The sequence below is a fragment of the Fictibacillus sp. S7 genome, from assembly GCF_004127935.1.
Classification (GTDB): Bacteria; Bacillota; Bacilli; order Bacillales; family Fictibacillaceae; genus Fictibacillus_C; species Fictibacillus_C enclensis.
This window is the reverse complement of the sequence record NZ_QJKL01000001.1, coordinates 4,195,169-4,412,711: the sequence shown is the minus strand read 5'-3', so window position 1 is coordinate 4,412,711 and position 217,543 is coordinate 4,195,169. Positions and strand designations below refer to the sequence as shown.

Below are 217,543 nucleotides of genomic sequence, written 5' to 3'. Positions count from 1 at the left end.
CCGGTTGGTCCGGTTGGTCCGGTTCGTCCCGTCGGTCCGGTTGGTCCGGTTCGTCCCGTCGGTCCTGTCGGTCCGGTTGGTCCTGTCGGTCCGGTTGGTCCCGTCGGCCCGGTTGGTCCTCTTCGTTTTTTAACTTCTTTTTTGCAGTCACCTACATTTACATTCACTTTAACTTTTTGATTTTGTTTATTACATTTGCATTTGGATTTTCTATGTCCGCAATCTGAACATCTTTTTTCCTCGCATTTGCATTTTCTATGTCCGCAATCTTTACATCTTTTATGAGATTCGAATTTATCACTACCCATATTATTTTAACTCTCTCCTTTTCTATTAAAGATTACTATATTTTATGAAATAGAATTGAATTGGATTGGATAAAAGCAATAAAAACTGCCAAAAAAAAGCACATTTTTTAATCCTCAGGCAAATGATCAGAGGCCCATTTAATATAGGCAACACAATCTACATATTGCGTTTGGCACAAGGCTTAAAAACATGAAAAAACAGCCAAAGCTTTTTTGAAAAAGCGCTTGGCTGCATGTTTATCTCTTGGTTCACTTAGATTAGAAAAAAATCAATCTTAATCCATCTCCTGCACATAAAAATATTCGTACATCCATTGACCTTTATTTTTATTTACGTTTCATTGACTCCAAGAGTCTTTTGTTGGAGCTGATTAAGCTTCATTCAATAGATTTTGATTTGTCATACACCATTCCTTTTCTAGAATAATACAGTATATCCGTTTTATTCAAAAACCCTTCTTCGTATTAATTTGCATCGGTATGCCATACTATTCAGAATTAAGAATCGGAGAATTAGATCTTCTATAAGTCATAATAATGTCAGAAGCCTCTTGAGCCAATACGTCCTGTCGGCGCGACTCCTATTAGCCGATTATGCTCTAAAAGTAACAACATTGGAATACAAAGAGGTACTACATAACAGTTCTATGCTATACGTGTGACTACAAGTGAGGGGTTGAAGTAAGCTACAGTGCCTTGTACAAAGACCGCTTTGACAGCTATCGCATCCCTGGCATTAAGATTTATTTGAATTATTTTCGCAAGATTATCAATTTGAGTATCATTTTGCAGATGAATCATTCTACCTCTTGTATCTTCCACATTATTAATAAATAGACTAAAAATGGAAGAATCATTTGGTAGGGATTTTACACTAAAAGTCACCTCAATAGTATATACTCCTGAACTTCCTACGATGATTTCATCGTTAACTTTATCAGGGGTTACTCCAGAGAATGGACCTTGGGTTGAAAAATCAAATCTCTGTCCTGTCGTTATTGGTATTAAGCTATTCACTCCATAAAGGGAGCCGTAAGCAAGTACACCACCTTGTCCTGTTGCACCTGTTGGCCCCGTCGGTCCGGTTGGTCCGGTTGGTCCGGTTGGTCCTCTTATGCAGTCAGCAACATTTACATTCACTTCAACGTTTTGATTTTGATTAATTCCTTCATTGCATTTGCATCTATTATGTCCGCAATTCGAACATTTTTTATTCTCGCATTTGTATTTTCTACGTCCGCAATTTTTACATCTTTTAGTACATTTGAATTTATCACTACTCAAATTATTTCAACTCTCCTTTCTATTAAACATTAATATATTCTATGAAATTAAATGAAACTTGATTGGATAAAAGACAATAAAACCTACCATTTTTTTGAAAATACGGAACATTTTTAAATCCTTGGGCACATGTTTAAAATAAATACACTGTATCCAGCCTTTATTACCCCATTTAATATAGGTAATAGAAAAATATTGAGTTTGGCACGAGGCTTTAAACATCAAAAAACAGCCAAAGCTTTCATGAGGCTGCTTGTTTATCTTTAACTTTTTTTACGCTTCATTGACTCTCCATGAGTCATTTGTTGGTTTAAGATGACACCGTACTTTTTCATCAATTCAGGACTACATTTATCAACCCAACATATAATCTTTGTATTTTCAAGTTTTATTGCACAAATACAAAAAAGAACTGCAATTTCAATCAGTTTTGGATCAAGTGTTCCTTTATATAGAGGCGTTTTCGGCGACCTATATTCGGTTGTTTCTCTACTCACATAACTTGAATTCCCTACATCTCAAATCATCTTGGAAGTAGATGGAGAAACAATCACTGACAAGATAAATGAGCTTTGGGAAAAAGATAATTGAAGAATATACAATCATTCAATCCATCCCTGGTATAGGAGAAAAGGTCGCTGCCACGATCATTTCCGAAATTGGAAAGATTGAACGGTTTGACCATCCAAAAAAGCTTGTCGCATTCGCTGGCATAGACCCAAGTATCTTTGAATCAGGTAAATTCAAAGGTTACTGTGAACAGGATTACAAAAAGAGGTTCCAGCCGTCTTAGGCACGCTCTATACATGGCTGTAAGGTGTGCAATCCGTGACTGCAGAAAGAAGAAAACCACAGATGAACTATTCCCTCGCAATAAAAAATTAAGAGAGTTTTATGATAAGAAACGTGAGGAAGAAAAACCTTTTAAAGTAGTTGTTATAGCCTGTGCAAATAAGCTTTTACAATGGATATTTGTCCCTTTTAAAAAGCAAAATGACTTTCCAAGATATTGCTAAGTTAATCCATTTGGCTAAATAAAGAAAAACCTTCCAAACAAGCAGGTTGGAAAGGTGATTTGGCATGCATATGTTTAGCATGCCATAATATAAAAAATCTATTTAATTGAAAAAATTTTGACTAACTATTAGCTGGTTTAGTTGTAGAACGATCAAACCAAGGAAAGGGATTAGTGATGACGTTAACCCCAGCAACACAATTTTTTAGAAATAAGTAACTTGTCCATGCCAACGTCTCTCTATATGCATTTAATAGAGTAGGAGGTGAATTTAAATGGGAGGAAAAAAGAAATCTCGAAAAAAAATTTATTGTGATCCAGAATATATTGTTAAAAACAAATATACCGAAAGAGAAGTAACATTCGTTCACCCTATCATCCGTATTAACAGAGAGCATATCAAATATGTCCCTCGCCATGTATATAAAGAAGAAACAATAAATGAGGTCATAGACCCTGGCTATCCAACATGTCATTGCAACAAGAAAAAGGAGACTTTTGATGAGTCCAGTTCCAGCTCGAGCTCGAGCTCATTCAAAAAGCATGATGAATCAAGCTCCAGCTCCAGCTTTTGCTCCTGTAACAATCAGAATCAGCAGGTGGAAGCGAATATCGTGCAGCGAGGCGGTGAGTCGAGCTCAAGCTCAAGCTCAAGCTCCAGCCAAAAGCACGTTGAGTCGAGCTCAAGCTCCAGCTCCTTCAAAAAGCGCGTTGAGTCGAGCTCAAGCTCCAGCTCCTTCAAAAAGCGCGTTGAGTCGAGCTCAAGCTCCAGCTCTTTCAAAAAGCGCGTTGAGTCGAGCTCAAGCTCCAGCTCAAGCTCCTTCAAAAAGCGCGTTGAGTCGAGCTCAAGCTCCAGCTCCAGCTCCTTCAAAAAGCGCGTTGAGTCGAGCTCAAGCTCAAGCTCCAGCTCCTTCAAAAAGAGAAAGAAGAAATATCGCTGGTAATTAATTATTTCTAGAGCGGCCTTTAAGGCGTTCTCACAGACCGAAGACAAACCCCTTTTCAATTTTCTTTGAAAAGGGGTTTGTCCGTTTATATAGGGAATAATCGTTGATTCAAACTGGACATGGGCCTCTTTATGTCCAGTTTGCCAGTTTTTTTGATTCATGTCAGCGAACGTAAGCAATGTTAGAGGGTGCTCCTCCAAGCTTACATGATATGGGGGCGGCATCTCTAGGCAACAACTTTTATCGACAAAAGAAAAAGCTGAATAATACTGTATCCCGTTTGTTCTCACCACCTTTTTAGTTTTCAATGCATCGTTTGATGGATGATCCGAATGATGAAATAATTATATGTCCTAATTGTAACAACGAAGAGATAACAAAAGGATCTAACTACTTAAGGGGTATGTGGCAGTTTCTTAATAAATAAATGTTCGGAATTTGACGCTAGCAAAGATGAAGACCTAAGAAATACTATTAAGTGGAATTCGTATGATAGCGGATATGGTGAAATCTTAGATTCTAAATCTAGGTATTGTTATAAATGTGGTTCAACTTCAGCTTTTTTGAAGAAGGTATATTAAAAATACTTAATAATTGATCCTAAAAATTAAAAATAGGTAAACATTTATTTGATGAATGAGCGCTGTCCTTTAAACGGCAATAAAGGAGGGGAAGGAATGGCTAATTTCCGAAAATTAAACAGTGGTTTGTGGCAAGCACGTGTTTCGAAGGATGTAAAATTAAGTATAGGGACTTTTCGCAGCATAAAAAGAAGCCCAAATAGAGGCAAATGCTGTAGAAGAAAAAATCTATTACGGTCACACTGTACATGACAGGGAAATTTTGTTTGAAGATGTTGTACAAGAATGGTTATATAATCATAAAAAATCCTCGGTTAAAGATTCTACCTTCGACAATTAGAAGTCATCGTAAGAATACACATACTCCCTTATTTGGGTAACAAACGATTGATTAGAATTAAAAGACCTGAGATTAAGAGATGGATGAATCATTATGCTGATCTTAAAGATCCAAACGGTAATGATGTTTACTCATCTGGATCAAAGTATTTATCAGTTCTAAAAGCATATTCCATATTCTCGCTTCACGATATGGAGATTTTGGACAAAGATCCGACGAACACCTCAAAAAATCGAAATGAACTAAAATCATAATAATAACTCTTACCATAATTCCTTATTATGACAAGGGTTTTAAAATTTATCTATTGATTGTGTTTTCTGATTCAATACCTCTTTCGGAAGCGACAATTATTTAATTTTGAGTGTACTGAACAAAAGGTTTTGAGTTGACACGAAACTGGCACGACTTTAATTTTCACCTAAAAAGACCTTGGTATATTCGTTATATACCAAGGTCTTTTGGACTTTATCCGATTGAACCTTCCATCTCGAACTTTATTAATTGAGTTTTTCATAGTGTATCATATGTTTCTAAGAACGTTGATGAATCAACGTTTTTAGAATTTCCTTTTCAAAGCTAATTAAGGTTTTTCAAACTCAATCGGCACGTTGATATAACCCTGTTTCTTTGTTGTCAAAATTTTTATTAATTCTACAGATAGGGTCCCAAAGAGGAACTTGTGTACGGAACATATCTCACCAATTTTTTTCTTTTTAAAGTATGCTCAAATTGCTGTAAAATCAGCTTTTATAATTTTTTGGTTTTTAAAATATTTGATATCTTTTTAAATAACAAGGGTTTCTTAATATTAACCGATTGCAATCTCCATCTCGAACTTGATTAATTGAAGTTTTCATAGCGTGTCATAGACTTGCAAAAACGTTGAAATATCAAGGTTTCTAGTATTACCTTATCAAAGCTTTTTAGGATTTTTCAAACTCAATCGGGACTGAATCGGCACGTCGTTGATGGTCCCTTGGCGATCAGCTCCAACAATAAGTTCAGTTTTGAGGTGCATTTTCATAAATAAGGGATATGACACTTTTTTTTCAGCTTAAATATAAAAAAGACTCGTTATTGGCGAGTCTTTTGTTTATAAAAATTGAAGATCGGATAGACTTAAATTACCCTTATCTCCACACTCATATCGTAAGGGCAGCTCAGATTCAAAGTCCTGGGCTTTTATCTCTTTTATTCGTAATTTAAGTGTTCTTTTATCCTGACCCTATATTTTCAAAAAAATGTATTAACTTACATTACGTCTATATAATGTTGCAGAACCCCTGGCGGGTAAAAATGCAGGGGCAGTGGTCTTAAAGATATAATGGTAGAATGGGAAAGAATTGAATCCGTTTGTGCCTGTTTTAGACATCTGAACATCGCTTTGCCCCCAACCGAATTTGCTGAATGAATGGTTATGCGATTAGCAAATAGTTTTTCATCCACCATCATTTGAACTAGCATTAGACCATTCCTGTTTTTATTTAATAAATCGTGATCCAAAGAAAGATGTTCGATGTTAAAGTTTCGCAGCAACTCTAAACACTCGTCGATCGTCTCCGCTAAAACATAACCTTCAGGTTCTATCCTATAGTCATCTAAGAAAACACTGATTTTATTCATTTCTTACTCCCTTCCTTACAAAGGGGGTGACTAAGAAAAGTCAAAAATCCCAAAGTAAATAGATTTTATGTATTGATTTTAACATAGATCCTTTCTCAAAATAACATATTCGATTTTAACAGCTACTATTCTACATATTTTTTATAAAAAAAATCGGTATCGAACTGAAAAAGCCCAGTAAAAGAACAACTATGTTTTTCATATGAAGAATTGCGACCAAAAACGACGTCTGAATCGTCTAATATAGAAGAATAGGAAACCAAAACCTTCGAATTTTAATTTGTGGATCTTTCATAAACGCACCCGATTGTTGAAGAAATATTTATTCGTCCTCAAAATCTACCTCGTTCTCTTTTGATATTGAGATTATAAATTCTTTCAAATTAGGGGTATACTCTTCAAGCACTCCATCTTCGTGATTCCAAATATAAATTTCATTCCCCATTATTCCGTCATTTACTTTAAGACATAACGCAAAGAGATGCGACAAGTACGCAGTAGGTTTAAGAAGCCACTTAAGCTCATTCGCAAAGATTTCTTGCCTCGTTTAGCGAAATATAAGGAACAGAACGAATTAATTCGGAAATCGGAAAAGTTACTCCAAAACGGACACCGGGCAACGTTTATGCGCATGAAAGAAGACCACATGAAGAACGGCCAGTTGAAACCAGGCTACAACGTACAGATGGCGACCGAGAACCAATTTGTTTTGTTTTATTGGTCAGCAAGTTTATGACGAGTTTTGGCTGGTGCAGGAATAAAAGGAAAAATTCGGTTTAATGTTCGGGTTTAAACATAGAGAACCCCCGCCTGAAAACTGATATATTAAAAGAAGGATTCGATTTACCTACTTTCATTAGTACGGATATTTACGAATCCCTTTTACTTTTGGTTTCAGATTAAAAAAAGACTACATGGAGCAGTTTACCTACGAACGAACAACAATACATTCGAGCTTTCAAATACAACACGAAAGCCATTTCTTAAAAGGCAACTTTCCACATGCACTATATCTTCCCCTTTTCTTAGAAATTCTCTACACGGGCCTGCACTGCCAATGATAGAAAAATCAGCAATACGAAAACGTCTCGATCTGGGAATACTTTCAAACACAATAACCACAATATCCTTCGGTCGGGGTGCCATTTCTTTACTTACCTCCCTTATGCTGAATTTAATCGTTATATGCTTATTAAATGCGGTTAGACGCCGAAGAGACAGGGACAAACACGGAGTCGTTACCTTGTTTCTTTTCTAACTAATAAACATAACTATAGACATGTATTTAATAAAGGAGCCCGAAGCAATACTTTTGAATATTAATATTCAATAGTGGGCGTAGATGTGGTCTAGTTTACATAGGGTCAATTAAAAAAAAACTGATTCGCTTTAGAGCAAATCAGTTAGCTGTATTTGGCAATCAAAAAATGCTATAAATGGCAGTATCTTTTATGAATGTAAAAAGAGCAAAATACGCAAGTAGTGCATAAAAACTTGCATATTTTAGGCTCTTTAATTTTATTCCTTATCGTGCAAGTAGTTGTAAATTCCTTGATTAGGTAAGTTATATATTTAATCATTTATTCACTATATTTTAATTAAACGTAACCTGCCCTATAATGAAACAAAAAAACCGGCTGCCAAAGCAGCCATTCCTTCCTCAACTAACGCACCCTTTAGTTCAACAAGAAAAAAGCCGCCGTTCATGCAGTCAGTTTAAAATATCAAAATCAATTAGGTGAGAACAAAACTAAACATAGCAACTATTCTTTTTGAAATTAGTTTGAGAACAAATAAATACAAGAAAGAGACCTGGTGTGACTTTAAGAGAAAAATTGCACACTTTTTAAACGCTAAATTGCACATGGAGTTTATTAAGTACATTTCTACTTGATTTGGCGTTAGCTTCAACGTCTATATGGGGGTTAAGATCCAGAAGAAGAACGTTGAACCGACATTCAATCATTAACTGCGGGGAAACAATCGCTTTAGTTAACAAGAATAAGGATTCCACAATATTTTATCCACACTTTCTTAATTAAAAGAGTTGGCCAAAAGGCCAACTCATCTTTCCTTCATTTATTTACTTCTTCTTGATTGGCTGTCCGGTTTCTGGATCAAGGAACAGTTTTTTATCCGAAGGGGCATGATTTAAGTCAAACATGTTTTCCATGCTGCCTGCAACCGAATCAAACGAATAATCTCCTATTTTTCCAAGACTCCAGTTATCCTCAATAAATCGAAGAATGGATGTTTGATCCGTTAATGAATGATCCACAAAATTCTTCTTCGCATATGGCGAAATTACAAGCAATGGCAAGCGAGGACCAAATCCGGCTCGATCTTTATAGGAGCCCAATCGAGGCTTTCCAGCATCTCCAGAACCATAAAGTGCGTCTGTTTTCAGATCATCTGAACCGTTAACCAGAGGGTTATGCATCACGTGATCATACCAACCATCTGAATCATCGTAGGCTAATACAACGGCAGTTTGTTTCCAGTCTGGCAGCTTTTGAAGATGGTTAATGGTATTAACGATGAAATGCTGTTCATCGAGCGGATCAGAATAACCTGCATGGCCATCTTGATAGTTGGCCGCTTTGAGGAAACTTACAGCAGGCATGTTACCTTTATCGGCTGCTTTCCAAAAGTCTTCAAGATCATATTGATGGTTCGCTTGATCGTTATGCCCAATTTTTTCAAAAGAACTTGGCGGCAAGTGGTCCGGATTGGCTGTTGATTTATAGTATTGGAATGGCTCATGGTGCGGATTGTAATCTGTACTGTATTGGCCCGCTATGTTGGCGTGTTTAGCAGTGGTATCTCTGAAACCACCCTGAAACCAGCCCCATGTGACGGATTTTTTGTTCAAAAGATCCCCAACATTTTTTCCATCCATAGCGGCTTGTGCCCGTTTTGTATTAGAAGCATTGTCATAATGAGGGTCCGGGTCACCAATCACTGATCCATTTGCGATATTTTCTTCAATATCTCCTACTTTCACACCATTTACAAATCCTGTTCCACCGTGGGTTTGGCCAGAGATCAAGTTAAGTGCTCCTGGAGTGGAAGGCCCAAACGTTGTATTAAATGAATTATCGCTCATTGCGTAGTTTTGCGCGTAATTCCACAGGCCGGTAACTGTATTGCCATCATAATAATCCATTACGAGGGATTTATCGGTTCCACCTGATGTATTCTCCACAAACTTGTCCATTTTCCCACCGTTGAATGCTTTTTGTTCAGCAGTATACTCATGGTCCATATCATCTGTTACTGCTTGTGCACGGCTTAATCGCTTTGGATTAAATTGGTTTGGGTTATTGGTAAGAAGTTCTTTTGACAAGCCATTCACCGATGGTGTGTTTGGCTTAGCAGTAAATTTAGGTTCACCGTCTGGATTTTTAGCATGTGGATACGTGCCGAAATAATGGTCAAATGAAACATTTTCACCAAATAAAACAACCACGTGTTTAATCGGTGTTTTAGTATCTAGGTCTGGATTAACTTGCGTGTTGTTCCCTGCATGCGTTGTAGAACATGCCATCGTAGAGCATAAAGCGGCTATTCCCATTACACTGAATAACTTTTTCATAGCTGTCTCCTTTATATCGTGCCGATTGATGATTCTGTTCCATATCAAGACTAATGTTTAATTATTAACTTTTAGTTACAAAGCTTTTAAGTTTTAGTTTAAACTTATTTTTTTTAGGATTGACAAATGTGTGTTGATTCCAGAGGTTGGCAAGTTAATAAAAACAGCATTTTGAAAAAAATAAAAGGAAGAGATTTTCATCCCTTCCTCCTGTTTTTACACATAGCCCTTTTCCTTATGACTTGTATAATTTGCTTGAGCATTTACAATTAAATGATCCAGAACTTCAATACCCAATGTCTTACCTGCTTGTGCCAAGCGGTTAATAACTTCTACAAATTTAAAAGTCAAACAGCAATAATCAACTATATTGGTTCAGCATTCACTTGTCGGAATCGATTCACAAGTCACTTACTTCCCTCTTTCTGCAAGAAAACTTCCACCATAATGGCTGAAAAAACAAATAAAAAATTTCAATAAATACATAAAAAAGCCTCGGTATATTCGTTATATACCAAGGCTTTTTATAATTTATCCGATTGAACCTTCCATCTCGAACTTGATTAATGAAGGCTTTCACAACATATTCAATAGATGCATAAACCTTGTTAAATCAAGGTTTTCCCTATTTCAATTTTTAAACCTTTTCAATGCTTTTCAAATTCAGTTGGCACAAAGTTGGCACGAAAACGAAATGGATGCGGTTCCCAATGATAACTTGTGTACGGAACATATACTGCGTGTCTTTCTATGCTTGATAATGACTAAAAGCCGCATGAAATTAGCACTATGGCAAAGTAAGAACATATTTAAATACATTGAAGTTGAAGCTCAGGTAGCAAAAAAGTGGTCAGTTTGGTGGTCAATTTTTCACCCTTTATAAAACTAAACCTTATTGCGCTAAACCGCTTTTGACGGCTGTAAAACAGACCGTAAGGGCTGAAGCCGCTAAAGAGCAAAGTCAGAAAAAGAAGCGTTCTGTATCAATGCTTAGCCGGATACAGTCGGATGAAACCCGACTGAAGGTTAGATACTGACTTATCGTTTTTTAGATAAAGTAAAGTCCAACTACACCCTGCTGCAGTTGGACTTTAACTATATAGATATTTTGTTTATTATGAAATGATTTTATCTCAACTCGTCATCTAAACGGACAATAATTTCATCTAATGTCTTTCTCCATTGACGCTTCATTTCTGATCCGTATTTGAACGGCACTGCAGCTGGATGAACGGCTTTGTACTTTTCAAAATCCTTGCTGTCGATAATTCCCCCAATATTCGGAATTGGATCGGTTCGTATCTGATATCGAACTGCAGAGGCATGTAGCTCTCGCTCTTCCACAAACCAAGCATTCGCAAAATCTTCAATAGCTTGATTGTAAGACTGCGTAAAGTAACGACGTTTCACGACAAAAACATCTTCATCTGCATCTATTTCTTTGTTATCGATAGCGTTTAAAATGTACCGGTAGACCTCTCTTACAACTTTTGATTTTTTTAACTTTTGCAGTGCTTTTTCAATTTCAGACCCGATATTCTGATTATTTGCAGAGTACGTCCCTAATAATTGATCGATATAGGTGGAATCAATGTTGTAGAGTTTAATCGCATTTTCACTATAAAATTCAATACCTGAGAAATCTGGTACCGTCCCGTCACCGTCTCCTTCCTCCACGAGCGACCCATGTTGTACTCCAAAAATTTAAGGTGTGTATGCAGGCAACATTCGGTGATTTGTATGTTGTTCAAATGAATAAGCAATTTCAATTAATGTAGTCTCTTCAAACGGTCTTGCTAACAGTTCTAATCCAACAGGTATTCCCTGTTGAGTAAAACCAGCCGGTATACTAATCGCAGGAAGTCCGGAATAAGCACTCAAATCACCATTGTTATCTTCCCATTTTTGCTCTCCTAAATAGGAAGCTGGAGATTTAAAGGTTGGATATAATATGGCATTAATATGTAATTCATCCATTTTATTGATAAGTAGTTCCCTATATTCATCCCTTTCCTTGAGGACTTTCTTATATTTAGGGTCATCCATAGACAAGGTCAAGACTTTTGACAATTCATCTTTAATACTGGCATCGCAAAGATTAGAGTCAATAATTTCTTTTAGAGAAGATACGCTTCGATTTTCACTTAAGGTGTCCAAGTAATCTTCAATTGCTTTTTTAAATTCGAAGTAAGGTATACTAACAGCATCGAAATTCATTAGTTCAGGTAATGATATTTCAATCATGTTTGCTCCATTTTTCTTCATATCTCTGATTGCTTGATAAATGACTTGATTTGTAGGTTGGAAAACTTCATTTTCTCCAAATCTATCTACTAAAATACCGATTTTCACTTCATTCATTTTATCTAATGTTAAATGGTTAAGGTAACTTTCAGGTTGTTTGCCTTTACCTATTTGTGTAGAGGGGTCCCTTGGGTCGAGTTTTCCTGCTATGGCATCCATAACAATGGCAATGTCTGTTACAGTTCTTCCGATAGGTCCCCCGGTATCTTGAGTGAAAGAAATAGGAACTATACCGGCTCTGCTGGTTAACCCATAAGTAGGACGCAGACCAAAAAGATTGTTATGGGCTGCCGGGTTACGAACTGAACACCCGGTATCTGTCCCTAAACCGACTGTTGCAAAATTGGCAGCTATTGCAGCTGCGGTTCCACCACTTGATCCCCCCGGAATTCTGTCTAATTTATAAGGATTTAGAGTTTGGCCGCCCAATGAGCTTTCAGTTGATATTCCAAATGCAAATTCATGCAAATTTGATTTCCCGATGATGACAGCTCCTTCATCTCTTAATTGTTCGACCATATAAGAATCTACCAATGGATAAGAGTCTTTTAGAACAAGTGAAGAAGCAGTCGTCGGCATATCAAATGTATCATAGTTATCCTTTAGGATGATTGGAATGCCATGCAGCAAGCCTCTTGATCCTTTTTCCTTTCGTTCAATATCCATTGCTCGTGCTGTTAGAATAGCCTCTTCATTTACATAAACCAATGCGTTTATGGAAGGGCCGATCTTGTCAAACCTTTTTATTCTCTCTAAGTACTTTTCTACCAATTCTTCAGAGGTAATCACCCCCTGCTCCATAGCATCTTGCAGTTCTTGGATATTTAATTCTACTATATCCAGCTGTTTCACTGCTTCAACACTTTTAACAGGAACGACACCATTTTTTTGCATCATCCTTGTATCTCCCCTTTTTTTTGAATGGCTTTACTAAAATAAAAAAGACGTATTTGGAAGTCATGTGATTGCTTCATACTGATAAAGCTTGCATGAGTTAAATTCCAATAGCCCTATTTAACAAAGCCTTTTGAATATTTAGTAGAACCTATTGCAAAACCACTTCTAACTTGGTTTCCTGATTCAATGGATGATAACAAGCATAAGACCGTTCACTTCCACTATAATTCTGTATATTTGTTTGAGGATGGGATTCATAGCATTTTGCAGAAGCATAGCTGCACTTTCCAGAAAATGAACAGCCAGTATGCTCATCAGGTGACTCTGAAGGATAGGTTTCTTCAAAATCAGATGATTCTTCCTGTTTTTCAAGATTCAAAACGGATTTTAGCAACATATTGGAAATGGGATGGAAAGGTTTCGAATATAGTTCATCACTTTTGGCTACCTCCACAATTTTCCCTTTGTAAAGAACGGCAACTCTGTGACAGAAAAATTTTATTACACTTAGATTGTGGCCAATAAATAAATAGGTGAGATTAAATTCTTCTTGAATATCTAATAATAGATTAAGAATCTGGGCTTGGATAGAAACATCAAGAGCTGAGGTCGGTTCATCCAAAACGAGAAATTCGGGCTTTAAGGCTAAGGCTCGTGCAATACCGATTCTTTGACGCTGGCCGCCGGAAAATTCATGAGGATATCTATAGAAATGTTCTGATTTCAATCCAACTTTTTTCAATAATTCAATTGACTCCTTTTCCGCTTCTTGTTTACTTGTAACGACACCAAGTCTTAACATGGGTGCTGTAATTTGTTCACCAATGGTTTTTCTTGGATTTAAAGAAGAGGTGCTGTCCTGGAAAATCATTTGCATCTTCAAGTACAAGGGGATTTTTTCTTTTTCAGTGAATTGGCTGATTTCTTCACCATTATATTTTATTGATCCGCTGCTTGAACTTGTTAAACCCATAATCATTCTGCCTAAAGTGGACTTACCTGAACCTGATTCCCCGATCAGCCCAAGGATTTCTCCTTTTTTAATTTCTAAATTGACATCATCAAGAGCCGTAAAGAATTCTTTTTTTCGAAAAAGTTTATTGTTTTTTTGGGGGAATTGTTTTTGCAGATGCTTGATTTCCAATAAGTTATTCATAATCAGACTACCTCCTTCGAATGATAACAATAAACAAATTGAGATCCTGTATCATTTGCATAGGTGGCGTCCGGAAACGCTGTTTTACATAAATTCGTAGCAAAATTGCATCGTTCAAAGAAACTGCATCCCTCCGGAAGCTGGATGAGATCCGGCGGCGTTCCGTCGATTTGAATCAAGCGGTTCATCCCTTTACTTCCGAGCTCCTGATATTCAGGCATAGCTCCCATCAAGCCTTTTGTATATGGATGTACAGGCTTCGAAAGAATATCATTTGTTTCACCGTATTCCACGATCCTGCCAGCATACATAACGGCCACCGAATCACATAAATTAGCCACCACTCCAAAGTCATGGGTAATGATCAGAATCGCTGTCCCCGTTTCTTTATTGATTTTTTTCAATAAATCCAGTATTTGTTTTTGAATCGTTGCGTCCAAAGCCGTGGTCGGTTCATCGGCTATTAATAACTTAGGCTTGCAGCTTAATGCCATAGCGATCATCACCCTCTGTCTCATTCCCCCGCTTAAAGCATGCGGGTAAGAGGAGAGTACTCGTTCAGGCTCGTGGATGCCCACTAAATGTAATAATTTGATTGCTTGGTCCCCGGCTTCCTTTTTTCCAATTTTTCCTCGTGAACGGATTATTTCGAGCATCTGATTACCAATCGTGTAGGAAGGATCCATTGCGGTCAGTGGATTCTGAAAGATCATCGCAATTTCTTCCCCTTGTATTTGTCTATATTTTTTCGAGCTTTTACCAACAAGGTTCTCACCATTAAACAGGATTTTCCCATCTTCTATCTTTCCGTTTGGCTGAGGAACAAGGCCTAAGATGGAAAGGCCAGTAATACTTTTTCCAGAACCTGATTCCCCAACCAAGGCCATAATTTCACCTTTGTCGATGGAAAAAGAAACGCCGTTTACCGCTTTAACCTTACCCCTTGATGTATGGAAATACGTTTTTAAGTTTGAAACTTCTAATAAAGCCATTGGCCTAACTCCTCCCTTATACGAAAGCATTATTGCGTTCTTTTGTGCGGATCAAAGAGATCTCTTAACCCATCTCCCACCCAATTGAAAGCAGTAGCCACAATTAGAATAATCAGTCCAGGAATCGTGGCAACATGGGGAGCCCCCAGTGTCAATACTTTCATACCGTCTGAAGTCATTTTCCCCCAATCAGCGGTAGGCGGCTGAACGCCTAACCCAAGGAAACTAAGACCTGCACCTAAAACCATAGCCACCCCGATCAGGGTTGTGGAATAAACGATGAGATCGGAAAAAACATTTGGCAATATTTCCTTAAAAGCAATTTGAAGTTTATTAGCCCCCAGTATTCTCGCGGCTTCTATATATTCTTTTGTTTTCTCGGTTACGGTGGATGTATAGACCACCCTTGTCATATACGGCAGCATAGTAAGACAGCATGAAACCATAATGGTTAATACGCCAGCCCCCATAATGGCTGATACAACAATGGCAAGCAATACTGTCGGAAAAGCAAACAGCACATCTAGAAATCTCATAATTACTTCACCTGTTTTGCCGCCCCAATAACCGGCAAGCAAACCAAGCATTAAACTAAGACTGAACATAAGGGTAATTGGCAAAACGGCTGTCAGCAACGAAGTTCTCCCTCCCCATATCAAACGGCTTAGGATATCTCTCCCTTGTTCATCCACACCAAGGATATGTCCAGCTGTTCCTATGCCCAATAATCGTTTTGATCCATGTGAGACGTTAGGATCATATGGAGCTATAAATGGCGCAAGCAGTGAAACAGCCGCAGCCATTAGAATAATGAATAAACCTATAACAGCGAGTTTGTCTTTTTTAAATACATTCCACAGCTTTATTAGTTTATCTTCCTTCCTGTCATAGAGAAACGGGCCACCAATAACTTGCTTCGTTTCCAAAACTTGTTCAAATTTTTCCATTAATCAGATCTCCTTTTTTATTAATGTCTAAGTCGAGGATTAAGAGAGGCAACCAATAAATCATTGATTAAATTTACCAGAACAAAACTTACAGCAATGAATAATACCCCAGCCTGAACCATTGGCAGGTCTTGGCCTGTTATCGATGAATATAACTGGCTGCCCAATCCTGGCCAAGAAAATACTACTTCTACAAACAGCGCACCTCCCAGCAAGGAACCCACCTGCAATCCTGTCATATTAATAATCGGAGATAAAATGTTGCGAAAAGCATGCTTAAAAACTATTTTCTGTTCTGATATCCCATACGCTCTAAACGTTTTGACATAATCAGAATTGAATGCATCTATTAAACTGCTTCTTGTTAAACGGGCCATAACAGCTAACGATACACTTGACGCAGCAATGGAAGGCAAAATTAAATGCTGCAGGACACTCCATATACTGCCTTCCGTTCGCATGTCATACATTCCGAAAGCCGGGAGCCAATCTAATTGAATGGAAAATATCCACATTAAAACAATGGCTAGCCAAAAGACTGGGACATTCGCACCGAATTGTGCGAAAAACATGGAAATCCTATCAAACCAGGAATACGGTTTTAGCCCTGCCAGCAATCCTATCAAGACTCCGCCAATTAAACATATAACCAAACTTCCACCAGTCAGGATTAAGGTATTTATTAACTTCGGTATTAAAACCGAATCTACCGAAACCCTCATCGTTATCGATGTTCCAAGGTCCCCTGTCAGCATATTTCCTAACCATATTCCATATTGAATGATGAAAGGCTTATCCAAGCCTAAATCCTTTCTCAGTTCAGCTACTGCTTCATCTGTAGCTGCCTGACCCAGTATTTTTACCGCAGGATCTCCTGGAATGAGATAGACAATTGAAAATACCAAAAATGATACTCCTATTAGAATAGGTATGATCGCCAATATCCGCTTAATCGCGTAAGAAAGCATTTTAGCACCGCCTTTTCCAAAGTTCTCAAAAACACTATTTCAGAAACTCCCGGTAATTATTTCAAATTAACATCAATTAAGCTGAACCACTCCTCATTCGGTACAATAAACCCTTCTACATCCTCAGAAATCGCATATGGGGCTTTATCATTCACAACACCAACAATTCCCCTGTCTTGCGTAACTTTTTTGTTCGCCAATCGCCAATATTCATTTGATGTCCCATTGTCCGTTTCAGTCACTGCATTCTCTATTAGTTGATCCACCTCATTATTATGATACTTTCCCGGATTTGAACCGCTGTCTGATTGTGCCATTATAGATAAGATATAAGGGGTGGACATTCCCCATGACATTTGTGAAAAACCAATCTGTTCCGGAGCTTCTTGATAAAAAACACCCAGATAAGAAATCCACTCGTAGGTCTCTATCTTTACATTAATTCCAATTTTTTCTAAATCTCTTTGAATCCACTCAGCCATCTGCACGGGGATCAATTGACCCGAACCATCTACAGAAGTCCTGAAAACCGTATCAAAGCCATCGGGATATCCTGCTTCTTTCAATAATTTCTTTGCTTTTTCAGGATTGTATTCATATCCGTTAAAATTCTCTTCATAAGCCTCATTTGCCGGTGATAGAACACTTTTGGCCGGTGTTACCGTTTTTTGCAACAATTCTTCAGCCATTCCTTCGCGATCAATCGCCAAACTGATCGCTTCTCTGACTTTCCTGTTTTGCATTTCTTTATTGCGCATATTCAAGGCAAGGTACCATACATGCGGAACATTTCCATCCACTACTTTAAATCCTTTTTCCTTTAATACCTTCACACTGTCTGGCGGGGGTACGGAAATAATATCTACTTCACCGCTTTCAAGCGCCAGGACTCTGGTTGCAGGATCTGGTATCGGCCTGAAAATGACTCTGTCTATGTGAGGTTTCTTGCCCCAGTAATTTTCATTGGCATCCAATACAATTTTTTCTCCGCGCACACGTTCGATAAACTTAAATGGCCCGGTACCTGAAGGATGTTCGGCATAACCATCATTTCCCCACATTTTTAATGCTGCAGGACTAAGAATGCCGCCAGATCCCATTCCTCCCTGGGCCAGCATTCGTAAAAATGGGGCAAATGGCTGGTCCATAACCAGTTCGATTTCGTAATCATCAATAACCTTTACTTCTTTCAAATTTTGGTATGTAGAAGCAAGCTGTCCTGCTGAACGAGTATCGTAATACTCGAAATCTTTATCCCAGGCTCTCCTAATATTAAATTCAACTGCCTTTGAATTAAAAGGTGTGCCATCATGGAATTCTACACCTTTTCGCAAATGAAAAGTATAGGTCAATCCATCTTCTGAAACAGACCATTTTTCAGCCAATCCAGGTTTCAAAGGCGGGGTCTTTTCATTTGATGTTGATAAATCTTCTGTAACCAATGATTCATGAATTTGATAATTGACCCTAAATGTCACCCATCCCCCTGCTCGATGAGGATCCAAAACATCTGTTTCTGACTCAATCCCGATAATAAGCGTTTTTCTATCCTTTGCAGCTCCTGCTAAACCGCAGCCGGCAAGAGATATCGAGAGTAAAAAAATTAATAACATTTTATAATACTTGATTTTCAAAAGAATCCTCCTCCCCTGATCATGTTTCATGATTTTTCAAAATGTGAATCATTACATAACAATTATCATCAAACAACTCCATAATCCAGACAATTGTTAGTTTTTCTAACATATAAATTCGGAAAAACGCTTACATTTATAATTATTTTATAAAATACCTATTGTTTTATTGAAATTTTCCGAACTTTAAAATATTCCACTCTTATTTTTCATTATTACATCAATCTCACCAGTTTTTCATGTTAGATTATCTAACCAGTTTGTTGTTTAAAATTAGTATTCGAATATAAGATAGAGAAGTGAGAAAAAATACTAGTTTTGAGTGATGGCTATGGTTTTGTTCTCGAATCAATTAATTCAATGGAGAGGGGTAAAACACATGAAAAATAGTACCTTACTAAAACCTACTAAAGAAGATTTTCGTTTTGAAGAAGTATCTGTGAATGAACTACTATCAGGGTACCAGGAGGGCGCATTTACGGTACAAGAGGTTGTTCAGTCATTTCTAGACCGAATTGAGGAATTCGAGGATACTTATAATGCTTTTACCTTTATGAACCCTCATGCTTTAGAAGAGGCAAAAGAAATAGATCGTTTGCGTGAAGCAGGGAATAAACTCGGACCGCTTGCAGGAATACCGATTGTCATTAAGGAAGCAGTCGATGTTGCGGGTTACCCGTCTACATTTGGCTGGGTTCCTCTTAGCAGAGATAGCGGAGGGATTGAATTAATGCCTGTAAAGGATGCAACCGTTACAACAAGACTAAAAGAAGCGGGTGCCATCATCCTTGGAAAAACAAATATTCCTGCCTTCAGCTGTGCCTACAATGCAAACAATAGTTGGGACGGCCCCACTTATAATGCAGTAAACCGTGAGCTTTCACCTGGCGGAAGCAGCAGCGGAACTGCTATGGCCGTATCGGGTAACTTTGCCGTGCTTGGTGTAGCTGAAGAAACTGCCGGTTCGATCCAGGTTCCTGCTGCAGCCCAGTCATTGGTTGGAATTAAGCCATCATTTGGATTGATTCCATCCACTGGAGTGACCCCCCTTGCAGGCAGTACCAGGGATGTTGTAGGACCACACGCTCGAACCGTTCAAGATGCGGCGATTATGCTGGATGTGATGGCTGGATATTCTGAAGAGGACATGAAAACAGAAGCTGCTAAAGGGAATGTTCCAGAAGCTGGATACCCAGCTATCCTTGATGCGACATCTCTTAAGGGGAAACGAGTCGGATTGTACGGCCCAGGCTGGCGCACAGAAGAACTTTCAAAAGAAACACAAAAACTGTATTCTCTTGCCATAAATGAATTAGAAAAACAAGGAGCAGAAGTGATAACCGATCCTTTTGCCGGGACAGGCTTTGCTGCTTACATGGAGTCAAAGAATGGATTTATCGGTATGGAAACCTTCTTCCATGACCTTGAAAAATACTTAAAAAATCTAAATCCGGAGCTTTCCATTAAAAGCGTATTTGAAAAAGCAGGCGAAGTTCCTTGGGCAGAAGGAGGTCCCTTAAGTTTAGTTTCTGATTTCGTCAATACTGAAACAGCATCGGCTGATCCAAGTGCATTACCAGATTTGCAGGAATTTACCGAGGTGAAAGCGGAGCTGCTTAGCATCATTAATACAGTGATGGAAAAACATGAGTTAGACGGATTCTTTTATCCTCAGATGCCTGAAGCGATTCCGGCGCTTCAGGTTGAAAATGTAAAAACAACAACTGTCTCTGAAATCAATATCAGCGGGCTGCCACTCATTACGGTCCCTGCCGGCTATTACAAGAACGGCTCCCCATTCGCGCTAGCCTTCTTTGGTAAAATGTGGAGTGAAGCTGAACTCATAGGGATGGCTTATGCATATGAACAAGCCACTAAACACAGAGTTGCACCAACTCTAATCAAATAACTATAACCTTTGAATACTCCCTATCCAAGAGATGGGGAGTATTTATGCTTAGATAGGAGTTTGTATGTTTTCAGAAAAAGCTCTCCACATTGCAGATGTCATGCCTATAAATGTATTAGACCAATAATAGTTCCCCCCCTTGGTAAACGATAACCCCCACAAGCAGGACCTTCCAACAATTTTTTTAGATTGCACCATCAAAAAAAGAACCAGAGCTTTCACGCTCTGATTCCTTTTTGCATTATAGATCTGGATCACGATTGCAATCTTTAGAGTAGACATAGGCTAGAGGTTCTCTCCCTACCGCATAAGCAGCTTGCTGCACGTAAGGTCCCATGAAAATATAGTCAACTTTTTTCACTGGAATCCACTCATTGTCAAGATTGTACATTCCTTAAAGAACAAAAATACGAATAAAAAACAATTGTTATTTCATTTACTTGTTTGTGTTCTTTGAGATATACGGTTCGAGATTCGGACTATAAAGTGATTACGACAAAAGAATTATGGAAGTAATGACATCTTTCAAAGACGAAAACAAAACAGACCAACTACGAGGAATACATAGGTAGCTAGTCTGTTTTATAATATAAAGCTCAGTATTTTTAATAATGTTTTACGATATTCAGGAGCTAAACTATACAGTTTTAAAGGGCTCATTTATTAGATTAACTATTTTGAAGCCTAGGCCTTCGAGTACTATACTATGTTCAGTACTAATGGATTCTAATTTAATTATTAAGCTGTTTTGAGCTCTACTTAAAGCAACATAATAAACCCTATGTGACTCTGTATCCATATTAGGATTTACTAAAAACTCTAGTTCCTTACCGTCTCCCTTAGAGGGAATGTCTACACAAACTGTCTCATATTCCTCCCCTTTAGATTGATGAATAGTTTTAAAATTCTTAGATAACTCATTTTCTAAATTATCTATTTGGAGGGCTAGCTGATTATACGTTATTTCATCGTATAATTCTTTAACTTTCCCTCGAGTGATTTTTCCAGAAACTTTATAATGACCGACTAAATATTGATTATGAAAATAAGTAATATTTTTATTTTGAAAGTCATCATAAACTTCTACAAGTCTTCTTAAATTTTGTAAAGCATCTTTTTCACTAAAAAAATCGGTCTTCCTATATGCTTGTCTCATATATTTCAAAGCGTTTTTTATATCTGGTTTTTTTGCTAGTTCCAAAGACTGAATTAAATAATATATTCTCCAACTTCTATTTGCATCGGAATCTTCTAAAAAAATATTAATATCAGCCTTCTTGTGATTTCTATAAGATAGAGACATTGCTCCATTATAGTATTTTTTTAAATAAGATTGGGAGTACGCCTCTCCTCCAATTAATACTAAAGGTACTGGTCCTTCTAAATCGGTAGGTGAGTATTGTATAAAATCTACTCCCTTTCGTATATGATTCAATACATTTATAATTTGTTTTGTGGATCTTCGATTACCAGATAAAATATAAGTTTTCATACAATTCAAAGAAAATTCTCTAAATAAGTTTACGTTTGCACCTTGGAAGGAGTATATAGATTGACATATATCTCCTATAACTCCCACAATAGTTTCCTTCTCTCCTATCATTTTTATTATCTCCGTTTGAATAGGATTAGTATCTTGAAATTCATCAATAAGAATATAAGGGAATTTGGCTCTTAAAATATCTAATACCTCGGGTTTTTCTTTAATGATTCGATAGGCAAAATAAAGGATGTCATCGTGACTCAATTTACCTTCAGACCAATGTAATTGTTTAAACAGTAGATAAGAGTCTTTCTTGATAGGATATTTTCCGATTTTGCCATCTTTAAAATTTAAAAATTTTAAAATAGGTACTTCATCTTCTAATACCCATTTAAGTTTTCCTAATGCGGTAACTAGGGCAATGTCATCATTAAAGTGTTGCTGACTTTTTGACTTGAAATCTCTTATCTGACTCCTTCTAAGTTTAATTTCTTCGTGTCCATCTATTTTATCTACAGCAATCGATTTATCATTTAAAAGCCAAATATAAGGCTTAACGATATTCTTATAACAGAAACTATGAATGGTAGATACCTCTGTAGAATCTGTACAGCCATCTAAGCGATTCATCAATGTATTTACAGCTGTATTTGTATACGTGATACAAGCTACATGTCGGGTTTTTTTTAGTCTTTTAGAACCTCTTAAAATGTTTTTAATATGGTTTGTTAAAAAAGTTGTTTTGCCAGCGCCAGGACCTGCGTAAAGTTTAAAATGCTCATCAATAAGTATAGTGCTTAAGCTAGATTCAAGCTCGGTCACGTCAGTTGTTATAGCGATACCCACGTTATTGCCTCCCTTATATAATCTGGAGGACTTATTAAATCCTCTATGTCTTCACCTATTAAATATGCAATTTCCTGTGCTGCTTCTCCCTTTTTTACTGACAAAAGATATCTACTCGACAACAGACCTAACTTGGTATCAGTATCATTCTTTAAAAATCCGGAATCTAAGGATTTCTGTAATTCGGTTTTAAATTTTGACTTTCTAAATCGATCTATAATTCCCTCTATATTTTCATCGCATTTAACCATTTCAATTAAATAAGATAATTCCTGTTTGTTAGAAACGGAATTTGTTATAAGCTGACTATTTGAGGGGTTTTTTCTTATTAATTCATACTCAAAAGTTGAGCTTATACCCATAGGCTGTGTAAAGACTTTTATATTTGATGAAAAGCTCTTACTACTAATTACAAGTTTATTTGAAGTATCCCTATATTCGTAAGAATCTTTATCTAATCCTAGAAGAGCGGGAGGACATTTTTCCCAACCGTTTGATTCAGCATCTCTATCATCTTGTGCATCGGCATATTCTGTATCTTCATTTGGCTCTTGCACTAATTGTTTTCTTACCGGATCTAAATCAGTGATACAAGCTATTTTTTTGCTAATTGCATATGGAGATTTATTTAGGTCAAACAACTTTAGAAAATGATCAAAGTATCTTCCACCAATGTTAATAACTGTTGTATGACTATCTTCTAAATGGTATCCCAATTTTTTAGCGAATTCAGGCACAATTAGTTGTTCTGCAATGCCCTCAACCAATATGATATTTTTAGCGAAAAATAAATCAGCTTTTGTAACATCTAAAAAACGTTTTATATAATCGTGGGACTTTTTATCCTCAACAAAACCGTCGCTTTCTGTATTAATTTCAAAAACTTTTGACGGGTAAGCAGATCTTAATATTTCTTTAGGCACTGAATTATCAGTATCAACCTGTAATCTTTGGAGAACGATTATATCTTCGAGATCTACCGCAGCAGTAATATTGGGAGAATGTGATGTAATAAATATTTGCTTAACCTCTGATTCCTTATTACTTTTTAAAAATTGTAAGAACTTGTATTGCATACTTGGATGTAAATGAGCCTCAGGTTCTTCAATTGCAAGAATTGAAAAAACTTTAGAGTTAGAACCTAAATACTCTCCCGATGAATCCTTTTGCATTTTTGAAAGCAGTAAAGATATATAAATTAGATTGTTATACCCTAAACCATTGCTAGTTGCCGGCAATTTTACTCCTGTTTTTTGCTCTACAATCAATCTTAATGCGGAATACAATTCTGTATCGAGAATCTCTCCATCAAAAATTGGCTTTGAATTCTCGATACCTGCTCCAGTATTTTTTACATACTTTAATATTTGTTCCTCTCCTTGATCCATTCTGTCTTTTAATGTTCTTACTAATTTACGTGATTCTAGTAAAAAACTATTTTTTTTTGCTTGAATCTTTTCTAACTTTTGATTTATATCTAAACTTTTATCACTTTTAATGTCATAATCCATATAAAAATCAATTACTTCTTTTAAAAGCGCATTATTACCTTTAAATAAATCCCTTTCTACATCTCTGATTGCTGTTAAGAATTGAAAATCAAATCGCGAGAGTTCGGAAGAACTTACTTGATTTTTTAATTCTGGATTCCCCACGTATGTTCTGCTAACATATTTTTTTAAAAAATGTTGTTCTATAGCTTTCCAATAATTATTAATATCTAAGCTTTCTATACTACCCATCAGCTTTATATATGCATCTATATCATTTTCAGGCAAAAAGAACTCAAATGTAATATTGGCTTCAAAAGGACTACCTAACTTTGTCAACCAGTTTGCAACTGTTACCAATTCATCCGAATAAGGTTCATCGCCAACCGATTCTAACAATTTTGCTGAAATACGAATCTTAGGAGGGGCGGATTTTAGCTTATCCATTTTTATATGGTGATTAAAGTCATTAATGTTTAGTTTTTTTGAAGCTTTATTATCAAATAGTATTTCTAATGCCTTAATAATTGTAGTTTTACCTGCATTGTTTTGGCCTATAATAACATTTATTCCTTCCTTGAATTGAATGGAAGTGGGTACGTCTGGAAATCCTCTGAAATTGGAAATTTCTAATTGTGATATATACATTAAGAGACTCCTTAATTTAATATGGAAATTCAACAGTAAATAAATTTTACCTTAGTTTTCCATATTTTAAAATAGAAATAACAATATAAGAAAGTGTTGATATGGCATTTAAGTAATGGTTAGGAAGTGTTAATACTGATACTGACCTTAACCCAGTCAACCCTAATCCATAGTCTAATTAATTAACGCTCTCCTCTTTTTTTAAAACGATTGTGTAGGGTCTTCTTAAGTATTGTCATTTTTCATTTTTAAAGACTTCATGGTAATTTAAGTACATTTCTTTACAATCTTTTCAGTAATATTAACATAAATATCCATTAAAAATTCACCTCGCCTAAGAACTAGAGGTGAAGTGATGAATTCAATCAACTTTATATAATCCCCTTCTTTGATTTGATTCTTTTCAAACCATCCAAGATTCACTTCAATAGGTATAATGCGTTTGTCACACCTGAAGCGAGAAAACAATTTAGCCAGTGTCAAGAATTAATGAAAACAAGAAATTCATTTACTTGGAACCCAAGATCAAATGCAAGGTGAAGTTCAGAAATATACAAAGGCTGGTTTGTTACGCATTCCTTCTTTCGTTGAATATATATCATAAGCGTATATCCATTGGGTAGGCGTTTTTGCTGATTTTCAGACTCCCTGCTACCTAATTACACGGTATCAATCAACATCTTTATAATTAATTAGCTTTTTCTGTCTATCTAGTCTTTCTAATAGGAGACCTATCATTCTCAATGACTGTTTCTTTTCGCAAGGTCCATACGCAGCTGCAACGTTTCACTAACGAGAACAACGTTCTTTCTATTCAAGTATTAAAGAATAACACCACAAAAAAAGAGCCTCGAGAGGCTCTTAAACAACATCTATGCTGTTTCTATATGCGGCATGATTATTTTAACTCAGACTGGGCATATTTTTTATCAATTTTTGCAACAAGAGAATAATATGTATCTACCATATTCCCTACATGAAGCTTGCCAATCTGGGTTAAGGCTTGATACGCTTCAAACTTCTCCCAGCCCATTTCTACCATCCAATCAATGAGCTCCGAGTATGCAATACGGGCTGCATCCTCCATTGGTCGGGCACTTCCCACAACCATGTATTCTGTCGGGCTTTCAATGCGAGGCCATCTAATCGCTTTTCCTTTGATTAGTTCAAATTTGATGGTTACCTTTGCTGTAATTTCAAGAGCAACGCCGCACAGCTCGCCGTCTCCTTGCCCCCCATGAACGTCTCCCGTGAAGAAGTAGGCACCCTCAGTGCGTACTGGGAGGTATATTTTGTTTCCTGGTTTCGTGTCGGGTACATCCATATTTCCACCATGGTCAAATGGTGTCAACGCAGAGATTGCTTCGATCTCCGGGGCTGTCCCAATCGTCCCCAAAAATGGACGCCAAGGGAAATTCAAACGGTCATTGTTCCGTAACATTCCGTTTTGTAGCTTATAAATCCATACCTTTTCCGGTAAAGGTTCATTTAACGTTCGTGTGAGTTCGGTAGCTGTCAAGCCACCGAAATTCTCCTTCATCACACTCACTGCCCAATCACGGGTTGGTTCAATATCAATGATATGAGCCACAAGAGTATCTCCTGGCTGAGCTCCCTCTACATAGATGGGACCAGTTTGAGGGTTGAGATAATCCCCTAGTATCTCGGAGGGTACATCATTTTCATTCGTTATTCGGTTCTCAAACGCATCTTTTGTGAAGATTTCCACCGTTTCCCCAGGTTTTACATGTGCAATTGGCTCTAGGTACTTACTAAACACGTAACTGTGTTCACCCTGCTGTTTGATTTGTTGGATTGTTTCTTTTATCTGTTCCATCCTTTAAAAACCTCCTTGGTATTTTAATAAGTTTGACAGCAAATGATTGTTTTTGAATAATATGAACCTTAACCAGTAATTTAAATGTCATTGCTACTCTGTTTACTCATCGTAAACGTCTCGGACTGCGCCTGGCTTTTTGTTCTCCAGCTGGTATCAACATCAGTGGGAAAGCTTGAAAAATAATATTTCCCTTTTGTCATGACAGAGATAATGACATGCAGCACTGGGCCAATCAGCATTGCGCAAAAAGATGCATAATAGATCGGATAAACGTTAAAGACACCAAGTGCCCCGATTACCACCGCTACGGACAAGGATATAATGCCCGCCGGGTTCCATGAATGGAGATATTCCTGCCGGTACTCAACGAAATCGGAAGGTGCCAATCTAAATACTTTTCTGCAAACATAATAATCTGAAAGGATAATGAAGACCCATGTGTTTGTTAAAATACCAGTTATGGCCAGAAATGTATTCATGTATTGCAAAACATTAATCGCATAAAAAACGACACCGAATAACCAGACGGTTAGCATCCACCATTGGCGGCCAGGACGGTAGTTAAACATGCTATCCATGGTATTTGATAAAGCAAGGCTACCTGAGTATAAATTCATAACATTAATACGTATTTGCGTAACAATGGCAAATACCACTCCCAATATTCCCATTACGAACGGGAACACAAAACCAGGATCCGCAGCTAATGCATAGGAGTTTTCTTTAATCCCTGGGAAAAGGGTATAAGCGAGCATGGCTCCCAAAAAAATAACCGCAAACATGGGGATTAGCATTCCAATCATAATGGTTGCTGTTCCTTTATATGTGATTTTTGGTTTGGCAAAACGGCCATAATCCGTCGCCAATAAGCCTTGGAAGACAAGCTGGCCGTTGGCCATGTTCATCGCTATCCACATGGTGGTGGCGGTCACGTCACTCTTTGGCAGCCAGGATACCACACCCACCACGTCATAATTCGTGGAAAGCTGATAAAGTCCAATAAGGAATAATAGAAGAAAAATGGGCACACCCCATGTTTGCAAAAATTGCATGGACGACATGCCTTTCCACACAAACCAGATGGTAATGAACCCAAGTGTAGCAAATATAGCAATGCCGCCAAATGAATTGATCGAAATACCTGCATAATTTGCGATGGCGTGGGTCACAATCGTACCTTCGAAAATAAAGTAGAAGATATAGTTTACAGCGTATATCAATGAGGTCACGGCAGAACCCATATACCCAAACCCTAGCCCCCTTGTAAGAAGACTCATTGATAGACCTTCTTTACTAGCAATTTTCATGGTACACGCACCAATAATTGTAGACCCGACAAAGAAGTATAAAAGAGGAATTAACATGGTCGGCCAGCCGACCGTATATCCCATCTCAGCACCAAATGTGAAGAAGAACATAGCGGTGGAGTTACCTAACAAAACAAGGATGATGGCCGGTATAGGCCATCGGTATCTGGAAGGAACCCGTCCAACCGCATAATCTTCTATGGCTTCCGCCTCGGTTATATCCTGAGGTCCCTGAAACCACTCTTTCCATTTACTCATACACGTCCCACCTTTAGTCAATTTTTCATCTTAGATGAATTGAACTACAAAGTTGTATATCTAAGTTGCCCTGTCACCGGATTGTCGGAGTTCTCGAATTAATAATTTGATAGGCGTGGGCCGATTGAAGCACATATCGTCCTCATTCATTCTTCCCACCATCATCATACCCACTGGTAGACATTCTGACTTCCCATAACCGCCAATTTTTTTTATTTCAGCTGATGTTTACTAAAAAAATTCAATTTATCCTTCTTACTATTTTGTCCTTACAACATCACCCCCTTCAATTTATTCCTGCTTACGAGCATAAAAATAGAACTTCATATCTCATCTTTTCTCAGTCCATCTAATGCGGCTATCATGGCGTCCATATGGATTCGCATTTGATTTTCAGCCTCATCCGCGTCCCCCCTTTTAATTGCCTCTGCTATCAATCGGTGATGCAGGGCGTACTCAATTGCTCGTTCCCTCGTAATCTCCAAAAATCGAGATTCCAGCTTCAATTCCTCATTCATCAAAATATCAATGGAAGCTATGAGGAATCGGATATTTGACGCTTCGGCAACTTTTCCATGAAAGTCCAAAGCTGGTGCGGTTGGATCATTGCAGTTATCCAAGCAATCTTCATGCATCTGAACCATGCGCTCCAGCTCTTTAATATTTTCAGAATTTGCCCTGCTCGCTGCTAATCGCGCCGTTTCACACTCGATCACTTTTCTCGCGCCCATTAAATCAAGTAGTTCTTGAAGATTTTGCGGTTGAGCAGCTTTCATCATTTTCTTTTGAAGTTTCTCTCTTCGCACTTTTTCTGAAAGCTGGTTGAGATAATCGGCACCCCTCTTAGTAATCACTCTGCCCTGTGATCCAATAAGATCGGTATACCCTTTACTATCCAGACTTTTTAGACAGCGGCCAATTGTCGCCGTGCTGACGCTGATATTTTTAACCTCGAGCATGCTTTTTAACACCCAGGATCCGATAGGCTCATTCGTTTTCAGTAAATATTTCAAAATTAAGTAGTCTATTGTCTCAGCCTTTGAAGAAAACTGGCTCACTTCCACCCAATCGGTACTTTTCATATCATCTTGTATCAAACCTAACACTCCCTTAATAAGTATGTTCCTCATCATTGATGAGTAGGAGTTAATAAAAATGTGTATTCCTTGTCATAGTTAAGTATTATGTAGTTTGTATCTAGTTGTGTATAAAGTAAATGTGACCTAAGTCGGGTGCAGTGGGTCTGCGATGTATGCTCATCAGTGATGAGGAGGTATATTCAAAAAAAGAAAATCTGTTAATCATCTCTTATCCCTAAGTATAAGCATTATTCAAAAAAGAGGTTGATTTATGTCAGAAAATCTAACATCCTTTTACATTTATATAAAAGTAACCACTTGCGTTATCTTCCATCAAAAAACCTTCTTCAACCTTCTTCCCCTCGTAATTTTTTGGAAGCGCTTTCATTATTTTTTCGCTTTATCATAGCATCTATATCTAAACATTTCAATTCAAAAACAGTATATTTTTTCTATTCAGATAATTAGAACTGAAAATTTTCCAAGTAGCTTGCGTCGGCGAGCGCTTTCTTATAGTGACAAAATTACCTTTGTATTATATTTTGAACTAGAAGATTCTTATATCTGCTAGTAAAAAAAAATCAAATCGGCACGAACCGATTCTCACAAAGAAAAACCCTTGGTATATTCCTTATATACCAAGGGTTTCTTAATATTAACCGATTGCGCCCTCCATCTCGAACTTGATTAATGAAGGCTTTCATAACATATTCAATTGATGTAAAAACCTTGTTAAATCAAGGTTTTTACAGTTTTGTTTTTTAAAATATTTCAATGCTTTTCAGGTACAGTTGGCATAAAGTTGGCACGAAATTGGCAACGAAACTATATAGATGGAGTTCCCAATAATGAACTTGTGTACGGAACATATCTCACCCTTTTTTTTCTTTTGCTCAAATTGCTGTAAAATCAGCTTTTATACTTTTTTGGTTTTTAAAATATTTTATATCTTTTCAAATTATTTTGGTCCGATTTTGGTCAGATTAAATTAAAGGATATTAAAGATTTATTAAGGTTTTATAAATTATTTTCCTTATAAGGTGTACTACTCTATCATCATGTATTTTTAAAATTATTATGTAAACCAAAACTCGCCCTAACCTTCACCTCTTGAAAAAAATAGTAGCACAAACCATGGCCGTGGTTTGTGCTATTAATCTTAGTATGTTTTATGTTTAATTTATCAGTGGGTGGTTCGCTTGAAACCAAGATGCTGCAGAGCGAGATGCAGGCTTGAAAAGGTCTTGATCCCGTTAAATTCGACACCGAGAGACGTCATGGTAAGGGCAAGCTCTGGGCGCAAACCGCTGATTTTGGTCTCAACACCAATAAGCTTCAACGTCTTAATCACCTGATAAATCTTTTGCGCCACCATCGTATCAATGATGGGTACTCCCGATAAATCCAGAATAAGGTTGCTTAATCCGAGATCCACCGAACGTTTTAAGGCATTGTCCATGAGAATCTGTGCTCGTTTGGTGTCAATATCCCCAATCATGGGTAAGATGCCTATTCCGTCTCCAAGAAGAACCACTGGAACGGATAACTCATCAATCTCTACCTCAGCGGTTCTCAAGTTGGAAATATAATTTTCCATATATGAAGTACTTACCATTTGTACTGCAGTATCCACAACGAGATCAAATCCGGAAATCATCTCGTAAAACATATCGAGATTCAAGCTCTCATTTTTTGCGGCTTCTTTTATGATGTAACCAATCTTGTTGCGGTAAAAATGAACCTCTTCAATCGCATGGTCAAGGGGAATATTCAATGAAACAAAAATATCCGCATAATCCTTGCCCCATTCCTTAAGTTTTTTAGCTCTTATGCTCAAAGGAAACGGGATGGTTTCCCCATACAATTGGATCAACTGAAGCCGTAACTGCTGAAGCCGGTCTTTGTTGTTTCCTGCATGCTTATAGTTAAAACGCTCATCTTCCAGGATGGAATAGGATAACGTTTCTTTTTGTTCTAATATCAGCCTACTAATGTTTTGAAGATAAGTAGTTGGTTCATTATTAATGATTATTGACATAACACTCCTCCTAAAACCTAGCATAGTCTAGCCTATATTGTTCGATCATTTTCCGTTTTTTGTAACGTAATGTTGAAAAATGGAGTTTCCTATGCCTAAACGAGGAGAAATCCCTCAGGCCAAAAGTTCTGCAAACAACAACACGATTCATATCGTATCATATTTGCCCTCACCTTTGTATCTTCGCTTCAGCACATGTTTACATCAACAATCGATCCAACCAGCTTTTGAATCAATTGGATAAGCATTTGACCATTAAACACCAATTTCTTTTTCTGCTGGTCTTTCCTCCTTTTCTTCGCCCCATTAGAAATGAAGGTCCCTCTCACTCTCGTATTGTTCGTCCTGGGCTTCCAGTTTCTTAATCTGCTTCTCAAGTTTTCCTCTTGCGGTTTCTCATACCGGTGATGTAATTGGATTAATCATAGTTTTCAGCCATAGCATGATCAGCCAACTGGTCACTGGTCCAGCTTTCTGGATTGATGGCTCTGGATATTTAGCGGCTGCCTTTTCGAGTGTCCGCATCTTTATTTCTCTCCGATAATTTTCTGTTTCCGTCAGGCTATAAAAGAACAAAATTACTCTTTATTATTAGTTTGGCTAAAAGAAAGACTGACGAATTGGAAAAATGTCTTTTATTCCTATGCCGTAAGGCTTAGAAGTGACCTGCAAGCTATAAAACAATTGTTTCTCCTTCCTTACAGTAATGGTGGTGTTCTCGAAGGGCAAGTCAAACGTTTAAAGACAATAAAGAGAATGATGTATGGAAGTGCAGGTGTTCTTCTTTTAAGGAAGAGAATGCTTTATCAGCTATAATAAAGATATTTAAAAAAAGCAAAATAAAATTAAGCTAAACCATCTGTGAATAATCACCAAAATTACGTAAGAACCAAAATTAAACCGCAGAGTACGAACACGATTTTATGTACACGATATTTTGGTTAGAAACGTTGATAGCATAGCGTTAAATTAAGTAAAAATGGTACCGGTGGTCGGGGTCGAACCTACACTCCGTGAGGAACACGATTTTGAGTCTTACGTACCATTTCGAACACGCATTAATCCACAAACGCTTTAAAGTTACAAATATGCAACCAATGACGTAGGACATTTGTGTCTTTGTCTTGATTTTTATGCATAATTATAGTATTAAATGACTGTTTTCTATTATTTTTGACAAAGTATGTTTTACTTATCAGCGTTAGGGAACACACTAAACGGCTGGCAAAGTTGATTTTTGTAAGCGCTAACAAGCTTTGAAGGAGGACGATTAATGAAACGGATTTCTATTGTCTCAGCTTTGGTGATTGCTTTATTATGTGCTTTTGCTCTTGCCCCAGTTCACTCTCAGGCTGCTTCACCCTCAACTACTGGATCTAAGTTGCTTAAAAACATAAAGGTCACGGGTGATCTTGAGAATGGTGGCACATTTAAAGGAATGTTGAGTATTAACAACCTGTCTTATGATCAAGCGAAAGGGCTTCTAATGAGCGGTTCTGTTAAAGGACAAGCTATTGAGAAAGATGGCTCTTCTACTGCTGTGAAAGAAAACTTTCAAAACGTACCGGCAACTTTAAATGAAAGCGGAGGAGACATGATGAGCTCGGCGGCCCTTGCACAGCCAGAGTGTGATCTCTTGAACCTTGACCTCGGTCCAATCTTTTTAGATTTGCTTGGCTTGCAGCTCGATCTTTCGGAAATTAACCTTGACCTTACAGCTGTTCCTGGTGCTGGTAACTTGCTTGGGAATTTGTTATGCGCAGTAGCTGGCCTTCTTGATGGGGATGGCCTGTTAAGTGGTGGATTAGACGGAGTCTTAGGATTATTAGAGTCATTATTAGGTGAGCTTAATTCATTATTAGGATAAGAGAGTATTTATTGCCAGCCAGCGTGTAAATAATTCTAATGGTTTTTATCGGCATTTTAACTGTATAGCTGACCATCTGCGTCTTTCTGCGAAAAGTGGAAAGGCGTTTTTGTTTTTATCTCTATTGGAAGAGTTGTTTAGCATACGACATGAGGAACACGATAAGGGGTAGCTCAGGTTCAAAGTCCTGGGCTTTTATCCCTTTTATTCGTAATTTAAGTGTTCTTTTATCCTGACCCTATATTTTTAAAAAAATGTATTAACTTACATTACGTCTATATAATGTTGCAGAACCCTTGGCGGGTAAAAATGCAGGGGCAGTGGTCTTAAAGATATAATGGTAGAATGGGAAAGAATTGAATCTTTTTGTGCCTGTTTTAGACATCTGAACATCGCTTTGCCCCCAACCGAATTTGCTGAATGAATGGTTATGCGATTAGCAAATAGTTTTTCATCCACCATCATTTGAACCAGCATTAAACCATTCCTGTTTTTATTTAATAAATCGTGATCCAAAGAAAGATGTTCGATGTTAAAATTTCGCAGCAACTCTAAACACTCGTCAATCGTCTCCGCTAAAACATAACCTTCAGGTTCTATCCTATAGTCATCTAAGAAAACACTGATTTTATTCATTTCTTACTCCCTTTCTTACAAAGGGGGTGACTAAGAAAAGTCGAAAATCCCAAGTAAATAGATTTTATGTATTGATTTTATCATAGATCCGTTCTCAAAATAACATATTCGAATTTAACAGCTACTATCCGACATATTTTTTATAAAAAAATCGGTATCGAACTGAAAAAGCCCGGTAAAAGAACAACTATGTTTTTACATACGAAGAATTGCGACCAAAAACGTCTGAATCGTCTAATATAGAAGAATAGGAAACCAATAACTTCGAATGTTAATTTGTGGATCTTCCATAAACGCACCCGATTGTTGTAGAAATATTTATTCGTCCTCAAAATCTACCTCGTTCTCTTCTGATATTGAGATTATAAATTTTTCAAATTAGGGGTCTCCTCTTTAAGCACTTAAATCTTCATTTACTTATTTGTTACCGAGTTGTTCCGCCAAACCGATTAGAAGTCCTTCGGTTCCACGAATGTAGCAGAGCCGATACGAGTTCTCGTACTGAACCACTTCACCAACGAGCTGAGCACCATGCTTAATGAGCCTGGATACCATTTCGTCAATGTCTTCAACGGTGAACATGACACGCAGGTAACCGAGGGCATTTACTGGCGCAGTCCGGTGATCAGATATAGCAGGTGGGGTGAGAAATCGCGAAAGTTCAAGTCGGCTGTGGCCATCTGGGGTAACCATCATAGCAATCTCTACGCACTGAGAACTCAATCCGGTAACACGACCTGCCCATTCACCTTCTACAGTGGCTCGCCCTTCGAGTTTCAAGCCAATCTCCTCGAAAAAAGAGATTGCGTCGTCAAGTGATTCTACAACAATGCTGACATTGTCCATTCTTAGTAATTTGTTTTTTTCCATAGCTTTTTATCTCCTTATGTGTAAAAGAATTTACAAAGTTGCAAATTCCTGCTAAACAAAAAACCGTAGTTGCTATTTGATAAAAACAACTTCTACTTCTCCACAAAATAATCCTGCCTTGCACTCCATTAAATGGCCCGTTTGTTGAATAAGATGATTTATTAAACTTAAAAAGTAAAAAAATTCGAGTTGGCACGACACTAATTTACACACAAAAAAAACCTCGGTATATTGCTTATATACCAAGGCTTTTCATCATTTATCCGATTGCACCCTCCATCTCGAACTTGATTAATGAAGGCTTTCATAACATATTCAATTGATGCATAAACCTTGTTAAATCAAGGTTTTCCCTATTTCCATTTTTAAACCTTTTCAATGCTTTTCAAATTCAGTTGGCACAAAATTGGCACGAAAACGAAATGGATGCGGTTCCCAATGATGAACTTGTGTACGAAACATATATCACCCTTTTTTTTCCTTTTTAAAATATGTCAAAAATGCTGTAATTTCAGCTTTGTTTATTTATCCCTTTTTAAAGTATTTCTTATCTTTCAAATTATCTTGGTCCGATTTTGGTCGAGATTTTGGCTATCAAAAATTAGATGTTCTTCATTACTAATAAAGCTTATCAATTCATAAAAAAATAAATCGAACAGACTTATCCATACTGATATACAACCTTTTTCTGTATTCATCTTCATTAATTTCCCCTTTAGCATAACTGGTCCTAAGGATATTTATGGAAGTATTTTCTTGACTCTTTTTTTCACAGTTGCTCGTATTACAGCATAGACAATTCCGACAAGAACAAACAAAAATAGTAAGAGACCCACTATGCAAATTGCCATCATCGATAATCCACTCATTTGCATTTGATTCATCATTTTTTAACCCTCATTTCTACGAGAATATAAAAATTCTTCAATACTGAGCTAAGACGAATATTTTTTCCAAAGCAATTCCTTAGCGGCTTGCTTTCTTTAGATAGTAACTGTGTAAAGTTTTCTTCAAAGGATGATTGATACCGATGGTTACAACCACGCGTGAAAGTAGAATTAAAAATAGTGTTTTTTAAAGTTTAACATTATCGAAATACCCAAATCCAGTAAGCTGCACCACTAATAAATCCAATAAGAGTTTATGAAAGGAAAAGTAAGGGATAATGGGTTGAACGGTATGTATCGACATATTGTCACTCAATAGAAAAACCATTGAGTCATCAGAATCAATGGTTTTTACTTTTCCTTTAACAATCGTAAAGCATTTAAGATAACAATCAAAGCGGCTCCTGTATCGCTTAAAACGGCCATCCAGAGGGTAAGCCAACCTGGAAAGATTAGACCTAAGGCGATTAATTTGACGATGATGGAAAACCAAATGTTTTGTTTAATGATCGCCAATGCCTTTTGGCTCAATTTCATCGTGTGCGGCAGTTTATCCAGATTATCGGCCATCAGTACGATATCCGCCGTTTCCATCGCCGTATCTGTACCAGCTCCCCCCATGGCGATCCCTAGATCAGCGACTGCAAGAGCTGGTGCATCATTGATTCCATCACCAACCATTGCAACCGTATACCCTTCGCTTTGGAGCTTTTTGATTGCAGAAACTTTATCCTCAGGCAGCAATTCTGCATAGTAACGACTGACATTTGCTTCAAAAGCAATCAAATTTGCTGTGCCCTCATTATCCCCTGTAAGCATCACCGTTTCACGAATACCACTTGCATGTAATGATTTTAGGGAAGAAGTAGTTGATTCGCGTATAGTATCAGACACCGAGATAATCCCCAGGACATTTTCTGTCGTACCGATGATAACCACCGTTTTTCCTTGATTCTGTAACTCTGAGACCCTTTGATTGCAGCGATCGTCAAGTGAATCTGAAATGTCATTGAATAAGCTAAGGTTGCCTGCATAATAGGTAATCCCGTCAATCCTTGCCTGAACGCCTTTGCCTACAATGCTTTTATAGAGTTCACCGTCTTTAGAGGAAACTCGTTCAGTTTTCGCATATTCCACGATGGCCTTGGCAATGGGATGAGTCGAAAAATTTTCCAACGTAAAAGCAATGGATAACAAATCCTCTTTGCTGCCGTTTAAAACTTCAACGTTAGATACCTTCGGTTTTCCCTCGGTTAGTGTTCCTGTTTTATCAAAAGCAATGGCTGTAATGGCCCCTGCTTTTTCTAAGAACGTACCACCTTTAATCAGAATTCCATTTTTCGCTGCATTCCCAATCGCGGAAACAATGGCAACAGGTGTGGATATCACCAATGCACAAGGGCAGGCAATTACGAGTAATTCAAGACCTTTATAGAACCATTCTCCCCACGAACCAAGGGTCATAAGCGGAGGAAGGACCATGATAAGCAACGCGATCACAAAAACAATCGGTGTATAGATATTGGCAAACTTATCAACAAAGGCTTGAGTTGGAGCTTTTTGTTCTTGGGCTTCTTCCACCAAATGAATGATTTTTGCAATGGTCGTGTCTTCAACGAGCTTTGTTACTCTTATTTCAAGCGTCCCATGTTCGTTAATGGTTCCTGCATATACCGTATTCCCAGCTTCTTTATCCACAGGGATGGATTCACCCGTGATTGGAGCTTGGTTTACACTGGATTCTCCTTTTATGACTTCTCCATCTAACGGAATTTTGTCACCTGGTTTAACAATGATAACGTCACCGATTGAAATGTCTTCCACGGGCTTTTTTACCAATTCGGTTCCCGCCTGGACCCAGGCTTCAGGTGGAGCAAGATCCATTAAATTTCGGATGGAATTCCTTGTTTGCTCGATCGATCGATTCTGCAGAAGGTTCCCTAAAGCAAAGAGCCATACCACTGTTGCTCCTTCTAACCATTGGCCAATAAAAGCTGCTCCAAACGCGGCTGCTGACATCAAGACATTCATGTCCAGTGAGCGACTTTTAATGGAATAGAATGCACTTTTCACAGGTTTATACCCGCTGATCATCATAGCGATGGCATACAGAATATTGGACATCAAGGGAGACACATCAGCATAGGACCCTGCAAAGCCAAACGCGATCAATACCCCTGAAAGGATTAATAATCCTTTTTCATTGTTCTTTGGAGCCGATTGACCGATGGAACGGTTGGAATCCAGGGATGCAGAAAATCCAATTTTAGTTACTTCTTTCATGATTTCGTCCGCACTGTTTGTATGTTCAATCTTCATTTTTCCTGTGGAAAAATTGACGTTTACGCTTTGCACTCCCGAGACTTTGTTTAAATGATTTTGGATGCTCTTCGCACAACTACCGCAATCCATGCCTTCAACGGTATATGTTTTCAAATTTTTGCGTTCGTTCATTGGTTCGGCAGTAAACCCGAGCTTCCTCACTTCATTTTCTATCGGTGCAAAAGCAGAAGGATTGTCTGCGACAACTTCCATCTTTGAGGTACTGTACATTACTTTGACTTCTTGTATATCTTTTAACGAACCGATCCCCTTCTCCAGTGTTTTGGCACAGGAAGGGCAATCCATTCCATATACTCGATAGCTCAACTTTTCACCAACTGCAGGCGATGTAGCATCTGATTCATTTTGTGGTGAAGAATAACAGCTTGCTGCTTTCACTTGAGCCACAGCCTCTGTTGGTTGTTGACTCGAACAACAACTTGAAGTATTTACTTTATCGATGCCTTCTTTCTGTACAGTGCTTGAGCAACAATCATTAACTACTGAAGGTCCAGGTTGTTCCTGCTTCTTAGTTTTAGATGAACAACAACTTGTTGTTTTTTCTAAAGCTGCTGCCACCTCCTCGTTCACTGGATTGGAGGAGCAACAGCTGCTTTTTGTTTTGTTGGGTTCATGATTAGAACCGCAGCATTGGTCTGACATATTGAATCACTCCTACTCTATATGACTGTCACAGCAAGCAACATCATTTTGAACATCAGCAAGCACCACATCGAACATAGTAAGTAGCTCTCGGACCTGGTTATTCCTCAGACGGTAATAACAGTACCTTCCTTCTTGTCTTCCTATGATGATTCCGCACCCCTTTAGGCAAGCAAGGTGTTGAGATATATTCGATTGGTTGCCATTAATCTTCTCAACGATTTGAGAAACTGTTTTCTCCTCATCCATTAGGGTTTCTAAAATTTGAATTCTGGTTTTATCGGCAAACCCACGAAGGAATTTTACCTTTGTATCTAATTCAATTGCTTGCATGTATTGGCCTCCATTCATATTAGCAAAAACTAATGTATGGTTATACCATCATATTAGCAACACCTAATATATGTGTCAAAATTTTTTAGCAGTCACTAAAAAAAAAAGAAAGCCTTGGATATTACAGGCTCTCTTCGAGATGCTACTTCGTATCTTCAGTTCTTTGAATCCAATCTCGCCGATTCATCGCGTACGATTACCGTAAATTTGCGTTCATTATTGTTTGTCTTTACAATTTCCGACGAGTTTCTACTATTATATTCCGTTTATTTTTTCACATCGGTTATATCCGAAAAGTTGATATGTTTTGTATCATCGTTTGTACTTACGATTCTTATTTGGCGATTATGTACGTCCAAGTAATGTATGTGTCCGGTTACCGTCTTAGTACCAACGGATTTATAATACACAATTTTAACAGCTTGGTTGAACTCCATAGCTACTCATATAGTCTCATTTAATTCCTCAAGTTGTTGCTCTTCAAGTACAGGCCGCTCAATTTTCGTTAAGTCCCAGTCAAATTCGCGCAATGCTTTCACATGTTCTGGTAACATTAAAGAAGTCCACTTGATTCCACCACGATCCTTTAACATAGTAACCAGCTCCTTTTCTCCATATCATTACCGAACTCATGTTCTTGTAAACTGGAAATAAAAGAGAGAACCGACTTTTTGCTGTCGATTCTCCGTATGTTACTCACTCCATTCCTCCGAGGAATAAGCTATCTAAGTTGTCAAATCCGTTCAACCGGGGGTTACTTAATGTATTCTAAACGGGGCGAATCATCCCTTTATTTGTCGAAAAATTAAATTTAAAAGAACCAGTTGGACTATTTCAAAGAGGAATTGTATTCGGTGGTAAGTAATGCCTAAATTAGTGTTTTGAATTGTAACATTCGATGACAAGGAAAAGACCATTAACATGTTCTTCTATGTGACAAGTGGTGAACCCCGCGTGTTGAATGATTCGAAGTGTATTTTGATTTAAACGACAACCTTCACATACTTTTGACCAAATCGGTGTAAGCACATCCTGCAGTTTACCGAAAATTGAATGATTTAATCGCACATGTTCAAAGAGAAGCACTTTACCACCGGGTTTACAAACTCGTTTTACTTCGTTTAACGCTCTTTCAGGATCAGGAATCGTACAAAAAACAAGTGTTCCAACGACCGTATCAAACGTGTTATCTTCAAAAGGAAGCGTTTCGGCCTTTTCTGAATAGGTTCTGATCAATATTTTACTTGCTTCAATTCGTTTCAGTGACGTTTTTCTCATATTGGAGTCCGGTTCAATCGCATCTACCTGTGAGGCAACCTCATACAATGGGAAGTTAAATCCTGTTCCCGAACCAATTTCTAAGACTCTGCCTTCTGCTTTACGTAAAAGCCGTTTTCTTACTTTTTTAAATTTAATTTGTTCAAGTGGAGACATGGCTACATCATAAATTCTAGCGAACCATTTGCCCATTGGTTTGCCACCTTCAATCAACAAAGTTTGTGCTTCTTTGTAAAAAAGGCCTCTATAAGACCCTAATAAGTTGTAAATGATTTAATTATCCTTTTGCGCATACGATCCCATGAAATCAGCGCATGCCTTCATCAACTTCTACATCATATATTACCCTTCTTTCACTATTTGTTCAAAGCTTTTCCTATTCCCTCGTCAGCAATTTCTGTCCATCTTTAAACGGAACCAGCTTAAAGGTTGTAATCGCGGTCGATCATCTTCCGGATTTTGTGTAACATAAAGAATCTCCTTTTAATTTAGGAATATTGATCTCTTTTCTTTCTTTGGTTTTGATATTAACGGAGAATCCGTATAAAGAACCAAATGTTGTCTCCTATAATAGCGATAATGATTACCAAAGCAAAATGATAAAAATACCTACCATGTAACTGTAAAATCCAAATCAACAGCACAAATATAAAGAGCTCCGTGTTTAATACGAAGCTCTCTTTTGTATCAAATATAGGGCAACGACAACCAATATTTATTTGTTATCATCATTAACCGTAAATTGATTTCCATCATAAGTGTAGGAGAGGGATGATCCGAGTTTTTGATTAGTACGTATCCTGTCAATAAGTATACGTCCCAATTCTTTTGTCATCTCTTTATACCAATCACCATCAGGATAGACCACGACTGTTGGACCGTCTTGGCATCTTCCATTACAAAGAGTTTTTGTGGTATGGACCGTCTTTAATAAACCTTGATTTTTTATTTCTTCGCGTATTGCTGTGGTAACATCTTCTGCACCTTTTTTACTGCAACTTACACCATTACATATTAAAACATGTTTGCTTACACCGGAAAGTTCCATAAATTCGCACCTCATTTCATGTATAAATAGAAAGGAAATGTTATTTTACGTTAACAACGTATGGAAAGACATGTACTTTTCCATTTATTTTAAATTCGCTCCAGACTTTATAGACACCAAGTTTATCGAATTTGGTTGCAAATTTAGTATCGTTTTGTGAAACTGGATGCACGTGTACATATTTTTCCCCTTTGGCATCAAGGATGACCACGTGACCAAGTGCACCTAGATAGGGTTCCGGTTTCCCATCTTTCAGATCATACTCGAGAATGATCTCCTCGTTGGGTTTAAAGGTTTGCGGGTTCATGGTCACGGTATAATTATTCACGGTCTTAGTAAAGTTCGTATCAGGTTTGAGAGGCTCATGAGAACCATGCCCATCACCCTCGCCTACTTTGAACAATATCGGTTCAACCATATATTTCTTTCCGGTAGGTTTGATATCAACGAATGCTTTATAGTTTCCATCGGAAAGCTTGTGCTTCACTGTGAAGACCCCGTCATCTTTCTTCTCGGGATGTATGTGATAGTATTCTTTTAGATCTTCATTAACAATGATTAGATGCATTAGTTTTTCGTGATTGACCGCTAAGTTTTTCACCGCGTTACCTTCTTTATCTTTCAAAACAATGTGGATCAAATTATCTTCATAGTATACGACTGGAGAGATTTCACCTTGTGTAGAGGGAGATTCCTCTCCGACATGTCCAGCATGTTCATCCTTCTGATTATTCGTACCTTTAGTCTTAGGCTCCGTATTGCTCATTTCATGGCCGTGTTCGTTTTTTTTAGGCTCTGCCATATTGGCATATACTGAATATCCTCCGATTACGAGTACAAGAATGGCGATAGCTGATACTGTCCAACGTAGAACAATATTCTCCTTCATTTTAATCCTCCTTAGAGTTTTACTTTTTGTAATCGCAAGGCATTAAGAACAACGGAAACGGAACTGAATGCCATCGCTGCTCCTGCGAGCCATGGAGCAAGTAAGCCTAAAGCAGCAACTGGGATTCCCAATACGTTATAAGCGAATGCCCAAAAGAGGTTTTGTTTAATGTTTCGGATGGTCCTCTTACTCATGTAAATAGCATCTGCGATACTGTTTAGATCTCCACGAATCAATGTGACATCCGCAGCTTCCATTGCGACATCAGTTCCTGTTCCGATCGCCATTCCAATATCAGCTATTGCTAACGCTGGAGCGTCATTGATACCATCACCAACCATGGCCACTTTATGACCTTGCTGCTGCAGTTTTTTCACTTCATCCGCTTTTCCTTCTGGAAGGACTTCTGCGATCACATGGTCGATTCCTACATGTTGAGCGATGTAGTCAGCCGTCTGTCGGTTGTCACCTGTAATCATGATGACCTTAAGGTTCATGGCTTTCAACCTTAATATGGCATCTTTTGATGTCTCCTTGATGGTATCTGCTACGGCAACAATACCGGCAAAATTATTATCAATAGCAACCAGCATCGCGGTCTTACCGGCCTTTTCTAGTTCTACCATCTGACTCTCAGCATGTTCGATGGATACGTTGTTCTCTTTCATTAATTTACGAGTTCCAATGAGTAACTTTTTGTTATCGACAACTGCTATGATTCCGTAACCAGGAATCGCATCAAACTCACTAGAATTCATAAGATTGATTCCTCTGTCTTGAATCCCTTGTACGATAGCTTGAGCAAGTGGGTGTTCAGAGTTCTTTTCTGCAGAACCTACTAGTTTGAGCACTTCTTCTTCCCGAAACGGCTCTTCAATGATGAGATCAGTTAACTCAGGTGTCCCATTTGTTACTGTTCCTGTTTTATCGAGTATGATAGTATCGATCCGGTGGGTAGTCTCTAGATGCTCTCCACCCTTAAATAGAATTCCGAATTCCGCAGAACGCCCAGATCCTGCCATTATGGAGGTTGGTGTTGCCAAACCTAAGGCACACGGACAGGCGATGACAAGTACTGCAATTAATTTTTCAAGAGCCACAGCGAATTCTCCAGGACTCACCCAAACATACCAAATGATAAACGTAAGCAACGCAATACCGACAACGATAGGGACAAATACTCCAGAAATCTGGTCCGCAAGTCGTTGGATGGGTGCTTTAGAACCTTGTGCTTCTTCAACGACTTTTATAATCTGGGCAAGAGCTGTATCCCTACCTACTTTTATAGCTTTTATCTTCAAAAATCCATTTTTATTGATCGTAGCACCGATGACCGAGTCACCGATAGTTTTATCCACTGGAACACTCTCTCCTGTAAGCATAGATTCATCCAGCGCGGAACGTCCTTTGATAATTTCACCATCTACGGGAACTTTATCACCCGGTTTCACAAAAACGATATCCCCAACAACGACTTCTTCTATCGGAATATCCTTTTCAACTCCATCACGAACGACGGTGGCGGTTTTTGCTTGTAATCCCATTAACTTTTTGATGGCTTCAGAGGATCTACCCTTTGCCCTTGCCTCAAACAGCTTACCTAGTACGATGAGCGTAATCAACACGGCAGAGGTCTCGAAATACATCTCCACCATTCCTTCATTCGTACCGATTGAAAGGATTGAGAGATACAAACTGTAAAAATACGCTGCGGAAGTCCCTAATGATACAAGTACGTCCATATTGGCACTTTTATTCTTTAGTGCCTTATAAGCTCCAATATAAAACTGCTTACCAACAACGAACTGTACAGGGGTCGCAAGTGCGAGTTGAACCCACGGATTCATGAACATCTCAGGCAAGTATATAAAGGAGGTGAATTCAAAGTGACTCACCATAGCCCATAATAACGGGATAGACAGTATCAAGGAAAATAGAAATTTGCCCTTCTGTTTCTCAATCTCAAGTGCTCTGTGGTCGACTGCTTCCCGATTAACTTCTTGTTTAAGACTAGCACCGTAACCAAGATCCTCGACCTTTTTTATCATATCTCTAGCCGAAATTTCTGAAGGGTTGTATTGAATAGAGCCTGTCTCGAGTGCTAGATTGACATTGGCATTAGTCACACCCGGAAGTTTTTTTAGCCCTTTTTCAATTCGATTTGCACAGGCAGCACATGTCATACCCGTAAGGTTTAGATCCACTTTTTCTGAGACAACACCATAGCCTAGGTCTTCAATCTTCTTCTCAAAATCTGAGACCTCAACTTTTGAAGGATCATACGAGATAGTTGATTTTTCAAGAGCTAGGTTCACGTTCGCCGATTTGACGCCCTCTATTTTGTTTAATCCTTTTTCAATGCGAAGCGCGCATGCGGCGCAAGTCATTCCTGAAATCTGCAAGGAGGTTTCTTTTGAACTCATGGATTTCACCCTTCCTATATACCTGCATGGGGTATATTTTATTTGAAAAGAGAGCGTGCTATTGATTAGCACGCGTTTTTTTACGCTATATCATACCCCTGATCGTCGATTGTTTCTTTGATTTTATCAAGGCTTATCTTAGATGCATCATACTCCACATTAACTTTACCTTCTTTAAGATCTACTTTCACTTGTGAAACACCTTCTAGCTTTCCAACGTTACCTTGAATAGTGTTTACACAGTGGTTGCATGACATACCGGCTACTTTTAAAGTGATTTTTTCCATGGTATACATTCATCCCTTCATCTGATATTTATTTCATTAGTTTTTTTACTGTTACCAATAATTCATCTAGCACTTCTTGGTCACCCTCTTGAATCCGTTCAACAATACAACTTTTTAAATGACCTTCTAATAATAACTTACCTACACTATTCAAAGCAGACTGAACAGCTGCAATTTGTGTGAGTACATCGTCGCAGTATGTGTCTCGTTCAATGAGCCCCTTTACTCCTCTTATTTGACCTTCGATCCGATTTAATCTTGTGATAAGATTGTTCTTTACTTTATCTGAATGGTGACTTTTTCTTTCATTTGTTTCGCAACAATTGTTTAATTCTTCAGGTTCGGCAAGCTCCACTAAGGCACCTCCTTTTTTATATCTTACTATACCCCCCTACCCTATGTAAAGCCTATTTTTTATTTTTTTATTTTTTTAACATTGAAGTTTATTGTTACCTTTAAAATTCGCCTTTATCCACCTGTACTCTGTGTTACTTTGTTGCATTTTAATTGGTTAAGGGGCTCTTTTGTTGTTTAATCAACAAACAGAGATATGCCCTTGTTCAAATGCACCAAAAGAGAAATCTCTTCCTGGCAATACATCTATTAGATAGATATGTACACCGATTATTAAATTGCAAAAAAATAATACTTCTCCAAACTTTCTTCATAAATAATTAGTACAATGATAGGTATGTGGTTTTTATGCAGGTTGGAGGTTTTTCAATATGATTTTGTAGCTTGAATATTATCGCTTGATAATCTTAAAATGTGTGACTTCAATTTGGTCCTTGGGATAATTTGATAAAATATTAAGATTAAAAAAATTTTTAAGGAGCAAATACATGTTTTATTTTGGGGCTTTTATCGCCTTAGCACTCGATCAAATTATAAAATTATTGGTAAGAAGAAACGTAAATGTAGGAGAGTCTATTTCAATTGTAAGGGATTTTATTTATATAACACCTCATAGAAATCCAGGGGCTGCTTTGGGAATTTTTGCTGGCCATCGTTGGTTTCTAACATTTCTTACTCTGGCGATAGTAATGATCGTAATTTATGTAGTGAAGAAAGGAAATAACAGATTATTACGAATTGGTGGTGCTTTATTTATCGGTGGAGCATTAGGTAATGTATTGGATCGTATATACTTTGGACAGGTTTTTGACTTTCTAAATGTTCGAATCATCAATTACCACATTTTTAATACTGCCGATGTTGAATTGATATTTGGAGTAGGTATTATAGTTTTAGTAACTAGTTTAAGAGATACAAAAGGAAAACATCTATGATAATCTAAGATGTAAAGACGCAATAACAATTAGCGAATTTCAAAAGATTACCTTTCACTTTTGCAGCATGTTTAATCATTAACACGCCTTCTCATGAATAAGCAAATAGTAAAAAAGATAAAAACCGGTATTCCTGTGGGATCACCGGTTTTTAAACAACTTTTATATAATTTTTTATCCAACGACTACCATAAACGAAAATTAACTGCGATCCTGTCTTCAGCATTTGTACAATAACAAAACCACCATAAGGCAATTCAACTGCATTGGCCTAAATCAGCCTAGTTTTGAAACCCAACTTTCATCATAAATTGTATCAATATAACGGTCTCCTCGATCAGGGAATAAAGTTACAATATTTGTATATGAGTCTAATGTAGGTAAAAGTTGTTTAATTGCAGCCACAGCCGATCCTGATGAACCGCCGGCAAACATCCCTTCTCTCAGTAATAATTCCCTGCATCCTTCCACTGATTCTTTGTCATTAACATAAATCACTTCGTCTATTTCATTGATATTTAATATCTCAGGAACACGACTGGCTCCGAATCCCGGAATTTCCCGAGGACCAGAAGGTGCGTTAAATATTACCGATCCAACCGCATCCACAGCAATAACTTTAAGATCAGGATATTTTTCTTTAAGTCTTCTACTAGTTCCCATAATGCTTCCTGTAGTACTAACCGGCATGACTAATAGATCGACTTTTTCATCTAATTGTTCTGCAATTTCAAAGCCCGTCCCAAAGTAATGCGCTCTCCAATTGTCTTCATTGGCATATTGGTTAATCCAATAACCATTCGGTAGCTCTTGCAGAAGTTTCTTTACCATATGAATTCTTGACTTCAGGTACCCACCTTGATCATCTTTCTCCTCTACCATCACAACGTTAGCTCCTAAAGTTTTGAGGATTTTCAAGTTTGTTTTTGTTATTTTTGGATCTACTACACAAGTAAACGAAAGATGATAAAGACGAGATAACATGGCAAGCGCTATTCCTAGATTGCCTGAACTACTTTCAATAATATGAGAATTGGCACCTATATCACCGTTTTTTATACCTTGTTCAATAAAAAAGCGTGCCGGTCTATCTTTCATACTGCCTCCAGGATTCATATACTCCAGTTTGGCATTTACATTGATATGCTTTTCTGGGAACAACTTGTTTAGCCTGATAAGTGGAGTGTTTCCAATACAATCCTTAATACAATCTTGTATAGGTTGTGTTTTCATCTGGGTAGTAATCATACGAACGACCTCCTAGAATAGTTGTAAAAAGCGGTATCGATTTTATTAAGTTAAGCTTCAAACAGATATACCTCCTCAGGATACAATCGGAGGTTATTGTTCCAATTGGTACAAGCTTCTTCCCATTGGTTTTCACTTATTGATTGAGACATTAGAAATGATAATGGAATACGTAAGTTTAGAAGCCTTCCATTAACGCTAAATCTTGTTACCCCAGCGGGCAACACTTCGCCTGATGTAACAACTTCTTTAATGAATTGTAAACTGCAAGTGGGATATCGGAAACGTATCATGTTTTGCTGAAGTTTTTCTTTTGAAGATTGAGGTATACGCATTACTGAAAAGTGATTCGTGTAGGTTCCTACGACTTCATGCCAAAGTTGTACGCGTGTCGATGAGTCTTTATGATTTTTTTTCGGATAAATATAGGTATAGGAACCATCTTCTTTCAAAAATTCAGCTAAGGGTTCTTGATCGTTAGATTTTGTTGTGATTTCAATTTCGGGATGCTTATAAAGGGTTTCTATCCATGCTCCAATCGGTAACACATGATCCCATGCTTGAATCAGGATATCTGATGGATTAATAATCTGAATTGGAACTCTATAGCAACCCATTTGTTTTAAAGCGCTAATTCTATGAGCCCCATCCAAAATTAAATATTCACTTTGATTTAGTTGCAATCCGATTAAAGGATTTCTTAACACGTTTTCGTTACGGATCGAGTCGATTATTTTGCGCAAGCGAGCAGGCTCATACGGCTCATGAAGTAATACATTATCAGGATTTATCAGCTTGAGAGAAGAGACAATACTCAACTTCATACCTCCTTAATTTCAAGAGAGTCTATGATAGCTTAATTCCCATGTTTAGGTTGATAAGATTGGACTTTTAACAATAGGACAATTGGTAGTAGTATAAATAAACTTAGAGCTAACCAAAATTTATCAGTAGAATGAGTTTCGACGAAAAAATCATATAATAATCCTCCCGCCAGGTTACCTAACGAGCCACCCAGTGCCATGGCCATATTAGAAAATCCAAAATAGGCACCTAATGATTCTTTTGGAGCTATTTTTGCCACATAACTCTGAAACACAGGTAAAAAGATCATAGCTCCTATGGCAATTCCAGTTAAAGTTAAAACAAGAGTCCATAATTGACTTTCAATAGCATTCGGAAGAAGCATTGCTAATAAGACGAAATAACTAATGGTAAACAAATATTCAATCCTTCTTTTTTTTGTGTATAAAAGTAATGGCCATTGAAACAAAATTACAATTACGGTTACGTAGGAAAATATCCATCCGGAGGACCCGGATACTTTATCAGCAACAATTGGTATTGTTAGATATAATTGCTGATAAACAAAATGAAAAGGAATTAAACTAACTGTAAGTAGCATAAACTGTTTGTTTTTGACTATTTCTGTACTTTCTTGAATCCAAGAAGAAGATTTTCTAGGTATTGTAGTATGTGGGAGGAAAAATACTACAATACTTATGACAACAAACAGTACTCCTGCAAGCACACTTAGGATCATGAAGCTCTTTTCATTAAAATACAAGCCAGCTAAAGGACCTAACACGGTCCCTGTATTTTCCACTATATTCATAAGAGAAAATACTTCTTTGTGTCTTTCCCTTGGAGTTAATGCTGTTAAATTTGCCTTTAAAGCTGGACTGAATAAGGCACCTCCCAGACCTGTTAAAATTGCAGCTACTATAATTAACATGGGTTGAGTGGTTAAGCCGAATGATGCAAAACCTATCCCACGCATTATAAACCCACTCAATGCTGTTCTTTTAAATCCAATTCGATCAGCCAGAAACCCTCCTAATATCATCATGCCTTGTTGACTGATAATACGAATGGCAAGAATTAAACCTACAAAGCCAACTGAAAACCCGACTGTTTGATTAAAGTGGGTAGAAATAGTTGGAACAAACATAAAAAATGTAAAAAACGAAAGAAACTGCAACAAAAGAATGAGTATTGAAGGGACTCCCATATAATGTGGAAGTTCACCTTTATTGCTGGAGATCAGTTGCATTATCTTCACCACTTTACAATAGAATAAAAAGTTCCGATTCACCTCCTATGAATTTGCCTCTTACAGTAAGACAGCATAAAGGATAAATATCAAGAAACGGTGCACTATTGTTTACAGCAATGTAAAAGAAAATAAAAATAATCCCATAATTTTAACAAACTATAAGCATTTTCATACTAAAGTATTAACATATTCCATTTCCTGCATATAACTTAGGCCCTATTGCTTTCAAGGAAAATTGATACTCATGAAGAACAGAAACGAAATGAAGGGATAATTTGAATCGAGTATACTTATTCAGAAATGCCATTATAATAAAAAAAGCTTCATTATAGGAGACCACTGAAAAAGTGCTTCACAAACAAAAAGACATAACACCTCATTTATTTGAGGAGGCTATGCCTTTTTTCTGTAAATGGGGGGAAAAGATGTTTCCAAAATAACAATCCAAAGAATAAAAAGAGAAAAAAACTACCGGTATATAACTCCATTCAAAAAAAGTAAATTGATATCTCTATCTGAACAAATAAAACGCTTAGGCAATTCAAAAACCATAGCGTAATTTTCAACCTGTTATTTTCTTCTAAATTATTCTTTTTAAACACTTTTAATCCAGTTTCCAGATTAGAAGTAATCCTAGGTCCTGAAGGATCATGACCGTATTTCCAAACGTATTTTGGTTTTAATCCGAAAATACTGATATAATTATAAAATTGTGTACACCTTTTGTAAGTGCTCCAATATTAACGGATCACTGCTAATTTGGACGCATTTAGGGTGCCTAAACCTTAAGCTTTTTGATTTTTTATGTCTACAATAATAGCTCCCAAATCATATAATCATAAAAACAAAAATCTTTAAGAAAAAAGCCTAAAAAATAACGGATCCCTTCAGATACGTTATTTTAATTCCAATTAATTCAATTTTTTTGCACCTAGATATCGCGGCGCCCAATAAGGGTTTTTCATTGAGCTGATACTAACTCCTCTTGAAGAAGAACTATGAATAAACTCATTATTGCCTAGATATATACCAGCATGTGAAGCCCCTGGTTTATATGTCTCAAAGAAAACTAAATCGCCTACTTTAGGAGCGCTAATTTTTGTTCCTTTTAAATAGATACCGGCGACAGTCCTTGGAAGATCTATGTTGGAGGACTTCTGGTAAACATAGTTTAAATAACCACTACAATCAAAGCCCTTCGGAGATTGTCCACCCCAAACGTATTGAACTCCAATATATTTTTTGGCTGTTGAGATTAATGCAGAAGTATTTTGTGTAGCTATCCGAGGGCTATTAGGAGCATTTCCAAGACCTAATGCTTTAAATGTATTTTTCCCAACGATACCATCTGCTTTTAATCCTTTTGCTTTTTGCAGCCTTTTAACTGCATCTCTTGTATAAGTTCCAAAATATGTAGTGTTTTTGCTATATGTATAATATCCTTTGCTTTTCAATTTTTGCTGTAACTGTTTAACATCGCTATGTGACATACCATATTTTAATGTTTGATCTCCTAGAGCTGCTTTCCCAATAATTGGATTAGCCACTAGAATTCCTGCTACTGTTAGTCCCATAATTAATTTTTTCATACTTATTATCCCCCAAAAAGCTATTTTATTAGTTAACTTAATTCTATCAACTAATTATTTCAGTACCGTTTTGGTAAGATTACTTTGATATTACAAATTTGTGCAGAAAATGTGTATTTTCGACTAATTTCCAAATAAATGGATGATAATCGTCATCCATTTACAACATTAAATTTAAGACAGTCAATGAAAAAAACATATTTTTGGCACAAAAAAAGAGGTGCATCTGTACATCTGCACTTCTTTTTCCGTTTATTATTTTTAGAGGGTAATAATTAATTCGTTTAATGTTTGAAAGGTATTATTTATGTCATTTTTTGTAGGTGATCGCTTGTTTCCCCATTTGTTCCCAACCTGCTTTAAAGTTCCTTTTTGCTATTTTTCGGTTTTTCTCATTTGTTAAGGGGTCATTAAAGTAAATATATTTTGCGTCATAACCGGTTATTAAAACACTATGCTCCTTCATGGTAATATTAACCTTCCCAGATGGAGTATGCCATGTCTTCCAATACTGAGATGGGATTTTATTAAACATAACATTGTTGATTGCCCATATAGGTGTCCCTTTATCTAGATATTTGTATATTTTTTCAAAATTAGAACCTGAAAAATCGATAATTTTATTTGGTAAATAAAGGTTAGCTAATTGTGCAATAGGCTTATGATATACACCATATCCGGGTTTATTAAACGTATACATATTACCTACAAATCCAGTATTCGGATTGCCAAAATATATTCTTCCACTTTTTTTCGAATATGGTGTTGGATCCTTTTTAATCTTTTCCGCAAGTGTCATTTTAGAAACATTAATACCGGTATATTGTAGCATCATAGCCAAAGATGTGACCTCACATCCTCTTGGAAGTTCAGGCATTTGAGATATTAGTGGTGTGTTTAGTAGTACTTTTTTATTTAAAGTAAGAATAGTTGAGCTCGCCCATCCAATTCTTTTGTTAGGCATTTCAATTTGATACCATTTTTCTTTACTAATATTAGCAACATATCCTTTGCTTTGAACGTTTGTTCCTTTTTTATACTGAGTAAGGATTTTATACTGTGTTCCTGGACCACTTCTAATGTTACCTATAGAGGGAGTAATTATAAAGGTTTGACGATACTTAGTAATGTTAGAAGCATTAGCCGTTTGAAGTTTATTTGGAAATTGAATTAGCATTAGACATAAAACTACAATAGTCATACACCATCTTTTATTCATAAAGGTACTCCTCTCATTATTCATCAAAAGTGTGCATTAATTAACACTCCTAAACATACAAAGGGGACTACTGATCTGAGTGTGTAGGCTTCTTTCAGAACGTTTACAGCATAAACTCGCTCTATTTCGTTTCACTTAAAACGCCATTACTTAAATTTGTTTAATTTATCAATCCCCTTTTATAAACCTTAAAGTACGCCGTAGGGACTAATCCAGCTAAATAGCAGCAAAAAGCAAGAGTTAGTTTTCTAATTCTTCTCTTTTAATATATACAACCTCTTTCTGTATTCATCTTCATTAACTTCCCCTCAAGCATAACCGGCTCTAAGGGTATTTATGGCCGTATATTCTTGATTCTCTTTTTTCAGAGCTGCTTGTATTACAATATAGACACTTGCTACTAGATCAAAAAAGTAAAATACCCAATATACAAATTGTTATCATACTCGATATTCCACTCATATGCATTTGATCCATCATTTTTTAATCCTCATTCCTACGAGATTTATTAATACTTTAATATTGAGCAAAAAATTATTTTGAATACCTGGTACAGTGTATTATTTCTAATCTTATAAGAAAATGGTGCAGAAATCGTGCAGGAATATAGAAAAAAATACAGTCAAATGACTGTATCACATCAGTTTCCGCTAACCTTTTCTACTTTCCAGTAGTAATCGCTTATAGCGTCTGCCACCGCCTCTGCTGTGTTATATAATTCCTCAAAGGTATTATCAACACCACCCATTTCAATAATTATGGAATTGTTTGAAAGATCTTGGTTATAAATACCGTTAGTCCCTCTAGACTTCTTTTTACTAATAATCCCTCGACTTAAACCCTTGTATTTATTTTCAATAATGGTATTTAACTCTCTAGCCATCTGTTCATTTTTTTCATAATTTGGATTTCCTTCTCCAATGACGAAAAAGATTCGTGCGTAAGTTTTCCCATTTATAGTTGTTGTCGTAGTTTGTCTTCTTGCATTGTCCCGATGTAAGTCAAAAAAGAAATTTAAGTTCTTATTTTGAGCCATTGCTGTCTCGACAATGGTTCTCGACATTGGATATGCCTTATAATAATTTGTATTGTTTTTACGAAGTAAGTCTGCCATATCCGTCGTATCAACAGCTGTTCCAATTCCCCTCTTTTCTAATTCTTCACCTAGGCGTTTACCAACCATAGTTATATTTACCTTAGAATGTATAGATTTATCTACATCGGTGACTCCTTTTAAATGAGGTAAAAAAGATTCCCAACTGTGAGTATGATAGATGAACGCAACTTTCTTTCCATTCGTTGAATGTAATGGTGGATTGGTATCTGTTGTGTTTTGATTTGTGGGTGTCTGAATATCCTTAACAGGCGCATCTTCCAAACTTTTCAAAAGTTTCATTTGAGGTACAGACTCTACTGTTAAATTAGAGTAGTTTGTGCCCTCTCCCGCTACGAGAATAGTGGAGTCATATAGAGAAAAACCAGGTAGTTCTCTTCCTAACAAACTGCGATTATCCCCAGGCTTGATGTTTGTGGCGAGTTCAAAAAGAACATTAGAGATTTTTGGCGGCCTGCTTTCTTTGGGTAGCAATTGTGTATAGTAACCGTTTTCTAAACCCATCAAATAAACTAAAGCCTCGCCCGAAAATGTATTTAGCCATGTATTAAGTGTGGAAGATGAGAGTTTATATTTTTCCTCAAATGATGTAATGATAATGATGGAAACGACCAAAAATGTAAGTAAACCTGCAACAGAAACAAAAATTTTCCTAAAGCCGGCATGCTCATAATTCATGGCTTTCTACTTCCTCTCTATTAAATCATTTGCTAAAAGATATGTATGATATCATGGAAGTAGAATTAGAAAATATTATTTTTAAAAGTTTAAGATTTTTGAAGTACATAGATCCAGTAAGCTGCACCACTAATAAATCCAATAAGAATCAATGAAAAAAACAGTAAGTGATCTAAGATTTTCCGCTATGTTTCCTTCCCTACTCTATTATTTTAAAACATAAAATTACATCACTCTTCTATATACAGATGAACGACTCCTGTTTTGGAGTTTTGTATGGCGGATTCGCAATAAATAAATTAGAAACAAAAGAAAAATAAAGTATAGGAATGTAAAGATTTCCGCTAACTTTCCATATAACTTTGATTTCCCTTTTGCTTTATTGTCCTCTATTTTTTGTTTTTGAATCTGTCTTTTTTTAAGATGATACCGTAATAAAACTTTTTTATTATCACCTTTAGCCATAAATAGGCCAGATTTATTCACTTCAAAATTTACCTGCTCATTTAATCCACTGGTAAACTGTAGGTCTCTATCTAAAACGTAGTCCTTTGTAACATCCTTCAAATCATGTTGTGTTATATGATTAGTTTTAAAATGTGAAAATCCATAATCAAATAGTTTTACAGTATCTTCATATGTTGCGTTCCGATGATGGCGCTTTTAAAGTGACAGATATAAGCTCAGTACCGCCGCGTTTTGCAGAAGTAACAAGTGTGCTACCAGATTCATCAACATATCCATTTTTCCCTCCATTAACCCCTTCATATCTCCATAAAAGTTTATTATGATTATATAAAGTTGTTTTCCATCCTTCACCATTCCACCGAAGTTCCTTGATACCTACAATTTCGCGAAATGTTTTATTTTTCATGGCATATTGTGTAATCTTGGCCATGTCATATGCCGTAGTCTGATGATCAGGGTCAAATAAGCCATGAGGATTTGTAAAATTACTGCTTTTAACGCCGATTTTTTCCTTTGCAGTACGGTTCATTAATTTACTAAAATCCTTTACATTACCTGATACATGTTCAGCTATTGCGATGGCTGCATCATTCCCTGAGTTTATTAATAAACCCTGTATTAACTTTTTTAGTGGCACTCTTTCGCCTTCTTCTAAATATACCCTCGTCCCGTCAACTTCCCGTGCCTTTGCCGACCGTCACAGTGTCATTTAAATTACTTCTTTCGATTGCGATAATGGCAGTCAAAATTTTTGTAATGCTAGCTGGATACATTTTTTTTTGACTTTGTTTTTCAAAAAGGATTTCTCCAGTCGCAGCATCTATTAGGATCACGGATTCACTCTTCAAATTTTTAATAGTATTTTCCTCTGCAGCGAAGGAAAGTGGAAAAAGAAACATTAGTAATTCAATAAAAATCAATAAAAGAGCTGCTATGAAAATATTTCCAAATACTCTATTCATACGATAAACACCTCAGGTAGCCATATAATTTGTAATTTTACAGTTTAATTATCAAATTTTTGTGCAGTGGCCATTGATAATCGTTTAACTCTAAGAAAAAAATGGACTTAAAAATGTTTTACTAAACAAAAAGGCAAATCTTTATAAATGAAGATCTGCCTTTATCTTTCCTATTAATTTTCGTCGTTAACTTCTTGTAAGTACCGAATTACAGATGGATCGGACTCACACGGCAAGTTAAAGTTCTGCTGATACTGTTCGTGTCCTTTTCCAGTTATAAACACCCAATCGCCTGTATCCGCAAAATCCCAAGCATATTGAATCGCCTTAGTACGATCAGGTATAATCAGGATCTCTTTGTCCACGAATTCCGAACGAAGGTTCTCAAGTTGATTAATCATTTCGTTTTGAGATATACCATTTAAATCATCAAGGGTAAGAATAACTATAGAACTTAAGGAAGTAGAGACTCGAATAATCTCCTTTCTTTTCGAGATATCACGATTCCCTCGAAACCCTAGAATGTGAATAATGCGATTAAATTGTTGCATTTTGGCGGTTAACAAACAATATTCAATCGCATCAGCCGTGTGCGCGTAATCCACTATAAAGATTGCGCCCCTTTTATGTGTATATCGCTCAAACCTTCCTGGAACTCCTTTAAATGAAGGTAATGTATTATTAATGTTTTCTTGCTTATAGCCCATTTCATGACAAGTTAAGATGGCCGTTAAGGTATTCCATATATTATGCTCGCCTGCAAGCGGAATCTTGACCTGATGGAGAACTTGTTCTATTTGGTATTGGGCAATGGAATGATACTCTGCACAAATCCTCTTTAATTGAAGTTCATCATGAGGATACCTTCCGACTGTATGGGTAGGAACCGACTCTTTTATCAGGAAATCCTGCATTTTTCCTCCCCATTCATTATCAGTCACTACAATAGCCTTTCCATTTGGCTTGAGATGTTGGAATAGTCTAGATTTAACTTGAAAGTAGTCCCACATATTATCATGAAAATCAAGATGGTCATGACTAAGGTTAGTAAAAATAGCGTAATCAAAAAAAATACCTTCAATCCTTTGTTGCTGAATTCCATGAGAAGATACTTCCATAATAACGATTTCGTCCTGACTTATGTCTAATAATCTGTTTAATTCAATCGAATCAGGTGTTGTGTTCTTTGAGTTTAACTGTTGATTATTGATCATATTATGGACAGTACCAATTAAAGAACAGGTTTTACCCATCTTTTCTAATATATGTTTTAACAAAAACGCTGTAGTTGTTTTTCCGTTTGTACCAGTTATTCCAATCATTGTATGTTTTCTGTGGGGGTAGCCATAAAAGCAGTTAGCCAATTCTGCTAAAGCTTTTCGGCTATCGCTTACTCTTATATATGGAACATTTAAATTCCTAATGCGTTGTTCACCCAAAACGGCGACCGCTCCAGCTTCAACGGCCTGGTCAATAAACGCATGTCCATCTACCTCGAACCCTTCAACAGCAATAAATAAATCACCGTTCGTGACCTGTTTAGAATTCATTTGAATACCTTTTATGTCGGGTAAAGGAGTGTATGGGTAGTTAGCGCCTATGGCTTCTAATAAAACTTCGAGTTTCATATACTTGATGCTCCTTTACTATGCGCTTCAATTTATTTTCCGGTTGTACTGTTACCACTTTTAACAATTTGTTTCCAATCATGTTCGGTTCCTTTATAAACATCCTTTTTATAAGTGGCAAATGCGTATTCCTGCGAACGTGACGGATTTTGTGCTATAAATGCAATCGCATCTTCGGACATTGGGGGTACTTTAATTTGTTTCGTACTTTCATTTTTAAGATTGATTTCACTTAATGTAGCTTTCACTTCAAATCCTCCAACTAATAAAGAGTTGTTAAAGGTAAAGGAAAGAGCGGTGATTTGTGGTTTACTATATAAAACTTTAAAGGTTTTTCCAAAGTCATTTGAGATCAGAACAGTATCCTTAGTGCTAACGGAAACCACCGAATTTTTATCTGGATGTACTGCAAAACCCGTCGGTTCATCATCTACGCCAGTCATTTTACTTTTTTTCCAAGACTTCGCACCATCTAATGAATAATAAAGACCTGCAGAGTCCATTTTAGAGTTAGGTTGGGGGGTGTACGCATAAAGCGCATGGTTATTAAAACCAGCTGCAAACAAATGAAAATCCGATTCTCCTTCCAAACCTAACGTGTTCACTGACTTCCCTTTATCACTACTCCTTATTATTCCCAATGGGTTCGGTTTGCTGCTACCCGCAGCGGGATGCCCACTACTATAGAAACCGTCGTTAACCATGGCAAAGCCCATATAATCGTTTTTTTCACCCGGCCCATCCTTCCATTCGCCCGCGCTGAATTCTTTTATTCCATCATGAGCCGGTATCAAGATTTCATTTCCGTTCTTTGTATATCCGATTCCATGAATGTCCTCAAATGAGACGTCAGAATCTTTTTTAGACAGAAAGTAAAAACAGATTCCAGCAATAAGTAAAGTCAGTAAAATAATCCAAACTAACTTGGAAAAGCGATTATGAGTTATTGTTCTTGTCTTGTTGTTCAATAAAAATACCCCTTCCTTCTCATAAAAAGAGAAAAACCTCGGCTGAGGTTTTTCTATTCAGTAATGTTATTTACTTTCCCCTTATCCTTATAAAACTCTTTAAAATTTTTGTACTTAACCATGGTCATCATACCAGCTGAGGCGTGGTGTAGGTCATGGCAATGAAACATCCAGTTTCCAGGATTATCGGCTACAAATGCGACTTCATACGTTTCTCCTGGTTTTACATTCAGTGTATCCTTCATTAACGGTGCACCTTTTACAGGTTTTCCATTTTTACTTAATACCTGAAAGAAATGACCATGTAGATGCATTGGATGATCTGAATTATCCATGCTTGTATTTTTCAGGGTAACCTTTACTTTATCCCCTTTATTAACTTGTAAATTTTTTGTTTTTGGATAAGTTTTATCATTAATAGTGTATACCATTTCACCTGACTTCATTTTTGTACCGAGATCCATTGCATACTCTAAATCAAAACTGTCATTTAAAGACAATTCACCAGGCTTTGGTTTACCCAATTGATCTAACTTTACTTCACCCGATTCCTTTGAATGAGAAATTGGAGTATTGTTCCCAGGTTTCCCTTGCACATTAATTCTCATATCCTTTGCCGCCTTCATATTACCATGGCAATCAATCGTGAAGTTTTCCCCAGTTGCAGTGAATTCAATATCATAACGTTCACCTGGAGCAACTGACAACACTTTGTTGGTTTGGTCGGATGGCTGATTTACAGGCTGACCATCCACATTCGTAATTTTATACACTATTGGCACATGGATTTTATGAGACATGTAACCAGCATTAATAAAACGCAGTTTAACTTTTTCTCCCTTTTTTGCTATCACGGGCTTCCTGTTGTCAAACGTTTTGCCGTTTACAGTATAAATATCATAAGAAGACATGTCATGATCCATTCCACTCATGGAAGATGAGTTATCTTCTTTTGAATTGTCCTTGGTATCGTCCATTCCATTCATTTCGTCTTTTTTTCCCATATCCATGTTGGAATGATCCATACCTTCCATCTTATCTTTACTTTTCTTATCACCACCACTCATATTCATTCCCGAATGGTCCATGCCTTCCATATCTGAATCTTTCTTTTCTTTAGATTCCCATTCATCAAGCACGAGGGCATAATCCCGATCATATTTCATGTCTTCTTTTGATTCAACAATGAACGCTCCATATAATCCTTTGTCCACTTGGTTTACACTGTCTTGGTGACTGTGATACCAATAGGTACCAGGAGTATCTGCCACGAATTTATACGTATATTCTTGCCCGGGTTCAACTGCGTCCTGTGTTACCCCAGGTATTCCATCTTGTGTGTTAGAAACAGGTACGCCGTGCCAATGGATACTTACGGGCTTAGGAAGAGTATTTTTTAGTGTTACTTTAATTGCCTCTCCTTCCTTGATACGTATCTCCCTACCTGGCACAGAACCATCATATGTCCAAGCATCGATTGTCTTATCTTTTCTTAATTCCCACTTTTGCTCTCTCGCTGTAAGATTTACTTCTCTAACCTTTTTCCCTTCAAGCTTTTCCGCTTTAGCCATTACTTTTGGACCTACTGAAGTTTCAGTTTTGCTACCGCTGTTTTCATTATTGGTAGCTTTATTAGTACAAGCTGCTAAAACAATCAATAATGCTATAAAAACACCAGAAAACAACCATTTTTTGTTCATGGTTCTCCCTCCTCATAAATATATAATACAAATAAATTATGCAAAAACTGTGGAATTTACCTGAACTGGCATATCCAAAATAGGAGTACTCATAAATTGAATTAATATAATGGACAAGGAGGAAAGCATGTCAATATATATTTTGAGCGTTTTATCTGTGAGTACAGCAATCGTGTTTATATCCACCTTTTTTTGTAAGCCGGTTAAAGAAAAAATGAGTCATATGGTGTTTGTTATGGCTTATAGTATGTGTTTTGGGATGGCGATTGGATTTTATTTAGGATTAATTTTCCAAAAAGATTTGCTCCTTGCAACTGTGGCTTCTATGTGGGTTAGTGGATTAGTTGGTTTGCTTATTGGACTTAAAATCCATCTACATTCCATGATGGAAGGTTTTTTTTCCGGTTTAATGGCAGGAATGATGGGAGCTATGTTATCCGCGATGTTATCAGTCAATCAAGCACATTTTTTAATTATGATAAGTGTCCTTTTAACCGTTGGATTTGGATTTCTATGTTCGTTGCATTTTCTATCTAACTCATTTGTTAACTTTATAGAAAAATACTTTTATCTTTTTTTAATTTCCTGTTGTATCACCTTATTTGTTGTTTATGTAACTTTTCCAGCATCTTTTTTAAAGGCTGAGGATTCTTTAGCAAAATCCACATCAAAATATTCATCTCATCTAAATGATGAAAAACAAAAGAAGTCAGGCCCTAATTTCAAGGATGAGATACTTGTAAATTGGGATATAAATATTAACAACAACGAATATCAATCTTCCCAACAAGAATTAAGAAAGAATGTAAAAGTAACGCTTTCGTTAACCAACTTCGATTCCATTGAGCATGACATTGAAATTTCTCCGTTTATCTTTGAGCCATTCAATGAACGTATTAAAACCATTGCATCACACCAACATGGTAATAATATTGAAAAACAAGAACATAGTATTTTACATCTCCATACAGAACCAGAGAGTACCAATAAACTCACTTTTGTGCCGAAAGTATCTGGAACGTATCAATATTATTGTACAATACCAGGCCATAAAGAACTCGGTATGATCGGAATCATACGTATTTCTAATTGAAAAAAAGAGCAAGTTTAACTAAACTTGCTCAACTCTATCTGGTATAAACTTCTATAGGATTCTCTTCTTTTTGATTGAAAGTACCTGAAGAAAAATGATACTTCTTTTCAATAAAAATCTGATGCCAAATCATGAACGTAAACACGGTCCAAAGTTTACGGCTATTATCTTTCTTACCTAATTGGTGTTCCTTCAATAAATTCAACAAAAAGACCTTGTCAAACAGATACTCAGTCTCACTTTGATTAATTAGAAGGTAGGCCCAATCAGACAACTCATTTTTAAGCCAATGTCTTATAGGGACCGGAAAACCTAACTTTTTACGATATAAAACCGAATCAGGCACGATTCCCTCCATCGCTTTTCTTAAAGTGTACTTAGTCGTTTTATTCGCTATGGTTCTAGATGGATCAAGCTTAGAAGCAATTTTAAATACTTCTTTATCTAAAAACGGAACCCTGAGTTCCAGCGAATTGGCCATTGTCATCTTATCCGCTTTTACTAAAATGTCTCCGCGTAGCCAGGTATGCATATCAATGTATTGCATTTTATGCACATCTTGATAATGATCAACTTGTTGATAAAGGGATTTGGTTATGTTTTGATAACCCCATTCTTGTTTATATCCCTTTAAGATCGTTCTTTTTTCTTCTTCAGTAAACATCTTAGCATTTCCGACGTATCTTTCTTCTAAGCTCATCGTACCACGTTCAAGGAAGCTTTTTCCTTTCGTAGAATCTGGCAAAAGTTTAGCTAATTTTGAAATTGCAGTGTTTATATCATTGGGCAGATAATTAAAGTATTTTAAAGAATACGGTTCGTGGTATATATTGTAACCCCCAAACAGTTCATCTGCGCCTTCACCTGATAAAACCACAGTAACATGCTTCCTTGCTTCTCTTGCCACAAAATAAAGGGGTATAGCAGCAGGATCTGCCACAGGTTCATCTAAATGCCAAATAATTTTAGGCAATTCCTTAATAAACTCCTCAGGTTTAACAATATAGTGAATATTTTCTACATTTAATTCAGCCGCGGTTTGCTTGGCAACATCAATTTCACTAAAACCGTCCCGATCAAATCCTACAGTAAAAGTTTTTAGATTTGGATGAAATTCCTTAGCAAGCGCAACAATACTCGATGAATCGATTCCTCCTGATAAGAAAGCACCTACTGGAACATCGCTTCGCATATGGATTTTCACAGACTCACGTAAAGTATCCCGTATTTCTTGAATTTGCAGATGCAACGGCTGATTCTTTGGTTTAAACCTAGGTTCCCAATATTTCTTTATTTTCATAGATTGTCCTATTTTTTTGGTAAAGAAGTGACCTGGTTCTAATCGTTTGATCTTACGTGATAAGGTATGGGGTTCAGGAACGTATTGGAAGGTAAGGTAATGTTGTAGAGCTTCTTTATTAAATTCTCCGCCAGTAGAAGCCAGAAGGATACTTTTCTTTTCTGAGGCACAATAAAACTTATCCTGCTCCTCTAAATAAAAAAATGGTTTTATGCCAAAGTTGTCTCTGGCACCAAATAACTCCTCTTTTTCTTTATCCCATATAATAAAACTAAACATTCCTCTTAAATCATTAACTGCTTTTTCTCGTTTGTAACTATATAAAGCTAGTACAACTTCTGTATCTGATGCTGTTTGAAAACTATATCCTATGCCTTTTAATTCGTCTCTTAATTCTAGATAGTTGTAAATTTCACCATTAAAGACAATCCAGTACCGATCATCCTCATAACCTAGTGGCTGTTTACCGTTTTCAATATCGATAATACTTAACCTTCTAAATCCTAATCGTACGTGATCGTCGAAATAATAACCCACGTCATCTGGTCCTCTATGTGAAATGATGTTGGTCATATTCATAAATTGTTGAACATCATCATTATTACCCTGCATGGGAGAACTGCCTAATAGACCTATAAAACCGCACATGACAAAACCCACCTTTTTCAAATATACTCTAATAAAAAAATCTATTAAAAACCTGCTAAATAAACATTGTTGTAAAATATCTACATTTTTTAACTCCCACCTGCTTAATAAATGTTAGAAAGTCTTAAAAATGAGTTTGTGGACTAAATCCCATTTCAGAAAACTTAAAAATGCTAATAAGAAGAAAGAAGGGACTTTCTCTCTTTCTTCCTTCTTTTTTATAACAGAAAAATATGCATATTTTATGAAGGGCTGAATACCAAAAAAGGACCCATAAATGGGTCCATATCAGGTGTCTAGCCTTATGAATAAAATACAGAAAGCAAAAAAATGCGTAATTGGATGAGCTATTTGGTTGGGGCTTTGATTACCAGTATTGGAATCTTGACAACTTGTAGCAATGGTTTTTTTATGCCTGTAGCGAGGAGAATATGGCTGTATGCATCAGGGGGAACTTCATAAACTTCTTAGTGCTCTCCTGTACCTTAGTCTAAAGTTATTCGAATTCCCACTTATATCCCAAACCCCAAACTGTTTTAAGATAATCATTAATTGGAAACCCCACTTTCCTAAACTTTTCACGGATATTTCTAACATGAGAGTCAATAGTCCTCCCCTCTGTTTCTGAATCAATCCCCCAGATTATCTCTATTAATTGTTCTCTATTAAAAACTCTTCTCGGGAATTTGATTAAAAGATGAATCATTTCAAATTCCTTTCGAGTGAGTGTAATAGGCTCATTTTTATAGGTAATGAGATGGCGTTTTTCTTCAATTACCAACCCCTCAACGACAAAACCATTTGATGAGTTGAAATTATTCCTTCTTAACACTGCCTCTATTCTGGCAAGTAATACATCTTCGTCAAATGGCTTGATAATATAATCATCTGCTCCTAGCTTTAATCCTTTTACCATATCCAGTTTTTGACTTCTCGCCGTCAACATAATGATAGGTACTTGAGACCATTCACGGATTAATTGGCAAGTTTCCCATCCATCCATGCCAGGCATCATTATATCCAGTAAAACTAAGTGAATTGATTCTCTTTTTATGATTGAAACTGCCTCTTCTCCAGAATGTGCTTTATATACTTCATAAGCAGTAGGTGGCAAATACAGTGAGATCAGTTCTACCATGCGTTCTTCATCATCTACAATCAGTACTTTTTTCATCATCTTCTTACCTCCTTACTCAACAAGATTGTCATTGTTGTACCATGTCCTATTTGGCTTGTGACCGTAATTTTCCCATCATGACGTTCAACAATTTCTTTAGCAATAGCCAAACCGAGGCCTGAACCACCCTTTTCTCTAGTACGCGATTTCTCTACACGGTATAATCTCTCCCAAATAAATGCTAAATCCTCCTCAGGTATTCCTTCCCCCTGATCAATCACTTGAATTATAATATGATCTTTGGTACCGCCCACTTTTACAATAACGCCAGTGCCAGCTGCAGAGTGTTTCAATGCATTGTCTAATAGAATGAGAATAACTTGAGCAATACGTTTATCATCTATGTGTAATGTGTAATCCCCGTCAGTAACAAAATCTAAAGTGACTTTTTTTGAATAAAATGCGGGTTTCATATTGTCTATTACTTTTCTGATTAATTTGGTTATCGAAACTTCTTTCTTGTTAATTAAAAATTGGGTTTGATCCATTTTTGCTAATTCAAAAAGATCTTCAATAAGTTTTGTTAAGTTCTCGGCCTCTTCATCGATAATCCTTAAATATTTTTCTCGTTCCTTTTTACTTAAAAGTGGCCGCTTAGCGACATTAGTATATCCCTTAATATAAGTCAAAGGTGTTCTCAATTCATGTGAGACATTTGCCAAAAACTCTTTTCTTTCTTTTTGTAACCTGTACAATTCTTCAGACAAACTTGTAATCTCTAAAGCCAATTCACCTAACTCATCGTTTCGGTTTATATCTAATGAAACCTTATGATAACCCCGACTTAATTTTTGAGTGGTTTCTTTCATTCTAATTAAAGGTTTCGTAATAGTCCTAGATAAAAAAATCACCGTAATAACAGAAATGATCAATGAAATCAAACTTACATTTATAATTTCTTCCTTAAGGTGTCGATTCATGTCTTGAATGAACCTTGTATCCAGGAACATAAATACATATGCTCGGTGTTTCCCATTAATAACGATAGGCGAAACAGATGCAAAATAAGCTTTATCCCGCCAGTCACTCTCGATTAAGATTCCATGGTGGGTAGCGTTCAGTTTTTTATTTAAAATGGCTTTCATTCTGGAATCAATTTCGCTAGAGCTCTCTAGAATATTTTTTTGTGTGTCAGTAATTACCACCTTCGTTGTTGCCTGTTGTTCCATGAGAGCTACATGATGCAAAGTGAGAACATCGAATTGTTTCTCTAATACATCCCGATGGTTATTACCACGTGCAATCAGGTCTTGTGTCTCTTCATTTATTCGACTATTTAGCAATGCCTGATACAAAAGAACAAAAATCACGAATTCAAGCAACAATAAAATGACAAGGAATAAACTTCCTAGTTTTATAGTAAGTCTCATTTTTTGTCTCCTGCTAGAACCAATAAACTAAAGTATCCATTACTCCAAAAATGATAATTAAGGTTCCAAAAATTTGTTGAACAGTACGTCCGTATCTTCTACCCTTTTTCATAATTGCAACGCTTAGGCCAAAATAACCGATTAGCCCTATAAAACTAAGAAAAGGAATTGCCATCCCTATGGCAAAAATACCTGGTAGGACGGCGGCTCCATATGAAGTGAAAAAAACTAAGGGCATTAGTAAAATAAAAAACAAAGAGAACATAGTCGGACATAATCGAAAAGCTGCAGCCTAATAAAAAAGCATTCCAAATCACTTTCTTTTTCATTAGATTCTCTAAATTAATCATTTTAATTGTCCATTTAATTTTTAGGATTCCCAACATATAAAAACCTATAAGTATTAATAAAGGACCAAGTGTTTTTCGGATAATAGGAAAGACTATAGTCATTTTTGTTTGAAATGTCTCCCCTAAACTCCAAACGATGATACCTAATAGACTAAAAACCAGAATCTTGCCTAGTATATAGGCGACATTTTCGAGCCATGCAATAGATTGCTGTAAAGACCTATTACCATAATACATTATGGCGCTTATATTTCCGGTTAACTGACAAGGAGCAATAGCTCCAATCATACCTAAAATTAAAGTAGCTAACAAAGGCCATACCTTGAGCCTGATAAAACATATTAGTTAAAGGTTCATTATAAACACGACTGAATAAATTGAAAAAATCGTACATGGTTTTCCCCCTGAAAAAACCATATATTATAAATGTGAAGAATTTATGCAGTTTAGTACATTTAACGTTTATATAAACGCCATCTTCAAAAAATCTCTTTATTTTTAAAATACAAATAAAAAAAACTTTTAGGGGGGATTTGTGAGTAGTATATATAAACCATTAACTATTCCCACTTCTTACTTTATAGATTCAAAGGGGATCATTCGCAACAAATATATCGGTCCAATGTCTTATGAAGTCATGAAAGATTCCATCAATAGAATGAACTAATATTGCATTTACGGCAGACAACACAGGAACTTGGCCATTGCATTGCCACTTGCCACTTGCCACTTGCCACATCATACAGCAGGAGAAGGTCAAAAAGAAGGCGGGATGTTTACCACCGTCAAATACATGAACAACTAATAAACAGAAGAAGAGCTGACAGAGATTTGTCAGCTCTTTTTTAGATTTTAGGAGTGGGAGTAGGTTTTGCATACCCTTCTTGATACAAGTTATCAATCTTTTTCCTGATTTCCTTTAAGGACATACCCTCGTTAAAATCTTTCATCGACTGAGCCGCAATTTGCAAACATACATCGCATTTGGTTCCATGATCGTCCCATACAATGGATCCCCCATTTTTATTCTCATGTACAAAACAGTCGTAATTGTTTTTATGGTTAACTGATTCACCGCAACCACAATAACACGGAATTTTTTCCAGCAACTCTTTATTTTTAGCAGCCGCCTGATAAATCACTTGGATTTCTTTCGGTTTATCCGTTAAAAAAGTGGGTAAAACATCTACTTTTCCTGTTTCCTCTCGAATATCTCCTGCACCAGTTGATGCATGTTGACTATGTTGCTCTGAAGTTGCACTTGGCTTTTCCTTTTCATTCGAACAAGCTACTAATAAAGATAACGATACGATTAAAACAAGAGATATCAATGACGTTCGTTTCATTCGCTTAATTACCACCTTTATGAAGTGTCCTAATCCCCCTACTATACCAGAAAACACACATAGATAATTTCATACTAAGGGATACTTATGTAGAAGTTATGAAGTTTCATTAATTTTTTCAAATGCGTTTATCACCGCAAATTTGAGGATAAACAAGCCCTGAACTTCTCAAAAAACAAGGAGGAATTGACCATGTCCCACGAGCAATTTAAAGAATGTATCGAGGAATGCCTATCTTGTATGCAAGTATGTAACCATTGCTTTAATTCCTGTTTGCAGGAAGAGGATGTAAAAATGATGGCGGAATGCATCCGTTTGGACCGCGAATGTGCAGATATCTGTGCCTATGCGGCAGATGCGATGTCCAGAAACAGCCCGTTTGCCTCACAAATCTGCCAGCTATGTGCTGAAATTTGCGAAGCGTGCGGCAATGAATGTAAAAAACATGACCACGACCATTGTCAACAATGTGCCGAAGCATGCCTCCGATGTGCTGAGGTTTGCCGTAAAATGGTAAGTTAAAAGGAGCGAGCTATGTTTCACTATACCGTAGATACAAACCAAACCATTGATGAAGCCGTGAACACATTAGAAAAAAACTTGAAAGAAGAAAAATTCGGTGTGCTTTGGCAGCTGGACCTTCCTGCAAAATTGCAGGAAAAAGGGGTGGAGGATTATACCACGCCTTATCGTGTACTGGAAGTTTGCAATCCGAAAGAAGCAGCCAGAGTATTAAACCTAAATGAATTAGTCGGGTATTTTCTTCCCTGTAAAATCACCGTTTATGAAAGTGACGGGAAAACCAAGATTGGGCTTCCTAAGCCGACCATGATGGTTGATTTTATTGAAGATGAAGAATTGAAAAGCATTGCTAAGAATATCGAATCCACGCTTATCAAAGTTTTAGATAAAAGCAAGTAAAGAAGAACCTCCGCTGCTACTAACAGTGGAGGTTTTTTCTAAGATAAAGGTAATGTAATATATACAGCCGTCCCTTTCTCTGGAACGCTCTCAATCCAAATACGCCCTTCATGAGCCTCAACCAACTGTTTAGCTATGGCAAGCCCTATACCGCTTCCACCATACCTTCGGTTCCTGGATTTCTCCGTTCTGTAAAACCGTTCGAACACTTTTTGAGCATCCTCATCTGAAATTCCAATCCCTGTATCTGTAATGATAATTTGAGCCTTTGAATCTAATTTCTTCGTAGCCACGGTCACGGTTCCACCTGCTGGCGTAAATTTTAGTGCATTTGAGAGTAAATTGATAAAAACCTGCATCATCCGTTTTTTATCCAATGGCAATTGGAGGTCAGTATTGGAAGATGAAAGTATCACTCCCTTTTGCACATAGGATTCTTTAATGGTGTTTATACTTTGCTGGATCAAATTACCTAGATCCTCTTGCTCCTTATCTAAAACAAAGCCAGGTGCCTCAAACGTTGTTAATTGTTCCAGGTCCTCCACTAATGAAATCAGACGTTCGATTTCTTCCCCGAAGGAATGTAGGCGTTCTGGAGTTGCTTGGAATATACCATCTTCGATGGCTTCTATATGACTTTTAAGCGTGGCCAAAGGGGTCCGCAATTCATGGGCAATATCGCTGGTCATGTTTTGACGAGCTGTTTCCTGTTTTTCAAGCTGGGAAGCCAACTCATTTAGAGAATGTCCCAACTCTTGCAGCTCATCATGTCCCTGGGTTACCACACGCGTCTTAAGATCTCCCTTTGCCATTTCTTCAGCTGCCTTTCTCATCTTCACAAGCGGCCTTGCTAACTTTTTGGCAACGATGTAACTAAGGAAACACACCAATAAAAAAACACCAACCGCTGTCCAAAAAATAGATCCTAAAACAGCTCTTTCAAAATGCAGGGTAAGAGGTTGAATGGCACGGAAATTGGGGGCATCCATTTGGAACATCTTAAAGTGATAGTGAACTTCCAACAGGATAACCAAGCTCGCCAAAGTAAAAATTAGAGTGGCTGCAAGGATAAAAATAAGGGTAAGGCGAGCGTGTAACCCTCTCATTTTCATATGGCCTCACCCCTTAAATTTGTAGCCAACACCAAATACCGTTTGAATGTATTTTGGCTGCTTGGGATTGGTTTCAATCTTATGCCGAAGGTTTTTGATATGTTGATCAATGGTTCGAGGTTCTCCTTCATAATTAAAACCCAGTACTTTTTCTACGAGTTCTTCCCTTGAGAACGTACGGTTAGGGTGTCTTGCAAAGACCAATAAGGTTTTATATTCTATCTTTGTTAAGTTTACTGGCGATTGCATGACAAACACTTCTTGAGAATTCGCATCAATGGTTAACTCTCCGCCAGCATAAGAAATTTGATCGGCAAGCAGATCATTGTCGTTAACACGTCTCAGAATTGCTTTTACTCGCATCACCAATTCTTTAGGGCTAAACGGTTTGAGCATGTAATCATCAGCTCCCAAAGACAAACCGTTTATCCTTTCATTTTCCTTCACTTTTGCGGTGAGCATCATAATGGGAACGGCAGCCTCCTGACGAATAGAAGTACAAACCTCTTCTCCACTCATATCTGGTAACATCAAATCCAAAATGACAAAATCAATGTGACTATTTTTCATATGACGTAACGCTTCTTGGCCTGTTGATGCTTCTATCGTTTTATATCCATCCTTACTCAAATAAGTTGAGATTACCTCTAGTATCTTTTCTTCATCATCGATAATTAATATTGTTTTAGCCAAATCAATCTCTCCTCATTTTACCTTTTTGGCTTATTATACATGAAAATTTTTATCGTAAACTTGTTTTCCCCATTTTCATAAGTTCTTCACAACCTCTGGTTACAATTGAATTTAACCTGCAAAAGAATGGAAGAATAATACCAGGAACGATCTAAAAAGGAGGACTATTTGTGAACCACCATGGACATAACCATGAACATCATCACGAGCACCATCATGAGCATGAAAAAAATAAACATAGCAATCATGATCACTCCCAACATCACGGCCATATGGTGGAAGACTTTAAAAAACGGTTTTGGATTTCCATCCTAATTACAATACCTATTCTTATTTTGTCTCCGATGATTCAAATGTTTTTAAATGTAAACTGGCGTTTTTCCTACGACCTTTACATTTTGTTTTTCCTTTCCACGCTTATCTTTTTCTACGGTGGATGGCCGTTTCTTACGGGTGCCGTTCAGGAATTGAAAAATAGGGCACCTGGTATGATGACCTTAATCGCCCTGGCGATTGTTGTAGCCTATGTGTATAGTTCTTTATCTGTATTTGGTTTGAGTGAAAGTAACTTTTTCTGGGAACTGGCCACTCTGATTGATATTATGCTTTTAGGTCATTGGATTGAAATGAGGTCAGTAATGGGGGCTTCACGGGCACTTGAGGAATTGGTCAAGTTGATGCCAACTGAGGCCCATCTTATACAAGAAGACGGCTCGACAACGGATGTTTCATTAGAAGATATATCTAATGGCGATAGACTTCTTGTAAAACCAGGTGAAAAGATTCCAGTCGATGGAGAGATCATTGAGGGATCCTCTACCATTAACGAATCGATGCTTACAGGAGAATCGGTTCCTGTCCATAAAAAGACGCGTGACGAAGTCATCGGAGGTTCGATCAACGGAGAAGGCTCCCTAACCATTACCGTTCAAAAAACAGGGGATGATACTTACTTGTCCCAAGTGATCACTTTGGTAAAAGAAGCCCAAGAATCCAAATCAAAAACCCAGGACTTGTCCAATCGAGCAGCTAAATGGCTTTTCTATATCGCTCTTGTTGCTGGCTTATTGACCTTACTCGTCTGGTTACTATTAGGTTATTCCTTCTCCTACGGCCTGGAACGAATGGTTACTGTAATGGTCATTTCTTGCCCTCATGCATTAGGGCTCGCTGTTCCATTAGTGATTGCCGTTTCCACTGCCTTGTCGGCCAAAAAGGGGTTACTGATTCGGGACAGAACGCAGTTTGAAGGCGCAAAAGATATCAACGCGGTAGTATTTGATAAAACAGGTACATTAACAGAAGGGAAATTTGGGGTGACCGATCTTTCTGTAACCAATGGAATGGATGAAAATGAAGTACTTTCCATCGCGGCCTCTGTTGAGTCCCAATCAGAACATCCAATTGCCCTCGGCATCGTTAAAGAAGGAAAGAAGCGAGGATTATCACTGAAAAAGGTGAGTGATTTTCAATCCATGACTGGAGCAGGGTTAAAAGCGATGGTCGATAACCAAGAGGTCATGGTCGTCAGTCCTGGTTATATGCAACAAAACAACATCCATTATGACCAAGATCTATTTAAAACTAGGGCAAGCCAAGGAAAGACCGTTGTGTTTGTCATTATTGATAACCAGTTAGGCGGAATGATTGGATTAGCCGATATTGTACGCGATACTGCTAAGGACGCTGTGCGTTCTTTGAAAGAAATGGGCATAGAATCAATCATGATTACAGGTGACAATCGTCAAGTAGCAAACTATGTAGGCAACCAACTCGGTATAGATCAAATCTATGCTGAAGTGCTTCCACATCAAAAGTCAGACCGTATCGATGAGATTAAAGCAAAGGGACAGAAAGTGGCTATGACAGGCGATGGTGTAAATGACGCTCCTGCCCTTGCAAAGGCTGATTTAGGAATCGCCATCGGTGCTGGAACCGATGTGGCCGTAGAAACAGCAGATGTTGTCCTTGTAAAGAGCAATCCTCTGGATGTGGTAAATGTAGTACAGCTATCTAAAGCAACTTACAGAAAGATGATCCAGAATCTATGGTGGGCAGCTGGATATAATATCATCGCCATCCCTTTGGCAGCAGGCATTTTATTTCCACTTGGTATTGTTTTATCCCCCGCGGTCGGTGCCGTATTGATGTCATTAAGTACAATCATCGTTGCTATCAATGCAAAATTGTTAAAAGCATAAAAAAAAACGGAAATTTCATTAAGATGAAATTTCCGTTTTTTTGCTCTTATTCAGGTTGAAGCTCGCTTTCGGTTACCCATTTATGATTTTTGACTTTTTCGCCACCTGTTGTAGGTGTATAGTCGACCATATAGACCGTTGTCTTTTCAGACGATTCGATAACGGCCGAAGCTCCTTTCATTCCTTTCATATGGTCCGCATTCAATTTGACTTTATCGCCTTGTTTTAGTTCTTTGTTTCCTGCATTCTGAATTTCCTCGTGAATGACCCACTTATGATTTTTCACGGGCTTTCCACCTGTTGTTGGTGTATAAGTAACCACATAAGCCGTAGTATCAAAAGCACCTACAATTTTTGCTTTTGCTCCGTCCATACCTTCCATGTGATCCGCCTTAATAATTGCTTGGCTTCCTACTTGATATTTAGGGTTTTCTGCTTTCTTTAGGTCTTTTGGTACTTCGCCTGAACCTGAATGCTTCATGCCTTCATGATTCATGCCTCCATCTTTCATTTCATGTTTGTCCATATTTTTATCGCCACTGTCATTTGAACAAGCTGCCAACGTAAGCGATAATGCCAGTAATGAAGTGGCAAAGATGTTGTTTTTCATTCTCATGTTGTGCACCCTCCTAGACTTTATCTTACTAATCCATTTTTATCTTTCACCGTAACTTCATGCAATTATACATAAAAGTTATGAAGAAGTTGTGAAGAAATAGATCTTTTTTAAACATTTCCAATTTATTTAGTGAGAATAGTTGTCCAGTCAAATAATAAACAATTCGGGAGTAATATCTGGTCTAGTGCCAATTGTTTTAGGAATGTGAAGAAAGGCAATCATTGGTGTGTCCATTAGATGTCTCCTTCTTAAGAATTTTTTTTATATTAAAAAGTCAATGTATAGAAGAGAATGTTCTTATGTACACGGATCCAATCTTGTTCATCGCGAATCATCTGGGTTACCTTTGCTTTACCAGAAGCCGTTTTCTCTCCTCACACTTTCTTTCCTTTACGCTTGTTATATACATACAGTCCAATATAAATTTCTGAAGTGAGTATTCGGAAGATAGAAGAGGCACCAAAGTTTTTACTTTCTTTCCTTTTTGGAATAATCCCTTTTTCATAAAGCATGTCGCCAATCTTCTTCTGTTTCTTCATAACCATCATCCTCTTTGAAAAGCATAAGGTCCTTAATAGGTCTAAGTTCCAAATATTTTCCTTTTAAAAGTTTATTTCCTTCTTCAACTAACCTGTCCTGTATCTCAATAAGAAAAGCCGCCTGTAATGTCAGCTGAAGTTCTTAGAGTAACGCACCCTATCCAGTTTTGAAGACAGATTGGAACACTTTCTAAAATAATTCTTACATAGAAAACCCTGACTCTATTGAGCGGGGTTTTATTATTTTTGGTGTATTTATTGTGAACTGTAAGGTTCATGAACCTTTGAATACCACTGTTTTCCAGGCCTTTGTTAACCTGTATGACCTTGACGTGTTCATGAAACTTGGGTACACTTTATAATTGATATAGATTATCATTATCGTTACATATAAGGAGTGTCCTTCATGTATAGGAAAATCTTTAATCTCAAAACCTTTCTTTTTACTGTTGCATTACTTGTAGTTATAGGTGTGATTGTATGGCAGGGAGTACATTTCCAAGGTAATCCTGACCCCACAGCTAAAAACATCTCACCAGGAGCTGCTATAATCAATACTTCTATTCTTGTTTTTAGAGAAGGCTTAGAGGCCATTTTGGTCTTATCGGCCATCATTTCAGGGTTAGTTCGTCAAAAAAAGGAAACGATTTGGAAGCCTATTTCGATTGGAGCAGGTGTCTCATTTTTAGCCACACTCGCAACTTGGTTTATTGTGGTAGCCATTATTTCATCAGTAAATGCTTCAGAGTTAAATATTCAGGCGTTCACGGGTGTCCTTGCGGTAATTGTTCTGCTAATCATTATGAATTGGTTCTTTCATAAGATTTATTGGACAGGTTGGATCAGTCTCCACAATCGAAAGAAACAACAAATCACCTCAAATAGCGGTGAAAATGTGCAAACAACAACGTTTTGGTCACTTTTCATATTAGGTCTTACTTCAATATATCGAGAAGGTTTTGAGATTGTCCTCTTTCTTCAAAATTTACGACTTAAGGTAGGGTCCGAGGTCATACTCCAAGGTGCATTAATTGGACTCGCGTTAACAATGATCGTTGGTGTACTTACCTTCTTAGCACAACGCCGTCTTCCACATAAAAAAATGTTGGTTTATACAGGCGGTCTTTTAGTAGTCGTTTTAGCCGTTATGGTCGGTGAAACCGTACAAGAAATGCAACTGGCTGGTTGGATGAGTACAACCACCCTAAACATCTACATTCCTGAATGGGCAGGCGTTTGGTTCTGTATTTTCCCAACAGTTGAAACATTAGCCTTTCAAGCACTAGCGGTGGTATATGTATTGGGTTCTTACTTCGCTGCTCGATATTTTACAAAACGAAAAGCGGTAAAACAAAAATTAATAACTGACATGTAAAAACGAAGAAATTACAGGTAAAGAGCATACCCAATGGTATGCTCTTTTTAATGTGAATCTGTAGCCTTTATATTTCGGGTATTGGAGTGGGATTGGCATCCCCTTTTTGATAGGTCTTGTCCACCTTTTCTCTAATTTCTTTTATGGACATTCCTTGGTCAAAATCCTTTACAGATTGAGCAGCAATTTTCAAACACACATCACATTTGGTTCCATGATCATCCCAAGTCACTGCACCATCTTCTTTATTCTCATGGACAAAGCAATCATAGTTATTTTTATGATTTATCGATTCTCCACATCTACAGTAGCAAGGGATCTTTTCCAACAACTCTTTATGATTAGCAGCTGCTTGATATATAACCTGTATTTCTTTTGGTTGCTTCACAAAAAATCTAGGAAGTGACTCAACATTCGCTTTTTCCTCCCTAATATCTCCAGTATTTTGAGTCTGAGATTGTTCATGTTCTTGATGACTCCCTTGACTCGCTTGCTGTTCTTGATTGGAACAAGCAATAAGAAAAGACATAACAAGGGGTATAATTAAAAGTCTCCCTTTCATTAAGTCGTTAACTCTCCTCTCCCAAAAACAATGTATCTTTGTAAAAACATCGCGATAAACACATAATTATTTCATCATAACAGACAAATATGTAGAAGTTTGTGAAGTTACACAATGTTTTTTAAACACGTTTATTCCTTTGTTTTATAGGTAAAATAAGCACTGAGCTTTAATACTATTAAGGAGAAATGGACCATATCACACGAACAGTTTCAAGAGTGTATTGAAGAATGTCTATCATGTATGAAGGTTTGTAATCATTGTTTTAACGCTTGTTTTGGTGAAGACGACGTAAAAATGATGGCAGACTGTATCCGTCTGGATCGGGAATGTGCAGATATCTGGTTATACTGCGGATGCCATGTCAAGAAACAGCCCTTTTGCTCAAGAGATTTGCAGCCTCTGGCCCAAATTTGTGAAGCCTGCGGAAACGAGTGTAAAAAACATGATCACAACCACTGTCAGAAGTGTGCGGAAGCATGCCTTCGCTGTGCAGAAGTGTGCCGTAAAATGGTTAGCTAAAAAGATTAGTCTAACCAAATTTCAGATGGAGTTGATTTAATGTTTCTATACAATAACCACAAACAAATCAATTGATGAAGCTGTGGCATCTTTAGAAAAGAATTTAAAAGAAGAAAAGTTTGACGTCCTTTGGCAGTTGGATCTCCCTGCTAAATTGCAAGAAAAAGGTGTAAAGGATTACAACAAACCCTATCGAGTATTAGAAGTTTGTAATCCACAAGAAGACGCTAGATCGTTATGAATCTAAACCAATTAGTTGGTTACTTTCTGCCTATAACTTCAATCTACAATGGAATCAGATTAGAAAATAATGAAAGAATAATATCATACAAGAGCTTGGAAAGGAGTGGATACCTTGAATCATCATGAACATCATCATCACAGCGAAACAAAAACTACTCACTCAGAACACCATAACCACGATCATTCCAATCACCATGGCCATATGGTCGAGGAATTTAAATAGCGGTTTTGGATCCTTTTCATTACACTACGATTTTAGTTATGTCTCCGTGATTCTTTGGTGGGCCCCTGCTGTTAGTGCTGTTCTTATGTCGTTGAGTACCATCATTGTTGCTATAAATGCAAAGGTGTTAAAAGTCTGATACACAAATAAGCAGTGAATTTCGTTGAAGAAATTCCTGCTTTTTTATGTGGTAAAAAGGTTTTGGATCGGTTAAGGGGAATATCTCATCTAGAATGATTTAAGTGAGGAGGAGGCTTCATGGATGAAAGGCGATTTAATCCTGATAACAAGGAATTATTAGATACACCAGAAAGAAGAAAATTGTTACCTCCAGAAAAATTACTTGGGTTGCTTCCGTTCAAGAACAACGATGAAGTATTAGACCTTGGAGCAGGTACAGGATACTTTTCCATTCCCGCTTCTAAATTAACTAACGGGTCGGTTTATGCACTGGATATCGATACTGGTTTATTAGAGGTAATTCATTCCCATATTAAAGAGCAAGGTATATCCAATATTCAATTGTTAGAAGGAAAGGTACAAAACCTCCCACTATCTGATTCGACAATCGATATTGTCATTGCCTCATTGGTATTACACGCAGTTGATCCTCTTTCAGAAGGGATGAGCGAAATCAAACGAGTAATGAAGACAGGAGCTTATCTCCTGTGCTTCGATTGGGAAAAGATAGAGAGTCGTTTAGGGCCACCATTAGATATTCGGATACCATCTTCAGAGATGGAAAAATCGTTGGCAGATGGAGGGTTTAAAATCATTAAAAAAGTATTCCCAGTGGACTTCCTCTATATCTTTGTGGCACAAAAAGCGTAATACTAAAAAGAGAGAACCCCTTTTGAAGGGGACTCTCTCTTATCCGTTCTATTCAGGTTGTAGTTCGCTTTCTGTTACCCATTTGTGATTCTTAACTTTTTCTCCACCAGTCGTTGTGGTGTAGTCAACCATATATACTATGGTTGTTTCAGCCGAATCAATCACGGCCGAAGCTCCTTTCATGCCTTTCATATGGTCCGCATTAAGTTTTATTTTTGTTCCAGGTTTTAACGTCTTATTGCCTGCATTCTGAATTTCCTCTTGAATCACCCACTTGTGATTTTTAACGCGTTTTCCCCCTGTTGTCGGAGTATAAGTTACCGCATAGGCTGTTGTATCATAGGCACCCACAATTTTTGCTTTAGCCCCATTCATTCCTGGCATGTGACTCGCCGTAATAATAGCCTGGCTTCCAACTTTATATTTTGGATTCTTCGCTTCTTTTAAACCTTTCGGAACTTCACCTGAACTGGAATGGTTCATGCCTTCATGATTCATTTGATTCATATCATGATTCATACTTCCGTGCCCATCATTATTTGAGCATGCACCTAAGGTAAGTGTAAGAGCAAGTACTGTTGTTACAAATAAGCTATTTTTAATTTTCATTGCTGATTTCCTCCTTCCATAAACACAAAAAGAATGGGCTCTCCTCCTATAAAACACATCCCTGACTATAATTTATTAGGGAGGTTGCTCTAAAATGCACGTGTGAAATTTACAGGAATTAGACTTTTAGAAGACCGGAGCAAATAGCACGTAACCAATTGATCGTTTATTTGTTCTTAAATTTTTCTTGAAGAGCGATTTGCTCCTCTAAACTTTGCTTCAATTCTTCATTAGTTAAATGTTTTGTCCGAAAAATATTGTTTCCTTTACTAATCCTATTTATATTTCGCTTGAATTGATCGCGAACTGTCTCTAGGTTATACATTACTTCAGCCTTATCTATTAATTCAGTGTAATTGCTATCTCGGAAAACAGCTACAGTTTCTCCGCATAACTCAAAATCATACTGATCAAATGTAAGTGGGTTTTGCATACCAAATGTCATTAAAGAAACACCGTATGGGCCACCAGCAAAACCCACTGAAGGACCATAAGAATTATCAGGCTGTATAGCTCTTGCCGCATATCCAGCAAATTCTTCCTGCCGAACTGAAAAACAGTAAGTATAAACACCGTGCCCAAGAGAAGTTTCCTCAACTGCCGTTTCGTCATACATAGATGCCGCCCCTAAGTAATCAGGTATTAATTTACTTTCTTCATTAAGCGATTCATAAAGGAAGTCAATTAAAAAACGACCAGAATAACAAGAATCTAAAAGTAAGTGATAACGCAATGCCCCAGATAATGAAATTGCTGATAATAGTTCAAATAAATCTTTATAGGTAATTACTCCATCTTTTAATACTAGTGAACCCGTATCATATTCACCATGACCCGCAAATGAAATTGTAATGCCTCCGCCGACCCAATCATCTTCTTTAGTATATTGTGAGAACCAGGCACCAATTTCAAAGATTGCATTCCTAACATCAACCATAGTGGGGTTATCCAATCTTTTATGCCATTTTTCTTTGCCTGATGCATACCAATTTTCTCTCCAATATTCCTCAAAAAAATCAACATCAGATTTTGTAAATTCTAAATTGGAAAATGCCCTCTGCCGAATACCGCGAGTATGACTTTCAATTTCTTTTGAGTAAAGTGGTCCTTCTGCCGCAATAGATAAGTACGCTTGATAATATCTAATCTTTCCCATTTAATCTCCCCTAACTTCATACAAATCCTGTTCCATCCTCTAACCCATTTCTATATATTACCACAATACCCGCTACAGGTTTTGAACTAACTCTTCCTAATCGCTGCTGATACTCAATAAAATTTTCGATATGAACGTTTTTTAACTTGGACACATTTGATATGGGAGCGTCCGTTTCTGCTAGTCCCCGGGCATTTTGTTTTAACTCCTTTTCGTAAAACTTAACCGTTTCGGAAAGAGCCCCTTGATGCGACAATGTTTTAAAAATTCGGTAGATGCTTTATGAAAAGTATTTGTTTCACTTCTTTGGATATTGCTTCGAGTGCTCGCTTCGTTTGAGCGTTGGTAATGGAATTTCTTCGTTTAATGGAGAACCCTCCTTTGCTATTTCGCAAAGAACGGTTTGTACTGCGTGGTACTTTTCGTGGTATTTTCAAAAGAAAAGCATCGCAAAAAAATCGACATAAAAAAATACCCCCACGCTATATAATGCGTAGAGGTTAGGTAAATATTACGAAAATTGGTACGCCCTCGGCAGGAATCGAACCCACATCTCAAGAACCGGAATCTTACGTGCTATCCGTTGCACCACCACTTTATAAAGGAATTGAACTATTCAAGTCAATAAGCAATAATTTAAAAAGAACCTGTCTTAAACAGGAGCAAAATTTATTTATAATACCCATCCTGAACAAGTAATGGTGAATGGTCAATTGATTCATAGAGTAATTGCAATTAATGGTTTAACTGTAAACTGCAATATTCATCATACAGTAATTGATGAAGGCAATTCAGAACGCAATCTATTAAAGGGGATTACAAAAGTTAGAACAAATGCGTCTCAGGCTTTTGTTAAAATTAACGAAAAGAGAGCTGGCCATTCGCCATACAAACGAATAGCAGCTCTTTTTTTCTAGCCCTTTCATTAATGTAATAAGCTCCCAATGTAACCTAATAGCGCAATTCCTACAAAGATAATAACAACAACTGCTATGGCTCCAGTGATCCAGAACAAGACTCTCCAAAAAATGATAATTACAACCACTACACTAAACAATAACAGCAGGAGTAAGAGCATGTCTGTAAAATGTCTGGCTAAAAGAAAAATGACGAATCCCACAAAAGCCAACAAAGTCAGGCATATAAGAATTTTAAATATGCCCCTAACGATCCTTTTTTTATTTGCCCTTTGCTGTGTACTGTTCATAGTTACAGCCACCTCAATTGAATTTAGTAAGGTAGTTCAAACGGCTCTTTACAGGAACGCTCAAATCATCACCTTTCAAGTTCACTGACTAACTTCATATGTAAATTAAGTTCCTTTTTATTCACTTGTTCTATTTTATCAAATACCTTCACCATTTCAGTTAACGGTACTTTTCCAAATGGCTCTGAAAGGTTCTCTCTGGATAAATAACCAATATTATAAGGAGAGCAAAGAACTGCAGATTTCTTGGTTAATCCGTATTCTAAAGAATCTTCCAGGACGTGCCCAAATTCTGCTACGTGTCTTTTTTCTATTCTAGAAGTAATGGTGGCAATTTGAACTGCTCCATCTTCAAGATCTCGAACAATTAGAAGAGGTCGTGGAGATGATTGGACCGATTCACCGGTTTCCACATGTTTAAATTCAAGTTTTGCTTTGCAAAGAGCACCCATGGGGAGAACTGACTTTTCGTTCTCCATGGGTTATTCTTCCCAGAATTTCATAGCTTTTTTATCGTTTGTGTACACTGTCACCGTATCTTTCTTATCCAGGTGTTTATAGGGATCTCCATCCCCTTTTAATTTTCGGATGGTATCATGCTGCTTATTAATACGATCTAATTGAGCATTTAACTTGGCTTTTAATTTTTCTTCCTCGTTAGTCATGTATATCCCTCCGTTTGTTCGTTTTAAATATCAGTGTCTAATCTCATTCTATTCAAAGGTAACACAATAACACAATTTTACAATAATTTAATTGTGCCTTATGACAATAAATTGCAATATAGGATAAAATCATACGGTTTACAGGAACGTTTGTTCGGTTATATTATAATCTAAAGGAGGTGGCCAATTTGATCAGAGACAGAGGTAGTATAAAATGGACAGCAATGATGCTGCCGGAGCATGTTAAACAATTAAGGGAATTTGACTGGGAACAAAGTAAAAAAATGAAACCAGAACTGGATGAGCAGCAACTTCAACTGATGGAAGAGACCATTTATGAAGCAATGGCAGAAGATTTGTATTTATGCTTTACGTATTTTAAAAACGACGACTTTCATTTATTGATTGGGAAAGTGCACTTTGTGGATACTTATAACCGGGAATTCAGGGTAGTGGATTATCACAATGAAATACATAAAATTAAACAGGTAGAATTAATTGACGTAAAGGTAAATTAAATTCATTGGATATTTATTTAACAGGTTGAAATGCCTTCGTTAGCGTAAACCCCAGGAATGGTACCCAATGGTGTACCACTGGCAGTTAATACAGCCAAAATTCCACCTAAGGATATAAAAAGTTTACTTTGAGTGGCATCAAGTGCCATCTGGTCAACACCAAAAAAATCACCTGTGACACCTAACCCATGGGCAAATGATCCTACTGGCGTTAAAAATGGTGCAAACAGGTGAAAAATTATATATGTTAACAAAACCATCTGATAACACATAAACCTTTGTACCATCTCTCGACACAACTACAGTTTGCGGGTTCACATGGGTTGCAACATTATTTACCAAAACCGGTAGGGCTGGATTTGTAGTATTAAATACCGCAATATCATTACTTCCTGCATTAGGTACGAATTCAAAATCACCTGATGGGTGGAATGTAATATTAATTGGAAAGGATCCAGAGCCACCTGTACTAACAGTTGTTCCAGTATCCGTTAAAACACCGTTACTCACTATGTTAATGACCCTGATACGATCGTTTTTAAATTCTTCTGTAGAACCTGTCCATTACCTTTTGGTGAAACATCAGTTGCTTGTAAATCAAGAACTTGCAAGGTGCTTATGATAGCATGATTTTGTATGCTATAAGAGGTAACTCGTAGTCCTAGTTATTAAAAAGCTGCGAAAATAAAGTAGGTTTCTTGATTGATCACGCCCACCTTTGTATGAAAATGTGGGCGTGGTTTTGTGTGTTCTTAAATAATGGATTGTAGTTAAAAAATTCACTTTCTGGTCTTGGGATTAACGTTCTAGAGCTCCTTTGTTTATTAAATTACCTGTTACATATCGCTCATGAAAATAATCTGGTTTCAGAACTTGGCCTCTCCGTTCATCATTCCAATCTTGTCCAGCTTCTACAGGTATATCAACTTCTAGTAAGTCTTCTTTGACCATGGCCTTCATCTTTTCTACAAACTCCAATCCACCAGAATCATTATCAACGGCAAGCACCCACTTTGTGATTTTATATCCTTCTTCCGTAGCTTCCAAATGACTTTGTGTAATGGTTTTAGGTTTAAGACCGTTCATACTTACCAACCGGGCATCCTGCAATCCTCTCCCCTTGATCGACCAATAAGAAAGCATATCAATGGGGCTTTCAAATGCAATAATCTTATCCGGCCTTCCTACATCAATTGTAAATCCACCGTGTTCCTTGCCGTTAGGCATGATTTGTTTAAACGTTCCCCGTTTATTCTGCATTTTTATGGTCCCTTGGCGATCAGCTCCAACAATTTTTCCCTTCCCGCCATTTTCACGCCATTTAAAGACGGCATTTTGCTTCGTATCTTGAGCTAAAAGGTCTTTTTTAAACAACCAATCTACAATCCTAGGATCAATTTTTCGTTGCACTATGAAATAGTTTTTTACAGAGGTATGGTCTTTCACTTCTAAGAAGTCAGGGTAGCTAAAGGGTTCATCAACTGTTTCTTTTCTTAACTCCCCTTTTTCTAACGAACGGTCTTTATACTCTCCTCCATTAATGTCGGTAACAGCTTCTGGGAAGGTCATGTCATAATACATCATCGCAAATGAGATAGCTCCTACTCCTTTTTCTTGCCTACTATTCCAGTAATACATATTATCTTTAAAAACAAGCGAGTCATGTTCCTGGTGGCGATAAAACCTTTGACGAGCACCTTCTGACTTAATGGGTTCACCTTTTGCTTCTAGATAGTCGATCAAATGGATCTCCCTGGCTCTTGAAATTTCATCAGACGTTACACGAAGAGTCATCTTCCCACCTCCTGAGTGATTAGCGTTCTAATCCTTCTTCATGGGTAATATGAGTCGTTGTTTTCTCATTAATACTTTGTACCGATTCTTATTTCATTTCTTGAATGTTTATTTCTTTAATCATTGTCCTATTTGGAGAAAGTATGTTGCCCCGATCCCTTATCATGTTGGTTTCATACTCTGAAACCACCCCAGACTCCTTGCTGTAAGAGAACGTCTTGAATGTAAAGCCTGCATTATTCCGATCCATATACTTCATTTGCAGCGTGCCACTTTCATGATCTTTATTTGCCGAAAGTAATTGGTATTGCTGCGTTTGCTGATTATCCGTTTTGGACAGAACCAAGAGGCCGTCTTCATTCCTTTGATCCACGTACCTCTTAATAATTTTCTCTGCTTCATCTAAGGTAAATTGATGATCCTTTGTGCTTTTCATTATTTCTAAAGCAGTGATGGGGGGATAACCTTTGTCCTGCATTTCTTGGTACAGTTCCATTTCTTTATCGGTGAATGAATGTAAACTATTTTCACTACGCTCAACCCAATTCGCAAACCGTGCATTCTCAATCAATTCTGATTTACCATGTTTTAAATCATCCTCATGTAAAATGAACGAGTCCAATTCAGATGTATCATAAGCATGCTGAATCCTGTTATAAACATCAGAACCCAAGACATCACTTAGGTAGGTAACATCTCTTACATGCAGATCCACCTTCGGATCAAGAGGAGAAATATAAAGGTTATCCCGATTTCCCCCGTCCCAAATAGGCAGGCTATAAGTTTTTCCACTATCAACATCCAACATGTCAAAGTACCCGATCATCTCTTCATCATGGGTCAGGTTTAGAGAAACAATATGTTCAGATTTACTTTTGCCATTTTCCATGGTATGCCCTCTCCTTTCTTCACCTTCTTAATCCTTCCTCATGATGAATAGCTTTCTGATTTGTTTGTTTTACCGGTTGTCTTTCATTTCGAATAGAATCCTTTACTTTTTCTTCTAAGTTCCTTACTTCCTCACTAGATACAGCACCAGTTTTCAGCAGGTTACTTTTACTTTCATAGTAGTCATTCTCAAAATCTAAGCGTTTCAGGACGGTTTCTTCATTAAGGTCTCCTGCATTCTCCTTGCGTAAGGACAATTGGTAATTCATGAATTTATTCTCTAGAGTGCTTTTACTTTCAAAATTTTCAGCCATTTTTCTATATAGATCGGGCTCTTGAATCTGTAGTTGCTCCAACAGGGAGGAAAAGGGCTGATCATCTTCATCTTTGGACATGACAAATGGCTTCGGTTCATACCGATTACCTTCTGCATCAGTCACTGTATACTTGGTTTCAATTTCCATCATTTCATGAGTAACTGTTCTTAATTCACGGTTTACTGCTAGTAAATAATCGTTCATTTTCTTCAGACTTAGCACTGTTTTAGGTTGAAGTCCTTCTGCCTCTGACCACTCAATTAAAGCCATAGGTTCATTACGGTCTTTAGAGCTAGCTTTGCGGTTTTCCACCAGATCTTCTTCAATGACTTCAATAAAGGCATGAGAAGTTTTTACGACTTCATCCAGCAAGCGGATCTTATCATCGAATTTAGTCTCGTCTTTTGAAAAGTGGCTAATATAACCTAAACTGTATTCACTTGTGTCCAATCCCAGATAAGAAGCCACAGTAAATGCTGTTAGTTCTGCTTGAAATTCTTTTTCGTGATGGTTGTAATTCGATCTTGTTTCTTCCGTATGCAATGTAGCATGAGCTAATTCATGGATTAAAGTTTTTACATTTTGTAATTCACTGTTCCTGGGATTTAACGCTACTTCCTTCAGCTGGGTATAACTAACTCCTTTTGCAGCTCCCAGTTCTTCATACGGATCCACGATATTAATACCATATTTATCAGCTACCTTTTCTAACGACTGATAGACCAGCGAGTAGTTATCGACCTTGCCTTCCAGCCATCTATTGGGAAAAATTTCCGGCAGGTCTTTCGCCGTAGCATTGGTCTGCGACACGTCAAAAACGTAAGTAAGCGAGTAGTATCGATCTGTATAAACGGGAATTTCTTTGTTTCGAATCTTTTGTTTCTCTTCAGCTGTTGCTTTCGCAATTGGAATCTTTTCGTCTCTGCCATTCCGTCTAAAATAGTTAAATGGACTTGGTTTAAGGATCTTAATACCCTTTTCGCCTTTATTTACTGTAAAGCCGTGTTTTTTCCAAAATCCAAAATTTCCAACGGCGAGAGCTCCGGGAAACTGATGATCAATTAGCGCCATATTTCGGCTGGAATACTGATAAAACCTAGATTTGTATTCCAGATATTCTTTTAGTTGTGAAGGAGTTTCAAAGTAAGAATCGACCTTATCATGAAGGACATTGGTTAAATCCTTGATCTCTTGCTGCTTTTCCTCAAAGGTTTTGGATTTGTAATTCTTATTGGCCATAGTTTTGTCACCGTCCCTTGGTTTGATAATTACAATACCTTTCCTTCATCATCCAACTCGACTTCATCATTTCCCAATAATTCTTCTACATTTGATTCAAACCAATACTCCGTACTTTCTATTTCTAATCTGTTATCTTCTACATTGAATGGCACTAAGACGTCATCTCTATTCAGTAATACCTGGTGTAAACCGTTAGCCTCTTCGGGCTTTAAAGGTACGATAAATTCTTGATTGCCTACAGCTAACACAACATCTGTATCTCCAACCTCTTTTACCAGAGCTAACTGGAAACTCATAATATGTCCTCCTTATTTTTGCGATGGTTCTCCCATTCCACTCGTTTTTGTCTTTTGTTTTCAATTCGTTCCTGTATCGTAGTTTTGGCTGTCATTAAACCTTTAGCTTCCATTTGATCAGTAGTTAGGATGTCATCTACTGAATCATTAATCATGATCCCGTTCAACAACTCGATCATAATCTGGGTGTTTCGATCGGTGTTATTCGTACCTAATCGAATCCGGGTCAATTCATCTTTTAACGATTGATGCAGGTTTTGACTCACTACTTCAGCAACATAATTGAGCGACCACTGGTTTTTTTTCAGCCGTTTATGTTCATTCACTAAATAGGTGATGGCTTCACCATTATACTTAAAGTTCTGTTCCTCTTTAATCTCTTCCATGTAATCCATAACTTCATCTTCGAGTGTCACCCTAAACCGATTTCTTTCATCCACTGGCATGAGACCCATCACCTTTCCCTATTAATTTGTTGTTGAAGCTGTTCATACGCCATTTGATTTTTCCAATTTTTATACTCACTGTTTAGCATCCGGTCTATTCCATATTTTAGTTGTCTGAATCCCAGGTTATCCTTTAATATTTGGCGTTTAGTTGGCTGTGTTAAAAGAAGGTTTGGGTTTGATTTTAGATCTTTATCATACTTTTTCATTTCTTGCAGAAAAGCATTTCCCATTCTTTTGTATAACTCATCCACCTTATTTTTTTTATAGTCTGCATACCTTTTATTATCACTGGCTCCGTACGTCTTCTTTAGTACTTCAGTTTCTTTATCAAGTTTATTGATCAGCTTTTGGTAATCCTCTTTATGGTGTTTTTCAATATAATCCCTGGACAGCTTATCGATTAGAGGTCTTACATTGTCTAATGAATTATATCCATAAGACCATTGTTTATGGTCCTTCGGAAGAGAATGATAAATCTCCAAAAAGTCTGTTTTCAACTTTCGATTTTTAAACGATAGTGTATTGTCATTTTTCTTTGAATGAACCAATTGATTTCTTATTAGATCATTAATAATTTTTAAGTCAGCCGATCTGTCCATGATATTGTTAATTACTTTTGACTTCATTGATTCAATTGATTTTAACTTCCTTTTACCTCTTTCTCTGGTTGGCGAAGGTTCTACCGTTGCGATATGAATATGGATGTTATCCGTGTTGTAATGGATTGCGCCAGACCAGACAGAAGATTTATCTAACCCTTCTCTTTTTAACATTTCATTCAATGAAAGACGTGCAACTTCTTTTAGTTTCTTTTCATCAATTGAATGGCTTTTTGAATGGTATACCCCATGTTCTTCTAGCCATTTATTATCAAAACTGATCACATCTTGCCAAAGAATGGATTCGTTTTTTTGAGCTATGGAAAACGTTCGTTTCAATTTCGCTTTTTGTTCTTCATTCAACGAATCGAATTGGTTAGTAAAAAGAGATGTTGTCTTATGTTGGTTTCCCATATAATCCTGATAGTTCATAAAATCAAGATTGTTTTCGTTAGTACTCTCGCGTTTGGCTTTATCCCTATCTACATAATCGATATAATTTTTAAACGCTTGTGAACCCGGTAAAACAAATCGCGATTTAACAATTACACTTGCTTCTTTACTTGTCGATACCATAGCCTCCACTATACTCCACCCCCTTTATTCTTCTAGTAGTTCAGCTAATAAGTTTTCCAATCTATTAATCGATTTTGTCGCTTCTTCCATCACATACGCGTTCTTTTCAATAATCAGTTCCAAATGTTTGATTTGCTCATTTGCTTCTGGATCATAAGCTGTTTTTTCTATAACTGATTTGAGATATTCTTGTCTTGAGATTGATTTTTTCTTGGCCGTCTCATCAATTTTTTTCAAAGCTATTGGATCGATGTTTCTTATTTTTATTTCCATTAATTCGGCTCCTTTTTTGTTCCTCTACACTGTGTCCGAGAGCTGCATCGATTAGAGAAGAAGAGCATAAGGGAAAACTGTCCCCAACTACGTTGTGGAACTAGGCAAAGCCTAGTGTTTTCATGGGTACATCTAAATTATTCAGGTGGGCTGATATGGGTCTTACTTTTCCATCTAGTGGGCTGAAATAGGTCTGAACACTAGCTTTATTAAATGGATAAATCTAATTCTCTTTTTCTTAATTCAAGCTTTTCTTTCTTATCTTTTAAAACCTCTTTTTTGGCATTCAAATCTGCCACCAGTTGTTTAGAATCTTCTATTTTCATTTTGTAACCATTGATAATGCTTTCTGTTTCAGCCCTTTCTTCTGACGTTTCATAAATCATTTCATCTTGATTGGACGCAATTGCATGTTCTAACTCATTTTGTTTCTTTTGCTCTTTTCTTTCTAAGTTTTCAGTTTCTTCCATTTCTTTTTCCGTTTGTGCAATCAATACATCTGCTAAATACATGGCATATTCATCATTGGTTTTAACCTTGATTGATTGATGTTTTACCTTTCGCTGATCACTATAAAGTGTTGATAAAATCTCTTTATTTTCTTGATTCTCTTTCTTTATTTCTTCCTCATTCACAAGCTCATTCTGAGTCACTTTTATGACATCTAATGCCACTTGTTGAAACTCTTTGGATAATCCGAAGAGTTTTAATACATAAATACCATCTTCCTCGAATACCTTTCTCGTTTCTATAGCTGATGTTTCTCCATTTCTCTGGAATGCCTCAAACCTGATGTCTTCATCAATAGTTTTGAGATCTTTAGTGATGAGCGTAACCTCCATTTCGTTATTTTTTTTATCGTAAACCCACGAATCTATGGTAATTAATCCATTACCTGAGACAGACTCTTCTTTTGCTAACGCAGTATTTAAAATGGGTATTTTTCCTTCCATAAGGAAATTTGAAGATAAAAAGAACATAAATCCAAGCATGGATATTGCCAAGAATCCCATAAAGAAAACCGATGAATTTCTTTTTAAGTTGACTCGATCCTTCTTTAACATATCATCTTCAACTCCTTACTTTTCAGATTTATTTTGCACCACGCTTGAGCTGTCCGCCTCCACATCTTCGACTTTTTCAGCGATCCATTTGTTCCCTTCTAATTTAAAGGTGACCAACGCAAAGAGTTGACTTTTATCAACATTTCCAGTAGCTAAGTACTTTAGATCATGATTAAATTTAACGATGACCTCTATTCGTTTTTGGTCCGGTTCTAATTTTTTCACATAGTACTCATCGTTATAAATCGTGGTTGCCACTTGATCTTGGTAGGTTGTATCTGCCGGAAAAAATCGGTCAAGTAACTCTTTTGACATTAATCGTTTTGCTTTTTCTCTTCTTTCTTCGTAGCCTTCTTTTTTCTGAACATACGCTAAATCCATAAACTCTTTAGTATCTTTAATCATGGTATTGTAGTGCTGTTCTCTTCCAGAGGGAGAAAACAGCTTTACTTTATTCTTCATGTTTTCATTTTCATTTTTCAGTTCTATGTTCTGACTCACTACTTCTTTTGTACTTTTTTCTTTCTTTTTCTGCTGTATAAACAGAAAGATATTGATTGCGAGCAAAATGATTAAAAAGTAGAAAGCCAATGACTTAAGTACCTTAATGCTATTCATTACACCACTTCCTAGCCTTTAAAATCGGCAACTCTTCCGAAGCCATACAAATGAGATTTCCAATAGGAGTTCGTTAAGTCCGTTTCTCCAACTCCTCCACTATTGGCATCGTACATTTTGTTATTTCCAAGATAGATCCCAACATGAGTAACTGGGACACCTGCATTATAGGTATTTGTAAAGAATACTAAGTCCCCTGGCTTCAAATCAGATTTTTGTACTTTTTTTGAAGCTTTAAATTGTTCATTTGCTGTTCGGGGGAGGTTCACTCCGGCTTCCCTATAAATCCATTGCATGAGAGAAGAACAGTCAAATCCTTGTTGAGGATTATTACCTCCAAATACATAAGACATCCCTTTGTACTTATAGGCTTCCGTTAATACGGCCTTCAGTTTCCCCTTCGCACTGGCTACAGCATTTCCGCCCCCAACTGGTATATTCTCTAATGCTGCAACGCTTTTCGGATGGTAGTATCTCAATACGGCGTCTACATAAAGTACATCGCCATAGCACGCCCCTGCTGGAACAGCATCACCTCTAATACAGGAATATACGCCTGTATACGCTAATTTTTTATACATCATTTTTGAAAATTCGATAGCTAATTCTTTCGAATATTTGCCTCCGTTGTACTCTTTAGCGTAGCCAATAAATCCTCCGCCAAAGTTGTAACTTTGTAAACCTAGCAAAATATCATGACCGGCTTGATCAATTATTTTTTTAAAGTATTTCACCCCTTGGTTGATGGAGGCTTGAGGCGACTTTATACAACCAACGTACCCACAAAGACTCTCTGAAGCCTGCATGGGATCTTTACCTCTTCCTCCAGATTCCTGCATCATTTTTGCAAGGATCAAATCGGTATACTGTGGTATTCCGTTTGCTTTTGCCTCTCTTTCCACATCTTTTCTATACCTTTCAACCATTGGTGAAAGAGGGAGTGTTCCTAAGTTTAATCCTTCTGGATCAAAGACTGTGCCATACTCTTCTTCTTTTGAATCATCAAAAAATGCTGTGAAAATCCCCATACCTAAAACGAGAACTCCAGCTAATAAAATGATTCCTCCCCAGACGTAATACTTTTTAGGGATTAATGCCAGAACATGCATTTAATTAGGCACCTCCACCAAAAACGTCTAATTCTTCCTGAGAAATATCAACCTTCAGTTTTATGTTTTTCACTCCTGAAATGCATAAGAATACTTCACCTGTCGTTAGATATGGAATTTGTGATACTTCACTATCGGTTAACTGACTTGTAAATACTTCTTGTAGTTTTTTCAAGGATTCTGAGTCTTGTTCTCCGATGATTTTGTATTGTGTAAGTCCAAAAAGCTTCTTTACTTCTTCAGCTGTACCCTTGTCCGAATTCTCAGGTACAAAGTCAGTAATCAGATGGCTTGCAAAGAATAGCCCTCCAAAATATTTACGTGCTTCTCTCATAAATCGCTGGAGGTACTCGACTCCATGCTCTGACCCTTTTCTTGTATTTATAATGTGATGTGCTTCATCAATGAGAATTAAGTAACGGGTCGCATCTTCAAATCTCAGTTGTCTTTTATTGAATGCTCTGAGTTGTGGAGCACCATTAATCAGCATTCCATCCCATAACATGTTCATGATGTTAAACACTTGAGCTTGAAATATCTCCGGTTTTAACTCAGATAGGTGCCTTAGAGGAAAAGATACGACTTGTTCATTGTTGATATTGTCCATGCTGGAATGTCCGTTAAATAACTGAGCATAGTTCGTCACAATGTTTTGTACATTTAACTCAATTAACTCCAACCGATCTTTACGCTGTTCGCTTAGGTTTTCATGAATGATTTTGTTGTTAAAATCTGCATAAAGTTCTTCTTGAACTAGAGAAAGAAAATCCGTATATATCGGATATTCGTCTGCCCTTCTAGACGTAATTGTGGACTCTGCAGGATTGTTTTCATCCCACAAGCCCATTTTGATATACAGCGACCGCAGCAGATTCTCATATTCTTTTAATTCAGCATCGGTAGCCTCGGGATTAAGAAAACGGTAAAACACATTCAGCTTACTCAAATGCTGTCTAAAGCTTCCTTCTGGCAGAACGTTGCCATCATCATCGGTTGCTGTGGCATAAACTTGAAGGGGGTTAATTAAGCCAGAACTCCCATCCAGAGCCACTACTTTTCCACCTAACTCCTTGGTAAGCTCTTCAAACTCTCCGGTGACATCCAGAATTCGCGTATAATATCCTTTAATTGAATTATCGTGCGCGACCTTTTTTAACATCGTACTTTTACCGGAGCCCATCTTTCCAATCATTAACGCGTTATAAAATTTCCGTTGTGAATCCTTGTGAAACAAGTCAAAAATCACATTTCCCCTTGTCGCTGTTGTTCCATAATGCGTTCCATACGGATCATCGAGAGAAGTGAAGTGAAAAGGAAAACCGCCTGCAATCGACAGCGAAGGAATCTCTTTTCCTTTTCGTTTATTGGTGTATTTTAATTGTGTGGTGTAGCTGGTTAACAAACCCTCCCACTCGTATTCCTGTTCATTTAAAAACACACTGCCTCTAAAGTTTTGAGCTTCTAAATTCTCCATAACTTCCTTTGTAAGTTTTTCTAATTCATCAATTGTTTTTGCATTCACATACAATCGAAGGTGAACTCGTTTCATTACTTCACCTTGAGTTATCGCATCATACATATCGCTTAATTCTGTATAACTCTCCCGGGCATCGATACGGTCGATATTATCCTTTGCCGTTTCGTGCCTTACGTTTTGCTCTGCCATTGATTTGTTAATCGATTCGACGATCTCTTTTCGGTTTGGCGTCGAAATATCAATGGTAGCTACTACATTCGGCATGTTAACGATAGGTTCAAGCCAGAGGTCCGAAACGATGGAATTATAATCGTAGACATGTATGCAGGTTTCATATCCATCTCCCTTTCTCAGATACGCCTCTTCAAACTTGATTCCACCTTGAGGTTGGATTTCAGATACCAGGTAAGGATTATATCCATATTTTTCTTTGTCCGTTATTGTTTCTTCCTCATTCTTGAATCTAGAAAAAACAGTTGTTAATATTCCCATAACGCGCTGCTCCTTCCTAGTTTTTGTTTTTAGAATTAAGGTTGTTCAATTTATAGAGGATATTGATTTTTTTTTCGTCAGAAAGCTCAATGATTGGACACGTCCTTTGTAATAGTCGTTTCACCTGATTCACTTTATTTAAGAGTGTGTATTCGTTATCCGAATAGAGGAAGAGGTAATACTCTCTGTTTGTTCGGTTGCTTTCAATGAACTGCAGCTCTTTTAACTTTTTTTGTAGAAATGGGATATACAATGGGTTTTTAGTTCTCTCTATTTTTCTTTGAATGAAGCTTTGCTGAACACTGGTATCTACAGGGAAATTCAATGGGACCAATTTAATGTCATCCAAATAGGACTGCAAGAAAAACGCGAATGAGTAAATATCGTGATTCTTATCTTCGGTGTTCAAGGAATAGATGTCTTTTGATGTCAACTGAACGATTTCCAAATATTCGTTTTGTCGAAGTTCAAAGTATCCGTTGGCAGTCATATCAATGACCGGAATTATGTCCGTAATGCTGGACTTGATCTTCACCTTTTTTTCTTTCTTTTCTTGTATTCTCTTAAGGTTTTTTTCATCGAATATGGTTGTTTCCGTACCGTAATTCGAATTCTTCTCAACAAACACAGATTTAGGTTGTCTTTCATCATGTTTCTTTAGCTTAGGCATTAGCAATCACCATCCTATTCGTCCGGTTTATCTATTGCGCAATACGTGTCCTTTCTTCTTGAGAAGGCAATTACAATCGCCTGGTACATTCTCTTTTTAGGGTTAGTGTAAGGGCGTATTATTAAAACGATTCCAATAAACCCCATGAACAAATAAAATGGGATCTTAAGAGAGGAATGAACCACGTTTCCCAGTACCATGGCGAGTACCAGTAGAGCTACCATGAAGAGTAAATCAAACAAGTATAAGGCTTTGTTGATTTTTAATTCAGTTGTGATCTCCTTTGGTATTCTGTAGTTAGCCAAGCCGATTCACCCCTTTTTCATTTATTCTTCCTATAGCTTGCTATTTTCTTTCTAACACTCTCTCCGGTATTTTGGCCGATTTGGTACGATTGTTGGACTTTTTGAAAGGAACGGTTGCTTTTGACTTTATCTGACATGGCCTGTCCAACATGCCTTGTTTCCCGTACACTTTCAGTTGTTCTACGCTCATTCGTAGGGGAAGAGCTTGTAGGGCCAATCGAGCTAACAGGAGTTAAATCCCTTGTATCACTTAAAGAACCTCCTCTGGATATTGGCTGGCTCTCCATAACATGATCACTTCCACCGTAGGACGGAGCTGAACTTTGCGGACTTACTGTACTAACTTGGCCTCCAGGTGAATCATTAACTACTTCTGTACGAATGGATCCTGTGTTTTCGGAACCGAATACACTAGTATTAGAACCACTGCTATAAGAGCCTCCAGATCCTTGAGAAGCATGTGAAACCTGTTTCGCCACATTTCCACTCATGCTGTTGCTAGAAGAGCTAGAAGGCGTATTATTCACAGCACCTGACTTATTTTGATCATTTTTACTCATGTTTGAATTGGATTGAAGTTCCTTGCTGCCTTGTTTTCCGTTGGCCGCCATCTCTTGATATAGCCCTGGCGGAAGATTACCTCCTTTGGCCTGGTCATTCTTCTGTTGCTCCTGATGGTTCATTTCGTGTTCTAATGAAGAAGCTACCTCTTCTCGCCCAGCATTAAGCTCTTCAGATCCTTTTCCTTGGTCGGTTTCTCCATTCTGATTTTTCTCCTTATTTACGTCTTTGTTTTGATTGTCACCTTTTCCGTTCGGGTTGTTTTTTGAAGTTTCATTACTTTTTTCCTGTCGTTTATCTTCACTTTTTCTTAATCCCTGGGCCATGCCAGCCACACCTGCCGCCCCACCTATGCCTTTCAATGCAGCTGATTTACCAGCACTCGATAATCCCTTGACTCCATGGCTTAACCCTTTACTTCCAGCGTAAGCGCCTGCTAATGCTCCCCAACCAGACTTCAGTCCGGCGTCAATTCCGAATAAACGCTCCACAATATTTGGTCCGTCAATTACTGCAAGAGAAAAAGCAAACAGGGCAATCAAATAGGGCAAACCGTCTAATTTGTCGTCAATAAATACTGTCCCAATGATGTAGATTTTCATGGATAGAAAAATCATTATGGTCACAAGAAAGATATTTAGAATGTTTTGTATGATTTGTTTCGTCTTTTGTCCTGAATGGATGTCAGCTGGGGCAATAATGGTTGCTAACACATAGTTGAATGCTAATTCAAAAAATAACTTTGCTAGCTTGATAGCTATAGTCAGCAATGTAAATGCCGTAATCGCTAAAGTAACCATGATTGTGAACCAATGCACTGTATATCGGTAGTAATATTCCTTGGTAATATCGGTAATGAAATTCCCATCGTCCAAATCCTGAAGCCCATGCGAGCCATCTCCCAATGTGTCTAATTTCTTAGACAAAATATCCACGCCATTGTTGGACAACTCTTTATCCTTCGTCAATTTTGTTCCATCAGTTAAATAAGAATTAATGTCAATGTCTCGGATATTTTCTTTTGGTATCTGGTTTATGGGGTTGATATCTGGCTTTTTCCATTCTTGCAAGTCATAGAGAGCAACATCAATGATTCCATCTTTTATGATGGTGTCTGCCAAGCTTCCCTCTTCTTTTCCATTAAGTGCTGTTACCGCATCATTTGTGAAATGATCGGCTTTATTCATACCGGACCCTAACAAGGCAATTACGACTAATGCAAGAAAGACATTAATAATGATGCCTTCTCTATCAATCTTCTTTTGAAAGATAAGCAAGTAGCCCGTATAAAGCAGCGAAAAGGCCATCAAGATTACTGATAGTGGCTTAAGCATTTGAACAAGACCAGATATGTCACTATCAGCGAAGAACGTCTTTAATCCGAGTATGGAATCTGTTACATTCTCGAGACTATCAACCAACCATCCTAGACCAAGTATGATGACCCAACCCAAGCTTCTGAAGACGTCCATAATAATCCAACCGTCTGATAGGTTATCCCCAAACTTTAGAAGGACGTCTAATATTTCTTTATCACTCATATCCTCACTCCCTCATTGAAACAACAACACAAGTCATTTCAGATCTAAAAACTCATGGATTGTCATGGGATACTTTTTATCAAATTTTTCAACTTTAATAATGAAAGGTGCTTCATCCAATCCTTGTTCGATTGTACATACGCCGTCATCAAGAGAAACAACGAGGACTTTTCCATCGTTCAAAATGTTTTCCTTGTGTTCTTCTAACAAAGCCAAGATCTCATATTTCAATCTGAAGTCCCTCCTTCATATTGACTTATTAATCTTTTGAACTTGCCTTTTAGGGCAGCATGAATATTTGATTTTAGGACGTTGTTATCAACCATGTTCTCAAGCAAATCCATAAAATCAATGATGTTCATCTCTTGAATGTCAGGCATTTGTAAATCAACAACATTGGCCACACTTCTTTCAATGATTACAATGGCATTATCATTTTGAAAGAAGGTTTTCACATTCATTTCCTTCCACTGAAGAGAATCCTTTTCTTTCGAATCTGGGGAGCTAAAGGGTTCCGATATGCTAATGTCACTTTCCTTCCCTTTGACTTCAGCAGTTGCAGCCACTTCTTGTTTTACCAAGGCTTCTTGTGCAACAGGTGATTCCTTGACCTCCTGCCTTACATAGGTATCATCAAAATCAATAACTAAGGTTTTTAGATCAACATTTGCATGTAAACAAGGAATATCGATGTCATTAATGGATTTACTGGTATCAAAGTATTCAGAGAGATACTCCCACCTATATTTCATGGCGGTATCTTTGGTATTAAAGATCGGATATGGCGTAATTCTTTTTTTGCTTAAATCTTGTCGTTTAATGATTCGGATAACGACCATTTCTCCTTCCTGCAACTGCATTAACTCATTCGCATTGAGCAGCTTTCTGGCGTCTACGCTTTCTGTTTTACTTTTGTCGAAAGAAAGTGTGCCACCACTTCTACTTTTTGTCGTAATGGTTTGATCACCTAACTTGCTAGCGATTTTTTCAGCTGTGGCCGTATCCGTAGTCAAGATATAGATCGTGTTGCCACAGTTTCCATCAATGGTCTCCCATCCATCTCCATATTTCTCTTTTAACTGGCTGTATGCTTGAATGACAAGGTTGAACCTTATGTTGCGGCCTAAACAAACCGTTACTATGTTACTCATACCTTCAATAGCCGGCATGTTTCCGAATTCATCCAGTATAAAAACGACTTCACGTAAGCATTTGTTTCCTTTAGCGACAGAAGCGTTTTTCGCAAGCTCTGTATAAAGCTGTTTAACAAAGAGTGAAGCAATGACATGCAAAGAGGCATCATAATCCGGAGTGATCATAAAGACGGCAGTCGGCTTGATAAAGTAATCCATTTTTTCAATCCGAATACTTCCCATGTCCTCGGTACACATGACCTTTACTTTGCCAGTGTTAGGATCAATCTCCTTCACATGAACCTTCAATCCATTTTCCATTCCTTTTTCTTTGAGTAATAAAGTGTCTCCCTCGTGTATCTCATTAACAAAGTTAATCTCAAATCTTCCATTCACATCCGTTTTAACCGATTCCATTTCTCCATTTGAAAAAACGATATGGATTCTTGTCAATGGAGTAGCGAAACCTACCACGTTTCGCCCAAATCCTATTCGCTTTAAATCAAAACTGCTTTTTGACGTCATCTTTGCTAGTGCATCTAAGGTGAATATCCCTAGTTTTGCGGACGTATTTGCTAAGATTCCTGCTCTAGTTACACCAGAAGAGAAATTTAGAGTGGCATATTGCATCTTTGCAACATTATCAGGAGGTAGCTTTGAAAAGTAATCATCGAGGGCATCGGTTTCTATCCCTGTCTCTTCATCAACGATTTTTTTAGTTCCTAAGTTGGTAAGCATATTCGCCACGCTGTACATTGTAATTTGTTCATCCTTGTTTTCTCGAATACACTTATCACATATAGCCAGGATTAACGCGTTACAAAGGGAGATGGATGATTCCTGCCAAAATTTATCTTTTGCTTGCGGATCATAGTAGAGCATGTAACTGATGGACTGGGCGAGCTGTTGAGCATTTGAAAAGTCTTTTTGTTTGTATGCATCTATTACAAGTTGGAGTATTTGGTAAGACATGCTTTCCATTGGTTTCATCAGATTTAAAACTTCCACATGGTAACCCCGTTTTTCCAGCGTTTCTTTTGATGCAGAATACAATTCTCCTTTGGGATCATTCATTATCAAGGAAGCCTTCTGCTTCGCGCGACTGTAAATGTCAATCATACTGAACATTCCAATCTCACCCTTACCAGAACGTGTGGTACCGATCCAAAGGTTATTGACAGGGCTATAATCTATAAACAACTTGTTTTTATACCGTGAAACCGGAACACCACCTCTACCTTCAAATTCTAGAGTTTTTTCAGGTACAGCCTTGTATTGCTTTTTTAATTCTTCAAGTGTAGTAAACCTGGACGTTCCTTTTTGCCCATCTTCAAGTGAACGGAAGTTTGAACGGACTTTGTAAACCACTATGCTTGAACAGATGAGAGCAATTAAAGCAACTGCTCCATAAATCGCTAAGGATTTGAAATGCAAGCCAAAAAATGTACTCCAGTTTATCTGTACAGGCTCGGGATTGAGAACGTCTTTTGTGTTGAGAATTGTCATAATGGTTTTAGTAACAACATTAACGAAACCATTAATCAGTGTGAAAGCAAGCGTGAATACCATAAGACCAATGAAGAAGACTGTCTTTTTTTGAGAAAAAACCTTAGTCATAGCTTCCTCCTTCGATTTAAAAAAGGACACTCATTAAGAGCATCCTTTAAATGGCGTTAAATTGTTTCTCCAAATCGGTTTTCTTCTTTGATAAAGCCTTAACTTCTTTCGCTTTTTTGCTATCTTTAGCCATCTTTATCGCCTCGTTAAATTCCTTTAATTCTTTCGATAACTTTTCATATTGAGTTATCTTAGCTTTTAGATCCTTGTTATTGTTATTGGCAAGTTCAGCATTTGCTTCTTCAATTTTCCCTGTTTTAATCAATGCATAGGTTTTCATTTCACTTCTTTTAACGGTCATATCAACATCTTTCACGGCTAACAACTCTTTGTATTTCTTATCAGCATAAAGAAGATCAAACGTGCTTTCATTCGAAGGAAAGTCTTTATGAAATGCTCTTAGAGCATTGATGTCATCCTGCTTTGAGATTATGGTTGCAATATAGCCTGAATCGTTGTTGTACAGGGAAACCAACTCTTTGTACTTTCTGTCTTTTAATAATAAATTGGCGTAGATCTTCTTTTCTTCGTCACTCAGGTTAATTTTATTTGCTTTAAAATAATCTAATAACGCATCATGTTTTCCTAACAGTCCTTGTGCATAAATATCCAATTGTTTATCTTGAGCAGCCACTTTATCCTGTTCTTTTGAATAAGCCACATCGTATTGTGCTACAATCATGACCATGTAGAAGATCGTACCGATTAACGCTAAACCTAGTATTCCAGTCAGAGCATAAATCGAACGTCTCTGCCATTTCTTCAATCTCGAGATGCGGCTAACATTGAGGTTAAGCAAATGCGCATTCTCAATCACTTCTTCTTTTTTATAAATCTCTGGCAATGCATCTTCCATTTTTGCAATCAATTCTATACGGTCTCTTTGCTGCTGCCGGTTCATTTTTATTTCTTCCAGCTTCTTCTTAATGTGAATGTATAGATTCGGGGCATACCTTGAACCAAATTTGAAGGTCCCAGTATAAAGTGCTGTGCTATCATTTTCACTTTCAATTAGATAAAAGCTTCCACTTATTATTTTCTTTTCTTCTCGGTACTTCTGCTCCAATATCAAGGTTTGTTTTACAGCTTCTACAAAATCAATTCGTTCAAATTTTTTCATGCTATTATCATTTAGTTCAGTAAATACAACCTGCAGCATACCGTCACACCCTTCAATAAAATAAAAAGAGCTCAACTTGGTTCAAGTGAGCTCTTTCCTATAAATTAAGATTATTTCAGCATTTTTTACCCGCCAAATTTTATATTACTATCTATTCCAGATGCCAAACCGTACGCTCCCATTACAATGACCAATCCCACTGCTCCACCAATGAACCATCCTACTGAACGACCACGACCTCGATCTCCACCAAGCATTAGGTAGTAACCACCGATACAAAACGCAATAGCTGCTCCAATTAAGCCCAAACGCTGCGCCCATTTAAGAATCGAAGTTCCGGTTTTGATTAGACCGTCCATTCCATCAGCTGCACCCAACACCATGTGATTTAACAGATCTAACATCTTTATCCCTCCACTGGAATCTTATTGTTAGCTTGTTCTTCTCGATCATGCTCATCTAAGGGTGTTTGTTTTTTATGAATATTGTTCTTTTATTTTCAACAATTCTTCTAAAGCCCGGTCGTTATTTTCTTTCAAATACTTCTCATGTTGTTCAAAAAGCCAATCATTATAATCGGTACCGAAAACAGACATAAGCTTTTCAACTTTTTCCTTTTGTTTCTTTAGCAGTTTTGCATTAACCCTTTCACTCATAGTATCCACTCCTCTTATTCGCTAATTTGGCTTATGAATTTATTTAAATCCTTCACTTTTTCATCAGTCCAATTATTTGGCATTTCAAATTCAGCCATTAAAACTCCCTTTTCGTAATAACCTAATGAATCCCTGGATTGTTCTGTTCCCGTATCTTTTTTGAACGTCTGGGACTGCTTATTTGATACTTCTTTACGATAATTGAAGAAACGGCTATTGGAGTCATTCTTCTCTAACGCCTTACTAACATGCTCTTTGTTTTTGTCTAGATCGTCTTGGTCGTACCCAAAGAAAATAAATCCTGTTTCTTTATCCGTAACAAAGCTTTTTAATTCATCAAAATTCATATCAGTAAATGTACTGTCTTTTCCACATGCTGCAAGAATAAAAAAAATGGCGATGAACCCAAGGAGAAGTTGTTTTTTCAATGTAGTCACCCTTTCGGGAAGATGTCGTGGCAGCAACACCTAATCAGAAATTGCAAAAATTTTAAATCTGTTTATGGCTGGAACAGAACCCTATGTTGGATTGTCAGAGATAACTGATGTCTCTGCCCAACAAAGCACATCGTTTTTGGCATTATACGAAGAACCTGTACGGAATAATTCGACACCGACCAGTTTTAGGAATCACTCGCCTAACCTTTTCTGTTAACCGAACCCCTATGTGTCTGCTTTAGAGGAAGGCACTTATATTCAGTTTTATGGAGTTCATTCTGAACACATGTTGCTGCCACGATCACTTCAAGGTTTGTATTTCTTTTTTGCAAATCTTTTGTTCGAATTTACCTGTAACAACTCGTCAAATGTGTTTTTGCGTTTTGCAATGATCTGTTCGTCTTGTCCAATGGCTGTTCTTACTCGATAATAAATATCCGCCAGCTTTTCAATATTCCCATTCTCTTCATCTACCGCAAGTGTCCCTTTTAAAATATATGTCTCGTTGTTAAAGGTTCTAATGCTTTTTGCGTCTTTTAAATCAAGGTAGGTTAATCTTTTTACAGCCATAACAGATCACTCCTTTCATGTTTAATCGCATAACATTTAACTTTTGAAGCTTAAAGTGGGAGGCTTCTCTTTCTCCAACTTAAACGTGTGGACATTATCAAAAGATATTTTGCGAGATGAATTACCATCCATGAAGTTAAATGAATCATCATTATGAAACCTAGATTTTTTGATTTCTTCTTTGGGAAGCAAAAATGGTTATTAGATTGGGATATTCGCCAATTTCTGAGGTGTAATCATATTAAAATGTTTAAGGATAGGAAAAACGAGCTTCAAATCCCGATTATTCTACAATAAAAGAGGATATTTTTTTGATTTGTACACTCGACAGCATTGTACTATATTTTTACTGTATAGGTAATAGATAACAGGAAAAACAGGTCTTTTGTATTAAGTGAATTATAAAAATATTTCAAAAAACTAATAAATGGTGTTCAGAACTACCCAGACAATTCACCCACGTGGCCACATTGCATGAATTAAACGGTAATCATCAGTTAAATAAACTGTCTTGCTGATACCCTCATAAAATGAAATACAGGCATTTTTCTAACTGAGCCTCTGGTTTAACCTCTTTTTTTCTCCTAGAATAAGTACCATATAATGCTTACACATTTCATAAATACGAGTTCCTAAAGCTTCATCAATATCCTCCAATTCATCTACCGTTAACTCAGAAGAAATTAAGATTGGAAGATGATTCAAGTAACGGTAGTTGATAAGGGCATACATTTTTTCGATCTGCCATTCAGTGGCTCTTGGCCGTCTGCTTCTTCCCACCGGTTTAAAGAGATCGTCTATAAACAACATATCTACCTTTTTCATTCTATTCATCTTCTCTTCAAGTTTTTCGAAATCATCTTTTAGATCGTCAAAACCCTCGACGTAAGGAAAGTAAAGAACCGATATTTGCTTATTAATCATTAAGTGATTGGCTATAGCTGTGAGCAAATGGGTTTTCCCACTGCCGGGTTGTCCTAGTAAGGCAATGCTGTTGGTTCTGCTTCTATTAATATCGCCAAAATCCGTAATGTATTCTTGTGCACATTGATAGGCGTCCTTTATCACTTGGTCCTTTCCTTCGGTGACAAAGCTTTTAAATTCATGTTTCCTAAACTGCTCCGTAATTTCAGAGGACTGCAGCAAGTTCTTAATGCTTTTCTGTTTAACACAACTGCACCTTTCTGAGTAACTGTCGTGCCATTCCCAAGCATCCTCAGGAGAACAAACCCTCCCAAGATGGTAATCAACTTCTAGAACTCTACTGACTGGAACGCAAGATTGCAAGGTCTCATTCCACTGCCATTCTGTATCTTTGTGTACCCGATAGATGACAATCTCCTTGTCATTGCAAATGGAGCAGTTAGGCTTGTCTTCCTCTTCCAATCCTTCCCACCTGCCCACCGGTGATTGTAAATGCTTCTGGCGTAGTGTTTCGATAATGTTGTTCAGACGGCTTGCCATGTTCACCCTCCTTACGCTTTTTAGCGAAATTGTTATCCAGTACTTCCACATCCGATAAATTTTGAACGTAGCTTTTCACCCAGTTCGAGAGGATACCTCTTGCGTAAGACCATGATGCTTTTTTTGCTGCAACCGAGCGTTTCAAAGCTTCCATTACCAGCTCTTCATTCAATATTTCTATCCATACTTTTAATTCTCTTTGGGTTTGAGCATTCGCTTTGCCGATATTTGAATGGTAATATTCATGAACTTTAGAGTTTTTTGATCCGTTGTTTTTACGATTATTTCTTTTATCTAATTCTTTTTCTATATTTATGTCTGTATCTATTTCTACTTCTATATCTGTTGCGTTACCTTGCGTTAGTGTAACGTTACCTGTATCGTTACCAGCTTGAAGCTTTTTCATTTCCCTATGTTTGGCTACTCTATCTCTGGTCTGCTGGCGGATCTTATCTAGCCCTTCAACATTTTGGTGTTTCTCCCAGTTGCTGATCGCAATGAATTGATCATCGGTCATCTCAATCATGTCAAAGTCTTGGAATGTTTTAAGAGCAAGTCGTACAATATTTAGCGGCCGATTAAATATCGTAGCCAACATTTCATCTGTGTAAGGAACTTTTTCATTTAAGTAGATATAGCCATTTGCATTAGTCTTACCAGCTTGAGCAAGGAGCTTTACCCAAATGATAAGCAGCATATCAGCTTCAGGCATACTCTCAATTAATCGGATTTTTTCGTCTTCAAACATCTGAACACTTAGTTTAATCCATTTAACTTCTGCCATTAAACTCACTCCTTAACTGCACGAATTTACTTTAATTGATATAGCCACTGTGTTAAAAACTTTTTTGTTTCTGTGGCCGGAAAATACCACTTACCACCTACTTTGATTTTTGGAAAATCCTTTTCAAAGAAAAAATTATTAAGAATAGTATTCCAGCTCATACAAGTGCGCCTTTTTAACTCATTAGAATCCCAATAAACTAAATCATTTTCCAGCTTCTCAATTCTTCTTTCAATTGCTTCATGGTACATTCGCTTGATTGCTTCTTCATCCACTTGTACTTCAATTAGTTTAGGGGATCTTTCTATTTGCACAGATTGATTAGACATTAGAAAACCTCCTCTTTATTAAAACTATGACAGCCGGTGTGACAGCCGGTGTTGTAGTAATTAAACTGGACGTTTATAATAATGACAACATGTTTTTTTAGTAAACTTTTTGATGGCTACGTCAGCTAAATCTGGAAATAAGTATTCCGGTGTTGTGTTAAAATACTTTGTTAATCTAAATAATAGCTTTGCATCTGGATTACCTCTTCCACTTTCAATATTCCGAATGTGGCTTTCACTAACATCTAAATCGATAGATAACTGACGTTGGGTAATATTGAACTTCTTACGTAAAAAGCGAAAGCGCGATCGGCGAAGCTTTACGTTATTCAAAATATCACCTCTCTTTATATTGTGTTTTTAGTTGACACACAAACCATAACACACACTTTAAAGCACGTCAATGATAAAAACGTCATTTTAATAAACATATTTTGTCTTGGAGGAATTGTAATGGATACTGAAAGAAAGAAATTAATTGGAACACGCATAAAAAGATGCAGACAGGAAAATGAATTTTCACAAGAAGAATTAGCACAAAAATTAGATATGAAAAGATCTAACGTGGCAAATTACGAATCAGGCAGGGTCGTCCCACCAGGAAATGTCTTACTAGAAATGTCGAATATTTTTAACGTAACAACTGATTACCTTTTAGGCAGCACGAATAACCCATATTCAAATATCTCACTGGATGATAATGATCTTAAGCAAATTCAAAGACAAAGAAATAAACTTACAGGTAAAGACAGAGAAAGAATGGAAAATATGATAAAAATGCTGAAACTTTCATTTTTAGATACAGAAAATGAAGAGGGTGATGAATTTGACGAAGAAGACGACTTATAAAGCCGACTTCGTTAAAGCCCAGAAATCTGCAGATGATGTTTTAAAGAATAGTACCGTAAAAGAATTGCCTGTTCGGGTGAAACAAATTGCATACAGTTTCCCGAATCTCAAAATAAGAACTTATTCTTGGTTTGCAAAAAAGAGAGGATTTTCACATAAAGAAGTTTGTAATCTCGTAAACAGTCATGAAGGATGCTGTTTATATTATGAATCCTTAGATGAGTATTTGATTTTATACAACGATAAGATACCTAGTAAGGGCAGGAAAAGGTGGACTCTTGCCCATGAACTTGGACATTATGTCATGAAACATAACAAAATCAGCAATAATTCTTCCTTGGCTAGAAGTTCACTTACAGAAGATGAATACAACGAATTCGAAAGTGAAGCAAACTGCTTCGCAAGAGAACTATTAGCCCCTCCTCCAGTCTTAAACGAACTAAAGATCAATGACCCAAATGACATTTCTAATTTATGCGACATATCAAGTGAGGCTTCTATAAATGTATATAAGTTTATAAAGCAAGGTGCTCAATTTGGTATTAAGTATTCTCCTAGCCATCCAGTTATCCAATTATTTCAAGAATTCATTTTTAAGATTAAGAATACTCAACGATGCTTGAGCTGTAATTATCTCTTTTCAAATGCTCAGGTAGATTTTTGTCCATGTTGCGGCAGCAATAATCTAACAAAAGAAGAAAATATTTGCCGAAATGATTTGATAAATTTAGGTATATTAACAAACCAAAACTTGAACAAGACTCAAAAGGTATGCCCGAAGTGCGAAAATGGCTATTTACCTTCCGAATCAAATTATTGCAATATCTGCGGTATTTTTTTATTAAACAAATGTACGGGATCTTCATACCAAGATTCAAAGAGAAATAATAAATGGCATGATTTTCATGGAGGTTGTGGAGAAATACTTGATAAGACATCTCGTTATTGTCACAGATGCGGATCATCCTCTACATACTTTGCTGATGGATTATTAAAAGAAATGGAGAATTGAACTTAAAAATTTCTAACTGTTTTTTAATCAGCTCTTCTTAAATAAAAAAACTAGAATAGAGGAGAAACATGGATGGCTAATTTCCGAAAACTAAGCAGCGGCATGTGGCAAGCGCGTGTTTTTAAAGATGGAAAATTAATGAGTATTGGGACTTTTCGTACTAAAAAAGAAGCCCAACTAGAGGCAAATGCTGTAGAAGAAAAAATTTATTATGGCCACACACTAAATGACCGGGATTTAATGTTTGATGACGTTGTACAAGAATGGTTATATAACCATAAAAAATCCTCTGTTAAAGATTCTACTTTTCGACAATTAGAAGTCATAGTAAGAATACACATACTCCCTTATTTCGGGAATAAAAAGTTAATTAGAATCAAAAGACCTGAGATTAAGAGATGGATGAATCATTATGCTGAGTTCAAAGATGAAAGCGGACATGAGGTTTACTCCTATGGATCTCGATTAAAATATTTATCAGTACTCAAAAGCATATTCCATTATTCGGTTCACGATATGGAGATATTAGATAAAGATCCAACGAACAAATTGAAAATACCCGTTAAAGATAAGATACGGATTAATAAAGATATTAAATATTATTCTTTAAGTGATTTAAATCGATTACTTGACTTTATGGAAACTTATCAGCATCAAAGGTATAAGGAGTATCGTCTGTACTTTATGCTTATTTATTTACTAAGCCAAACAGGATTAAGAATAAGTGAAGCACTTGCCTTACAATGGACTGACCTTAAGGGTGATAAATTAACGATTGAAAGACAAACTAGCCGTGATGATAACAATAACACAATGATAACTTCTCTTAAGAATTCATCCTCATATAGAACAATTAAACTTGATGAAGGATTAGTAGCTGAACTTAAAAAGTTCAAGCTGTTACAAAACCAGATGATCTTAAAACACACTCAATTCAAACGCAATAACGATGGAATTATATTCCAAAATTTTCTTGGGAGGTATCTTACCCCCTCTATAATACGTGAGACATTTCAGGGGTATTGCACAAAAGCAAATGTCAGTTACAAAGGTACACATGTTTTCAGACATACACATGCTGTTTTATTACTTGAAGCAGGAGCAAGCATTAAATATGTTTCGCAGCGCCTCGGACATCAAACGATAAAGACGACAGCTGATATTTATTTAGATGTTACGGACAAAATTGAAGCAGATGAACTAATTAAATTCTCCGTTTATACAAAGAGAAATAAAACCACGCAAAAAAGAAACGATCCATTCTCTACGTAAAAAACCTTGGTATAAAACTAATACCAAGGTCTTTTTTTCAATAAACAGTCGTACTTCTTCAACAATCGCGCCCTATAATTGAATAAGCTTATTTTATTAAATCGTTAATTAGTTGCTCTGTTGTAAGTATTGTGGCAAATTCATCATGCAATGTAGCTAGAGTTATATTGTGTATAGTTTCTGCATCATAATATCTATCATTTTTGTCCTTCAAACCAAAGGCTGCTGTAGCATCTGAAATCAGGTATGTATTGAAACCTAAATTACCACTCATTCTTGTTGTTGTTGATACACAATGAGGTGTAGTCAAACCAGTGATTACAACTGTTGATATTTCATTTACTTGATCTTCTAAATTAGTACCAATAAAGCTACTATTTACTTTCTTTGTTATAATTACTTCATCATCAACAGGTTCCACTATCTCTTTAATAGCAAAGCCCTCATTCATCGGATGAAATACTGAATTAGAATTATCGGAAGTGTGTTTTATATGTATTACTAACCACCCCTTTTTCCTCCATAATTGAAGTATCTTGCTAATATTTTCTTCTGCATATAGGTTATTTCGCTCTCCCATTATTTATCATTGAAAGCCTTTTGTACGTCAACCATAATTAAAGCTTTTTTCTTTTCATCCATAAGATTCCCCACCTAATATGTTTATTTTCCCATTCATAGCTACAACCACATTTTAAATCCAGATTTTACTTTTGTACAATTGTTATTGTTCTACTTTAAATTGAATAACTAAGAGCATCATTTCATTTTCTAATAATTCCCTACTTTACTAAACAATCTGGCCAGTTTGTTGAATAAGATGATTTTTTAAACTTAAAAAGTAAAAAAAATTTCGAGTTGGCACAAAGTTGGCACGACACTAATTTACACACAAAAAAGCCTCGGTATATTGCTTATATACCAAGGCTTTTCATCATTTATCCGATTGAACCTTCCATCTCGAACTTGATGAGACGGTTCATTTCAACCGCATATTCCATTGGAAGTTCTTTTGTAAATGGCTCGATGAAGCCCATTACGATCATTTCTGTTGCTTCTTGTTCAGAAATACCGCGGCTCATGAGATAGAACAACTGATCTTCTGAAACTTTAGAAACGGTAGCTTCGTGTTCCAGCGTGATGTTGTTGTTTAAAATTTCGTTGTACGGAATGGTATCTGATGTGGATTGGTTATCCATAATCAGCGTATCACACTTGATATTGGACTTGGATCCTTCAGAACGGCGCCCAAAGTGTGAAATTCCGCGATACGTTACTTTACCGCCATGTTTTGAAATGGACTTCGAAACAATGGTGGATGAGCAGTCAGGTGCGAGGTGAAGAACTTTTGCCCCTGCATCCTGGTGCTGTCCTTTACCGGCAATCGCGATGGAAAGGATAGTGCCTTTTGCTCCGCGTCCTTTCATGACAACAGCAGGATATTTCATGGTCAAACGTGAACCAATGTTTCCGTCGACCCATTCCATTGTTGCATTTTCTTCGGCAACCGCACGCTTTGTAACAAGATTATAGATGTTGTTTGCCCAGTTCTGAATCGTTGTGTAACGCGCATAGGCGTTCTTCTTAACAATGATTTCTACAACCGCACTGTGAAGTGAATTGGTTGAATAAACCGGTGCAGTACATCCTTCTACGTAATGTACAGAGCTGTCCTCATCGGCAATGATCAATGTACGCTCGAATTGACCCATGTTTTCCGAGTTAATTCGGAAATAGGCTTGCAGCGGAGTATCACATTTCACGCCTTTTGGCACATAGATAAAGGATCCACCGGACCAAACAGCTGAGTTCAATGCTGCGAACTTGTTGTCGGATGGAGGGATAACAGTACCAAAATACTGCTTGAAGATCTCTTCATGCTCACGAAGCGCAGTATCTGTATCGGTAAACAGAATACCCAGTTCAGTAAGATCCTCTTTCATGTTGTGATATACAACCTCTGATTCATACTGTGCCGAAACACCAGCAAGGTATTTTTGCTCAGCTTCAGGGATTCCAAGTTTGTCGAATGTCGCTTTAATTTCTGGCGGCACTTCATCCCATGACTTTTCAGACTTCTCGGACGGCTTTACATAGTACGTAATGTCATCAAAGTTTAAGTCTTTTAGGTTTCCGCCCCATTGAGGCATAGGCATTTTATAAAATTGCTCTAATGATTTCAAACGGAAATCGAGCATCCATTGTGGTTCGTTTTTCATTTTGGAGATTTCTTCTACTATTTCTTTTGTCAATCCGCGTTTTGAGCGGAAAATCGAAACGTCTTTATCGCGAAAACCATACTTGTATTCGCCGATTTCAGGCATTTTTTTAGCCATCGTTTCATCCCTCCTTAAAGGATACAATTCTCTTGCAATGGCACTTATTCTTATTGTAGCACATCATGCATTTATCACAAGGAAACAGGCAGGGGGCCGTGCTCCTGTCCTTTTCGCCTTTTTAATTCTCTTCTTCGTTTCCGACGCCCTTCTCCATTGCCTTCCATGCAAGTGTTGCACATTTAATTCTGGCAGGAAATTTGGAAACACCCTGAAGGGCTTCGATATCCCCCAGATCAAAAGACGTGTCATCATAATCTTTTCCAAGCATCATATCATAAAAGATATGAGCAAGCTTGATCGCATCCTCAACAGATAAGTTTTTTACCGATTGCGTCATCATACTGGCAGAGGCCAGGCTGATGGAGCAGCCTTCACCATCAAACTTTGCATCAGCAATCTGTCCATCCTCCACTTTCAGGTGGAGCTGGATGCGGTCACCGCATGTCGGGTTATTCATATTAATGGTCACTGTATCTTCACCAAGCTGACCCTTGTTGCGCGGGTTCTTGTAGTGATCCATAATGACTTGGCGGTAAAGCTGATCTAAATTAGAAGACATGGCCGAAATACTCCTTTGTTGTGACCAATCCTTTTACGAAAGAATCAATCTCGTCTTTGGTGTTGTACAGATAAAAGCTTGCACGGGCAGTGGAAGAGGTATTTAACCATTTCATCAGCGGCTGTGCGCAATGATGTCCAGCACGAACAGCAATCCCTTCTGCATCAAGTACAGTAGCCACATCATGAGGATGGACTTCGTCGATATTGAAGGTTACGATGCCGGCACGCTCTTTCGGTCCGTAAATCGTAATTCCCTCCATTTCAGACATCTGTTCGATTGCATACTTCGCAAGCTCTTCCTCATGTCTGTGGATATTGTCCAGCCCAATATCCGAAAGAAAATCAATCGCGGCACCAAGGCCAATGGCACCCGCAATAATAGGGGTACCCCCTTCAAATTTCCACGGCAGTTCTTTCCATGTTGAATCGTAAAGATCAACGAAATCAATCATCTCACCGCCGAATTCTACAGGTTCCATCTTGCTGAGAAGCGCTTTTTTCCCGTATAGGACTCCAATGCCTGTTGGTCCGCACATCTTATGGGAAGAAAAAGCAAAAAAGTCACAATCGAGGTCTTGAACATCGACCTTCAAATGAGGTGTGCTCTGTGCTCCGTCAACCACCATTATCGCCCCGTGTTTATGGGCAATGGCGCCAATTTCCTTTACGGGGTTAATGGTGCCAAGAACATTGGAAACTTGCATAACCGATACAATCTTAGTATGTTCAGTAACTGTGTTTTCCACGTCCTGAAGATCGATGGAACCATCTTCTTTTAATGGAATATATTTAAGCGTTGCTCCGGTTTTCTTGGCCACCTGCTGCCATGGAATAATGTTGCTGTGATGCTCCATCGGCGTGATGACAATCTCATCGCCCTCCGACAAGTTGGACAAACCGTAGCTGGCTGCCACTGTATTGATAGAAGTTGTTGTCCCCCGTGTAAAAATCACTTCCTGCGTGGATTTTGCATTAATAAAACGGCGGACCTTTTCGCGTGCACCTTCATAGGCATCCGTTGCCCGGGTACCCAGGGTATGCACACCACGGTGAACGTTTGAATTGTATTCGCGGTAATACTTTTCCAGCGCTTCAATGACAGGTACCGGCTTTTGGGAAGTTGCGGCACTATCAAAGTAAACAAGCGGTTTTCCATTGACTTCCTGATGCAGGATCGGAAACAGCTTTCTTACTTCTTGTGCGTTCATTATCTTACTTTCCTTTCTATTACCTCAACCAAACGTTTTTTCACGGATTCAAGCGGCATTTCGTTCACCACAGGTCCAAGGAATCCATGGATGATCAATCGTTCAGCCTCAGCTTTTGATATTCCCCGGCTCATAAGATAGAACAATTGAATCGGATCAATTCGTCCGACTGAAGCAGCATGGCCCGCCGTAACATCGTCCTCATCAATCAACAGGATCGGGTTGGCATCACCACGTGCTTTTTCACTCAGCATCAAGACGCGTTCTGTCTGTTCACCGTTCGATTTTGTCGCACCATGCTCGATCTTCGTAATTCCGTTAAAGATGGAACTTGCAGCGTCCTTCATTACACCATGTGTCAGGATGTAGCCTTCTGAGCTTTTTCCGTGGTGGAAAATTTGAGCCACAAAGTTTTGCTTTTGATCACCTTGGCCGATGTTTACCGTTTTTGTATCAGTAAATGACCCATCGCCTACAAGGTGTGTTGTATTATCTGAAACCGTATTTCCGTCGTTCAGCTGACCCAGAGCCCATTCAATTCTGGCATCCCGTCCCGCACGGCCTCTGCGGTTAAAATAAGAAGTCATGCCTTTCGCCAAGTTGTCTACGGCACCGTAAACGACTTTCGCTCCAGGACCTGCAAAGACTTCTGATACGATATTGGATACAGAGTCTCCTTCATTGTTGGTGGAAAGATAGTTCTCAACATAGGTTACAGAACTGTTGTCTTCTGCTGCAACGATGACGTGATTTACAAGTCCTGCCTGCTCATCATCATGGAAATAAATCGCTTGAAGCGGAGCCTTTAATTCAACATTTTTAGGAACATGGATGAAAGCTCCATTGTTGACTAAGGCAGCGTGAATAGCTGTCAGACGGTTTTCATCAACGCTGACTCCATCCTGCATGAAATATTTCTGAAGAAGGTCTCCATGTTCTTTCGCAGCCGTAACAAGGTCAGTAAAAATAACGCCTTGTGCAGCCAATTCATCAGTTACTGATGAACGAAGGGTTTTCCCGTTTTGAATGACAAGAAGGTTTCCTGTTTCCCCATCTTTACCAATAAGGGCTTTTACTTGTTCAGGCAGCTCAGTTCCGTTCTCTTTGCTGCTGATATGGTTAAATTGAGTAAGGTTCCATTTATCAATTTTCGTTTTATCCGGCTTTGGCATTGGCAACTGCTGTGCAAGCTCCAAAGCGCGCAAGCGAAGGTCTAAAAGCCACTGTGGTTCCTGGCGGCTTTCAGAGAACTTGCTTACATAATCTTTGTCGTATTTAAATGAAGTTTCAACTGACATGTACAAATCCTCCTAACTTGCTTACGCCTCTTGGCCAACAGTTTCGTCTTCGATTCCGAGTTCTTCCTTAATCCAGTCATAGCCTTCTGCTTCAAGGCGCTGTGCAAGTTCAGGTCCTCCTGATTTCACAATGCGGCCTTGCATCATTACGTGGACTTTATCCGGCGTAATGTAGTTAAGCAAACGCTGGTAGTGAGTGATGATCAAGCAGCCAAACTCAGTGTTTCTCATTTCATTTATGCCTTTGGCAACAACTTTAAGTGCGTCAATATCAAGACCGGAGTCAATTTCATCAAGAATTGCAATTTTCGGTTCAATCATCATTAATTGAAGAATTTCGTTACGTTTCTTTTCACCACCAGAGAAGCCTTCATTCAAGTAACGGTGTGCAAATGAGCTGTCCATTTCAAGAAGTTCCATTTTCTTATCAAGCTCACGGATAAATTTCATGAGAGAGATTTCTTGGCCTTCCTCACGGCGGGCGTTAATGGCAGAGCGCAAAAAGTCCGCATTCGTAATACCGCTTACTTCACTTGGGTATTGCATTGCAAGGAAAAGTCCTGCTTTTGCACGTTCATCAACTTCCATCTCAAAAAGATCTTTTCCGTCAAATGTAACGTTACCCTCGGTTACTTCATACTTTGGGTGCCCCATTAACGCTGAAGATAAAGTGGATTTACCTGTTCCGTTCGGTCCCATGATTGCATGGATTTCCCCGCCATTTATTTCAAGGTTTAACCCTTTGATAATTTCCTTATCTTCGATAGAAACACGCAGGTTTTCAATCTTTAAGTTTGGTGTAGACATATGCATTTACCTCCATCTTATATTTCAATGAAATATATTGTTAATGTGAACAAGAATGAAAGCTTCTCTCATTCCATTCTCAATTTATTCTCATTCTAATATTATAACAAATTTATTTTATCTTCAACCTTATGAGCTTTCCGGAAAAAGATAAATCAAACAGAAAATCAGCATTCGTTGGTTGAATGCTGATCCCACTTCATATACTATAGGATTTTTCGTTCCATTTCATTACTTACTTCCAAACTTTTTTGATATTCTTTTTCACGTTCTTGTTCAATATCCAACCGTTTGTCAAGATTGCGTTCATACTCAGCGTAACCAATGCCATGATTCTTGTGCATAGCCTTTTCCATTTCAGAAGTGTGGTTAACTTTAATCGAGTGAATAATAAATCATCCTTTCGTGTTATGAACACTAATTATAACCACTATTAGCCTAACAAACGTATGATTCCTTATCAATTTCCATATTCTACGATATAAAAAAAGCCTATACGGTATACACCGGATGCACTTTAATGCCTTCCATATCCTTATAAATCCGGTTAAATCCTCTCCCGTTCTTCCATTTTCTGAAAAGCGAAAAAAGAAGCTCCCTCTGGAACTCCTTTTTACTGCATGGGATTATTTAATTCCTGAATGCATTCCTGTACCAGTGTCACTCCCTGGCTCATCGCCGCACCTCCTCCAAAAGCTGCTGCTACTCCAACAGCTTCGAGGATTTCATTCTCACTGGCTCCCTGATCCAGACACCCTTTTGTGTGATAAATAATACAATATTCGTCCTGGGCACAAATACTGATTCCCAAGGCAATCAGCTGTTTATTTTTCTCAGTGATTTCCCCCTCTTTAAAGCAGTGACGGGTAAATTCATTGTAGGAATGAGCCAGTTCGGGCATATGGTCCGTATACTTTCCAAGGCCTTCCTTATACCTGATCAAATGAAATTGCGTTGAATTCTTTCCGGGCATTTCTTGATGTTCCATTTGTTTCATCCTCCTGTCCTTAAAGTAGACAAGTCTTAGTATGAGTTAATGCTTCTTGTCTTATGCCTTTCACTTTTTCCAACAGAAATTTTTGTTTCCACTTAAAAAGGGAATATAATGAGAGAAAAGACGTTATAAGAAAACAGAAGGAGAAAGAGATGGAAGAGGAAAAAGTTAAAAAATCATTGATAGCCGGATCTGTTGGATTAGGGACAATAGCAGCTGTTGCAGGCACTGCCGCAATTTATTCTTCATTCATAGAGCCTTACTGGTTTGACATTAAGAAAGTGACCATCAAACTGCCTCGCCTTCCCGAAGCGTTTAAAGGGGTACATATTGTTCAGATCAGTGATTTCCACCTTGGATTTCATTTCAGAACAAGACATATCAATAAGATGGCTGAAAAAATACAGAAGCTGCAACCGGACCTTGTCATTTTTACCGGAGACCTGGTCAATTCGAAACGTTCTCGCTGGTCTGCAGTAAAAAGCATACCAGGCTTAAAAAGTATTGAAGCTCCGCTTGGAAAATTCGCTGTGCTCGGAAACCATGATTACCTTGAAGACATTGATACGATCTCTGAGCTATTGAGAAAAAGCGGCTTCGAACTGCTTGTAAATGAGAACAGGAAACTGACAAAGGGGAATGACAACTTCTATATCGCAGGACTTGATGACTACCTGCAAGGAGAGGCAGATATTGAGAAATCTCTGGAGGGCATTCCGGAGGATCAGTTCACACTTTTTCTCGCCCATGAACCGGATTATTTTAAGGTAAGCTCAAAATTCCCCATCGATCTTCAGCTGTCTGGCCACAGCCACGGCGGTCAAGTGCGGATGCCGCTGTACGGGCCAATTATCACTTCACGTATGGGAAGAAAATTCCACACCGGCCATTATGAGTCAGAAGAGAAACATTTGTATACCAACAGAGGAATGGGAACGACCCACCTTCCCTTTCGCTTCTTTTGCAGGCCGGAGATTACATCCATTGTTTTAGAATAGAAACATTTTTGTGGGAATTTCCAGCAACAAAGTTACGAAAACAAAAAAGACGGCTCCCGGACCTGGAAGCCGTCTTCTTTACTTATCCTTCCTTTTGAGGCGGAAGATGGGTGACATAGGTTCCTGCGATAAAATCATGAATACTTCTTTTATCTTTTCGAATCCCAACCATAAAAGCACTGACAATCAATCCAATTCCAAGCGTTACTGCGTAAATAATCCCTCCGACCAGAACTCGCATCAGCATGGCACCAAGCCCCAGCTTGCTGCCATCAGCTTTAACGATCCGAACCCCGCAGATTCTCTTTCCAACCACGTACCCGTGCCAATAGATGGGCAGCAATAGGGCATAGAGGAAACTGATGATATCGAGGTACCAATTTTCTCCCGGTTGACCGGAAGCAAAGTCTCCGGTAATTAAAAAACCAATGATAGCTAATGGAATGCCGATAATAATGCCATCCAGCAAACAGGCTCCTACCCTGATCCAAAATCCCACTGGCTGTTGAACGTCCATCTTGTACCCCTCCCTGATTGGTTAGTTTTAAGTCATCTAACTTTATTACAATGGGACAAAAAAAAGAACAGCCTGTGGCTGTCCTTTTATGGCACCTTATTTGTTTACTGGTACAACTGCTCCTTTGTACTTCTTCTTAATGAAATCCTGGATTTCTTTTGAATGAAGAACCTGCACAAGGGTTTTGACTGTTTTGGCATCTTTATCGCCTTTACGTACAGCGATAATATTGACAAACGGTGAATCTGCGCCTTCAAGTGCGATCGCATCTTTTTGAGGATTCAATCCAGCATCAATCGCATAGTTGGTATTGATCAGCACCGCATCGCCTTCACCATTTTGGTAGGCTTTTGGAAGTAGTCCTGCTTCAACATCCGCTTTGAATTTAAGGTTCTTTGGATTTTCTGCAATATCCTTGATTTGAGCATTATACCCTTTGCCTTTTTTGAGCTTGATCAGCCCTTCTTTTTCAAGCAGTGACAGCATACGGCCATGGTCGGCTACAGAATTACTCATAATGATGGTTGCGCCCTTTGGAAGGTCTTTTAGCGATTTATACTTTTTGGAGTATACACCGATCGGCTCAATATGAATTCCGCCTGCATTTTCAAATTTGTAGTTTTTGTTTTCCTTCATTTGTGACTCTAAATAAGGAATATGCTGAAAGTAGTTGGCATCAATCTCTTTATTTGCAAGAGCTTTATTCGGTAATACATAGTCCTGAAACTTTTTGATTTCAAGATCAATTCCTTTTTTCTTCATTAGCGGTACAGCCTGTTCAAGAATTTCGGCATGCGGAACGTTGGATGCCCCTACAACAATTTTTTTATCAGCAAGCTTTTTGTCTCCTCCGCTGTTTGCACCGCACGCAGCAAGGGCTGTTGTCATGGCCAACAAAAGAATGAGTGTAATCAATTTTTTCATGGTTTTCCTCCTGATTGTCTATTTTTATCGTTTATCCAGGCGTCGGGTAATAGTATCCCCGATAAATTGGATAAGGAAGACGATAATCAAAATAATAACTGTGGCAACAAACGTAACATCATTTTGTGTACGCTGGAAACCGTCTAGAAAAGCCCGGTCACCTAAACCCCCTGCGCCAACCACACCAGCCATTGCGGTATAGCCCACAAGCGCGATGGAGGTTACAGTGATCCCTGAAATCAAAGCGGGCAAGCTTTCAGGAATAAGCACTTTAAATATGATTTGGGTATTGCTCGATCCCATGGATTTCGCAGCTTCAATGACTCCTCTATCCACTTCTCGGAGAGCGATCTCAACCATTCGTGCATAAAATGGCGCTGCCCCGATTATAAGTGCCGGGAGCGCAGCATTGGCACCAAGCATGGAGCCAACCAAGAAGAGTGTAAATGGTATCAACAAAATGATTAAGATGATAAAGGGTATCGAACGAAAAATATTAACGATTGCCGCTGTAATTACATTAAAAAGCTTGTTCTCCCACAAGTTTCCTTTCCCCGTAAGAAATAAAGCCAATCCTAAAAACAAGCCAATAACGAAGGTGGCAATAACAGCTACTGCAGTCATGTACAGCGTCTGACCTGTAGATGTTAACATCACATCCCATTCTACATTCGGGAACAGATTACTCATATGAAACCACCTCCACTTCGACTTGCTGTTGGTTCATGTAATTGATTGCATCAGAAACTTCTGAATCAACCCCTTCGAGCTGTATAAAGAGTGATCCATATGCACCGTTTTGTGTTTGTGAAACCTTGCCCTGAAGAATGTTAACCTGAACGTTGAATTTTCGGATAACCTCTGTGATAATAGGCTGCTCAGCGCGTCCTCCGACAAATGTCAGCTGTACAATCTTGTTTTGCGGCTTTTCTGAAGCCAGCTGTTTAATCACATCCGTTGTTTCTTCCGGTTCTGTGATCTGCTTCACAAAATCTTTCGTAATTTCCTCGGAAGGATGACGGAAGACGTCCAGGACTGGTCCCTGCTCTACCACTCTTCCGTTTTCCATGACAGCCACCCGATGGCAGATCTTCCGTATGACATGCATTTCATGAGTAATCAGGACAATCGTCAATCCGAGTTTTTCGTTAATCTCAACCAACAGATTCAGGATGCTGTCGGTGGTTTTCGGATCAAGCGCCGATGTCGCTTCATCACAAAGAAGCACTTTTGGGTTATTGGCCAATGCCCGGGCAATACCGACCCTCTGTTTTTGTCCTCCGCTCAGCTGGGACGGATAAGATTCTCCCCGGCCTTCGAGGCCAACCAGTTTAATCAGTTCATCCACCCTTCTTAACCGTTCAGCTCTTGCCACCCCGGCAATTTCAAGAGGGAAAGCAATGTTCTCCCTTACGGTACGGGACCAAAGCAAATTAAAATGCTGGAAAATCATGCTGATTTCCTGACGAGCTTTCCGAAGCTCGCTCTTGCTCAGCTTGGACAAATCCTGTCCGGCTACCGTTACACTTCCGCTCGTCGGCCGTTCCAGCATGTTCAGCATACGGATCAACGTACTTTTTCCGGCACCGCTATATCCTATTATTCCGAAAATTTCACCTTGATCTATTGTAAGATTGACCTGGTCAACCGCATTGACCGGTCCGTCTTTCGTCTTAAAGATCTTGCGCACTGCATCTAAAGTTATCAAAAGACTGGATTCCTCACTTTCATAAAAAATGCCCTTCTGCGAATATGAGCAGAAGGGCATTGAATTTATATGCGCCATCTCTCATCTCCCAAAGCATGCGCTTTGCAGGAATTGGCACCATTTTAAACAGGATTGCTGTTTAACGGTTGCCGGGTTTCATCGGGCCAGTCCCTCCACCTCTCGCGATAAGAACGAAATGTTTAAGTTTTCAGCTTGCAGTATGGATTTTATCATCACGTACATTTACTGTCAAACCATTTCTTTTGTCCCTGTTCGTTGACTGCGGGCCAAGTACAGTAATGATTCGAGTTTTAACTGTTCTCTGTATGTCCCTGTAAAAGACAGCTTTCCTTGTTTGATCAGTTTGCTCAAATGACTTTCACCATTGCAAACAAGCCGTAATTCCTCATCATTGCCTGAAAGCAGTATTTTTCTTTGCTTCTCCGTGATGGTGTTGATAAAGGTGATACAGATGGTTTTCCCTTCCAGTGATACACTCGCCCTCTCATTCCCCACAAGCGGACGGAGAAAATCTGTTTTTTGAATATGATCCACCCATTGATCCCAATTCATCAAAATTCCCCCTCGTTATATCCCTTCTAAAAGGGTTCGAGGAGGCTGGACCCTCTTCCTGTAAGGATCCTTCGACAGTTAAAGGGTCCTTCTGTCGATTTTTAGCTTGCTTTCTTTTGATGACGATGACCTGGATGTTCCTTTTTGGGCGTGGCTTGGCCTCTGCCCCACTTTTTCTCATGGTTAAACCGTTGTTTTTGCGGCCCCGGTTTGTCTTTGTTCATCTTTTTCTTATGGACGGGTACGGTTTTCACCTTCATCTTGTTTTGATCCTTCGGTGAATTTCGGAAAGAAGGCTGCGGCGTTGGCTGGCCTTTTCCCGGTGGTTTCTTCCATTTTTTATCCGGATGTTTATGTACAGAGCCGAATGAATGAAACTCGGCCTGATTATTTTGACTCATCACTTTCCTATTCTCCTGCTGGGCAGGTTCAGCAGATTTAACTGTCATTTTTTTATTGCTTTGCATCGAATCCGCTTTTTTATTCGTTTCTTTATATGAGGTTTTTCTTACTGGTTCAGTCTTGGCGGATGGTTGTTTAACCGCCTTTTTTGGATGGGTCTTTTCAGGCTGGATATTTCTCTCGTTCCGCTTGATTTTTTCGGGTACTTCCATGTCTTCCTTATTCTTTTTATGCTGCTGGTCGTTTTTCTTCTCCATCTTTTTTTTCAGCTCGGAAAATGACATCTTTTTGACGTCTTTTAAAGAAAGCGGATCATGGTTTTGCTTTGCATAAAGATACATCAAATATTTCCCTGGCGATACTCCATTTTTCTTTGCTGCATTACGCTTTTTTATATCAAGGCTCTTGATGTCGATGGCTGCTTTCTCATTATAGACAGCAGCATTGCGTTTAATGGCTGTTACAGCATCTTGGAGGGATGAAGACATCTTTTTATCACTTTGATCCACAATAGTAGACGCAATCAGCACGTCCGGATTCTTGGAAAGATAACCTTGTTGGTCATAAGCATTCAACAGTGAAGAAGCAAATTGAAACAGGCTGACATCCTTCGCATACTGAAGGGAGTGGATCAGGTTTTCTCCTTCCGGGTTGAACGCTTTTACTTGAACGACCTGAAGATTTTCATTAACCGCAGCCTCGAGGCTCGGATTCACGTCAAAACTGACATAAGCCGCAACAGTATGGTCGTTGCGGCTCAACGGGTTTACACCCGAAAATAACACAAATATGAGTAGTGCTCCTATAGACAAAGAAAGTGAAGGAAGAAAAAAGCGCCTGGTCTTGCTTCTGTATAAACTAGAGACGTCATATTCCATTCCCGGCACCAGTTTTTTTCCCCGTGGCAGTTTAACCGAGACAAATGACCCGTCTTTTGTTAAAAGAATCGCTTTTCCTTTCTTAACTTCCATCAAAATACCGTTCTTCATTCCACATATCCCCCCTGAAGGCGAAGGATCTGCTTCGTATCATAACCATCATGAGCCAGCTTTTAGGCCACACGAATAATTACAACCGTTTAACTTCCCCTTATTTAAGGCTGAATATAAGACTTTAACGCTTTAAAGTCCCCTAGATATATTAGCGATACCGCTATTATATACTTTCGATTTCGCTCTATCGTTTTACGACTGCAGGAGACCATGCTTAACAAATCTTTTATGGGAAGTTGTTTTTTCTCCAATAAAAACTCAGCCATTTCCCGGTTTTCAACGAGCAGCCGGGCAATTTCTTTCGCATTTTCACGTGCATCAACGTGCTTCGGACAATGTTTGCTTAGCACTTTGAAATTCAAGTTGAAATCTTTTAGCAGCTTTTGATACTCCTCAATTTCATACACACGATTTTCAGCCTGAATGCTTTCTTCATAATGATCCATTGCCGCTTTTTGTTCAGCATAGCTATCCTCAACGCGGCCTTCTTCGTCCTCTTCATCAGGCTGGAGATAAATTAACCGGTTCTGCCTTACTTCTTTACGAATATAATCAATCACTCTTCTGCGGATCACCATATCAGCAAAAGAGAGGAATCGGCTTCCCTGTCCTTCCTGGTATTGATCAATTGCCTCATTGAATGCATACAGACCTACACTAAATTCGTCCATTGTTCGATCTATATATTGACTGCAAACCTTTGATGTCACCTTTTTAATAAAGGGCTGATAGGCTTCAATCAGTTCATTTCGTAAAAAATCATTTCCTCTTTGGATGTTCATAACTTTATCTTCAATGTTATTTATAGCGCTAGCGCTGTTTTTTATTCTTGATACAAATGCAGTAGACATTGACATTATTTCACCTCTTAAATCCAGGTTGTTTTAACTTTCGGAGGACGAAATTCCCCAAAAGTCGACAGGAGCAAACAAGTTTCAAGCTCTCCTATACATTTATACCATTGATTTGTAGGTTTGTAGGATACAGTTGTATAACAATATTACAGGACTACCGCCTTTTTGTAATCTTTCTGTCACGTTTCTGAAAAAGAAAAAACTAGCTTCTGTGCCGATAAATCAGAAATTACCACTGACTTGCTTGGTATCATAGCTTTTTCAAGGGAATTTCATCTGTTTTAATGGCTGAAATGTGATGTAAAATGATTTACATATTTTTGTTTTATTTTACCACACCAACCATGTATTACATTTAAAAAACACCCCCTAAAAAAGAAAAAAGACACTGAATGTGCCTTTAAAGGTACTTTTTTAAGTTATGATACAAAAAATCAACAGATTGCATGGCATAAATCTTGCGTACGGCAATCCCGCGGTTTAAAAAAAGGAGGCACGGTACACTGGTAATGTTGTATTTTTCAGCCAGTTCTGGCATGGCATTTAAATTGATTGCGCCCACCTTGGGCTGTTTGTTTCCTGGCTTGTCCAACGCTTCCAGTGTGATCTCAAGCATTCGCCTGCCCATTTTGCAGGTGCCGCAAAGTGGTGTTTGAATATAGAGAGCCGCCGGTACCTCTGCCGACTCCTCAATATAATCCTGTGTCTCTAAGTTAGTTAAATCCTTCATACTTCTCCCCAATCCTTTAAAAACTGCTCATTTCGAGCATCTTGTCATCATTTTGTTTCGGTGTTCCCCTGCCATCTTTATTGTTAGTTAAGAAATAAAGCGCCCCGTTATGAACTTGAACATCCCTGAGACGGCCATGATTGCTCGCCATCGTTTCCATCTGCTTGCCGGATGTGTTTACTTTAATGATCTTTTCTCCGCGCAGACAGGCAATATAAATCTTGCTGTCCTTGATGGCAATACCCGACGGTGCCCATGTCTTTCTTCCCGAATGAAGAAGAGGCTTTTCCATGTTTTCTTTGGATTCATCCCCTTTAATGACCGGCCACCCGTAATTTTTCCCAGCTTTGACCACGTTTATTTCGTCATAGTTGGTTGAACCATGCTCAGTTGAAAACATTTTGTCTCCATCCCATGCAAGCCCCTGTGGATTGCGGTGTCCGTAGGAATACACATAAGAATGGTTAAACGGGTTATCCTTTGGTATGGATCCATCGGCATTCATTCTTAAAATTTTTCCAGCAAGACTGTCCTTGTTCTGGGCAAGCGAATCATCCCCTGAATCTCCGGTGGTTGCATACAGTTTTCCGTCAGGTCCAAATTTGATTCTTCCGCCATTATGAATCGACCCTCCAGGTATCCCTTCAAGGAGCACACGATCTTCTTTCAAGGATGCCTGTCCTGCTTTTAAAGAGACGATTCGATTGTACACCTTTCCCTTTTCCTGATATGTGTAATAGGCATAAGCCCTGTGATTCTCCCCGGCCTCCGGATCAAATAAAAAGCCAAGGAAACCACCCTCCCCTTCTGAAAGAACCTTTTTGGAAAATGATAATGACACAGGAACCTTCTTTCCTTGTTTTGTCACTTTCGTCATTTTCCCGGTCCTTTCAGAAATATAGGTCTCTCCATTATAAAAATCGATCTGCCAGGGGACGTTTAAATTCTTTGCAAAGATCTTTGTTTTTTCCTGTGGTCGCTTTTCTTTTTTTCCGGTCTCCTCAGAAAAACATGCAGTCAAGATCAGCAGCAGCAACAGGCAAAAGCGGTACATACATTCCTCCTATCCCAAACAATTTTTATTTATCGTAAAACGGGCACCCAGCAAAATATTAGCAAGGTACATGAGTGGTGTCTTTGCCACTTCCCGGTACATCTTATGAATGTATAAATGTTCAGCGTTCGGAAGTTCTCTTTGCAGCATTTTTCGCAGTTTTGCACCGGCTTCGTCTGCATCAACCAATATATAAACATCTCTGTTTTCAATTTCGATTGCCAGTTCTTCGAGGCGTGAAAGCCCCATTGTTCCATTGGTGCAGATAATTTCAACAGGCTCATTCAGTATGGAGATCAGCTTATCCTTGTCAGATTTGCCTTCAACGATTATAACTTTATCACTGTTGTTGTCCATCAATCATCTCTCCTATTTCTTCTAAAGAACAAGTATTAAAACGATTGATATTCCTCTTAGTTATTATAATACCCTTTATTTTATTAGAATCCTCTTTCAAATGTTAATAAAACTGTCCGTTTCTTCTCGGTAATCACCCTTTATTACCACAAGAAGGCAACCCAGTAAGGAAAATCGTACTAACTTCTCCTCAAGTCGTTTAACGATAACGAAAAGGGGATATTGTTTCTCTAAGTTCAACAGTACCAAGATAACTACTGTTGAAAAATTACTTTTTACCATAAGAGGAGGAATTAGAAATGGCTAGAAACAATAATGACAACAGAGATGGAATGAGCAGAGAAGAAGCCGGTCGCATGGGCGGAGAAAAAACATCCAAAACCCATGGGAAAGATTTCTATCAGGAGATCGGCAAAAAAGGCGGGGAGTCTACTTCCGAAAGCCACGACAAAGACTTCTACCAGGAAATCGGTAAAAAAGGCGGAGAGTCAACTGCTTCCAGCCATGATAAAGACTTCTACCAGGACATTGGTAAAAAAGGCGGGGAGTCCACAGCCGACAGCCATGATAAAGATTTTTATCAGGAAATCGGTAAAAAAGGCGGAGAAGCTACTTCCGAAAGCCACGATAAAGATTTTTACAGAGATATTGGAAAAAAAGGCGGTAATAGCCGCAATAACAACGATTAATATATATCAAGCAAAAAAGGACAAGCCCGAGGGCTTGTCCTTTTTTGCTACAAAATAAAATAATCATCAAAGTGTGCCGGACTTACAAGGCATGAACTAACACCAGCCCTCATCGCATCCCTGAACATAGCTTTTGGGATATTTCTGTGCTGAATCATTCTTTTTATAGATTTTTTCAGCATCAAACTCAAAACCTTCAGCCATTTCATATTGATTGCCCTGATCGGAAAAAACGACGCGTCCGATTTTTTGGTTGTCATGGAACAAAGACATGTAGCCCGCATCCATTTTTCCATACACCTTAGTTGTGATATCTGATTTCGCATTTTGATTCGAATCGTTCATGTTCAATGAAGTCACTTCCTTCCGGAGAAGATGTTTCTATTGTCTCCGGAAAGAAGCGCCCTACTCATTGAAATTCTTTGTAAGGGATTAATCCTCTTTTGTCATTTCTTCATATTGTTCAGCTGACATGAGGTTTTCTGTTTCAGAAAGATCAGATGCTTCAACCACAATCATCCATGCCTTTTCATAAGCAGATTCGTTTACGAGTTCCGGGCTGTCATCCAGCTCTTCATTGATTTCAACGACTTTTCCGGAAATTGGAGCATAAAGCTCGGAAACGGTTTTCACGGATTCAACGCTGCCAAATGGCTCGTCCGCTTTGATTTCGTCGCCTACTTCCGGCAGTTCTACGAATACGATATCACCCAGCTCATCTTGTGCAAAATCGGTAATACCAATTCTTACTTTATTTCCTTCTTCAACTTTAACCCATTCATGTTCTTCTGAATAACGCAATTCTTTTGGAAAATTCATTCGTATCCCTCCAGGCTTTCTTGTTATTATAATAACTATAATATTAAATTTATTATAGTTAAGCAACTATTTTGATGCCCATGTCTGTTGATATGTATCTTCTTTAAATCCGACGGTCACCTGTGTTCCATCGGTGGCAATCGGGCGCTTCAGCAGCATGCCGTCAGAAGCGAGTAAATCAAACAATTCCTCATCGGAAGCACTTTTGATTTTATCCTTTAAGCCGAGCTCTCTGTACTTCATTCCACTCGTATTAAAGAATTTTTTTAAATCCAGTCCGCTTTTCAAGACAAGTTCCTTGATTTCCTCTTTTGAAGGAGGGTTTTCAACGATATGGACAGATTCGAATGGAACATCATGATTTTCCAGCCATTTCTTTGCTTTCTGGCATGTTCCGCATTTGGGATACTGGTAAAAAGTCAGGCTCATTTGTTTCACTCCTTCCTTTCCATAGTAACACAAAATAGTGTTGCCACGTAAAGGGAAATTAATCATCAGTCTCATCATGATTAACACAAAAAAAATGCTCCGGCAATGTACCGGAGCCAAATATGAGAGAGTACTTTCAAGATAAGGCAGTGGTAGTATGAAACTTAAATAACGTAACGTTCTTCCTCCAATACAACAGCGGCTATTTCACGTTTTTTCTTGATGACATTAGTCGGTGTATGGCGTGTGAGCTTGCGCAGAGCAGACAGCATCATGCGAAGGGTATCTCCTTCTTCTACTCCGATAATCGATTCTTTGGCATGAGCTTCCATACGGTTGAAGGCTTCCTGACAGAACACCTGGGTCATTAACAGCTTTTGTGTGTTCTTCTCAAGGCCGGTTCGGTTTATGGCTTTTTCCGTACGCAATACTGTTGATTCCATCGCGTATACCTCGCTCACCAGATCTGCAAGGTTTGCCAGGATCTCCTGTTCATTTTCAAGCTTCTGACCAAACTTTTGCACGGCAAGACCTGCGACCATTAAAATGATCTTCTTACCCATGCTGACGAGATACTTCTCCTGTTCCAGCGGTTCAGTTCCCACTTCCTGAGGCATCATCATCATTAATTCATTCTGTAGGGCAGTTGCCTTTTCAATCAGCGGCAATTCACCTTTCATCGCTTTACGGACAAGAGTCCCCGGAACCAGCAAACGGTTGATTTCATTCGTTCCTTCAAAGATTCGGTTGATACGGGAATCCCTGTACGCTCCCTCTACTTCATATTCGGCCATGAAGCCATATCCCCCATGGATTTGTACTGCTTCATCCACCACGTAATCAAGAACTTCTGATGCAAAGAACTTATTCAGGGAGCACTCAATGGCGTATTCAGCAATGGCTTTTGCCACTTCTTTGCCATCTTTTTGCGCCTCAGCATCCAATCCGCCCAGCCGCTTTTCAAAAAGACCGACCGTACGGTAAACCGAGCTTTCGGAAGCATATGTCTTTACGGCCATGTTAGCGATTTTCTCCTGAATGAGCGGGAATGAGCTGATTTTGCGTTTGAACTGGGAACGTTCATTGGCATATTTGGCTGAGACCTCAATTCCGCGCTTTGACCCGCCCACGCAGCCTACCGCAAGCTTATAACGGCCAATATTTAATATGTTGAAGGCAATCACATGGCCTCTTCCCGCTTCGCCGAGCAGGTTTTCTTTTGGCACAGAAACATCCTCCAGGATCAATGTTCTTGTTGAAGAGCCCTTAATTCCCATTTTCTTTTCTTCTGGACCCGTGGAAACACCAGGGAAGTTCCGCTCCACGATAAATGCAGAGAATTGTTCGCCGTCAATCTTCGCGTATACTATGAATACATCTGCAAATGCCGAGTTGGTAATCCATTGTTTTTCACCGTTTAGGATATAGTGTGTACCCTCTTCATTCAACCTTGCAGTGGTTTTCGCCCCCAAAGCATCCGAACCTGATCCTGGTTCTGTCAGAGCATATGCGGCAATTCTGGTTCCCGTGGCCAGATCAGGAAGGTACCGTTGTTTCTGGTCTTCATTTCCGAACAGTACTATAGGAAGAGAACCGATTCCTACGTGTGCGCCATAACTTAAGGAGAAGCCTCTGGCACGGGCAAACTTTTCCGTAATCAGTGAAGATGAAATTTTGTCGAGCTCAAGGCCGCCGTAAGCTTCCGGAACATCGGCACCCAACAGGCCGAGCTCTCCCGCTTTGGTCAGCAGTTTTCTTGAAATATCAAATTGATGATTTTCAATTTTGTCAATTTGCGGCACCACTTCTTTTACCACATAATCTTCCGTTGTTTTAGCAATCATTAAATGTTCTTCTGAAAAATCTTCCGGTGTAAACAGATCCTCCGCCTGAATATCCTCCACTAAAAAACTTCCGCCTTTAAATACTTTTTCCATTGTGTTAGACATGTTTTCCCCTCCTGTTTTGGCTTAGTCCACTAGTTCAAAAACGCCGGCAGCACCCATTCCGCCGCCAATACACATGGTTACCACTCCAAATTGTTCTCCTCTTCTCTTCATCTCATGAAGAAGAGTAAGCGTCAGTTTGGCCCCGGAGCACCCGAGCGGATGGCCGAGAGCGATTCCGCCTCCATTCACATTGACTCTGTCTTCAGGAAGACCAAGCTCCCGTATCACTTGAACCGCCTGGGAGGCGAATGCTTCATTCAGTTCAAACAACCCGATATCAGCCACCTCAAGGCCCGCAAGTTTAAGTGCTTTCGGGACTGCAGCTACAGGGCCGATTCCCATAATTTCCGGTGGCACGCCTGCCACAGCAAAACTTCTGAATTTAAGAAGCGGCGTTAACCCTTCTGCTTCTGCTTTCTCGCGGTCCATTACAAGTACAGTGGCCGCCCCGTCACTGGTTTGAGATGCATTGCCTGCTGTTACCGAACCTCGTACTGAAAAGGCCGGGCGCAGCCGTGCAAGTCCTTCCAACGATGTATCAGGTCGAACACCCTCATCCGTATCCACCGTAAATTCTTTTTCTTTTAGTTTATTGTCTTCACCCAGCCATCGTTTCGTGACGGTAACCGGAACGATTTCATCCTTAAATTTCCCTTCCTTGATGGCACGCGCAGCGTTTTGATGGCTCCTGACCGCAAACGCATCCTGATCTTCACGCGTCACACCAAACCGGTTGGCCACTTCTTCTGCTGTATATCCCATTCCCATGTAATATTGCGGGACGGTTTCCACGAGCTGCGGATTCGGTTTGATCACATGCCCTTCCATCGGTAGAAGGCTCATGGATTCCGCTCCGCCGGCCAATACAGCCTGTGCATGACCAAGCATGATTTTTTCTGCGCCATAGGCAATACTTTGCAGTCCTGAAGAACAGAACCGGTTGACCGTGATTGCCGGAACGGTATCCGGAAGACCTGCGCGTGCACCGATCAGCCGGGCCATATTCATTCCTTGTTCGGCCTCCGGTATGGCACAGCCCATAATCAGATCATCAATTGGACCATCATATCCGCCTGCGCGACGCAGCGTTTCTTTTACAGTTATTGCTGCCAGCTCATCCGAACGCATTTGAGCGAAGGATCCTTTTTTTGCTTTGCCTATCGGCGTTCTTGCTCCTGCTACGATTACAGCATCTTTTTGCATGTTTTCCCCTCCTTTTAGTTGCGAAGCGGTTTTCCTTTTGTCAGCATGTGCTGCATTCTTGCCTGTGATTTTGGTTCTCCGGCAAGACTCAGGAAGGCCTCCCGTTCAAGATCCAGTAAATATTGTTCATCAACCAATGTCCCTTCAGGAACTCTTCCTCCTGCAAGCACAAAAGCAAGCTTTTTCGCGATTTTCAAATCGTGATCCGATACATATCCCCCGAAACGCATTGTTTCTGCGCCAAGACAAAGGGTTGCATAACCCGCTTCGCCGACCACCGGAATCTTTGAGCGCTTTGGCGGCTGATAGCCCTGTTTTGCCAGAGACAGCACACGCTGCTTTGCATCATATAACAGGTGATCCCCATTTACAGAAATACCGTCTTGAGGACGCAGGTAACCAAGTTTTGCAGCTTCTTGTGCAGAAGTGGACACTTTGGCCATGGCGATGGTTTCAAATACTTGATTGACGACTCCCTGCAGATCCAGCTTTGCACCTTTAGGCAGGCGTTCCACTTGGCGGCGAAGAAGCTCCTTGTTTCCGCCTCCGCCAGGTATCAGTCCGACGCCGACTTCCACGAGACCCATATACGTTTCAGCGGACATTTGCATTTCGGCTGCAGGCATGGAAATTTCTGCTCCGCCACCAAGACTCATGCCAAAGTTTGCTGTAACCACTGGTTTTTTACTGTATCGAACCATGTTCATCGTGTTCTGGAACTGGCGGACCATCATATCGAGTTCGAAAAAGTTATCATCCTGTGCTTCCATCAGGATCAGCATCAAGTTGGCACCGACACAAAAGTTCTTGCCCTGGTTTCCAATGACCAAACCTTCGTAATTTCGTTCTACTTCTTCCAGTGCTTTATGGATCATCATAATGATGTCCGGCCCAATGGCATTGTTTGGTGATGTGAATTCAAGGCAGGCAACACCATCGCCCATATCAATCAGGCTGGCGCCAGTATTCTTCGTGATAAGGCCGCCTTTATTTTTAAGCAGTGACAGATGAACGGTTTTTGGATTTTCATTGACTTTTTTGTAGTCGCCTTTATGATAGAACGAAACCCCGCCATTCTCAGTCTGATAAAACGAGGTATTTCCACCTTCCACCATCTCATGAATCCAAGCCGGAACGGTTTCGCCTTCTTCTTCCATCCGTTTGACCGATTCACTGACACCAATGGCATCCCAGATTTCAAATGGCCCATGCTCCCATCCGAATCCCCATTTCATGGCATTATCAATGGCTACAATATCATCTGCAATTTCGTAGGCTTTTTCTGCCGAGTAGATCAATACTGGTTTGACGATAGACCACAGCATTTCACCTGCCCGGTCTTTACTGTATAAAAGCGCTTTCACTTTTTGCTCTGTTGTCTTTAACTGTTTAGCTTGTTCTGTGGTTGGCGTTTTCAGCTTTTGCCGTGGCTTGTATTCCAGCGTTGAAGGATCAAGCTCAAGGATTTCTCCTCCCTGTTTGCTCTTCTGTTTCAGATAAAAGCCCTGACCGGATTTGCTTCCCATCCAGCCCTTTTCCACCATCTCATTTAAAAACGGCGGAACATCAAAAATTTCCTTTTCTTTGCCCTCCACCTGGTCATACACGTTTCTTGCCACATGAAGGAAGGTATCCAGTCCAACTACATCGAGTGTCCGGAATGTAGCACTTTTCGGACGGCCAATGAGCGGTCCCGTGACGGAATCGATTTCCCCAACACTGTACCCCTGTTTCATCATTTCCTGCACAGTGACCATCAGACCGTACGTCCCAATCCGGTTGGCAATAAAGTTCGGTGTGTCTTTAGCGACAACAACACCTTTGCCGAGTATGTTTTCCCCAAATTCCTTCATAAAGGATACTACTTCGGGGCTGGTATCTTCCGTTGGAATGATTTCCAACAATTTTAAGTATCTTGGCGGATTAAAGAAATGGGTTCCCAGGAAATGCTTTTTAAAATCATCCGACCGATCCATTGCCATTGCATCAATGGAGATTCCCGATGTATTCGAGCTGATGATGGACCCTTTTTTCCTGAACTGCTCCACCTGCTCAAATATCTGGCGTTTCACATCCAGGCGTTCAACAACTACTTCAATAATCCAGTCCACATCATTCAGTTTGGATAAATCATCTGTAAAGTTCCCGACTGAAATTAAATCCAGATTTTCTTTTACTGCCAGGGGTGCCGGTTTTTGTTTCAGCATGCGTTCCTTTGCCTGCAGTGTGAGCCTGTTTCGGTACTGAGGACTTTCTTCTGTCAATCCCTTGGATTTTTCGGCATCTGACAATTCCCTCGGCACCATATCCAGAAGCAATGTAGGAATTCCCACATTTGCAAGGTGTGCTGCTATTCCTGCACCCATCACACCAGACCCTAATACAGCAGCCTTTTGAATGGTTATGGCCATCTTATTTCCTCCTTCAGCTATTGAATGAACACTCATTCATTTTTAGCCCAAAAATAAATGACTACTTTTTAAATTTAGTTCTACACTCATCATAAGTCATTTCAATTATTTTGACAACATAGAATTTTCTTTCTTTTTTTAAAGCTTTTTGTCATAGTTAAATGGTAAAAAGGTTCCTCTATTGAAAGGAAGTGGCATGATGTCTATTAAACTTGGTATTCTCATTTTGCATGGGATCGGCAACCAAGATGAAACCTATGCCGACGACTTTATGAAAGCACTCCGCAGCCACTTTGCAAAAAATATTGCCTCCTTACACCCTGCCCCTGGTTCACAGGTGGAGATGGTGCCCATTTATTGGGGTAGCGTTTTTAATGAACGGGAGGAAGAATTATGGGCAAAGGTCAATAAACAAAAAACGTTGAACTATTCCTTCCTCCGTCAGTTTGTTATCCGTTTTTTCGGTGATGCCATAGCTTACCAGCCATCGCCCGTTTCATTTCCACATCTGAATCCAAATTATGAAAGAGTGCATGAAGCGGTGGCCTCAGGGATGCACAAGCTTCGGGAGAAGACAGGTGATCTGTCCCCTCTTACCGTTGTTTCCCACAGCCTCGGCACGGTGATTGCCAGCAACTATTTTTATGACCTGCAATATCTTCAAGAAAAGATTCCCGATGCCATTAAGCAATTAAAATCGGATAATCCTCTAGAAAATGGAGAAACCCTTGCCAATTTTTATACTCTCGGAACTCCTATGCCTTTATGGACCCTCCGGTATAACGACTTTGACAAACCGATTGAAGTCCCTTCTCCTCAACTCAAAAAACACTTTCCCTATTTAAGTGGGGAATGGATCAACTATTATGACCAGGATGATGTAATTGCTTTCCCCTTGAAATCATTAAATGAAGTGTACAACCGGTCGGTGAAAAAAGATATTGAGGTTAGCAGTGGAAATATTTTTACATCCTGGTCCCCCTTCTCCCATATTTTTTATTTCAAGACTGACAAAATCATTAAAGAAATTGCGCTGTCTCTCTCCGAGCAATGGAAAAAGGTGAACGGTATTTCATAGTTTTTCCGAGAACCCGGAACACTTTCCGCTTTTCCGGAATGAGTTCCTATCATAATAAGACTCTGTTTTTTCAAAAAAGAAGACCAAACATTTCCGGATTACCGGAAAATTTAACAGCTTAAAATTGTTCACAAATCGTTCAACTCTTTATTCTACAGGTTGGATTAGTCTTGGCATGAAACTTGCAAGACTACTGAACGAGTCTGAAAAAGGAGTGAACATCACATGAAGCCTGTATTATCTTCGTTTCAAGAAGCCGTTAAAGAAATACCAGACGGATCCATTCTAATGGTGGGTGGTTTTGGACTGGTCGGCATTCCGGAAAATTTGATTCTTGCTCTTGTTGAAGCAGGAACCAGAGATTTGACTATCATTTCAAATAACTGCGGAGTAGATGACTGGGGGCTCGGCCTGCTGCTGAAAAACAAGCAGATCAAGAAAATGATTGGTTCCTATGTGGGAGAGAACAAAGAGTTTGAACGCCAGGTGCTGGCTGGAGAGATTGAAGTGGAACTCATCCCCCAGGGAACATTGGCCGAGAGAATTCGGGCGGGCGGCGCAGGCATTCCGGCTTTTTATACACCTGCTGGAGTAGGTACGCCTCTTGCTGAGGGAAGGGAAATCCGTACATTTAATGAAAAAGAATACATGCTGGAGACAGGGCTTCAAGCCGACTTCAGTTTGATCCGTGCCGCGAAAGCAGACAACATGGGGAATTTGGTTTATCACAAAACTGCCCGAAATTTCAATCCCATGATGGCCGCAGCCGGAAAAGTTACGATTGTGGAAGTTGAAGAGCTATGTGAAACAGGAAGCTTGGGTGCCGACGAGATCCATACTCCTGGCATATATGTTCAGTCACTAATCGTTGGGATACAGGAAAAAAGAATTGAAAAGCTGACTGTAGCAAACTAGAAGATTGGAGGAGAGCATATGAGCACGAAAATGCTAGACAAAAAAGCGATAAGAGAAAAGATTGCCAAAAGAGCCGAGCAGGAAATTGAAAGCGGTTTCTATGTCAATTTGGGAATCGGAATGCCCACCATGGTTGCAAATCACATTTCAGCCAACAAAAGCGTCGTCCTACAGTCTGAGAACGGGCTTCTTGGGATTGGCCCCTATCCTGCTGAGAAGGACGTTGATCCTGACTTAATTAATGCCGGGAAAGAAACAATCACTGCCATAGAAGGTGCTTCCTATTTCGACAGTGCGGAATCCTTTGGCATGATTCGAGGGGGACACATCGATATCGCCATCCTTGGCGGTATGGAGGTGTCAGAGAAAGGCGATCTTGCCAACTGGATGATTCCAGGAAAAATGATCAAAGGAATGGGCGGTGCGATGGACCTTGTTCATGGTGCCAAACAAATCATCGTCATTATGGATCATGTCAGCAAGGACGGTACAAGCAAAATCTTAAAGGAATGTACCCTGCCCCTCACCGGCAAGGGCGTTGTCAACCGTATTATTACTGAACGTGCCGTCATTGATGTGACTGAAGACGGACTGATGCTTGCAGAAGTAGCCACAGGCTACAGTATTGAGGACATCAAAGAATGCACCGACCCGTCTCTCATCATTTCAGAGCACGTTAAAATGGATGCTTATTAAAGCTGTTTTTAAAAAAAGAAATCTTGGCATGAAAAGTATAGGGGGTTTTTGTAGTGGATATTATTATTATTTTACTGGCGCTGTTTTTTCTTATGTTTGTCGCCTACCGCGGCTTTAGCGTTATCCTGTTTGCGCCAATTGCGGCCCTGTTTGCCGTATTGTTGACCGACCCGGGCCATGTTCTTCCGTTTTTCTCGGGTGTATTTATGGAAAAAATGGTGGGGTTCATTAAACTGTATTTCCCGGTATTCTTGCTGGGTGCAATTTTCGGAAAAGTGATCGAAATGTCCGGCTTTGCCAAATCCATTACAAGAGCTGTTATTAAACTGATTGGGCCAAGCCGGGCCATGCTCGCCATCGTTCTGGTTGGTGCCATCCTGACTTATGGCGGGGTTTCACTATTTGTGGTAGCGTTTGCTCTTTATCCTTTTGCTTCTGAACTGTTCAAATTGGCAGACATCCCGAAACGCTTAATACCAGGAACCATTGCTCTTGGGGCGTTTACATTTACGATGGATGCTTTTCCCGGTACTCCGCAGATTCAAAACATCATTCCCACCACCTTTTTCAAAACCGATACATGGGCTGCCCCATGGCTTGGATTGATTGGCGGACTTTTTGTTCTTGCAGTAGGGATGGCGTATCTGGAATGGAGAAGAAGGAAGGCCACAAAAGCAGGAGAGGGCTATGGAACCGGCCACATCAATGAGCCGGATCAGATTCCTGATGAGAACCTCCCCAATGCATTTATTGCCATATTGCCGCTCCTTCTTGTAGGAATCTTCAATAAAGTATTCACCTCTATGATTCCTAAATATTACGGAACCGTTTTTGATTTTTCGAAGGTCGGAATGAAGGATGTTCCGCCTGTTGAAATCCCTAAACTCGCAGCAGTTTGGGCGGTGGAAGGTGCCCTTGTCATCGGAATTGTAACCGTTCTTATTTTTGCCTTCAAGCAGGTCAAAACAAATTTTAACGCCGGAATCAACGTCTCCATCGGCGGGGCTTTGCTCGCAACCCTGAACACGGCTTCCGAATACGGATTTGGGGGTGTCATCGCTGCACTGCCTGGCTTTGCCTCTGTAAATAAAGGTATGGCAGACACCATCCAGGATCCCCTCGTAAACGAAGCAGTGACAACAACCGCCCTTGCTGGTATTACCGGTTCTGCATCAGGGGGCTTAAGTATTGCTTTAGCGACCATGGGTGATAAATATGTGGAACAGGCAGATAAGCTCGGCATTGATCCAGAAGTACTTCACCGGGTCGCATCCATGGCGAGCGGAGGAATGGATACCCTTCCTCATAATGGAGCGGTCATTACCCTGCTTGCGGTTACCGGTTTAACACATAAACAATCGTACCTGGATATTTTTGCGATGACCATTATTAAGACCATTGCAGTATTCTTTGTTATCGGCCTCTATTACCTGTTTGGAATTGTTTAAGAACAGAGAGAGAAATTGACATACACCAAAAGGAGAATCAGACGAAATGGCATTACTTGAAAATAAAGTTGCTTTTATTACTGGGGCTGCAAGCGGGATCGGACTGGAAATCGCCACAGATTTTGCGAAAGAAGGAGCAAGAGTGGCCATTTGCGACCTGAACGCTGAAAAGGCAGAACGTGCGGCTGCCTCCCTTAAAGAACAAGGCTTCAACGCCATTGGCACTGCATGTGATGTTAGTAACGAAGACGCCTTAAAGCAAGCCATGGATGACACCGTCAGTGAGTTTGGCAGGCTGGATGTGGTGATCAACAATGCGGGTCTACAGCATGTGTCACCATTGGAAGAATTCCCGACAGAGAAGTTTGAGCTGCTGATCAAGGTGATGCTCACTGCTCCGTTCATGGCTACAAAGCATGCTTTTCCTATTATGAAAAGGCAGGGCTTTGGACGTATACTCAATATGGCATCCATCAACGGACTCGTCGGGTTTGCCGGAAAAGCCGCCTATAACAGCGCCAAGCACGGTGTCATCGGCTTAACTAAAGTAGCAGCACTTGAAGGGGCTGAACATGGCATTACCGTCAATGCGATCTGCCCCGGTTATGTCGACACTCCGCTTGTACGGAACCAGCTGTCAGATCTGGCCCGCACGCGCAACGTGGAGCTTGAAAAAGTACTTGAAGAGGTCATCTATCCATTAGTTCCGCAAAGACGATTGCTTACAGTTAAAGAAATCTCGGATTATGCCATCTTTTTGGCTAGCGATAAAGCCGCGGGAGTAACCGGGCAGGCCGTCGTAATCGACGGCGGTTATACAGCTCAATAAATACGTGAGTTCGAACAAAATAACAACGAGAAGAGTCCGCTTAAATTTACCCGGGCTCTTCTTTGTTTAAATGGAGGAATCATTTATGAAAAGAAAATGTTTTGGAATCATCGCGGCCGCTTCACTGTTGATCTTCTCCAGCATGCAAACCGCACATGCCGACAAGAAAGATTCCCCCTATCCCGAATTTAAAGGCGCACATGATGTTAGAGAAACAATATATGATGGAAAAGATGGTAACTGGCTGACGACCAAAAATCCAAAACAATATGAAGCCGCTACCGTTTATGGAAACCTGGGCCTTGCTCCCTACAATTGGGGAGATAAAGCGAAAGGCACTGGCTGGAATAAACTGTATCAGCCTGCTGAAATTACAGGAACACAAGTAAATGGCGCATTCGAGGATGCACAATTTGTAATCAGGGTGCCCCATAACTGGAACGGAAAACTTGTCGTGGCAGGCATCCCGGCAACCAGAAATGAAACCTCAACCGATCTTCTGTTCAGTGATTATATGCTTTCGAAAGGCTATGCTTTTGCAGCCATCGATAAAGGTACACAAGGAACATCCGATCCTGACGACCCTTTTGCAAAAGTGAAGAATGCGCTTGCCAGTGAGGAAGACAGCATCTCGGAATGGCATCAGCGATTCAGGCAGATAACGATTGCTGCCCAGCACTATCTTGAAAAGAATTATCCTCACCAGCTGATCAAGAAAAGTGATAAGGACAATCCGGCGAGCAAACTCGTTACAAAAAAACACCGCGTCCCTACCTATGCCGTTGGTATTTCCAATGGCGGTTATGTGGTCCGCTATGCACTCGAACATGACGGCATGAAAAAATCCGGTAGGCCATCTTTATTTGATGGCGGAATTGATTGGGAAGGCGTTTTATGGAGAGCGCATGAACCGAATTTAATTACATCTCTCACCCCTGTGGTAAATTCAGCTGAAAGGGCATTGTACGGAACACCCTCCGAGCAGGCAGAGGCAAGAAAAGAACTGTATAAAGCCGGGCTTCCGAAGGGTTCTGAAAAGCTTTGGTCCTACCATGATCAGGTCTACTGGTTTGTTACATTAAATATATACAGGGACGAGCTCGATCCTAATGCACCAAACCGGATTCCATGGCAAAATTACTTGAATTTTACCAACGGTGTCAGGGACCGGACCTATGACTCTATTTTTCAAAACTATGACTACAACACCCGCCCTGCTTCTGTAAAAAGGAATGTAGAAGCCATCCAGAATACTGGCAGAATCGATGTTCCGTTGATCAGCCTGACAGGCTCCTGGGATTCATTGATTTTCCCTTCCGTTCATGCGGATCCCTATGACAAGCTGATCAAGAAAAACGGGCGCGGCAATCTCCACCGCCTGTACACCATCGAGAAAGGAAACCATGTGGACAGTTTGGTATGGAATGCGGTCACGGATCCTCATAAAGAAATGCAGCCTATGCTTCCGTATGTGTATCAATCCTTTGACCTGCTCGTGGATTGGGTGGAGAATCACAAGAAAGCGCCAAAAAGCAAAACCGTTCCTGTCCCGAAAGATAATACGAAAGTGATTGACTTAAAGACAGGTGAAGAGCATGATCCGTTTACGACGGCTGGAAATTAAAGTTAAATAAAAAAGGATACCCGCATGGGCATCCTTTTTTTACTTTCCAAATACACCTTTAACGACAAACATGACGTTTGCCGGGCGTTCGGCCAGGCGACGCATGAAATAACCGTACCAGTCGTTTCCGTAAGGTACATAGATCCGCATTTTATATCCTTCCTGCATCAGCTGCTCCTGCCGCTCTACTTTAATACCGAACAACATTTGGAATTCAAACTGGTCATACGGGATGGAATGTTTTTTAACCAGGTCTTTCGTATAATTGATAATTTCATCATCGTGAGTGGCAATGGCTGTATAATTGCCATTCAGCAAATGAGTTTCGATCAGCTTCTTATAGTTTTCATCCACATCTGATTTTTCAGGAAAAGCAACTTCCTGTGATTCTTTATAGGCGCCTTTCACGAGCCGGAGATTGGGATGATAATCATTCAGATTTTTAATGTCATCCAGCGACCGGTAAAGATACGCCTGGATCACTGTTGATATATTATCAAATTCCCTTTTTAGCCTTTTAAAGATTTCCAGTGTCTTTTCACACCGGCTGTAATCTTCCATATCAATGGTCACAAATACATTGTATTTTTCTGCGGCTTCCATGATTTTTCTCATGTTGGCCATCACCAGGTCATCACTGATGTCCAGTCCCATGGAAGTGAGCTTTAAGGATAACTGGGAATTTACATTTTCCTTTGAAATGGCTTTGATGGCATCAATACAATGCTCTGTCATTTCTTTTGCTTCCAGTTCGTTGTCAACAAACTCACCGAGATGGTCAATCGTGACAGGCATTCCTTTTTCATTCAATTTTTTGATGGCCGAGATTGAGCTGTCCAGTGAAGCTCCGGCGACAAAACGGCTCGCCCCGAATTTCAGGCCGTACCTTTTTGCCAGTTTTGTCATCGTTTTGTTTTTTGCCAGAAACAGAAAGAAATCTCTCATCGCCTGTTCCATCGTTAATTCCCCCTATAGATTCAGTCTCTCTCTTTCATGGTGCCATGCACCGAAGTTTACTGAACTTTCAATGATGTATGCGCTTTAATCATATCATTAGTTTTTCCTATATTGTCTTTTTTGAAAAATTTCGACATTTTTTGCTGAAAACCCTGCATGGTTTTTTTTTTTCCTTATATCAGTATATGAAAGAAAGGGAGAAGCTCCTCTCTGTCATCGGCAAAAAATCAAGATTTCCCCCTATTCCTGCGGTGCTGTTCATTTAGTTGTTTAATCTCGGACACTACTTCTTTTATGCCTTCTTTTCCTTCCGGATACTCCTCATTCCAATGCTTTGCCAAGGCAGGCATGGTTTTCGATATGTAGGAATACAAAGCCCACATCTTCACCTTTTCTTTTTTGTCATCATCACTTTCCCCAAGAAGCAATTCCGTGTATTTCTCCAACAGACCATCAAACTGTTCCCGAAGTTGCTGTTCCATCGCTGATCCCTCCTGTTTCCGCCATTGTAACAAGGGTATTCCCAAAAAGAAAGGCAGCGGGCAAACAAAAAAAGGATCCCTGTTGGAACCCTTTTCATTTTTTATCCTTGTTAAAATGTAGACTTTGGAACCTTTATTTTAATAAGCTTCATTGACCAGTTGATTGGAGTACAAGTGCGAGGAAATCAACCACATTCAGAGCAACAAAGGTTACCAACCAGCTTTTTCTTATATGAAAGCCGAGAACATGACGGCGAGATACAACGAAAGAGCTGCGCCCAAAGATAGCAGGAAAACCACCAACATTGAAACGTTCCGTCGGATCGTAAAATAACTGACGGCAAGCAGCAGCAGACCTGCCATCAAAAATCCCGCACCGATCAAAGTCGGAGCGATTTCTACAGTAGAGTTGATGTTTACCTTTCCGTCAACAAAGGCAGTGAACAGTTTGGATGGCTTTTGAAAGGCCAGTGTCTGCGAAACATCATGTGGTGGCTCCTGCTGGGTCATAAAGCCGGTTACCGCAAAAATAATAAGGAGAATCATACCTTCAAGTCTCATCCATTTGTACGGAACAAAAGACGTGTCGGCCAGGTTTTTCCGTACCCAGATGGTGTTGATTCCTGCGTAAAAGACCACAACGATCAACAGTACATGCTTGATCAGAAGAGCCTGTCCATAATTGATCATCCATGAGTTAAAATATTCGGGCACAATATAGCTCATCAGCCAAATGCCAGCTCCAATTGTTGACAGAAGACAAATGAAAGCAAAAGGAGTAAACCATTTAAAAAAGGCAGGCAGCTTTTCCCTGTCTTTTGAAAACCAGCTGACAATCAGCAGCGTTCCCGTCCAGCCTGTAACGGAAAGAAAGTGAAGGGCATGTGCAAAAAGCCCGCCCCATTGATTTAGTGAAGCCGCATGACTTGTATATCCAATTGCGATGGTGAGGACGACGCCTATGCCTAAAGAAAGCCTGGACAAAAAACGGTCCTTCGAAACATCGTTAAAGTAAACCATCACAAATAAAAGCAATGATAATGCAAGAATAAAAAACCACCCTTTGCCGATGTCAAAGGTAAATAAGATATCATTAAGGGTTGGCCAGAAACCAAAATCCTTCCCAAGACTTAATGCCAGTTCGAGCACTTGAGAAAATGCCGTCACAGGGATGAGGGCAATCCACAACAAGAGCCCTTTCTTTGAAACATGAATGGAGGGACGCCGTTTATCAGATAGGGAATAGAGAATAAAAGTACCGATAAAAAGAGAAAAAACAAGATATAAAACAGCCTTTGCAACAAACAGCATATGAAAAAAAGTCCCCCTGTGAGTTTTTATGTATCGTTAGTAACTTACCATAAAATCACCGGGGAAACTACTCTGTTCACATTTATTTGACTTTTACGGTCCGAGCAATGGCAATGAGATCAAGCAGTTCAATCACGGCAGGTTTTTGACTTTTATACAATTCCAGAATTTCAAGCTTGCGTTTGAGTATATCGACGAACAGCAGTTTCATAATCGTAAAATCAAACATATAAAGATTTTTATCAACCAAATTATCCATTATTTCTGACAGAGCTTTGTGCTCGGGATGGCCATATTCGCCTTTCAGGTTGTGGGTGACAATTTTCTTATATTCCCTCTCTCCCAGAACCCGGCGTAAATCGGTTTCAAGTTCATGGCGATTCACGTGTTCGGTCCAGGCATCCCGATAGTTCCAAATCTCATGTTCTGCTCCAACCTCTTTCATGACGGTTTCAAATTCCTTCTTTCGGGTAGCATCATTTCGGTCCGAAATACAAATCACTTTCCAGCCCTTTTCCTGGATCAGTTCATCTCCCCCGAAAAAAATCTCATCATCCGGGTGTGCTACGACCATTAGTTTATTGGGTTCTTTCATTGTGATTCTTCCTCCTTGTACGATTTAAAACCGGTCTTTGGACCAAAAAATATACGATGACTCAGGAAACAGCTCCTTAATCATTGAATGCCGATCAGGGATCTCATCCGCTCCCCTCATAAGATAGTGAAGAAACTCGGATTGCTTTAACTCTGTATTGCCGTTCGCCCAGCTGAAAAGCCAGGAATCCTCAAGGAATGATAATTGCAAATGATCCATACCAAGATGACTGCCCCGCTTCTCAAAAACGGATTGAAATTGCTGCAGCACTTCATCCTGATCGATGATCTTCCACATGCCTTCTCTATTTTCTTCTATATCATAAGGTACATCTTTCAAGATAAAATGGTTCATGGGAAGCAGGCACCTTACCGTTTTGATTTGGGGATCGAGCAGGGAAAGAACTAACGTAACCATGCTTTCTTTTTCTCCGTCCAGACTGCAAAGTTCATGGATCGTAAGGACGTCACTCTTTTTTTCAGCACGAATATACGACAACACTATATCGTCCCTTACTGCCTTTTGAAAATAATCGTTCTCGTTCTCGTTTTCTATTTGTTTCTTCCAATACTCTTCAGACCGGATTCGTGAGCCATTCAGGGTAGTTGAAAATGCTTCGTAAATGGCACGGATGGATTCCAAATCATTTTTTGTTACCGTTTGAATGTCCAGCTTACCGCCAGGAAACGCAGCGTCCCATACTTGTTTCATGTGACCGGCTTTTATAATGGGAATGGGCTGATTTACCGTCTGCCATCCTGCCTTTTCATAAAAGCCCGGAATACCGGTGAATAAGTTGGACAAACCATATTGCTGTTCCAACAGCTTTTGTTCAATTTCCTCCAAAATCCGGTGGGTCAGCCGATGCCCGCGGTAGTCCGGATGGGTGGCCACGTTCCCTATGCCGGCTGTTTTGACCTCAACTCCGGACACCCAGATGGAAAAAGGGAAGATTTGAACGACAGAGGCCATATCCCCCTCCTTCTCGGCAATCCATGTGGTGTTGAATGAGTAGGCTGGTTCCTTTTCGAGGCGATTCTGGAAAAAAAGCTGCTCTTCCGGGAAAACCGTTCCCAAAAGATTGATTGCATTCTCCAGCTCCTGATGATCATTTACGGTTCGAATAGTAAATTCCACAGCACACCCTCCTTTATTGCATCCATTCCCCTTCTAAAGGAAAAAAAACAGGGGCTGTCGAAGTCCGGGAGCCGTTGATTTTCGTTCCAGGCTGCTCGCTTTTACCGGCGTGAACGCGACGCCTACTTTCGCAGGGCGTGCGGTGAGCCTTACCGGCGTGAACGCCTACCTTTAAGCGTCTGCGGTACCGGTGCCAGCACCTACCTAGTCTCACCTGTCACGTTAGTCCCACAGGACAAGGAACGCTTCGGCAGCGAAACATCGCACGAAGAAAATGTGGTGTTCATTTTCGAGGATCTCGCGCCTTCCACTACAATCAACTTTTCATGGAAGCTTTTTACGCAGAAAGGAGCTGCCTGAATGTCAATTTTGACTTTCAGGACAGCCCCTTCAAAATCCGCATTATGCTCTTTTTTTCATTTTCTTGGCGGTACTGCGAAATTCTTTAAGCCCTTTACGTGTGATGTTGAAATGTTGGTCCACCAGTCCGGTATCCAAAAGAGCTTCGGAAGCAGTACTGCTCATTTTCGGCTGTACGGCTTTAACCTTTTGATTGAGTTCGTCAAACGTTGCGCTCAAGATTACATCTTTCCCCAGAACGGCCACTACATCATTCACACTGTTGATTTCCTTGCCGTCAGCAGATCCTTCATCATCTAATGATTCATCCTGCTGGGAAAGCTGAGTGAGCACCTTATCCATATCGAGTTGGATCATCGCAGCCTCTTTTTCTTTTTGCAAAAGATAGCCGATATAATCGCGTCTATCATCTTCAAGGAGATCCTGATTGGCCATCAGACGGTCAATGATTTCATTTTGCACCTTTTTTACCCGCTTCAGCTGGTCTTTATGTTCTTCCAGATCCAATTGCAGTTCAGCTTCATTTTTCGCAGGCCCATAAGCATCTGTTACAGAGTTTCCATCATTTTTCCTGTTTCGCTTAAACATACTGCCCGTGTTTCCTCCCAGCAGTTGAATGACCTCATTCACCTTGGAGTAATACAGTACAGAAATGGCGATCGCAAATACAGCCAGAATAAACGATAATAAATCCGAAAAATGAAACGTAAATTTGGCCGTGGCCACTTTAAACATGAGTACCATGCAAAATAAGCTGATCAAAAGGATTTTAAACCAGCTGTTCCTGTTTTTTATTTTGTCATCCATTGTTTGTTTCATGTAAAACATTCCTCCCAACTTCTATACAACGGTGTTACGCTGATAACTTCACAACATTTCGATGTGTTTTGAGCAAATATGACGATATCTGTATTGTAAACAAAAGGAAATCCATTGAGCAAATGTAATTTATGCCTCCATTACCTATTTGAAATATGAATGGATGACTTATTATACACTTTCATTGAAAATCCTACAGTAAAATGGGAGAAGTTATGCAATTGCAAAAAAAATAAGACATATCATATGTCTTATGCGCCTTGCTTATTTCGTTCATTGCTTAACACGGTAATTACGATGTCCTGTGTATTGGTTCCTTCACAAACAGGGCACCCTTCACTTCCATGATCGTGATGAAGAATGGTTAAACAGTCTTTGCAGTATTTCATTTTTTTCCTCCTTTTACTTGCTGACTTGCTCTATCCATTTATACCCGGATTTTTTGAAATGAAAACCTTTTTATAATGGAAGCCGGACAGCATCCATTCTGCTGCCCGGCCATTGTTTATTTAACGGAAATAGCCTGGACAGCTGCTTCCTTCCGCTGTTTAGCATTTACCTTTTTTCTCTCTGTATTAAAAACAAGGTTTAAGACAATAGCCGTTAAGCTGCCTGCTACGATGCCATTATCGGTTAAAATCTGTATGCCCTGCGGAAGTTTTGCGAACAAATCCGGCTCAACCGTCACACCAAGGCCGATCCCGACAGAACAAGCGATAATCAACAGGTTTTCCTGTTTGCCAAAATCCACTTCACTCAGCATTTTGATGCCGGAAGCCACGACCATACCAAACATGGCGACCGTGGCGCCTCCCATAACAGGTGTAGGGATTAATGTCGTCAGCGTGGCCACTTTTGGAACAAGGCCAAGCACGACAAGCATTCCTCCGGCAGTATAGATCACATTTTTGGTCCGGATGCCGGAAAGCTGCACAAGCCCGACGTTCTGGGAATAGGTCGTATAAGGGAAGGCATTGAAAATACCTCCAAGAATGATCGCCAATCCTTCCGCACGGTATCCCTTTGTCATTTGCTTCGGTGTAACATCCTTGCCGCAGATTTTTCCAAGGGCAATAAATACTCCGGTCGACTCAATCATGCTGACAATGGCCACAAGAACCATCGTGAGGATGGCACTTGCATGGAAGGTTGGAGCACCGAAATAGAATGGCTGTACCATATGGAACCATGAGGCATCTGCTACCGGTCCGAAATCGACTTTTCCCATAAAGGAAGCGGCCAGCGTTCCTGCCACCAAGCCGAGCAAAATGGAGACAGCACGTATAAAACCGGTGAACAAACGGTAAACGATAATGATAAATGCCAACACGCCAAACGACAGCATCAGGTTTTCCGGTGAGCCGAAGTCTTTGCTTCCCTGGCCCCCTGCCATATCCTGAATGGCAACCGGGATGAGGGTAACCCCAATTATTGTGACAACCGATCCGGTTACAATCGGCGGGAAAAGTTTAAGAATTCTGCCGAACAAACCAGCTAATAATACAACGGCAATGCCTGCGACCAAAATAGAGCCATAGACAGCGGATATGCCATACTGGGAGCCGATAGCAATCATTGGCCCTACCGCTGTAAACGTACATCCAAGAACCACTGGAAGGCCGATTCCGAAAAAACGGTTATTCCATACTTGCAGCAGGGTTGCAAGACCGCACGTTAATAAATCAATAGAAACGAGATAGGCAAGCTGTTCGGTCGAAAGCTTCAAAGCTCCTCCCACGATTAAAGGCACGATCACCGCACCTGCATACATCGCCAAAACATGTTGAATGCCCAGTGAAAACAACTTTCCATTTGTCATTTTCATCAGATACGCGCCTCCTCTGTCTGCCGTGTAAAGGAGATGGAGCCATTTGAAAGTGATGCTACTCTTGCCAGTGATTCCACCCGGTAGCCTTTTTTAAGAAGCTTCTCTCTTCCTGACTGGAACGACTTTTCAATAACAATTCCAAACCCGGCGACGTTCGCACCTGCCGCTTCCACCAGATGGGCGAGCCCCAGTGCTGCTTCTCCGTGAGCCAGAAAATCATCAATGATCAGTATGTTTTCACCGGCAGTCAGCCACTTCTTTGAAACCGATATTTCATTTTTCTCTTCCTTTGTAAACGAATAGACATTGGCCGTCAGCAAATCCTCGTTTTGCGTCAATGACTTTCGTTTTCGGGCAAATATTACATTTACCCCAAGTTCCAGTCCTGCCATGACAGCTGGAGCAATACCCGACGATTCAATGGTAAGGATTTTGGTGATTCCAGCATCTTTAAATCTCCGGGCCAATTCTTCCCCTACTTTTCGCATGACTTCAGGATCGACCTGATGATTTAAGAAAGAATCCACTTTAAGCACCTTTTCCGATAATGCCTGTCCTTCTTTTAAGATGACTTCTTCAAGAAAGTTCATAATATATCTCCTTTACGAGGGTTTACTGATAAAAGTACGAAAAAAAGACCCGGAAAAACGCCTCTCTACGAATGAAGCGTTCTCCCAGATCTTAGATCCCCCGAAAGAGAAACATGAAGTTTCACTAAACAAAGAAACAACACGTTTTATGCGACACCCGTAGTCGGATCATTTACGGCGATCCGGTAGAGACTTGCAGGCCATATCCCTGCTATTATACGAGTCTATGAAGTTAGACACATTATAAAATAATTCTTGAGAAAAAGAAAGTATCGTTCGGAAAAAAGTTTGTTTTCCGAACAAATCTTTATATTTTCAAGGAGAAAACGGTTAAAATCCAAACGATATAGCAACTTCGTACAAAAACTCTAAAAACCGGCTTCTATTTCCAGAAGCCGGTTTTTAGAGTTTTTATTTTTTGATGACGCCGCAAAGGATCCGGTCCCCCGAATTACCGGTAGGATCGGTTTTGTAATCATCCTCCTGGGCGTGTACAACAAGAGCCGTACCTCCCTCTTTCAGCAGAGAATTATCCTTGCCCTCCTGAAGCGTAACAAAAGATGACATTAAATCAGCGCTTGCATTTCCGGATTGGTCGGCCATAATATTTTTTAAATCTCCCACATGCGGTCCTTTTGGGTTTTCAAATCCATGCTGTTTATTGGTGGTGTTAAAGTGCTTGCCAGCTGATTCGAATTTTGGCACTTCACATACGCCGTTTTCATGAAAGTGGATGCCATGCTTGCCTGGTGTCAGCCCTTTGGCTTCTACTTTTACTTTTACGCCTTCAGCGGCTTGTTCAAGGGTCGCAGTCCCTGCCTTCTGTCCGTGCGAATTCATGAGCTGGACCGTAATCGGGGAGGATTTGGACATGCTTGAAGCCCCCTCCGACTTTGGATCACTTTTCATATTGTTATTATTACTGCTGCAAGCTGAAAGCAGGATACCAAGCGTGAGGATACCCACACCCTTTGCCCATTTTTTCATAAAAATACCTCCTTTAAAAGTCAACTCATTTAAGTGTTGACGGAAAAGGAGGACATTTAAACCTTTAACAATAGAAATAAACCCTGGGAAGGATATTTTTCCAGTCACACTTCCGGTTTCTGAAACTTTAGACCCTTATGTACATTCGTTTACTTTGTAGTTAAATCTTCTATTGTAATATTTTTCACATGAACCAAATACGTTAAAGCACTTTTGAAGGATGAAAACACCGGAACATTTAAGGAGATATCAGCTTGTACAATGCCCAGGCTGAGCTCTGCACTAAATCCTGTTAAAAGTGCATCAACTCCCATGAGCCGCAAAGAAGCAGTCAACTGTTCAATTTGCAGAGCCAGTTCCTGTATTCCCAGTGCCGAAACCTGGAGCGTAGTAATTCCTGTAAAATCCACCACAACCGTGGTCATTCTCTGGCTGGCTACAGCATACAAAAGTCTGGTACGAATTTGCTCCAGTTGGTATACAGAAAGATCACCAGCTAAAGGAACAAGGATAGTATCGGGAATAATAGAAGGAATCATAGGCACCGAAAGTTCAGAAATCACGGATTCTTGCTCCTTCAGCAATTCTTCTTTATGAGCCACATCATCCTTATATTTGTTTTCAAAGGCCCGGCTTAAAGAGTAGATGGTATAATCATTATTTCTGATCAACAATGAACCCATCTCAAAAACATTAAATCCTGTAAAAAGCTCTTGTTCAAAGGCGTACTCCAATTTACTCCATATTTCCTGGCGCAGCAAACTTAACTCCTGGATGGCTGTCTCCATCTCTTTTTGATAACGGTAATAGAAATCCGCCGCTCTCCTTGTCCAAGGATCGATGCTTTTTTTTAAGTCTTCCTTATCTTTATGCAAATTTTGACCGATCAAATCAATAAATTCAGAAATCATGCCAACATCCAAAAGAAAAACATGGTCTCTCGTATTTTGATTTATGAACTCTTTTTTACTTTGGCTGCTGATCCACCGGCCGATTTCCTCTATTGTTTCTACCATTGATTCGCTTCCTCTCCACCATTAACAACTTCTTTTATACCCTTTATTTTATCAATAAGCATGTGATTTTGCTTTATAATCCAATTAAAAAGCCACCTTTTTTAAAAAGGCGGCTACTCTATTATATATCCCTTCTCAATGCTTTCAAAACATCCACTTGAGTTGCACGGACGGCTGGACGCAATCCGGAGATCAAGGTAACACCGAAGCAAATGGAAATACAGATCAATGGTAAAGATACCGGAATGTAGGAGAAGTAAAAGTTTTCAGGTGGTTTCTCATGAAAAAACTGCTCAATGAGTAAAGGAAGAATAAGGTTCAAACCTTCAATCTTTCTTAAGATTCTTAATAATTTACAATTTGTGTTAGGATAATATCAATCAATAGAAAGCAAGCTACTTCATAGAAAAGAGGGATCATATGAGCAGATGGCAAGACAAGGAATCACTCACGGCACTTGTAAAAGAACTTGTTGAGATACCAAGTATCTCCACTGAACCGGCTGAAATTGCGATGGCTGAACATCTCTACTACACGCTAAACTCTCTGGATTATTACAAAGAAAACCCCGGCCATTTGCAGCTTCTCCCCATGCCGGATGGACGCAAGCTATTAACGGCCTTTGTCCGAAACGGCTCACACAAGGATACTGTTATCTTGTTAAGCCATTTTGATGTGGTAAACATAGAAGACTATGGCGATTTAAAACATCTTGCCTTCCGTCCATCAGAACTGACGGAACAAATCGAACAACTGCAAAATCTGCCGGATGAATTAATGGAAGATTTGGAGAATGGCCAATGGCTGTTTGGACGCGGCACCATGGATATGAAAGCCGGCGTTGCCCTACACCTTTCCATGATCGAAAAGGCGGCCGAGGGTCACTTCCCCGGAAACATTTTGATGGTTTCCGTTCCCGACGAAGAAGTGAATTCCGCCGGTATGCTGGCTGCCATCCCCGCTCTCGAGCAATTGAAAAAACAATTCTCAATTTCCTATAAAGCCTGCCTGAACGGAGAACCTGCCTTTACCCGCTACCCAGGGGACAAGAATCATTATTTGTACACGGGTACAGTGGGCAAAGTACTTCCCGGTTTTCTTTGTTACGGCCGGGAAACCCATGTGGGTGAACCCTTTGGCGGATTAAACGGTAATCTGATGACAGCAGAAATCACAAAAAGGCTGGAGCTGAATCTCGACTTTTGCGAAACACTTGAGGATGAAGCCATACCGCCACCTGCCAATCTGCTTCAGAAAGATTTAAAAGACCATTATTCCGTTCAGATCCCTCATGCAGCCGTCACGATGTTTAATTTGCTGTTAATGGAAAAATCCTTTACAGAAGTGAACCGGCAGCTGCTCGGACTTGCAAAAGAGGCGGCCAAAAACGTGGAATCCTTTTTTTATAAAAAAGCGCTTGCTTACTCAAAACTGGTCCCTTTTGACGTAAAAAAAACCCCCATATCTGTCTTAACGTTTCAGGAGCTGTATGAAAAAGCACTTGAACTTCATGGTCAGGAGGAGATCACAAGACGTGAAAACTATATTTTGTCGACCCACCCCCATCTCGATGACCGGGATGTAACCACCATGCTGGTCAATGATCTGGCCAGCCTTTGCAAGCAATATGCGCCTATGATCGTTCTTTTTTATGCCCCTCCCTTCTATCCAGCCGTATCGTCGAGGGAGAATTCATTGATCCAGGAGGTTTCAGGAGATGTCATCCAGTTTGCTGAAAAACAATTTCAAATCACATTAAAAAAACAAAACTATTTTGCCGGACTTTCCGACTTGAGCTATGTCGGCCTGTCCTATAAACAAGAGGAACTGCGCCCGCTGCTGGACAACATGCCAGTTTACGGTGAACGGTACAACCTTCCATTGGATGAAATGAAGGAGCTGACGATGCCAGTGATGAATTTAGGTCCATTGGGCCGGGATGCGCATAAATGGACCGAGCGCCTTCATCTTTCAACTCTGATTGCTACTCAGCAAATGATCGCTTACACCATTACAAAGCTGTTGGAAAGCTAAGCCTTTAGCATGTTTTCTCGTTTTTTGGAAAGAATATAGCAGGAGTCTTTACAGATGCGATGAGAAAACGATGTAGAAAATGAGGGATCAAATGGCCTGTTATAGCGAATATGACCAATTGAAAGATGTAATTCTTTGTGAGCCCAAGTTCATGAAAATTCGTGAAGTCATCAATGAAACACAGAAATACTATGCTGACGAAAATATCGACACAGAGCTTGCGGTAAAACAGCATAAGAGATTTATCAAGGCCCTTGAAGAGAAAGGGATTACGGTGCACTGTCTTCCAGCCATACAGGAATATCCGGAGCAGGTTTTCACGAGAGATATCGGCTTTACCATCGGACATACGCTGTATATCTCCGCAATGGGGCGGGAAATCAGGCAGGGAGAAGAAAAGATACTGAAAGAGTGGATGAATGAAGAGCACATTACGATCAAGGATTTGCAGCATGACAGTATTGAAGGCGGTGATGTGCTTCTGGACCGAAAAACCGTGTATGTTGGTGTGAGCCACCGCACAAGCCGGGAAGCAATTGCCAATCTCCAGAAGCATGAGCCTGAATATACCATCATTCCGGTTCCCTTCAACGAGAAATATTTGCATCTTGACTGTGTGTTCAACGTTTTATCACCAGAGGAAGCCATCATTTACCCTCCTGCATTCCATGAAGAAGAATTAAAACTGCTGACTTCCCGGTACCAAACGATTGAAATTGATGAAGATGAGCAATTTACGCTCGGTACAAATATATTGTCGATCGGGGACAAAACCATTTTTGCCCTGCCGGTAAATAAAAAAATCAATGCAAAACTCAAAGAAAGAGGCTATCACGTGATTGAAGTGGACATTACCGAGATCATTAAATCAGGCGGTGCCTTTAGGTGCATCACCCTTCCACTTGACCGTCAAAAACCAACTCCATAACCCTGGAACAGCATCCTCTCAACCTGCAGTGGATGCTGTTTTTTTTCTTATTTGCTTTCAATTCTTTCATTATAAAACTATTTTATTTCATAAATGCTGAGGTTCTGATAAAACTCGACAAAATTAGGTTTCTCCCTGCAGTAAATCATGTCCACTATCCAGGTAAATTGGCTCATTTATCCAAGTTAATGTCAAATTACAACGTTTTCTGTAACATTATGAAATACAAATGTAATATTATTTCACGAAAACTTGTCGATTTTAAATGCTATAATAATCTCTGTGATTAATAGACTGGTAACATTTGCACGAAAAGGGGGACTTATTGTTGAAGAGGAAGATTTTAACTGCAGCCTTAACAATTAGTATTGGACTATCCGGATTTACATACACATCAGCTTCTGCAGAAACGCTGAAAGATGTTCAACAAAAGCAAGCCGAAAACCATGCGGAACAAGCCAAGAAAAACAAGCAGGTTAAAAAAGTACAGGGTGAACAGGACCAGCTCCTGAAGGAATTGGATAAACTCCAAGCGTCGTTACAGAAGACAGCTGACGATATTCAAACCAAAAAAGATGAGATCGCTCAAACAAAAGCGGACATCGAAAAATTGAAAAGTGAAATTACAGAACTTGAAAAACGCATTAAGGCACGTGATGCCTTACTGAAAGAGCGTGTTCGCAATATGTATGAAACAGGCGGCCCTGTAAAATACATAGAAGTGCTGCTTGGTTCACAGGGATTCGGTGATTTCCTTGACCGCATGATCAGCTTGAACATCATTGCGGAGCAGGATAAAACGATTCTGGAAGAACATAGGCGTGACAAGGAGGCAGTTGAACAAAAAAAGCAGCAGGTGGAGTCAAAGCTTTCTTCACTGAACGGCCAATTGGATGAGCTGAATTCATTGAACGGCCAGCTGAAGGATCAAAAAAGCAAGAAAAATAAGATCATGAAGCAGCTTCGCAGCGAAGAAAACCACCTTCATGATGATATCGGCCAGCTTGAAGAGAAAGATGCTCTTCTTGCCGACCAGGAAAAAGCGATCAAAGCAGAAATTGCACGAGCGAAAAAAGAAGCAGCAGAGCGTGCCCGTCGTGAGGCGGCAGCTAAAGCGGCTGCGGCTAAAGCAGCAAAAGAAGCAGCAGCAAGAGAAGCCGCCCAAAAAGCAGCGGCTGAACGTGCAGCAAAGGAGAAACCAAGCCAACCGGCTCATGAATCTGCGCCAGCACCGGCTCCTGCTCCTAAACCTGAGCCTAGGCCTGAGCCACAGCCAGAACCATCCTACACACCGCCTAGTTCCTCCGGAAAGTTCATCTTCCCGTCAGCAGGTGTTGTTACTTCACAGCTTGGTTCAAGATGGAACAAGTTCCATGCAGGCATTGACATCGCAGCTGGAGGTATTGTTCCAATCCATGCAGCTGCATCCGGAACGGTAATCCGCTCCTACACCTCATCTTCATACGGAAATGTGGTTTTCCTGTCCCATTATATTGATGGACAGCTTTACACGACTGTTTATGCGCACATGAGAGACCGCGCAGTAAGCACCGGTCAGACGGTTTCCCAGGGACAAACTCTTGGGCACATGGGCAGCACTGGCCACTCCACTGGACAGCATCTTCATTTCGAGCTCCATAAAGGACCTTGGAACGTTGGTAAAACCAACGCGGTTAACCCGCTTCCTTACATTCAATAAAAGACCAGTAAAAGCCACCCGGTTATCATTTGCCGGGTGGTTTTTTTATACAAGCAGACGCCGAAGCGGATGTCCTGTGTATTCAGCCATTCTTCTAAAGTTGGGACGGATGATCTGCGCGGTCAAAAAAGCCGACGTCGTGGCTCCCGGACGCCTGCGCTGGTTGAGAATTTCAATGAATTCACCGATCATTCCCACTCCGATGCCATGGCCGAAAAACATCCCATTTCCTAAGTCAATCAAATTCTCGCCCTGCCACTGAGGAGTCGCAGGATGAAACTCCGGATTCTGAATGTAGCGGATGTCCCCCGGCAAGGAATCCCCGCTCGTCACAGCAGTCAGCTGAAGGTCCTCATCATGTTCAGTGCTCCACAACAACAATCCCCGAAACAGCTGATTAAAGGTTGTCGGTCCAATCGTCTCCAGCAACCCTTTATAGAGGATAATCATCATGGCGGTGGTACATTCGAAGGCATATTTTCGTCCATTAACAAAAATATCGGTAATCGCATCCGCCGGTGTGACATCCGGACGGATCAGAAATCCACCATAGGCCGTTAAAATCCAGAATTTCCGGTTCGCTCTTGCTGTTTGAAACGTGGCAAACCGCGCTCCGCTGTTCTTCAGCGCATAAGCAGATGAAACAATGTTTGCACGATATGTGATTTCGAATTGAAGCTGCCTGGAACTATCATAAAAAAAAGACTCCCTGCTGTTCAGCAGTCGTACCGCAGTTGCACGCTGGGCCTCAGAAAATTGTCCGAATCCCGGTATATCTTCTAATGTGTTCAGTTGCTTCCCTTTTATATAAACCACCGTTAGCCCCCCTGTTCCCACAGGATAATATACAAGATATGGGATAAGGAGAAGAAAGGTGATTACTTGGCCCAAAGTGATAAGCCCGAAATCTTAAAATGTGGCTCTTTTGCCATGGTAACGGGAAAAAAAACGGTTATTTTTGGGAGATCATTGAGATATTAAAAAAGAAAAAAATTTCAAGGAGATAAAAGACATGGACAGCCGAAAAATCCGCCTTACTTTTCTTTTTGTTCTTATGCTAATGATCCTTCCCTTCCATGCAGCAGAAGCAAGCGAATTCCCTTTTACCGTCTATCCTGTTCCAGAAAAAGGAACCATTTTAAAATGGGAAAAAGTGAACCGGCTTTTGCCTACCGGAAAAAAATTCAAGGTCATTGACCTGGAAACCGGCTTTTATTTTTCTGTCCAGCGCCGCGCCGGGAACAAACATGCCGATGTTCAGCCGTTGACCTATAAAGACACCGCAGTCCTGAAGCACCTTTATAACGGGAAATGGAGCTGGCGCCGGCGGGCTATCCTCATACCGGTTAAGGGGAAAATGCTGGCCGCTTCCATGCATGGCATGCCCCACGGAGCGGGAGCGCTACAAAACGGCTTTCCGGGCCATTTTTGCATTCATTTCGCCGGAAGCACCACGCATAAAACACGCAACGCGGATCCTTCTCATAAATTGATGATCTTAAAAGCAGGGGGAAAACTTCAAGATTACGCTCATCACGCCAACCCGCATCAGATTGTTCAAATGTACTTATTGTCACTCAAAGAAAATGATCCAGATTTGATGAAACCGGTTCTTCCTGAAAAAGGGGTGGAACGCAAAAAGCTTTTGAAAACGGGTAAAGGCGTAACCGCCATCCATTATGATATCCGGGGGAAAGAATCAAAAAAGCATCGCACGTTTAAAACCGTTATTCCCGTTAAAACGGTGATTTACAGAGAAAATAAAGGTGTGGAAAAGACGCTGATTCACATCACAGTGGCGAGGCTGACACCATGGTCCGCTTGGAAAATCAGCAAAGTGGATTTGGGGAGATGAGCTTACTCAGGAAAAGTTAAGAAATATTTTCGTTTTTTGAAGGAGCCAGTTTCTTGCAGTTTAAGGGACCTCACATTTTGCAAGCTACGGAGGAGGACGGTACAAGAAGAAAATGCCGGAATTGGCTGTGGCTAATGTATTTTTCGTGATTCAGGGGATTTTAATAAGTAAACATCCCCTGTTTGAGCCGCCAAAAAATAAAATACATGCGTGTTTGAATGATTTACTGGCCGAAATTGAAAATTTACTGAACAACACCATATTATGTCAACTACGCTTACTCTCTTTCGACTTCACGCCCCCCTCACTCCACTCCATACTTCTTCAGCTTGTCATACAAACTTGTCTTGCCGATACCGAGAGTTTTGGCAGTCTTCAGCCGGTCGCCATGGTGCTCCCTTAGCGCAGCCTGCAACACCCGCCTTTCTGTTTCCTCCATGATCTCCTTCAGGCTGCGTTTCCCCAGGGACAGCACGGAAACTTCTTTTAAGTAATCAGGAAGGGCGTCTTTTGTGATCCGCTCACCATGGCACAAATGGACGGCGGCTTCGATGACATTTTCAAGCTCGCGCGCGTTGCCGGGCCAATTGTGGCTGTCAAACAAACCGGCAACATCTTCCTGAAGTCCCAGTATCCGGCGTCCGGAACGCTTATTGATTTTGGCAAGAAAATGCCGGGAGAGTTCTTTAATATCTTCCGGCCGGTCACGCAATGGAGGGATGTTCACCTGAATCACATTGATTCGGTAAAACAAATCCTCCCGAAACCGCTGCTCCTCTACCATTTTCTCCAGCGGTTTATTGGTGGCCGCGATCACACGAACATCCACCTTTACCGGCCTCACACTGCCGACCGCTTCCACTTCACGGTCCTGAAGCACGCGCAGCAACTTCACCTGCATGTGAAGGGGCATATCACCGATTTCATCGAGAAAAATGGTTCCTCCGTCAGCCAGTTGAAATTTACCAAGCTTGCCTCCCCTTTTGGCACCGGTAAAAGCTCCTTCCTCGTAACCGAACAGCTCCGATTCCAAAAGATGTTCCGGGATGGCACCGCAATTGACCTTTATGAAAGGCTTATTTGAGCGTTCACTTAATTGATGGATGCTGTGGGCAAACAGTTCCTTGCCTGTCCCGCTTTCACCCCGAATCAGCACTGAAACGTCACTTGCCGCTACTTTTTTGATCCGCTCTTTTAAAACCTTCACCTCGGATGAAGAGCCTACAATATCATGGAGAGAATATTTCGCACCGGTATTCTCCTCCTGAACACTGCGGTAATATTCCAGTTCCGTTAACAGGTTTTTGATATGGGAGTTCATGGTCCGCCACTCTTCAGTATCTCTGAAGGTAACGGTTCCAACGGCACCAACGACCTTGCCGGCCTGACGGATGGGAAGGCGATCCGCGATCATATAATTGCCTTCAATGAACTGCAAATCGGCAATCTCCTCTTTTCCGGTCCTGGCCACTATATGCATTCTCGTATTTTCAATCACATCGGTCACATGCCTGCCGACCGATTCTTGCTGATCCACTTTAATAAAATCGCAATACGCCTGATTTAAATAGGTAATGATGCCGTTAATGTCAATGACAACCACGCAATGAAAGGCATTATCAATAATCGTTTTCAGGAGTTCATCTTTAAACTGAAGTTCTGTAATTAACACGTCTGACACCTCTACTCTTTCATGTAGAAGCTGCCTTTGCTAAAAGCAGAGGCAGCCTGATGGTTTATTTCGTCTCTACTGTACCTTCACTTGCATAGTAATCACGAACCTGATCTCTGAGGGCACGTTTTAAAAACTTGCCGACCGATGTTTTTGGAATTTCATCCATAAACAAAACATCGTCCGGGATCCACCATTTGGCAAACTGCGGTTTTAAATACTCTTTGATGTCTTCCTTAGTGACCGTGCTACGGGCTCCCTCCTTCAACACCACACAGGCGATCGGCCGCTCCTGCCACTCTGGATCAGGAACCGCTACCACGCAAGCCTCGAATATATCCTCATGAGCGATGAGAGCGTTTTCAAGATCAACAGATGAAATCCACTCTCCCCCGCTCTTGATCAAATCTTTCGTGCGGTCCACAATTTTTATTGTCCCTTCCTCATCCACTGTGACAACATCACCGGTATGAAGCCAGCTGTCTTCAAAGGCGGAAGATTCTTCACCGTAATATTCATCAGCGATCCAGTTGCCCCGAAGATAAAGCTCTCCCATTTCATTGCCATCCCATTTGACATCTCCATTTGCGCCTATTACCTTCATTTCCACGCCCGGTACCAGGTATCCCTGCTTTGCCCGGATATTCAGCTTTTCTTCGTCGCTGAGATCCTGCTGGTAGCTTTTAATTCGGGAAAAAACCACAAGGGGACTGGTTTCTGTCATGCCATATGCGTGTGCAAACGGAATGTCATGCCTGGATTCAAATGCCTGGATCAGCCCTTTAGGTGCAGCTGAACCCCCGCATAAAATATAACGAAGACTGCTTGTATCATAATCCCCTTCATCAAGCACTTTCAGCAATCCGAGCCAAATCGTCGGCACTCCTGCAGTAATGGTGACGTTCTCCTGTTCAATCAGTTCCGCTAGAAGCTTTGGAGTAAACTGTGGCCCCGGAAGTACTTGGGTGGTCCCGAACCAGACGGCCGCAAATGGAAGACCCCAGGCGTTCACATGAAACATTGGAACGACAGGCATACAGATATCGGATTCTGAAACACTTCCTCCATCCACATGGCCGAGTGCCATACTGTGAAGAACGATCCCCCGATGGGAATAGACAACACCCTTTGGATTTCCTGTGGTGGCAGATGTATAGCACATGCCCGCCGGTTCATTTTCATCAATATCCGGATTAAAAGCAAAGTTCGGATCACCTTCATCGAGCAGGGCTTCATAATGATAAAGCGGCTGTAATGGGGAATCAGGCAGTTCTGGCTCATCGGTCATCAGGATGAACGATTGCACACCTGGAATCTCTTCCCTGATCCCTTCAATCAGCGGTAATATATCCTGATCAATCAAAAGCACTTTGTCTTTTGCATGATTGATGATATAAGCAATATGAGCAGGTGATAAGCGAATATTGATCGTATGAAGAACAGCTTCTGCTCCCGGAATCCCGAAATAAGCTTCGAGATGCCGGTGATGGTTCCAGGCCAGTGTTCCTACCTTATCTCCCTTTTGGACCCCTTTTTTTTTCAGCGCACTGCTCAGCCGCCTTGTCCGATTGGCGATTTCACGGTACGTAAACTTTCGAATACCAGAAGCCGTCCGGCTGACTACCGTTTTTTTAGGGAAAAACATTTCGGCATGCTCCATCATCGCTGTAACACGTAAAGGCACATTCATCATCATTGATTACCTCCCCTGGATTGATAAAAAATGTAAAACCATTGCGGTTGTGCATCCTCATTTGTACCTAGATTATTACTTCACCACAGGCGTTAAAATCCCTTGTTTTCCCTAAAGAAAAGGATCGGATGGGATTAATCTCCTAATTACAGGGGATACTTCGAATACCATGCAAATAGAAAGGAGGAACAGAAACCATGAAAAAGGAACGCAAAGACGAACCCACTGTTGCACCCGGAATGAATGACGCAGAGGAATTAAATCAAGAGGCAACTGAAGAAGAGATTGAAAACGGAGAGTTTACCGAAGTAACCACCATGTCATGGGATGAAGTGGATCCCAGCGGGTCAGAGTAAAAAGCAAAAAGGCGTTATGTAAAATGCACAGCGCCTTTTTTATATGATCACCTTGTGGTTAATACAGCATAAAGGATAAAAAACAGAGCCAGTTCACCAATAATCAAGATATTTGGGGTTACAACAATAAGATTAATGATTAAGAAAGCAACAAGAACTCCTAAAAAAAGCCCAAGATGTTGGTAGCCTAAACGATCTTTTTCATACCTGTACTGATGAAAGACAAGAGTGGTAGCCACAAAGTAAACGAATACAGAACCAAATACAAAATACACGATGAATGAATAGTCGACTTCGTGCAGAAACAACAGCTGTATGGAAGCTGCAATCATACTCAACGACATTAAAATAAACAAATGGCCGTATATGATGGTTTGCCCCGCGGTTTGAATTTCCTTGTTCACTTTCTTTTCCACGTTGTCAAAATACTGCCACCACATGGCAATGATCAGGATGAAAGAAAGAATGGAAAATGAGATAGAGTTCCAATCCCTTTTTTGGGGCTGCATCACGGCCAGCGTACTGACCACCGTTTCTCCAAAGAGAATTAAGGTTAATAAAGCAAACCGTTCCAACAAATGAGCAGTATGCGGCGGGCCTTTTACAAGATATCGGCGCCCCACGATGGGCATCAGCATATCAATAACAATGCCTGCATACAGTACCGCATAGCGAAACCAGGAATCAAAGAAAAGGGATAGGGAGGACACAGCAATGCCGATCCAAAAGGTTCTGCCCAAATACCAGGCAATACGCTTTACATCTCCCTTTTCCACATCCTGAACCACCAGATACTGAATGGCCGTTAATCCTCTAAGGCCCAAATAGCCGATCAGAAATGAAAGATAATAATGATCAAAATCTACAGACAGACTCGAGATCATGGTCAATACGAACACCATTTGAAGAATCATAAACAGGCGCTGATACGAAGAGTCTTCACCAAACCGGTTAATGAACATGGTCTGCCCGGTCCATGCCCACCAAACAGGAACAAACATCAATACAAATTTCACAAGATATTCAGTATGAATATAACCCTCTTCTACATGCAGTATCGCATGTGTTGCCTTGGCTACTGCTGCTGCAAACAACAAATCGTAAAAGAGTTCCAGCCAAGTTACTTTTTTCTCCTCCAAATTCCCCTTTCCCCTTCCCGTCTACCTTGCAAAATATGTAATTACTGTCCTATAAATAGAGCGATTTGATCTTTTCTGCGACTGCATCAATATTGCTTGCGACTTGCGGGAAGGAATAACCGACATACAGCGGGGAAGCGGCAAAGCGCGGCACCACTTTTGCGATGATGGTCTCATCCATCCGGTAAAAGAAAAGGTTGTAGCTGCTGCAGTTTTTATTAAAATGATTCAACAGGAAGTGTGTGGACAACTGAATGTAATCCGCCAGTTCCTTTGTTTTTCCCCGGTCTTTCATAAGAATATTCAGCTCATAAAACCCCATTTTTGGTTTGGTGGATATGTTAAATTCAATACCATATTGCTGGTCAATGGGTAAGCCCTCAAACTGAGAAGCACTGATGTTTTCATGGTAATCCGCTTCCTTGAAGCCAATAATCTGCATATGCGGGTGGCGAAGTGTTCCTCCCGAGAACGGCCCATGGTTTTTAAAAAAGATAACGGATTTGTAATCCCCGCTTTCAATTGTTTTTTCCCATGCTTGAAGGCCAAAGTCAATCAATGTGTAGAGATGGTCTTTGCTGTACTCGGAAAGCTCCGAAAAACAATCCTTCGTTTCAATCAAAACGGTTTGAAAGGCATCGGCCAGCACAGGATACTTGTTCTTCAGCCAAATGATATCTCCCTTTTCTTCCAGGATATCTGTAAGGCTTTCTCGATCACAAAACGGGCACTTGGTTGCCGTATTCCTGATGCTTTCCGGTTTTTGTGTGCCAATATTCATATTAAAAAGTAGAGGACTTTGCATGAAGATCACCCTTTGTTTAATGAATAAAGAAAATATACTTACTATCATTCTTCCCTTAGGCAGGAAAAACCTCTTCTTAGCGAAGAGGCTTTTCTTTCATATACGATTTAAATGTATTTTTGACTTTCGGCACAACATAGTGGCTGCCGCCTTTATCCTGAACACCTTCGATCATCATGGAAATCAGAAGGCTCGGATCTTTTTGATTGAATGCCACGAAGTAGCCGTTTTCCTTACCTTTTTCACCAATCTTGGACTTCAATTCGGCGGTGCCCGTCTTGCCGGCAAGAACTAAATTCTTCAAAGGCGGCTTATAGCCGGTCCCTCTCTTGTCCTCCACCACCTTCACAAGATCACTCCGGATTCTTGAAGCCGTTTCAGGCGAGATTACATTTTTCTTCCAGATTTTTTCTTCAGGCTTGTCTTCTTTCTCCAATTTTGGAGCGATCAAGTTGCCATTGTTGATAAATGGTGTGTAGGAGAGCCCGAGGTGCAAAATGTTCATTTCCACTCTGCCCTGCCCGTAACCTGTATCAGCAAGCATGCCTTCTGAATTGATATCATCCTTTGTCAGTGAAGAATTTTCAAAGTCCAGTTCAAATGGTATATCTTCATTAAATCCAAACTTTTCTGCGCCCTTTACCATATCGTCTTTTCCAATGGCCAGTGCGGTTTGAGCAAAATAAATGTTATCGGAATACATCAACGCCTTCTCCAGATCGACGGATGGCACTGTTGCCACGCGGGTTACAAACTTCTTGTCCCAGCCCTTTTTCTGCCACTTTTTGCCCGATATCTGAACTTCCTTATTCGGATCCAGCTTGTTGGTTTCAAGGCCGATGGATGCTGTAATCGGCTTGAAGGTAGAGCCAGGTGCGTAGGTATAGGCGAAACGGTTTAACATCGGCTGCTTCGGATCTTTTTCCAGGCTTTGATATTTCGACGAGGAAATGCCAAGAACAAAATCATTCGGATCAAATCCAGGACTGTTTACAAGCGCTAGGACTTCCCCGGTTTTTGGATTGATGGCAGAAGCGGTGCCGACATCCTTTTTCATTTGATTGTACAGATCCGACTGAAGATACATATCAATGTTCAAGGATATCGATTTTCCGTCAACTGCTTCTTTTTCGGCCACTTTCCTTTTTTCATTTTCCGCCGAATCAACAATACGGATGACACCGCCGTTTGTTCCGCGAAGCTGTTTCTCATAAAACTTTTCAAGTCCTCTTCTTCCGATCACGTCGGTAGATTCATAGCCTTGAGATTGCAGTTTTTTAAGCTCATCGGCTTTGATCGGCTGAACGAATCCGGTAAGATGGGACGCGGCTTCCTTATAAGGGTAAACCCTTGTCTCTATCGATTGAGTGGAAATCCCTTTAATTTTCTCCACCTTTTTCAGGCGCGGATCATCTTCAGCAATGGTTTTAACAGGAACAAAGAAACCAGGCTGAACCCATGAAGCATTCAGGGCATTATCAATGGTTTTCTTATCGATTCCAAGCACTTTTGCGAGTTCTTCTTTGCTGGCCTCTTTTTTATCAGGAAGGTTCTGCGGAACAATTCCCACCTGGTAAGCCATCCCGTTAACGGCAAGTCCATTGCCGTTGCGGTCGAGAATTTCTCCACGTTTTGCTTTATTGGTCTGTACTCTCACCTTATCCCCCTTCTCCATTCCCGGGAAGATCTGTGAGTAGTCCCAATTAATGTACCAGTTCTTCTTGTCGTTTTTTTCCTGTTCCTTCATTTTTATCTTGTGCTTATAGCTTACAGGGCCAGCAACTGTATCCATTTTTACGTTGTATGTATACGTAATGTTTCCATTTTTATCAGGTTCCGGCTCTTCTTTTGGAATCGCTGGCTTGATCGAAATCTTTTGAGCTTTGATTCCTCCGTAAATCGCAGAATACTTTTTTACAAAGTCATCCTTTTTGATGGCTTTCTTACTGCTGTCAGACAGCATATCGTACATCTTATTGAAATTCATAGACTGCCAGTTTTTCATATAATCTTTAATTCTCTGCTCGGGATTTGGACTGTCGGAACACCCGGCAATCACCATGAGCAGCAACGCGATCAACATTATACCTAATCTCTGTTTCACTTCCACTTTCCCTCCTGGCTTTTCACTCTCTTTTTCTATTTTAATCCATTTAAAAGGATAATCGTAGCGATAACCCTTCTTTTATCATTTCATTTCCATCTATGCTACCACAACTTCGTTAAAAATCTGCATTTTCTGTCGAATACGAGGTTAAAAACATGTCGTTCCGGGAAAATTTAAAGTAATCAATTACACCGATTTCTTTTAAAAAAATCCCTTACAAAAAGAGGTGCATTTTCATGAACAGCGGTAATTGGTATGTGAAGAAACGTTCAGCTTACAAGACATGGAAGGAAAGGCTGGATAGGGAAATGACCTTTCAGCAGTCCCTGATTTACGGAATTCCCGCCATTGTTATGATCGGGTTTATTTTTCTAAAATAAAGCAAGCCTTCATCTCAGATTGCGGGATGAAGGCTTGTTTTTGGTTTTCTTTATACTTGGCCAACCCAATTTTCTTGAGATGGTTTTCTCCATTTGTTGCGGATGGCATCATATTCATCTTTCGTCAGTGCCCCTTTTGCGAGCAGCTGTGCGTTCTTGGTCCAGCGCTCCGGATTCTGGGTTCCAACAATTGCTGTATGAACACCAGGAGTGCTTAATGTAAAACGAAGAGCTTTCTCCACAGAGGCAGTAAATTCATTGTCCAGAAAATCATATTGGAGATGCTGCGGGCGCTCCCAATACTCCTGAATGTATTCATTGTCCGGCTTTTCCCCCGACTTCCAGGCAACATTGGCTATCGGGCGCTTCGCAATCACACAATCCAGAGGCATGTCCGCACTTGGTAATCAAGTAGAAGTCGTTCCTTCTCGTGAGACATCGTTTTTCCAATCAATTCCTCGCTGTTGCCGTAGCATTCGGCCGTATCGATAAAATTCAGTCCTGCATCGAGCGCACTGCCCAGTAGCCGGTCCACCGTTTCTGCAGTAGCGCCTGAAAATCCGATTTCCGCCCCGCCAAATCCCAATACTGAAACTTCCATGTCCGTTTTTCCAAAAGCTCTTTTTTCCATTAAAGATTCCTCCTGAAAAAATATGCGTCATACGATTCAGCTGCTATTCCGGCCGTTCTAATGTAAAAATATCACCGAGCCTGGAGTAATTATTGCCTGCCAGACGGCTCACCGGTTTTAAACCAACAGCATCAATCCGTCCCTCTTCATAGAGTTCTTCTTTAATATGGTAGTGGACGACACGCCCGATCAGCAGATCGCAAGCGGGATTTTCACTTGTTCCGCCAAGGGGGATAGATTGGTCCAGCACACATTCAAGACGGATGTTTGCTTCCCGCAGTCCAGGAACTCCGACAGCCGTACTATCTACCGGGGTAAGGGAAGCGAGCTCCACCTCGCTTTCATCTGGTGGTAGGCTGGCAGCTGTTTTGTTGATGGCTTCCACATAGCTTTCATCGGAAATGTGAACCACGAACTCCCCTGCCTCCATAGCGTTCCTGGCGGTATCCTTTGGATTGCCGTTTGAGCGCTGGACAGAAACAGAGATGAGCGGGGGTGATGAACAGACAACATTGAAATAGCTGAAAGGCGCCGCATTCAATATACCCTCTTTTGTTAAGGAAGTAACAAAAGCGACAGGTCTGGGTATGACGCTTCCCGTCAGAAATTTATAGTTTTCCCGGTCAGATAATTGTGATGGATCGATGGATTTCATGAAGGTTCTCCTTCCCCTGGGTCAAATTTAAAAGTAGTATTTTTGAAACCAGGCCGCAGCTCGCTCTGCTTCTGGCTGTGTAAGCTGATGGCCATAATTTTCCCAATGCGTTTCCACTTCGGCTCCTGCCTCTTTCAAAAGGTGTTCCAGCTCTTCAGTTTCCTGGGGCGGGCAGATCGGATCGTTCTTTCCTGCGCCGATAAATACGTTAACTCCGTTTAAGTCGGGTAGTTGAATTCCTCTTAGTGGAACCATTGGATGATGGAGAACAGCTCCGCGCAAACTCTCTTCATAATGAAACAATAAGCTGCCGGCAATGTTAGCGCCGTTGGAGTAACCGACTGCCACCACGTTATTGCGGTCAAATTCATATTTGCCTGCGGCTTCATCCAAAAAATCGTGCAATTCTTTTGTACGGAACTTTAAATCGTCTTCGTCAAACACGCCTTCCGCCAATCGTCTAAAAAAGCGGGGCATGCCATTTTCCAAAACATTTCCTCTTACACTTAAAATGGAAGACTCCGGAGAAATGAGGGAACCAAGAGGAACGAGGTCCTCCTCGTTCCCTCCGGTTCCATGGAGCAAAAGCAAAACTGGCGCATCTGCATTGGTTCCTTTATTAAAAATATGCTTCATCATGATTGGTCCTCCTTCAATACGCGGGCATCAGCAGGCAGCAATACCGCTTCAATTTTTTCACGCTCAGGTTCAAGCCACGGTGGGAGAAGCAGATTTTTCCCCATAACATCTTTTGGCTCATCGCGCGCAAATCCGGGAGGATCAGTCGCAATTTCAAAAAGAATACCGCCGGATTCCCTGAAGTACACCGCGTTAAAATATTGCCGGTCAATAATGGGAGTGACTTCATAGCCGTTATTTCCCACATGGCTTCTCCATTGCTCGTGGTCTTCGTAATCTGATGCACGCCAGGCAATGTGATGGACGGTACCTGTGCCCATCATTCCTCTTGGTTGTGCAGTTGTTTTCACATCAATAATATTTCCCAAATCAGAAGATGTTCTAAACCGGACATACTCTCCTTCTTCTCCTACTTTTTCCATACCCATTACATCTGTCAGCAAGTTCATCGTTTTATGAGGAGCACCTGACAATAACACAGCGCCTCCAAATCCTTTGATTGCCACATCCGCTGAGACACCGCCAAATGACCATTCACTGTTCTTGCCTTCGCTGCGGCTCACCAATTCAAGATGAAGCCCATGCGGATCGTCAAATGTTAAGTAATGTTCACCATAGCGCTCCGTTTTTTCATAAGGTACGTTAAAGGTGGTCAAACGATTTTCCCAAAAGTCAAGTGAGTTCTCCGGCACGACGAAAGAGGTTACTCCCACTTGCCCTGCTCCCGTTCTTCCGCTATAGGCTCCTGGCCAAGGGAAGAACGTCATGATGGTTCCTGGTGATCCCTCTTCATTTCCAAAATAAAGATGGTATGTGCCTGGGTCATCAAAGTTAACTGTTTTCTTCACGAGTCGTAAACCAAGCACACCTGCGTAAAAATCAACGTTCTCCTGTGGATTGCCTACAATGGCCGTAATATGGTGAATTCCGCTAGTTCTTTTTTCCATCTTACTCTCTCCCTTCATGGGTTTAACTTACTTTATGTAAGTATTGTAACAAATGTAACTTACTAAAGTCAAGCGTCACTCTCCCATTCAACATTGTAAAAATTACTTAAACTCAAACGATAGCTTCTTTACATTAAAATCAAAGATAAAAAAGAAGGTTATTCCAAATATCTGACTAAAAACCGAACATTAATTATAAAAATTTATAAAAAGTTCGTAAAAAATATTGTGTTTATTTTCAGATTTTGCTATAGTTACTAAGGTTGAGACAAACGTGTCTGGAGGGTTTTTTATGAATACTACCTATGATGTGATCGTTGTTGGCGCAGGACCGGCCGGAATCTTTGCTTGCTATGAACTGACCCGCAAAATGCCGCATGCCAACATTTTATTGGTTGATAAAGGACATGATATATATTCTAGAAATTGCCCAATTTTGCAGAAGAAAATTCAAAAATGCCCACCTGCTGCCGGAAGAAAAGAATTTGCTGGATGTCTTCCTGCCTGTTCCATTACGAACGGCTTTGGAGGGGCAGGGGCATATTCCGATGGAAAATTTAACATTACAAGCGAATTTGGCGGCTGGATGACAGATTACCTGCCGGAAGAAACGGTTGTTGATCTTATTAAATATGTAGACAGCATTAATCTTGAACACGGGGCGACGGATACCATTACCGACCCATTGACAGCTGAAGTTAAAGATATCGAACGACGCGCGTATGCTGCAGGGTTGAAATTACTTCGCGCACAAGTGCGCCACCTGGGAACAGAACAAAACCTGGAGATCCTGACCAGCATCTATGAATATTTAAAACAAAAGATCAGCATGCGCTATAAAGCAGAAGTGTTGGATCTTGTTACGGAGAAAGTGGATGGCACCTACAAGGCTGTTGGTGTGGAATTAAAGGACGGCACCCAATTGAATGCAGATAAAATTGTGATTGTCCCTGGCCGTGACGGTTCATCCTGGCTGACTAAAATTTTGAAAAAACGCCGTTTGAAAATGGCTGCCAATCAGGTCGATATCGGCGTTCGGGTGGAAACATCCAACGTGGTGATGGAAGAAATCAACACGCATTTGTACGAGGGGAAATTTATTTTCAATACATCGGTCGGAACACGGGTCCGCACCTTCTGCAGCAATCCTTCCGGTCACGTGGTGGTTGAAAACCATTCCGGAATCATGCTTGCCAATGGACATGCTTACAAAGACCCGGCCCTTGGAAGCCCGAATACGAACTTTGCCCTACTCGTTTCCCATAAGTTTGATGATCCGTTTGATGAACCGACTGAATATGCCCACGAGGTTTCAAAGCTGGCGAACCAGTTGTCTTCTGGCGGGCTTGTAGTTCAAAAATACGGAGATATCAAGAAAGGACGACGCTCCACGGAAAAACGGCTGAAAGAAGGATTCCTTAGTCCGACACTAAAAGAAGCCGTACCCGGCGATCTCGGGCTTGTGCTTCCATACAATACGATGAAAAGTTTAATTGAAATGACCGAAGCCCTGAACGAGGTAACACCTGGTATCGCTTCAGAACACACTTTGTTTTACGGAGTGGAAGCCAAGTTCTACTCTGCCCGTCCAAAACTTAATGAGAAATTTGAATCTGAAATTTCCGGTCTGTATGTTGGCGGAGACGGAGCGGGCATTACCCGCGGTCTTGCTCAAGCCAGCGCCTGCGGTGTCTGGATTGCCCGGGATATCGCCGAAAAGCTGGAAACAAAAGAAAAAGATCTTGTGATTGTTGGATAATGACCGATTAATGGACTCATGGATTTTCATGGGTCTTTTTTGTTTTTGTTAAAAACGAAATGATACGCTAAACTGGAGGTACCACAAATAAAGGAGCTGTTTCTTATGTGCGGCAGATATTCGTTATATGCCGATATGGATTTTATTCAGGAAGAGTTTGATGTTACCATTCCAGGCACGTTGCCTAAACGTTTCAACATTGCACCTTCTCAGGATGTTCTTGTGGTTACCGCAGACGGCGGAAAACGAAAAGTTCACATGTACCGCTGGGGATTGATCCCCTTCTGGGCGAAAGACCCCAAAATCGGTTATAAAATGATCAATGCACGGGCAGAAACAGTCGATGAAAAATCATCCTTCAGAGGTCCGTTAAAAACAAAGCGCTGCCTCGTGATCGCAGACGGATTTTACGAGTGGAAGCGTGAAGACAAGTTAAAGCAGCCATTTCATATCCGGTTAAAAAGCGGCAAGCCTTTTGCCTTTGCCGGACTTTGGGATCAATGGGACCACAAGGGTGAAATCATCACCTCCTGCACACATATTACAACCATTCCAAATAAGCTTATGGAAGAGATTCATGACCGCATGCCGGTTATTCTCAACCGAGAAGCGCAGGACAGCTGGCTGGATCCCTCGATTCAGGACACAGAGTATTTAAAATCCCTTCTTGTACCCTATGAGAGTGAACATATGGAAGCTTTTGAAGTCTCACCTGTTGTCAATTCACCAAGAAATGATGTAGCAGACTGCATTGTTCCCTTATCAAATATTTCATCTTGATTTTTCTAGTTCCATAATATAACATTAGTACAATCATATTCAGCGTTGAAGAAGAAGAGTAAATATCACGTTGCACTTCAGAGAGCTGGCGGGCGGTGTGAGCCAGTGTGGAAAGGATATTGAATGGGCTTCTGAGCTTTCAAACCGAAACCTGTTGGGAGTAGGCTTTGACGGAAGGGTCTCGCCGTTATAAGGAGACAAGTATTCGGCTTTTGGATACTATTTGAGCGGACTGCTTTTGGGGCGGTTCAATTAAGGTGGCACCACGGGGTAACTCGTCCTTTTACAGGGACGGGTTACCCCTTTTTTTATTGAACAGGAGGAGAAAAGATGGAAAAAAAAGTAGTCCTGACAGGTATTAAATCAACCGGCCGGCCGCATGTCGGCAATTACATCGGTGCGATTAAACCGGCGCTGCAGCTGGCTGCCAGTAATGAATACTCGCCTTATTATTTTATCGCTGATTATCACTCACTCACTACCGTGCAAAATAGAGAGCAGTTTAAGGATTACGTGTATGGGATTGCAGCGAGCTGGCTTGCTTTGGGTCTCGATCCTGAGCAATCAACGTTTTACAGGCAGACGGATGTGCCTGAAATCATGGAGCTGTCCTGGATTCTGTCCTGTCTGACACCGAAAGGCTTGATGAACCGTGCCCATGCTTACAAAAGCGCAGTAGAACAAAACCTGCAGAACAGCCTTGATCAGGATGCGGGCATCAATATTGGTGTATACTCTTATCCCATTTTAATGGCGTCTGATATATTGTTATTCCAATCGGATATCGTCCCTGTCGGAAAGGATCAGATTCAGCATGTGGAGATTGCACGGGACATCGCTACCCACTTTAACCACGTTTTCGGAGAAACATTCTCCCTTCCCCAATACATGGTGGATACAACAACAGCGATGGTTCCTGGTCTTGACGGCAGGAAGATGAGCAAAAGCTATCATAATACGATCCCTCTCTTTTGTGAGGAAAAAGAATTGGAAAAATTAATCAAACGGATCGTAACAGATTCCACTCCGCCACAGGCCCCAAAAGACCCGGATCAGTCTTCTCTCTTCTTGCTCTACCGGGAATTTGCCTCCGAAAATGAGGTGGAGCAAATGCGGAATAACTATCGGTCGGGAATTGGATGGGGAGAAGTGAAAAAGGAGCTCTTCCTGGTGATGAAAAGATATTTAGAGCAGCCCAGACAGCGCTACAAAGAGCTGATGAGCAACTCGCGGGAAATTGATAAAATCCTTCATTATGGAGCAGAAAAAGCGAGACAGAAGGCAAAGCCTTTTCTTAATGAAATCAAAGAAAAAATCGGCTATTCAGGCTAAATAAATAGGAAACACTGAAAGTAGCAGTGTTTCCTGTTTATTACCATTTTGAAATGTCGTATCTCTCAGATTTTCTTCCCCTTGTTTTGAATGAATAGTAGCTTATGCCTGCCACAATAATCAGAAGGGCCAATCCGCCAAAGCTTGCTTTATGTACGTATGACGTAACCAGGTACCATTTAGAGCCTACAATCCTTCCAATCATGAGAAACAGTAAACTCCAGATAAATGCCCCTATGTAGGCATACAATGCAAAGGCCCGGTAGGAAAGCGAAGACATTCCGGCAAAATAGGCTGTCAGATGCCGGATCCCAGGGATAAAGTATCCGAACATAATCAACGGCTTTCCGAAACGCTGAAAATAGTTCTGAGACGTATGAATCCGCTGTTTGGTTAAATGGAGCTTCTGTCCATATTTTAGAAGCAGAGGCAGACCGAAACTTCTGCCCAGCCAATAATTAATCGTTATGCCTGTTACCGAGCCCAAAAAGGCAGCGAGCAGCGTAAGGGCAAAAGAAACTTCACCGGTGTACACAATATATCCGGCAAAGGTCAGTAAAAACTCATCGGGTATGGGAAGCCCGACCACTCCCAGGGCAAGAAGAAAAAACAATGCAAAGTATCCGTAATGATGAAACAGGTTTTGCAAAATGATTTCCATACAACACCAACTAGTTTAGGATATAACTTTATTTTACCGAAAATATACAATTTTGTATCGTTTTTTTACAATTTTTTAATTTTTTTGTTGAAATCTGTCTAGAAATTCGACAATTAAGGTCCTTCTTTTTTTCATCACCTATCATATAAATAATAAAGAAATGAATAGGACAAAGGGTGAAGTCATGGGCACATTTTTAAAAGGAACACTTATCTTATCATTGGCAATGCTTTATACCAAGGTTGTTGAATTTGTTGTCAGCATTCTTCTTGCACAGTCACTCGGCAGTGAGGGCATGGGTTTTTACATGATGGCGCTCCCTGTCATTGGATTGCTGATCACAATTGCTGCCCTTGAATTTCCTACCGCTCTTTCAAAGGTACTGGCCGAAGAAGAAGTCCACCAGAATGAAAGGGCCAGACTGCAAATTGTAAAAGTATCGTTTTTCGTCATTATGGGACTTAGCCTGCTTCTTGTGGCTGTCAGTGCCGCCATTACCTTGCTTTTGCTAAAGTGGAAAAACATCGATATCCGGCTGGGGTATCCGCTGCTTGCGCTGATTCCGATTGTTCCTGTGATTGGGACCAGCTCTATTCTAAAGGGATATTTTAGCGGCCTTCAGAAAATGAAACCCATTGCTATTGCTCAACTTTTGGAAAAAACGGCTCATTTGAGTTTTATTTTTTATGTGCTTCATTATGTGAAAGATCTGCCCCTCGAGTACAGGGTAGTCGCTGCCGTGCTTGGCCTGGGGGCCGGGGAGCTCGTTTCCCTGTTTTTCTTTTCTGCTTCATTTTTGCTCGGGGAGCGCACAACAGGAGAGGCAGCAACCGAAAAAACAGCTCCTGTATCTAAAAGAAGTATATTAAAAAAATTATTCCAGGTCAGCCTTCCTACCACCGGTGTGCGAATCTTGAATGCACTGACCGCAGCAGTAAACCCCATACTGATCACCCAAAGTTTACTCTTTGCCGGTATTGCGGCATCCGTTGCGACCAAACAATACGGGATGCTCACAGCCTTTGCCATGACCATTGGATATTTCCCTGGTTTTATCGGGTATTCACTGTATGTATCACTGGTGCCTTCCATCTCCGAGGCACGTTCCAAACAGGATGATCATGCCTTGCATCAACGGATTCACCAGGCATTCCATATAACCCTTCTTTATGGAATCCCGTGTTCCATTGTGATGTATTTTTTTGCAGATGAACTGACCGTCCTTTTTTATCATTCACCACAAGCCGGCCAGTTTCTTATGCTGTTGTCACCTTTTATTTTGTTTCATTATCTGCTTTCACCGCTGCAGGCTATTTTGTTTGGACTGGGACGCGCCCGGGATGTATTTTCACAAACGATTTGGGTCAACATCTTGTCCATCCTGCTGATTGTTTCCCTTTCTTCCCAATCATCATTCGGAATCCATGGCGTCATCATCGCGGTTAATTTCAGCGGTGTGCTTCTTTCCTTTTTGCATTATCACACCATTGTTGAAGAAGTACATTTCAAGCCAAAGCTTATGGATTATGCTATTTTTCTGGCTTCCGGAGCGTTCACCATCGGCTTATGTGAATTGATGCACAGGACCCATTATGAGGACCATATATCAATCATCATTGTACTAGCCGTTGTATTTGCGGTTTATTATGGCACCTTATTTTTTCTGCGACTGTTTCAATCAGGCCTCTCCCGGCTTTGGGTGAAGCCCGAAAAATAAGAATTGGACTGAAGCTTCTAATCTACTCCTTTCTCAATTCCATACACTCATAAACCTTAAAGTACAAGTTAAGTAAAATGAAAAGGCATGAGCTCGGTAAAATACCAAACTCATGCCAAATACGTTGCTTCCTTTTGTTATGTCCGTTTCAACAACGCTTTATAAAAAGTCCAGGCAAGCAATCCCACCGCCACAACTGCAAGCAAGACATATTTTCCAAGGTGGTGGAAGTATTGCTCGACGATTCTCCAGTCAGGGCCAAGCATTTTGCCGACCAAAATAAACGTAAAGCTCCATATGATACCGCCCGAATAAGCATAAACAGCAAATTTCTTAAATCCCATGGCAGAAAAGCCAGCCAGATAAGCAGAAACATGCCGGATCCCCGGGACAAAATAGCCAAACAGAATCATTACACTTCCATACCTTTGAAAATAAGACTGTGTTTTTGTTATTTTCTCCTCAGTAATCCCCACTTTTGGGCCGAATTTTTCAAGAAACGGCAGGCCAAGCTTACAGCCTAACAAGTAACTGAATGAAATGCCTGACATGGCACCCAAAAACGCAGACAGCAGGGCCAAACTGAAACGAATATCTCCCTTGAAAACAAGGTAGCCGGAAAACGTTAATAACACTTCATCAGGAACAGGCAAACCGATTAAGCCCAGGGCCAGCGCTAAAAAAATACCTGCATATTCATAATGCTCCATCCATGCTAAAACACTGTTGCTCATCAACATCACCTATTTTACCTGTATGTTTATTTCTCTTCGTTTTCCTGTTTCCCACCAAGTTTTGCGGCCTTCTCATTGGTCGCTTTTACCGCGCTTTCGATCAGCATTTTGAAGTCTGCCTGATTTAAGACTTCCAGACCCGCAGCTGTCGACCCGCCTGGAGTGGTCACGGCGTTTCTCAGGTCAACAGGAGAAACTCCGCTCTGAAGCATCACCGCTGAACCATAAATCATTTGGGAGACAAGCTTTCTTGCCTGAGCTTCCGAGATGCCATAGCCTGCTGCAGCATTGATCAGGGCAGAGGCAAACTCATACAGAAACGCTGGAGCGCTTCCTGTTATGGCTGTTAGCTTATGAATTTGTTCTTCCGTACAATACTCTGACTTTCCAATGCTTTTTAAAAGCAGTTCCAAAAGCTTGACCTGGTTTTCATTTAAGGTGTCGGCATACGTATATAACGAGATTGATTCACCGGTTTCTGCTGCTGTATTGGGCATCACCCATGCCACTGGTGTTCCTGGCGGAAGCGGGTTTTCCAGTTTTTTAAGCCCAATGCCTGCCGCAACGGATATCACCAGCTGACCTTCAATCACGGTCGATAGCTGCTCCAGCACGGCTTCGTGTGCTTCAGGAGGCATAGCCAGGACAATGACAGAGCTTTCTTTCACATGATGCAGCCAATCTGTTGTTGTTTCTATCGCATACATGGAAAACAAATGCTGCAGCCTATTCTTATTTCCCTGATTCGCCGCAATGATCGAAAGGTTTTGGCCTTTCGCTGATTGTAATCCTTTAATCATTGACTCTGCCATACGGCCAGCGCCAATAAATAAAAATGTAGTGTTCATTCAAATCTCCCTTTAAACGGTTTAAAAAATAAAAGGCGTCCTAAAAGAACACCTTTTTCCCTCTATTGTAGCTTATTTTTTCTAAAAATCTATCAAGGACTTCATTTTGTTTTCATCCATCTCTTTTACAAAGGCAACCAGCAGCTTTACGGTGTTTTCAAGATCGCTTTTTGAGACCATGGAAACGTGGCTGTGAATATATCGGGAAGCCACACCAATGACAATGGATGGAACACCTTTTTTAAACAGATGAAACCTTCCGGCGTCTGTCCCGCCACCGAGCATGACATCCACCTGGTAAGGGATATTATTCTTTTCTGCAATGTCCATCACCAGATTTCGAAGCGGAACATGCGGTACCATGGACGAGTCAAGGAACGTTATAAGCGGACCCGCTCCAAGCTTCGCCTTATTGGAATTATCTCCAGGTCCATCCTGAGCGATTCCTACGTCCATGGCGACGGCAAGGTCAGGCTCAATGGCATAAGGAGCCGTTGCTGCCCCTCTCAGCCCCACTTCTTCCTGAACAGTGGCCCCGCAATAAACGCTGTTCGGATGTTCGCTGTCTTTCAGCTGTTTTAAAACTTCCAGCGCTAAATAGCAGCCTGCCCTGTTATCCAATGCTTTTGCAAGAATGGTATCATTATCCGGCATAATCTCAAAGGGGCATATGGGCATGATCGGGTCACCCACACGAATTCCCCATTCTTTTACTTGATCTGCACTGTTCGCTCCGATATCGATAAACATTTCGCGCATGGGAACGACTTTTTTTCGTTCTTCAGCCGTAAGAATATGCGGCGGCTTGGAGCCCACTACTCCGGTAAAGGTTTTCTTTTCCGTAAGAATGTGCACGCGCTGGGATAGAATGACCTGATCCCACCACCCGCCAAGCGGCACAAATCTCAAATATCCATCCTTTGTCACTTCACTGATCATAAAGGCAACTTCATCCATGTGGCCGGCCAGCATAATTTTTGGTCCTGAGGATGGGCCTTTCTTTTGGCCAAAGATGCTTCCCATATGATCATATACCAGCGAGGCACCCGTCTTATCAATCTCGCGCTTCATAATGCTTCGGATTGGGTGTTCAAACCCCGGCGCTCCGTTTGTTTCTGTTAACTCTTTTAAAAGATCCATTACCATCACACTCCTATAGTCTATATGATGGTGAAAGTTTCTTATTTTTATTACACAAAAATCCTGATGTTTTGCATCTTCAGGAGAAGGAATACTTAAATCGTAAAGAAAAGGAGGAGTATTTCCGTGACAAAATTCCACCAGGCACCAGAATTTACAGCAGTTACTTCTGAAGGGGAATCTTTTTCAATTCTATGACCACTTAAACAAGAATGACTGCTTCCACCTTCTGATTTTTTTCCGGGGTGAATGGTGCCCGGTGTGCAACGAACAGCTTAAGGATTTGGAGGAGCATAAAGATACCTAAGCCCGATGAATGAAAAACCGCAAAAATGAGTCTTTTTCTCTATTCATTCATATTGCCAAAGAAGAAGTCTCTTCACTTTTTTTATTTGGTTCTATTTTTTAACCAGCTGTCAAATTCGGTTGCGACCAGGCGTTCACCTGTTAATCCTTCAGATTGCCCGGAAGCAAGATAAACGATAGGTTTTGCCATGATTTCCGGCTTCAGAAGCTGAGAGTTTCCTTCAAGTTCCCTTCTCACTTCATCAGGTATCATTCCCGTTACGGTGGCCCCGCCAGGAAGAAGCATATTTACCGTCACTCCAAATTCACGCAGGTCTTCAGCCATGATAAATGACAGGGACTCGGTTGCGGCACGAGAAGGGCCATATGGGACAAATCCTTTTCGTTTCATGGTTTCATAATTCATTGATATATTGATGATTTTTCCTCTTCCCTGCTCGACCATCAGAGGAGCGAATCCCCGGGAGGTTAGGAAATAACCGGTCACATTTGTATCGATTAAATTTCGAAACCCTTCAGGAGAGACCTGATAGAAGGGCTGTGGTTCTGTAAGGAATTTTAGATTTACAGTTCTCATGCCTATCCCCGCATTGTTCACAAGGACATCGATCTTACCCCATTCCTTTTTTACCCAGTTCACTGCATCTTGTACCGATCCCTCTGACCTGACATCCAATGGAAGTTCAAAAACATTCGAATATCCCTTATTTTGAAGGTTATTTACAGCTTCCGTCATTTTTGCTCCCGGACGGGATGCCACTGCAACCGTTGCCCCTTCATCAAGGAGTGCTTCTACCATGGCATATCCTAAACCGCTTGATCCTCCTGTAACAACGGCATGTACGCCAGTTAATTCTTTTGCCATTTTTCCACCTCATTTGGTTTAAATTCAAATCTTCGAAAGGATTATGATAGTATGTACAGTTTTTATATATCCGTTCCCCTGCAGTTAAAAATTTTATGTGCATCGGAAGCGACTAGTTTTTCCAAACTCATTCTTACTTTTTCACAAGATTTGGCTGCTCTCATTAGTCCTGGTCGTAATGAGTGAATTGAATATCCAAAGTAAAAAAGAGCCGGATGGCTCTTTTTTAAGCATACTGTTCCATGGCTTCAGCCACTTGTATGGCCTTAAGTAATGCTTTGGCTTTGTTGAACGTTTCGTCGTATTCATTCTCGGGAACGGAATCGGCAACGATGCCAGCTCCCGCCTGGATATAAGCTTTATCATTTTTAAAAAGAATGGTACGGATCGTAATGCAGGAATCCATGTTGCCTGAAAACGAAAGGTAGCCGATGGCTCCGGCATACGTTCCCCGAGCCTGTGTTTCCAGTTCTGCGATAATCTGCATGGCCCTGATTTTCGGTGCCCCTGACAATGTGCCCGCCGGCAGGCATGAGATCAAGGCATCAAAGAAATCTTTATCTTCACGAAGCAGTCCGGTAACATCAGACACAATATGCATGACATGAGAGTATCGTTCAATCTCCATAAAAGAAGAGACTTCCACACTTCCGTACTCCGATACCCTGCCAATATCATTCCTTCCCAAATCGACAAGCATTAAGTGCTCGGCAACTTCCTTTTCGTCAGCAAGCAGTTCCTCAGCTAAAGCTTGATCTTCATCCATGTCTTTCCCTCGGGGCCGTGTTCCGGCAATCGGTCGGGTTCTCACCCGCTGCCCTTCAACTTTTACGAGCAATTCTGGGGACGAACCAACAATGGTTTCATCCGGAAGCTTGAGCAGATACATATAAGCCGATGGGTTCACAATCCGCAATACGCGGTAAACCGTCAGCGGATCGGCCTTGGTCTCACTTTCAAAACATTGGGACAGAACCACCTGAAATATATCTCCGGCTGTAATATATTCTTTGGCCTGATCTACCATCGAACAAAATTCGGATTTGCTCAAATTGGATTTTACGCCGCTGATATCCACTTCCTGCTGAGGAAGATAGCGAAATGACGGCACCGGCTGTTTTACGTTTTGCTCAAGCTGTTTCATGGTAGCCTCAATCGATAACCGTGTCTCTTCGTACAGTTCTTCAATTAGTTTTTCGTTATAATTTTTGGGTACGTGAAGGTTGCAAATAATGTTGATCGACTGCCTCAAATGGTCAAAAACAACCAGTTCATCGACAAACAGAAATTTCATATCGTCGGTGTTAAGAATATCTTTACTGTGAGGCGGGATTTTTTCAAAATATTGGAGAATATCATATCCAAAATAGCCGACAGCTCCACCTGTGAACTGAGGCAAGTTTTTGTGCGCGGGACTTTTATATTGGTTGAGGAGAGATTTAAGGATTTCAATCGGATGACCTGAATAGGTTTCATCCTGATCTTTTTTCTTTACTTGAGTCTGCCCTTTTTTGCAGGAGACAACCATAAATGGGTTCTTTCCGATATAGGAATAGCGGGCCCATTGCTGTCCGCCTTCCACGCTTTCAAGCAAAAAAGAGTAATCTTCCTGATAATACGTTTGATACAGTTCAATCACTGTATGTACATCAGCAAATAATTCAATGCTTACAGGGATCAAATTGTAGGTTCCTGCCAATTGTTTCACTTCTTCCAACGATGGTTGAATCAAAATAATCATCCCTTCTTGATGAGAGACGAAGATTAGCAACCATAACCGCTAATCTCAGCTCGGCTCTGCTCTTATTCTGTAATTGTCTTTCTTAAACCTTCTCTACTCTTCTCAACTAATCTCGTGCGATTGTAAATCACTATATAATGCATTCGGAAAACTGTCAACCACTTTCTGATTTAACACAGCACAATAAGGGAAACCTTTCTGAGATACAGTTATTATAGTAGAGGTGAGAAAATGAAAGCGATCATTATTAATGACTACGGCGGACGTGATCAACTGGTAGAGAAGAACGTAAATACTCCCAAGCCCGGTCCAAAGGATGTTCTCATTGAGGTGTATTCAACTTCGGTAAACCCGGTGGACTGGAAAATTCGCGAAGGCTATCTAAAGGACAATCTCCAATTAAAGTTCCCTGTCGTTCTAGGATGGGATGCTGCTGGAGTAGTAAAAGAAACGGGCTCAGCTGTTACGAAATTTAAAACGGGAGACGAAGTATTTACGAGGCCCGCAACCGAGCGGGATGGAACTTACGCAGAACTGCTGGCGGCGGACGAAGAACTGGTCGCATTAAAACCGAAGAATCTGACGTTTAAGGAAGCGGCCTCTATACCCCTTGTCGGTTTAACGGCATGGCAATGCCTGGTGGATTTCGCGCAAATTAAAGAAGGGCAAAGAGTTTTGATTCATGCAGGAGGCGGAGGCGTTGGCAGCTTTGCGATTCAGCTTGCCAAGGCCAAAGGAGCTTACGTTATTTCTACAGGAAGTGAGGACTCCGAGAGTATCATTAGAGAATCTGGTGCAGATGAATTTATCAATTACAAATCACAAGATTTCACGAAAGCAGTTCAACCGGTGGACATTGTTTTTGATACGATTGGCGGCGATGTACAGAAGAACAGCTATAAAGTGATCAAACCCGGAGGCGTACTTGTATCCATCGTCAGTCCCCCTGTTCAAAAAGATGCTACGAATCATTCAGTGAAAGCAGGCTTTGTCTTTCTTGACCCTGACGGTAAAGAACTTGCTGAAATCGGCAAACTGATCGAAGAAGGCAAGATTCAGCCATTTGTTGGAGAAATCTTCCCACTGACACAGGAAGGGGTCAGGGCCGCACATGATTTAAGCGAATCCCACCATGCCAAAGGAAAAATCATTATCAGCGTTAAAGAATAATAATCTTATAAAAAAGCCCGGATGGAAGTTCACGACCTTCACCGGGTTTTTAACGTTAGATAATCTCACACTTTTGTAGATAAACTGACAATTTCCATGGTAAAGTATCTCAACACCATCCCGTTAGGAGGAGGATATTATGATCCTTTCCCACCAATTAACACCAGACGAAAAAGAAAAAGTAAAACAACTGAAGACGAAAATAAACAATGCCAATAGTGCAGATGAAAGGAAAGATTATGAAACTCAGCTGATCTCCTTGATGGAACGTATTTTTATTCGTTATAAACTGCAAAGAAGAAATGAATTATAAATTCAGCAGCCTTGCAAGGTCAAAACCGATAGCTTCCTCCACCAATTCTTGATTTCCAATTTGAATCTTTTCTTTTCCCAATAAAATGCCGCCCAGTCTTTCATAGGCAATTTTACACGGATTATCCTGAAGAACCCAAACCATCATCGTATGGTAACCTGAATCCAGATGACTTTGCGCCAGCCGGCGGATCAGACTGGTTCCAATCGAACGCCGCTGATATTCCTGAAGAATATAAATGGCATAAAGCTCTCCATCGTACGGATACCGACCAGAACGGTTAGGACCTCCCGAGCAAAAACCAATAATTTCCTGGCTGATGGAAGCCACATATAAATAATTTTCCGGCAATGGTTTTTCTATTATTCCTTTCCACATTTCCTTTCTGTCCTCCACAGACATGTTCTGCAAATATTCCTCATCGACGATTCCTTTGTATGTGGTCCGCCAGCTGTCTACATGAACAAATGCGATGGCCTCTTCATCTCCGGGCAGGGCTTTGCGTATCTCCAAGGTCCTTACCTCCTTTTTGTGACAATTAGCTCTCACAAATCATTAACTTAGTAAACAATACCCTTTACGGTGGCAAAAAACTTCAAATTTCATAAAAGTTGGTCGTTTACGTTTTGATTACAAGCTCTTTGCATTTTTATTTCCCCGGAAATTGACGTATTTTGAAGTTAGGGATGGGTAGCAAACCAGATCGTCCAGCGGTCACGTTCAATGATAGACTTTTCGTTTTTCAGTTTGTCTTCAATGAAAGTTAACAAAGCATTCAGCTGCTCATCATTCAGTTCAAATAAAATAGAGCGTCCGGTACGGCTTTTCAAATCACTGGCCAATTCCTGAAACGAGGAAAATGATTTTCTTGTTTCCCACAGCTTTATTTCTTTAATACCGGTAAAGCCCGCTTCTGTTAATACGGAGTGAACGCGTTCATGTGAAAACCGTCTTTTTATTTCCTGTTTAATGAGTACAGGTTCTTTCTCAAAAAAGTACCCACGGATGTGTTCAGGCGAACCGGGCAGCAGACAATCTTCGGGAGTTCGGTCCTGAACAATGAAAGTTCCGCCTGTTTTTAACAAACGAAAAGCTTCTACAAAAGCTGACTTCAAATCGTTCAGATGATGAATCACCGCCCGCTCAAGAACGATATCAGCTACCGAAGAAGGCAGGTGGGTGCAGGTTGCTTCGCCCTGCTTAAAACTGATCCGTCTCTTATAATCTGAACAGTTTTCTTTTGCAGCAGTCAGCATGTTTTCAGAAAAATCGAGTGCCGTCACGTGATTGGCGCCAAGCTCCAGCAAAGCTTTTGTATAAATCCCCCCGCCGCATCCGATATCTATCGCCATGGATTCCGAAGAAACAATATAGGGTTTAATGAGGGCTTTCCATTCATCGGATGCTGTTCTCGAAGCATAGGAAAACGTAATAGAAGGATCGTGAAAATCAATTCCCATGTTCTTTCCTCCTTATTTTCTTGCTTTAATAAACACAGCGTCACCAGTGAATGTCTGAACATGACCTTCTTTTTCCTTGATCTTGAAGTACTCTTTTACACGTTCAGATGCTGATAACATGTCGTTCTCCAATTCTTCTTTGTCTTTTGAAGCCAACTGCATCCTGCTGCACCAGCTATCGAAAGCAAAATCCTTTTTAAAGGCGTGCATCTGTTCAAATGTGAATCCCGTCTCTTCAAAAAGCTGAAGCCACTCTGACTTTTTCCAGGCACGATAATGGCTGGGATCTCTCCTTTTTTCAACATGATTGTAAAATTGATCGTATTCCAGAATTTCCGGAGCCGTATTGTCGATCAGAAGAAATCTTCCATCTGGCACTAACACCCGGAATGCTTCTGACACAAAAGCTTTGACATCTGGAAAATGATGCGGAGCGATCCGGCATGTGACCAGTTCGAACGATTCTTTTTCAAATGGCAGGTTTTCAGCGTCTCCCTGTACAAACGAAACATTGTCACGGCCTTGTTCATTTATAAACTGCTTGGCGGCTACAAGAATTTCACTCGTCAGATCAAGAGCGGTCACTTCCTTTACATGTGGAGAAAATGCGTTTGCCGTATGGCCTCCACCTGTGGCTATATCCAGCACACGATCTTGTGCGGTGGCCTTTGAAAGCATCACCATGAGTTCAAGATCCTTGCCTTTTGCGTGGATCGGACTTGTAATGTAGTTGTCCGCATTCTTGCCAAATTGCTCTTGAACCTTTGCTTTAATATCCATGGAACCCTCTCCCTTCATCTTTATCATATGCAACCCGCTCCTTTATGAAAATTACTAAAAAGCTCGTCGTTTCCATAAGTAAAACTAATTAATTCCTGAATATTTGAAATAGTAAAAGATTTAGAGGGATATTCTTTGTACTTTTTGGGAATTGCACGTATCCTTTAAATGTAACCACCCAAAAATTGGAGGGAAGCGACCGTGGATAATTCCATTCAAACAGCATTTCGACAAGTATCAGAAATTTCAACGAAAGAAGAACGTTATGAACCGTTTGCCTGGTATGAAAAGATGCGAAAGGAAACTCCTGTGCGTTGGGATGAAAAGCGGGGAGCATGGGATGCTTTTGACTATCAAAGCGTAAAAAACGTACTTGAAAATAAGGATTTGTTTTCTTCCAACCGCTCAAGAAGGCAGGAAGGAGAACAGGCCTCTCCCATTGAGCTTAGCTTGATCAGCATCGATCCGCCTAAGCATACACAAATGCGTTCCCTGGTGAACAAAGCATTTACTCCAAGGGTTATGAAAGACTGGCGGCCCCGCATCGAGCGAATTGCGAACCAACTGCTGGACGAAATACAGAACCCTTCTGAAATTGATTTGGTCAAGCAGTACTCTTATCCGCTGCCTGTAATGGTGATTGCCGAAATATTGGGCGTACCGATTAAAGATCAGGCTAAATTCAAGGACTGGTCTGAATGGGTGGTTGCCGGACCAACGGATAACAGCCCCGAGGCGATTAAACGACTGGAAGAAAATCAGCAGAGAACGTATTACGAGCTTTATGTTTATTTTAAAGAAATCATCGCCATGAAAAGAAAGCAGCCAGGTGAAGACATTATATCTGTACTGATTGATGCAGAAATGCAAGGAACCATGCTCACAGAAGATGAGATTATCGGTTTTTGTATTCTCCTTTTGGTTGCAGGAAATGAAACCACAACAAACTTAATCAGCAATGCTTATTATTGCTTTACTGAGTTCCCCGAGCTTTATGAAGAGATTTTCAAAGATCCTGCAGGAACCCTTCCGCTTACCATTGAAGAAGTGCTCCGGTATCGTTCCCCTGTACAATCCATGAGCCGTGTTGCAAAAGAAGATACGGTTCTCAATGGCTCCCAAATTAAAGCAGGTAATATTGTCGTTGCCTGGATGGGGTCTGCAAACCGGGATGAACAGCAATTTGAGAACGCCCATCAATTCAATATACGAAGAAAGCCTAATCCTCATCTCGCATTCGGAAAGGGTATCCACTTTTGCCTGGGTGCACCCCTTGCAAGGCTTGAGGCCGAGATTGCGATGGCAGAATGGATCAAACGGTATCCGCGTTTTGAAAGAAGCTCCGGCTTTTCCCTTGAGCCGATTGAGAGCACATTTGTTTACGGTCTTAAGGAATTTAAATTATCCGTATTATAGAAAGAAAAAAAGCAGGAGCCCCCCAAAATAGAGGCTTCCTGCTTTTTTTTAGCAGCCTGTAACGATAACCTTGTTCGGGTCTTTGCTGCTGCCTTCCACACCATTCATCCAGACTTCCTGAAGTTGAAGCTGCTCTCCTTCTTCAAAAACAATTTCCTCCAAGTTACGATGAAAAAGCCTTTCAAGATCTCTTTTAAAGGATTCATCTGGTCCTTTAATCATCATCCTGGAGATGGATATTTTCTCATCATTCACCGTTTCTTTTCTTGTTTGGAGTTCAATCTTAAAACGGTACGGCGTAAAAATAAACGTTCTGCGTGCTCCGATTTCTGTTTTCCAGCCCATAACGTCCGCCCGATTGCAAATGTGTTCAAGCTCTTCCTCGCTCACAAGATACCCAATATGGTCAAAGATCGGTTTCTTGCCTGCACCAAATGTAATATTCACCTTTCCCCTTCTAACCTCAATGATCCGAAAAAGGAGGGCATTCTCCCGAAAGTCTTCCCATTCAAGCGGCGGATGATAAGGTGTGACCGTACCCTTTTCCATCGCATACCGTGATCCAACAGTAAACCCCAGTTTTCGATAATAATTTTCCGTTTCTTCTACTCGATCAGTCCAAAAATGATAATGGAATAATTTCATTGTTTCACTTCCCGTCTGCCTAATAGTTCCTTTTGTGTTGAAATGCGATGGACAAGCATATAGTGAGAGTATACAAACTACTATACTTGGAGGCCAATCATGCTGATTCTGTTTTTACTCGGACTGGCTCTTGCAGCTTCCCCCGGTCCTGATTTTCTGTTGATGACAAAGCATACGCTCAGCCACGGGACACGTATGGGCTACGTCACGTTTCTTGGAAATCGTACAAGCTTTATCCTCCATCTTACCCTGGCTGTTCTTGGATTGTCAGTCATCTTAAAGGAATCAGCTCTATTATACTTGTTAATCCGCATGGCAGGGGCTTCATATTTAATTTATTTAGGCTATCACAACCTGTTTAGGAGAATTTCGCCAGCACATGATCCATCGAGCATTACACACATCGCCCTTTCTTCCCTTCTTGCCTATCAGCGAGGTTTTTGGAGCAATCTTCTAAATCCAAAGGTCAGCCTCTTCTTTTTAAGCATTTTCCCTCAATTCGTTACTGCCCAACAACTGGCGTCAGAGCCATTTGGCAGTGCCCTGATTTTTCTTTCCGGCAATTCATGCTGGTATCTTGCGATTCTTCCTGTCGTCGGCATGCAGCGCATTCGCCAACAGGTAGCCCGCTTTCAATCCCATTTGGATATTCTGTTTGGTGTGCTGTTTATCGGATACGGCGGTAAAATGGTTCTCGAAGACCTTCAGCTTTTACTGGGGTTCCTTTAGACTTCATTTTTAAAAGCAGTATCCTTTGTTGCTCTTGAGAGAAGTTTCTTTCCGTTCCAGGATGCTCGCTTTTACAGGCGCGAGCGCCTACTTTCGCGGGGGATGCGCTGAGCCCGTCTCATTGACCGGCGTAAACGCCTACCTGGTCTCACCTGTCACGCATATCCCGGCGGCGGAGTCTCGCACCTTGCACTCCAATCAACTTGTCAAGGAAGATCTCCTGCAAGCCACAACCATCCTTTTAAAAATTTTCATTAAAAAAGGATCACCTGAACAATCAGGTCATCCCTTTCTATTGCTTCCTATTCCACTGGCACTGGGTCTTCGCTGCGGTCTATGGATCCCGGCTCCTTGCTTTTTTTAACCAGGTCGTATCTTAGTCCGTCAATGCTTTGTCGTACATTGCCCTTGCCTGAAAAATTCTCAATCAGTTCCTTCATATCAATTCCAGATGATGCCTTTAACGTTTCCTGAAGGGAAGCCATGAGGTTGGTGGCATAGCCGGTCACCTTATTCGCTCCTCCGTTCTCACCATTGCCGCCAGTATCCACTACTGTGATTTTATCGATATTGGAAAGCGGGCTGGCAACTTCCTTCGCGTAAGCCGGAAGCATGGAGACGATCATATCAAGAATAGCGGCTTGACCGAACATTTCAAAGGCTTCGGCAATCTTTTCTTTCGCCTCTGCTTCAGCCAGTCCTTTCAGACGGATAACCTCGGCTTCGGTTTCCCCTTTTGCACGTTCTGCTTCTGCTTTGGAAAGCCCTTCGAGCCGCACTTTTTCGGCTTCTGCTGCTGCCATTGCCTCTACTCTGTACTTATGGGCATCTGCTTCAGCAACCTGTTTGCGTTTTTCCGCCTCTGCCGCTTGCTCTACAGAGTAACGGTCTGCATCCGCTTTTTTCTTCACTTCAGAATCATATTGTTTCTCTCGTCTCGCAATCTCTTTTTCTTCCAATTCAATTTGCTTTTGACGTTCAATAATCTTGATTTGCATCTGCTGCTCCGTTACTTCCTGCTTCGCGCGTGCTTCTTCCAGATGGTAGGCCTGGTCCGCCTTTGCTTTGGCTATATCCTGTTCTCTGCGGTATTCAGCAATTTTCAACTGGTTGATTTTTTCCGCCTCCGCCACTTCGGTCGCACGCTCAAGCTCTGACTTTTGCGCTTCTTTATTTGCTTCTGCCCGCTTGATACGGGTTTCTTTCTCCGCTTCTGCCGTCGCAATATCAGCATCACGCTTCACCTGGGCGATTCTCGGCTTACCGAGTGCTTCCAGGTATCCGTTTTTATCCCTTACATCCTTGATTGTGAAGGAAACGATGATAAGACCCATTTTTGCCAGATCTTGTGAAGCAATTCGCTGCACTTCCTGTGAAAACTTATCACGGTTTTTATAGATTTCTTCCACGGTCATAGAGCCAAGAATGGAACGCAGATGCCCTTCCAGAACTTCTCTTGCTTCAAGCTCGCGGTCTTGTTTGGTTTTTCCAAGAAACTGTTCTGCCGCTGTTGCGATTTCTCCTATCGAACTGCCAATCTTGATAATGGCGGTTCCATCAGCCGTCACAGGAACCCCCTGTTCGGTGTATACTTCGGGGGTTTGCACTTCTAACTTGCTCGAAAGAAGGCTCAGTGGTTCGGACTGTTGAAATACCGGGAATACGAAAGTTCCTCCGCCCCTGACAATCTTTATTTTGTTTCCTGATTCGTCGATATTTACATTTCTGTTCCCGAGAAAGCTCCCCGTAACAATCAGTGCCTCATCCGGACCTGCCGTCTTATACTTGGTAACAAAAACTGCAACTAACGCAATAACGATAAATACAGCAATTCCTGCAACGATAAAAATAGGTGTCATCTTGGTTCCCCCTGTTCATTTATTTACAGCATTGCGGTCTGTTCATATGGCAATACATGAACGACTCCGCTTTTTACATCCACAATAAGAATTTTTTCTCCCTGCCCGATCGGCTCATTATTCAAACTCACCGCTGTTTTGGCGATATTTCCGCTGATTCCTTCAATAAATACCTCACCAAATCCATTGGTTGGAATAGAAGTGATGACCTTCCCAATCCTTCCCCGAAGGTCTGCTTCCGAGTAGTTTAAAGACGCTTCTGCAGAGGCAAGGGGAATCAGAACAAAGATATTTAGCAGCGACACCAGAACAAAGGAGACGCCAGCTGCCAAGCCCATTATTAACCAGCTGCTGAGCGGGGTCACCATTTCGAGAATATATCCTCCCGCACTCAGCAAGGTGAAAAAGGAAAGCAAGAGCGTCGGGTTCAGGATATGGGAAAATACATCAAATGCCCCTTGAATCAAATCACTTACCAGTACATATAAAAACGTGATACATCCAAAAATAATAAGTCCTGTCAGGTAGACTGTTTCCATTGGATATCCCATGATTTCCATTCGGCACTCTCCTTTTTCAAATGACTTAAACCCTCTCCTTTTTATCCATTATATGGGATCATTATAGCATACTACTGACCCCGTTTTGGAAAAACATGTTTATTTTTCATAATACTTCTAGCGCGCTTCATACATATAAACGTAAATTATAAGAAAAGGTTTCGCTTTCCGCAAAATTTAGGATATTTATATTTCGGTATATGTACTATACAAAAATAAAAAAGCCACCTGGGAATTTGCACTGTGTGCAATTCCAAATCAGGTGACTTTTTGGTCAAGTGTATCGATGAATGCCTGTTGTTTTTCAACGGAGCGAATGTACTGTTCATCCAGCATTTCATGAAGAAGTTTCTGCTTTTTATCAGAGGAAGCCTTCCATTTTTTCAGCTTTTCCCGACAGTAAAAAAGGAATTCCGTATAGGCTGCGTAATCCTCCGGATAAGCGGCCAACAAATCATTCCTGATTCGTTTAGCAAGAATGGGACTGGCTCCTCCGGTAGAAACGGAGAGTACTAATCGGCCTCTTCTTGCTACTGCAGGAACGGTAAAACTGCCAAGTGTAGGCTGGTCGACGACATTAACCAGACGGGATGGGCCAGCATACCGGACCACCTCCTGGTTCGCTGCAGGATCATTGGTAGCTGCAAAAATAATGAAAGCACCCTCGTAATCCACTGGCTCCGCTTTTTTCTGTTTCCACATTACCTTATTGGCAGCATGTAGAGATTTAATCTCATCAGTAGCTTCGGGGCTGATGACCTGCACGAACGCGCCGGCTTCCAATAGACCTTGGATTTTCCGAAAAGCTACCGTTCCACCACCGACAACAACAGCCTGCTTTCCCTTCAGCTCAAGAACAATCGGATACATCCTACACAACCGTCCGCTGTCTTTGGGCTTCATCTATCCTCGAAAGGAGTACCTCTTGAAGAACGGGATGATAGCCAAGCGCCTCACACAGGATTAACTCCTGACCAGTCTCCCTGGCCTGCTCGGCAATTGCCTTTTTCATTCCGCTTAAAAGGATGCCGGGAAACAGTAGATAAGGCACAATAATCACTTGTTCATATCCCCATCCGGCCAGTCTCAGCATTTCCTCAAAGCTGGGCTGGGCTGCAGTTAGAAAACAGGTTTCAATAGGAGGAATTTTATAGTTTTCTTCAAGATGAGCAGCAATAGCCTTTAGATCCCTTTTCACGTCTGGGTCACTGCTCCCTCTGCCGACAAGCAGGATGAGTGACTTTTCCTTAAAAGCATCCGTAGATTCAGTAATCCGTTCCCATAATAATGAAGAAATGGATTCATGAACACCAAAGGGCTTACCATATGTGAACTCGATATGTAGAAAACGTTCCTGCTGGATCTGCAGTTCTCCGGGAATGTCTTCTTTAGCATGAGCCGCTGTCAATAAAAGAATAGGAATAGCACAAATAGAAGTGGCTCCTTGCCGTACGCAAGATTCGACACCTTTGGCAATGTCCGGCTTGGACAGCTCTAAAAAACAAACTTCTTTAATAGGATAATCAATATGCCTCATACACTGCTCGGCAAATTCTCTTGCCTTTTCCGTACCAGCTTTTGTTCTGCTGCCATGGCAGATGAGGAGCAATGCTTTCATTTACAACGCCTCACTTATCGTAATAGAAGAAGGTTCGTTTTTGGCCAGTGTCTTTTCAAACCAGCTGATTTGGTCACGGAGTCCCACGACTTCTCCAATAATAATCATGCTGGGATTCTCTATACCTTCCTGCCTGGCCACATTTTCAATGGTAGCAAGCGTCCCGGTGGCCGTCCGCTGCTCGGCTGTTGATCCCCATTGAATCAAAGCTGCAGGGGTATATTTGCTCTTACCATACTTTATCAGACTTTCGCAGATATAGGGAAGATTTTTGACTCCCATATAAATAGCGATCGTATCAATACCTTTGGCCAGGCTTTTCCACTTTTGCACTTCATCCTGTCCTTCTTTTCTGTGGCCGGTGACGATGGCAAAGCTCGCACTGAAATCCCGGTGAGTAACCGGAATCCCTGCATAAGCAGGCACAGCGATGCCAGATGTAATTCCCGGTACCACTTCAAATTCGATCTGATGCTTAACAAGGACCTCTGCTTCCTCCCCGCCTCTGCCAAACACAAATGGATCTCCACCTTTTAAACGGGTGACAGTTTTTCCATTTTTGGCATGCTTAACGAGAAAATGATTGATCGTTTCCTGCTGCATGGTATGAAAACCCGGTAGCTTTCCGCAATAAATCAAATCGGCATCCAGACGGGCATAATTCAACAGCTCTTTATTCACAAGCCTGTCATAAAGGATGATATCTGATTCCCTGATACATCTGACACCTTTTACAGTGATAAGTTCCGCATCACCCGGCCCTGCTCCCACCAAATATACTTTGCCCATGTTCATCACCTGCCTTCCTTAAAATATTAAAAAGTTAAATCAGATTTTTGCTTTCAAGATACGCAATAACTTGTGCCGTACATTCTTCAATGCTGGAGGCCTGTGTATCCACAACAAATTCAGGTGAAGCTGGTTCTTCATATGGTGAATCAATTCCGGTAAATTCCCGAATCTCGCCTTTTCTTGCCTTTTTGTATAATCCTTTTGGATCCCGGTTCTCACATTCCTCAAGCGGGCATTTTACATAAATTTCATGAAATTCGCCTTCACCAAGAATCTGTCTTGCGCTCTCCCGGTCTTCAATAAAAGGAGAGATAAAAGCTGTAAGAACGACAGTTCCACTGTCAACGAATAATTTAGATACTTCTCCGATCCGACGGATGTTTTCTTTCCTGTCATCATCTGAAAACCCAAGATCTTTATTTAACCCGTGGCGGATGTTGTCGCCATCCAAGACATAGTTTCTGACCTGGCGCTGATACAGCTCTTTTGCCAATTCATTCGCCAGAGTGGATTTACCGGAACCGGACAATCCTGTCAGCCAGATGACAAAGCTCTGGTGGGCATTTTGTTTTCTTCTGTCTTCTTTGGTTACAGCCGACTGGTGCCATGTAATGTTTTGTGCCTGACTCATTTTGCTCCTCCATATTCCTTTGCCGGTTCTTTTTCTTTTAGTCCTTTAATCAGGACTTCCACTACTTCTTTGCGGCTGAATTCGGCTGGCGGAAGCTCTCCGTTTCTCAGCAATTCCCTTACCTTTGTTCCGGAAAGGATGACATGATATTCCTTGTCGTGAGGGCATGTTTTGGAAGATGCCATTCCCTCGCACTTTACACAGTAAAAACTGTGCTCGAAAAACATCGGAGTAATCCCGAGCTCTTCGGATGTAAATCGGTTGAAGATTTTCTGAGCATCATACGTGCCGTAATAGTTGCCGACTCCGGCATGGTCCCTTCCGACGATAAAGTGCGTACAGCCGAAGTTTTTACGGACCATGGCATGAAAAATAGCTTCGCGAGGTCCGGCATATCTCATTGCTGCCGGGAATACGGCCAGGAACACGCGATCTTTCGGATAGTAGTTTTTAAGCAGAATTTCATAGCTTTCCATACGGACATCAGCCGGAATATCGTCTGATTTGGTTTCACCAACCAACGGATTAAGGAAAAGTCCGTCTACTGTCTCAAGCGCTGTTTTTTGAATATATTCATGTGCACGGTGAACTGGGTTCCTTGTTTGGAAGCCAACAATGGTTTTCCATCCCCGTTCCTCAAATTCTTTGCGGGTTTCCGCTGGATCAAGACGGTACTCATTGAATCGGTCCTTTTTCGGACGTTTTACCAGTTTAACCGGACCACCAATATAATAGGAAGGGCGTTCTAAAATCTTCTTTACTCCCGGGTGCTCAACATCGGTTGTTTGATAGACTTGCTGTGCTTCATGTTTAATATCCGGACGGTAAACATCCTGCACCTCGATGACACCATAGGTCTCCCCGTTAAACGTAAGCTTTACTTCGTCACCGGTTGAAAGGGTACGTGCTGTTTTTTCCTGTACCGGAAGGACGATCGGAATACTCCATACTGCGCCATCTGCCAGACGGAGATCGTTTACAACTGATAAATAATCTTTTTCTGTCAGAAATCCGGTAATCGGACTATATGCTCCTATCCCAATCAGCTCAAGATCGCTCAATGAGGTGGCATCCAGTTCCACTTCTTTTTGAATATGGTTTGTTGAATATTCTGGTTCGTATCGGTTAATGAGTTTTCCTCCGTGCGGTAAAATAGCCATTTAAATTGTTCCTCCTGTAATTGGAATTATTGGTGAAGACCACATTCTGTTTTACCCTGACCGGACCAACGGCCAGATCTTGCATCTCCTGACGCCCAATCGGCAGGAAGGGTACAAGGCTGACATCCGATGCTCGGGTAGCCCTGGTCGTGCAACGTATTATAAGGGAGACTATGTTTATGTGCATATCTCCATATGTCTTTATACGTCCAGTGGATCAGCGGACATATTTTAATGGATTTGAAGCGGTTATCTTTATTCACATATTGAGTATTGCGCCTTGTTTCTGACTGTTCTCTTCTGAGCCCTGAAAGCCACGCTGAGGCACCGCTCAGTGTTTCTTCAAGTGGAATCACCTTTCTGATTTGGCAGCATAGGTTTGGATTCCTTTTCCATAGTTCGTCACCATGTTCGCCCGCTTGTTCGGCGACACTGAGTGCCGGTTTTTTCATTTCAATATTCAGTGACGGATATTTTTCTTTCGCTTTTTCAATAACCTCATAGGTTTCTTTAAAATGAAGGCCCGTATCAAGAAAAACAACCCGTGCATCGGGCTTGACCTTTGAAATCAAATCTACGAGTACGCTGCCCTCTATGCCAAAGCTGCAGGCATAAACCAATTCATCTCCGTAATAATCGTAGGCCCATTGCAGGACTTCCATCGCGCCTTTTGTTTCGCTGTCTGATGGGAACGGGAAATCATGTTCCTGCTCCTCCCATGTATCATACTTAAGCATAGTAAACCACCCCTTTTAGTAAGCATATGGCTCTCGATGCAAAATGTTTATCCTTTTGCACATTTTTATAAAAAAAGGCCGATAAATCAACAAATATGGAAGCATCCGCCTCTAGTTTTCTAGTCAGCGAATGGTTTACTTGAATCGAACCTTTTCATTTTTTTCAATCTGGATCAGTTTTCCATCTTGAACAATCAATGTAATGGAACCATATCTTATACTGTTCAGCATTTCTTTCAACTGCTCGAAAATTTCATCCTGGTTTGGATCGTTTACCACATCAGAACCTCCTTATTCTCTGGTTTGCTCGCTTTTGGACAATAAAAAAAACTTCCCATTTCGGAAAGGCTGACGAGGTAAACATATTACCTTATCTTCCAAAATGTAATAAACATTCTGCTGGAGTTAGCACCTTGCAAAAATTGCAGGTTGCCGGGTTTCATCGGGCCAGTTCCCTTCACCACTCTGGATAAGTTTTTTTATTTTTTTAAATAATACCACATATTTATTATAAAGGAAACCCTATTATTCTTATCGGATTAAAAAAATTTATTGAAAATTTGTTTAAATATTATTGACAGAGTTCACTGTTATTGAATATAGTAAATATTAATTTAATCACACTAAGCTGATCGGAAAAACCGAAGGCTCTTAACAAACAGTAGTTAGGAGTCTTTTTTTTTACGTGACAGGAGGAGTAAACCATGAAAAAATTGATTGTCTTGGCACTAATCGGCCTCGTGGCCCAACTCATTGACGGATCGCTCGGTATGGCCTACGGACTGACTTCAACTTCCCTGCTGCTTGCCTTCGGAATCGCACCCGCCGTTGCCTCGGCTTCCGTGCATTTTGCTGAAGTCGTAACTACTGCAGCTTCCGGGGTTTCTCATATACGCTTTGGAAATGTGGATAAAAAGATTATCTATAGGCTTATTATTCCGGGATCAATCGGTGCCTTCACTGGCGCTTGCTTCTTGTCAAGCCTTCCCGGTGACATTGTAAAGCCTTATGTATCCTTTTTCCTGCTATTTCTAGGATTTTATATTCTTTACCGTTTTTTATTTAAAAAGAACAATAAAGTAACGGAGCACGAAAAAGCGTTCAGCCGCAAGCAGCTCATTCCCTTGGGTTTGGTTGCCGGATTCCTTGATGCGACAGGCGGAGGAGGATGGGGGCCGGTGGCCACTCCGGTCCTGCTGGCCAAAAACGGAACGTCTACAAGAAAAGTCATTGGCTCTGTTGATACAAGTGAATTTGCGGTTGCCTTATCCGCAACCATCGGTTTCCTGATCTCCCTTGGTTGGCATCAGGTGAACTGGATGTGGGTCATTGCCCTTATGGCCGGCGGATTGATTGCTGCACCGATCGCAGCTTATCTTGTTAAGATTATTCCTTCCCATATTCTCGGTGTTGTGGTGGGCGGACTAATTATCTTTACGAATGCCCGCACCATCCTTCAAACGGTTGGGGTTTCAGGAACATCTTTACAGTCCGTGTATACGATTCTTGGAGTACTATGGGTGGCGGGCATCGTGTACAGCCTCCGTAAAAACAAAAAAAACAGCAATCTTTCTCTTTCAAAAAGAACAGGTTGATTCACACAAAAAAGCTTCGGTATGCTAAGCATGACCGAAGCTTTTTTGGATTTTTTTTTGACATTTACGATAAAAGGATAGGTGATCACTTTCCCGTTAACAAGCCATAAGCTGCCATAATGAGAATCAGAATCCCAGCAGCTGAAAGTACCCATTTTCTGATAATCGCAGGCATCACCAGACTCCTCCTTCACAATTTGATCTTTTGCAACCTTAAGGCGTTTAACACAACGGATACCGAACTGAAGGCCATAGCCGCCCCTGCCAGCCAGGGAGCCAAAAATCCGGAAGCGGCAAAAGGGATTCCAATCGCGTTGTAGGCAAATGCCCAGAACAGATTTTGTTTAATGTTGCGAATGGTCTTTCGACTCATAAAAATGGCGTCGGCAATGCTGTTTAGATCTCCCCGGATTAATGTAATATCCGCGGCCTCCATAGCTACATCCGCACCGGTCCCAATGGCCATTCCAATATCCGCTAAAGCCAGAGCCGGTGCATCATTTATTCCGTCACCGACCATCGCTATTTTTTTCCCTTTTTCCTGCAGATTTTTTACTTCTTCCGCTTTTCCTTCCGGAAGTACTCCTGCAATCACATGCTCGATTCCAACCTGACGGGCGATGGCATTTGCTGTGCGCTCATTGTCACCGGTGATCATCCAGACATCAATATGCATCTCCTTAAGACGCTCAACCGCTTCCTTCGATGTTTCTTTAACCGTATCAGCAACCGCCAACATGCCCGCGAAGCCTCCCTCCACACCGACAAGCATAACCGTTTTTCCCTGTTCCTCTAATTCCTTCATTTTTCCAAAGGCTTTTTCAGGGTTGATTCCATATTCTTTCATCAGCTTGCGGTTGCCAATAAGAACAGACCGGCCTTGAATGTGAACTTTGATTCCATGCCCAGGCAATGCTTCAAATTCACGTGAAGGAAGGGCCGTTAATTTTTTCTCTTTCATGGCTTCAACAATCGCTTGTGCCAGTGGATGTTCTGAATTTCTTTCAGCACTGCCAGCCAGTAACAGCAGTTCTTCCTTTTCCATACCGTTTTCTGGCAGGATATCCGTAACAACCGGTCGTCCATAGGTCACCGTCCCGGTTTTATCCAGTATAACCGTATCAATGCGATGGGTATTTTCCAGATGCTCTCCGCCTTTAAAAAGGATGCCGTACTCGGCTGCTCTTCCTGATCCTGCCATGATGGACGTAGGCGTTGCCAGCCCAAGCGCGCACGGACAGGCGATAACAAGTACCGCAATCAGTTTTTCAAGTGATTCTGAAAAATCACCAGGGGAAACTCCAAAAAACCAAATCAAGAATGTCAGGACAGCCAATCCAACAACAATAGGGACAAATATTCCCGAGATGCGGTCAGCCAGCCGCTGAATCGGAGCCTTTGAACCTTGCGCTTCCTCAACTACTTTAATGATCTGGGATAATGCCGTATCTTTTCCAACCTTTGTTGCCTTCATCTTTAAGAATCCGTTGCGGTTGATCGTTGCCCCGATCAGAAGGTCACCGGCTTCCTTATCCACAGGAACACTTTCTCCACTCAGCATGGATTCATCAACAGCCGAACGGCCTTCCACAACTTCTCCGTCCACCGGCACCTTTTCTCCCGGCTTGATGTAAACCAAATCTCCGGGGATGACTTCTGCCAGTGGCACTTCGACTTGACTTCCATCCCGCTCGACCTGTGCGGTTTTCGCTTGAAGACCCATCAGTTTTTTAATCGCATCAGAAGATCTTCCCTTTGCCCTTGCTTCAAACCACTTCCCAAGAATGATTAATGTAAGCAATACAGCGGAGGTTTCAAAATACAGTTCAGACATATGAAGTCCTCTGACAGCCGAACGAATACTGAGATAAAGGCTGTAAAAATAAGCAGCTGACGTTCCAAGTGCGACAAGAACATCCATATTAGCGCTCTTATTTTTCAACGCTTTGTAGGCCCCACTATAAAATTTTTTGCCGATGACAAATTGAACCGGGGTAGCCAGAGCCAGCTGCACCCAGGGGTTCATGAACATTGCAGGTACATAAAGAAAGGATGTAAATGAAAAATGACTGGCCATTGCCCATAACAACGGCAAGGAAAGAATCAGTGAAAAAAGAAATTTGCCGAGCTGGTTTTGAATTTCTTTTTCCCTCAGCTGAGCCGTTTGTTCGCCTTCGCCCTCTTTGAGACGGGCACCGTACCCGAGGTCTTCTATTTTCCTGATCATATCGGCGGCAGAAACCTGCGAAGGCAAGTAGCTCACCGTTGCCGATTCAAGAGGAAGATTCACAGTGGCTTCAATGACACCCTCCAATTTGTTCAGCCCTTTTTCAATTCGTGCAGAACAGGCGGCACAGGTCATTCCAGTAATCTCTAACTTTTCTTTTTCTCCTGAAATTCCGTAGCCGAGGTCTTCTATCTTTTGCTGAAATTGTTTGGATGACGTTTTCTGGGGATCATACACGACTTTTGATCTCTCCAAGGCCAGGTTAACGTTAGCATCTTCAACTCCATCCAGCTTTTTCAGTCCTTTTTCTATACGCATCGCACAGGCTGCACAGGTCATTCCGGAGATTGGCAGAGTCGTTTCTTTGAGATTGGGTTCCATGAAATTCACCTCTTTATACCCTTGCAGGGTATATTTTTATCCAAAAAGAGAACGCGCATCCGCACGTTTCTCTTTATACCGTCAGGCTACATCATAACCCTGATCATCAATGGTATCTTTTATTTTATCCAGTCCAACTTTATTGGCATCATATTTTACTTCCACTGTTCCTTCTTCAAGGTGTACATGAACTTGTTCTACACCCGGAAGTTTGCCTACACTTCCTTCTACTGCATTCACACAATGCGCACAAGACATTCCTTTAACATTCAATGTTACGTTCTCCATGGTAATATCCTCCTTCAATATGGCTTATTTCATTAATTTCTTTACAGTAATCAAGAGCTCATCTATCACTTCAAGCTCTCCTTCTTGAATGCGCTCTACTACACAGCTTCTCATATGGCCTTCAAGAAGAAGTTTTCCGACGCTGTTGAGGGCAGATTGAATGGCAGAAAGCTGAGTAAGAACATCATCGCAATACGTATCGCGTTCAATCATACCTTTTACACCCCGTATTTGTCCTTCAATACGGTTTAGCCTGGTCAGCAGATTGCTTTTCATTTTATCCGAATGATGACTTTTCCTTTCGGCAGAACAGTGCATATCTTGCTTTTCAATCTCCATTGCAATCATCTCCTTACTCATAGCTTACCATACCCCCCTACCCTATGTAAAGGGCAAAGCTTATTTCTACTTTACCCCATCTTATAAAAAATAACATCCAGGCTATTAGCTGCATGATTTTCCAAAGGATCTCCAGGTAGCCAGTTTTTTGGCCGCATGAAACAATTCTTTTTTCAGCCGTTTTATTTCTAGTTCAGATTCCCTTTTTACAGTTTGGAGTTCAGTCCATTCGTCTTCACTGACAACTAAAAGACCATTGTTGTGAAGCAGGTTAAGCGAATGTTCACCCAGAATCTGTACCGTTCTTTCTTCAGAACTGTTTCTCATCCTGTACACCCCGTTTCATCATAGTGATTAACCAACATATTCTGCGCTAAATGACCATTCTCCTTTCACCCTTTAGCAACAATATTTCCCAAATACTGTGATAATCGTTCAGAGATTACTCATCACTAAAATGCTCTTACAGTTTAAAAAAGAGAGGGTGGATACATCCACCTCTCTCCGTCTATGTTTAATCAGATAGGGCCTGCCTGGCAAACAGGGCGATGACCGCATCATCCATCGGAGGATTATGCAGTCCTGCCCGGACATCCCGATAATACCGCTGCAGCGGATTAACCTTGAACAAGCTGTGTGCGCCGACAATTCTCATGGCCAGGTCCACCACTTCATTCGCACTGTTGGTGGCCACATATTTCACCGCCGCCAGAGAGCTGCCAAGATTTTTTCTGTTTTGCGGTTCAGCTTCCCAGCGTTCAATCACGCCATACATGAGCTGTCTGGCTTTAAAAAGCTCCACATCCATTAAGCCGATCTTCCGCTGCACTTCAGGGACGTCTTTAATCGGCCCTTTCAGGCTGTTTGGCTCATACGTTTTCGCAAATTCAACAGCGAAGTCCCTTGCTGCTCTTGCAATGCCCAGATAGCATGCAGGAATATGGAGAAGCCAGCCTTTTGGCAGCTGCTGATTGCCCTCCTGATCTGCAGTTTCCACGAGATTCTCAGACTCAACTGCTACATTTTTCAGCACCAGGTCATCACTTCGCGTGCCACGCATCCCCAAAGTGTCCCATTTTTCTTCAATGGAAACCCCAGGCTGCTTATGAGAGACAAGGAAAGAAGAAACCTGATCCGAATCCTTCAATGAAGCAGAAATGATCGAGTAATCCAGGGCCGGTGCCATGGAAGTAAAAGATTTTCGGCCATTTAACATCCATTGATTTCCCTTTCGCTCTGCTGTTGTTTGGGGTTTGCCCCCTCGTGTCGGGCTTCCGGTTGCGGGCTCTGTCGATGCCCGGTTTACGAGACTCTTGGAATGAACAATGCTTTTGCAAAGCTTCTCAAATGTTTGCTCTTTCCATGACTGGCGGTCATCCAAATCCATAACCACACCAAGATGCCAGCCAACAGATAGAGCTGTGGAGCCGTCTCCCCGTGCAATTTCTTCTTGAAATAAAATGTAATCGTACAGACTAATTTCCTGTCCTCCATACTTTTCCGGTACGGTCAATGACAAATAGCCGGCCTCTCCCAGGTCTTTAAAATTCTCAAATGGAAACGTACCCTCCTTATCATGTAAAGGTGCCCGCTCTGCAAACTGTAAGCGTAGTTCTTTAAGCTTTTCCATCCATCGGTACTGAAAGTCAGTTTTAACAAAATCGATCATGGTCTCACCATCTATTCTTAGAGTAGTTTCCGCTTTTATCCGTCAGTGTGTTAGTATATTTACCCTACTTCCTTTATGTATACTTATCAACTTTTATGCTTGTGCCTTTCATGATTAAAATGCAAAAAACCCCTTCTGGACTGAAGGGGTTTTTGTTACTACATGAGGTAACGCAAATACACATAAACACTGGAAATAATAATGGATAAAATCATGAGTGGGAATCCAATAATCATATATTTAACAAAAGAAATGTGGTAGCCCTCTTTGCCCGCAAGACCAGCCACGACCAGGTTGGCACTCGCTCCAATCAGCGTGCCGTTTCCTCCCAGACATGCGCCAAGAGCCAAGCTCCACCATAACGGATCAAGATTGGTGATTCCCATGTTCCCCATTTCCTTGATCATGGGAATCATGGTGGCTACAAATGGGATGTTGTCCACAAAGGCTGAAGCAATCGCACTCATCCACAAAATCAAAAAGGTTGTTGCCTTAAGATCACCGCCGGTCCACTCCATCGCCTGTTTGGCGACACTCGCAATAATGCCGGTTTCAACAAGGCCGGCGACAATGACAAACAATCCGATAAAAAAGAAAAGGGTCGTCCATTCCACTTTTTCCAATGCGTACTCGAGATGCTTTTCCCCAGCCATAAGCAACAGCAAAAAGGCACCGAAAAGAGCGATGGTTGCGGTTTCCACATGAATAAACTGATGAAGAAAAAAGCCTGCAATCGTTAGCCCAAGTGCAAAAAGGCATTTGCGAAGCAGGTTGTGATCCACAATTTCCTTCTTCTCATCCAGTTTCATTAAATTTGCTACAAGTTCTGGCTTCGTTGTTAAGCCTTTACGGTAAAAGAAAGCCATAATCACAATGGTAACCACCAGTATAATGGCGCAGACCAGGGAAAGGTTTTTAATAAAGGCTAAAAAGGTAAGCTCCTTGACCGCACTTCCAATCATAATATTGGGTGGGTCGCCGATCATCGTGGCGGTTCCTCCAATGTTGGAAGCAAAGATTTCCGTCATTAAAAATGGAATCGGGTTCAGGTTCAACCTTCTTGTCACACTGAAGGTAACAGGAACAACGAGCAAAACTGTTGTTACGTTATCCAAAAAGGCTGATCCCCCTGCTGTAATCAGTCCAAGGATAATTAAGGTTTTGATCGGATCTCCTTTCACCTTTTTCGCCGCCCAGATGGCGATGAATTTAAAAAGGCCGGTTTCGGCGGTAATGGTCACCATGACCATCATTCCGACAAGAAGCCCTATCGTATTAAAATCAATATGGTGGATTGCCACTTCCTGGTCAATGACTCCGAAAGCAACCATGAGGGCACCACCGAGGATGGAAACGATGGTACGGTGTACTTTTTCAGAAATGATTAAACCGTATGTAATTAAAAAGATACTTAGTGCAATAATTGCCTGCTGTCCCATAATATCTGCTTCTCCTTTGCTTATTCTAAAGAAGACCCGTGCACAAACTGGCCCCGGCCATAGATCTTATTTAAAATAATACTCTACATTTTCGTGAGGGGAAATAAATTTTTACATGTATTGAAGCGGGCTTCGATGGAAAATGTATCTTTTTCCAATTCATTCAAAATTCAGGGGTTCTTTGTTTTAAAAACCGTAAACAATGGAATAAATGAAGAGACAGGACTAATGGAGGCTGAAATATGGGCTATTTTTTTATTCTTCTCTATCTGATTATCGTTGGACTCGTCATTGAAATTGCATCTACCCTACTGGTGTTTACAGGATTGAAAAAAAGCATCTCCCGGTATCAGGTCATCTCTATGCTGACCGGTACAGGATTTACCACTGACGAGTCAAAGCTGATTATTGACCATCCCCTCAGGAGAAAGATCAGTGCCTTTCTTATCCTTTTTGGTGCCTTTTCCCTTGCAGTGATCATCTCTTCCATCAGCAACATTTTATCCAATGATTTTAAAACGACGGAACTCATGGTTATTTCTTCAAGTTTGCTCGTTTTGCTGTTTATCTTAAAAATCCCCCAGATCCGGCATTTCTTTTCAAAGACAATAGAAGAGGAAACAAAAGACAGCTATCCACTTTCCGAACTGCCTATAAAAGATGTACTTTATTTTGATAAAGATGATTTTATTACTACCCTGGAGGTAAGGGATGACTTTCACTATGTGGGTAAAAAAGTTCATACCTTAATTAAGCGGGGGGAAGATGTTCACATCATCCTCTTGATCCGTGGAGATATGCCGATTCGAGAAAACTTGTACGAGCAGGAAATTCAGGAAGGTGACCGGTTGATCGTTTATGGAAATGAACCCTTAATACGCAGTAAATTCTTCGAAGAAGAAGAGAAACCAAAAGATAAAGAGGAAAGCCGCCATGATCAGCGACCGCAAGAACCAAAAGATCCCGAAGCAAAATTGTAGAAATTTTGTATAACAATTGTAATATTTTTATTCAAAAAAACAGGATTGACTTTTTATCGGAGCGGGTACTACTCTACTATCTTACATTTAGGAGGAATGCAAAAATGGCTGACACAAATGTAAACAATGTGGACCAGAAAGTAGCACAAATGGACTCCGAAAAGAAAGAACAGATTTTACAGGATTTTGAGCAATTTAAAGGGTATCTTTCCGACAAAGTAAGCAAAGGTCAAAAACTGGGATTAGACGAAGAGCAATTAGCAAAAGCCGCTGAAAAAGTTGCTGGTTATCTTGCTGCACATGAGGAGCCCAAGAACTCCGAGGAAAAGCTGCTTCAGGAGCTTTGGAAAGTCGGCGACAAAGATCAACAGCATGCCCTCGCCCACATGCTCATCCGTTTAGTAGGATAATAGCGAATGTTTAAACGCACCTAATATTGGTTCTGGTGCGTTTTTTTATTGCGCTCTTGTCCTCCTATAAAATTTGAAAATCACTTTTATGTTTTAGAAAAATCATACCGGGTACACATAACTACGGCCAAAGTAAAATGAATTCTATAAAGGAGTGATTTCAAATGGCCAAGAACAATGATCATAACATGTCCAGAGAAGAAGCCGGTAAGAAAGGCGGAGAAGCTACTTCCCGCTCTCACGACAAAGAATTTTACCAGGAAATCGGCCAAAAGGGCGGACAGGCAACATCCAAAGCCCATAATCGTGATTTCTATGAAGATATCGGCAAAAAAGGCGGGCGAACATCCCGCAATACTCAATAGAGAAAAAAGCAGCTTCGATTTGAAGCTGCTTTTTTTGATTCAGTTTAATTTAAGGCGGTTATAAACCTGGTTCCCAATGAGAGTATATCCCTTTTTATTCGGATGCAGCTCATCAGAAAAATAGACTTGTTTGTTTTTACCCGTGAATACATCCTCAACCGAAACAAATGTGGTGTTTTTTTGGCGGGAAATTACTTTCACTGCCATGCGGTTCCACTCGTGAATCAGCTTGCTTTCCTGCAACTTGTCTGTTCGATTCGGAAATGGATTATAAATGCCAACCATATAAATGTGGGCTTTCGGGTTTTCTTTTCGTATTTTTTTGAAAGAAACCATTAGATTATGCTCATAGTTCAGCAGTGCTTTTCGAATGATTTGTTCTGCTTCTTTTGGTTTCGCCTTTGACAATATCAAACTGTTAAGATAATCATTCATCCCAATGTTCAGGAAAATCATATCAGCCTGGCTTATGGACGATTTAAGCTGTTCAGATTGCATCCTTTTCAGCAGCTGCGTACTCGTATCATCTGGAACACCGTAATCTTCAACCGTAATTTCTTTCTTCAATTGCCCTTCCAATCGCTTTTCCACCTTCCCCACATACCCACTGTTGCCAGAATTCCCGACTCCATATGATAAGGAATCGCCAAGAGCGACCATTGTAAAATCCCGCCCTTCATTTTTCATCTCCGAGTCTTTGTAATGAGAAAAAGAAGCGAAAACAGAAAGAATATTAAGCTGTTTGATCGAAAATAGAATACCTCCTGCAAGTAAAAGGAAACAGGCTGCGATAAGTATAACTTGCTTTTTCATGTTGAACTCCTCCGTCTGGTAGCTTATGAATTCCCATGTTGTGTAAAAAAGAATATTTCCCGGATTCGTTCAAAAATAAACAAGAACTGCAGTAGGTTTCCTGTCCTATTCATTTTTTTTAGGTACAACAGCTGGAGGAGGCAGACTTTTGTTTTCGCCTCCATAGTAATCGGGAACACTGCCAGGAATAAAAATATCCCCAAGCTTTATTTTAGTTTCCAGAGGCTCTTTATGCGTGGCAAAAGGAATAACGACCTGGATATTCATTTTGATATGAACAAATATCTCTAAATATACGTTATTGATTCCCGCATCAGTTACCTTTGTTTTGACCTCCGGCTCTACCTCTCCCAACAAAGACATGGAAACGGGAACTTTGGGGCCAATATCTGAAAAAAACGCATTTCCTGTCAGGGCTCCGAGCGGAATATAGTAATCCACCGATTGGAAGTTTTCCTGGCCCGGCATGTGCTTTGTTTTTTTATTTCCAAGCTTATTTTGAATATCCTTCGTAATGCTGGTAATGAGAGAGTTATAAGTGTCAGGATTAAAGCTGTAAGTCGGGCTGCCTCCCTGACTTGCCTGACGAACAATAACAAGACTGTTAAGGTCTATACGTTTCATACTCTCTGCAAGCGAATCATTTACCGTTTCTGTAGCAATTCCCTTCATTTCACTCTCAGCAATATTCATTAATAGCGGATCAACAGCTTTATTTGCAAACCATAAACTGAACAGGACGATTACTGCGAAGATTAAGAAGGAATATTTTATTACTGTCTTAAAAGGCAGTGGCCCATGAAAAGGTCGTCGTCTCACCCTAAACCGTTTTTTGAACATCATACCCCTCCTTCCACTAATACTTATGCTTGTTTTGGAAGGATTACCTTTCAAAAAGAAAAATCTCATCCATAAGACAACCTTTTCTTTGGAAGATAGTGAGGGGAAAAATAAATGGGAACATTTTTAAATTGGTTGATCCCGTTGTAATACCCTTGAAACATTAATATGTTAGGATAGAATCAAGCCAAATTATTGGGGGTTTTTTATGTCCCGCTATCTCGTGGACCATAATATGCTGGTCATTCACCAAACGGCTTATATTTGTCAATCCTGCCAGCATCATTTAATTTTAATCGACCATCGAGATTTTACAAACAGCGAAGAAAAAGTGGAGGCTCTTGTCAACGATGAGGAATACACCTATTGTCCTAATTGTACTCAAAAGTTAATTCCGCCACCGTTTCATTAATAACTTAACCAATAAATGAAAAAAGTTTTTCTCATATAAAAAAATCGCAGCCATGGCTGCGATTTTTTTATATGATCCGTTTTCCTTTTTCACCTAGTGCATAATGGATCCCGTGTTTTAAGTTGGCAAAGTATTTGATTTCAGCGGTTTGATAGTTTGATTGCGTCATTTTCATACTCAGTCCCGGTGAGATTCCCACCATGATCGTTTTTATTCCGAGCAGGCTGGTTGCAGCGATCAGCTGATGAAAAAGAGAAACGGTAAGTTCGCTGATTTCTTCATCCAACCCTGTTACATCCAAAATCAAAAAGTCAGGATCGTAATTCGGTAGTTCGTGAATTGTTTTTTCCAGCAGTTCTGTTGAACGCTCTTCATTGTACTTACCCAGCAATGGTATGACTACAATATGATCCAACACAGGGATGATGGGTGAAGAAATTTCTTTTATGAGATCGGAAAGCTCCCTGGTACGCTCGTGCACTACTGTCTCAAGCTTATGAATTTCCACCTGTTCCTTGCGGCGGGCTAACTCGTGGATATTCTCATTAACCGTAATGGAGGAAGGGAAATATTCAAACTCACAGAAATCTTTACCTTCCAACTGGCTGGACATCACACGATACCAAATGTTTTCACCGAATAAACCGCTAAGTACTCCGGCCCAGTGTCCGGGAATAAATGTTCCGTGTTCTTTCTTGCCCTGCAGTTTATTTATACGGTATTCCCAGCTGTTGGTCATCCGCAATACAGCCTTCTTTTCATTTTGGCAGAAATGGACAATATCGAGCGTTCCCCATCCGGCCGAAGAATAGATACCCGGAAGCATTTGAATGACTTCCTCGGGACTTGCTTCTTCATTATAAAAAAACTCTCCAACGATTAATCCCATACGGTAACCCGTTGTTTCAAGAACAACACTGGCCGACTCATCACCGGAAACTTCTTCTATCGTATCGAGAAATGTTTTAAAAGCAGAGTTGATCCAAAAGAGGATAGCATCCTCTCCTTCAAACAAAAAGCTCCCTTTACCAGGCTCCCAACCAAAATGGGCTCTGCCTACATTAATCTGCTTACTTTCCAAGTTATTCATTGCAGCCATCCTTTCGGAACCTCCAGCAACCATCCTTTATGGCCTGTAAAATAGCAAACGTTGCAACTTGCCACACTTTATTTTACTAAAGTTAAATAAAAAAATCATGCAATAACGTCTTCTTTCCATAAAAAAGCAATATGTCCAATTACAAAACGCCCTTATTTATTCATTTTTACGAGCCTTTTTAAATAAAACTATTTCTTTTTAAAGCATGACTCCGACCACTGTTGCCGATAAAAGGCTGACTAAGGTTGCACCATACAGTAATTTGAGCCCGAACTTTGCTACTTCATTCCCTTTTTGCTCATGGAGGCCTTTCACAGCCCCGGTAATGATCCCAATGGAAGAAAAGTTCGCAAATGAAACCAGAAATACCGACACAATTCCCAACGTTCGTTCAGAAAGTCCTTTAATTTTGGCCAAGTCCAGCATAGCCACAAACTCATTGGAAACAAGCTTGGTCGCCATAATCGTGCCAGCCGTCACAATTTCTGAAGAGGGCACACCAACAATAAAGGCAAAAGGCGCAAATACGTAACCGAGCAACTTTTGAAACGTAATGCCAAACGCCAGATTGAATAAATCGTTAATGGCGCTGATGAGGGCAACAAACCCGATCAGCATCGCACCGACAATAATGGCCACTTTAAATCCATCCATAATGTACTCACCCAGCATTTCAAAAAACGTCTGTTTTTCTTCCTGGATTTCAATAATGTCTTCATCCGCTTTTACTTCATATGGATTGATGATGTTTACAATAATAAAGCCGCCAAGCAGATTGAGCATGAGTGCGGTCACCACATATTTGGGGTCGATCAGCGTCATATACGCGCCGAGAATGGATGCAGAAACCGTTGACATGGCTGATGTACAAAGTGTATACAGACGGTGTTGCGGCATATGTCCTAGCAGCTTTTTCACAGAAATAAAGACTTCTGATTGTCCGAAAACGGCAGATGCTACAGCATTATAGGACTCAAGCCGCCCCAACCCGTTTATCTTGCTCAGAAGCCATCCAATCCACTTGATAATAACGGGGAGAATTCGTAAATGCTGGGCAATTCCGATCAATACCGATATAAACACAATCGGAAGCAGAACATTAAAGAAGAACGGCATGGCTCCTTTATTGGCAATACCACCAAAGACAAAATTTACACCATCGGCTGCATAACCGAGAAGTTTTTCAAACAAATTGGCGATGCCCCGTATAAGAACCAGACCTATCCCCGTATTTAATAAAAGATATGTCAGCACAATTTGCAGGACCAGCATGATAAGAATGGGCTTATACTTAATCTGGCGGCGATTATTGCTTACGAGATATGCCAGTATGAATACCACTGCCAGACCTAAAAGAAAGATAGCATACTTCAAAATGTAACCTCCTTCAACGTCCATATTGAGCACATAAACTTATACTACCCCTAATCCGCCCTGCTTTATCCTTGTACAAGGTTTTCGCTCAAAACAAAAACCACCTTATACAAAAAGGTGGTTTTGTGAGAAGAATCCTTATGAAAGTTCATGTTCGTTTACAATGACAGGAAGCGCCTGGCTCAAATGAGCGTAGGTTGAAATGTTGGAAAAATCAATTCCGAGCTGTACTGCCGTCTGGGCAATTTCAGGACGAATCCCGGTAACCGTCGTTTGAATGCCAAGCAGCGCGAGCGCCCTTACGACCTGAAACAGCTCATTGGCCACCATTGTATCCATGATTGGCACACCGGAAAGGTCGATAATTAAATGCTCCAGCTTTAACTCTGTGGATTTATCCAGGCTGCTCTCTTTAATCATTTGAGCCCGATAGGTGTCAATTTCACCGACTAGCGGCAAAACACCGATCTTCGAGTACACGGGAATGATCGGGGCACTCAATTCCATGATCATCTGCTGCTGTGAATGAAGCCGGGCATCACTGACCTGTTGAAAATAAATGGTGAAAAGCTCAATCACATGATCAAAGCAGCTGTTTACTTTTCTGCTCCATTCTCCAAGCAATTCCAAAGAAATGGAATCTTCGTTTTCACGGACGAACTTCATAATCCATTCCCAGAAGACCACTCTGTAGTTTTTAAAGTTCTCGAGCGTCTCATGGAGAGGAATATTCCGATTCGCCCGTTTTACAGCCACTTGTTCCGACCATGCAGAAAAGTTAACATTGTCACTTACAAAAATCCCGGAAATAATCTGGTTAAACATCCGATTTTGCTCCAGTCTCTCGCTGCTTGTATCTTCTGCTGAAGCATTATACGGGGTTAACTTTTGCTCCTGCAGCTTTACCCATTCATTGCTTAATGTATCGTTGTTCTGCAGGATAAATTCCTGTAAATCATGTTCGATTGCCAATGTGTACCCTCCTCTGTTGTCCGAGTATCCATATCTATTCTAACATTTTTTCAGGTTTACTGGGACCTTCCTCCGGTATTATGAGGCACCAACAAAAAATCCAGACAATGGATGTACACTGTCTGGAAGAATTAATGATTTCTTCTGGCAAAGTCAACAAAACGAAATTTATCGGGGCGGTGCCTGGATTCTGTATATTGCAGCAGGCTGGCATCATCCAGGTATACATGGTTTTTCACCACGACAACATTATGAAAACCATCGAGAGACAATAGCGCACGGTCTTCTTCCGTCGGCTGTTCCACCACAATTTCTTTTTTGGCAAAGCTGATGTTTAACCCCAACTCATTCTCGATATATTCATAAATCGAATTTTCGCAAATTTCATAGGTTAGCTCTTTTACATATTGCTGGTTAAAGAAATCCTTATCGAGGATAATTTTCTCCCCGGTCATTTCCCTTACTCTTGTTACTTTCCAGACTCTGTCTTCTCTCTCTACTTTTAACTGTTGCTGCAGAAAGCGGTCCGGTGTCACCACATCCAGCTCATGGACTTCTGTTTTCCAGGACTTTCCGGATTTTAATGCGAGTTCTTTAAAGCTGACAAGACCGGATACCGGAAAATCAAATTTTGCTAAATCGAGTACAATGGAACCTTTCCCCCGGATTTTTTGAATAAAACCTCGTTGCGCCAAAAGAGTTAATGCCTTTCTAATGGTTTCACGGGAGGTCTCATATCGTTCGGCAAGCTCGTTTTCCGAAGGCAGCTGAACTCCGGGAGCCCATTCTCCTCTTTCAATCTGCTGTGAAATTTCCTGATAGATCATCAGGTATTTATTTGTTTTCATGTTTACCACCAAGAATATTCTATCACTACTTTTTTATATGATAAACAATGGATTCGTAGGGTCTCAGTACCGTTTTCGCATAGGTTGGTGAATCCTCATAGTTAGATAACAGAACGGTTGCTTTATGGGGGACAAACTCAATTCCCTCCGGAAGAACCCATTCCGCGTCGGTTCCATAAAAGTTATTCACCACCATCAGGCTTTCATTTTCTGTATTCCTTGTATACGCGAAAATGGCGGGGTGTTCTTCATCGATCCATTGATAGTCGCCATCGGTGAAAATATTCATCGTTTTTCTCATGGAAATTAATTTTTGATAATGGCTGAATACTGAATTTTTATCCTGTACGGCTTTTTCAGCATTGATGTCCTTATAATTTTGCGCTACATCGATCCACGGGGTGCCTGTTGTAAATCCGGCATTTTCCGTGGAATCCCATTGAACCGGAGTCCGTGAATTGTCTCTGGATTTTTGGTTCAAAATGGCCAGAACTTCTTCCTCATTCATCCCTGCATGAGTTAATTCTTTATAGATGTTTAAACTTTCAACATCCCGGTATTTATTAATACGCTCAAAACCGGGATTCGTCATTCCGAGCTCTTCCCCTTGATAAATGTATGGGGTTCCCTGCATGCAATGAATTACGGTAGCCAGCATTTTCGCTGATTGTTCCCTGTACTCTCTATCGTTTCCATAGCGGGAAACAATTCTCGGCTGATCATGGTTGCACCAGAACAAGGCGTTCCAGCCTCCCCCTTCATGCATCCTGATTTGCCACTCCGATAAAATTCGTTTCAGTGCTACAAAATCAAAATCGGCGACTGTCCATTTCTCGCCGTCAGGATAATCCACTTTCAGATGGTGAAAATTAAAGGTCATACTAAGCTCTTTGCTTTCAGGATTTGAATACTGAATGCAGTGATCGATGGAAGTGGAAGACATCTCTCCCACTGTCAAACTCTCATGCTTCGAAAAGATTTCTCTGTTCATTTCCTTCAAAAACTCGTGAGCCCTGGGTCCGTCTGTATAAAATCTCCGGCCGTCTCCCGGCTTTACTGTACCGTCATCATCAGGGAAGTCCTGATTTTTGGAGATCAGATTAATCACATCCAGCCTGAAGCCATCCACACCTTTATCAAACCAGAAGTTCATCATCTCATAAACTTTTTCACGAACCTTTTCATTTTCCCAGTTCAAATCCGCTTGTGTTACGTCAAACAGATGAAGATAATGCTGATTGGTCACTTCATCATATTTCCATGCCGAACCGCCAAATTTGGATTTCCAGTTGTTCGGCTTGTCTTTCCAAATGTAAAAATCCCTGAATTCGTTATTTTTTGATGATCGTGCTTGTTTGAACCAGGCATGCTCGGTTGATGTATGGTTGACCACGATGTCCATGATGATTTTAATGTCCCGTTGATGCGCTTCCGACAGCAGTTTCTCGAAATCCTCCATTGAACCATATTCTTCATGAATTTTGTAATAATCACTGATGTCATAGCCGTTATCTTTTTGTGGTGATTCATAGATCGGGGTGAGCCAAATCACATCGACCCCAAGAACATTTAAATAATCAAGCTTTTCAATAATTCCGTTCAAATCGCCTGTTCCATTGCCGGTCGTATCCTTAAAGCTTTTTGGATAAATCTGATATACGACCGACTTTTTCCACCATGGTTGTTTCACATTGCCACCGCCTTACGTGATTTAAAACTATGTCAAGCCGGCTCAGATTATCGGAGCCAGCTCACATGTCATCTATTTTACTTTTTTTATCCTTCCGAACACGTATGTTAATACGAACGGAACCACAATGGCAATGGCCATGCCGAGAAAGAATGGTCCCCATTTGTCAGGAAAGATGGATAGAAATCCGGGTATACCGCCTACCCCTATGGAAGAGGCTTGTACTTTATTTACTGTAATCAGGATGCCCGCAATGGCTGAACCAATAATGGCACAGATAAACGGGAACCTGAAGCGCAAATTCACCCCAAAAAGCGCAGGTTCAGTTATTCCAAGGTAAGCTGAAATAGCAGAAGTAAAGGATAAGCCCTTCACTTTTTCATCCTTAGAAAGGAACATCATCGCCAGTGCTGCAGATCCTTGCGCAATATTTGAAAGAGCCAGCATCGGCCATAAAAACGTTCCCCCCTTGCTGCCAATAAGCTGAAGGTCAACAGCGAGAAAGGTATGATGCATACCTGTTACAACAAGCAAGGCGTAGATTCCGCCATAGATCAAGCCGCCTAAAGCTGCATATTGATCGAAAATACCAACAAGTCCATCTGTGAGCCAGTTCGCAATTCCAAATGTAATCGGACCAATCACGATAAAAGAAAGGAATCCTGTAACGAGCAAAGCGACGGGTGCAACCACGAGCAATTGAAACGCATCAGGAATCTTTTTTCTTAAAAACACTTCAATTTTAGCGAGTACATAGGATGCCAGCAAAACAGGCAGAACTTGTCCCTGGTATCCGATCTTTTGAATTTCAAGGCCGAACAAATTCCAGTGCGGCACTTTTCCTGCTTCAAGCGCTTTACCATAATCCCATGCATTCAGCAGGCTTGGATGGACGAGCATCAACCCGAGCACGATTCCAAGCAAAGGATTGCCGCCAAACTTTTTGACAGCGGACCAGCCAATCAGTGCAGGCAGGAATGCAAAAGCCGTATTGGCGATCACATTGATCATATCCGCGAAATCTTTCCACGCGGTATTCACATCAACAAATGACTTTCCATCGTAAAAAATACCAGGGCCTGTAAGAATATTATTGATACCCATTAACAGACCAGCTGTTACAATGGCAGGCAGGATTGGAATAAAAATATCCGCTAACGTTTTAACAGCTCTTTGAAGAGGATTCAATTTCCTTTCAGCTGCATTTTTAATGTCTTCCTTTGTTGCTGTACCGATGCCTGTAACCGCAACCAATTCTTGGTATACTTTATCAACCGTTCCCTGGCCAATCACCACCTGAAATTGGCCATTAGTGGAGAATGACCCTTTGACCGCATCAATGTTCTCCAGCATTTCTTTATTAACCTTTGACTCATCATTCAGCGCAAAGCGAAGCCGGGTTACACAATGTGTCGCTGCCGCGATATTTTCCCTGCCGCCTACAGCTTCTGTAATCTGTTCCGCTGTTTGTCTGATATCCATATTGATTTCCCCCTTGTTACCGTTTACAACATCTTTTTCAAAAAAAGCTCTGTACAAACGTTAAATTGCCAAAGCTTATATTTATTAGATTGTGTTTCTAACGGTTTTTAACGATTAAATCGCTTTCAAACAAAAGCGAAACTTGTATATACATGTACTACATTTTTCATTGTAACTTGTATATACAGGTTGGTCAACACTTTTATTTGGCATTCGTTTTAGAACGGAAAAAGATAGTTGTGTGATTTTTTTCAAAAGTCAACTAAAACGACTTGCCCCCGTTATACTAAGAGTATGATAAGCAATGACCGGCAGCATGATAAGACCAGATGAAATAAGTAACCGTTGACCATAATTCTAATAAAAAGGAATGAGATGGAATGACAAAAAAATTAAAGGAGCTTATTGAAAAACTTCAAAAGCAAGGAGTAAATATTGACTTCTGTTCTCGAACGTCGCTGCTTGCTGTTCAAAACGATTTTGGAAGTGCAAAAAAATGAAGGTATGGATTGGGGAATCATTCGAAAAAAACATTGACGGTGAAAAAATGATGATTATCGATATTTACCCTGATACCGAAAAACCAGCAGATAAAATTTATCAAAAACTCATATATAAATGGGTATAGCCCTTTCGCCTTCGCAGGTTTGCCTGCGGAGGTTTTTTACTGTCTTGCATTTTTTGATTTACATGTTAAACTTATAGTTGTTATGACAATTATTTTGTTAAGAAAGGAAAATTCAAAGATGGATTCTCCAAATCAGCATGTTTCAATTGGCTTTTTAATGAACCAAACAAGCCGAAAAATCATTCACCTGCTTATGCACCGATTTCGGGAATATGACGTAACGCCGGAGCAATGGTCTGTCCTTTATCAGCTGCATAAAGGACGGGGCATCAACCAAAAAGAGCTCGCGCGCCGGACGGCCAAGGATCAGCCGACCACAGCCCGTATTCTGGATTTGCTTATAAAAAAAGACTTGATTCAAAAGCAAATGAGCGAGAATGACCGCCGTGCCTTTATTGTTTCCCTGTCCGACAAAGGAAGAGAGATCACGGAACACATCGCCCCTATTGAAGAAAGCACCATGAATGAAGTGGTCGCCGGATTGGAGCCAAAGCAGATTGAACAAATAAAACAATGGCTGCACCAAATGAATGAAAATATTGATGCAGCAATGAATAGTAAGGAGTAATGTTTATTGAATACCCATCAAGAAAAACTGTGGAGCAAGGAATTTATTCTGATCACCCTGTGTAACCTGCTTTTATTTCTTAACCTGCAAATGCTTCTTCCCTCGTTCCCTGTTTATACGAAAGATGCGTTTAATGCCAGTGATTTTACCGTTAGTCTGGTAACAAGTCTTTTTGCTTTATCGGCCATCGCTACACGTTTTTTTGCTGCAGGTATCCTGCGAAAAGGAAAAGTATCCATCATTCTGTACACAGGTGCCGCGATTGCTGTATTGGCAACAGCCGGTTACTACTGGTGCGGTTCGATTGCCCTTCTCCTCGTCATGCGGGTACTATTTGGTATTGGTTTCGGATTGGCAAGTACAACACTGCCAACCATGGCCGCACATGTCATCCCGCCGCACCGGATGGGTGAAGGTATCGGATATTTCGGTCTCTCCACCAGCCTGGCCATGTCCATCGGGCCAATCATTGGCCTTTCGTTACTTGGAAGCTTCGGTTTCGGAACATTGACTACTGCAGGTACCCTCGTACTTATTCTTATTTTTCCCCTTGCATTTGCCAATCGGTCAGTGGACTTGTCCCAAGCCGGATCCGCAGCCTCTACTTCCTCATCAAAAAAGAATACCGGTGCTGCATTAAAAAAGATTGCTTTACCGGGATTGTTGAATTTGCTGCTTTCCGTTACCTATGGGGGATTATTGAGCTTTCTTGCCCTCTATGGAAAAGAAGCTCACCTCTCCCATATCGGCAGCTTCTTTTTATTTAATGCGTTGGCAATTTTTCTTGTCCGGCCTTTTTCCGGTAGGATTTTTGACAGCAAAGGCCACTTTGGCATCATGATTGCAGGAGCTGTTTTTACAATGGGCGGTCTGGTTACCCTTTCCCTGGCGACGTCCACTTTATATATAATTTTGGCTGCCCTTCTTTATGGACTGGGCTACGGAATGATTCAGCCGTCCATTCAGGCATGGATGATCAAGGAAGTTCCTGTCGAGCAGCGTGGTCTTGCAAACAGCATGTTCTTTAATTCACTGGATTTTGGTGTTGCCGCCGGCTCCATGCTGCTTGGTGTAATTGCCATGCATGCCGATTATTCAGGAATGTACCGCATTTCTGCTCTATTTATGGGATTGTTCCTTGTTCTTTATCTTGTTGTTTCCATTTGGCAGAGAAAGAAACGCTCCTCCCAATCAGAACAAAGAACGGCGTAATCTGAATTGACCGAAATCAAAAAAGCTTGAAGAATCATCGATTGATGGCTCTTCAAGCTTTTTTCAGGCTGTTCCCTCCAGTTTTTTCCACTTTTTCACACCCCATTGTGCGAATGGCAAAACAGCGAACATGATAAAAAAGATACGAAACAGCTGATAACTGGTCACCATGGAAAGATCCGCATGGACGGTTGATGCCGTTACACCCATTTCAGCAATTCCACCCGGCGCTGCGCTTAAAAATGCAGTCGTAAAATTCATCGGTGTCCATTTTGTAAGAAGAAATGCAATCAGCAGTGAAAATAAAACAAGAAGCAGGCTGTTGCCAATCGTGTAAAACCCAAGTTTTCTTATCTTGCCCTCCATTTGAGGATTAAACTGACGTCCAATATGTATCCCTAAAAAAACCTGGGCAATAATTAAAAGATAAGACGGAATATGCGGTGCATCAAGACCGGTTAACATTGTGAGCGCGACTGCAATCAACGGGCCGGTTAAAAAACCGGCAGGAAGTTTAACTTTTCTTCCCGCCCATGCACCTATAAGCGCTATCGCTACGAATAAGGCATAGAGGGTCCAGCTTCCTGTATCAGCACTATTGACATGTGGAGACACAGAAGGACGGGCGTCACCTCCTATGCCATGAATCGTTAAAAAGGGTACAAAAAATATGACAGAAACCGATCGGATCGTCTGCATGAGCACAACGGTGGTCGTATCAACCTCCTTTGTTTCCTCACTCATCACAACGACTTGAGACATTCCACCAGGTACACTTCCAAATATGCTGCTGGCCAGATCAATTTTGATATGTTTCACAGTGAAATAAGCCAGTACCAGGCAAAACAGCACCGTGATGACTGTGGATGCCGCCATAAATGGAAATTGCAAACCCATCTCTTTGATGGTGCCTGACGTAAATGATGTACCAAGCATCGCTCCCAAAAATATGATGGCGGTATGCCTGAAGCCAACCGGCCACTTCAATCGAAGTTTCAGGAATTTTCTCACCAGCACAACGGCGGTGAGTGACCCCAACAGCCAGGGAAGCGGGCTATGTATCAACAAAAACAAAAGAGCACCGGCACTCCCAATCATAGCAGTACGGAAAATATCAACTATATCATTGCCGTGTTGTTTCATCGGTATAACATCCTTCTTTCATTAACCGTGATATTAGTTTGTATTGTTTATATTTTACCAGATTATTCTTTACTTCGTCCTGCAAATCCAGCGCTAAAATAGCGCTTCCACTCCTATCATAGCAGGAGTTTTTAGTATAAAAAGATTTTATGCATATTGATTGTTATGTTCATAACGTTCACAAGTGCAGACCATAAATGAAAAAATGGAGGTTACTTCATTTTACGTTAAGGGAAGGATGTAGAAGAGGTGAAAAATTCGAATGACAACGGTACTGAATAAAGAAGATCCCCCTTTGGAATCCTCCTATTTTCATTTTATTTTTCCTTTTTCAATGAAAGAGGATTGTGCCGGGGAAGCGATCAATTACTTAAAACATAAAGGGTATGAATTCTTTTCCTTAACAAGCAAGACACAGGAAAAGGCTTACTACGGTGGAAACAATAAAATTTCTCATAAAGAATTGGAGCATTACTTCCTTCCTTTTACTTCAGACGTGCTTTTTCCCAAAAAAGAACACCGGTTAACCTTTCGAAGGTATTCAAAAGCAACTGGGATCACCGCTGAACTCCAATCCAATCTCATCAAAGTGCCTTTTACGATTAATTCCATAGATGTGTTTCTCCTGCCGTATGAGCTGGGGTTCATTACCTTGCGGATCAGCATAAAGGATGTCTCGTATTCCGAAGCGATTGAATTTGCCGCACGGTTCAGAGTCCTTGAGAATCGTACAAGGGATGACCGTAAGGCTGTGGTTTTGTTTGAAAACGAAATGTACCAGCAAGTAGAGACTTTTCTTTTTAACGTCCTTCTTCCCGACTTTACCCGTTATCTGGATGTCGGTCAGGTAAATGGATCTCATTACGAATCATTGCCCTTTTTTATTGATGAAAGAATGTATGTACAAGTCCTATTTCAATTTGAAAAAGGCGCCAAATTGTATGAGAGCGACCTGTTTAGAGGATCGCAGCTTGATGGTTTAAATGATGAGGGGCAGCCTGAGATCAGTTCCTGCAATAAAGACTATATCCACGATTATTGCATAGAAAATGGTTATCACCGGTGGGCCCCAAACACCTATTATCTGATCGATGAACATGTCTTTAGTTGCATGACCAACGCCACAGGGGTTGAAAGAGATAACCAACTGGATCAGATGTACGGAGAGTTTTATTATGGCTTATTGCTGAATCTGTTTCATAAAATTGTGCTTCTTCGTTTATCCAACCGCTATTCCCAGGTGCACCTTGAAAAAGATAATGAAGAAACGGAAAAACTAATTGGAGAAATAACTCTCTTTTCAGCACGGTTCTTCTTTTTGGAGCTTGCTGCGCAAAGCCAGGGAAGAAATATTTTTATTAAACTGAAAGAGGTCCTGCAAAACCAAGAGCTTTATGATGATGTAAAACAAACCTTGTCCACTCTCTATCAATATCAGGACCAAAAATCAGCTAAAAGAAATAACTATCTTATTTCCATCCTAACGATTTATACAGTGATTACAGGGATCTATGGTATGAATATGGTGATTGAGGAATTAAAGAGCCCCATCAAATTGAGCAAGATATCTTCTTTTGGTTTTTTTGAGTATCTCGCTTTGTTTGTCACGGTTACAGGCATTGCCGCAAGTCTATTGCTTGGTATTTCCTTTTTGAAAAAATGGATTCGGGAATTGCGCAACCGTAACGGAATGGAATAGAAGCCTCTAAAGATCGCCGAATCAAAGATTTTTGAAGCAAAAAAATATTTCAAAAAAATAGAGCAGGGGTCTAGTCCACCTTTTGCAGCCCTTCATATGATATCTTAACCGGAATGCAATTCTGGAAATTAATTCAAGGGGGATGCTCTGATGGGCTACGAACCAAAACACGGAAAGCACATAAAGCATGAAAGCAGCTCTAGCAGCTCTAGCAGCTCTAGCAAGTTCTATCGTGTGGAAAAGGCGCACATTCCGCCAACCTACTCCAAAAACGTTAACTACTCTGTTAACTACCACAAACAATCTGCTGACTACAGCCAATTGTTAGACGGTGGAAAAGGTGGCGGCAAGCAATCATATGATGGAGGCCACCAAGGGTACGGCAAAAAGAAAAAGCATAAAAAATGTGAATCTTCCTCTTCCTCTTCTTCTTGCTGCTTCAAAAAGAAGAAAAAGAAGAGATGCTGCAGACGCAGAAGACACTGCTGCTGTAATAACTGGGGATGGATTTTCTAATCCTTGGGCAGTAAAAAGAAGGACTCTTTAGGTCCTTCTTTTTTTGTGTTCAGTTAATAATCCCATGCTGTACAATGGTTACTTTAATTTCGGGTTCAATGGAAATGTTTCGATAATCTTTGTCCCAATTCATTTTTTTCCAATCTCCGTAATGAAACGAACGGATTCGTTTGCCGACTCCCAGCTCATCACAATTAGCCTTTTGTGTTTTTGCCAGAGTTTTTTTAGCGAGTGCGGTCATCTCCCGTGTCAGTGTCTTGTTAAGCTCGTTTGCTTTCCCGGCACTATCGAGATGATCCACGGGCAGCTCGTTCACGTTAACATCCATCTTCAATGCGAGTTTTACCCTTACTTTCTGGTCCGGGGTGATGTGTATTTTCATTTTCCGTTCGATATCATTGACAAGGACCGTAATATAATTTCGTTCCTTCATTTCCTTTTGGTCATTAATCTTAAAGGTGAACCTGGGATAATCCTGTTTCACTCCATTTATGAGAAGCAGCAACGTCGATTCTTTTCCGGTTAAGGTTCCGGTCATCTTTCTTTTATGAAACATGGCTGTGCCGATTACTTCCGCACGCTGCTGCTGTTCATTAATCCTCAAGTACGGAAGCAGATAATCGTTTCCTTCATCAAACATCAGAGTACAAATGGACTGTACCGTTTCAATTTCAAATAAACCGATCGCACTGGTGCTCTGCAGAAGCTCAGGATAATAGATGTTCATAAGCGTAGAATCCTGAGGCTGAATTTCAAGACTTTTTTTCGCCTTGCCTTTCACAACTGCCACCATTGCGTTTACCGACCCTCTGGGATCCCTGTAGATGACATCGAGACTTGAATAGATTTCTTTTCGAGCCAGTTTTTCACCGATCAAAAAAACCCTGTTTTTGGACGCATCAAACATCTGGGAAACCTTCTTATCCAGATTAATTCGGGCATCCCTTGTTGTTACCCCAGTGGATGAAACGACTACACTTTTCACCAATGACATCGCGTTGGAGCCTTTGTTTACGACCGGATAAACCACCGTATCAATGATTTTCCCATTTGGCTCCAGATCCAGTCCCACTGCCAGAATTAGCCTTGATTCTTTGATCAGGCGCTGATCCCAGCATCCGGTAAGCAACACGATGACCACTAACAGCGGACCCAGGAGAAACCATTTCTTTTTTGTCAACAATGTATTCATGATTGCTGTTTCTCCTTTCGATGAGTAAGTAATGAAAGCAATAAAAGCAAAACAGGCAGCCCAAGGACAAAGATATAGCTCAAATAGGTGACAAACGTCGAAAACTGCCCCACTTTGTAAACGCCCTCCGGCATTAGTGAAATAAGGACAGATAGAATGGCTGCATAGAAAACATAAGGGGAATGTTCTTTATTTTTTTTGGAAAACGACATCAGCCCCCTTGAAGCAGCGAACAAATAAGCCATGTAAGAGGTGGCGACAGACACGATCCACACGGATAAAAACAACAAATCAATACGCTCCAATATTTTGAATGAAAACGATTTGATCATGTATAACAGCGGCTCCGGCACGAGGATGAATTCCTTGATGCCAAAAAACAAAATACAAATCAACGTTAAAAAGGAATAAAAGATTGTCACAACCACATTGGAAATACTGGCTGCTTTCAGTTTTTTAATGGGACTGGAATTAACATATGGAGCAACAATTAAATACATCTCAAAACCAATCATTGAAAAAAGTGCTTTTTCGGTTCCTTTTAAAATAGGCATGATCCCTTTTTCTCCAATGGGAAAAATATTTAAGTAATCGACTTCCCAAAATGAATAAATGACAAGCAGCACAAAAACGATAAGCAAAAGGGAGACAAAAACATAAAATCTCGCTAAAAACTTTACCGGCCCTCTTACGGCATAAATCCCTATCCCTGCCATAAGTACGATCAACAGCCAGCGTGGAGTTAACGGAAGGATCCATATATTGATTATTTCGGAAAACAAAGAAAGGATGTTCGATCCCACGAGAATAAAATAAATAATATATAAGCCTTTGATGACCCCGCCGATGAAGATCCCGGTGGTGCTATCCAAA

The 217,543-nt window shown here is 40.3% G+C and carries 207 protein-coding genes, 9 pseudogenes, 3 riboswitches and 1 other annotated feature (1 of these 220 only partly in view); of the genes and pseudogenes, 52 read left to right on the top strand and 164 right to left on the bottom strand.

Annotated elements, in window-relative coordinates; translation table 11 throughout:
* Positions 1-508: 508 nt before the first annotated feature.
* Both DMO16_RS25495 and DMO16_RS22370 read right to left on the bottom strand, forming a co-directional pair.
* Positions 509-637 (bottom strand): annotated as a pseudogene (locus tag DMO16_RS25495) (DDE-type integrase/transposase/recombinase); the annotation flags it as partial.
* A 316-nt stretch (positions 638-953) separates the two neighbouring features.
* Complete coding sequence (locus tag DMO16_RS22370; protein WP_129480101.1) at positions 954-1,592, bottom strand: hypothetical protein; 639 nt, start codon at positions 1,590-1,592, stop codon at positions 954-956.
* 409 nt (positions 1,593-2,001) lie between these two features.
* Between DMO16_RS22370 and DMO16_RS22365 the strand changes: the two are divergent.
* Positions 2,002-2,630: pseudogene (locus tag DMO16_RS22365) on the top strand (transposase); the annotation flags it as partial.
* Positions 2,631-3,199: 569 nt separating this feature from the next.
* Here DMO16_RS22365 and DMO16_RS24450 read toward each other — a convergent pair.
* Positions 3,200-3,715: a hypothetical protein gene (locus DMO16_RS24450; RefSeq protein WP_206738157.1), complete on the bottom strand. Its 516-nt coding sequence runs from the start codon at positions 3,713-3,715 to the stop codon at positions 3,200-3,202.
* A 765-nt stretch (positions 3,716-4,480) separates the two neighbouring features.
* Here DMO16_RS24450 and DMO16_RS25490 point away from each other — a divergent pair.
* On the top strand, positions 4,481-4,729 hold the full coding sequence (locus tag DMO16_RS25490) for a hypothetical protein (protein ID WP_129480471.1): 249 nt from the start codon (positions 4,481-4,483) through the stop codon (positions 4,727-4,729).
* Between the two features lie 1,000 nt (positions 4,730-5,729).
* Here the strand turns inward: DMO16_RS25490 and DMO16_RS22350 are convergent.
* Positions 5,730-6,101 (bottom strand): cyclic-phosphate processing receiver domain-containing protein, encoded by a 372-nt coding sequence (locus DMO16_RS22350; protein ID WP_061972208.1) that lies wholly within the window; start codon positions 6,099-6,101, stop codon positions 5,730-5,732.
* Between the two features lie 538 nt (positions 6,102-6,639).
* On the opposite strand from DMO16_RS22350, the gene DMO16_RS24700 reads away from it, so the two are divergent.
* The gene (locus DMO16_RS24700) at positions 6,640-6,837 is read left to right on the top strand and encodes a hypothetical protein (protein ID WP_129480100.1); all 198 of its coding nucleotides are present in this window, start codon (positions 6,640-6,642) and stop codon (positions 6,835-6,837) included.
* 1,347 nt (positions 6,838-8,184) lie between these two features.
* Here the strand turns inward: DMO16_RS24700 and DMO16_RS22335 are convergent.
* From DMO16_RS22335 to DMO16_RS22295, 9 genes and pseudogenes are all read right to left on the bottom strand, one after another.
* Positions 8,185-9,696, bottom strand: coding sequence for a phospholipase C (locus DMO16_RS22335; RefSeq protein WP_129480099.1), 1,512 nt, complete (start codon positions 9,694-9,696; stop codon positions 8,185-8,187).
* Between the two features lie 216 nt (positions 9,697-9,912).
* The gene (locus tag DMO16_RS22330; protein WP_347232853.1) at positions 9,913-10,047 is read right to left on the bottom strand and encodes a JAB domain-containing protein; all 135 of its coding nucleotides are present in this window, start codon (positions 10,045-10,047) and stop codon (positions 9,913-9,915) included.
* 777 nt (positions 10,048-10,824) lie between these two features.
* A pseudogene (locus tag DMO16_RS22325) lies at positions 10,825-11,385 on the bottom strand (type I restriction endonuclease subunit R, EcoR124 family); the annotation flags it as partial.
* Between the two features lie 15 nt (positions 11,386-11,400).
* On the bottom strand, positions 11,401-12,897 hold the full coding sequence (locus DMO16_RS22320; protein ID WP_129480097.1) for an amidase: 1,497 nt from the start codon (positions 12,895-12,897) through the stop codon (positions 11,401-11,403).
* A gap of 148 nt (positions 12,898-13,045) precedes the next feature.
* Positions 13,046-14,053, bottom strand: a complete 1,008-nt coding sequence (locus DMO16_RS22315; RefSeq protein WP_129480096.1) for an oligopeptide/dipeptide ABC transporter ATP-binding protein — start codon at positions 14,051-14,053, stop codon at positions 13,046-13,048.
* A 2-nt stretch (positions 14,054-14,055) separates the two neighbouring features.
* The gene (locus tag DMO16_RS22310) at positions 14,056-15,045 is read right to left on the bottom strand and encodes an ABC transporter ATP-binding protein (protein ID WP_129480095.1); all 990 of its coding nucleotides are present in this window, start codon (positions 15,043-15,045) and stop codon (positions 14,056-14,058) included.
* 29 nt (positions 15,046-15,074) lie between these two features.
* Positions 15,075-15,992 (bottom strand): ABC transporter permease, encoded by a 918-nt coding sequence (locus tag DMO16_RS22305; RefSeq protein WP_129480094.1) that lies wholly within the window; start codon positions 15,990-15,992, stop codon positions 15,075-15,077.
* A 20-nt stretch (positions 15,993-16,012) separates the two neighbouring features.
* Positions 16,013-16,960, bottom strand: coding sequence for an ABC transporter permease (locus DMO16_RS22300; protein WP_129480093.1), 948 nt, complete (start codon positions 16,958-16,960; stop codon positions 16,013-16,015).
* Positions 16,961-17,016: 56 nt separating this feature from the next.
* A complete protein-coding gene (locus DMO16_RS22295) occupies positions 17,017-18,573 on the bottom strand; it encodes an ABC transporter substrate-binding protein (protein WP_206738155.1) in 1,557 nt (518 codons plus the stop codon).
* 400 nt (positions 18,574-18,973) lie between these two features.
* On the opposite strand from DMO16_RS22295, the gene DMO16_RS22290 reads away from it, so the two are divergent.
* Positions 18,974-20,503, top strand: a complete 1,530-nt coding sequence (locus tag DMO16_RS22290; RefSeq protein ID WP_129480091.1) for an amidase — start codon at positions 18,974-18,976, stop codon at positions 20,501-20,503.
* 241 nt (positions 20,504-20,744) lie between these two features.
* On the opposite strand, the pseudogene DMO16_RS22285 reads toward DMO16_RS22290, so the two are convergent.
* From DMO16_RS22285 to DMO16_RS22255, 7 genes and pseudogenes are all read right to left on the bottom strand, one after another.
* Positions 20,745-20,897 (bottom strand): annotated as a pseudogene (locus DMO16_RS22285) ((S)-ureidoglycine aminohydrolase); the annotation flags it as partial.
* 243 nt (positions 20,898-21,140) lie between these two features.
* A complete protein-coding gene (locus tag DMO16_RS22280; protein WP_129480090.1) occupies positions 21,141-22,832 on the bottom strand; it encodes an ATP-dependent helicase in 1,692 nt (563 codons plus the stop codon).
* A complete protein-coding gene (locus DMO16_RS22275) occupies positions 22,817-24,970 on the bottom strand; it encodes an ATP-dependent nuclease (RefSeq protein ID WP_129480089.1) in 2,154 nt (717 codons plus the stop codon). Before DMO16_RS22275 ends, DMO16_RS22280 begins: the two co-directional genes overlap by 16 nt.
* Before the next feature lie 898 nt (positions 24,971-25,868).
* The gene (locus tag DMO16_RS22270) at positions 25,869-26,807 is read right to left on the bottom strand and encodes an acetamidase/formamidase family protein (protein ID WP_129480088.1); all 939 of its coding nucleotides are present in this window, start codon (positions 26,805-26,807) and stop codon (positions 25,869-25,871) included.
* Positions 26,808-26,887: 80 nt separating this feature from the next.
* The gene (locus DMO16_RS22265; protein ID WP_129480087.1) at positions 26,888-28,375 is read right to left on the bottom strand and encodes a purine-cytosine permease family protein; all 1,488 of its coding nucleotides are present in this window, start codon (positions 28,373-28,375) and stop codon (positions 26,888-26,890) included.
* A gap of 323 nt (positions 28,376-28,698) precedes the next feature.
* A complete protein-coding gene (locus tag DMO16_RS22260; RefSeq protein WP_164988996.1) occupies positions 28,699-29,472 on the bottom strand; it encodes an FCD domain-containing protein in 774 nt (257 codons plus the stop codon).
* Positions 29,473-30,637: 1,165 nt separating this feature from the next.
* Positions 30,638-31,492: an STAS domain-containing protein gene (locus DMO16_RS22255; protein WP_164988995.1), complete on the bottom strand. Its 855-nt coding sequence runs from the start codon at positions 31,490-31,492 to the stop codon at positions 30,638-30,640.
* A 1,273-nt stretch (positions 31,493-32,765) separates the two neighbouring features.
* Here DMO16_RS22255 and DMO16_RS24695 point away from each other — a divergent pair.
* A complete protein-coding gene (locus tag DMO16_RS24695; protein ID WP_206738154.1) occupies positions 32,766-33,359 on the top strand; it encodes a hypothetical protein in 594 nt (197 codons plus the stop codon).
* A 264-nt stretch (positions 33,360-33,623) separates the two neighbouring features.
* Here DMO16_RS24695 and DMO16_RS22240 read toward each other — a convergent pair whose 3' ends face one another.
* The 11 genes and pseudogenes from DMO16_RS22240 to DMO16_RS22190 all read right to left on the bottom strand — a co-directional run bounded on the left by DMO16_RS22240 (position 33,624) and on the right by DMO16_RS22190 (position 45,350).
* Positions 33,624-33,995, bottom strand: coding sequence for a cyclic-phosphate processing receiver domain-containing protein (locus DMO16_RS22240; protein WP_129480084.1), 372 nt, complete (start codon positions 33,993-33,995; stop codon positions 33,624-33,626).
* A 417-nt stretch (positions 33,996-34,412) separates the two neighbouring features.
* Positions 34,413-34,865 carry a VOC family protein gene (locus tag DMO16_RS22235; RefSeq protein ID WP_129480083.1) on the bottom strand — a complete coding sequence of 151 codons (453 nt, stop codon included), beginning with the start codon at positions 34,863-34,865 and terminating at the stop codon, positions 34,413-34,415.
* A gap of 1,238 nt (positions 34,866-36,103) precedes the next feature.
* Positions 36,104-38,737 (bottom strand): heavy metal translocating P-type ATPase, encoded by a 2,634-nt coding sequence (locus DMO16_RS22230; RefSeq protein ID WP_129480082.1) that lies wholly within the window; start codon positions 38,735-38,737, stop codon positions 36,104-36,106.
* Positions 38,738-38,749: 12 nt separating this feature from the next.
* A complete protein-coding gene (locus tag DMO16_RS22225; RefSeq protein WP_129480081.1) occupies positions 38,750-39,070 on the bottom strand; it encodes an ArsR/SmtB family transcription factor in 321 nt (106 codons plus the stop codon).
* Between the two features lie 266 nt (positions 39,071-39,336).
* Positions 39,337-39,624, bottom strand: a pseudogene (locus DMO16_RS22220) (YolD-like family protein).
* A 319-nt stretch (positions 39,625-39,943) separates the two neighbouring features.
* Positions 39,944-40,561, bottom strand: coding sequence for a class I SAM-dependent methyltransferase (locus DMO16_RS22215; protein ID WP_347232851.1), 618 nt, complete (start codon positions 40,559-40,561; stop codon positions 39,944-39,946).
* A 502-nt stretch (positions 40,562-41,063) separates the two neighbouring features.
* Positions 41,064-41,396 carry a (2Fe-2S) ferredoxin domain-containing protein gene (locus DMO16_RS22210; protein WP_129480080.1) on the bottom strand — a complete coding sequence of 111 codons (333 nt, stop codon included), beginning with the start codon at positions 41,394-41,396 and terminating at the stop codon, positions 41,064-41,066.
* Between the two features lie 40 nt (positions 41,397-41,436).
* Positions 41,437-42,285, bottom strand: a complete 849-nt coding sequence (locus tag DMO16_RS22205; protein WP_129480079.1) for a hypothetical protein — start codon at positions 42,283-42,285, stop codon at positions 41,437-41,439.
* 11 nt (positions 42,286-42,296) lie between these two features.
* Positions 42,297-44,708 carry a heavy metal translocating P-type ATPase gene (locus DMO16_RS22200; protein ID WP_129480078.1) on the bottom strand — a complete coding sequence of 804 codons (2,412 nt, stop codon included), beginning with the start codon at positions 44,706-44,708 and terminating at the stop codon, positions 42,297-42,299.
* A gap of 80 nt (positions 44,709-44,788) precedes the next feature.
* Complete coding sequence (gene copZ, locus DMO16_RS22195; RefSeq protein WP_129480077.1) at positions 44,789-44,995, bottom strand: copper chaperone CopZ; 207 nt, start codon at positions 44,993-44,995, stop codon at positions 44,789-44,791.
* Between the two features lie 28 nt (positions 44,996-45,023).
* Entirely contained in the window at positions 45,024-45,350 is a 327-nt protein-coding gene (locus DMO16_RS22190; protein ID WP_129480076.1) for a metal-sensitive transcriptional regulator, read from the bottom strand.
* Between the two features lie 451 nt (positions 45,351-45,801).
* On the opposite strand from DMO16_RS22190, the gene lspA reads away from it, so the two are divergent.
* Entirely contained in the window at positions 45,802-46,284 is a 483-nt protein-coding gene (lspA, locus tag DMO16_RS22185; protein WP_277873783.1) for a signal peptidase II, read from the top strand.
* Between the two features lie 276 nt (positions 46,285-46,560).
* Here the strand turns inward: lspA and sbnA are convergent, their stop codons facing one another.
* The 12 genes from sbnA to DMO16_RS22135 form a co-directional block, all read right to left on the bottom strand.
* Entirely contained in the window at positions 46,561-47,532 is a 972-nt protein-coding gene (gene sbnA / locus DMO16_RS22180; protein WP_129480074.1) for a 2,3-diaminopropionate biosynthesis protein SbnA, read from the bottom strand.
* 50 nt (positions 47,533-47,582) lie between these two features.
* Positions 47,583-48,350: a ParB N-terminal domain-containing protein gene (locus tag DMO16_RS22175; protein ID WP_164988994.1), complete on the bottom strand. Its 768-nt coding sequence runs from the start codon at positions 48,348-48,350 to the stop codon at positions 47,583-47,585.
* Positions 48,351-48,388: 38 nt separating this feature from the next.
* On the bottom strand, positions 48,389-49,585 hold the full coding sequence (locus DMO16_RS22170; RefSeq protein ID WP_129480072.1) for an MFS transporter: 1,197 nt from the start codon (positions 49,583-49,585) through the stop codon (positions 48,389-48,391).
* A 914-nt stretch (positions 49,586-50,499) separates the two neighbouring features.
* Positions 50,500-51,177 (bottom strand): C40 family peptidase, encoded by a 678-nt coding sequence (locus tag DMO16_RS22165; protein ID WP_129480071.1) that lies wholly within the window; start codon positions 51,175-51,177, stop codon positions 50,500-50,502.
* Positions 51,178-51,487: 310 nt separating this feature from the next.
* Complete coding sequence (locus tag DMO16_RS22160) at positions 51,488-52,396, bottom strand: C39 family peptidase (RefSeq protein ID WP_164988993.1); 909 nt, start codon at positions 52,394-52,396, stop codon at positions 51,488-51,490.
* A gap of 640 nt (positions 52,397-53,036) precedes the next feature.
* Positions 53,037-54,188 carry a stage II sporulation protein P gene (gene spoIIP, locus DMO16_RS22155; protein ID WP_129480069.1) on the bottom strand — a complete coding sequence of 384 codons (1,152 nt, stop codon included), beginning with the start codon at positions 54,186-54,188 and terminating at the stop codon, positions 53,037-53,039.
* Between the two features lie 225 nt (positions 54,189-54,413).
* The gene (locus DMO16_RS25065; protein WP_241840632.1) at positions 54,414-54,755 is read right to left on the bottom strand and encodes a hypothetical protein; all 342 of its coding nucleotides are present in this window, start codon (positions 54,753-54,755) and stop codon (positions 54,414-54,416) included.
* A 67-nt stretch (positions 54,756-54,822) separates the two neighbouring features.
* Positions 54,823-55,293 carry a D-alanyl-D-alanine carboxypeptidase family protein gene (locus DMO16_RS25285; RefSeq protein ID WP_277873775.1) on the bottom strand — a complete coding sequence of 157 codons (471 nt, stop codon included), beginning with the start codon at positions 55,291-55,293 and terminating at the stop codon, positions 54,823-54,825.
* Positions 55,294-55,327: 34 nt separating this feature from the next.
* Positions 55,328-55,618, bottom strand: a complete 291-nt coding sequence (locus DMO16_RS25280) for a D-alanyl-D-alanine carboxypeptidase (RefSeq protein ID WP_277873774.1) — start codon at positions 55,616-55,618, stop codon at positions 55,328-55,330.
* Positions 55,619-55,791: 173 nt separating this feature from the next.
* Complete coding sequence (locus tag DMO16_RS22145; protein ID WP_129480068.1) at positions 55,792-57,246, bottom strand: UDP-N-acetylmuramoyl-L-alanyl-D-glutamate--2,6-diaminopimelate ligase; 1,455 nt, start codon at positions 57,244-57,246, stop codon at positions 55,792-55,794.
* 32 nt (positions 57,247-57,278) lie between these two features.
* Positions 57,279-58,214, bottom strand: coding sequence for a F510_1955 family glycosylhydrolase (locus DMO16_RS22140; protein ID WP_129480067.1), 936 nt, complete (start codon positions 58,212-58,214; stop codon positions 57,279-57,281).
* Positions 58,215-58,267: 53 nt separating this feature from the next.
* Positions 58,268-59,914 (bottom strand): multicopper oxidase family protein, encoded by a 1,647-nt coding sequence (locus tag DMO16_RS22135; RefSeq protein WP_129480066.1) that lies wholly within the window; start codon positions 59,912-59,914, stop codon positions 58,268-58,270.
* A 127-nt stretch (positions 59,915-60,041) separates the two neighbouring features.
* Here DMO16_RS22135 and DMO16_RS22130 point away from each other — a divergent pair, with 127 nt between their 5' ends.
* Positions 60,042-61,007 (top strand): plastocyanin/azurin family copper-binding protein, encoded by a 966-nt coding sequence (locus DMO16_RS22130; RefSeq protein ID WP_164988992.1) that lies wholly within the window; start codon positions 60,042-60,044, stop codon positions 61,005-61,007.
* Positions 61,008-61,041: 34 nt separating this feature from the next.
* Here DMO16_RS22130 and asnB read toward each other — a convergent pair whose 3' ends face one another.
* The 4 genes from asnB to DMO16_RS25485 all read right to left on the bottom strand — a co-directional run bounded on the left by asnB (position 61,042) and on the right by DMO16_RS25485 (position 66,164).
* Complete coding sequence (gene asnB, locus DMO16_RS22125) at positions 61,042-62,955, bottom strand: asparagine synthase (glutamine-hydrolyzing) (protein ID WP_129480064.1); 1,914 nt, start codon at positions 62,953-62,955, stop codon at positions 61,042-61,044.
* A gap of 496 nt (positions 62,956-63,451) precedes the next feature.
* The gene (locus DMO16_RS22120; RefSeq protein WP_129480468.1) at positions 63,452-64,129 is read right to left on the bottom strand and encodes a response regulator transcription factor; all 678 of its coding nucleotides are present in this window, start codon (positions 64,127-64,129) and stop codon (positions 63,452-63,454) included.
* Positions 64,129-65,502, bottom strand: coding sequence for a sensor histidine kinase (locus DMO16_RS22115; protein ID WP_129480063.1), 1,374 nt, complete (start codon positions 65,500-65,502; stop codon positions 64,129-64,131). The genes DMO16_RS22120 and DMO16_RS22115 overlap by 1 nt, the downstream gene beginning before the upstream one ends.
* A 155-nt stretch (positions 65,503-65,657) precedes the next feature.
* Complete coding sequence (locus DMO16_RS25485) at positions 65,658-66,164, bottom strand: cytochrome c biogenesis CcdA family protein (RefSeq protein WP_129480062.1); 507 nt, start codon at positions 66,162-66,164, stop codon at positions 65,658-65,660.
* A 353-nt stretch (positions 66,165-66,517) separates the two neighbouring features.
* On the opposite strand from DMO16_RS25485, the pseudogene DMO16_RS25480 reads away from it, so the two are divergent.
* Positions 66,518-66,649, top strand: a pseudogene (locus DMO16_RS25480) (multicopper oxidase domain-containing protein); the annotation flags it as partial.
* Between the two features lie 48 nt (positions 66,650-66,697).
* On the opposite strand, the gene DMO16_RS22100 reads toward DMO16_RS25480, so the two are convergent.
* Positions 66,698-67,198: a PCYCGC motif-containing (lipo)protein gene (locus tag DMO16_RS22100; protein ID WP_129480061.1), complete on the bottom strand. Its 501-nt coding sequence runs from the start codon at positions 67,196-67,198 to the stop codon at positions 66,698-66,700.
* A 192-nt stretch (positions 67,199-67,390) separates the two neighbouring features.
* Here DMO16_RS22100 and DMO16_RS22095 point away from each other — a divergent pair, with 192 nt between their 5' ends.
* Positions 67,391-67,720 (top strand): four-helix bundle copper-binding protein, encoded by a 330-nt coding sequence (locus DMO16_RS22095; protein WP_129480060.1) that lies wholly within the window; start codon positions 67,391-67,393, stop codon positions 67,718-67,720.
* 12 nt (positions 67,721-67,732) lie between these two features.
* A complete protein-coding gene (locus DMO16_RS22090; protein WP_129480059.1) occupies positions 67,733-68,119 on the top strand; it encodes a DUF302 domain-containing protein in 387 nt (128 codons plus the stop codon).
* Between the two features lie 38 nt (positions 68,120-68,157).
* Here the strand turns inward: DMO16_RS22090 and DMO16_RS22085 are convergent, their stop codons facing one another.
* Together DMO16_RS22085 and DMO16_RS22080 are read right to left on the bottom strand one after the other, a co-directional pair.
* Positions 68,158-69,231 carry an ATP-binding protein gene (locus DMO16_RS22085; RefSeq protein WP_241840631.1) on the bottom strand — a complete coding sequence of 358 codons (1,074 nt, stop codon included), beginning with the start codon at positions 69,229-69,231 and terminating at the stop codon, positions 68,158-68,160.
* Between the two features lie 6 nt (positions 69,232-69,237).
* A complete protein-coding gene (locus tag DMO16_RS22080; RefSeq protein ID WP_241840630.1) occupies positions 69,238-69,924 on the bottom strand; it encodes a response regulator transcription factor in 687 nt (228 codons plus the stop codon).
* Positions 69,925-70,268: 344 nt separating this feature from the next.
* On the opposite strand from DMO16_RS22080, the gene DMO16_RS22075 reads away from it, so the two are divergent.
* On the top strand, positions 70,269-72,125 hold the full coding sequence (locus DMO16_RS22075) for a copper-translocating P-type ATPase (protein WP_425590080.1): 1,857 nt from the start codon (positions 70,269-70,271) through the stop codon (positions 72,123-72,125).
* A 46-nt stretch (positions 72,126-72,171) separates the two neighbouring features.
* Here the strand turns inward: DMO16_RS22075 and DMO16_RS22070 are convergent, their stop codons facing one another.
* Together DMO16_RS22070 and DMO16_RS22065 are read right to left on the bottom strand one after the other, a co-directional pair.
* Positions 72,172-72,735 (bottom strand): YdhK family protein, encoded by a 564-nt coding sequence (locus DMO16_RS22070; protein ID WP_129480463.1) that lies wholly within the window; start codon positions 72,733-72,735, stop codon positions 72,172-72,174.
* A 383-nt stretch (positions 72,736-73,118) separates the two neighbouring features.
* On the bottom strand, positions 73,119-73,283 hold the full coding sequence (locus DMO16_RS22065) for a recombinase family protein (protein ID WP_164988991.1): 165 nt from the start codon (positions 73,281-73,283) through the stop codon (positions 73,119-73,121).
* A 406-nt stretch (positions 73,284-73,689) separates the two neighbouring features.
* Between DMO16_RS22065 and DMO16_RS22060 the strand changes: the two genes are divergently transcribed.
* Complete coding sequence (locus tag DMO16_RS22060; protein ID WP_129480057.1) at positions 73,690-74,658, top strand: FTR1 family iron permease; 969 nt, start codon at positions 73,690-73,692, stop codon at positions 74,656-74,658.
* Positions 74,659-74,725: 67 nt separating this feature from the next.
* Here DMO16_RS22060 and DMO16_RS22055 read toward each other — a convergent pair whose 3' ends face one another.
* Complete coding sequence (locus tag DMO16_RS22055) at positions 74,726-75,220, bottom strand: PCYCGC motif-containing (lipo)protein (protein WP_129480056.1); 495 nt, start codon at positions 75,218-75,220, stop codon at positions 74,726-74,728.
* A 243-nt stretch (positions 75,221-75,463) separates the two neighbouring features.
* Between DMO16_RS22055 and DMO16_RS25475 the strand changes: the two are divergent.
* The 3 genes and pseudogenes from DMO16_RS25475 (at position 75,464) to DMO16_RS22040 (ending at position 77,039) form a co-directional block, all read left to right on the top strand.
* Positions 75,464-75,742: pseudogene (locus DMO16_RS25475) on the top strand (four-helix bundle copper-binding protein).
* Between the two features lie 82 nt (positions 75,743-75,824).
* Positions 75,825-75,983, top strand: coding sequence for a DUF302 domain-containing protein (locus DMO16_RS22045; RefSeq protein WP_425590048.1), 159 nt, complete (start codon positions 75,825-75,827; stop codon positions 75,981-75,983).
* Between the two features lie 483 nt (positions 75,984-76,466).
* Positions 76,467-77,039, top strand: coding sequence for a class I SAM-dependent methyltransferase (locus tag DMO16_RS22040; RefSeq protein WP_129480055.1), 573 nt, complete (start codon positions 76,467-76,469; stop codon positions 77,037-77,039).
* Between the two features lie 48 nt (positions 77,040-77,087).
* Here the strand turns inward: DMO16_RS22040 and DMO16_RS22035 are convergent, their stop codons facing one another.
* Positions 77,088-77,648 carry a YdhK family protein gene (locus DMO16_RS22035; RefSeq protein ID WP_206738152.1) on the bottom strand — a complete coding sequence of 187 codons (561 nt, stop codon included), beginning with the start codon at positions 77,646-77,648 and terminating at the stop codon, positions 77,088-77,090.
* Between the two features lie 166 nt (positions 77,649-77,814).
* Positions 77,815-78,804: a hypothetical protein gene (locus DMO16_RS22030; protein WP_129480054.1), complete on the bottom strand. Its 990-nt coding sequence runs from the start codon at positions 78,802-78,804 to the stop codon at positions 77,815-77,817.
* Positions 78,805-79,502: 698 nt separating this feature from the next.
* Between DMO16_RS22030 and DMO16_RS24690 the strand changes: the two genes are divergently transcribed.
* Positions 79,503-79,721, top strand: coding sequence for a hypothetical protein (locus DMO16_RS24690; RefSeq protein WP_206738151.1), 219 nt, complete (start codon positions 79,503-79,505; stop codon positions 79,719-79,721).
* Between the two features lie 358 nt (positions 79,722-80,079).
* Here the strand turns inward: DMO16_RS24690 and DMO16_RS22020 are convergent, their stop codons facing one another.
* Together DMO16_RS22020 and DMO16_RS22015 are read right to left on the bottom strand one after the other, a co-directional pair.
* Positions 80,080-80,490, bottom strand: a complete 411-nt coding sequence (locus tag DMO16_RS22020; protein ID WP_129480053.1) for a type II toxin-antitoxin system PemK/MazF family toxin — start codon at positions 80,488-80,490, stop codon at positions 80,080-80,082.
* A gap of 3 nt (positions 80,491-80,493) precedes the next feature.
* On the bottom strand, positions 80,494-80,676 hold the full coding sequence (locus DMO16_RS22015) for a hypothetical protein (RefSeq protein WP_129480052.1): 183 nt from the start codon (positions 80,674-80,676) through the stop codon (positions 80,494-80,496).
* Positions 80,677-80,855: 179 nt separating this feature from the next.
* Here DMO16_RS22015 and DMO16_RS22010 point away from each other — a divergent pair, with 179 nt between their 5' ends.
* Complete coding sequence (locus DMO16_RS22010; protein WP_425590047.1) at positions 80,856-81,194, top strand: YolD-like family protein; 339 nt, start codon at positions 80,856-80,858, stop codon at positions 81,192-81,194.
* Positions 81,195-81,211: 17 nt separating this feature from the next.
* Here DMO16_RS22010 and DMO16_RS22005 read toward each other — a convergent pair whose 3' ends face one another.
* The 26 genes from DMO16_RS22005 to DMO16_RS21880 all read right to left on the bottom strand — a co-directional run bounded on the left by DMO16_RS22005 (position 81,212) and on the right by DMO16_RS21880 (position 103,908).
* Positions 81,212-81,454 (bottom strand): hypothetical protein, encoded by a 243-nt coding sequence (locus DMO16_RS22005; protein ID WP_129480051.1) that lies wholly within the window; start codon positions 81,452-81,454, stop codon positions 81,212-81,214.
* Positions 81,455-81,992: 538 nt separating this feature from the next.
* Entirely contained in the window at positions 81,993-82,988 is a 996-nt protein-coding gene (locus DMO16_RS22000) for a toprim domain-containing protein (protein ID WP_129480050.1), read from the bottom strand.
* An 88-nt stretch (positions 82,989-83,076) separates the two neighbouring features.
* Complete coding sequence (locus DMO16_RS21995; protein ID WP_129480049.1) at positions 83,077-83,877, bottom strand: hypothetical protein; 801 nt, start codon at positions 83,875-83,877, stop codon at positions 83,077-83,079.
* A 19-nt stretch (positions 83,878-83,896) separates the two neighbouring features.
* Positions 83,897-85,432, bottom strand: a complete 1,536-nt coding sequence (locus DMO16_RS21990; RefSeq protein WP_129480048.1) for an ImmA/IrrE family metallo-endopeptidase — start codon at positions 85,430-85,432, stop codon at positions 83,897-83,899.
* Between the two features lie 29 nt (positions 85,433-85,461).
* A complete protein-coding gene (locus tag DMO16_RS21985) occupies positions 85,462-85,731 on the bottom strand; it encodes a hypothetical protein (RefSeq protein ID WP_129480047.1) in 270 nt (89 codons plus the stop codon).
* On the bottom strand, positions 85,728-86,171 hold the full coding sequence (locus DMO16_RS21980) for a hypothetical protein (protein ID WP_241840628.1): 444 nt from the start codon (positions 86,169-86,171) through the stop codon (positions 85,728-85,730). The genes DMO16_RS21985 and DMO16_RS21980 overlap by 4 nt, the downstream gene beginning before the upstream one ends.
* Positions 86,172-86,185: 14 nt before the next feature.
* A complete protein-coding gene (gene mobP2 / locus DMO16_RS21975) occupies positions 86,186-87,355 on the bottom strand; it encodes a MobP2 family relaxase (protein ID WP_129480459.1) in 1,170 nt (389 codons plus the stop codon).
* A gap of 24 nt (positions 87,356-87,379) precedes the next feature.
* A complete protein-coding gene (locus tag DMO16_RS21970; protein ID WP_129480045.1) occupies positions 87,380-87,628 on the bottom strand; it encodes a hypothetical protein in 249 nt (82 codons plus the stop codon).
* 209 nt (positions 87,629-87,837) lie between these two features.
* A complete protein-coding gene (locus tag DMO16_RS21965) occupies positions 87,838-88,692 on the bottom strand; it encodes a hypothetical protein (RefSeq protein WP_129480044.1) in 855 nt (284 codons plus the stop codon).
* Positions 88,693-88,707: 15 nt separating this feature from the next.
* Entirely contained in the window at positions 88,708-89,310 is a 603-nt protein-coding gene (locus DMO16_RS21960) for a hypothetical protein (protein ID WP_129480043.1), read from the bottom strand.
* Between the two features lie 11 nt (positions 89,311-89,321).
* Positions 89,322-90,419 carry a bifunctional lytic transglycosylase/C40 family peptidase gene (locus tag DMO16_RS21955; RefSeq protein WP_129480042.1) on the bottom strand — a complete coding sequence of 366 codons (1,098 nt, stop codon included), beginning with the start codon at positions 90,417-90,419 and terminating at the stop codon, positions 89,322-89,324.
* A gap of 4 nt (positions 90,420-90,423) precedes the next feature.
* A complete protein-coding gene (locus tag DMO16_RS21950) occupies positions 90,424-92,388 on the bottom strand; it encodes a VirB4 family type IV secretion system protein (RefSeq protein WP_129480041.1) in 1,965 nt (654 codons plus the stop codon).
* A gap of 16 nt (positions 92,389-92,404) precedes the next feature.
* On the bottom strand, positions 92,405-93,058 hold the full coding sequence (locus DMO16_RS21945; protein ID WP_129480040.1) for a hypothetical protein: 654 nt from the start codon (positions 93,056-93,058) through the stop codon (positions 92,405-92,407).
* Positions 93,059-93,072: 14 nt separating this feature from the next.
* Positions 93,073-93,363 (bottom strand): DUF5592 family protein, encoded by a 291-nt coding sequence (locus DMO16_RS21940; protein WP_129480039.1) that lies wholly within the window; start codon positions 93,361-93,363, stop codon positions 93,073-93,075.
* A gap of 17 nt (positions 93,364-93,380) precedes the next feature.
* Complete coding sequence (locus tag DMO16_RS21935; RefSeq protein WP_129480038.1) at positions 93,381-95,465, bottom strand: pLS20_p028 family conjugation system transmembrane protein; 2,085 nt, start codon at positions 95,463-95,465, stop codon at positions 93,381-93,383.
* Positions 95,466-95,498: 33 nt separating this feature from the next.
* The gene (locus DMO16_RS21930) at positions 95,499-95,696 is read right to left on the bottom strand and encodes a hypothetical protein (protein ID WP_129480037.1); all 198 of its coding nucleotides are present in this window, start codon (positions 95,694-95,696) and stop codon (positions 95,499-95,501) included.
* Complete coding sequence (locus DMO16_RS21925) at positions 95,693-98,215, bottom strand: VirD4-like conjugal transfer protein, CD1115 family (protein ID WP_129480036.1); 2,523 nt, start codon at positions 98,213-98,215, stop codon at positions 95,693-95,695. Before DMO16_RS21925 ends, DMO16_RS21930 begins: the two co-directional genes overlap by 4 nt.
* 46 nt (positions 98,216-98,261) lie before the next feature.
* Complete coding sequence (locus DMO16_RS21920) at positions 98,262-99,374, bottom strand: hypothetical protein (protein ID WP_129480035.1); 1,113 nt, start codon at positions 99,372-99,374, stop codon at positions 98,262-98,264.
* A gap of 86 nt (positions 99,375-99,460) precedes the next feature.
* Positions 99,461-99,739: a hypothetical protein gene (locus DMO16_RS21915; RefSeq protein WP_129480034.1), complete on the bottom strand. Its 279-nt coding sequence runs from the start codon at positions 99,737-99,739 to the stop codon at positions 99,461-99,463.
* Positions 99,740-99,811: 72 nt separating this feature from the next.
* Positions 99,812-99,991 carry a hypothetical protein gene (locus tag DMO16_RS21910; protein ID WP_129480033.1) on the bottom strand — a complete coding sequence of 60 codons (180 nt, stop codon included), beginning with the start codon at positions 99,989-99,991 and terminating at the stop codon, positions 99,812-99,814.
* 14 nt (positions 99,992-100,005) lie between these two features.
* The gene (locus tag DMO16_RS21905; protein ID WP_129480032.1) at positions 100,006-100,419 is read right to left on the bottom strand and encodes a hypothetical protein; all 414 of its coding nucleotides are present in this window, start codon (positions 100,417-100,419) and stop codon (positions 100,006-100,008) included.
* 315 nt (positions 100,420-100,734) lie between these two features.
* Positions 100,735-100,998, bottom strand: coding sequence for a hypothetical protein (locus DMO16_RS21900; protein WP_129480031.1), 264 nt, complete (start codon positions 100,996-100,998; stop codon positions 100,735-100,737).
* 549 nt (positions 100,999-101,547) lie between these two features.
* On the bottom strand, positions 101,548-102,462 hold the full coding sequence (locus tag DMO16_RS21895) for a DnaA ATPase domain-containing protein (protein ID WP_129480030.1): 915 nt from the start codon (positions 102,460-102,462) through the stop codon (positions 101,548-101,550).
* Positions 102,362-103,246: a phage replisome organizer N-terminal domain-containing protein gene (locus DMO16_RS24445; RefSeq protein WP_164988990.1), complete on the bottom strand. Its 885-nt coding sequence runs from the start codon at positions 103,244-103,246 to the stop codon at positions 102,362-102,364. Before DMO16_RS24445 ends, DMO16_RS21895 begins: the two co-directional genes overlap by 101 nt.
* 26 nt (positions 103,247-103,272) lie before the next feature.
* Complete coding sequence (locus DMO16_RS21885) at positions 103,273-103,575, bottom strand: group-specific protein (protein WP_129480029.1); 303 nt, start codon at positions 103,573-103,575, stop codon at positions 103,273-103,275.
* Positions 103,576-103,635: 60 nt separating this feature from the next.
* Positions 103,636-103,908 carry a helix-turn-helix transcriptional regulator gene (locus tag DMO16_RS21880; RefSeq protein ID WP_241840627.1) on the bottom strand — a complete coding sequence of 91 codons (273 nt, stop codon included), beginning with the start codon at positions 103,906-103,908 and terminating at the stop codon, positions 103,636-103,638.
* A 120-nt stretch (positions 103,909-104,028) separates the two neighbouring features.
* Here DMO16_RS21880 and DMO16_RS21875 point away from each other — a divergent pair, with 120 nt between their 5' ends.
* The 3 genes from DMO16_RS21875 to DMO16_RS21865 all read left to right on the top strand — a co-directional run bounded on the left by DMO16_RS21875 (position 104,029) and on the right by DMO16_RS21865 (position 106,708).
* A complete protein-coding gene (locus DMO16_RS21875) occupies positions 104,029-104,424 on the top strand; it encodes a helix-turn-helix domain-containing protein (protein WP_129480027.1) in 396 nt (131 codons plus the stop codon).
* Complete coding sequence (locus tag DMO16_RS21870) at positions 104,402-105,436, top strand: ImmA/IrrE family metallo-endopeptidase (RefSeq protein WP_164988989.1); 1,035 nt, start codon at positions 104,402-104,404, stop codon at positions 105,434-105,436. The genes DMO16_RS21875 and DMO16_RS21870 overlap by 23 nt, the downstream gene beginning before the upstream one ends.
* A gap of 72 nt (positions 105,437-105,508) precedes the next feature.
* Complete coding sequence (locus tag DMO16_RS21865) at positions 105,509-106,708, top strand: tyrosine-type recombinase/integrase (RefSeq protein WP_129480025.1); 1,200 nt, start codon at positions 105,509-105,511, stop codon at positions 106,706-106,708.
* An 88-nt stretch (positions 106,709-106,796) separates the two neighbouring features.
* Here DMO16_RS21865 and DMO16_RS21860 read toward each other — a convergent pair.
* The 8 genes and pseudogenes from DMO16_RS21860 to DMO16_RS21830 form a co-directional block, all read right to left on the bottom strand.
* A pseudogene (locus tag DMO16_RS21860) lies at positions 106,797-107,350 on the bottom strand (cysteine hydrolase family protein).
* 296 nt (positions 107,351-107,646) lie between these two features.
* Positions 107,647-109,044 carry a Fe-S cluster assembly protein SufB gene (gene sufB / locus DMO16_RS21855; RefSeq protein WP_061972198.1) on the bottom strand — a complete coding sequence of 466 codons (1,398 nt, stop codon included), beginning with the start codon at positions 109,042-109,044 and terminating at the stop codon, positions 107,647-107,649.
* A 121-nt stretch (positions 109,045-109,165) separates the two neighbouring features.
* On the bottom strand, positions 109,166-109,606 hold the full coding sequence (gene sufU, locus DMO16_RS21850) for a Fe-S cluster assembly sulfur transfer protein SufU (RefSeq protein ID WP_061972195.1): 441 nt from the start codon (positions 109,604-109,606) through the stop codon (positions 109,166-109,168).
* On the bottom strand, positions 109,596-110,816 hold the full coding sequence (locus tag DMO16_RS21845) for a cysteine desulfurase (RefSeq protein WP_061972193.1): 1,221 nt from the start codon (positions 110,814-110,816) through the stop codon (positions 109,596-109,598). The genes sufU and DMO16_RS21845 overlap by 11 nt, the downstream gene beginning before the upstream one ends.
* Positions 110,816-112,114 (bottom strand): Fe-S cluster assembly protein SufD, encoded by a 1,299-nt coding sequence (sufD, locus tag DMO16_RS21840; protein WP_129480024.1) that lies wholly within the window; start codon positions 112,112-112,114, stop codon positions 110,816-110,818. Before sufD ends, DMO16_RS21845 begins: the two co-directional genes overlap by 1 nt.
* A gap of 21 nt (positions 112,115-112,135) precedes the next feature.
* Complete coding sequence (gene sufC / locus DMO16_RS21835) at positions 112,136-112,921, bottom strand: Fe-S cluster assembly ATPase SufC (protein ID WP_129480023.1); 786 nt, start codon at positions 112,919-112,921, stop codon at positions 112,136-112,138.
* Between the two features lie 206 nt (positions 112,922-113,127).
* Positions 113,128-113,277: a hypothetical protein gene (locus DMO16_RS24685; RefSeq protein ID WP_206738150.1), complete on the bottom strand. Its 150-nt coding sequence runs from the start codon at positions 113,275-113,277 to the stop codon at positions 113,128-113,130.
* Positions 113,278-113,534: 257 nt separating this feature from the next.
* Positions 113,535-113,909, bottom strand: coding sequence for a carboxymuconolactone decarboxylase family protein (locus tag DMO16_RS21830; protein ID WP_129480022.1), 375 nt, complete (start codon positions 113,907-113,909; stop codon positions 113,535-113,537).
* A gap of 158 nt (positions 113,910-114,067) precedes the next feature.
* Between DMO16_RS21830 and DMO16_RS21825 the strand changes: the two genes are divergently transcribed.
* Entirely contained in the window at positions 114,068-114,913 is an 846-nt protein-coding gene (locus DMO16_RS21825) for a metallophosphoesterase (protein WP_164988988.1), read from the top strand.
* 82 nt (positions 114,914-114,995) lie between these two features.
* Here DMO16_RS21825 and DMO16_RS21820 read toward each other — a convergent pair whose 3' ends face one another.
* The 10 genes from DMO16_RS21820 to DMO16_RS21775 form a co-directional block, all read right to left on the bottom strand.
* A complete protein-coding gene (locus DMO16_RS21820; RefSeq protein ID WP_129480020.1) occupies positions 114,996-115,430 on the bottom strand; it encodes an RDD family protein in 435 nt (144 codons plus the stop codon).
* A 96-nt stretch (positions 115,431-115,526) separates the two neighbouring features.
* Complete coding sequence (locus tag DMO16_RS21815) at positions 115,527-116,354, bottom strand: MetQ/NlpA family ABC transporter substrate-binding protein (protein WP_129480019.1); 828 nt, start codon at positions 116,352-116,354, stop codon at positions 115,527-115,529.
* Between the two features lie 24 nt (positions 116,355-116,378).
* Positions 116,379-117,044, bottom strand: a complete 666-nt coding sequence (locus DMO16_RS21810) for a methionine ABC transporter permease (RefSeq protein WP_061972179.1) — start codon at positions 117,042-117,044, stop codon at positions 116,379-116,381.
* The gene (locus DMO16_RS21805; RefSeq protein WP_129480018.1) at positions 117,037-118,062 is read right to left on the bottom strand and encodes a methionine ABC transporter ATP-binding protein; all 1,026 of its coding nucleotides are present in this window, start codon (positions 118,060-118,062) and stop codon (positions 117,037-117,039) included. The genes DMO16_RS21810 and DMO16_RS21805 overlap by 8 nt, the downstream gene beginning before the upstream one ends.
* 78 nt (positions 118,063-118,140) lie before the next feature.
* A riboswitch (SAM riboswitch) is annotated at positions 118,141-118,254 on the bottom strand.
* A gap of 57 nt (positions 118,255-118,311) precedes the next feature.
* On the bottom strand, positions 118,312-118,635 hold the full coding sequence (locus DMO16_RS21800; RefSeq protein ID WP_061972177.1) for a hypothetical protein: 324 nt from the start codon (positions 118,633-118,635) through the stop codon (positions 118,312-118,314).
* Between the two features lie 101 nt (positions 118,636-118,736).
* The gene (locus DMO16_RS21795; RefSeq protein ID WP_129480017.1) at positions 118,737-120,026 is read right to left on the bottom strand and encodes an anti-sigma factor domain-containing protein; all 1,290 of its coding nucleotides are present in this window, start codon (positions 120,024-120,026) and stop codon (positions 118,737-118,739) included.
* 104 nt (positions 120,027-120,130) lie between these two features.
* Positions 120,131-120,880 (bottom strand): RNA polymerase sigma-I factor, encoded by a 750-nt coding sequence (gene sigI, locus DMO16_RS21790; RefSeq protein ID WP_129480016.1) that lies wholly within the window; start codon positions 120,878-120,880, stop codon positions 120,131-120,133.
* A gap of 403 nt (positions 120,881-121,283) precedes the next feature.
* Positions 121,284-121,613, bottom strand: a complete 330-nt coding sequence (locus DMO16_RS21785; RefSeq protein WP_061972171.1) for a thioredoxin family protein — start codon at positions 121,611-121,613, stop codon at positions 121,284-121,286.
* A gap of 16 nt (positions 121,614-121,629) precedes the next feature.
* A complete protein-coding gene (locus tag DMO16_RS21780) occupies positions 121,630-122,667 on the bottom strand; it encodes a PQQ-dependent sugar dehydrogenase (RefSeq protein ID WP_129480015.1) in 1,038 nt (345 codons plus the stop codon).
* 9 nt (positions 122,668-122,676) lie between these two features.
* The gene (locus DMO16_RS21775; RefSeq protein ID WP_061972166.1) at positions 122,677-123,024 is read right to left on the bottom strand and encodes a toprim domain-containing protein; all 348 of its coding nucleotides are present in this window, start codon (positions 123,022-123,024) and stop codon (positions 122,677-122,679) included.
* A 299-nt stretch (positions 123,025-123,323) separates the two neighbouring features.
* On the opposite strand from DMO16_RS21775, the gene DMO16_RS21770 reads away from it, so the two are divergent.
* The gene (locus DMO16_RS21770; RefSeq protein WP_129480014.1) at positions 123,324-123,713 is read left to right on the top strand and encodes a KGG domain-containing protein; all 390 of its coding nucleotides are present in this window, start codon (positions 123,324-123,326) and stop codon (positions 123,711-123,713) included.
* A 96-nt stretch (positions 123,714-123,809) separates the two neighbouring features.
* Here DMO16_RS21770 and DMO16_RS21765 read toward each other — a convergent pair whose 3' ends face one another.
* The 6 genes from DMO16_RS21765 to DMO16_RS21740 form a co-directional block, all read right to left on the bottom strand.
* Positions 123,810-124,058: a YusG family protein gene (locus tag DMO16_RS21765; RefSeq protein ID WP_074440571.1), complete on the bottom strand. Its 249-nt coding sequence runs from the start codon at positions 124,056-124,058 to the stop codon at positions 123,810-123,812.
* Between the two features lie 87 nt (positions 124,059-124,145).
* The gene (gene gcvH, locus DMO16_RS21760) at positions 124,146-124,532 is read right to left on the bottom strand and encodes a glycine cleavage system protein GcvH (protein WP_061972160.1); all 387 of its coding nucleotides are present in this window, start codon (positions 124,530-124,532) and stop codon (positions 124,146-124,148) included.
* 66 nt (positions 124,533-124,598) lie between these two features.
* Positions 124,599-124,961, bottom strand: coding sequence for an arsenate reductase family protein (locus DMO16_RS21755; RefSeq protein ID WP_129480013.1), 363 nt, complete (start codon positions 124,959-124,961; stop codon positions 124,599-124,601).
* Between the two features lie 164 nt (positions 124,962-125,125).
* The gene (locus tag DMO16_RS21750; RefSeq protein ID WP_061972156.1) at positions 125,126-126,910 is read right to left on the bottom strand and encodes an acyl-CoA dehydrogenase family protein; all 1,785 of its coding nucleotides are present in this window, start codon (positions 126,908-126,910) and stop codon (positions 125,126-125,128) included.
* Between the two features lie 21 nt (positions 126,911-126,931).
* The gene (locus tag DMO16_RS21745; protein ID WP_061972154.1) at positions 126,932-128,113 is read right to left on the bottom strand and encodes an acetyl-CoA C-acetyltransferase; all 1,182 of its coding nucleotides are present in this window, start codon (positions 128,111-128,113) and stop codon (positions 126,932-126,934) included.
* Between the two features lie 14 nt (positions 128,114-128,127).
* On the bottom strand, positions 128,128-130,524 hold the full coding sequence (locus DMO16_RS21740) for a 3-hydroxyacyl-CoA dehydrogenase/enoyl-CoA hydratase family protein (protein ID WP_129480012.1): 2,397 nt from the start codon (positions 130,522-130,524) through the stop codon (positions 128,128-128,130).
* 199 nt (positions 130,525-130,723) lie between these two features.
* On the opposite strand from DMO16_RS21740, the gene DMO16_RS21735 reads away from it, so the two are divergent.
* The 6 genes from DMO16_RS21735 (at position 130,724) to DMO16_RS21710 (ending at position 137,114) form a co-directional block, all read left to right on the top strand.
* Positions 130,724-131,602 carry a chemotaxis protein gene (locus DMO16_RS21735; protein ID WP_129480011.1) on the top strand — a complete coding sequence of 293 codons (879 nt, stop codon included), beginning with the start codon at positions 130,724-130,726 and terminating at the stop codon, positions 131,600-131,602.
* A 225-nt stretch (positions 131,603-131,827) separates the two neighbouring features.
* Positions 131,828-132,517 (top strand): CoA transferase subunit A, encoded by a 690-nt coding sequence (locus DMO16_RS21730; protein WP_129480010.1) that lies wholly within the window; start codon positions 131,828-131,830, stop codon positions 132,515-132,517.
* A gap of 18 nt (positions 132,518-132,535) precedes the next feature.
* Entirely contained in the window at positions 132,536-133,213 is a 678-nt protein-coding gene (locus tag DMO16_RS21725; RefSeq protein WP_206738149.1) for a CoA transferase subunit B, read from the top strand.
* Positions 133,214-133,266: 53 nt separating this feature from the next.
* Positions 133,267-134,661: a GntP family permease gene (locus DMO16_RS21720; RefSeq protein ID WP_129480009.1), complete on the top strand. Its 1,395-nt coding sequence runs from the start codon at positions 133,267-133,269 to the stop codon at positions 134,659-134,661.
* A gap of 46 nt (positions 134,662-134,707) precedes the next feature.
* A complete protein-coding gene (locus tag DMO16_RS21715; protein WP_129480008.1) occupies positions 134,708-135,490 on the top strand; it encodes a 3-hydroxybutyrate dehydrogenase in 783 nt (260 codons plus the stop codon).
* 85 nt (positions 135,491-135,575) lie between these two features.
* Positions 135,576-137,114: an alpha/beta hydrolase gene (locus DMO16_RS21710; RefSeq protein WP_129480007.1), complete on the top strand. Its 1,539-nt coding sequence runs from the start codon at positions 135,576-135,578 to the stop codon at positions 137,112-137,114.
* A 39-nt stretch (positions 137,115-137,153) separates the two neighbouring features.
* On the opposite strand, the gene DMO16_RS21705 is transcribed toward DMO16_RS21710, so the two are convergent.
* The 11 genes from DMO16_RS21705 to DMO16_RS21660 form a co-directional block, all read right to left on the bottom strand.
* Positions 137,154-138,071, bottom strand: coding sequence for a proline dehydrogenase family protein (locus DMO16_RS21705; RefSeq protein WP_129480006.1), 918 nt, complete (start codon positions 138,069-138,071; stop codon positions 137,154-137,156).
* Positions 138,072-138,298: 227 nt separating this feature from the next.
* A complete protein-coding gene (locus DMO16_RS21700; protein WP_129480005.1) occupies positions 138,299-138,553 on the bottom strand; it encodes a YusU family protein in 255 nt (84 codons plus the stop codon).
* Positions 138,554-138,781: 228 nt separating this feature from the next.
* Positions 138,782-139,864 (bottom strand): copper resistance D family protein, encoded by a 1,083-nt coding sequence (locus DMO16_RS21695; protein ID WP_129480004.1) that lies wholly within the window; start codon positions 139,862-139,864, stop codon positions 138,782-138,784.
* Positions 139,865-139,946: 82 nt separating this feature from the next.
* Positions 139,947-140,459 (bottom strand): PIG-L family deacetylase, encoded by a 513-nt coding sequence (locus DMO16_RS21690; protein ID WP_129480003.1) that lies wholly within the window; start codon positions 140,457-140,459, stop codon positions 139,947-139,949.
* A 24-nt stretch (positions 140,460-140,483) separates the two neighbouring features.
* Positions 140,484-141,596 carry a GNAT family N-acetyltransferase gene (locus tag DMO16_RS21685; protein WP_129480002.1) on the bottom strand — a complete coding sequence of 371 codons (1,113 nt, stop codon included), beginning with the start codon at positions 141,594-141,596 and terminating at the stop codon, positions 140,484-140,486.
* A gap of 402 nt (positions 141,597-141,998) precedes the next feature.
* Positions 141,999-142,775 (bottom strand): hypothetical protein, encoded by a 777-nt coding sequence (locus tag DMO16_RS21680; protein WP_129480001.1) that lies wholly within the window; start codon positions 142,773-142,775, stop codon positions 141,999-142,001.
* 251 nt (positions 142,776-143,026) lie between these two features.
* Positions 143,027-143,164 carry a hypothetical protein gene (locus DMO16_RS24440; protein ID WP_156412573.1) on the bottom strand — a complete coding sequence of 46 codons (138 nt, stop codon included), beginning with the start codon at positions 143,162-143,164 and terminating at the stop codon, positions 143,027-143,029.
* Between the two features lie 116 nt (positions 143,165-143,280).
* Positions 143,281-144,600 (bottom strand): nucleobase:cation symporter-2 family protein, encoded by a 1,320-nt coding sequence (locus tag DMO16_RS21675; protein WP_061972134.1) that lies wholly within the window; start codon positions 144,598-144,600, stop codon positions 143,281-143,283.
* A complete protein-coding gene (locus tag DMO16_RS21670; RefSeq protein ID WP_129480000.1) occupies positions 144,600-145,193 on the bottom strand; it encodes a xanthine phosphoribosyltransferase in 594 nt (197 codons plus the stop codon). The genes DMO16_RS21675 and DMO16_RS21670 overlap by 1 nt, the downstream gene beginning before the upstream one ends.
* Before the next feature lie 140 nt (positions 145,194-145,333).
* A riboswitch (purine riboswitch) is annotated at positions 145,334-145,435 on the bottom strand.
* Positions 145,436-145,604: 169 nt separating this feature from the next.
* Positions 145,605-146,180 (bottom strand): superoxide dismutase family protein, encoded by a 576-nt coding sequence (locus DMO16_RS21665; protein ID WP_061972132.1) that lies wholly within the window; start codon positions 146,178-146,180, stop codon positions 145,605-145,607.
* 149 nt (positions 146,181-146,329) lie between these two features.
* Positions 146,330-147,196 (bottom strand): STAS domain-containing protein, encoded by an 867-nt coding sequence (locus DMO16_RS21660; protein WP_129479999.1) that lies wholly within the window; start codon positions 147,194-147,196, stop codon positions 146,330-146,332.
* A gap of 420 nt (positions 147,197-147,616) precedes the next feature.
* Here DMO16_RS21660 and DMO16_RS21655 point away from each other — a divergent pair, with 420 nt between their 5' ends.
* The 3 genes from DMO16_RS21655 (at position 147,617) to DMO16_RS21645 (ending at position 151,857) form a co-directional block, all read left to right on the top strand.
* Positions 147,617-149,230 (top strand): M20/M25/M40 family metallo-hydrolase, encoded by a 1,614-nt coding sequence (locus DMO16_RS21655; protein ID WP_129479998.1) that lies wholly within the window; start codon positions 147,617-147,619, stop codon positions 149,228-149,230.
* 91 nt (positions 149,231-149,321) lie between these two features.
* On the top strand, positions 149,322-150,158 hold the full coding sequence (locus tag DMO16_RS21650) for a dimethylarginine dimethylaminohydrolase family protein (RefSeq protein ID WP_240482334.1): 837 nt from the start codon (positions 149,322-149,324) through the stop codon (positions 150,156-150,158).
* 328 nt (positions 150,159-150,486) lie between these two features.
* Entirely contained in the window at positions 150,487-151,857 is a 1,371-nt protein-coding gene (locus DMO16_RS21645; RefSeq protein WP_129479997.1) for a murein hydrolase activator EnvC family protein, read from the top strand.
* Between the two features lie 45 nt (positions 151,858-151,902).
* Here the strand turns inward: DMO16_RS21645 and DMO16_RS21640 are convergent, their stop codons facing one another.
* Positions 151,903-152,673, bottom strand: a complete 771-nt coding sequence (locus DMO16_RS21640) for a hypothetical protein (protein ID WP_082635807.1) — start codon at positions 152,671-152,673, stop codon at positions 151,903-151,905.
* Between the two features lie 196 nt (positions 152,674-152,869).
* On the opposite strand from DMO16_RS21640, the gene DMO16_RS21635 reads away from it, so the two are divergent.
* Positions 152,870-153,712 carry a hypothetical protein gene (locus tag DMO16_RS21635; protein ID WP_129479996.1) on the top strand — a complete coding sequence of 281 codons (843 nt, stop codon included), beginning with the start codon at positions 152,870-152,872 and terminating at the stop codon, positions 153,710-153,712.
* Between the two features lie 304 nt (positions 153,713-154,016).
* Here the strand turns inward: DMO16_RS21635 and DMO16_RS21630 are convergent, their stop codons facing one another.
* Together DMO16_RS21630 and DMO16_RS21625 are read right to left on the bottom strand one after the other, a co-directional pair.
* Positions 154,017-155,384, bottom strand: coding sequence for a sigma-54 interaction domain-containing protein (locus DMO16_RS21630; protein ID WP_061972126.1), 1,368 nt, complete (start codon positions 155,382-155,384; stop codon positions 154,017-154,019).
* 64 nt (positions 155,385-155,448) lie between these two features.
* Positions 155,449-157,077: a long-chain fatty acid--CoA ligase gene (locus DMO16_RS21625; protein ID WP_206738187.1), complete on the bottom strand. Its 1,629-nt coding sequence runs from the start codon at positions 157,075-157,077 to the stop codon at positions 155,449-155,451.
* A gap of 197 nt (positions 157,078-157,274) precedes the next feature.
* Between DMO16_RS21625 and DMO16_RS24435 the strand changes: the two genes are divergently transcribed.
* Positions 157,275-157,433 (top strand): hypothetical protein, encoded by a 159-nt coding sequence (locus DMO16_RS24435; protein ID WP_164988987.1) that lies wholly within the window; start codon positions 157,275-157,277, stop codon positions 157,431-157,433.
* A gap of 47 nt (positions 157,434-157,480) precedes the next feature.
* Here DMO16_RS24435 and DMO16_RS21620 read toward each other — a convergent pair whose 3' ends face one another.
* From DMO16_RS21620 to DMO16_RS21610, 3 genes are all read right to left on the bottom strand, one after another.
* Complete coding sequence (locus DMO16_RS21620; protein WP_129479994.1) at positions 157,481-158,572, bottom strand: low temperature requirement protein A; 1,092 nt, start codon at positions 158,570-158,572, stop codon at positions 157,481-157,483.
* Positions 158,573-158,621: 49 nt separating this feature from the next.
* Complete coding sequence (locus DMO16_RS21615) at positions 158,622-159,353, bottom strand: DUF4931 domain-containing protein (protein ID WP_241840626.1); 732 nt, start codon at positions 159,351-159,353, stop codon at positions 158,622-158,624.
* Positions 159,354-159,453: 100 nt separating this feature from the next.
* Positions 159,454-161,481 (bottom strand): penicillin-binding transpeptidase domain-containing protein, encoded by a 2,028-nt coding sequence (locus DMO16_RS21610; RefSeq protein WP_129479993.1) that lies wholly within the window; start codon positions 161,479-161,481, stop codon positions 159,454-159,456.
* A gap of 239 nt (positions 161,482-161,720) precedes the next feature.
* Between DMO16_RS21610 and DMO16_RS24430 the strand changes: the two genes are divergently transcribed.
* The gene (locus tag DMO16_RS24430; RefSeq protein ID WP_156412572.1) at positions 161,721-161,864 is read left to right on the top strand and encodes a hypothetical protein; all 144 of its coding nucleotides are present in this window, start codon (positions 161,721-161,723) and stop codon (positions 161,862-161,864) included.
* A gap of 50 nt (positions 161,865-161,914) precedes the next feature.
* On the opposite strand, the pseudogene DMO16_RS21605 reads toward DMO16_RS24430, so the two are convergent.
* The 4 genes and pseudogenes from DMO16_RS21605 to DMO16_RS21590 all read right to left on the bottom strand — a co-directional run bounded on the left by DMO16_RS21605 (position 161,915) and on the right by DMO16_RS21590 (position 164,736).
* Positions 161,915-162,495: pseudogene (locus DMO16_RS21605) on the bottom strand (aldo/keto reductase).
* 43 nt (positions 162,496-162,538) lie between these two features.
* Positions 162,539-163,150: a flavin reductase family protein gene (locus tag DMO16_RS21600; protein ID WP_061972119.1), complete on the bottom strand. Its 612-nt coding sequence runs from the start codon at positions 163,148-163,150 to the stop codon at positions 162,539-162,541.
* Between the two features lie 27 nt (positions 163,151-163,177).
* The gene (locus DMO16_RS21595; protein WP_061972942.1) at positions 163,178-163,786 is read right to left on the bottom strand and encodes an alpha/beta hydrolase; all 609 of its coding nucleotides are present in this window, start codon (positions 163,784-163,786) and stop codon (positions 163,178-163,180) included.
* Positions 163,786-164,736 carry a ring-cleaving dioxygenase gene (locus DMO16_RS21590; protein WP_061972118.1) on the bottom strand — a complete coding sequence of 317 codons (951 nt, stop codon included), beginning with the start codon at positions 164,734-164,736 and terminating at the stop codon, positions 163,786-163,788. Before DMO16_RS21590 ends, DMO16_RS21595 begins: the two co-directional genes overlap by 1 nt.
* A 292-nt stretch (positions 164,737-165,028) precedes the next feature.
* Between DMO16_RS21590 and DMO16_RS21585 the strand changes: the two genes are divergently transcribed.
* The 3 genes from DMO16_RS21585 (at position 165,029) to DMO16_RS21575 (ending at position 168,607) form a co-directional block, all read left to right on the top strand.
* Positions 165,029-166,495, top strand: a complete 1,467-nt coding sequence (locus DMO16_RS21585; protein WP_129479992.1) for an NAD(P)/FAD-dependent oxidoreductase — start codon at positions 165,029-165,031, stop codon at positions 166,493-166,495.
* Between the two features lie 105 nt (positions 166,496-166,600).
* Positions 166,601-167,275, top strand: a complete 675-nt coding sequence (locus DMO16_RS21580) for an SOS response-associated peptidase (RefSeq protein WP_129479991.1) — start codon at positions 166,601-166,603, stop codon at positions 167,273-167,275.
* Between the two features lie 36 nt (positions 167,276-167,311).
* Positions 167,312-167,561: a binding site (T-box leader), on the top strand.
* 44 nt (positions 167,562-167,605) lie between these two features.
* Positions 167,606-168,607 (top strand): tryptophan--tRNA ligase, encoded by a 1,002-nt coding sequence (locus DMO16_RS21575; protein ID WP_129479990.1) that lies wholly within the window; start codon positions 167,606-167,608, stop codon positions 168,605-168,607.
* Between the two features lie 40 nt (positions 168,608-168,647).
* On the opposite strand, the gene DMO16_RS21570 is transcribed toward DMO16_RS21575, so the two are convergent.
* Positions 168,648-169,268 (bottom strand): DedA family protein, encoded by a 621-nt coding sequence (locus DMO16_RS21570; protein ID WP_129479989.1) that lies wholly within the window; start codon positions 169,266-169,268, stop codon positions 168,648-168,650.
* Positions 169,269-169,428: 160 nt separating this feature from the next.
* Between DMO16_RS21570 and DMO16_RS21565 the strand changes: the two genes are divergently transcribed.
* Complete coding sequence (locus DMO16_RS21565) at positions 169,429-170,985, top strand: putative polysaccharide biosynthesis protein (protein WP_082635806.1); 1,557 nt, start codon at positions 169,429-169,431, stop codon at positions 170,983-170,985.
* A gap of 137 nt (positions 170,986-171,122) precedes the next feature.
* Here the strand turns inward: DMO16_RS21565 and DMO16_RS21560 are convergent, their stop codons facing one another.
* The 5 genes from DMO16_RS21560 to trpE form a co-directional block, all read right to left on the bottom strand.
* Complete coding sequence (locus DMO16_RS21560) at positions 171,123-171,719, bottom strand: DedA family protein (RefSeq protein WP_129479988.1); 597 nt, start codon at positions 171,717-171,719, stop codon at positions 171,123-171,125.
* A gap of 26 nt (positions 171,720-171,745) precedes the next feature.
* Entirely contained in the window at positions 171,746-172,567 is an 822-nt protein-coding gene (gene proC, locus DMO16_RS21555) for a pyrroline-5-carboxylate reductase (protein ID WP_061972112.1), read from the bottom strand.
* Between the two features lie 81 nt (positions 172,568-172,648).
* Positions 172,649-173,707, bottom strand: a complete 1,059-nt coding sequence (locus DMO16_RS21550) for a M42 family metallopeptidase (RefSeq protein WP_061972111.1) — start codon at positions 173,705-173,707, stop codon at positions 172,649-172,651.
* Positions 173,708-174,095: 388 nt separating this feature from the next.
* The gene (locus DMO16_RS21540) at positions 174,096-174,878 is read right to left on the bottom strand and encodes an SDR family NAD(P)-dependent oxidoreductase (RefSeq protein WP_129479987.1); all 783 of its coding nucleotides are present in this window, start codon (positions 174,876-174,878) and stop codon (positions 174,096-174,098) included.
* A 226-nt stretch (positions 174,879-175,104) separates the two neighbouring features.
* Complete coding sequence (gene trpE / locus DMO16_RS21535; protein WP_129479986.1) at positions 175,105-176,610, bottom strand: anthranilate synthase component I; 1,506 nt, start codon at positions 176,608-176,610, stop codon at positions 175,105-175,107.
* Between the two features lie 240 nt (positions 176,611-176,850).
* Here trpE and DMO16_RS21530 point away from each other — a divergent pair, with 240 nt between their 5' ends.
* Both DMO16_RS21530 and DMO16_RS24425 read left to right on the top strand, forming a co-directional pair.
* On the top strand, positions 176,851-177,789 hold the full coding sequence (locus tag DMO16_RS21530) for an NADP-dependent oxidoreductase (protein ID WP_129479985.1): 939 nt from the start codon (positions 176,851-176,853) through the stop codon (positions 177,787-177,789).
* 139 nt (positions 177,790-177,928) lie between these two features.
* The gene (locus DMO16_RS24425; protein WP_164988986.1) at positions 177,929-178,102 is read left to right on the top strand and encodes a hypothetical protein; all 174 of its coding nucleotides are present in this window, start codon (positions 177,929-177,931) and stop codon (positions 178,100-178,102) included.
* Here the strand turns inward: DMO16_RS24425 and DMO16_RS21525 are convergent.
* The 3 genes from DMO16_RS21525 to DMO16_RS21515 all read right to left on the bottom strand — a co-directional run bounded on the left by DMO16_RS21525 (position 178,097) and on the right by DMO16_RS21515 (position 180,369).
* On the bottom strand, positions 178,097-178,615 hold the full coding sequence (locus tag DMO16_RS21525) for a GNAT family N-acetyltransferase (protein ID WP_129479984.1): 519 nt from the start codon (positions 178,613-178,615) through the stop codon (positions 178,097-178,099). The two genes, DMO16_RS24425 and DMO16_RS21525, sit on opposite strands and share 6 nt — an antisense overlap.
* 167 nt (positions 178,616-178,782) lie before the next feature.
* Positions 178,783-179,562, bottom strand: coding sequence for a class I SAM-dependent methyltransferase (locus DMO16_RS21520; RefSeq protein WP_129479983.1), 780 nt, complete (start codon positions 179,560-179,562; stop codon positions 178,783-178,785).
* 12 nt (positions 179,563-179,574) lie between these two features.
* On the bottom strand, positions 179,575-180,369 hold the full coding sequence (locus DMO16_RS21515; RefSeq protein WP_241840625.1) for a class I SAM-dependent methyltransferase: 795 nt from the start codon (positions 180,367-180,369) through the stop codon (positions 179,575-179,577).
* A 174-nt stretch (positions 180,370-180,543) separates the two neighbouring features.
* Here DMO16_RS21515 and DMO16_RS21510 point away from each other — a divergent pair, with 174 nt between their 5' ends.
* Positions 180,544-181,758 (top strand): cytochrome P450, encoded by a 1,215-nt coding sequence (locus DMO16_RS21510; RefSeq protein ID WP_061972104.1) that lies wholly within the window; start codon positions 180,544-180,546, stop codon positions 181,756-181,758.
* A 48-nt stretch (positions 181,759-181,806) separates the two neighbouring features.
* Here the strand turns inward: DMO16_RS21510 and DMO16_RS21505 are convergent, their stop codons facing one another.
* Complete coding sequence (locus DMO16_RS21505) at positions 181,807-182,403, bottom strand: hypothetical protein (RefSeq protein WP_129479982.1); 597 nt, start codon at positions 182,401-182,403, stop codon at positions 181,807-181,809.
* A 99-nt stretch (positions 182,404-182,502) separates the two neighbouring features.
* On the opposite strand from DMO16_RS21505, the gene DMO16_RS21500 reads away from it, so the two are divergent.
* Positions 182,503-183,132 (top strand): LysE family translocator, encoded by a 630-nt coding sequence (locus tag DMO16_RS21500; RefSeq protein ID WP_129479981.1) that lies wholly within the window; start codon positions 182,503-182,505, stop codon positions 183,130-183,132.
* 302 nt (positions 183,133-183,434) lie between these two features.
* On the opposite strand, the gene DMO16_RS21495 is transcribed toward DMO16_RS21500, so the two are convergent.
* From DMO16_RS21495 to DMO16_RS21455, 9 genes are all read right to left on the bottom strand, one after another.
* On the bottom strand, positions 183,435-184,991 hold the full coding sequence (locus DMO16_RS21495) for a flotillin family protein (protein WP_061972101.1): 1,557 nt from the start codon (positions 184,989-184,991) through the stop codon (positions 183,435-183,437).
* Positions 184,992-185,014: 23 nt separating this feature from the next.
* Entirely contained in the window at positions 185,015-185,551 is a 537-nt protein-coding gene (locus DMO16_RS21490) for an NfeD family protein (RefSeq protein ID WP_129479980.1), read from the bottom strand.
* Between the two features lie 258 nt (positions 185,552-185,809).
* Positions 185,810-186,421, bottom strand: a complete 612-nt coding sequence (locus DMO16_RS21485; RefSeq protein WP_164988985.1) for an NAD(P)-binding protein — start codon at positions 186,419-186,421, stop codon at positions 185,810-185,812.
* A 1-nt stretch (position 186,422) separates the two neighbouring features.
* The gene (locus DMO16_RS21480; RefSeq protein WP_129479978.1) at positions 186,423-187,169 is read right to left on the bottom strand and encodes a sirohydrochlorin chelatase; all 747 of its coding nucleotides are present in this window, start codon (positions 187,167-187,169) and stop codon (positions 186,423-186,425) included.
* A complete protein-coding gene (gene cobA / locus DMO16_RS21475) occupies positions 187,170-187,958 on the bottom strand; it encodes a uroporphyrinogen-III C-methyltransferase (RefSeq protein WP_129479977.1) in 789 nt (262 codons plus the stop codon). It abuts the gene before it with no gap.
* Between the two features lie 34 nt (positions 187,959-187,992).
* Positions 187,993-188,592 (bottom strand): adenylyl-sulfate kinase, encoded by a 600-nt coding sequence (cysC, locus tag DMO16_RS21470; RefSeq protein ID WP_129479976.1) that lies wholly within the window; start codon positions 188,590-188,592, stop codon positions 187,993-187,995.
* Positions 188,589-189,752, bottom strand: coding sequence for a sulfate adenylyltransferase (sat, locus tag DMO16_RS21465; protein ID WP_129479975.1), 1,164 nt, complete (start codon positions 189,750-189,752; stop codon positions 188,589-188,591). The genes cysC and sat overlap by 4 nt, the downstream gene beginning before the upstream one ends.
* A 26-nt stretch (positions 189,753-189,778) precedes the next feature.
* Positions 189,779-190,489 (bottom strand): phosphoadenylyl-sulfate reductase, encoded by a 711-nt coding sequence (locus DMO16_RS21460; protein WP_061972095.1) that lies wholly within the window; start codon positions 190,487-190,489, stop codon positions 189,779-189,781.
* 135 nt (positions 190,490-190,624) lie between these two features.
* Positions 190,625-190,741 carry a YezD family protein gene (locus DMO16_RS21455; RefSeq protein WP_420889652.1) on the bottom strand — a complete coding sequence of 39 codons (117 nt, stop codon included), beginning with the start codon at positions 190,739-190,741 and terminating at the stop codon, positions 190,625-190,627.
* A gap of 115 nt (positions 190,742-190,856) precedes the next feature.
* Positions 190,857-190,965: riboswitch (SAM riboswitch) on the bottom strand.
* A 228-nt stretch (positions 190,966-191,193) separates the two neighbouring features.
* Between DMO16_RS21455 and DMO16_RS21450 the strand changes: the two genes are divergently transcribed.
* Positions 191,194-192,084, top strand: coding sequence for a sulfite exporter TauE/SafE family protein (locus DMO16_RS21450; RefSeq protein WP_061972094.1), 891 nt, complete (start codon positions 191,194-191,196; stop codon positions 192,082-192,084).
* Between the two features lie 190 nt (positions 192,085-192,274).
* Here DMO16_RS21450 and DMO16_RS21445 read toward each other — a convergent pair whose 3' ends face one another.
* The 6 genes from DMO16_RS21445 to DMO16_RS21420 all read right to left on the bottom strand — a co-directional run bounded on the left by DMO16_RS21445 (position 192,275) and on the right by DMO16_RS21420 (position 198,427).
* On the bottom strand, positions 192,275-194,692 hold the full coding sequence (locus DMO16_RS21445) for a heavy metal translocating P-type ATPase (protein WP_129479973.1): 2,418 nt from the start codon (positions 194,690-194,692) through the stop codon (positions 192,275-192,277).
* Positions 194,693-194,773: 81 nt separating this feature from the next.
* Positions 194,774-194,980 carry a copper chaperone CopZ gene (copZ, locus tag DMO16_RS21440; RefSeq protein WP_061972092.1) on the bottom strand — a complete coding sequence of 69 codons (207 nt, stop codon included), beginning with the start codon at positions 194,978-194,980 and terminating at the stop codon, positions 194,774-194,776.
* Between the two features lie 24 nt (positions 194,981-195,004).
* Positions 195,005-195,340: a metal-sensitive transcriptional regulator gene (locus DMO16_RS21435; protein WP_241840624.1), complete on the bottom strand. Its 336-nt coding sequence runs from the start codon at positions 195,338-195,340 to the stop codon at positions 195,005-195,007.
* Positions 195,341-195,424: 84 nt separating this feature from the next.
* Positions 195,425-195,646: a hypothetical protein gene (locus DMO16_RS21430; protein ID WP_129479972.1), complete on the bottom strand. Its 222-nt coding sequence runs from the start codon at positions 195,644-195,646 to the stop codon at positions 195,425-195,427.
* 187 nt (positions 195,647-195,833) lie between these two features.
* Positions 195,834-196,988, bottom strand: coding sequence for an acyl-CoA dehydrogenase family protein (locus tag DMO16_RS21425; RefSeq protein ID WP_129479971.1), 1,155 nt, complete (start codon positions 196,986-196,988; stop codon positions 195,834-195,836).
* A 158-nt stretch (positions 196,989-197,146) separates the two neighbouring features.
* Complete coding sequence (locus tag DMO16_RS21420) at positions 197,147-198,427, bottom strand: ArsB/NhaD family transporter (protein WP_129479970.1); 1,281 nt, start codon at positions 198,425-198,427, stop codon at positions 197,147-197,149.
* A gap of 242 nt (positions 198,428-198,669) precedes the next feature.
* Here DMO16_RS21420 and DMO16_RS21415 point away from each other — a divergent pair, with 242 nt between their 5' ends.
* From DMO16_RS21415 to DMO16_RS21405, 3 genes are all read left to right on the top strand, one after another.
* Positions 198,670-199,407 (top strand): hypothetical protein, encoded by a 738-nt coding sequence (locus tag DMO16_RS21415; protein ID WP_061972087.1) that lies wholly within the window; start codon positions 198,670-198,672, stop codon positions 199,405-199,407.
* Between the two features lie 104 nt (positions 199,408-199,511).
* A complete protein-coding gene (locus DMO16_RS21410; RefSeq protein ID WP_061972086.1) occupies positions 199,512-199,817 on the top strand; it encodes a DUF3243 domain-containing protein in 306 nt (101 codons plus the stop codon).
* 164 nt (positions 199,818-199,981) lie between these two features.
* Positions 199,982-200,182 carry a KGG domain-containing protein gene (locus DMO16_RS21405; RefSeq protein WP_061972085.1) on the top strand — a complete coding sequence of 67 codons (201 nt, stop codon included), beginning with the start codon at positions 199,982-199,984 and terminating at the stop codon, positions 200,180-200,182.
* A 39-nt stretch (positions 200,183-200,221) separates the two neighbouring features.
* Here DMO16_RS21405 and DMO16_RS21400 read toward each other — a convergent pair whose 3' ends face one another.
* On the bottom strand, positions 200,222-200,995 hold the full coding sequence (locus tag DMO16_RS21400; RefSeq protein ID WP_061972084.1) for a GDSL-type esterase/lipase family protein: 774 nt from the start codon (positions 200,993-200,995) through the stop codon (positions 200,222-200,224).
* A gap of 105 nt (positions 200,996-201,100) precedes the next feature.
* Positions 201,101-201,835, bottom strand: coding sequence for a sporulation protein YunB (gene yunB, locus DMO16_RS21395; protein WP_164988984.1), 735 nt, complete (start codon positions 201,833-201,835; stop codon positions 201,101-201,103).
* Between the two features lie 208 nt (positions 201,836-202,043).
* Here yunB and DMO16_RS21390 point away from each other — a divergent pair, with 208 nt between their 5' ends.
* Positions 202,044-202,247: a hypothetical protein gene (locus DMO16_RS21390; protein ID WP_061972082.1), complete on the top strand. Its 204-nt coding sequence runs from the start codon at positions 202,044-202,046 to the stop codon at positions 202,245-202,247.
* 67 nt (positions 202,248-202,314) lie between these two features.
* Here the strand turns inward: DMO16_RS21390 and DMO16_RS21385 are convergent, their stop codons facing one another.
* The 6 genes from DMO16_RS21385 to treP form a co-directional block, all read right to left on the bottom strand.
* Complete coding sequence (locus DMO16_RS21385; protein ID WP_061972935.1) at positions 202,315-203,337, bottom strand: STAS domain-containing protein; 1,023 nt, start codon at positions 203,335-203,337, stop codon at positions 202,315-202,317.
* Positions 203,338-203,544: 207 nt separating this feature from the next.
* Positions 203,545-204,744, bottom strand: a complete 1,200-nt coding sequence (locus tag DMO16_RS21380) for a NupC/NupG family nucleoside CNT transporter (RefSeq protein WP_425590046.1) — start codon at positions 204,742-204,744, stop codon at positions 203,545-203,547.
* Between the two features lie 114 nt (positions 204,745-204,858).
* Positions 204,859-205,692: an STAS domain-containing protein gene (locus DMO16_RS21375; protein WP_129479967.1), complete on the bottom strand. Its 834-nt coding sequence runs from the start codon at positions 205,690-205,692 to the stop codon at positions 204,859-204,861.
* A 131-nt stretch (positions 205,693-205,823) separates the two neighbouring features.
* Entirely contained in the window at positions 205,824-206,540 is a 717-nt protein-coding gene (gene treR, locus DMO16_RS21370) for a trehalose operon repressor (RefSeq protein WP_129479966.1), read from the bottom strand.
* 25 nt (positions 206,541-206,565) lie between these two features.
* A complete protein-coding gene (gene treC, locus DMO16_RS21365; RefSeq protein ID WP_129479965.1) occupies positions 206,566-208,230 on the bottom strand; it encodes an alpha,alpha-phosphotrehalase in 1,665 nt (554 codons plus the stop codon).
* A gap of 72 nt (positions 208,231-208,302) precedes the next feature.
* Positions 208,303-209,712, bottom strand: a complete 1,410-nt coding sequence (treP, locus tag DMO16_RS21360) for a PTS system trehalose-specific EIIBC component (protein ID WP_129479964.1) — start codon at positions 209,710-209,712, stop codon at positions 208,303-208,305.
* A 496-nt stretch (positions 209,713-210,208) separates the two neighbouring features.
* Here treP and DMO16_RS25270 point away from each other — a divergent pair, with 496 nt between their 5' ends.
* The 3 genes from DMO16_RS25270 to DMO16_RS21350 all read left to right on the top strand — a co-directional run bounded on the left by DMO16_RS25270 (position 210,209) and on the right by DMO16_RS21350 (position 212,120).
* Positions 210,209-210,340 carry a hypothetical protein gene (locus tag DMO16_RS25270; protein ID WP_276203856.1) on the top strand — a complete coding sequence of 44 codons (132 nt, stop codon included), beginning with the start codon at positions 210,209-210,211 and terminating at the stop codon, positions 210,338-210,340.
* 157 nt (positions 210,341-210,497) lie between these two features.
* Positions 210,498-210,908, top strand: coding sequence for a MarR family winged helix-turn-helix transcriptional regulator (locus tag DMO16_RS21355; protein ID WP_241840623.1), 411 nt, complete (start codon positions 210,498-210,500; stop codon positions 210,906-210,908).
* 6 nt (positions 210,909-210,914) lie between these two features.
* Positions 210,915-212,120 carry an MFS transporter gene (locus DMO16_RS21350; RefSeq protein WP_129479962.1) on the top strand — a complete coding sequence of 402 codons (1,206 nt, stop codon included), beginning with the start codon at positions 210,915-210,917 and terminating at the stop codon, positions 212,118-212,120.
* 63 nt (positions 212,121-212,183) lie between these two features.
* On the opposite strand, the gene DMO16_RS21345 is transcribed toward DMO16_RS21350, so the two are convergent.
* A complete protein-coding gene (locus DMO16_RS21345; protein WP_129479961.1) occupies positions 212,184-213,263 on the bottom strand; it encodes an AbrB family transcriptional regulator in 1,080 nt (359 codons plus the stop codon).
* A gap of 262 nt (positions 213,264-213,525) precedes the next feature.
* On the opposite strand from DMO16_RS21345, the gene DMO16_RS21340 reads away from it, so the two are divergent.
* Together DMO16_RS21340 and DMO16_RS21335 are read left to right on the top strand one after the other, a co-directional pair.
* Positions 213,526-214,962: a hypothetical protein gene (locus DMO16_RS21340; protein WP_129479960.1), complete on the top strand. Its 1,437-nt coding sequence runs from the start codon at positions 213,526-213,528 to the stop codon at positions 214,960-214,962.
* A 150-nt stretch (positions 214,963-215,112) separates the two neighbouring features.
* Entirely contained in the window at positions 215,113-215,478 is a 366-nt protein-coding gene (locus DMO16_RS21335; protein ID WP_129479959.1) for a hypothetical protein, read from the top strand.
* 49 nt (positions 215,479-215,527) lie between these two features.
* Here DMO16_RS21335 and DMO16_RS21330 read toward each other — a convergent pair whose 3' ends face one another.
* Entirely contained in the window at positions 215,528-216,670 is a 1,143-nt protein-coding gene (locus DMO16_RS21330; protein ID WP_129479958.1) for a Ger(x)C family spore germination protein, read from the bottom strand.
* On the bottom strand, positions 216,667-217,543 hold the 3' portion of the coding sequence (locus tag DMO16_RS21325; protein ID WP_164988983.1) for a GerAB/ArcD/ProY family transporter. It continues 224 nt past the right edge of the window; only the last 877 of its 1,101 coding nucleotides appear in the window; its start codon lies beyond the right edge, outside the window; its stop codon occupies positions 216,667-216,669. The genes DMO16_RS21330 and DMO16_RS21325 overlap by 4 nt, the downstream gene beginning before the upstream one ends.

Coding starts and splice junctions, on each gene's coding strand:
- DMO16_RS24450 (WP_206738157.1), bottom strand. CDS start 3,715: ATGAATCAAAAAAACTGGCAAACTGGACATAAAGAGGCCCATGTCCAG.
- DMO16_RS22350 (WP_061972208.1), bottom strand. CDS start 6,101: ATGAATAAAATCAGTGTTTTCTTAGATGACTATAGGATAGAACCTGAA.
- DMO16_RS22335 (WP_129480099.1), bottom strand. CDS start 9,696: ATGAAAAAGTTATTCAGTGTAATGGGAATAGCCGCTTTATGCTCTACG.
- DMO16_RS22320 (WP_129480097.1), bottom strand. CDS start 12,897: ATGATGCAAAAAAATGGTGTCGTTCCTGTTAAAAGTGTTGAAGCAGTG.
- DMO16_RS22315 (WP_129480096.1), bottom strand. CDS start 14,053: ATGAATAACTTATTGGAAATCAAGCATCTGCAAAAACAATTCCCCCAA.
- DMO16_RS22310 (WP_129480095.1), bottom strand. CDS start 15,045: ATGGCTTTATTAGAAGTTTCAAACTTAAAAACGTATTTCCATACATCA.
- DMO16_RS22305 (WP_129480094.1), bottom strand. CDS start 15,992: ATGGAAAAATTTGAACAAGTTTTGGAAACGAAGCAAGTTATTGGTGGC.
- DMO16_RS22300 (WP_129480093.1), bottom strand. CDS start 16,960: ATGCTTTCTTACGCGATTAAGCGGATATTGGCGATCATACCTATTCTA.
- DMO16_RS22295 (WP_206738155.1), bottom strand. CDS start 18,573: ATGTTATTAATTTTTTTACTCTCGATATCTCTTGCCGGCTGCGGTTTA.
- DMO16_RS22290 (WP_129480091.1), top strand. CDS start 18,974: ATGAAAAATAGTACCTTACTAAAACCTACTAAAGAAGATTTTCGTTTT.
- DMO16_RS22275 (WP_129480089.1), bottom strand. CDS start 24,970: ATGTATATATCACAATTAGAAATTTCCAATTTCAGAGGATTTCCAGAC.
- DMO16_RS22270 (WP_129480088.1), bottom strand. CDS start 26,807: ATGGAACAGATAAAAGAAACAATCCAACAAATCAAACAGCAGGGTGAA.
- DMO16_RS22265 (WP_129480087.1), bottom strand. CDS start 28,375: ATGAGTAAATGGAAAGAGTGGTTTCAGGGACCTCAGGATATAACCGAG.
- DMO16_RS22255 (WP_164988995.1), bottom strand. CDS start 31,492: ATGTCAATAATCATTAATAATGAACCAACTACTTATCTTCAAAACATT.
- DMO16_RS24695 (WP_206738154.1), top strand. CDS start 32,766: ATGAAACGGATTTCTATTGTCTCAGCTTTGGTGATTGCTTTATTATGT.
- DMO16_RS22240 (WP_129480084.1), bottom strand. CDS start 33,995: ATGAATAAAATCAGTGTTTTCTTAGATGACTATAGGATAGAACCTGAA.
- DMO16_RS22235 (WP_129480083.1), bottom strand. CDS start 34,865: ATGGAAAAAAACAAATTACTAAGAATGGACAATGTCAGCATTGTTGTA.
- DMO16_RS22230 (WP_129480082.1), bottom strand. CDS start 38,737: ATGTCAGACCAATGCTGCGGTTCTAATCATGAACCCAACAAAACAAAA.
- DMO16_RS22225 (WP_129480081.1), bottom strand. CDS start 39,070: ATGCAAGCAATTGAATTAGATACAAAGGTAAAATTCCTTCGTGGGTTT.
- DMO16_RS22210 (WP_129480080.1), bottom strand. CDS start 41,396: ATGGAACTTTCCGGTGTAAGCAAACATGTTTTAATATGTAATGGTGTA.
- DMO16_RS22205 (WP_129480079.1), bottom strand. CDS start 42,285: ATGAAGGAGAATATTGTTCTACGTTGGACAGTATCAGCTATCGCCATT.
- DMO16_RS22200 (WP_129480078.1), bottom strand. CDS start 44,708: ATGAGTTCAAAAGAAACCTCCTTGCAGATTTCAGGAATGACTTGCGCC.
- copZ (WP_129480077.1), bottom strand. CDS start 44,995: ATGGAAAAAATCACTTTAAAAGTAGCCGGTATGTCATGCAACCACTGT.
- sbnA (WP_129480074.1), bottom strand. CDS start 47,532: ATGATTACTACCCAGATGAAAACACAACCTATACAAGATTGTATTAAG.
- DMO16_RS22170 (WP_129480072.1), bottom strand. CDS start 49,585: ATGCAACTGATCTCCAGCAATAAAGGTGAACTTCCACATTATATGGGA.
- DMO16_RS22165 (WP_129480071.1), bottom strand. CDS start 51,177: ATGAAAAAATTAATTATGGGACTAACAGTAGCAGGAATTCTAGTGGCT.
- DMO16_RS22160 (WP_164988993.1), bottom strand. CDS start 52,396: ATGAATAAAAGATGGTGTATGACTATTGTAGTTTTATGTCTAATGCTA.
- spoIIP (WP_129480069.1), bottom strand. CDS start 54,188: ATGAATTATGAGCATGCCGGCTTTAGGAAAATTTTTGTTTCTGTTGCA.
- DMO16_RS25280 (WP_277873774.1), bottom strand. CDS start 55,618: ATGAATAGAGTATTTGGAAATATTTTCATAGCAGCTCTTTTATTGATT.
- DMO16_RS22145 (WP_129480068.1), bottom strand. CDS start 57,246: ATGAAACTCGAAGTTTTATTAGAAGCCATAGGCGCTAACTACCCATAC.
- DMO16_RS22135 (WP_129480066.1), bottom strand. CDS start 59,914: ATGAACAAAAAATGGTTGTTTTCTGGTGTTTTTATAGCATTATTGATT.
- DMO16_RS22130 (WP_164988992.1), top strand. CDS start 60,042: ATGTCAATATATATTTTGAGCGTTTTATCTGTGAGTACAGCAATCGTG.
- asnB (WP_129480064.1), bottom strand. CDS start 62,955: ATGTGCGGTTTTATAGGTCTATTAGGCAGTTCTCCCATGCAGGGTAAT.
- DMO16_RS22120 (WP_129480468.1), bottom strand. CDS start 64,129: ATGAAAAAAGTACTGATTGTAGATGATGAAGAACGCATGGTAGAACTG.
- DMO16_RS22115 (WP_129480063.1), bottom strand. CDS start 65,502: ATGAGACTTACTATAAAACTAGGAAGTTTATTCCTTGTCATTTTATTG.
- DMO16_RS22100 (WP_129480061.1), bottom strand. CDS start 67,198: ATGAAACGAACGTCATTGATATCTCTTGTTTTAATCGTATCGTTATCT.
- DMO16_RS22095 (WP_129480060.1), top strand. CDS start 67,391: ATGTCCCACGAGCAATTTAAAGAATGTATCGAGGAATGCCTATCTTGT.
- DMO16_RS22090 (WP_129480059.1), top strand. CDS start 67,733: ATGTTTCACTATACCGTAGATACAAACCAAACCATTGATGAAGCCGTG.
- DMO16_RS22085 (WP_241840631.1), bottom strand. CDS start 69,231: ATGAAAATGAGAGGGTTACACGCTCGCCTTACCCTTATTTTTATCCTT.
- DMO16_RS22075 (WP_425590080.1), top strand. CDS start 70,269: ATGATTCAAATGTTTTTAAATGTAAACTGGCGTTTTTCCTACGACCTT.
- DMO16_RS22070 (WP_129480463.1), bottom strand. CDS start 72,735: ATGAAAAACAACATCTTTGCCACTTCATTACTGGCATTATCGCTTACG.
- DMO16_RS22065 (WP_164988991.1), bottom strand. CDS start 73,283: ATGAAGAAACAGAAGAAGATTGGCGACATGCTTTATGAAAAAGGGATT.
- DMO16_RS22060 (WP_129480057.1), top strand. CDS start 73,690: ATGTATAGGAAAATCTTTAATCTCAAAACCTTTCTTTTTACTGTTGCA.
- DMO16_RS22055 (WP_129480056.1), bottom strand. CDS start 75,220: ATGAAAGGGAGACTTTTAATTATACCCCTTGTTATGTCTTTTCTTATT.
- DMO16_RS22040 (WP_129480055.1), top strand. CDS start 76,467: ATGGATGAAAGGCGATTTAATCCTGATAACAAGGAATTATTAGATACA.
- DMO16_RS22035 (WP_206738152.1), bottom strand. CDS start 77,648: ATGAAAATTAAAAATAGCTTATTTGTAACAACAGTACTTGCTCTTACA.
- DMO16_RS22030 (WP_129480054.1), bottom strand. CDS start 78,804: ATGGGAAAGATTAGATATTATCAAGCGTACTTATCTATTGCGGCAGAA.
- DMO16_RS24690 (WP_206738151.1), top strand. CDS start 79,503: ATGGTGAATGGTCAATTGATTCATAGAGTAATTGCAATTAATGGTTTA.
- DMO16_RS22020 (WP_129480053.1), bottom strand. CDS start 80,490: ATGGAGAACGAAAAGTCAGTTCTCCCCATGGGTGCTCTTTGCAAAGCA.
- DMO16_RS22015 (WP_129480052.1), bottom strand. CDS start 80,676: ATGACTAACGAGGAAGAAAAATTAAAAGCCAAGTTAAATGCTCAATTA.
- DMO16_RS22005 (WP_129480051.1), bottom strand. CDS start 81,454: ATGGTTTTGTTAACATATATAATTTTTCACCTGTTTGCACCATTTTTA.
- DMO16_RS22000 (WP_129480050.1), bottom strand. CDS start 82,988: ATGACTCTTCGTGTAACGTCTGATGAAATTTCAAGAGCCAGGGAGATC.
- DMO16_RS21995 (WP_129480049.1), bottom strand. CDS start 83,877: ATGGAAAATGGCAAAAGTAAATCTGAACATATTGTTTCTCTAAACCTG.
- DMO16_RS21990 (WP_129480048.1), bottom strand. CDS start 85,432: ATGGCCAATAAGAATTACAAATCCAAAACCTTTGAGGAAAAGCAGCAA.
- DMO16_RS21985 (WP_129480047.1), bottom strand. CDS start 85,731: ATGAGTTTCCAGTTAGCTCTGGTAAAAGAGGTTGGAGATACAGATGTT.
- mobP2 (WP_129480459.1), bottom strand. CDS start 87,355: ATGGTATCGACAAGTAAAGAAGCAAGTGTAATTGTTAAATCGCGATTT.
- DMO16_RS21970 (WP_129480045.1), bottom strand. CDS start 87,628: ATGGAAATAAAAATAAGAAACATCGATCCAATAGCTTTGAAAAAAATT.
- DMO16_RS21965 (WP_129480044.1), bottom strand. CDS start 88,692: ATGTTAAAGAAGGATCGAGTCAACTTAAAAAGAAATTCATCGGTTTTC.
- DMO16_RS21960 (WP_129480043.1), bottom strand. CDS start 89,310: ATGAATAGCATTAAGGTACTTAAGTCATTGGCTTTCTACTTTTTAATC.
- DMO16_RS21955 (WP_129480042.1), bottom strand. CDS start 90,419: ATGCATGTTCTGGCATTAATCCCTAAAAAGTATTACGTCTGGGGAGGA.
- DMO16_RS21950 (WP_129480041.1), bottom strand. CDS start 92,388: ATGGGAATATTAACAACTGTTTTTTCTAGATTCAAGAATGAGGAAGAA.
- DMO16_RS21945 (WP_129480040.1), bottom strand. CDS start 93,058: ATGCCTAAGCTAAAGAAACATGATGAAAGACAACCTAAATCTGTGTTT.
- DMO16_RS21935 (WP_129480038.1), bottom strand. CDS start 95,465: ATGAGTGATAAAGAAATATTAGACGTCCTTCTAAAGTTTGGGGATAAC.
- DMO16_RS21925 (WP_129480036.1), bottom strand. CDS start 98,215: ATGACTAAGGTTTTTTCTCAAAAAAAGACAGTCTTCTTCATTGGTCTT.
- DMO16_RS21920 (WP_129480035.1), bottom strand. CDS start 99,374: ATGCTGCAGGTTGTATTTACTGAACTAAATGATAATAGCATGAAAAAA.
- DMO16_RS21915 (WP_129480034.1), bottom strand. CDS start 99,739: ATGTTAGATCTGTTAAATCACATGGTGTTGGGTGCAGCTGATGGAATG.
- DMO16_RS21910 (WP_129480033.1), bottom strand. CDS start 99,991: ATGAGTGAAAGGGTTAATGCAAAACTGCTAAAGAAACAAAAGGAAAAA.
- DMO16_RS21900 (WP_129480031.1), bottom strand. CDS start 100,998: ATGGCTGTAAAAAGATTAACCTACCTTGATTTAAAAGACGCAAAAAGC.
- DMO16_RS21895 (WP_129480030.1), bottom strand. CDS start 102,462: ATGGCAAGCCGTCTGAACAACATTATCGAAACACTACGCCAGAAGCAT.
- DMO16_RS24445 (WP_164988990.1), bottom strand. CDS start 103,246: ATGGCAGAAGTTAAATGGATTAAACTAAGTGTTCAGATGTTTGAAGAC.
- DMO16_RS21885 (WP_129480029.1), bottom strand. CDS start 103,575: ATGTCTAATCAATCTGTGCAAATAGAAAGATCCCCTAAACTAATTGAA.
- DMO16_RS21875 (WP_129480027.1), top strand. CDS start 104,029: ATGGATACTGAAAGAAAGAAATTAATTGGAACACGCATAAAAAGATGC.
- DMO16_RS21865 (WP_129480025.1), top strand. CDS start 105,509: ATGGCTAATTTCCGAAAACTAAGCAGCGGCATGTGGCAAGCGCGTGTT.
- sufB (WP_061972198.1), bottom strand. CDS start 109,044: ATGGCTAAAAAAATGCCTGAAATCGGCGAATACAAGTATGGTTTTCGC.
- sufU (WP_061972195.1), bottom strand. CDS start 109,606: ATGTCTTCTAATTTAGATCAGCTTTACCGCCAAGTCATTATGGATCAC.
- DMO16_RS21845 (WP_061972193.1), bottom strand. CDS start 110,816: ATGAACGCACAAGAAGTAAGAAAGCTGTTTCCGATCCTGCATCAGGAA.
- sufD (WP_129480024.1), bottom strand. CDS start 112,114: ATGTCAGTTGAAACTTCATTTAAATACGACAAAGATTATGTAAGCAAG.
- sufC (WP_129480023.1), bottom strand. CDS start 112,921: ATGTCTACACCAAACTTAAAGATTGAAAACCTGCGTGTTTCTATCGAA.
- DMO16_RS24685 (WP_206738150.1), bottom strand. CDS start 113,277: ATGGAAAAGGCTATGCACAAGAATCATGGCATTGGTTACGCTGAGTAT.
- DMO16_RS21830 (WP_129480022.1), bottom strand. CDS start 113,909: ATGGAACATCAAGAAATGCCCGGAAAGAATTCAACGCAATTTCATTTG.
- DMO16_RS21825 (WP_164988988.1), top strand. CDS start 114,068: ATGGAAGAGGAAAAAGTTAAAAAATCATTGATAGCCGGATCTGTTGGA.
- DMO16_RS21820 (WP_129480020.1), bottom strand. CDS start 115,430: ATGGACGTTCAACAGCCAGTGGGATTTTGGATCAGGGTAGGAGCCTGT.
- DMO16_RS21815 (WP_129480019.1), bottom strand. CDS start 116,354: ATGAAAAAATTGATTACACTCATTCTTTTGTTGGCCATGACAACAGCC.
- DMO16_RS21810 (WP_061972179.1), bottom strand. CDS start 117,044: ATGAGTAATCTGTTCCCGAATGTAGAATGGGATGTGATGTTAACATCT.
- DMO16_RS21800 (WP_061972177.1), bottom strand. CDS start 118,635: ATGAATTGGGATCAATGGGTGGATCATATTCAAAAAACAGATTTTCTC.
- DMO16_RS21795 (WP_129480017.1), bottom strand. CDS start 120,026: ATGAAGAACGGTATTTTGATGGAAGTTAAGAAAGGAAAAGCGATTCTT.
- sigI (WP_129480016.1), bottom strand. CDS start 120,880: ATGTCTACTGCATTTGTATCAAGAATAAAAAACAGCGCTAGCGCTATA.
- DMO16_RS21785 (WP_061972171.1), bottom strand. CDS start 121,613: ATGAAGGATTTAACTAACTTAGAGACACAGGATTATATTGAGGAGTCG.
- DMO16_RS21780 (WP_129480015.1), bottom strand. CDS start 122,667: ATGTACCGCTTTTGCCTGTTGCTGCTGCTGATCTTGACTGCATGTTTT.
- DMO16_RS21775 (WP_061972166.1), bottom strand. CDS start 123,024: ATGGACAACAACAGTGATAAAGTTATAATCGTTGAAGGCAAATCTGAC.
- DMO16_RS21770 (WP_129480014.1), top strand. CDS start 123,324: ATGGCTAGAAACAATAATGACAACAGAGATGGAATGAGCAGAGAAGAA.
- DMO16_RS21765 (WP_074440571.1), bottom strand. CDS start 124,058: ATGAACGATTCGAATCAAAATGCGAAATCAGATATCACAACTAAGGTG.
- gcvH (WP_061972160.1), bottom strand. CDS start 124,532: ATGAATTTTCCAAAAGAATTGCGTTATTCAGAAGAACATGAATGGGTT.
- DMO16_RS21755 (WP_129480013.1), bottom strand. CDS start 124,961: ATGAGCCTGACTTTTTACCAGTATCCCAAATGCGGAACATGCCAGAAA.
- DMO16_RS21750 (WP_061972156.1), bottom strand. CDS start 126,910: ATGTCTAACACAATGGAAAAAGTATTTAAAGGCGGAAGTTTTTTAGTG.
- DMO16_RS21745 (WP_061972154.1), bottom strand. CDS start 128,113: ATGCAAAAAGATGCTGTAATCGTAGCAGGAGCAAGAACGCCGATAGGC.
- DMO16_RS21740 (WP_129480012.1), bottom strand. CDS start 130,524: ATGGCCATAACCATTCAAAAGGCTGCTGTATTAGGGTCTGGTGTGATG.
- DMO16_RS21735 (WP_129480011.1), top strand. CDS start 130,724: ATGTCTATTAAACTTGGTATTCTCATTTTGCATGGGATCGGCAACCAA.
- DMO16_RS21730 (WP_129480010.1), top strand. CDS start 131,828: ATGAAGCCTGTATTATCTTCGTTTCAAGAAGCCGTTAAAGAAATACCA.
- DMO16_RS21725 (WP_206738149.1), top strand. CDS start 132,536: ATGAGCACGAAAATGCTAGACAAAAAAGCGATAAGAGAAAAGATTGCC.
- DMO16_RS21715 (WP_129480008.1), top strand. CDS start 134,708: ATGGCATTACTTGAAAATAAAGTTGCTTTTATTACTGGGGCTGCAAGC.
- DMO16_RS21710 (WP_129480007.1), top strand. CDS start 135,576: ATGAAAAGAAAATGTTTTGGAATCATCGCGGCCGCTTCACTGTTGATC.
- DMO16_RS21705 (WP_129480006.1), bottom strand. CDS start 138,071: ATGGAACAGGCGATGAGAGATTTCTTTCTGTTTCTGGCAAAAAACAAA.
- DMO16_RS21700 (WP_129480005.1), bottom strand. CDS start 138,553: ATGGAACAGCAACTTCGGGAACAGTTTGATGGTCTGTTGGAGAAATAC.
- DMO16_RS21695 (WP_129480004.1), bottom strand. CDS start 139,864: ATGCTGTTTGTTGCAAAGGCTGTTTTATATCTTGTTTTTTCTCTTTTT.
- DMO16_RS21690 (WP_129480003.1), bottom strand. CDS start 140,459: ATGAAAGAACCCAATAAACTAATGGTCGTAGCACACCCGGATGATGAG.
- DMO16_RS21680 (WP_129480001.1), bottom strand. CDS start 142,775: ATGAAACAAACAATGGATGACAAAATAAAAAACAGGAACAGCTGGTTT.
- DMO16_RS24440 (WP_156412573.1), bottom strand. CDS start 143,164: ATGAAATACTGCAAAGACTGTTTAACCATTCTTCATCACGATCATGGA.
- DMO16_RS21675 (WP_061972134.1), bottom strand. CDS start 144,600: ATGAAAATGACAAATGGAAAGTTGTTTTCACTGGGCATTCAACATGTT.
- DMO16_RS21670 (WP_129480000.1), bottom strand. CDS start 145,193: ATGAACTTTCTTGAAGAAGTCATCTTAAAAGAAGGACAGGCATTATCG.
- DMO16_RS21665 (WP_061972132.1), bottom strand. CDS start 146,180: ATGAAAAAATGGGCAAAGGGTGTGGGTATCCTCACGCTTGGTATCCTG.
- DMO16_RS21660 (WP_129479999.1), bottom strand. CDS start 147,196: ATGGTAGAAACAATAGAGGAAATCGGCCGGTGGATCAGCAGCCAAAGT.
- DMO16_RS21655 (WP_129479998.1), top strand. CDS start 147,617: ATGAGCAGATGGCAAGACAAGGAATCACTCACGGCACTTGTAAAAGAA.
- DMO16_RS21650 (WP_240482334.1), top strand. CDS start 149,322: ATGGCCTGTTATAGCGAATATGACCAATTGAAAGATGTAATTCTTTGT.
- DMO16_RS21635 (WP_129479996.1), top strand. CDS start 152,870: ATGGACAGCCGAAAAATCCGCCTTACTTTTCTTTTTGTTCTTATGCTA.
- DMO16_RS21625 (WP_206738187.1), bottom strand. CDS start 157,077: ATGATGAATGTGCCTTTACGTGTTACAGCGATGATGGAGCATGCCGAA.
- DMO16_RS24435 (WP_164988987.1), top strand. CDS start 157,275: ATGAAAAAGGAACGCAAAGACGAACCCACTGTTGCACCCGGAATGAAT.
- DMO16_RS21615 (WP_241840626.1), bottom strand. CDS start 159,353: ATGAATATTGGCACACAAAAACCGGAAAGCATCAGGAATACGGCAACC.
- DMO16_RS24430 (WP_156412572.1), top strand. CDS start 161,721: ATGAACAGCGGTAATTGGTATGTGAAGAAACGTTCAGCTTACAAGACA.
- DMO16_RS21600 (WP_061972119.1), bottom strand. CDS start 163,150: ATGAAATCCATCGATCCATCACAATTATCTGACCGGGAAAACTATAAA.
- DMO16_RS21595 (WP_061972942.1), bottom strand. CDS start 163,786: ATGAAGCATATTTTTAATAAAGGAACCAATGCAGATGCGCCAGTTTTG.
- DMO16_RS21590 (WP_061972118.1), bottom strand. CDS start 164,736: ATGGAAAAAAGAACTAGCGGAATTCACCATATTACGGCCATTGTAGGC.
- DMO16_RS21585 (WP_129479992.1), top strand. CDS start 165,029: ATGAATACTACCTATGATGTGATCGTTGTTGGCGCAGGACCGGCCGGA.
- DMO16_RS21580 (WP_129479991.1), top strand. CDS start 166,601: ATGTGCGGCAGATATTCGTTATATGCCGATATGGATTTTATTCAGGAA.
- DMO16_RS21575 (WP_129479990.1), top strand. CDS start 167,606: ATGGAAAAAAAAGTAGTCCTGACAGGTATTAAATCAACCGGCCGGCCG.
- DMO16_RS21570 (WP_129479989.1), bottom strand. CDS start 169,268: ATGGAAATCATTTTGCAAAACCTGTTTCATCATTACGGATACTTTGCA.
- DMO16_RS21565 (WP_082635806.1), top strand. CDS start 169,429: ATGAATAGGACAAAGGGTGAAGTCATGGGCACATTTTTAAAAGGAACA.
- DMO16_RS21560 (WP_129479988.1), bottom strand. CDS start 171,719: ATGAGCAACAGTGTTTTAGCATGGATGGAGCATTATGAATATGCAGGT.
- proC (WP_061972112.1), bottom strand. CDS start 172,567: ATGAACACTACATTTTTATTTATTGGCGCTGGCCGTATGGCAGAGTCA.
- DMO16_RS21550 (WP_061972111.1), bottom strand. CDS start 173,707: ATGGATCTTTTAAAAGAGTTAACAGAAACAAACGGAGCGCCGGGGTTT.
- DMO16_RS21540 (WP_129479987.1), bottom strand. CDS start 174,878: ATGGCAAAAGAATTAACTGGCGTACATGCCGTTGTTACAGGAGGATCA.
- DMO16_RS21530 (WP_129479985.1), top strand. CDS start 176,851: ATGAAAGCGATCATTATTAATGACTACGGCGGACGTGATCAACTGGTA.
- DMO16_RS24425 (WP_164988986.1), top strand. CDS start 177,929: ATGATCCTTTCCCACCAATTAACACCAGACGAAAAAGAAAAAGTAAAA.
- DMO16_RS21520 (WP_129479983.1), bottom strand. CDS start 179,562: ATGGGAATTGATTTTCACGATCCTTCTATTACGTTTTCCTATGCTTCG.
- DMO16_RS21515 (WP_241840625.1), bottom strand. CDS start 180,369: ATGATAAAGATGAAGGGAGAGGGTTCCATGGATATTAAAGCAAAGGTT.
- DMO16_RS21505 (WP_129479982.1), bottom strand. CDS start 182,403: ATGAAATTATTCCATTATCATTTTTGGACTGATCGAGTAGAAGAAACG.
- DMO16_RS21500 (WP_129479981.1), top strand. CDS start 182,503: ATGCTGATTCTGTTTTTACTCGGACTGGCTCTTGCAGCTTCCCCCGGT.
- DMO16_RS21495 (WP_061972101.1), bottom strand. CDS start 184,991: ATGACACCTATTTTTATCGTTGCAGGAATTGCTGTATTTATCGTTATT.
- DMO16_RS21490 (WP_129479980.1), bottom strand. CDS start 185,551: ATGGAAATCATGGGATATCCAATGGAAACAGTCTACCTGACAGGACTT.
- DMO16_RS21485 (WP_164988985.1), bottom strand. CDS start 186,421: ATGTATCCGATTGTTCTTGAGCTGAAGGGAAAGCAGGCTGTTGTTGTC.
- DMO16_RS21480 (WP_129479978.1), bottom strand. CDS start 187,169: ATGAAAGCATTGCTCCTCATCTGCCATGGCAGCAGAACAAAAGCTGGT.
- cobA (WP_129479977.1), bottom strand. CDS start 187,958: ATGGGCAAAGTATATTTGGTGGGAGCAGGGCCGGGTGATGCGGAACTT.
- cysC (WP_129479976.1), bottom strand. CDS start 188,592: ATGAGTCAGGCACAAAACATTACATGGCACCAGTCGGCTGTAACCAAA.
- sat (WP_129479975.1), bottom strand. CDS start 189,752: ATGGCTATTTTACCGCACGGAGGAAAACTCATTAACCGATACGAACCA.
- DMO16_RS21460 (WP_061972095.1), bottom strand. CDS start 190,489: ATGCTTAAGTATGATACATGGGAGGAGCAGGAACATGATTTCCCGTTC.
- DMO16_RS21450 (WP_061972094.1), top strand. CDS start 191,194: ATGAAAAAATTGATTGTCTTGGCACTAATCGGCCTCGTGGCCCAACTC.
- DMO16_RS21445 (WP_129479973.1), bottom strand. CDS start 194,692: ATGGAACCCAATCTCAAAGAAACGACTCTGCCAATCTCCGGAATGACC.
- copZ (WP_061972092.1), bottom strand. CDS start 194,980: ATGGAGAACGTAACATTGAATGTTAAAGGAATGTCTTGTGCGCATTGT.
- DMO16_RS21435 (WP_241840624.1), bottom strand. CDS start 195,340: ATGAGTAAGGAGATGATTGCAATGGAGATTGAAAAGCAAGATATGCAC.
- DMO16_RS21430 (WP_129479972.1), bottom strand. CDS start 195,646: ATGAGAAACAGTTCTGAAGAAAGAACGGTACAGATTCTGGGTGAACAT.
- DMO16_RS21425 (WP_129479971.1), bottom strand. CDS start 196,988: ATGATCGATTTTGTTAAAACTGACTTTCAGTACCGATGGATGGAAAAG.
- DMO16_RS21420 (WP_129479970.1), bottom strand. CDS start 198,427: ATGGGACAGCAGGCAATTATTGCACTAAGTATCTTTTTAATTACATAC.
- DMO16_RS21415 (WP_061972087.1), top strand. CDS start 198,670: ATGGGCTATTTTTTTATTCTTCTCTATCTGATTATCGTTGGACTCGTC.
- DMO16_RS21410 (WP_061972086.1), top strand. CDS start 199,512: ATGGCTGACACAAATGTAAACAATGTGGACCAGAAAGTAGCACAAATG.
- DMO16_RS21405 (WP_061972085.1), top strand. CDS start 199,982: ATGGCCAAGAACAATGATCATAACATGTCCAGAGAAGAAGCCGGTAAG.
- DMO16_RS21400 (WP_061972084.1), bottom strand. CDS start 200,995: ATGAAAAAGCAAGTTATACTTATCGCAGCCTGTTTCCTTTTACTTGCA.
- yunB (WP_164988984.1), bottom strand. CDS start 201,835: ATGTTCAAAAAACGGTTTAGGGTGAGACGACGACCTTTTCATGGGCCA.
- DMO16_RS21390 (WP_061972082.1), top strand. CDS start 202,044: ATGTCCCGCTATCTCGTGGACCATAATATGCTGGTCATTCACCAAACG.
- DMO16_RS21385 (WP_061972935.1), bottom strand. CDS start 203,337: ATGAATAACTTGGAAAGTAAGCAGATTAATGTAGGCAGAGCCCATTTT.
- DMO16_RS21380 (WP_425590046.1), bottom strand. CDS start 204,744: ATGGACGTTGAAGGAGGTTACATTTTGAAGTATGCTATCTTTCTTTTA.
- treR (WP_129479966.1), bottom strand. CDS start 206,540: ATGAAAACAAATAAATACCTGATGATCTATCAGGAAATTTCACAGCAG.
- treP (WP_129479964.1), bottom strand. CDS start 209,712: ATGGATATCAGACAAACAGCGGAACAGATTACAGAAGCTGTAGGCGGC.
- DMO16_RS25270 (WP_276203856.1), top strand. CDS start 210,209: ATGAAGGTATGGATTGGGGAATCATTCGAAAAAAACATTGACGGTGAA.
- DMO16_RS21355 (WP_241840623.1), top strand. CDS start 210,498: ATGAACCAAACAAGCCGAAAAATCATTCACCTGCTTATGCACCGATTT.
- DMO16_RS21345 (WP_129479961.1), bottom strand. CDS start 213,263: ATGAAACAACACGGCAATGATATAGTTGATATTTTCCGTACTGCTATG.
- DMO16_RS21340 (WP_129479960.1), top strand. CDS start 213,526: ATGACAACGGTACTGAATAAAGAAGATCCCCCTTTGGAATCCTCCTAT.
- DMO16_RS21335 (WP_129479959.1), top strand. CDS start 215,113: ATGGGCTACGAACCAAAACACGGAAAGCACATAAAGCATGAAAGCAGC.
- DMO16_RS21330 (WP_129479958.1), bottom strand. CDS start 216,670: ATGAATACATTGTTGACAAAAAAGAAATGGTTTCTCCTGGGTCCGCTG.